The organism is Lutimonas saemankumensis (assembly GCF_020171465.1).
Taxonomy (GTDB): Bacteria; Bacteroidota; Bacteroidia; order Flavobacteriales; family Flavobacteriaceae; genus Lutimonas; species Lutimonas saemankumensis.
This window is the reverse complement of sequence record NZ_JAIUZR010000005.1, coordinates 346029-516108: the sequence shown is the minus strand read 5'-3', so window position 1 is coordinate 516108 and position 170080 is coordinate 346029. Positions and strand designations below refer to the sequence as shown.

Genomic DNA, 170080 nt, shown 5'->3' with positions numbered 1-170080 from the left:
GTGCTGACGCACCTTGGATTTTTTGTTTTTCCAAATTGGTTTTAAGCGCAAGCGCTAAACCTTGGAAAAACAAAAAATCCCGATGAATTTCATTCATCGGGATTTTGATTGATGTGGGCAATGAGGGATTCGAACCCCCGACCCCCTCGGTGTAAACGAGGTGCTCTGAACCAACTGAGCTAATTGCCCTAAGCGGATGCAAATATAATTTAGTTTTTTGTTCTGACAAACATTTATTAAATAATTTTTATCCTAAATTAACCGAATAAAAATCTCTTTGGACAAGGATGGAATATTACGGTAAAAACAGAGTCTGCTGACTTTCGATTGCACCGAATAATGAAGACAGAATTTTCCTTTACTGATCTTCGTCAAGGACTTTTTTTTAGATCATATGGCATTACTTTCATATCTTTAACTGTCATCATAAATTGCCAGGAATAAACAACATTGATCACCTTGACCTCCCCAAATTGAGCTGCGAAAAAAACTCGTTAGATCCTTAAGTGACTTGGTCCGGACCTATAAATCAAATCCGTCTACCTGGGCCAGGATATGATCAATTGATGAAAAAGAAACTACAGGTCGATTTCCGCTACTACAAAAGTACTTCCGCCTACATATATGAAATCATCTGATGAAGCATTTTGAACCGCCGAATTAAAAGCATCAGAAACTGAATCATAAATATTACCCATTAAATTGAAACCCTCTGACTTATTTCTTAATTCCTCAGCATTTAAACCCCTTGGAATATCCGGCTTACAAAAATAATAAGTAGCCTCTTGCGGGAAAAGCGATAAAATTGTCCCAAGATCCTTGTCATTTACAACTCCCAATACAACATGTAATTTCTCGTACTTCTCCTTACTTAATTGATTCATGACAATTTCAAGACCTTCTTTGTTGTGGGCAGTATCACAAATGATTTTTGGTTGGCTTCTCAACAATTGCCATCTGCCTTTTAATCCTGTGTTTAAAGTAACGTGTAGAAGTCCTTCCCTGATATGCGCTTCTGTGATATCAAAATCCTGTTCGGGAAGCAGTCTTAGCGCCTGAACTGCAGTTTTACAATTCTTTTGCTGGTAAGATCCAGTTAAATCGGTCTGGTACGGATCTTTTACCAAATCCTCAGCCACGTATAGAGGAGCATGTAAAGATTGGGCAATTTCCTCAAAAACCGGCAATACATTTTCCTGATGCTCACCTATAACAACAGGCGTATTGGCTTTGATTATCCCTGCTTTTTCAAAAGCTATTTCTTCGTGAGTCTCTCCAAGAAACTGCGTATGGTCAAGGCCTATATTTGTAATTACGGAAATCAGTGGGTTTAGTATATTGGTAGAGTCAAGCCTTCCTCCAAGGCCAACTTCAACAACGGCTATATCAACTTTCTGACTGGCAAAAAATTCGAAGGCCATTCCCACGGTCAGTTCAAAAAACGATAGCCCCTGTTGCTCCAAAAATATTTTGTGCTTTTCAATAAAACCAACCACCCATTCCTGATCCACAGGCTTACCGTCGATCCTTATCCTTTCTCTAAAATCTTTTAGATGAGGCGAGGTATAAAGGCCCGTTTTATATCCTGCCGTCTGCAAAACCGATGAGATAATGTGGCTTGTTGAACCTTTGCCATTTGTTCCCGCAACATGAACACTATGAAACGACTTGTGAGGATTTCCGAGATGCTCGCAGAAGGCTTTGATATTGGTAAGGTCCTTTTTAAAAGCAGTACTCCCCTGCCTTTGATACATCGGTAGCCTCGAAAACATCCAGTCCAAAGTTTCTGCGTAGTTCAAAATTATTCCGATAATGAAAAATTATAGATAATGGCTCCAATCTGCTTTGCCGGGGCCTTGCTGTCGGCATTAAATTTTGTTTTGAGCGCCGCTTCCTTGGCTCTGTTTAACAGACACTGTGCCGAATTTGTAGTTCCTTTTATACCTGGATCTGCCGAAATGACTCTTCCCGATTGATCAACCGAAATTGAAACCACCACTCTACCTTCTTCATTACAATCGTATTCAGGTTTTGGTTTATTAAGGGCTTTTCTGTTCCCTAATCGGTAGTTTCCACCACTTCCGTCTCCTCCAACCCCGTAATAACCACCGGCATTTGGGTCTCCTGTTTCTTTTCCTTTATCTCCTGCCTGATTATCGTTGCCTTCGCCACCTTCTGCCTTTCCATCAGTATCACTGAATCCACCCATAAGGGCATCAAGATTCTTTCTTTTAGCGGCTTCTTCAGCTCTCTGTTTTTCGATTCTTTGCTGTTCGGCAATTCTTTGTCGCTCTAGTTCCGCCTGACGTTCCGCTTCAGCTTTTCTCTTTTCTTCGGCAATTCTTTTTTCCTCTGCCCTTGCCTCGGCTTCTGCCTTTCTTTTTGCCTCTTCCCTTTTCTTTATGGCGATCGCTTCTTCATTGACCTGGGTCATCACCTCTTCTGAACTTTCTTCCGGAGCAGATTCACTGTCAACCTCTTCCTCGACAAGTTCTTCCTTAATTTCTTCAAAAGGTGTATTTTTAGGTACCGGTTCAGGCTCAGATTGACTTGCTGGTTTCAAAGCCTCTGTGGGTTGTTGGTTTCCACTCCCGTAATCCGTGGTTCCAAAATTAACAGCAATGCCATATTCTTTGGGAGGATCAAAATAAGTAAGGCCAACGATAAACAACAAAATTAAAATCAAGACAGCGATAACAGAAGTTAAAACTGCGGACTTTCTTTTATATGGAGTGTCTAAAAAAGCCATCGTCTCTTATTTGGGCCTTACGGCAAGAACCACCTTTATCTTATTTCGGTTAGCGATATCAAGAACCTTGACTGCCTTTTCAATAGGAACTCCTTCTTCAGCTCGCAAAACTATGGTTGGCTGTTCGATGTCCCTGAATTTATCAAGCAGGTATTGCTCAACTTCCTTTTCCTTTACCCTCTTCTTGTCTATATAATAATCCAGCTTTTTCGTTATGCTGACAGCAGTTGACTTCTTATTCTCAGTTTTGCCCTGTGCCTTTGGCAAAATTATATCAAGAGCATTCACGGTGACCAAGGTCGATGTTAGCATAAAAAATATCAATAACAAAAAAACAATATCCGTCATGGACGACATATTGAAATTTGGATTTATTTTATTTCTTCCTCTAATATTCATCTTGAAGCGAGATCAATTATACGGGTTCATTCAACAGATCAAGGAACTCAAGTGAGTTAGCCTCCATCTGATAAACTACTTTGTTGGTTCTTACAATGATATGATTGTATGCAATATAGGCTATGATCCCTACAATAAGACCCGCAACCGTCGTTGTCATGGCTGTATACAATCCATCGCTTAGCATCTTTATATCAATCTGTCCTCCGGAATTAGCAATTTCATGAATTGCAACGATCATTCCGATGACCGTGCCTAAAAACCCGATCATTGGAGCGGCCCCCGCAATGGTAGCCAGAACACTTACATTCCTCTCAAGTTTGTATATTTCCAGTTTACCGGCATTTTCAATGGCTGTATTGATATCATCAAGTGGTTTTCCAATTCTTGATATTCCTTTTTCAATGAGTCTTGCTACCGGAGTCTTGTTACTTTGGCTTAATATCTTAGCGGCCTCAATATTTCCGCCCAGAATATTATCTCTTATCTGGTTCATATAATTCTTGTCGATCCTACTCGCTGCCTTGATGGCCAGAAACCGCTCAAAGTATATATAAAGGGCCACTAAAAGAAGGACGAACAACAGCGCGATAATGATCTGTCCGCCAAGCCCTCCTTCCATAATCAAATTAAAAATAGAAAGTGTTTTTTCTTCTGAAACAACTTCATCGAGGTTTTCAGGAGTAGTCTGGGAATCCTGAAGTAATGCTATAGACATATGTACTAATTATAGAGTAATAAAATCGTAACGATTTTATAGTTCTTAAATTGTTTTTGAAATGTGAAAATTTACTTAAAATTTTAAAGCATGAGTCTCATGAACATAAAAGTTATTGCCCCAACAACAAATCCGATCAGAGCAAGCCATGAAATTTTCTTTAAATACCAGAAAAAATTGATTTTCTCCATACCCATGGCCACAACACCTGCCGCAGACCCAATGATCAACATACTTCCACCCGTACCCGCTGAATATGCAATAAAGTGCCACAACGGACTATCCTGTGGATCAGAGAACATTCCTATACTTGCCGCAACCAAAGGAACATTGTCAATAACCGCCGAGGCCACACCCATCAGCATAACCACAAGGTCAGACACATTGTAATTTTCTATGGTGGGTTCAGTTCCCAGCATAGGTACGGTCTTATTCATTTCATTGGCAAAATTAAACAGTATCCCAAGTGATTCCAATGCTGCCACAGCCATCAAAATACCAAGAAAAAATAAAATACTTGGCAGCTCAATACCTGACAGGGCCTTATGCACCGGACTGTGATGACCGGCCGCGTCAGAATCCAGATCGACACTTGTCAGGGTTATTCTTGCATTGGAATATATTTCGGCAAAAATGGCAACAACCGCAAGAGACAGCATCATACCTACATAGGGTGGTAAATGTGTGACTGTTTTGAAAATTGGAACAAAAACAATAGCGCTCAATCCCAGATACAGCATAATCTTGCTATACTCATCTACCGTTCCTTCATCTGTGTCCTCTATGGCTTCAATATTACCTTTAAACGCGGGCAGCCTTGATGCAACCAAAGCGGGCACAACCATACAAAGCAATGAAGGAATAAAGAGATATTTAATCAGATTCAAGGTGGTAACCTTATCCCCAATCCATAGCATGGTGGTCGTTACATCCCCAATTGGCGACCAGGCACCTCCGGCATTCGCCGCTATCACAATCAAACCCGCAAACCAAAGCCTGTCATCACGTGTATTGATGATCTTTCTCAAAATGGTGATCAAAACAATCGTAGCCGTCAGATTATCAATGATTGCAGAGAGAATGAAAGCAAGAATCGAGAAGATCCAAAGAAGTTTCACCTTGGAATTCGTCCTTACGAAACCTTTTATAGCAGAGAAACCGTTGAAATAATCAATAATCTCCACAATGGTCATAGCACCAATAAGAAAAATCAATATCTCAGCAGTTTTTCCTAAATGATGCAGTAAAATTTCATCAAGATGTGAAGGCTCCAGTCTTAACTCTTCGGTATTTACTTCAAAAACCTCAAGATGACCCAATGAAATCAAGGCCCAACTCACAGCCATCATACCCAGAGCAGGAATCAGTTTATCGATTTTTAAATTATGTTCAAGAGTAATTGCAAGGTATCCTAATACGAAAACGATAATGACAAGTGATTCCATCTAAAAAATTTTAAGTGCTAAATATAACAATTTCTCCGTATCATGCTGTTCAAAATAAGACAAAAGTTAGAATTAATCACACAAGTTGCTGAAGAGCAATTTCAAAAGCGGTTCTGCAAATATTTGTTCTGTAGGGATGTAATCTGTGTGTTTTTTCCAGGGCAGTTCTAATGGTATTTGAGGTATCTTCAAAAATGGCGTGATCACTCATTGGAAGTTCGATTTTCGCTTCCATGAGGTAAGCAAACAATCTGGCGATCCCACAATTAGAAATAAAATCAGGAAGTAAACTTATCTTTTGATCCGTAAACTCCATGATTGAACCGAAGAATATTTCAGGATCGGCAAAAGGAACATTGGCACCCGGAGAAATCACTTCAAGGCCTGCTCTAATCATCTGCTCCACCTGTTTTTTGGTTACCAGCCTGGAAGCCGCAGCAGGAATAAAAATTTCAGCTGGCACAGACCAGATCGTTTTGTTTATTTCCTCAAACGGTATCATTTCCTCGGCTACCAGCATGTTTCCCCTTTTGTTCAGGAACATGGATCTGACTTCCTCCATTTGATATCCTTCCTCATTGATAACTCCTCCTACCCGATCAATTATTCCAACAACTTTTGCACCAAGTTGCGTAAGGTAATAAGCAGCCGCAGATCCAACATTTCCAAATCCCTGGACTATGGCTCTTTTACCTGATATATCCCCACCGTAAATATCGTAATAATGTTTAACCGCTTGGGCTACGCCAAAACCTGTTAGCATATCAGCGATTGTATATTTTTTAGTCAGATCCGGGGAATAATGCTTGTCTTCAATAACCTTTATCACACCGTGGCGAAGTTGCCCTATCCGGTTGATCTTTTCCGCCTCTGTTGGCTTAAAATGCCCGTTAAATACTCCTTCCTGAGGGTGCCATACACCTGAATTCTCCGTCAGCGGAATTACATCATTGATCTCATCAACATTCAAGTCGCCACCTGTCCCATAATAATGTTTTAACAAAGGGGTTACTGCCCTATACCACCTTTCCAGCACTCCTCGTTTTCTGGGGTCGTTGGGATCAAAGTTTATACCCGATTTTGCTCCTCCGATACTTGGTCCGGAAACGGTGAATTTAACCTCCATAGTTTTCGCAAGAGACAAGACTTCATTCATATCAAGTCCTTTTCGCATTCGGGTTCCTCCCCCGGCGGCTCCTCCTCGTAAAGAATTGATCACGGTCCAGCCTTCAGCTTCTGTTTCTTTGTCTCTCCAGTGAAATACGATTTCAGGAGCTTTATTTTCATACTTTTTTAACAGTTCTTTCATTTTATCTCAATTGGGAGCCATAAATTACGCCACTGCTATGGTCTATTTTGGCACCGGTTACACTTTTTAAACAATTGACCTCTTCCTGATCCTTTAAAACTCCCAAAAAAGCGAAGATCAACGCCTCTTTGAATTCTATTAGTTCACGGGAAGGTAACTTAATTTCTGCTCTGGACAGCTCCGATATTCTTCGAATCATAAAATCATTATAGGCACCTCCTCCTGTGACCAGCACGGTTGCCTGATCCCGTTGTATCTTTTTGGATTTCAAGTTGATGTCTTTGGCAATTTGGACCGCTATGTGCTCATTGTAGGTCCTCAAAATATCTTTAAAGGATAGTTTATATTTATCAATCATTGGGAGCATGGTTTCCTCGACAAATTCATAACCTAAAGACTTTGGCTGCTCCTGCTGGTAATACTCAAGTTCATTCAGTTCCTCAAGCAAATCCAAATGGATTTGCCCCTGAGAAGCAATAAGTCCCCTGTCGTCATAATCCATGCCTTTCATACGGGTATAATGATTGAGCACAATGTTCGCCGGGCAGATGTCATAAGCAATTCTCTCCGACTGAAGATCGAATGAAATGTTTGCAAATCCACCAATATTCAAGCAAAAATCAAAAGCCCCAAACAACAATTTATCCCCAATGGGCACCAGTGGAGCGCCCTGTCCTCCCAATGCAATATCCTGAACCCTGAAATCACAAATTACCTTGAGCCCTGAACGTGCCGAAAGATGAGCCCCACTTCCTATTTGAAGGGTATAATTCCTTTGAGGATCGTGAAAAATTGTATGCCCGTGAGAAGCCAGAAAGTCCACTTTTTTTATGTCATTTTTATCCATAAATTCCCTGACTTGATCACCTAAAAAAACACCATATTCAGCGTCCAGAAGCGTGAGTTTTTCAGCTGAAATCGAAAAAGCTTGCTCTAATCTTTTTTTCCATAATTCTGAATATTCTAATGATTCTGTTTGCAATAATTCAAAATCATATCCTGAATTTCGAGTAATTTTAACATATGCTAAATCAACTCCATCCAGCGAGGTACCGCTCATAATTCCAATAACATACCATTTTTTTGTCTCCATACCCGGTAAAATTACAAATACATTTTGATAATTTACCTATATTTGAACAATTCAAATTTTTTATAAAGCAACTCATATTTAAGCATGGATTTTACCCTTACAGAAGAACAGATAATGATACGGGATGCAGCCCGTGATTTTGCGCGAAATGAATTACTTCCGGGAGTTATTGAAAGAGATGAGAAACAAGAATTCCCTCATGAACAAATCAAGAAAATGGGAGAGCTTGGATTTTTAGGAATGATGACTGATCCTAAATACGGTGGCGGAGGTATGGATACGGTCTCATATGTGCTGGCCATGGAAGAAATATCCAAAATAGACGCTTCGGCATCAGTGGTGATGTCTGTAAACAATTCTCTTGTTTGCTGGGGCCTGGAAAACTTCGGAACGGAAGAGCAAAAGCAAAAATACCTCATTCCGCTGGCCACAGGTGAAATTATTGGTGCGTTTTGCTTAAGCGAACCCGAGGCCGGAAGCGACGCGACTTCACAAAAAACAACAGCAGTTGATAAGGGTGACCATTACATAGTTAACGGAACCAAAAACTGGATCACAAACGGCGGAACGGCCAGTGTTTACCTGGTTATCTGCCAGACTGATGTTGAAAAAGGCCATAAAGGCATCAATGCCCTGATCATTGAAAAGGACATGGAAGGTTTTGTGGTTGGCCCAAAAGAAAACAAACTAGGGATCAGAGGTTCGGATACCCACTCCTTGATGTTCAATAATGTAAAGGTACCTAAAGAAAACAGAATTGGTGAAGACGGCTTCGGTTTCAAATTTGCTATGAAAACTCTGGCTGGAGGCAGAATTGGTATTGCGGCACAGGCCCTTGGTATTGCCTCGGGAGCCTTTGAACTAGCTCTTCAGTATTCAAAAGAACGAAAGGCTTTTGGCAAGGAAATCAGCAAGCATCAGGCTATAGCCTTTAAACTTGCCGATATGGCCACAGAAATAGAGGTGGCAAGGCTTCTTTGTCTTAAAGCAGCCTGTGATAAAGATGAACATAAAAATTATGATCAGTCAGGAGCCATGGCAAAATTATATGCAGCTGAAATGGCCATGAGAAACACGATCGAGGCCGTTCAGATTCATGGTGGGTACGGGTTTGTCAAAGAATATCATGTTGAACGCCTCATGCGCGATGCCAAGATTACACAGATCTATGAAGGAACTTCTGAAATTCAGAAGATTGTAATTTCAAGGGGGCTGCTCAAATAAAGAAAGGATGTCGTTAAGGGTTCTGGTCACAGGTGGTACTGGTGCAGTTGGCAGACAATTGTGCGCGTATCTTGCCGATCAGAATTTTGAGGTCAGTATCCTGAGCCGAAGAAAAAATGAAAACTCCCTATATAAAACGTATTTATGGGATTACAAGCATTCCCTAATCGATAATAAAGCCCTCGAAAACTGTGATTATGTAGTTCACTTAGCGGGTGCAGGAATAGCAGATTCAAGGTGGACGCCTCAAAGAAAGAGAGAGATTCTTGAGAGCAGGATAAAAACCACCATTCTTTTACACAAGGCCCTCTCAAGGATGAATCATAAAGTAAAGGCTGTTGTCTCTGCCTCTGCCGTTGGTTATTACGGACAGATCAGCTCTGACAAAACTTTTGTTGAAAATGATGCTCCCGGATCCGATTTCGTCGCAGAGGTATGTAAAAAGTGGGAAGAGGAGAACAGGAAATTTGAAGAAATCGGTATCAGATCCGTTCAACTTAGAATTGGAATTGTTCTTATGAAAAAAGGTGGTGCTCTGGAAAAAATGGTTCAGCCCTTTAAATACAACCTAGGTGCCGTGTTGGCCTCCGGTAAACAAATTATCCCATGGATACATGTAGAGGACCTCATAAGAATAATCTATCAAGGGATTCAGTTGACTCAAATGCAGGGACCTTATAACGCCTGCTCCCCCTATCCTGTTACTAACAGTACTTTTTCAAAACTGCTGGCCAAAACCATGAAGAAAACCATTTGGCTCCCAAACATTCCGGCATTTGCATTAAAAATAATTTTAGGTAATCGAGCCGTTCTTTTAACCAAAGGCAGCAGGGTCTCTGCAGAAAAGATTATCGATACCGGATTCAAATTTAACCAACCCGAATTGGAACCGGCTCTAAGGAATCTATTGGCCTGAACAAGCCTTTTTTTCGTTTAGAAATCATCAATATTTAAAGATGATTTTAGCATATCCACACTTTTTGCAAGGGTAAAATTGAGATTTTGCATTTCTTATTCGGTTTAACAGTTTTCTTTGATTTTTATGTATGGATTTCGCTATTTTTGTGAAAATTTACTAATTATGGCGTACGAAAAACAGGGAGTTTATTTACCTGAATTTGAACATGACAATTGTGGTGCAGGTTTTATCTGCAGTCTGAATGGAGAAAAGACCAATAGCATTATACATGATGCACTGGAAATCTTAATAAAACTTGAACACAGAGGTGCTGTAAGTGCTGACGGAAAAACTGGTGATGGAGCAGGCATATTGATTGAGATCCCGCATAAATTCTTTCAAAAAGATTGTGAATTTGAGCTTCCTGAACAGGGGGAATATGCAGTTGGGATGATCTTTTTACCCAAAGGCGTGAATCAATATAAATACTGTATTGAGGTTTTAGAATCGGAAATCGAGAATCAAGGCCTTGAGGTACTGGGGTGGAGAAAAGTACCTGTAAACCCGGAACACCTGGGCCAGATCGCTGAGAAGACAGAACCCTATATTCAACAGGTATTTGTTGGGAAGAATGGAAAAGATCTCTCAACGCTTGAGTTTAACGCCAAGGTTTATGCCGCCAGAAAAATTGCGGAACACAACATCTATGATTCTCGTTTAAAACATGCCAAACAATTTTATATACCCAGTTTTTCGAACACAACGCTGATATATAAGGGGTTATTGATTCCTGAGGACATAAGAAACTATTATTCGGATCTTTCTGATCCTGACCTGGTAACCAGACTGGCACTGGTACACCAGAGATTTTCTACCAACACTGCTCCTTCATGGGATCTTGCGCAGCCGTTCAGATTTATGTGCCACAATGGTGAGATCAATACCCTGAGAGGTAATGTCAGCCGAATGAGAGCTAGACAGGAATTGATGAAAAGCGATCTTTTCGGGGAAGAAATTAAGAAACTTTACCCCATCATTCTGGAAAAAAAATCTGATTCAGCTTCCATGGATATGGTCGTTGAAATGTTGCTCATGACGGGTAGATCACTTCCTGAAGTTATGATGATGATGGTTCCGGAAGCCTGGGAAAAGGATGATACGATGCCAGATGACAAAAAGGCTTTTTACGAATACAATTCCTGTATTATGGAGCCTTGGGACGGACCGGCTTCTGTACCTTTCACGGACGGAAATTACATTGGGGCCCTTCTTGATCGAAACGGATTAAGACCTTCCAGATTTACAGTAACCAAAAGTGGCTATGTGATCATGTCATCGGAAATCGGTGTACTGGATATAAAACCAGAGGATGTTGTGAGGCACGGAAGACTTGAGCCTGGTAAGATGTTCCTTGTTGATATGAATGAAGGGCGTATCATTGAAGATGAAGAAGTGAAAAATGAAGTCACCAAAAAACATCCTTACAGAAAATGGCTCAACGAAAATTTACTGCCTCTGGCCAAAATTCCGTATACGGGTAATAAATGCCCTGTAGAACTTACACCTTATAAAACAAGGCAACGGATGTTTGGTTATACCATGGAGGATATTGATACCCTTATTACGCCAATGTGTAAAACAGGCAAAGAAGCCATTGGTTCCATGGGTACCGATACACCTTTAGCCATACTTTCAGAAAGACATCAGTTGCTGTACAACTACTTCAAACAACTGTTCGCACAGGTAACCAACCCTCCATTGGACGGAATACGAGAGGAAATCATTACTGATATCAGTTTAGCTGTTGGAGAAGATCGGAATATTTTCAATGTATCTCCGGACCATTGTAAAAAACTAAAAATTCAAAATCCGGTCATCTCAAATGACGACCTGGATAAGATCAAGAATATTGACCACCCGGATTACAAAGCGCTGGAAATTCCAATGCTATATGACATTAAAAGAGGTTTAAATGCTCTGGAAAAAGCTTTGGACCAAATTGTTGATACCGCTTCCAAAGGTGTGGAAGATGGATACAATATCATCATTCTCACGGACAGGGGCGCCGATAAGGCAAATGGCCCGATTCCGGCATTACTGGCATGTTCTTATTTGCATCATTCTCTGAACCATTCAAAGAAAAGGTCAAAGTTTGGAATCATCATTGAATCTGCTGAACCAAGAGAACCACATCATTTTGCTACATTATTCGGATACGGGGCAAGTGCCATCAATCCGTATATGGTGAATGAGATCATTCGTGAAAAAGTAAATTCAGGAAGCATTTCCGGCATTGATGCAGAGGAAGCGGTTCAGAATTTTAATAAAGCAATAGGTAAAGGGATCCTTAAGATCATGAATAAGATAGGTATATCTACACTTCATTCTTACAGGGCCTCTCAGATATTTGAAATCCTTGGACTAAACAGTAAGTTTACCAATAAATATTTCCCATATACAGCTTCGAGAATCGAAGGAATTGGATTATATGAAATTGAAAGAGAGATTTCAAAGAGACATAAAAATGCCTTTTTCAATGACAAAATTGACAAAAACCTAAAACTTGATATAGGAGGAGACTACAGGTGGAGAAGGAATGGTGAGAAACATATGTTTAATCCAACCACGGTTTCAAAACTTCAGCAGGCAGTTCGTTCGAACAATACAGATAGTTACAAACAATATTCGGATATGATCAATGAGCAAAGTGAAAATTTAATGACGCTTCGCGGATTGTTCGAATTCCAAAACCTTGATCCAATACCGATTGAAGAGGTAGAACCCTGGACTGAAATCGTTAAACGATTCAAAACCGGAGCCATGTCTTATGGATCAATTAGTAAGGAAGCTCATGAAAATCTTGCCATCGCCATGAACCGTATAGGTGGAAAAAGCAATTCAGGTGAAGGTGGTGAAGACCTGAACAGGTTTCGAAAGGACCTGAATGGTGACAGCAGAAACAGTGCAATCAAACAGGTTGCATCAGGCCGATTTGGAGTTTCAAGTAATTACCTGACCAACGCTGAGGAAATACAGATCAAAATGGCTCAGGGGGCAAAACCCGGTGAAGGTGGCCAGCTACCCGGAGAAAAAGTCTTTCCATGGATTGCCGAAGTGAGAAACTCAACACCTTATGTAGGATTGATCTCCCCTCCACCGCATCACGATATTTATTCGATTGAGGATCTTTCTCAGCTAATATTTGACCTTAAAAATGCAAATCGGGAAGCTCGAATCAACGTAAAGCTGGTTTCTGAAGTTGGGGTTGGAACCATTGCGGCAGGGGTTGCAAAAGCTAAAGCCGATGTGATTCTAATATCTGGTTATGATGGTGGTACCGGAGCTTCACCATTGACTTCATTAAAACATGCAGGACTTCCCTGGGAACTCGGTATAGCAGAGGCTCAGCAAACCCTTGTACTGAATGACCTGAGAAGCAGAGTTGTTGTTGAATGTGACGGACAGCTAAAAACGGGACGCGACGTTGCAGTAGCATGTTTGCTTGGAGCTGAAGAATTTGGATTTGCAACGGCACCTTTAGTTGCCTCTGGCTGTATCATGATGAGAAAATGTCATCTCAATACCTGTCCTGTCGGAATAGCCACTCAAGACCCGGAGTTGAGAAAAAATTTCAAAGGCACTCCAGAACATGTAATTAATTTTATGTATTTCGTTGCAGAAGAACTAAGAGAGATCATGGCTTCATTAGGGTTCAGAACCGTGAATGAAATGGTGGGACAATCTCAAAAAATAAATGCAAAAGAGGCTATAGAGCAGTATAAGGCTCAGGGTATCGATCTTTCAAAAATTTTATACCAGCCTTCAAACTATCATGAAAAAGTGATCAGAAATACTGAAAAACAACATCATGATATAGATGACGCCTTGGATTTCAGAATTATACAGGATGCACATCCTGCCATCTACAGAAAGGAAAAGATGCAGCTTGATTATCCTATAGGTAATACAGACCGCTCTGTAGGAGCGATCATATCGAATGAAATTTCAAAGATCTATGGGGTTAACGGATTGCCGCAAAATACCCTTCAGATCAATTTTAAAGGATCTGCAGGTCAAAGTTTCGGTGCTTTTGCTACCAAAGGACTTACATTGAACCTGGAAGGAAATACAAACGATTACCTTGGAAAAGGATTATCAGGAGCCAAAATCATCATCAAAAAACCTGAAAGCGCCACTTTTGTAGCTGATGAAAATATCATTATTGGAAACGTTTGCTTCTATGGAGCCACCAAGGGTGAAGCTTATATCAACGGAGTTGCAGGGGAAAGGTTTTGTGTAAGGAATTCGGGTATTACAGCGGTTGTAGAAGGTGTTGGAGACCATGGCTGTGAATACATGACCGGTGGAAAGGTTGTAGTCATAGGAAAAACAGGTCGAAATTTTGCTGCTGGTATGAGCGGAGGGATCGCCTATGTTTATGATCCGGAGAAAAAATTTGTAAACGGATTGTGTAACATGGAAATGGTAGAGCTCGAAAAGCCTTCAACAGTGGATAGCCAGGAGTTATTTGAACTTATTCAAAACCACTATCACGCAACAGAAAGTTCAAAGGCTTTGAAAATTCTTGAAGACTGGGAAAAACAATTGAACCATTTCATCAAGGTAATACCAACAGATTACAAAAAGGCATTGGCCAGATTAGCAGAGGAAAAAGCGGTAAAACAAACAGTTTAATTATGGGTAAAATAACAGGATTTATTGAGTTTGACAGAGTTGATGAGAAAAATAAAGCTGTAAAACAACGGGTTAAGGACTATAAAGAATTTACGATTAAACTTCCCGACGAGGAACTTAAAAAGCAAGGGGGAAGATGTATGGATTGTGGTATTCCCTTTTGTCATAGTGGTTGTCCGCTTGGAAATTTGATCCCTGATTTTAACGATCTGGTATACAAAGGTGAATGGAAAAGGGCACTGGAAATTTTACATTCGACAAATAATTTTCCGGAATTTACCGGCAGGTTATGTCCTGCACCTTGCGAAAAAGCTTGTGTTTTGGGACTTATAGAAGATCCGGTATCTATCGAAAATATCGAAAAAAATATTGTTGAGAAAGGTTTTGAAGAAGGCTGGATCGTGGCCAACCCTCCTTTGGAAAGAACGGGGAAAACGGTTGCTGTAGTAGGTTCCGGGCCAGCTGGACTGGCAGCGGCTCAGCAATTGAACAGAGCCGGTCATCTGGTAACTGTTTTCGAGAGAGATGATGAAGTTGGCGGATTACTCAGATACGGGATCCCGAATTTCAAAATGGAGAAAAGCGTTATTGACCGCCGTATAACAATATTGGAAGAAGAAGGCATTTCATTCGTTACCGATGCTCATATTGGTAAAAACTATGCAGTGGATCAATTGAATGAATTTGATGCCGTTGTGTTGTGTGGTGGGGCCACGAAGGCTCGTTCACTTCCAACAAAAGGAATTGATGCCAAGGGAGTGGAACAGGCTATGGACTTTCTAACCCAACAAACCAAAACCCTTTTCAGTAACAAAATAGAAGGTGAATTAATTTCGGCCAAAGATAAAGACGTCATTGTTATCGGAGGTGGGGATACAGGTTCAGATTGTATTGGTACCTCGAATCGACAAGGAGCCAAATCGGTTACGAATTTTGAGATTATGCCAAAACCCCCTCTTTCAAGAAGTGAAACTACCCCATGGCCCTTTTGGCCCTTGCAGTTGAAAACTTCTTCCTCACATGAAGAAGGTTGTGAAAGAAACTGGCTCATCAATACCAAGGAATTTATTACAAATGAGAAAAATGAGCTGATCGCACTTAAGACGGTTGAAGTGGAATGGAAAATTGTTCCGGGCAAAAGACCTCAGCTGGTGGAGAAAAAAGGAACGGAAAAGACCTGGCCATGTGACCTGGTACTTTTGGCACTTGGATTTACAGGCCCTGAAAATACCCTGAGTGATCAATTGGGGATTGAACTGGATGAAAGAACCAATTATAAGGCCAGAAATTATCAAACCAATATTCCTCATATTTTTACAGCAGGTGATATGAGACGGGGACAATCTCTTATTGTTTGGGCTATTAACGAGGGAAGAGAAGCCGCCAGAGAAGTTGATTTATTTTTGATGGGATCAAGTAATCTTCCAACCAAAGGAAGTGGTGATCTACCGGGTGTTTAAATAAATTTTAAGTAAGATAAAAGGGGGATGTTTAAACATCCCCCTTTTTTTTTGCTCATTTTCATGATGTTAAGATTCTCTTCAGAATTGACATTTACATTTGCCTCAGTTAAATCAGAATAGTTCTTTTTAGAAACTGTTCATTTATTCAACACTAATAATCTATAAACAACCTAAAACTATTTACAATGAAGAAAATTTTTGCGCTACTTGTCGTAACATCTTTAATGGTTTCATGTGTTTCCAAAAAGAAATATGTGCAATTGGAAGAAGACTTGATGAACACTAAGGGAGAATTGCAAAAGACAACTGTCGAGAAAGAAGAACTAGAGGCTAAATTTGCCAAAATTGAAAAAAGAGTGGAAATCTACAACAATCAGATCAACTCTTTACAATCTGATAATGCCAGCCTGACCGAATCAAATAATCAGAAACTGGATTTACTTTCTGATAATTCTGTCGTAATGTCTGAAAACATGAAAACTCAATTGAATGAGACGCTTTCAAAATTACCTCCTGAAGCGTTAAAAGATGCAAAAACATTAAAAGATTCAATGAATGTTGCCATTTCTTATAATCTTGAGAAATCGATCAATGAAAACAATATTGAAAACGATGGTGATATCGATGTTAGTATCGATCAGACTGTGGTAATGATCTCTGTTGCCGACAGTTTACTATTCAGATCCGGAAGCTATACCGTTAGCTCTAAAGCGAACCCATTACTAGCGAAACTTGCAGATGTTATCAATGCAGAGCCAAGCATAGACGTAATGATTGAAGGACATACTGATTCAAAGGGCATACATACAGCTGACATCGTTGATAACTGGGACCTAAGTGTAAAAAGATCAACGGCTATTGTAAGAATTCTTCAAAATAAATACAAAGTTGACCCTGCTCGATTGATTCCATCAGGAAGAAGTTCTTATGTACCGCTTACAGACAACTCTACCTACAAAAACAGAGCGAGAAACAGAAGAACCAACATTATTATCATGCCTAACTTAAACAAATTCTTTGCCCTAATGGCTGAGGAGGAAGTTGTTAGTTTGGACGACTAATATCCTTATAAATAGAATTAAAAAAGGCAGCCAATGGCTGCCTTTTTTAATTCAATCCGGTTCATAAAGAGCTTATCAAATACATATAAAAAATCCGGAGTAAATAAGGTTTTACTCCGGACTTTCCCACTAACTAAAACTAAAAACTAATCAACATTATCGTGCAAAAAAGAATTGTTCGACCTCAGTTGGATCTCATCATTATCATCCGTTCCCAAGGTCATTCTTGATTTATTCTTATCTGATTCGGAAGAAGCAGGCACATCATCAAGATCTACTCCCATCCTCTTATAAGCCGGCTCACTTTCGATTTCATCTATATGATGATTCAATTTATTGATAAACTTATAATTAAAATCCTTCATCTTCTTCCTCCTGATCTCTGCCCTGTTTCTCAACTCTGCAATAGTGAGGTTCATCGGAGAAATATCCTTATCTTCAATAACCTCCTCCACCTTGTTCTCGGTCACATTCTCATTCTTTACCTTCAACTCAAAATGCATATCCTCATCCTCGTTCTTTTCATTCTCGGATATACTCTTCAACGTATTGATCTCAGCAGCAAATTCGTCCTCAAGAGTGTGACGTATCATATCTTCTCCGGGAACCGGTTCAACAGGCTGGGCCATGGGTTCGGGTTTGATCTCTTCAAGTCCCACAATCTCAATGTCATTGATATTAATGTCCTCCAGGGATGTAATCACTTTTTTCTCTTCCTTTTCTACATTTTGGATTGGTAAATCAAAAGTGAAAGAAAACTGATTTTCATTATCTTCCTGAATCGCTTCTTTTTCTTCCGGTTGCGGAGTCACATTCGTAATTTCAAAATCTGTTTGATCCGTTTCCGGTTTTACCTGTTCAAATTGAACCGGAATTTTTTCGATTTCTCTTTTATCCTGTATTTCAGGATTGATCTCCTTGTTTAAATTGACAGCAGGCTGAACCGGTTCAAAAGTAACAGGCTGTTGATGTATTTTACTGGCAGGTTCTGGTGCTTTTGTCTCGTTTTCAGTACTTTTTAGTTTTATCTCTTCTTCAATAAAATCCTCTTCATGAAGAATATGCCTTGTCACCTGTGGTTCAGCACTTTTTTGAGGAACTTTTAAAGTTGAGCCCGGGTTTTGAATAGTTGTTGATGGTGGTGTCTTGGTCGAAACCTTCATCTCTCTTTCTTCAACCAGCTTATGTACTATTTTCTTAGATTCTATTTTAGAAATTTCACTTTGCTGCTCCGGATTAAAACCCGTTGCAATGATTGTTACTGAAATGGCATCCCCCAGAGATTCGTCTTCACCAACCCCCATAATAATGTCAACATTTGTCTTGGCCTCTGACTGTATGTAATCGTTTATTTCTCCAATTTCATCTATGGTAACTTCTGAAGTTCCTGAAACGATCAATAAAAGAACGTTTTTGGATCCTTCAATCTTATTATCGTTCAACAGCGGAGAATGCAAGGCTTTGGTTATTGCATTCTGAGCCCGGTTGGATCCCGACGCCTGAGCTGATCCCATGATAGCAGTACCACTATTGGACAATACTGTTTTAGCATCGCGCAAATCAATATTCTGGGTATAGTGATGCGTGATTACTTCTGCGATTCCTGTTGCAGCCGTGGACAATACTTCATCCGCCTTTGAAAATCCTGCCTTGAAACCAAGATTTCCATAAACCTCTCTTAATTTATTGTTATTGATGACAACCAGAGAATCAACATGGGCCCTCAGCTTTTCAATACCTCTCTGAGCCTGTTCATTTCTCATCTTTCCTTCGAAAGAAAATGGAATTGTAACGATTCCAACGGTAAGTATATCGAGCTCCTGTGCGATCTTGGCAATTACCGGGGCTGCCCCGGTACCTGTTCCTCCACCCATTCCAACAGTTATGAACAGCATCTTTGATTTTGTATTGAGCATGTTCTTGATATCTTCCATGCTTTCCATAGCAGACTGCTCTCCTATTTCAGGGTTAGCACCTGCACCCAATCCCTCTGTCAAAGTAGCACCCAACTGGATCTTGTGAGGAACAGGGCTGCTTTGCAAAGCTTGTGCATCCGTGTTACATACCACAAAGTCCACACCCTTGATGCCTTTGTTATACATATGATTGATAGCATTACTTCCGCCACCTCCTACTCCAATTACCTTGATAACATTGGATTGATTTTTCGGTAAATCAAAAGATAAATTACTAAATTCTAAACTCATAACTTAATTTTTATTATTCGGGTTGTATTGTTATTCTGCGTTGTCTAAAAAATCTCTGAACTTTTCTCCCCATTTTTCAAAAATGGTCTTTTTAGGTTCATCCTTACTTTGATCTGAAATGTTTTTATAAGATTCCTCTTCAATTTCAGGAGTTGTTTTACTTTTCTTTTCGTTATCCTTTAGTCCTTTCATAAGCAATCCCACTACAGTGGCGTATAAAGGACTTGAAAGCTCACTGTCTGAATTACTTGCCAGATGTTCGTTGGGATACCCAATTCGGGTGTCCATTCCGGTTATGTATTCAACAAGTTGCTTGATATGTTTTAACTGAGCACCACCTCCGGTTAATACAATTCCGGCAATCAGCTTCTTTTTGCTCTCTTCATGGCCGTAATTTTTAATTTCAAGAAATACCTGTTCCACAATTTCAACCACTCGGGCATGAATGATCTTTGATAAATTCTTTAATGTGATTTCTTTGGGTTCCCTTCCTCTTAGACCTGGTATTGATACGATTTCGTTGTCTTTGTTCTCTCCGGGCCATGCTGAACCAAATTTGGTCTTTAAGAGCTCTGCCTGTTTTTCTATGATCGAACAACCTTCTTTTATGTCTTCTGTAATGACATTTCCTCCAAAGGAAATGACCGCAGTGTGCCTGATGATTCCATCCTTGAATATCGCGAGATCAGTAGTTCCTCCACCAATATCGATCAGGGCAACTCCAGCTTCCTTTTCCTCCTGGCTCAATACGGCATCGGCCGAGGCCAAAGGCTCTAAAGTGATATTACCAAGCTGCAGACCAGCACTTTTAATACATCTTCCGATGTTTCTGATAGAAGACACCTGGCCTACTACTACATGAAAGTTCGCTTCAAGACGACCCCCGTACATTCCAATTGGTGTTTTAATCTCTGCCTGACCATCCACTTTAAAGTCCTGTGGCAAAACATGTATGATCTCCTCTCCGGGAAGCATGACCAGTTTATAAACCTGATTGATCAGTCGCTCAATATCATTCTCATCGATGACTTTATCCGAATTGGGACGGGTTATATAATCACTGTGGTGAAGGCTTCTGATGTGTTGTCCCGCAATACCAACAACTACAGTACCTATTTTTTCACCTGATGCACTTTCAGCTTCGTCAACAGACTGCTGAATGGATTGAATCGTCTGAGTGATATTATTGACAACGCCTCTGTGAACACCAAGGCTTTTGGCCTTTCCTGTTCCCAGAACCTCTATCTTACCATAAGCATCCTGTCTGCCAACCATCGCAACTATCTTCGTTGTTCCGATGTCTAATCCCACTGCTATATTGTTATTGTCCATAATATTTATTTTTCACAAACGATTTGATTGTAAAATTTTAAGTTTATCGTTTTATAGTCTGAAATGGTACTATCCAACATTATTTTTTGATAAAAAACTTTCAGTTTAGCAATTTTCTCTTCCTTTCTTGACAAATCTCCAAAAATGATCTTCTGATCGCCAATCCGGGTTTTTAATTCGAACTGATTCGATTTACTCCCATTAATCTGGTCAATTCCAATGATTTGTTTTCTTAAAAACTCATCATTTCGGATGGTATTAGACAAAACAATCATATCCTTCCCTCCATCTCCAGTAATTGTATCAGTGGTTAAAGGAACCCTTGCAGAATAATTATCCGATAATGGCATTTTTGTGCCTAACTTATCGTAATAATAGGTTTCCGTCTCATTTGCTACTCTTAAAACAGGTGTTCTTTGTGTAATTATTGCCCCTAATTCCCCACTTAATGTTAGAAAAATCTCAGCGTTTTCAATCATTTCGTTGCGCTGTAAAAATCCTTCTAAATTATTCAAATTTATATTTTCTTTCGATTGATTATCATAAGCCTTCAATTTTTGTATTAACAACTTATTAACGGTTTCATAACTTATAAAAAGATTCTCACCATTCTCAAAAATCACTTCAACCGAATCGTTGGTTTTCTTTGCATTTCTATGTGCTGCAAAACCATACAAAAACACTATTATCAATCCTAGTGCACTGAATTTTAATAAGTTAACGTATTTTTTCATTTTGTCTACCATTTTAAAAAACTATAACAACCCCTTAATTAATCCCCTCACTAATTAAGAGGGTTGCCATAGTTACCAAAGTATTTAGCACATAATTCTATTTTAATATTTTATCAACCTCATCCACAATTCGCTTAGTAGCGTTTGGCAAGGCCAGTTTTTTTATGTTTTCTCCCAGAACCCCTCTCTGATCATCATCTTTGACCAATAAGCTGATCACTTCAGGCAAGGTGTCAATATTCTTTTCTTCCAGTAGTATCCCGGCATTTTTATCCGTGATTGCTTTGGCATTTTGTGTTTGATGATCTTCTGCAACATTGGGCGAAGGAATCAATATGACCGGCTTTCCCACGATACATAGTTCAGAGATGGATCCGGCGCCGGCCCGGCTGACCAGTATATCAGCTGCTGCATACAACAGATCCATCTTTTGAACATACTCCCAAACCTGTACCCCGTCCATTTGGCTAAACTTCTTGTATTCGTCATAATACAGTTTGCCTGACTGCCAGATAACCTGGACATCATTTTTCAGAATTGCTTGTATGTGCTTTTCGAGAGCCTTGTTTATGGCTCTTGCACCCAGGCTACCTCCCAAAACGGCGATTGTCATTTTTCCGGGGTCGAGATTAAAATGAGCTACTGCTTCCTTTTTCTTTTTATGTATTTCCAGAAGATCCTGACGCACTGGATTTCCTGTTTTTATTAGCTTATCCTTTGGAAAATATTGATCCAGACCATCATAAGCAACGCATATTCTTTGAACTCTTTTTGCCAATAATCTGTTTGTGATTCCCGGATAAGAATTCTGTTCCTGTATCAAACTAGGAATGTTCTTTCGATTGGCCATAAAAAGTGTTGGCCCCGATGCAAAACCTCCGGTTCCAATTACAACATTGGGTTTGAATTTTTTGATGATCTTTTTCGCATTGATCAGACTTGATAAGAGCTTGAACGGAAAAGTCAGATTCTTTAGACTCAGGCTCCTCTGAATGCCTGTGATATTAAGACCCTTTATTTCATAACCGGACTGAGGCACTTTTTCCATTTCCATCCTACCTTTGGCACCCACAAACAAAAAATTCGATTCCGGGTATCTTTCCTTGAGTTCGTTGGCAATGGCTATGGCAGGGTAGATATGCCCTCCTGTACCTCCTCCGCTTAGCAATATGTTAACCGACTGCTTCATGCAATATATCTAAAGGGTTATCTAATTTCTCTTTTTGTTTTGCGGCAATTACTTTGTGATCCGAAGCACTTACACTTAACACGATTCCAATAGCGAAACAGGTCATCCAGATTGAAGTTCCTCCGGTACTGATAAGGGGAAGTGGCTGACCCGTTACAGGAAATAACCCAACCGCAACCGCCATGTTGATCATAGCTTGAAAAATAATGGGCAATCCTACTCCAAGACATAGCAAAGTGCCAAATATCGTTGTTGATTTTGTTGCTATTATCACAATTCTGAACAACAAACCCAGGAAAAACATAATTATTGAAATGGCCCCCAGCAATCCAAATTCCTCTCCAATAATGGCATAAATAAAATCGGAGGATGACTGCGGAAGAAAATTCTTTTGAACGCTCTTTCCTGGCCCTTTGCCATAAATTTCTCCAGAGGCTATTGCAATTTTTGCTTTTTCAGCCTGATAATTATCTTCAGATTCACCGGAAACAAAATTCTCTATCCTGCTAGACCATGTTGAAATCCTGCTGTTCTTCATCGCATCGGGAAACGCTCTTGCGCTTAAAATAAATAAGGTAAAGCATAAAAGTCCGACACCAAGAATAGAAACGATGTATTTTATTGGATAGCCACCAAGAAACACCAAAATGATAACCATAGTAAATGTTATGGCCGTCGTAGAGAAGTTGGCTGGTAAAATCAGTGCCAAAACGGCTCCAACCGGCAACCACATATAAAGCACACTTTCTTTAAAAGTGATCTCTTTTTCTTTATGTCTTGCCAAATATCGGGCAACATAGATCATGACCACGACAGATGCAAGGGTTGAGGTCTGAAATCCTATCCCAATTAAAGGTATACTGATCCATCGGCTGGCATTTGCTCCTTCAATAACAGTACCCTGTGCCAGGGTATAGACCAAGAGTAAAATTACAACGGGTAGCATAAGAACAGATAACCCACTAAAATAGCGGTAGGGAACTTTATGCGTTGTATAAACAATCACAAAACCAAGTAGTAATAAAATAGCATGCTTTAATAAATATCCCAGAGTCGTTCCTTTACCCGCTACATATACAAGATTCGTACTTGCGCTGTAAACAGGCAGGAAAGAAAATATGGCCAATACAGCAATGATTGCCCAAATTGTTTTATCTCCTTTAATATTTTCTAAAAACTTACTCATTTTTACTATTTTCCTAAAGATGTCTTACAGCTTCCTTGAATCGATTCCCTCTGTCTTCAAAACTCTCGTTTGCCCTCTCGCATTTACCTGCCGGTGAAAAAAGAATACTCTCACCTTCCTTGCTTAGTTTATAAGCAATTTTTACCGCATCCCTGATACAAGTGGTTTCTATCATAAAGTCCACTACGTTCCCAAAAGTTTCAATGAGCTTATCGTTATTTTCCCCCAGGCATATAATGGCACTCACTTTTTCATTGACCAGAGGTAGAAGTATTTCATAATCATTGGCATCATCATTTCCGCCCGCAATCCAGATTGTGGTATTCTCCATTGATTCCAGCGCGTAATAGGTAGCATTAACATTTAGCGCCTTTGAATCATTGATGTATTGCGATCCATTAATGGTCAACACCTTTTCCAGCCTGTGTTCTTCATTCTCAAAATCAGAAAGGCAATTTCTGATCGTTTCCTTTCTTACCTTCATCAAGTCAGACAATGTACTTGAAGCCATAGCATTTTTAACATTAAAATTGGTTTGCAAGGCAAAAGATGAAATACTCATGTATATTTATTTTATTGTTATAGTTTGTTTATCTTACTTTGAGGGTCAAAATCGATATTACAGCCAGTAATATCCCTACGATCCAAAACCTCGTTACTATTTTACTTTCGTGATACCCACGTTTTTGATAATGATGGTGTAAAGGGGCCATCAAAAAGATTCGCTTTCCCACACCGGATTTCTTTCTTGTATACTTGAAATACGACACCTGAAATACCACGGACAGATTCTCGGCTAAAAATATTCCTGCGAGAATCGGAATCAGAAATTCCTTTCGCACCGATAATGCAATTACAGCGATTACCGCACCTATTGTAAGACTTCCTGTATCCCCCATGAATACCTGGGCAGGATAGGTATTGTACCAAAGAAAACCGACCAGACCTCCTACAAAAGCACTTACGAAAATTGTGATCTCACCCGAGTTCGGTATATACATTACGTTCAGGTAATCGGCAAAAATGATATTACCCGAAACCCATGCAAAGATGGCCAGCGCTAAAACGATAATGGCCGAACTCCCTGCTGCCAGTCCATCGATTCCATCCGTTAAGTTAGCTCCGTTTGAAACGGCCGTAATTATAAAAATTACGATGACCACAAAAAACAGCCAGACATAGTCCTTGGCCCAGTCACCCATCCAGGTCAGTAGATTTGCGTAATCAAATTCATTGTTTTTAACAAATGGAATCGTGGTTTTAGTCGATTTTTCGGCTTCGCCAAATCGATTTGAAGAAATGGTAAGCTCTTGACTAATAACAACTTCACCATGCCTCAACTTTTCTTTGACAACAACATCAGGGTTAAAGTATAACATAAGTCCTACAAATGCCCCCAAGGTAATTTGCCCCACAATCTTAAATCTTCCTTTGAGCCCTTCTTTGTTCTTTTTAAACACCTTTATATAATCATCGATAAACCCGATAATTCCCATCCAAACCGTGGTAACTATCAAAATGATGATATAGATATTGTCGAGTCTTGCGAAGAGAAATACCGGAATCAACGTGGCTAAAATAATGATGACTCCACCCATGGTAGGTGTTCCTTGTTTTTGAACCTGCCCTTCAAGACCGAGGTCTCTGATAGACTCTCCAACCTGTAAACTTCTCAGCCTGTCAATGATTTTTCTTCCGTAAATTGTTGAAATCAGAAGTGAAAAAGCAAAGGCAAGAGCCGATCTGAAGGAAATATACTGAAACAGTCCAGTTCCCGGAAGGCTTGTGTTCTCATCTAAAAATTCAAATAAATAATATAGCATTCTGGGATTTTATTTGTTCAGTTCGGTTAATATTTGCTTTGTAATGACAAAATCATCGAACCCGGTTTTTTCATTTCCGATGATCTGATATGTTTCATGCCCTTTCCCCGCAACCAATATGATATCTCCTTCATTCGCCAATTTACAGGCGGTTTTAATGGCTTGCTTTCTGTCAACTATGGTTATCGTTTTTTTATAATTCTCCGGCCTTACACCAGCTTCAACTTCTTTTAATATCTGTTCAGGATCTTCACTTCTGGGATTATCTGAAGTAAACACAACCTGATTACTTAAGCTTGAGGCGATGTTTCCCATTTTAGGCCGTTTCTCCCTGTCTCTGTCTCCGCCGCATCCAACAACCGTGATCACCTGCTCATTGAAAGTTCGAATGGAATTAATGGTTTCCAGAACATTCTTAAGAGCATCTGGCGTATGGGCATAATCGATAATTGCATTTATTCCTCCTTTGGATATGGCGTGCTGAAAACGGCCCGATACGTTCTCAAGCTCGCTCAAAACCCTTAGGTTTTCATATCTATCCATGCCGATAAGGTCAGAACAGGCATAAATTGCCAAAAGGTTATACGCATTGAATGATCCGATTAATTTGGTCCAGACCTCCTGTCCGTCAATGTTCAAAAGAAGTCCGTTAAACTGATTTTCTATGATCCTCGCTTTGTAATCAGCTTCGGTCTTCAAAGCATATGAAAATTTCTTTGCCCTTGTATTTTGCAGCATGACCTGACCGTTCTTATCATCAATATTTACAAGAGCAAATGACTGCGGAGAAAGATGATCAAAGAATGATTTTTTAACATCTCTGTATTCCGCAAAGGTTTTATGATAGTCCAAATGGTCATGGGTCAAATTCGTGAAAATTCCACCTTTAAAGTTTAACCCGGCCGTCCTTTTCTGATGGATACCATGTGAACTCACCTCCATAAAGCAGTGACTTACTCCCTGATCAGCCATTTCCCTCAAAAATCTGTTAATAGTGAGGGAATCCGGAGTAGTATGTGTCGCATCAACTTCCTTTTCACCTACCACGATTTTTATGGTAGAAATCAAACCGCTTTTATAACCCGCTTTCTTAAATTGCTCGGCAAGCAGCGTGGCGATTGTAGTTTTTCCATTCGTTCCTGTAACGCCAACCAAAGTGAGTTCCTCAGAAGGGTTGTCATAGAAATTCGCTGCCAGAATCGCCAAGGCTTCATCACTGTCCTTAACTTTGACATAGGTCACCTGATCATTCATCCTGTCGGGGAACTGCTGACATATGACAACTTTGGCCCCATCCTGAATGGCATTTTCAATAAATTGATGGCCGTCAAATTGAAGCCCTTTTTGAGCGACAAAAACTGAATCAGCGCTGATCTTTCTGGAATCGAACTCAAGAGCACTTACCATTACATCCGTAGAACCGCTTACTGATTCTACCGAAACCCCGTATAATATGTCTCTTAATTTCTTCAACCTATGATAATTCCAGTCTTATGATTTCACCCTTTTTTAATTCTGAACCGGCCTTGATCGATTGTGATTTCACCTTCCCTATTCCCGAAATTCGGACCTTTAAACCCATATTCTCTAATAAGGAAACTGCATCCATTCCGGGCATATTCCTAACATCAGGCATTTTTGTAAAATTTTCATTAGCCTTGGCATAGTAACCGTCATAGGCCTGATCAACAGAAACAAGCTCATTTGCAAATGAAACTTCCTTTTCTATTGGAGTGTCGGTATAGATTTTTCTGGCGATTCTTTCAAAAACAGGAGCGGCTACAACATTTCCGTAGTACCCTTTCTTCTTATTGGGTTTATGAATAACTACAATACATGAATATTTAGGTTCATCTGCCGGGAAATACCCCACGAATGAAGAAATGTATTTGGTATCATCTGTCCAGTATTCAGTCTGACAGGTTCCTGTTTTTCCTGCCATGGAAAAGCTTGGATCGTAAATATTGTCGGCTGTTCCCCTTTTGACAACATTTAGCATCATTTCCTTTACCTTATCTATGGTTTCCTGAGAACATACCTGAGGATGTATGATTTCCTTTTCAAATTTTGTCACCACATTACTCTGATCCCTGATCTCCTTAACGAAACGTGGTTTGACCATCTCACCGTTATTAGCGATTGCATTATAAAAAGTCAAGGTTTGCAGAGGGGTGAAAGACACGCCATAACCATAGGCCATCCAGGGAAGTGACAAACCATTCCAGGTCTCTTTATCCTTGGGATTCGGAATTTTAGGCTCTCCTTCACCTTTTATAGGGAGGCCGATCTTCTGACCGACATTCATTCTCTCAAGACCCTGAATAAATTTTTGTGGATTTTCACCATAGTGGCTATTGATTATCTTGACGATACCCACATTTGATGAAACCTCAAAGACTCTTGCAGCGGATATTTCACCATACCCCCCATGATGAGAATCTCTTACCGGCTTTCCGTGAAAACGTATTACTCCTTTTTCCGTATCTATGACTTCTGAAGTGTCAATGACCTTATCTTCCAAAGCCACCACCATACCCATTAATTTAAAGGTAGATCCAGGCTCATGTGATTCATAAATTGCATAGTTACGCTGCTCAAAATAAGTCCCTTTGGACGTTCGCCCCAGATTGGAAATAGCTTTGATTTCCCCTGTCTTGGTCTCCATAACAACAACGGAACCGTGGTCTGCCTCGAACTTCTCTAACTGCCCTAAAAGTGCATGATGTGCAACATCCTGAATTTTAAGATCCAGGGTTGTTATGATGTCTTTACCGTCGATAGGTTCAATTTCATTATTATCATTCAAAGGCTTCCATTGGCCTTTCGCAATCTTTTGTTTTAACCGCTTCCCTTTTTTACCTCTCAAAAACTCATAAAAGCTACCTTCAATACCCACTCTTCCGCGGTAATCGTCATACCCAACGGCACGTTCCGCAATTTTACCAATAGGATGTTCTCTCACCGTACGTTGTTCAATGATCAGACCTCCCCTATAGGTACCCAATTCAAAGATTGGAAACTTTTTTAAGCGCTGATAATCATTATAACTGAGATTTCTGGTTATAAAAAGATATCTGTTCTTGTTGATACGTGCCTTTCTGATCTTGTTTTCATAATATCCTGCCGATTTACCCAGCATATCGGACAAAGCGACTGACAAATCCTTTATCCCCGCTTCAAAATCATTGTCAGATATGGTAACCGCATCCATTCTCACGTCAAACCTTGAAACCGAAGTTGCAAGCAGGCTACCATCTGAGGTATACACACTACCTCGATTCGCCGCAATCTCAAACGTTTTTACGGTACCCTGCTCGGCTTCTACCCTGTATAAATCCCCTTCAAAATGCTCGATTTCTATTAGCTTATAAATGATTGCCATAGCGAACAAGAATAAAAACCCGGTCAACAGGTATAATTTATTTAGTATTTGCTTCTTTTCAACAGCCATCTTACTTGTTTACTATAACTTTGATTTTCTGAGGAGGAATCTGCGAAACATAAAGCCCCTCTTCTTCCAGCCTTTTTGAAATACTGGATTCCATTTTCAGTTTCATAAGATCTGAACGGGTGGCTACAAACTCAGAATAAAGCTTACGCTTTTCTTTGTTCAGGGAGGAAATCTTTTGAACCTTCTTGTCTATCTGATGAGAACTTGTTATCATGAGCAATGCAAGAAAGGTGAGAAAGATGATAAATCCCCAATTCTTTTTCGCATCCTCATCTACCAAAAACTTTCCTTTGAGGATGTTGTACAAGGTTTGCTTGACTTTAGACATGTTGCGTTGTGAAACTGATTTGATTAATTTTTCTCTGCTATTCTTAATTTGGCGCTTCTGGCCCTGTTGTTGTTCTTTATTTCTTCTTTTGTAGGGATAATCATCTTTCCCACTTTTTTAAACGGAACATTCACGTTGCCGTAAAAGTCTTTTTCCGGCTCTCCCTCAAATAATCCGGTCTGAATGAATCGCTTGACCAATCTATCTTCCAGTGAGTGATATGAAATTACGCTCAACCTCCCTCCTGAAACCAGCAATTCAGGCGTTTGAACCAAGAACTCTTTCAACACCTCCATCTCCTGATTCACTTCTATTCTGACAGCCTGAAAAATCTGAGCAAGTATTTTATGCTCTTTCGATTTTGGTAAGAATCGTTTTAATACCTGCTTCAATTCAAAACTCGTTTTTATCGCTTCATCTTCCCTCGCCTGAACAATTTCCCGTGCCAAGACTCTTGAATTCCTTAACTCGCCGTACTGAAACAAGACATTCGCCAATTCCTGTTCTCCGTATTCATTTATTACCTCATAGGCTGAAAGAGAATCATTCACATTCATCCTCATATCGAGCTCTGCATCAAATCGAGTAGAAAATCCTCTTTCGGCACTGTCAAACTGATGCGACGAAACTCCCAGATCAGCCAGGATACCATCTACCTTTTTAATTCCGTAGAACCTTAGGAAGCGACTAATGAATCTGAAATTCTCATTGATCAAAACAAAACGATCATCTTGTAATTCATTCTTCAATGCGTCTTCATCCTGATCAAAAGCAAACAGTTTACCTTCATCTCCCAGCCTTTTTAAAATTTCTGCAGAATGACCTCCACCACCGAAAGTCACATCCACATAAATACCATTAGGCTTGATTTTTAGACCATCAACACTTTCAAAGAGCAAGACCGGGTCATGATACTTCATCCTCGCCATCATTTACATTACCCATCACATCCTCGGCAAGATCTGCGAAATCAATCGCAGCGTCATCAATAGCTTTTTCATATCTGTCCTTATCCCATATTTCTATTATGTTCACTGATGAAGAAAGAACCACCTCTTTGGTGATCCCTGAAAACATGTGAAGATCCTTAGGGATAAGCATTCTTCCGGAGGCATCAAGTTCAATCACCTTTACTCCGGCCGTAAATCTTCTTATAAAATCATTGTTCTTTTTGACAAAGCGATTTAACTTATTCACCTTGGTCATCATGGCATTCCATTCGCTCATGGGGTACAACTCAAGACAAGGCTGAAAAACTGAGCGCTTTAAAACAAATCCTTCCTGCAGTATACTGGACAGTTGCTTTTTAAGTGGAGATGGAAGCATCAGACGTCCTTTGACATCAGATTTACATTCGTATGTTCCAATTAAATTTACCACCTTTACCCCACTAATATTGAAATACAATCACAAATATATGGATTTTTACCACTTTTTACCATTTTTTACCACTTTGTTGATAACTTTCTTCAAATTCACATAAGTGGCTGATTAATGGATACTTAAAGGGAGTAGATTTTTTTTATGGAAAATAATTGGAACTAATGAATAGAAAATTAGTACTTTAAACCAAATTATATAAATTTGCAAACTGTATAGAAATTATATCTTTAATGAAATACACCCTCAAACAAGAAAAAGGTTATTCGTATCTGGAATCCGGTGAAGGAACACCTTTGATCATATTACACGGACTCATGGGAAATCTGAGTAATTTCGATGGAGTTTTTGATCACTTTTCTGATTTGGGTTATCAGGTCATCATGCCTGAACTTCCAATCTACACCTTGCCGCTTTTAAAGACCAATGTTAAAAATCTATCCAAGTTTATCAAAGATTTTGTAAAGTTTAAAGGTCTTGACAAATACATCCTCATGGGTAATTCACTTGGAGGTCACATTGCTCTTTTTCACACCAAACTAAACCCTAAAAATGTGAGTGGACTTGTGCTTACAGGCAGTTCGGGACTCTATGAAAATTCCATGGGAGAGAGCTATCCTAAAAGAGGGGACTATGATTATATAAAGAAAAAGGCCCAGGACGTATTTTACGATCCTGAAATTGCAACAAAAGAGGTTGTTGACGACGTCTTTGAAACGCTGAACAACAGAAACAAACTGATCAGAACCATTGCGATCGCCAAGAGTGCAATTCGGCATAATATGGCCAAGGACCTCCCTGAAATGAAGGTACCAACCTGTTTGATATGGGGTAAAAACGATACAGTTACGCCACCCGATGTTGCTGAAGAGTTCCATAAATTATTACCCAATTCTGAACTTCACTGGATTGATAAATGCGGCCACGCACCCATGATGGAAACTCCGGAAGAATTTAACAGATTGCTGGAACCCTGGTTGACAAAAAACTTTAAACCCTGACACTTTCCTGTGAAGATCAAATCGGCAGAATTCATTATCAGCAATACGGATGTTTTTAAATGTCCAAAGGAAAATCTGCCTGAATATGCATTTATAGGAAGATCCAACGTAGGCAAATCTTCCCTGATCAATATGCTTACTGATCATAAAAACCTCGCAAAAACCTCTGGAAAACCCGGAAAAACACAGCTGATAAATCATTTTCTAATCAATAAAAGCTGGTTTCTGGTAGATTTACCCGGATACGGCTACGCCTCTGTATCCAAGGACAAAAGAAAAGGTTTTCAAAAATTTATCAAAGATTATTTTAATAAGCGTATGCAGCTGGCCTGCACTTTTGTTTTGATAGACAGTCGCCATAAACCACAAAAAATTGATCTGGAATTTATTGAATATCTGGGTGTGAACGGAATTCCGTTTTGCATTGTATTTACTAAGGCAGACAAACTCAATGCTTCGACCTTACCTAAAAATATAGACGCCTACAAGAGAGAATTACTGAATACCTGGGAAGAATTACCTACTTATTTCGTGTCCTCTTCAAGTGATAAAAGAGGTCGGGAAGATATCCTCAGTTTTATTGAAGATGTCAATCTTCAGATCGCTCAGCAGAATTAAAATCTGAAACCGGGCTATGGCCAACATAACAGTTCTTTTTAAGTAGCAATAACCCCTAATTCTTTACTTCAAAGATCGATCCTTTAAGTTGATCAGAAACTTCTCCGGATTTATATTCACGTCTTTGCAGGTTGTCATAAAGAAAAACCCAAGAATGTATACTATTAGATTTCGTATTTTTACCATGAAGCAAAAAGCATGAAACGCAGCACAAAAAACAATTTACAGGTACTGTACGAAGACAATCACCTGTTGGTGGTTAACAAGCGAGTCGGTGACATAGTCCAGGGAGATAAAACCGGGGACAAACCGCTAAGCGAAGTAGTCAAGGAATATATAGCTGAAAAGTATCAGAAACCAGGAAAGGTATTTCTTGGAGTGGTTCACCGACTCGACCGGCCCACAACCGGCATTGTCATCTTCGCCAGAACCAGCAAAGCCCTGGAAAGAATGAACAAAATGTTACGGGATAAAGAGATCCGCAAAACCTATTGGGCACTGGTGGAAGGAGTTCCTGCAAAAAATAAAGGCACCCTGGAACATCATTTGAAAAAGAATCCCAAAAACAACAAATCCACAGCCTTCCTGAAAGCCTCATCTGATTCTAAAAAAGCCACTTTACATTATAAAGAAATATTGAGACTTGATCGCTACAGCTTACTGGAAATCAATTTAGAAACCGGAAGGCACCACCAGATCAGAACACAGTTGTCCTTTATCGGACATCCTATAAAAGGCGACTTGAAATACGGTAGCAAAAGATCGAACAAGGATGGAGGAATTCATCTTCATGCCACAAGAATTGAATTTATTCATCCTGTAAAAAAGGAGAAAATATCTTTGGAAGCCCCAAGGCCATCCGAATCTCTATGGAAAATCTGCGATTCGAAAATACTGCAATCAGAAGTTCAGAACTGATCATATAAGGCTATTAATTCCATATCCACCATTCCACCTTTACCCCGAAATAATATCCCCACCTTTTAGGTCCCGTTGCCTCCAGATAAGGCGAATAAAGAGATTCCATTGCAAAATCATTATATCTGGCGGCGGAAGCCACAAATCGGATATGGGGCCTGGCCCATACATCCCTCTGTCCGGTGGGAACATAAACCGGGGCTACGCTAAATTTAAGCATACTTGCCCATGGATTCTCCCCGTCTTTACGCTGTGAATAATTAACTTCTGTAAGTAAATGAAAATAATCTGAAAGGTAGTGTTGATTTCTGACTCCAACGGTAAAATCGATTTTACGATTGTATACCTCCCTCCCAAAATACGTTTTTGAAAGCCCGTTTGTATCAGCGGCTCCTTTGCTGTTTGCGAAAATCACATAACCATTGAGCGAGTATCGATCCGAAAAATTTAAAACCGTATGATTCACCAGGGCCAGAGAATAAGCTCCCTGAAAGTTTCTAGCAATTGTATCAGGAGCCCCATAAGTAAGCCAGGTCTTGGACAATCCTCCGTCACCGCCGTTGGCAATTCCCGTGCCATATCTCAGGGAAAAATCATTAAAGGAACCTGATTTCAGTTTCTTTATTATATGCTGATGTTTTGCGCCGATGACAAATCCGTAATCTGAAGGAAAATTATAGATTTCAGCGATACTGTCATTTTCAACATCACCGTCTGCATCTGCCATTCTGTGAAATTCCCCTAATAAGGTGATCGCGTTATTTTCATTGATATCTATATCCTGCTCTGCAACCATGACAACCCTTTGTCTCAGCTCTGCACTTGGGGTTCCTGTTTTGATATTGAGATAAAAGTAAGGTGGCAACGTAGAGGTTGTATCTGTTGAAGCAACAAAAACCGTAGACAACCGGGTCTTTTTAAACTCAACTCCAAATCCGGCTCCGGAATGATCATTGAAATAAAAGTGATCAGCAATATGAACGTCAGGACCTCTGTAAAGCCTTGAACCTGCCCAGATACTAACATCTGAACCCTTGATATTTCTGGCCTCAACAAAAATCTCTGGCATGGAAAATCCCAAGCCACCAATACTCGAAGAGGTACTGTTGGCAAAACTTGCAACTCCTGTGGTATACACAGATAATCGGATCTGTGCATAAATAATTGTTTCATCCCCTTCCTTGGGTGAAAAGTTGAAATTAGGTGCTACCTCCAGATAGTCCTGTTCCTCCAACCTGCCTCCAATACTTCCCATATTATTCAGATTCAGTCTTCGGCCTATGGAACCTCCGTTCTCAAATGACCAGTCCACCCCTGCTCTTCCATAGGATCCGATTGATACATTTTTATTGGTTGATATCTGATACTGTATCTGGGCGCTGGAAGGGAAGCTGAAGCCAATGAAGAATACACAGAATAATTTAAGTAAACCTAAGCAGGGTTTTTCCTTAGATAAAAGGGCTGGTTTGGAGAACATAACTGAGGGATTAGTGATAGTCCAAGATAGTAATATTGTAATTCTATTGCAAATCCCATTTTTAAATCAACTCACAAAAAAAGGGAGGCCTTTTGGACCTCCCATCGTTCTTAAGGGAAAAGTTTTTCAAAGAATATAATTTGTACTGACAAAATTTGACTTGTTGTTGTCCAGTATATCATTTAAAATATCCTTGTTAAGATCATTGTTCTTACATGCCACCAAGGTCCTGATCGAAAAAGATCTTAATGCTGCACGGACACTCAGGGTACTTACAGCTGAGTCCTTTCTTCCTACAAATGGATATACATCGGGCCCTCGCTGACATTGACTGTTAATATTCACACGACATACCTGATTTACGAGGCTGTCTATCAATGGTGCCAATGTGTCTGAATTTTTACTAAACAGACTCACTTGTTGTCCGTAATTGGAATTTACGATTGAATCTATTGGTTCCTGAACGTCCTTAAATGAAAGTATGGGTATCACCGGGCCAAACTGCTCTTCGTGATAAACATCCATCTTCTCATTGACAGGATAAAGAACTGCCGGATAGACAAAACTATGATGTGTATCCCCTCCTCCATCATTAATAATTTCCGCTCCTTTTGAAACGGCGTCATCGATGAGGTTCTTTATATATTCGGGTTTACCAGGTTCAGGAAGCGGGGTGAGTTTTACACCATCCTCCCAGGGCAAACCACATCGCAACTGTTCGATCCTCTGGACAAACTTTTTATTGAATGTTTCGATGATATTTTCATGAACAAAAATCATTTTCAGAGCTGTACATCGCTGTCCGTTAAATGACAAAGAGCCAAGTACACATTCTTCAACCGCAAGATCCATATCTGTATCCGGCAACACGATGGCCGGATTCTTCGCTTCCAGACCCAGAACCAGTCGTAACCTGTTCTGTTTAGGGTGCTGACTTTGAAGTGCATTGGCAGATTTGCTGTTTCCAATAAGCGCCAGCACCTCCACTCTTCCGGATTTCACAATTGGGCTTGCTACTTCTCTTCCACGACCGAATAAAATATTTACCACTCCTTTTGGGAACGCTTCTGCAAAAGCTTCCAACAATGGCGTTATCAGGATCACTCCGAATTTTGCCGGCTTAAAAACCGTCGTATTACCCATGATCAATGCGGGTATCAAAAGACAGAAAGTCTCATTCAAAGGATAGTTATAGGGTCCAAGGCAAAGAACCACTCCCAGCGGACCTCTACGGATCTGGGCATAAACTTCACTGTGAAGTTTTACACGGGCACAGTTTCGGTCAAGTTCCTTCAACTCATCAATTGTATCATAGATATAATCAACTGTCCGGTCAAATTCTTTTTGAGCGTCCGGTAGGGTCTTACCTATTTCCCACATGATAAAATTGACTACCTCATCTCTTTTGGTAACCATCAGTTCGGCAAATTTTTCTACGCATTTGATCCTTTCTTCCACTTTCAGGGTGGGCCATGAGCCGGTTCCATTATTAAAAGCCTCATTAGCAGCATCCAATGCTTCCAACGCGTCCTTTTCACCCATTACAGGAAGTGTTCCAAGAAGGGTTGGCTCATATTTACCCTCTCCATTTGCCGTATAGATAGGAGAATAAACCTCTGAGGTTTTGCCTTTCCACGTTTTTATCTTTCCATTGAGAAGATATTTATCATAATTTTTTTTCAAAGGCACATCGAATTCTTCGGGTACCTTCTTGTCTTTAAAAATAGTCTGTATAGACATTTTGAGTATTTTTTGAGTTTATAAGGATTAATTTATTTTAACTATTCTTTATCTATTTGATTCTTACGTTTAGGTGTTTTAAATTATTTCAGATGATATATTGGAACAACTGAGGACTGTCATTTAAATATTCACCATAAAAGCCTCTCTCCTTCATTCGACTTAGCAAGGGGTCAAAATCCTCACGGTTTTTAAGTTCAATTCCCACCACTGCAGAGCTTCTGGCACGACTGTTCTTTTTGGTATATTCAAAATAGGTGATGTCATCGGTTTCTCCCAAAACATTCACAACAAATTCCTTTAAGGCCCCCGCACGCTGCGGAAATATGACTATGAAATAATGCTTTACTCCTTCATATAGCAAGGATCTTTCCTTGATCTCCTCCATTCTGGAAATGTCATTGTTTCCCCCACTGATAATACAAGCAACCCTCTTTCCCTTGATCTTATCCTTTACCAGGTCAAGAGCAGCTACAGATAAGGCCCCTGCAGGTTCAACTACAATGGCCTTTTCATTGTAAAGTTGCAATAAGGTGGAGCATATTTTACCTTCAGGAACAATCACGACCTCATCCACTCCTTCCTTACAGATGGAAAAAGGTAAATCCCCCATTCTTTTAACCGCCGCTCCGTCTACAAATTTTTCAATTTCATTTAGGGTGGTGTTGACACCTTTAGTAAGAGAAGTTTTTAATGATGGAGCCCCTTCAGGTTCCACAGCAATGATTTTGGTTTCAAGGCTCGTCTGTTTTATCACACTGATCAGACCTGAGATAAGTCCTCCTCCCCCAACCGGCACTAACAAATAATCCAGTGGTTCTTTACAATCTTTTAAAATCTCAAGAGCAACCGTTCCCTGGCCCTCAATGATTTTTTGATCATCAAAAGGATGCACAAACTCAAACCCGTTTTCCTCCGAATAATCACGCGCTACCTGGTATGAGGCATCATAAGTATCCCCAATAAGCTTGATCTCAATATGGTCCCTTCCAAACATTTGTACCTGTTGAACTTTTTGCTGAGGAGTGGTTACAGGCATAAATATGATACCTTTAATCGAAAGGAAATTACACACCTGTGCAACTCCCTGGGCATGATTTCCAGCGCTTGAACAAACCACGGTATCCACGTGTCTGTCTTCAACAAGAGAGCGAATCTTATTGAATGCTCCCCTAATTTTATAAGACCTTACTCGTTGCAGATCTTCTCTTTTAAAAAAAATTTCTGCCTCGTATTTTTCCGAAAAATTAGGCATTCGAATTAAAGGGGTATGCTTTACCAGGTCACGAATCCTGTGATCTGCATCTTTTATTTCGTCAATATGAACAAAAGTTTTTACCATTTTAAAAACAAAACCATCGATCTCAATAGTTAGAAATCGATGGTCAACTGAATACTAGTTTAATTCTCGATTTCCTGTTTAAACAATCTTGATCATTGCCGTCATTGATTCTCTTAATTCAGATCCAATAATTTCAACAGGGTGGTACCTTAGCGACTCATTTATTGCTATTAATTCCTGGTTATCAACACCATTACCTTTACCTTCACCATAAGATGTTCCGATTACATCAGTATCAATACCTTTCATAAAATCAGTCAGCAAGGGTTTACAGGCATGATCGAACAGGTAACATCCATATTCGGCTGTATCTGAAATCGTCGCATTCATTTCATATAATTTCTTACGGGCAATCGTATTGGCAATCAAAGGAGTTTCATGAAGCGATTCATAATAGGCTGATTCATCTATAATTCCGGCATCAGTCATCGTTTCAAAAGCCAATTCTACTCCTGCTCTTACAAAGGCTACCATAAGCACCCCATTATCAAAATATTCCTGTTCAGAAATTTCAACATCACCCGCAGGAGTTTTTTCAAAAGCCGTCTCTCCTGTTGCAGCTCTCCATGATAACAGATTTTTATCATCATTAGCCCAGTCCTCCATCATCGTTTTAGAGAAATGACCCGACATGATATCATCCATATGTTTATTGAACAGTGGTCTCATGATATCTTTTAATTCTTCCGATAAAGCATAAGCCTTGATCTTGGCCGGGTTTGACAGGCGGTCCATCATATTGGTTATTCCACCATGCTTTAACGCTTCTGTAATCGTCTCCCAACCATATTGGATCAACTTTGAAGCATATCCCTCATCAATTCCTTTTTCGATCATTTTGTCAAAACACAAAATAGAACCGGTTTGAAGCACTCCACAAAGAATTGTCTGCTCGCCCATAAGATCTGATTTTACCTCAGCTATGAATGAAGACTCCAATACACCTGCTCTGTCTCCACCTGTTGCAACTGCATAGGCCTTTGCTTCTGCAAGCCCTCTTCCCTGTGGATCATTTTCATTGTGAACGGCGATAAGGGTAGGGACCCCAAAACCTCTTTTATACTCTTCTCTTACCTCTGATCCAGGGCTCTTGGGAGCTACCATTATTACGGTTAGGTCTTCCCTGACCTGCATTCCTTCTTCTACAATATTAAACCCATGTGAATAGGCCAGTGTGGCACCTTGTTTCATTAACGGCATTACCGCTTTAACTACAGATGTATGCTGTTTATCCGGTGTCAGGTTACAAACCAAATCTGCCGAAGGAACCATTTCTTCATAAGTTCCAACCGGAAATCCATGTTCAGAAGCATTCTTGAACGACTGACGCTTTTCTTTGATTGCACCCTCTCTTAAAGCATATGAAATATCCAACCCCGAATCTCTCATGTTCAATCCCTGATTCAATCCCTGTGCTCCACATCCTACGATGACCACTTTTTTTCCTTTTAAAGCGGATACTCCTTCAGTGAATTCAGCAGAATCCATAAATCTGCACTTTCCAAGTTGAGCAAGTTGTTCCCGCAGTGAAAGTGTGTTAAAATAATTTGCCATTAGCTTTTAGTTATTTTTAGTTTAATTGTTTTTTTAATAGTTCTGATATTTTCATTTCGTCTTTGGTAACAGAAATCCTTCCTGATCTGACAAACTGCATGATTCCGTATTCTGCCAGTTCATTGTACAGACCGTCAATTTCCTCACGTCTTCCTGATTTCTCAATAACAAAAAATTCAGGTGAAACCGTAACAATCTGTGCATTGCTGTTCTTTATAATATTTTGTATCTGCCTTTCTTCAAAAAGCAAACTCGATTTGATCTTAAATAAAGCCGATTGGAGAAAGATACACTCTTCATTGGTATGATAGTAGGCTTTGATCACTTCTACCTGCTTCTCTATCTGGCCAATGATCTTTTTAACCTGATCCTCGGTCACCTCAACCACAATGATAAATCTTGAAACATGCTCAATTTCTGAACTCGATACGGTAAGACTATCTATATTGATATGTCGCTTTAAGAAGATCGTGGCGATCTTGTTCAATAATCCGAGATTATTTTCGGAATAAACGGATACGGTATATTTTTTTATTTTCATTTCTTTTATTTTAATCGGATATCAGATACGCTTGAACCGGTTGGGATCATAGGAAATACATTTTCCTCCATTTCAACCACAACTTCCAGGAAATAGGATTCTTTTGAGGCAATCATCTCCGAGATGGCCTCAGTCAGTTCTTCTCGTTCCGTGACCCTTCTTGACTTAATTCCATATCCTTCGGATATTTTTACAAAATCGGGATTGACCATTTCGGTTGAGGCGTATCTGCCATCAAAGAACAATTCCTGCCACTGACGAACCATTCCCAGGAACTGATTATTTAAAACAATGATTTTTACAGGAACCCGGGTTTGTAAAATGGTTCCTAACTCTTGAATATTCATTTGGAAACCTCCATCTCCAATGATGGCAACTACTTCTCTTTCCGGAGCTCCCATTTTTGCCCCAATTGCAGCCGGCAGGGCAAAGCCCATGGTTCCCAGCCCACCTGAGGTCACTTTACTTCTCCCCTGGTTAAATTTGCTATACCTGCTGGCCACCATCTGGTGCTGTCCCACGTCAGATACGATTACAGCGTCTCCATTCGTTTCCTTATTAAGAGCTATCATGGTTTCGGCCATGGTAAGCCCATCACCTGACACATTGATCTGCCCGTCAATTACCTGTTTATATTCAATATCATACAGGTCCGTAAACTTCTGCATCCATTCTTTGTGCTGTTTTTTCTCAATTAAAGGCAAAATTGCGGCAAGTGTATCTTTCACATTCCCTAATACAGCAACGTCAGTTTTTACATTTTTGTCAACCTCTGCAGGATCAATTTCGAAATGCACGATCTTTGCCTGTTTTGCATAGGTCGCAAGATTTCCGGTTACCCTGTCATCGAACCTCATTCCAACAGCAATAAGAACATCGCACTCATTAGTCAGTTTATTTGGTGCATAGTTTCCATGCATACCCACCATCCCAACATGCAACTCATGATCGGAAGGCAAGGCGGATAAACCAAGTAAGGTCGAGGCAGACGGAATTCCGGCCTTTTCAATAAAGTCCTGAAATTCTTTTTCGGCCTTTCCTAAAGTCAGTCCCTGGCCCCAGACAATAAAAGGTTTTTTAGCCTGGTTGATCAAGGCAGCTGCTTTTTCTATTTTATCCGGTTCCATTTCCGGAACAGGTTTATAACTTCGTACTTTTTCGCATTTATGGTATTCAAACTCCAGTTCACCAAACTGGGCGTCTTTTGTGATATCGATCAACACCGGCCCCGGACGACCTGATTTGGCTATATAAAAAGCTTTTGCCATCACTTCAGGAATTTCTTCGGCCCTTGTGATCTGGTAATTCCATTTTGTCACCGGGGTTGAAATACTGATAATATCCGTTTCCTGAAAAGCGTCACTTCCTAAAAGATGCGATCCAACCTGACCCGTGATACAAACCAATGGTGTTGAATCTATCTGGGCATCGGCAATTCCGGTAACAAGGTTCGTAGCTCCTGGTCCTGAAGTAGCAATTGCCACCCCTACCTTGTCAGAAACTCTTGCATATCCCTGAGCAGCGTGAACCGCTCCCTGTTCATGTCTTGTGAGCACATGATGAAGTTGTTTTTCGTATTTAAAGAACTCGTCATATACCGGCATTATAGCACCACCCGGATATCCGTAAATCAAGCTTACTCCTTCTTCAAGCAGGGACTTGACAACAGCTTCCGCACCCGTAATTTTTACACTTTTTTTATCTGTCACTTTTTCCGATGTTTTTGTTATTGTATCCATAATAACAATTTAGTTTAGGTATCTATTAGAACTTATCTGTCACGCATCCTTCTGAAGCAGAGGAGACCATTTTTGCATATTTATAAAGTATTCCCTTTTTATGTTTTGGCTCTGGCGCCTTCCATGAGGCTTTTCTTGCTTCAATTTCCGATGGACTCAGATCCACATTAATCGTATTTTTTTCAGCATCTATGGTGATCATGTCCCCGTCTTTAACCAATCCAATAAGCCCCCCGGATTGAGCCTCCGGTGTTATGTGCCCTACGACAAATCCATGAGTTCCACCAGAAAATCTTCCGTCTGTAATCAAGGCAACCGTTTTTCCCAGGCCGGCCCCCATAATCATTGAGGTTGGTTTCAACATTTCCGGCATTCCCGGACCACCTCGAGGCCCAACATATCTTATTACAACCACATCCCCTTTTGAAACCTTCCCGGCCCCTATTCCATCATTGGCCTGCTGTTCACCATCAAATACAACAGCTTTCCCTCTAAAAAGATTCCCTTCCTTACCACTTATTTTTGCAACTGCTCCCTCTGAAGCAAGATTCCCAAAAAGTATCTGCAGGTTTCCGGAGGATTTCAGGGCTTTATCTGTTGGATAAATAACCTGCTGATCCTCTTCAAATTTTAAGGGTGCAACGCCTTCGAGATTCTCCGCCAGGGTTTTCCCTGTTACGGTCATACAATCTCCGTGTAAAAACCCTTTATCCAGTAAATATTTCATGACAGCCGGTGTTCCTCCAACGCCGTGAACGTCTTCCATCAGGTATTCTCCACTTGGTTTAAGGTCAGCTATTAAAGGGGTTCGGTCACTTACTCTTTGAAAATCCTCCAAAGTAAAATCAATCCCTGCCGCGTGTGCAATAGCCAGGTAATGTAAAACGGCGTTCGTTGAACCACCAAGCGCATTGACGAGTGCAACTGCGTTCTCCAAAGATTTTTTGGTGATGATATCCAGAGGTTTTAAGTCAAGTTCAAGAAGGTTCCTTATCGCAGCTGCTATTCTTTCACTTTCGTCGTTTTTATGAGGATTCTCTGCCGGTATCGAAGAATTGTAAGGTAAGGCGAACCCAAGAGCCTCTATGGAGGACGCCATCGTGTTTGCCGTGTACATACCTCCGCAGGCACCTGCCCCCGGAATTGCTCTCTTAATTATTTCCTTATACTCTTCTTCAGAAATCTCTCCTGAGATCTTCTGCCCTAAAGCTTCGAAAGCCGACACAATGTTCAACTTTCTCCCTTTGTAACTTCCAGAAGCTATTGTTCCGCCATATACCATCATAGCCGGACGGTTCAACCTCAGCATGGCCATAATCGCACCGGGCATGTTCTTATCACAACCAACAACGGAAACGAGGGCATCATAACTTTGAGCATTCATCACAACTTCTATCGAATCTGCAATAATATCCCGGGATGGAAGTGAATAATTCATTCCACTTGTCCCCATTGAAATACCGTCACTCACCCCGATTGTATTGAAAACAAGACCTACCTGATCCTTTTTGTTTACCTCTTCCTTAATCCCGGCGGCAATTTGATTTAAATGCATATTGCAGGGATTACCGTCATAGCCTGTACTGGCAATTCCCACTTGCGGTTTCTTCATGTCTTCCTCGTTCAGACCCACGGCATATAACATGGCCTGGGCTGCCGGCTGAGTGGCATCCTGGGTAAGTCGTCGACTGTATTTATTTAATTGCTTCATCAAAGAGAATGCTGATTTTTATGTTTTTGATATTCTTTTATCGAATTCTTCTATTCATTAAATAATCCTCAAAAATACTGAGGCTTTAACCGATTGTCAGATTGCTATTTGCCATATTACAATATCCAATACTACCTGATATTGCTTTAATATTTGATTATCAGTATTTTACCTACTCTAATTTACAAGGTTTAACATAAAAAAAACCTTCCAACAGGAAGGTTCTCAGAATTATTCATAACATTCACTTCCTATTAAACCCCCGGGGATCCAATAATAATGACTGCTACGATATGTAAATTAAATTGTTTCATTGAAAATACTCAGACAAATCTATAAAATATTATTCCGATTTTCCTATTTCCTAAGGCTTATTTATACTTATATTTTGATTTCTGCTTTATGATGGTTTCAACAGGGACGTTCTCAATTTTACTTTCCAGCCAGGAAATAATATCCAAATACATAAAGGATCTTTTCTCATAAGGGTGATTCTCAAATACTTTCAGCTCTTTATGTAGTTCCACGAACGCATTCTTCAGTTCATGTGGATAGATATTGCTCAAATTTCGAAGGAAGCTAATTATTCTTTGCTGGACCAAATGCAATTCATTCATTTTGATCAGGAACTTATACGTGGATTTGATAAGGGCTTCCAGATTTTGATCCATTCCGGCCTCGTAATGCGCCACAAGATTCAATATTCTGGTAAAGCATAAAAGATCTTCCCTCATGCCCAGCTGCCTGTTTTTTATGATCTTATCGAGATAGAATATACATTGATCATATTTTGAGGCACCAAAATACAAACTTGCGAATTTGTAATAAAAAACCATGACGTGATGATCATCAATTTTTAATCGACGACTCTCAATTTCTTCTAAAACCTCCGGAATAAGATCTAACCCAAGATTAAAATTACCTTCTAAAAAATAGAGGTTAATCTTATTGAGATAGAGGTATAAAAAGGCAAGTGATTCTGTATTTTCATTGATCAGAAAATTCTGATGATTGAGCTCATCTTCAAAAAAATTAAGTGTAGATCTAAATTTTGTCAGATGCTGAATCAAAAACAGGGATTCCAGTAAATAATTAATCCCTTTCAGATAAAAAACCGGATTCGTTCTTTTCATTTCCGGATTGTAGTAAAAAAGATCTACCCATTTCTGGGCATAACGATATCCCGCAACAAAATCCTGCACTATAAAACTATACCACAAATAGGCTTTGTATAAATACAATTTTTCAATAAGTCCAAGCTTCTTAATATCGTATTCCGGAAGAGATTTTTTAAAGAATGTTTTCACCTCTTCAAAGTCCTTATCATTACTCACATAACCTTTTTTCAGCAACATGCTGTACAATTGCAACGACAGATTAGATAATTTACTCAGCATAAGGGTCCTTTCTCCCAGATCCTTGGACTGAGAAATAAGGTCATCCGCCCGGCTGCTCAAACTTCGGGTTATATATTGGGATTCCACAACTTTTTCCAGCTCAACAATACTGAATGCCAGAGTAGTATCTTCATTGGCCAGGGCAATAGACTTTGCCTTATCCAGTACTTTCAAACTTTGCTTATGTAGCCCTTTATTAAACAATATGGTTGCAAAATCCAGTTGTTCGCGAACCTGCATTTTTGCATTTTTATGAATGGGATTTAGCTTGAGGCTAACCAGAATCTGCCTGTAAAGATGTGCTTTTGAATTTGAAAGTTGTTGTTTTTTTATATTGGTCTTTGCGAGAATCTGTTTTTCATCAAAAACCTCCTGCTTGTCAAGAATTGAAAAAAGTGCGATAAAATTCTTTTCGGAATTACCTCCGAGTCGACCGGCATATAACTTAAACTGCCTTTTTTCGGATTTGGTCAGGGATTTGACCAATAAAAAGAGTGCATCGGATTTTTCCATAGACATCGTAATAAAATACCCTTATGTACTTGACTAACAGATCTTTAAAAGATTTACAAATAATTTGGATGTAGTAAACAACTCAAAGAAAATCTAAACCTTAAAGGATTTCCCTTTAATTTTGATTATTCAAAAGTGATAAAAAATATTTAATAATGAGCAAAAATCAAGTCCAAATATTCGACACAACATTGAGAGACGGTGAGCAAGTTCCTGGTTGTAAGCTAAATACACCAGAAAAATTAATCATTGCTGAGCGCCTGGATGAGCTGGGTGTCGACATAATTGAAGCTGGATTTCCAATATCGAGTCCGGGAGATTTTAACTCAGTAGTTGAGATAGCGAAATTAGTAAAAAATGCCTCCGTATGTGGTCTTACAAGAGCGAACAAGAAGGATATTGATGCCGCTGGCGCAGCCTTGAAACAAGCTGTCAGACCCAGGATCCATACAGGAATCGGAACTTCGGAGTCGCACATAAAATTCAAATTCAATTCTACTCCTGAAAAAATTATTGAACGAGCGAAAGAAGCCGTTAAATACGCTAAAACCTATGTGGAAGACATTGAATTCTATGCAGAAGATGCCGGAAGGACAGATAATGAATTTTTAGCAAGGATCTGTGAAGAAGTCATAAAAGTAGGTGCAACGGTTTTAAATATTCCTGATACGACAGGGTATTGTCTGCCTGAAGAATACGGGGCAAAAATGAGATACCTTAAAGAAAATGTGAAGGGTATTGATAAGGTGGTACTGTCCTGCCATTGCCATAATGATCTTGGACTGGCAACAGCGAATTCCATAGCCGGGGTTCAGAACGGGGCAAGACAGATAGAATGTACCATTAATGGAATTGGGGAAAGAGCGGGAAATACGGCTTTGGAAGAGGTAGTAATGATTATGAAGCAACATCCTTACCTGAATCTTGATACAAATATTAATACGAAATTACTTTACAATACTTCTCAGATGGTGCAACACCATATGGGTATCCTGGTTCAGCCTAATAAAGCCGTTGTTGGCGAAAACGCCTTTGCTCACAGTTCAGGGATCCATCAGGACGGAGTAATAAAGAACAGGGAAACCTATGAGATCATGAATCCATCAGATGTAGGGGTAAATGAGTCGTCTATTGTCTTGACTGCGAGAAGTGGAAGAGCTGCTTTAGCTTACCGAGCCAAAAAAATAGGTTTCGACCTGACTAAAGTTGAACTGGATCAAATTTATCCTGAATTCCTGAAAACAGCGGATAAAATGAAAGAAGTTGGTGATACGGAAATTGAAAGAATCATCAAAAACGTAAGAGTGAATGCAGATAAAATAGCCTCTTAAAAGGCACCGGAACATGAATTTAAAGATTGCAGTTTTAGCAGGAGACGGAATAGGCCCGGAGGTCTGTGAACAGGGAGTCAAGGTTCTCAAGGCCATTGAAAAAAAATTTAAGCATAAATTCACGTTTACAAATGGCCTGGTTGGAGGAAGTGCCCTGGCTGCAAAGGGAGTTCCACTACCTGATGAAACCCTTGATCTTTGCCTGAATTCGGATGCCATCCTTTTTGGAGCCATTGGTGACCCAAAATTTGAAAATTCACCGGATGCCAAGGTAAGACCCGAGGAGGGCCTTCTCAAATTAAGAAAAGAACTTGGGCTATTTGCCAATATCCGGCCACTCAAAGTCTATGAGCCATTGATTCATAAATCACCTATTAAAGAAAAGGTGATTAAGAATACCGATTTCATTATTTTCCGGGAATTAACAGGAGGAATCTATTATGGAGAAAAAAGTACCTCCTCTGATGGAAACTCTGCCTCGGATACCTGCAACTATTCTGTTGAAGAAATTGATCGTCTTGCGCATATGGCCTTCAAGTCTGCCCGAAGCAGAAGAAAAAAACTAACACTTATCGACAAAGCCAATGTACTTGAAACCTCCAGGCTTTGGAGAAAAAGAGTAAAAGAACTTGCCCTACAATATCCTGATGTTACCGTGGATTATCTTTATGTAGACAATGCGGCGATGAAGATCATCGTTAACCCCAGACAATTTGACGTTATTCTAACTGAAAATATGTTTGGTGATATTATCTCCGACGAAGCAAGTGTGATTTCAGGATCAATTGGTTTGCTGGCTTCCACCTCTATCGGGGAAAGCTCGGTTTTGTTTGAGCCAATTCACGGATCCTTTCCGGAAATGAAAGGAAAAAACAAGGCTAATCCCCTGGCGACAATACTTTCTGCCGCCTTATTACTGGAACATTTCAACCTTCATGAAGAGTCTGATGCGATCAAAAACGCAGTGGAAAAATCAATTGAACATCAAATTACTACGCCTGATATAAATTCAACCAAGAAGTTTGCACACACTTCAACTGTTGGAGAATTTATATCGGAATACATCATTGACAAAAAAAATATTCTTTACCACATGGAGAATATTTCTTTGGGTCAGTCTACGATCATTTAATTATCTTTAGGCCGCAGTCCAAACTGCATCCTTCTAATTTAAAATGAAACCCTGTTACTATGGAATTTAAGGAAGCGGTCAATCGAAGAAGATCGGTAAGAAAGTATGACCCTGACAAAACACTTGACCCGCAAAAGGTGAAAGAATGTCTGGAATTAGCAGTACTGGCTCCAAACAGCAGTAATATGCAGCTCTGGGAGTTTTATCATATAACATCAAAAGAAATATTGACAAAAATGTCTCCTTTCTGTTTTGATCAGAATGCTGCTAAAACAGCCCAACAAATGGTAGTCATCGTAGTTCGAAAAGACTTGTGGAAAAAAAGAGTAAAAGCCCATGTTGCTTATCTTAAAAATGTTTTTGGGGACATTCCAAAAGAACAGCAAAGTAAAAGGGCAAAATTTGCCTTCACTTATTACACCAAGATCATTCCGCTGGCATATGCGGATTTTCTTGGCCTACTGGGTTATATAAAATACAGCTTTTACTGGATGATTGGATTGTTCCGGCCAATTTACCGACAAGCCAGAAAAAGTGATATGAGAATTGTTGCACATAAAAGTGCAGGCCTCGCGGCCCAGACCTTTATGCTGGCCATGGCCGACATCAATTACGACACCTGCCCTATGGAAGGAATAGATTCATTAAGAATTAAAAAGTTACTCAAGATACCTTCTTCTGCTGAAATCAACATGGTGATTAGCTGTGGGATCAGGTTGCCTGAAGGGGTTTACGGAGAACGTTTCAGGATTCCTTTTGAACAGGTTTACAAAGAGGTCTGATTCTTTTATATTGGCAATGAATTGAAAGGGAGATGTAATATTTTAAAATTTCTTACGACTTTTGAATTATATAACCGGAAGAAAATCTACTGATGTCTATAGATAAAATTATACAGAGTATACGTAACAACAAGCAAAACCATTTGGTTGATTTTAGGGTTAAATTAAAAACCGAGGAATTTACCGAAAGCCTGTTCAAGATTTTATTTGATTCCAAAATTTCTGTTTCCAGCAACATGGAGGAACTGGGAGCGTCATTTAAAGATCTTGCTTGCATGATTGACAAAGAGGGATTAAACAGATTCGAACTCATCTGGAAGAAATTTTTAGTGAATTTACCAAATCTGTTAAACCGACTGAATCAGGACGCCAAATGCATTTTTTTGCATGATCCCGCTGCCCGGAGTATAGAAGAAGTCATTTTGGCCTATCCCGGTTTTTATGCCATAGCTGTTTATCGACTGAGTCATGAGCTTCATCAGCAAAATATGCCTTTGATACCGAGAATCATGAGTGAATACGCGCATCGATTAACAGGTATTGATATTCACCCGGGGGCCCAGATAGGGTCGCCTTTTTTCATCGATCATGGAACAGGGGTCGTTATTGGGGAAAGCACAATTATCAGGAACAAAGTAAAGTTGTACCAGGGGGTCACGCTCGGTGCCTTGCAGGTATCAAAGGACATGAAGGATTTAAAAAGGCACCCAACCGTTGAAGATAATGTAACGATTTACGCCGGTGCAACCATTTTAGGAGGAGATACGACTATCGGAAAAAACAGTACCATCGGAGGAAACGTATGGCTGACCGAATCAGTGCCTGAAAATTCAATTGTTTATCAGCGAACAGATATCAAACTTAAAAAGAAAACCAATCATGCTGAATCATAGCATTCTCGATCTTATTGGAAATACACCTCTTGTTGCATCAAGAACGCTTGTTGCCAACAAGGATGTCAAATTATTGTTTAAACTGGAAGGCAATAATCCGGGAGGAAGTGTAAAAGACAGACCTGCATTGAACATGATCAGATCCGCTATGGAGCGAAAAGAGATTGATCAAAATACCAGACTGATCGAGGCAACGAGTGGAAATACAGGTATTGCACTCGCCATGATAGCCGGAATATTTAAGCTGAATATCGAATTGGTAATGCCCGAGAATTCTACAAAAGAAAGGGTTCAGACCATGAGAGCCTATGGGGCAAAGGTGACGCTTACAGATGCGTCTGAAGGAATAGAAGGATCCAGGGATTATGCCGACCTTAAAGTTCAAAATGAGGGCTTTGTCATGCTAAACCAATTTTCCAATAATGACAACTGGAGGGCTCACTATAAGACAACCGGACCCGAAATATGGAATGATTCTGATAAAAAAGTAACGCATTTCGTTTCGGCTATGGGAACCACCGGCACCATTATGGGGGTCTCTACTTATTTGAAAGAAAAGAACCCTTCCATTCAGATCATTGGAGCTCAACCTACCGACGACTCTAGAATCCCAGGTATCAGAAAGTGGCCTGAAGCATACCTTCCAAAAATATTTGACAGGTCAAAAGTAGATCGAATCATTGAAGTCAGTGAGCAGGAAGCACGAGAAATGAGCCTTAGGCTGGCCAAAGATGAGGGCGTATTTTCCGGGATGAGCAGTGGGGGTTCTGTTGCGACAGCTTTGAAAATTGCCAATGAGATTGACAGCGGTGTCGTGGTATGTATCATCTGCGATCGAGGTGACCGTTATCTCTCCTCTGATTTATTTGAGTCCGCCGGTTCCTGATCCTGAAAATTCAATTCTGGCCCCTTTAAAAAGCCGGAACCAATATTTCTTTAAAGACTGTCTTTACTGGGCATAAAAACCAAAACGTCCTTACTGGCTCTTATCTCCTTCTTGTTTAGCATCATTTTGATAAATTCTCCCCTTAAATATTTCTCAGCCTGATCGCTGTAATGTTTGCTGAAAACATTTCCAGACTGGCCCGTAGGAAGAATGGACCTTGCATTTTCAACGTCGCTGAAATCAATGATACGACGTGTTGAAGGCCCTGCATGAACCTTATACACTCCATTTTTGTTAAGTTTAAACAATTGATTGTTGATGACTTCTAAACCTCCGTCGGTTTTAAAAGGTCCCACGTTAAAAAAGCTTCTCAGGGCCCCGCTTTTGTCGAAGGCATGTTTGTGCTCAACGGTTAAAGCTTTTGACCATTTCCAATCAGATATATCATTTCCAAACTGGTTCTTGAGAGATTCAACGGCCTGATGAAATGACCTTGTAATGATCTCATCCTTTAGTTCCTTTATTTCTTTGGTATTAACATCATCCCACCATACAGATTTATTTAATCTGAGCTGTCTGGCAATTTGCCTTTTGTACAAATGAGTCTGTAAAAACTGCTCAAAACTTTCCTCCCCCATCTCATCTTCAAAAGTGTTCTTCAAGAACAAATAGACGAATTTAAAATAGATCGTAGGGGCAATTTCTTCCATCGCGTAAGATCCATCCCATGCATTTAGTACATCAATAGCCTCCTTTTCTGTTTCGTTAAGGTTGACCTTGGAAATATTCTCGGTAATGATCTTAACTAAATCGGGTGAAACTGCCGACTTATTATCAACAATCATTTTCTCCACCTCAGGAAGCGAAAAGGAATCCCTTTCTTTCAGGAGTGTGACGATTCTTTTTGCCCTGTCTTCCGGAAGATAATATCCCGGATACAATTTATCATTTACTTCTTCAGGTTGATTATTGGCCGAATAAACATAGTGCCATGAGGGGTTGATTGCCTGAGGATTTTGCTCGAAATCAAGATAGTGTTTCTCGGTATCTTCCTTTTCAGAACCATTTAGAACAAACTTTGTATGGATATTTTCATTCTTTTCATAAAGCTGGGCGGACGCAAACCAGGCAATATTCCCGCGAGCGTCACCATACATCATGTTTAAACCGGGTGCCTTGATCTCAGCTACAGCATCTCTGAATTCATAAAGGTTATTGATATGAGAGATCCGGTATACTTTTTCCAACAAATTCGATGGCTCTTTTAAATAAGTCCAGTCCATGGTGATTTTCTCGTCTTCATCCAGATTATCAAATAAGCCTGTCATCAAAGGTCCATTCGGGCTTATCTTAACCTCAAGTTCAACATCTTCCCCGTCATTTACATGGATGATTTCCTTTCGTACTTTATATTGCTGATTTTCATCCTCCCGGAAAAAATCAATGTCATCGTTTTCAAACATGGTTATCCCGTAAGCGTAATCATAATTATGGCCCAACACCGGAAAGGGGCTAAGTGCAAGATGAAATCCATATATTTCCCGATTCGGGGTGACTATATGGGCCTGATACCATACGGAAGGTTGAGAAAACCCAATATGAGGATCGTTCGCCAGTATTACCTTTCCATTTTTTGTTTTCTGAGGGCCAATAACCCAGCTGTTGCTCCCTATAAAAGGAGGTGCGGGCAAGGTCTCCATAATTTCATTAATAGAATTTCCGGCACTTAGTGCCATCCGCTTCATACCTCTTGAATTCTTAATAAGTGTGGTTCTCGGACTGATGTCAAGATCCAAATCTTCAAGATATTTTCGATCTAGAGTCTGCTTTAAATCCGTAAGTAACAGATCTGTTTTGTGCGCCTGAGCAAAACTAAAGGCCATATAACCGAAAACATTATAAATATCCTTCATTTGATAGTGCTCCTTCTCCAGGCCCATCACCCTAAATTCTATGGGTGTTTTGCCCAGATCAATAAACTCATTGATTCCGTCAAGATAGGCCTGTGCCAATATATAGGACTGCGACGTAGTGTCCGAGTGGGTTCGTATCATTTCATCCGTGGCCCCCAAACCCATACCGCGAAAAAGCTTATCGGTTTTAACCAGCTCACTTCCAAATACCTCTGCCAATCTTCCTGCTGCTATTCTTCTTATAAGCTCCATTTGCCATAAGCGATCCTGTGCATGCACATACCCCAGTGCCCGGTATGCATCCTTTTCTGAATCCGCAAAAATATGTGGAACCCCGTATTCGTCAAAATACACTGTAACCTTCTCTTCTATTGCTTCCAGGGGAATTGTTCCGCTGTATACCGGCTTATTGTTCTTTATAAAAATCACTGAAACAACAAGAATTACAACCAAAATCGCCAGTAACCAGAGTAAGATTTTCCGAAACATTGCAAGTGAAATTTATTCAAATATAGATAAAAAAAAACCCCAATAATATTGAGGTTCTAAAAATATGATTTTTATTTAGTAGTAGCTGTTAAAATTCTTCTTCTCCGTCTCTTATCGGCACGGATTGAGGAGTAAAATCCTGTCCACCCCACAGATTACCGTTTTCATCTGTTTTACTATAGTCATAAGCCCAACGGTGCACTTCAGGAATCTCACCTGGCCAGTTTCCATGCATATGCTCAACAGGAGCTGTCCATTCAAGGGTGTTACCTTTCCAAGGGTTCTGAGAAGCCTTCTTACCTTTGGCAATACTAAAGAAAAAGTTTGCAAGGAAAATAATTTGAGCAAGACCTCCAATTATGGCAAAAACCGTAATTACTTTATTTATGTGCAGCAGGTCATCAAACATAGGGAACGCTGAGTTGCTGTAATATCTTCGTGGTAATCCTGCCAATCCGATAAAGTGCATCGGGAAAAACACACCATAGGCAGAAATCGCAGTTATCCAGAAATGCAAATAGCCCATATCCTTATTCATCATTTTCCCGTACATTTTTGGGAACCAGTGATATACTCCTGCAAACATTCCGAAAAGAGCAGAAATACCCATCACAAGGTGGAAGTGGGCCACAACAAACATGGTATCATGAACATTGATGTCAAGGGCACTATCACCAAGAATCAAACCTGTTAAACCACCTGTGATAAAAGTGGATACCATACCAATCGAAAACAGCATGGCCGGATTAAGCTGGAGATTACCTCTCCATAACGTTGTTATATAGTTGAATGCTTTTACCGCTGAAGGAATAGCAATCAATAAAGTTGTAAATGTAAATACAGATCCCAGGAATGGATTCATTCCTGTAACGAACATATGGTGTCCCCATACAATGGTTGAAAGGAAGGCGATCGCCATAATTGAACCTATCATCGCTCTGTAACCGAAAATCGGTTTACGTGCATTTGTGGAAATCACTTCTGAAGTAATTCCGAGTGCGGGTAACAAAATAATATATACTTCCGGGTGTCCAAGGAACCAGAATAAATGCTCGAATAAAATGGGTGAACCTCCTTTGTAATGCAGTACTTCTCCCTGGATAAAAATATCCGAAAGGAAGAACGAAGTTCCAAAACTTCGGTCAAATATCAGCAACAAAGCTGCCGACAATAATACAGGGAAAGAAATCACACCGATGATAGCGGTAATGAAAAATGCCCAGATTGTCAAAGGTAAACGTGTCATCTTCATCCCTTTTGTGCGAAGATTAAGTACCGTTACGATATAGTTCAGGGATCCCATCAGGGAAGAAGCAATAAAAATCGCCATCGATACCAACCATAGCGTCATTCCCAATCCTGAACCAGACATAGCCTGAGGCAGGGCACTTAATGGCGGGTAAATTGTCCATCCTGCAGAAGCCATACCTGTATGTACAAAGATCGATAAAAACATGATCAAACTTGAAAGGAAGAACAACCAGTACGAGATCATATTCAAAAATCCTGAAGCCATATCACGTGCTCCGATCTGCAAAGGAATCAGCAAATTACTAAAGGTTCCACTTAAACCTGCCGTCAGTACAAAGAATACCATGATCGTACCGTGAATCGTAACAAGCCCCATATACATATCGGGTGTCATTTGTCCTCCTTCTCCCCACTTTCCAAGAAAAGCTTCAATGATAGAGAAACTCTGATCCGGGTAAGCTAACTGTAAACGAAACAGCATTGACATAAACACTCCAATAACCCCCATAAACATACCTGTGATCAGGTACTGCTTTGCGATCATTTTATGATCCTGGCTAAAAATATACTTGGTTACAAATGTTTCTTTATGATGATGATGATCTGACATTTTCCTTAAATATGTTTTTCGATTAGTTCTTAGTTATTAATAACCTGTGCTAAAGTTTTCTGTTCTTTTAACCATTTGTTGAAATCTTCCTCTTCCTGAACAACTACCTTCATTTGCATATTGTAGTGGGAAGCTCCACATATCTTGTTACAAAGCAGGAGATAGTCGAATTCAACTTCTTCTTTACCCTCTTCTACTCTGAGCTTGTTGATAGCATCAAATTTTGCTTTTGTATCTTCATTCAAACGCATTTCTTCAGTTGTAACCGTTGGAGTAAATCCAAACGAAGTTACCATTCCGGGCACACAGTTTATCTGAGCCCTGAAGTGAGGCATATAGGCAGAATGCATTACATCCTGTGATCTAAACTTAAAAATAACTTTTCTTCCTTTCGGTAAATGTAACTCTCTAACCGGAATATCATCAGCTGAATTCTTGTCAGACATATCAACACCCATCGTGTTGATCCCTTTGATGAAATTTACGTGCCCCAATCCCAATTGATTGTCTTCTCCGGCATATCTTGCCTCCCATTGAAACTGCTTGGCATAAACTTCAATGATCAGCGGGTTTTCAGCATCAGAAAGATCCTGAACATTGTTCCAGGTCCACAATCCATAAATAATCAAAACTGAAAGTACAACCGTTGGAGTGATGGTCCACCACATTTCCAACTTATGGCTATCTGCATAAAATAACGCTTTACGTCCTTCTGTACCTCTGTACCTGAAAGTAAAATAATAAATCAAAAACTGAGTGATGAACTGAACAACGAGGATCAATCCCATTGTAATAACAAACAAATTATCTATATCCTCTCCTTCCAAAGAAGCAGACAGCCTTGGTAAAAGCACCACTCTTCCCTGAAACATTGAATAAAGCATCAATCCGTAAACAAACCCTCCAAGTCCAAGCATCAACCATCCGTTAATGTTGTTTTCCTTCTCTGTTGCAACCTGATCCTTCTTTGTTAATCCTAATAATTTAAAAAACTGCCAGAATGCCGTTCCTATTACAAAAAAAATAAGAATAAAAAATAGTGCTTTCATCAATGATATATAAGTTTATAAAGCGGATTTTACGTGCCGCAAATATAAAGAAAAATATTAATTTTCATGACTTATATCAGCTTTAAGCCAAAAAAAATTTTATAAATTATCCGGGTATAAAAAAAGGTTGAGCACATTGTGTCAACCTTTTATTTTTTAGGTAGTTAAGTCTAATAGTGATAAATTTCACTTTCCTTCATAAACGGGTTACCTTTGGCATGTAAAGGAGCCTTTGAAATTGATGTAAACACCACATAAATAAACAGACCCATAAAGAAAGCTAAAGAACCTAGCTCAGGAATTCCAATGCTCCAGCTGTCACCAACAGTAGCCGGGGAAATTAACTGGAAAACATCTATGTAATGACCCGTCAGGATTATCAGACCTGCTGCTACAACAAACCATGGTACCCTTTTGAAGTCACTATCCATCAATATAAGGATAGGGAACACAAAGTTCATGACAAGCATTGATATAAACGGCAACTGATACGAACCTATCAATCTCGGCCAAAAATAAGCTGCTTCCTCTGGAATATTGGCATACCACTGTAACATGAATTGATCAAAAAAGAAATAAGTCCAGAAAATACTGAATCCAAACATATATTTGGCCAAATCATGAATATGACTATTATTTACAAAAGGCAGAACTCCTTTATTTTTGAGATAAATTGTCACCAGTGCAATTGTGGTAATTCCTGAAACAAGAACACTTGCAAACACATAGAATGAATACAATTGGCTATACCAGTGAGGATCCAAAGACATCAACCAGTCGAATGACATGAACAATTCCAAAATTCCGAACAGTACAATAAACACTATTGACAGATTAAAATTCTTTTTGTAGATCTTAATGTCTGCTGAGGTATCAAGAGCAAGCGAATTCTTTCTTAGCAGGTATCTGAAGATATTATAAACAAACAAGTAGATAAAACTTCTGATGATCCAACCAGGTACATTCAACCACCAGCTTTTTCCTGCGACTATGGCATCATAATTCTCGCTTGAAGGATCGAAAGTACCTTCAGCCATCCAGACATAAATATGGTTCATGTGCATACCTGATGCCAAAAGAAATAAGAATAATAAAATTGAACCAGGTAAAATATATGCACTTATTCCCTCCATAACCCTGAAAAGAACAATTGACCATCCTGCTTGAGCCGCCCATTGAATCGCATAAAAAACCAATACACAAACCGAGATCATTAAAAAGAAAAATGCTGCGATAAAAAATGCTGTCCAAGGCCTGTTTTGACCCTGATGCAACAAATGCTCCAAATGACTTTGGGCTTCTGCTTCACTGTGTTCTTCTGAATGAGCCGTGTCTCCATGAGATGGTGCTCCGTGAGATGCTTCTTCTCCGTGATGTCCGCTATCATGCGCCATAGCTTGCTCAACATCTTGGGTGGTCTTTGGGGCAGTAAAGAACCCGTAACCAATACTCAAAGCACCAATGATCATTAATACAAGTGAAACCGTTTTTAATTTACCTGAAAATGTATACATTATATTCTGTATTTATTTTTTACTTAATTGAATTATTTTAAAAGATCACTTCTTAGTTGCTCCACATAATGAACCGCGTTCCAACGTTCTTCTTCGGTCATCTGAGAAGCATGTGACCCCATCAGGTTTCTACCATGCATGATCACGTGATAAATTGTTCCCTGATTGATATCCCTGTCTTTGTAATTAGGAACTCCGAGAAACTTTTCATTTTTTACAAGGGTTCCCATTCCGTCACCCTTATCTCCATGACATGAGGAACAATAGATTTTATAAGTCACTTTTCCCTTTGCCAACACCTCCTCAGATGCAGGGTAAGGCGCTCTTAAAGAGTCCTTGGCCATCTGATAACCCGCTTCAGAATTTGGGTAATCATATACAGAGGCACCTCTGGCAATGGTTCCTTCAACTGGAAGCTGAGCATTCGTCCCGTTGGAAAAGATTGGGTTCTCTCCATAAGTTTCATAAGGAACCGGCTCGTACATATCTGTATCACCCATATATTGAACACTTCTTTCAGTAGGTCTTCCCTCACTGCAAGAAGCAAGTAACAATATCATTAAACCTGACAATGCAATATTGAATATATTCTTCATTAGTAATCTTTTAGTGCTTATCTACAATTTTAGTTTCAACAGCTCCTGTTTTTGTCAAGAAGGTCTCCAATTCTTTCTCATCACCCGTAACAGGTACCTCCATCAAAAACATATTATCTGTCGTTCTCGGATCCGGATTTGAGGCTTTTACAAAAGGCCCTATCTTACTCCTCATGTAAAAAGTTATAACCATTAGGTGAGCCGCAAAGAACACCGTCAATTCAAACATGATCGGAACAAATGCCGGCATGTTCTCGGCATAACTGAAACTCGGCTTTCCACCGATATTCTGTGGCCAGTCCTCTATCATCATATAGTTCATCATCCAAACCGCAAACCCAAGTCCAGTTATTCCATAAAGAAATGCAGTGATTGCAATTCTCGTATTTGCAATTCCCATAGCCTTCTCCAAACCGTGAACAGGGAATGGGGTGTAAACCTCTTCTATGTGATGATTTGCTTCACGAACTTCTTTGACTGCCTTCAGCAGCACGTCGTCATCGTCGTAAATAGCATGTATAACTTTATCGCTCATCTTATTTGTTTTTTCAATTCTATAAATTGTATCTTTTATTTACTGTCTCTTTCTCTTTTGTAATTATCTCCTGATGATTTCAGTATAGATTTTACCTCAGCCTGGGCCACAGCAGGGAAGGTCCTGGCATACAACAGGAACAATACAAAGAAGAAACCTATCGTACCCATAAAAATTCCAATATCAACAAAAGTAGGCTCAAACATAGTCCATGTTGACGGAAGGTGTCCTCTACTTAAATTAATTACAATGATGTCAAAACGCTCAAACCACATTCCAATATTGATAATCAGCGCCATGATGAAAGATACTGTATAATTGGTTCTTAATTTTTTGATCCAAAGCAATTGCGGGAAAACTCCGTTACAAAGTATCAAGGCCCAAAACGCCCACCAATAAGGTCCGGTTGCAGCTCCTACTGATAAATAAACGAAATCTTCGTAAGAACTTCCTGAGTACCATCCTACAAAAAACTCTGACAGATAGGCAACCATCACAATACCTCCGGTAACAAGAATTACTTTATTCATATTCTCAATATGTCCTCTGGTTATATAAGCTTCAAGATTAGAAACCTTTCGCATAACGATCAATAGTGTCTGCACCATTGCGAATCCTGAAAATACGGCTCCGGCAACGAAATAGGGCGGATATACCGTACTGTGCCAGCCCGGAATAACAGAGGTAGCAAAGTCAAAGGATACAATCGTATGTACAGAAAGAACCAGTGGAGTTGCAAGACCTGCCAGTACCAGCGATACTTCTTCAAACCTCTGCCAGTCTTTTGCTCTTCCTGTCCATCCGAAACTCAACAGACTATAAATTTTCTTTTGAAAAGGTTTGGTTGCCCTGTCCCTGATCATTGCAAAATCAGGCAACAACCCAGTATACCAGAATACAACAGATACAGTCAGATATGTCGAGATCGCAAAAACGTCCCATAACAAAGGTGAATTAAAGTTGGTCCAAAGGTTCCCAAACTGGTTGGGAATCGGCATCGTCCAGTAACCATTCCAAACACGCCCCATGTGGATCACCGGAAACAATCCAGCCTGAAATACCGCAAAAATTGTCATCGCCTCTGCAGAACGGTTTATCCCCATTCTCCATTTCTGACGAAATAACAAAAGTACCGCAGAGATCAAGGTACCCGCGTGACCAATTCCTACCCACCATACAAAGTTGGTAATATCCCAGGCCCAGTTGATCTTATTGTTCAACCCCCAGACTCCAATACCAGTTCCTATCGTATAGGCAATGGCTCCAACTCCCCATAAAAATGCAACCAGCGCAAGCGTAAACACAGCCCACCACCATTTATTGGCTTTTCCTTCAATTGGTGCGGCTATATCATTAGAAATGTCGTGATAACTCTTATCTCCTATAATTAACGGTTCTCTAATAGGTGCTTCGTAATGAGACATAGTATATTATAATATTTATTTATTTCTCTTTTTATTATTTGACCATTTCGGCTTAAGCCTCATTGGTATTCTTTACCTTTAACTGATAAAATACATTTGGTTTCGTACCAACAAAATCCAAAAGTTTAAAGCTTCTGTCATCCTCACTTAAGTGGGCAACTTTACTCGATTCATCATTGACATCTCCAAAAACAAGAGATCCGTTAGGACATGCATCTGAACATGCTGTTGTGAATTCTCCGTCCTTCACGGCTCTTCCTTCTTTCTTGGCATTCAATATAGTTAACTGAGTCTTTTGAATACAGAAAGAACATTTTTCCATAACCCCTCTTGATCTTACTGTAACGTCCGGATTCAATACCATTCTTCCCAATTCGTTATTCATGTTGAAATCGAATTCGTTGTTGTTGGCGTACTTGAACCAGTTGAATCGCCTTACCCTGTAAGGACAGTTGTTGGCACAATAACGAGTACCAATACATCTGTTGTAGGCCATTTGATTCTGACCCTGTCGTCCGTGAGAGGTGGCTGCAACCGGGCATACTGTTTCACAGGGTGCATGATTACAATGCTGGCACATTACAGGCTGGAAAGAAACCTCTGGGGCATCGGAGGGCTCACCCTGAGCTTTAAAGAAATCTCCCGTTCCAAACGTTCCATCTTCTTTTCCTTGCGCAACCGTGGTGTCACTTGAGTAATATCTGTCAATTCTTAACCAGTGCATGTCTCTGCTTACTCTGATTTCATGCTTCCCTACAACAGGTACATTATTCTCAGCGTGACAGGAAACAACACATGCCGCACATCCTGTACAGGTGGCAAGATCAATCGATAAATTGAATTTCGTTCCTAAACTGTCATCGAACTTTTCCCAAAGGTCAACTTTATCTTGTGTAACCTCCTGATGATCCAGAGAAAAAACAGGAGCGTGGTTCCATTCATCTTTTGGTTTTGTAACAAAATCCTCCAAGGTAGTCTCCTTGGTGATCTCCCCTTCTCTACCCATTATGGTATGATGTAACTGGACACAGGCAAATTCATGCTCTCCAGCTGTTTTTTCTATCGAAACGCTTTGAAAAGATCCCTTAGAAAGAGGATAGGCATTGATTCCAACATTCATGTCATTCTTCAGATCAGTTCTTCCATAACCAACGGCTATGGCCACAGAACCTGCTGCCTGTCCAGGCTGAATGTACACGGGAACATTGTTTAAAGTAACTCCTTCAGCCACGATGTTCACCAAATCTCCGTCAAGAGCTCCGTTATCAGCGGTTCTGTTGGAAAGACCTAATCGTTCAGCGTCAATTCTTGAAATAAGCAGGTAATTGTCCCAGGAAGTTCTTGTTATCGGGTCAGGAAGCTCCTGTAACCATGGGTTGTTGGCCTGCTGACCATCTCCTAAACCTGTTTTGGCGTATACCGTAAGTTCCATTTCTGCACCTGCAGTTTTGGCAAGAGCTGCACTCGCGCCTGAAAGGTCAATTTCATTGGCTACTGCCGCCTCGTCGCCATGGCTCACCTTCAAGGTTCCTTCCTGAAGTGTCTTATTCCATGATTTACCAGCAAGCAAATTAGATTGCCAGTGACTCTTGATATAATCGTAGTAACTCTCCTCAGTACCATTCCAGGCCAGGAGGGCATCCTCCAACTGTCTGGTATTAAAGAGTGGTTTGATCGTTGGCTGTGTCAATCCGAAATGCCCCTTTTTAATCTCAACATCTCCCCAGGATTCCAGGTAATGCGGGGTTGCAACCACATATTGGGCCACCTCAGAAGTTTGAGTTGCTGACATGCTAAATGCCACTGAAAGTGAAACGTTTTTCAAAGCCTCAGCAAACTCAGATCCATTCGATAAAGAGTAAACCGGATTAATGTTTGAGATCAATACCGCATCAACTTTTCCAGCTGCCATATCTTTGATCAAGGCATCCACCTTTGCCATATCTCCCTGCCGAACATTCTTGGTTGAATTCACATCAATAACTTCACTTTGAAGGTGAGCATTGATAGCCAGTGCAAGTAACTGAGCATTTTCATCCTGAACTCCGGTGATGACCACCGCTTTGCTGCCTGCCTTTCTTATTTGAGCTACAGCTTTGTTAACTGCATCATCAACAGGATCCGATCCTGAATTTTTTCCATTGACAATCGCTTCATACAACTTACTCATCACCTGAAGTTGTTCAGATGGTTTAACGATAATTCTTTTATCTGAATTACCTCCCGACAAAGTCATATTCGATTCAAATTGAATGTGCCGAGACATTTTGCCGTTTTTAGGCTTTCTTCCTTTTGCATATCCGGCACTGTAGTTACCACCCTGCCAGTCACCGAGAAAATCAGCTCCCACGGAAACGATAACTTCCGCTTTTGAGAAATCATAATCAGGAAGGACTCGTTGTCCGTACATTTTCTGAAATGCATTCAATGCAGCATCTTCATTTACGGCGTCATATGCAATGTGCTCCACATTTCCATAAGCCTCCTTAAATTCTCCCACAAGTTTGGCTAAAGACGGACTCGCCGTAGTACCTGTCAAAAGAACAATTTTTCCTCCTTTGGCTTTAATGGCTTCCAACTCGGACTTTACTTCTTTATCCAAAGTTGCATAATCCGTATCTGCTCCTTTGGATAAGGGGCCTCTTAACCTGTTATTATCATATAAAGAAAGTACAGATGCCTGAACTCTTGCGTTGGCAATTCCGTTTACGGAATCCTTGTTTGGCTCAATTTTTATTGGCCTTCCCTCTCGGACCTTAACCAGAATATTGGCAAAATCGAATCCATCCGCAATGGAAGACGCATAATAATCTGGAATTCCGGGAATCAGATCATCCGGTTTTACCACATAAGGAATTGAATTCACCACAGGTCCTTCACAGGCTGCCAAAGAAGCGACAGCAGTGGAAAACCCAACATATTTTAAAAAGTCTCTCCTTGAAGTCTCTCCTGAATCTAAAGCTTCTTTGTCTCCCAGAAACTTTTCTGTTGGTATATCTTCAATGAATTCACTTTTTTGCAGCTTTTCAACAATAGAACTATTTTCTTTTAGTTCTTCAACACTTTTCCAGTATTTCTTGTTAGATGCCATATTTATTTTTGTTGTTTGTTTTTTCTAAAAACCGGATATTCATTCGGCTTGATTACATTCTAAATTCTAGTAGTGACATTTACCACATTCCTTTCCTCCTAATTGAGCAATGGTCACTTTGTCAACGCCATATTTTTTTGATAATTCATCATGGATCTTGGCGTAATAGTCATTTCCTTTGAGATCTACAGCAGTTTCTTTGTGACAGTTCAAACACCAGCCCATAGTCAGTGGTGAATACTGATAAACCTCCTCCATTTCCTCAACGGGGCCATGACATTTCTGACAAGCAATATTTCCTGCAGTAACGTGCTGAGCATGGTTAAAGTAGGCATAGTCAGGAAGTTTGTGTATCTGAACCCATTTTATTGGTTTTTGCTCGTAGCCTTCTATGTATTCTAGCTTATCAGGATCCCATCCTATTGCATCGTAAATTTTTTGGATCTCCGCATCGTAAAAGGCCTTATCCATTTCTGACGTAGTTGGGCCAGTATATTCGGATATACTTTTATGACAGTTCATACAAACATTTACAGAAGGAATTCCCGATGTTTTACTGTGTTTCGCTGAAGAATGACAGTATTGACAATCAACTTTGTTATCTCCGGCATGTATCTTGTGTGAAAAGGCAATAGGCTGAATCGGCTGATAATCCTGATCAATACCAATATCCATAAGGGTATCAAATAAGATATATCCCGTAAGAATAAGTACAAAAATCGTTGCAGAGATCTTTAAGAAACCATTGTTACTCGCAACATAGATCCATATGATCAATCCCAGTAGAACAGCAACAACAATATAACTCATCCAGGCCGTGGACTTCTTTGGGGTTGCAAGAACTTCAGTTTCTGCAGATGCAACAACCTGCTTCACATCTCCTGCAGTTGTATATGCTATTATTGCCTCGATATCTTCATCAGATAATTGAGGAAATGCTGTCATAGGCATTCCGTTGTATTCTTCAAATATATCGATGGCATCCTGATCCCCACTCGCCCTCAAAGCATTATTATCTTTAATCCAGGCCTTCAGCCATTCCATACTTCTCCTGTCAGCAATTCCACCAAGTGCCGGGCCAATTAATTTCTTATCCAGCTTGTGACAAGAGGCACAGTTGGTCTGATAAAGTTTCTTACCAATGGCAACTTTAGGATCAACTTCCTGAGTGGCTGCAACGGTTGTTTTCGCTTCAACCGGCTCTCCATCAGTATAAGCAAGGATATCATTGATATCCTGCTCAGACAATTGAGGATAAGCCGTCATGGGCATCCCATTATACTCATTAAAAATGTCTATGGCATCCTGGTCTCCACTGGCTCTCAAGGCATTATTATCCTTGATCCAGGCTTGTAACCATTCATTTGATCGTTTCTCTGTTATACCACCTAAAGGAGGGCCGATAAGTTTCTTATCCAACTTGTGACAAGCTGCACAATTTGTATTGAATAATTTCTTCCCGTTTGCGGGATCACCTTGCTGTGCACTAAGACTAAATGAGATTAAAAAAAGGAAAGAAAGGCCTGTTAGGAATTTCTTAAATGTACTGCTGGGCATTACAATTTTCATTTGCATCGTTTTCGTTATATTAAAAGACCCCTTGATAGGGCGCAAAAATATTCCTGGTTTGACAAATTCATGACAAATATCATGTTCAATCAAAAGATTGTGCAAAAATACATTTTCTTACGTTTAGACAAAGTATTAATATTCTGTTAATATTAATTTATAATGATTCTAAATAAGAAAGAAATACCTTTCTAAAAATATTGTTTTAGATTTGTAAAAAATATTATCAATGCAGGAATTTTTGAAATACCGATGGAGCTTTTTTCTAATTTGTTTTGTCTTTTTGCAATACAATGTTTCGGCACAAAACAAAGAGGGTAAAGTTAGAATCGAAACCAGTGCTCATGTTGATGAAATGTTGGCCCAGAAGAAAGATTATAATAAGTCACTGGAAAAGTTTAAAGGCTACAAAATCCAGATTTACTATGGGAGCGAGAAAGAATGTTATGAGATCAAAGATGAGTTTTCCTCACTTTTTCCTGATATTGCGACTTCAATCATTTTCAGTACTCCACAGTGGAAATTACAGGTAGGCAACTACAGGACCAGACTTGATGCTGACAGAGCCATTGTCACGATAAAAAAGGAATACCCCAGTGCCATTGTTCTTGCTTCTGAAATTGAAATTGAATAATCGATTCATAATAGAGTCCTTACATCATGAACGAATACCTCGATGCCTCAAATAAAAATCTTAACCCGGAAGAATTCGATCTGGAAAAGAAATTAAGGCCCCTGTCGTTTGACGATTTTGCAGGCCAGGATCAGGTTCTTGAAAATCTGAAAATTTTTGTAGAAGCTGCAAATCAAAGGGAAGAGGCCCTTGACCATACACTTTTTCATGGTCCCCCCGGACTTGGTAAAACTACACTTGCCCATATAATTGCCAATGAGCTTAAGGCCAATATTAAGGTAACTTCGGGTCCTGTTTTGGACAAACCCGGGGATCTTGCAGGATTACTGACAAATCTGGGAGAAAGAGACGTTCTTTTTATCGATGAAATTCATCGATTGAGCCCGGTAATTGAGGAATATCTTTATTCAGCAATGGAAGATTACAAGATCGATATCATGATTGAATCTGGACCCAATGCGAGAAGCGTACAGATCAATCTGGAACCATTTACACTTATTGGTGCAACAACGCGTTCCGGACTTTTAACGGCTCCGATGAGAGCTCGTTTTGGTATCAGCAGCCGCTTGCAATATTACAGTACAGAGCTGCTAACACATATCATTCAAAGAAGTGCAGGAATTCTGCATGTGCCCAATTCTATGGAGGCAGCGATTGAAATTGCCGGAAGAAGCAGAGGGACACCTAGAATAGCAAATGCCCTTTTACGACGTGTCCGGGATTTCGCCCAGATCAAGGGAGACGGACATATCGATATTGCTATTGCCAAATACGCCTTGAACGCGCTCAATGTGGATAAACACGGACTGGACGAAATGGACAATAAAATCCTGAGCACAATTATCGACAAATTCAAAGGAGGCCCGGTGGGAATCAGCACACTTGCTACCGCCGTTGGAGAAAATGCTGAAACCATTGAAGAGGTATATGAACCTTTTTTAATTCAGGAAGGATTCATCATGAGGACTCCTAGGGGCAGGGAAGTTACCGATTTGGCCTACAAGCATCTGGGAAAAATCAAGGGATCTTCACAAGGGGAATTGTTTTAAAATACCCATTTGACAACCAAATCCCTGGATTCCAATCTGCTTAAAAATTTTAAGATTTTTTGTATATTAGGCTCCCTAAATCTTCAACCATGCCTATTTATATGGACTTTCATGACCTACCTGAAATTAATGTTGAAGATTCTCATGAAGCCCATTTAAGGGATCTGGCCGTCCAGGAAAAATACAAGGTAAAATATCATCAGTACTGGATCAACGAAAAAGATGGTAAAGCCTATTGCCTAATTGAAGGCCCCAGCAAAGAAGCCTGCGAGGCAACTCACAGGGAAGCCAATGGTATCAAAGCCTGTAATCTCGTTGAAATAAAAAAAGGAATGTATGACCTTTTTCTGGGAGATAATCAGCAAATTGACCACGGGCTGGTCAGACATATCAACGGTGAAATAGACAATGGCTATCGCTTCATCATGTCGCTCAAACTGATTGCTCCCGTGAAAGAACCTACAAATCGGGAACGATTTCAAAAGTCATTTGATCAGCTCAAACTGGAATGCATTGGTATAATAGAAAAATTTCAAGGTCGTGATATGGATCATCTGAACAACCATATCATAGGAGTCTTCATGACTCCGGGAGCCGCTTTGAATTCAAGTATTGACTTACGAAAACATTTGCATTCAACTCTACTCAAACGGAGATACAAAAATGTAAAATTCAAAATTGGGATCTGTGTGGGGCAGCCTGTGACAGCAGCTCAGGGATTTTTTGAAGAAGCGATTAATTTTTCTGAAATATTATGCGATATCTCTAAAAGTTCAAAAATAACGAGTTCACGCTCTTTCGCCGACTTCTCAAATTTAGAGCACAATCAAGATCTGAAAAAGAAATATCGTGTCGTTGAGGATCGAGATGGAAAATTTTTGTCTAAACTGTATGACTTCACAAAAGAAAACCTTGACAATCACGAATTAAATGTAAAATCTCTTTGCGAGTCAATGGGGGTGTCACGAGCTCAGCTCTACAGAAAAACAACAAACCTTACCGGGTTCTCTCCAAATAATTTTATACGAAACATCAGATTAAAAAAAGCATTTGAACTGCTTAAAAAAGGAGGTGCGAATATCTCCGAAACTTCTTTGGATGTAGGCTTTAACAATGCATCCTATTTTACAAAATGCTTCCAGAAAAAATATGGAGTCAGTCCTTCCAAAATTAAATAAGCATCCATTATAATTGGTCTTGACAAAAGTGTATTTTAGCTCGCTGACCCCTTCAACGATTTGATAAATAAGAAAAAATATAGCCAGATCTTAAAACTGGAAGCCAAAAAGCTTGGATTTGAGGCCTGTGGTGTAGCCAAGGCTGAATTTTTAAGTGAAGAAGCCCCTAAACTGGAACAGTGGCTGAAACAAGGATTTCACGGTCAAATGAGTTATATGGGTAACCATTTTGAAAAACGACTAGACCCCAGAAAACTTGTTCCCGGAGCAAAAAGTGTCATTTCATTGATTTACAACTATTTCCCTTCGGAAACCCAAAACAGGGACAGCTACCAAATTGCGAAATATGCTTACGGAGAAGATTACCATCAGGTTATTAGAAACAAATTAAGATCCTTAGTTTCCATCCTTCAGTCTTCCATAGGTGATTTTAATGCCAGAGTATTCACAGATTCAGCCCCGGTCATGGAGAGGACGTGGGCGCAAAAAAGTGGTCTGGGCTGGCTGGGAAAACATTCTTTACTTATCTCTAAACAAAGGGGATCCTTCTTCTTTCTGGCCGAGATCATAACAGATCTGGAGTTTGAATACGATGCTCCTTTTTCAACGGATCACTGCGGTTCCTGTACACGGTGTATTGATGCCTGCCCAACGGAAGCCATCCTGCCCAGAAACACTATAGATGCAAATAAATGTATCTCTTATTTTACCATTGAACTAAAGGATGAAATTCCTCAGGTTTTCAAAAACAAATTTGAAGACTGGGCCTTTGGATGTGACATCTGCCAGGATGTATGCCCCTGGAACAGGTTTTCAAAACCACATCATGAAGAGAAATTTCAGCCGGATCCGAGATTGCTGTCATACAGTAAGAACGACTGGGAAGAAATTACCGAAGAGATTTTTCGGGAGATCTTTAAAAATTCGGCTGTGAAAAGGGCTAAATTCAAGGGGTTCCAGAGAAATATCAAATTCTTAAAAAAATGAGTTATCAGCATTATCTTACCTCAAAAAAATTAACTTTGTAAGCCTTAGCAAAAAACAAAAATATGAGCTCCAAAATTAAAAAAACAGATGCTTTAGAATACCATGAATTTCCCACTCCCGGTAAAATTCAGGTTTTACCTACCAAGAAACATGCAACTCAAAGGGATCTTTCTCTCGCCTATTCTCCAGGTGTAGCCGAACCTTGCCTGGAAATTGAAAAAAACGGGCAAAAGGTATACAATTATACTTCTAAAGCAAATCTTGTAGCCGTAATCTCCAACGGAACCGCCGTACTTGGCCTTGGTGATATCGGCCCTCTGGCTTCAAAACCTGTAATGGAAGGAAAGGCGCTGTTATTCAAAATTTTTGCAGACATTGATGTCTTCGATATTGAAGTAGATGCCAAAGACGTTGATAAATTTGTGGAGACAGTTAAGGCCATTGCTCCTACTTTTGGAGGAATCAATCTTGAAGACATTAAAGCCCCTGAAGCCTTTGAAATAGAAACAAGATTAAAGGAAGAACTGAATATACCGGTGATGCACGATGACCAGCATGGTACAGCGATCATTTCCGCAGCTGCCCTTAAGAATGCGCTTGAAATTGCAGGAAAAGAAGCATCAGAGGTTAACGTCGTGATAAATGGTGCGGGAGCCGCTTCTATTTCATGCACACGCTTATACAAAAAATTAGGTGTGCAGAAGGAAAATATTGTCATGTGCGACAGCAAGGGTGTATTAAGATCTGACAGAACGGACCTAAATAAACAGAAAAAAGAGTTTACCACGGACAAGGACCTGTACACCCTGCAAGATGCAATGAAAGGGGCAGACGTGTTTATTGGCCTTTCCATTGGGAACGTAGTGAGTCCAGAAATGTTATTGTCCATGGCAAAGAACCCAATTGTTTTTGCCCTTGCAAACCCTGATCCTGAAATCTCATATCAACTCGCCGTTGAGACCCGAAAGGACATCATTATGGCGACCGGAAGGTCTGATCATCCCAATCAGGTAAACAATGTTCTTGGCTTTCCGTTCATTTTTAGAGGAGCACTTGATGTCAGAGCGAAAAAGATCAATGAAGAAATGAAAATGGCAGCTGTTCATGCCCTGGCCGACCTCACCAAACAGAGTGTTCCTGAACAGGTAAACATTACCTATAACAAGAAAATGATCACTTTTGGAAAGGACTACATCATTCCCAAGCCCTTCGATTTGAGATTGATCAGTGAAATTCCACCAGCCGTAGCCAAGGCAGCAATGGATTCCGGAGTGGCACAGTTGCCGATTGAAGACTGGGATGCCTACAGAGAAATATTGATAGAAAGGCTTGGAACGGGAAGCAAATTGATGAGGCTTGTAACCAACAGGGCCAAGTCAGATCCAAAAACCGTGGTATTTGCCGAAGCTGATCAGTTAAATGTCTTAAAAGCGGCGCAGATTGCCTATGACGAAGGAATTGCTATACCTATACTGCTGGGCGATAAAATTGCTATCGAAGCGCTCATGAAGGAAATTCAGTTTGAAGGATCGATCCGGATTATTGACCCTAAGTCTAAGGAAGAGGAACAGCGGAGAAATGAATTTGCAGAAATATTCTGGAAGAAAGAACAGCGTAAAGGGATGACCCTGTTAGAAGCTCAAAAATGGATGCGCGAAAGGAATTATTTTGCAGCCATGATGGTCAATGAAAGTCAAGCAGACGCCCTGGTCACTGGTTATACGAGAAGTTACCCTACCGTTGCGAGGCCCATGATCGAATTGATAGGAAAAATCAAAGGCATTCGCAGGGTAGCTGCGACAAATCTCATGCTAACTGACAGAGGGCCATTATTTCTTTCGGATACAGCCATGAATATCAATCCCAATGCGAAAGATTTGACTGAAATAGCAAGAATGACTGACAAAACGATGAAAATGTTTGGCCTGAAACCAAACCTGGCCATGGTATCATTTTCAAATTTTGGATCCTCCAGCTCTGATTCAGCAAAAAAAATGTCGGAAGCTGTTAATTATCTGCATAAATATTACCCACATGTGGTCATTGATGGCGAATTACAGGCAGACTTCGCATTGAATGAAAAAATGCGGCGTGACAAATTTTCGTTCTCCAAACTTCAGGGCAAAAAGGTCAATGGACTCATTTATCCGAATTTGGAATCGGCAAATATCAGTTATAAATTATTAAAAGAAATTCACGCAGCAGAGTCTATAGGCCCCATCATCATGGGACTCCAAAAGCCAGTTCACCTCATTCAATTAGGTGCGAGTGTTGATGAAATTGTCAATATGGTGTGTATAGCAGTAGTTGATGCCCAGAGTCGTAAAAAATAACACCTCATTTTTACGGTTTTTTTGCCGGGTTTACAAGCATTAAACCGATACTTTGAAATTGTCTGAAAACGGTTGGAAAAAGTTGTAAAATTAAGATTAACATTTTCATTTTGAGAAGATAAAATTGTTACATTTGACTCCATCTCGATTCAAAATTTATGATCACACATATTCAAGGTAAACTGGTCGAAAAAAATCCCGACCACGTGGTATTAGAATGCAATGGTATTGGCTATCACGTACATGTTTCTCTTCAAACATTTTCAAATATCCCAGACCAGGAGAACCTAAAATTATTCACTCATCTGGTAATTCGTGAAGATGCCCATATTCTTTACGGATTTTATCAAAAAACAGAACGGGAGATTTTTAAACTTCTCATCTCGGTTTCAGGTGTTGGACCAAGTACCGCCATTACCATGTTATCGTCAATGGATACTGAAGAAATCCAGAGGGCCATTGGCAGCGAAGATGTATCAAAAATCCAATCCGTTAAAGGAATTGGACTTAAAACTGCCCAAAGAGTTATCGTTGACCTCAAAGACAAAATTCTAAAATCTTATGAAATTTCCGAAGATTTACCGGTTTCAAACAATACTATTAAAATTGAAGCGTTATCTGCTTTAGAAGTCTTAGGATTTTCTAGAAAAAAAGTTGAAAAAGTTATACAAGTTATTTTACAAGATTCTCCTGATATAAGTCTGGAGGAATTAATTAAGAAGGCGCTTAAAAACTTGTAACGTTTGTCAAGAGTAAAACGATTTAAATATAATCTCCCTATTATATTGATCGTACTGTTATTTAGTACGGCTTATGTTTCGGCTCAAATAAATTCTGATAATAATTCCGTAACTAACACTCAACCAACAACTTCTACCTCAAGAGACACTATTTCACCTTTACCTTATTCCTTTAACAGCAATCAAAGCGGACGGCTTTTTCTGAATGACAACAAGGAACTCGAAACGATATACGATCCACAGACGGGCAATTATATCCTGATGGAAAAAATTGGCGATTACTACGTCAAATATCCTACTCAGATGACTCCTGAAGAATACAAAGATTACCGGCTTCAGAGAGACATGCTCGAGTATTCCAAGGAAAAATTAAATGCTATTGGCGGCAAGACCAAAGAAGCCTCTGATGTTCAGAAGAACCTTCTTCCAACTTACTATGTAAATTCAAATTTTTTTGAAAGTGTTTTTGGTGGAAATCAGATCGATGTAAATGTTCAGGGTTCTATCTTGATTAAGATGGGACTTATATACCAGAAAGTGGAAAATCCACAGCTTTCTGAAAACAACCGACAAAGCACAACCTTTGACTTTGACCAGGAGATCAATGCGAGTTTAAATGCTAGAATAGGAACCCGATTAAGGGTAATGGCCAACTTTGATACTCAGTCCACCTTTAATTTTCAAAATATGGTAAAGTTGGAATATACGCCAACTGAAGATGATATCATCCGAAAAATTGAGGTGGGTAATGTATCAATGCCCATTAGAAATTCTCTGGTTACAGGAGCGCAGAACCTGTTTGGGGCCAAAATGGAACTTCAATTCGGTAAGACTACGGTCACAGGAATATTTTCCCAGCAAAGATCCCAGACAAGGTCTGTTTCTGCACAAGGTGGGGCAATTTTGAACGAATTTGATTTTAAGGCCAGTAATTATGACAACAACAGACACTTTTTTATAAGCCATGCCTTCAGGGATAAGTACAACAAGGCTCTTGAAAACTTCCCGCTTATAAACAGCTCGATCAATATTACAAGAATTGAAATCTGGGTCACCAACAGGAATGCAACCACAACGGGTACAAGAAATATTGTAGCACTTGCAGACCTGGGGGAAAATAATCCCGATAATATCGGTCCTGCCAATGTAATTCCAAATCCTGGAGGCCAGGATCCTTCAAATGAAGCCAATAATCTTGAGGACTTATTGACATTAAACGGCCCTATTCGGGAAATTTCAACCGTTGGCCAGGCGCTGGCCCCGTATAATATGTCCCAGGGAAGAGATTATACCATTCTTGAAAACGCCATTAAGCTTGTGCAGGGAGTTGACTTTACCATGAACGCGCAGTTAGGATTTATTACCCTGAACAGAAGATTGGTCGATGCAGACGTCATGGCAGTTGCCTACGAATATACCGATGGGACCGAAGTCTACAGGGTTGGGGAATTTACGGATGCAGGGGTGATTGCTCCGGACAACCTTGTAGTCAAAATGCTCAGAAGTGAGATCATCAATCCGACTATTCCGATGTTCGACCTGCTGATGAAAAATGTTTATGAAATTCCGGGTGCTTTTCAACTTCAAAAGGATGGATTCAGGCTCGAACTATTGTATTACGATGATGCCACGGGTGAACCTGTGAATATCCTTCAAAATGCCCAGACCCCGGGAGTAAATGACAGGACCATACTGAACCTGTTAAAACTTGACCGCCTTGACCAGAACAACAACTTTAAACCCGAAGGAGACGGATTCTTTGATTATGTGGAGGGAATAACAATAGATTCACCCAACGGTTATTTTATTTTCCCAACTGTAGAACCTTTTGGTGAGGACCTGGATGACCAGCTTTTACCGGAAGATGATGTATACATTTTTCGGGAGTTGTATGACCGCACCCAGGCTGAAGCACAAAATGATTTTCAGCAAAAGGACAAGTATTCATTCAAAGGCTATTTTAAATCGGATAGCAAAAGTGGTATTCCACTTGGTGCTTTTAACGTGCCAAGAGGTTCGGTAAAAGTAACTTCAGGCGGACGTGAACTTGTTGAAGGCGTAGATTATGTAGTAGATTACAATATTGGAAACGTACAGATCATTAATCCAACATTGATCGCTTCAGACGCACCCATTCAAGTTGATGTAGAGAACAATATAGGATTCAATCAGCAACAAAGAAGATATATGGGTGTTGATGTATTGCATGTTTTCAATGAAAAACTGGCTGTCGGAGGAAATATCATCAATCTCAATGAAAGGCCTTTAACCCAAAAGGCGCAATTTGGATCTGAACCTGTCAACAACACAATTATTGGCGCTTATCTCACTTATAGGACAGAAGTGCCAAAATTGACAAAATGGGCCAACGCCCTGCCCAATATTGATACCGATGTCCCTTCTTATGTGTCAGTGAGGTCTGAACTTGCTTATTTAATTCCCGGGACGCCCAAAGGAATCGATCTGGAAGGCGCGGCAACTTCCTATATAGATGATTTTGAAGGTGCTCAGATCCCGTTGGATATAAAATCGCCAAAACAGTGGTTTACATCCAGTACGCCTCTGGGTCAATCTGGTGACCTGGATTTCACCAACGGAAACATTGCACCAGGCCTGCCAGATGAGTTAAGAACCGGAGCAAAAAGATCAAAACTTGCCTGGTACAGTATTGATCAGATCTTTTATGGCTCCAGTCTTAGGCCACCAAATATTGACAGTGAGGAATTGTCCAGGGCCGAAGTGAGACAGGTTAATTACAGTGAACTTTTTCCTCAGGTGGACCTGGATGTAACGCAGTCAAGTATTATCAGAACCTTTGACATGGCGTATTATCCGGAGGAACGGGGAACAAACAATTATGACGACAGTTTTGGTTCTGACGGAAAATACATCAATCCAGAAGACAGATGGGCAGGAGTAACAAGGGCCCTTACAACCACTAATTTTCAACAGGCGAATATAGAATACGTTCAGTTCTGGCTCATGGACCCCTATGAAAATTACTCGATCAAACCTGAAGAAGGTGGCCCAATTGCCCCTCCGGGTTTACAGGATCAGGTGGGAGAACTCTATTTTAATTTTGGAAATATTTCAGAAGATATTTTAAAGGATGATCGAAAAATGTTTGAAAACGGGCTTCCCGAAGACGGAATACAGATTCCGGGATCAAATATAGAATCAACTCCTTGGTCATCAATACCTACAGAGCAGTCACTTTTATACGCGTTTCCAGAAAGTGATGAAGCCCGATTAAATCAGGATCTTGGACTGGACGGTATCAATGATGAGGATGAAAGTACAAAGTACGGAACCGTGTTTGGAGAAGATCCGTCAGCTGATAATTTTCACTATTTCAGAGGTTCTGACTTTGATGCCGAAGATGCATCAATATTAACACGCTACAAGGATTTTAGTTTAACGGAAGGGAATTCCCCTACCATCAACAATTCTCCTGAGAACTATCCAACCTCTTCGACTACGTTTCCAGATGTTGAAGACATCAACAGAGACCAGACCATGAATGCGATAGAAAGTTATTATCAGTACAAGGTTTCTTTGAACAAAACGGATCTCGTGGTAGGTCAAAATTATATCGTTGACAGCAGGGTAACAACAGTTCAGTTACCGAACAATACAACGCAGACCACCACATGGTATCAGTTCCGAATTCCGATAACAACTCCTGAGGATCCAAGCAATATCATCAATGATATGGCCGGTTTTACTTCGATCCGATTTATGAGAATGTTCCTTACCAAATTTAAGGTGCCCGTGGTATTGAGATTTGGTGAACTTCAGTTGGTCAGAGGGGACTGGAGACGCTATACCAAAACTCTTGATGACAACATTGTTCCTCCTCAGGAAATCTCTCCAGAGGAAAATCAGAAATTCGAGGTTGGGGTGGTAAATATCGAAGAAAATGAGGACCGTCAGCCCATACCCTATGTTCTACCTCCAGGCATAAAAAGGGAAAGGCTCCAGGGTACCACAACGATTCAGCAACAAAATGAACAATCGGTTTCCATGAAAGTCGATGATCTTCAGCCCGGAGACACCCGAACCATATTTAAAAACACAACATTTGACCTCCGGATGTACAAGCAATTGAAAATGTTCATTCATGCCGAAGGAAAGGTGGGGCAGCTGGAAGTAAAAGATAATGAATTACTCGGTATAATCAGATTGGGAAGTGATACGGATGACAACTACTACCAAGTTGAAATACCCTTAAAAATTACGGATTTCAATGCCGTGACTCCTGAAGAAATTTGGCCTGTAGAGAACAATCTCGATGCTGCCATCAAGGATTTTGGGAACCTGAAACTCGAACGCCTGGAGATTGGGGCACCGGCAGGTGAACTTTATCCGAAACCTGTAGCAGGAGAGGATCCTGAATTTCGGATCAGGGTAAAGGGTAATCCTAATCTGTCAAACATCAGGACCATCATGTTGGGTGTCAAAAACGTAGCGATTTCTCCAAAAAGCATGGAGCTTTGGTTTAATGAATTAAGGGTAGCTGATTTTGACAACAAATCGAGTTGGGCAGCAATTGTCAATGCCGATGCAAACCTCGCGGATTTTGCTGATGTATCGGTTACAGGAAGTGCCAGCACTATAGGATTTGGCAGCCTTGATCAGATGGTGAATGAAAGGAGTCAGGATGAAATGAAACAATACGGGTTTGTTTCCAACATCAATATTGGGCAGCTTTTGCCCAAAAGAGCCAATGTAAGCATTCCCATCAATTTTAGTTTTGGAGAGGAATTCAGAGATCCGAAGTACGACCCCAGATTCAAAGATGTCCTGTTTCAGAACGGGTCCACAGATGCAGATCTGGCCAGAGATTACACCCAAAGAAAAAGTATCAACTTTATCAATGTTCGACGAAACCGAACTTCTCAAAGTGGTAAACCTCATTTTTATGATGTGGAAAATTTCTCGGTTTCCTATTTATTCAATGAAACCTATCACCGTGACTATAATATTCAAAAATTCATTGACCAGAAACTGAGGGCTTCTGCCAATTATACATATAGCTTTGAACCTAAGGTAATCGAACCATTTAAATCATGGGGACTTGTAAGCGACAAAGCATATTTGAAATTTATCAAGGATTTCAACCTGAGTTTATTGCCAACTTCATTTGCCATTAACTCAAATATTGTCCGTTCCTACAGCGAGCAATTGTCAAGATCGCTTGTTGAAGGCCTGCCTGACCTTCCGGTTTTAAAACAAAGGAATTTTATGTTTGACTGGGATTATCTGATCGCCTATAATCTGAGTAAATCCCTTCAGTTCTCGCTTCGGGCATTGAATAACTACGCCTATGACCAATTTGGAGATAATGAAGACCTACAGATCTACGATCAGTTTTTCAGAATTGGCCGCCCTGAGCATTATCACCAAACCTTTAACCTGACCTATAAAATCCCGTTTGACAAGTTTCCGGTACTTGATTTCATTAACGGAACTTATAATTATACTGCCGATTATGACTGGCAGGCTCCGGCATACACAACCATTGACCAGGTTGGTAACACGATTCAAAATGCCAACACCCATAATTTCACTGCCGATATGGGAATGGACAGGCTATATAATTACCTCGGGTTTACCAAACTATTTACGAAACGAAAAACCGTGGATGTAAAACAAGATCCTGAAACCGGGCAGCAATTAAAGGCCAAAAAAGGCCTTTCCACAGGTCAGAAAATTGGTAAAGTAGGAATCGACATCCTGACATCCGTTAAGAATATTCGTCTTTCCTACACGGAAAACAACGGTACATTCCTTCCTGGTTATATTCCTGAATTCGGACTTCTTGGACAGAGTAATTACAACGGAACCTTTGCCCCTACATTTGGGTTTGTATTCGGAAGCCAGGCCGATATTCTTGATAAAGCGATCCGAAATGGATGGCTGATCTCCAGAGGCCAGGGAGATAATTTTTACGCCAGAAATTACAGCAGGTCACATTATGATAAATTCGATTATTCCGCGAATGTTAAATTCACAAGGGATCTGGATATCGAATTATTCGGAAACAGGACCTTTACTGAAAGTTTTAATCAACAATTAGATGTTATCAATGGAGTTCTGGATAATACCCCGAAAAACGGTATTGGGAATTTCAGTATTTCTCATATGATGCTCGGTTCTTCGTTTAAAGATGAAGCCGAGGTGTTTCAGCAATTCAAAGATAACCGTAAGATCATTTCTCAGCGCCTTGCCGATGAAACAGGTGGAAATATTGACGGATTCGGGGATACAAGTCAAGATGTTGTACTTCCGGCTTTTTTGGCCGCTTACTCAGGAAGAAGTGCAGAATCGGTTAAGTTAAGTGCATTCCGAAGCACACCAATACCCAACTGGAGAATTTCCTACAAAGGATTAATGTCGATCCCCTGGGTAAAAACAAATTTCAGAAGTTTTACACTCGAACACAGTTACAGGTCTGTTTATTCAATTTTATCGTTTACCAATAACCTCAAATATGATGAAGACAATCCGTACGAGGATAGTAACAGAGATATTGCAGGAAATTACAATCCTCAAAAACTGTACAATGGTGTGAATTTGATCGAAGAGTTTTCTCCTTTGATCCGTGTGGATTTTAAATTGAAAAACTCGCTTTCTTTAAGGGCGGCATTCAACAAAGACAAGGCATTAAACCTCAACTTCAACAACAATACGGTTACTGAAGTATCAGGGGAAGAATTAGTGCTCGGAATGGGCTACAGGATTCAGAATGTAAAGATGAAATTCAAAACGGGCAGTGGCGGAGGCTCAACCACATTTCAGGGTGATATTAATTTAAAACTGGACCTTGGAATAAGGGATAATCTGACCATCGTAAGACCCTATGGAATAGAAGATGAAATTACCAATAATCAGATTACCGGAGGCCAAAGCCTTGTTTCATTCAAGTTCCTTGCTGATTATTCATTGAATAAAAATTTACTTGCCTCCTTTTTCTTTGACTATAATAATTCTAAATTTGCAATATCGACCACCTATCCCCGTACTTCAATTAATGGAGGAATTAGCGTGAGATACATAATTGGTAATTAAATTAAAGATTTTAAAATGAACACACCTGAAGAATTAAAATACACGAAAGATCACGAATGGGTGAAAATCGAAGGCGACATTGCTACAGTTGGCATCACTGATTTTGCTCAGGGTGAATTGGGAGACATTGTTTATGTCGATGTTGAAACGGTTGACGAAACCATTGCTCAGAATGAAGTTTTCGGCAGCGTTGAGGCAGTTAAGACAGTATCGGACCTTTTCATGCCCCTAAGCGGAGAAATCATTGAATTCAACGAAATGTTAGAGGACGCTCCGGAAAAGGTTAATTCAGATGCTTATGGTGAAGGATGGATGATCAAAATCAAAATCTCTGATACCTCAGAAATAGACGGTTTATTAGATGCTTCAGGATATAAAGAGATTGTGGGAGCGTAATGCGCTTTTCCTGGCGATCCTTGCCACAATAATCATAGCAGTATTAAGCCTTACCTCAGTCCCTAAAATCAGTTTGGGACTGAACATCAAGTCAAGTGATAAATACCTTCATTTTATTGCTTATTTTGTTCTAGCATTTGTCTGGTATTTTGCTTTGAAGGATCGATTGAAAAAAAAAGTATTCAAAATTTTCGTACCTTTAGGATTGATTCTTTATGGCATCATTCTTGAGGGTTTACAAGGTGGGTTAACTACCTACAGAACAGCGGACATCTATGATGCCTTGGCTAACGCGGCAGGAATAATAGTGTCGTTCTTTATTTTTGGCCAGATCAGAAAGTGGTATCGTGCAATTTAAATTTAACTTGGAATTGTCACGATTAATTCATTAAATTAGCGCAGTATAAAAATTTTAAGACAACATGGAAGTAAAAAAGAACCCTAAAGCAAATCTAGAAAAACACAATAAACAGTTCATGTTATTGGGTTTGGCGCTTGCTCTGATTCTTATTTATATAGGAATTGAGTGGAAAACATTTGAAAGAAATATCGCCGATCTAGGTATGGCTGATATCGAGGCAGAAGAAGAAATTGATATACCGATCACGGAAAGAATACAGGAAATAAAGCCACCTCCACCTCCACCACCGGCGCCTGAAAAAATAGAAATCGTTGAAGATGAGGAGGACATTGAAGAGACAATCCTTGAATCAACAGAAACTGATGAAACTGAAGCCGTTGAAGTAGAAGAAATTGAAGAGATCGTAGAAGAGGAAGAAGTAGTTGACGATGTGCCTTTTGCTATTATTGAAAATGTTCCTGTTTATCCGGGTTGTAAAGGAAATAATGATGAAAAGAAAAAGTGCATGGTCGATAAGATCACAAAGCATGTGAACAGAAAATATAATACTGGTTTGGCAGGTGATTTAGGTCTTAGTCCTGGTAAAAAAAGAGTTTACGTTCAATTTAAAATCGATAGAACAGGAAAGGTAACTGACGTTCGTGCGAGAGGTCCTCATGCCCGTTTGGAAAAAGAAGCTGTTCGAGTTGTAAAGCTTTTACCTGATATGACTCCCGGGAAACAACGCGGAAGACCCGTTGGTGTAAAATATACACTTCCGATTACTTTGGTTGTTGAATAATAATCGTCTTAAAAATATTGAAAAGCCATCTCAAATGAGATGGCTTTTTTGGTTTATCCATTCAAAATCAACAATGGAAACACTTTGATCTGACGGATATTACTCAGGGAAAAAGGTATTTTCTGACAGTGCTCCGGATCCAAACATGATAAATGTCATGCTTTTTTTGAGGTTAATTTCTTAATTTCAGATACTTCACTTAATTCCTTGGATCATGAAAGCAAAAAAAAACAAGAATGCCAGGTTATCTCCGTACAGAAAGCTTTTTTTTCAGCTTGGATTGGTTTTGACCCTGATGTTAATTTATACCGCTCTTGAATGGAAAACTGTAGATCGTTATGTTTCCGATCTTGACCAGGTTGATATCCAAAATGAAGAGCTTATCGAAATACCGGTAACACAAAGAATCCTCGAGGTGAAACCACCACCTCCACCACCCCCTTCTCCTGAGAAAATAGAAATCGTGAAAGATCAGGAGGATATAGAAGAAACCGTCCTGGAATCAACTGAAACGGATGAATCCGAGTTTGTTGAGGTAACAGAATACGAAGATATAGAAGAAATTATCGAGGAGGAGGAAATGGAAAAAGATATTCCCTTTGCAATCATTGAAGAGGCCCCCATATACCCTGGGTGTAAGGGAACCAAAGAAGAAAAGCGCAAATGCCTTCAGGACAAAATCAATAAACACGTTCTCAAAAATTTCAATTGTGAACTCGCACAGGAACTCGGACTGACTCCAGGCAAGAAAAAAGTCTATGTACAGTTCAGAATTGACAAATCAGGTGAGATTGTCAACATAAGGGCAAGAGGGCCTCATTCAAGACTCGAAAAGGAAGCCGTAAGGGTTGTCGATATGTTGCCTACGATGGTCCCCGGAAAACAGAGAACAAAGCCCGTTGGGGTATCCTATACCCTTCCCATCACTTTTGTGGTCTTATAAGCTGTGACTCCGGTAAAACCATCTATAGCTCGCTGATGGTTTTCATTTAAATTTGTAAATTTGACCTTCTAATCAAAATGAATGAGTCCGAATTTAAATAACCTTCCGTCCTACGATACTGTAGGGGTGAAGGAACGCGTTGATAGATTTTGCAAAAGAAGTATTAAAAAAAGCTCAAAAGTTGAGGGACTGAAACTTGCCCTGGGCATGATCGACCTTACTACGCTTGAAGGAAAAGATACCCCTGGAAAAGTTAAACAGTTATGCTATAAGGCCCTGCACCTCCACGATTCTTTAAAAGATATTCCTGCCGTTGCTGCTGTTTGTGTATATCCTACCTATGTGAAAATTGCAAAAAAAGAGCTCGAAGGCTCCGGAATTCAGGTGGCCTCTGTTGCCACTGCTTTTCCAAGTGGACAATCAAGCAGAAACACCAAGATCACAGATACACTTTTTGCGGTTGAACAGGGTGCCGATGAAATAGACATGGTTATATCTCGAGGAGAATTTCTTGCAGGAGAATACAACTTTGTATATGATGAAATAGCAGAAGTTAAAGAAGCCTGTGGCAAGGCCCATCTAAAAGTGATTCTCGAAACCGGAGAACTGGATACCCTGGATAATGTGAGAAAGGCCAGTGAAATTGCGATGTATGCCGGTGCAGATTTTATAAAAACTTCCACGGGTAAAATTCAGCCCGCGGCAACAATGCCGGTTACGTATGTAATGTTGGATGCTATAAAAGATTATTATCTAAAGACCGGTAAAATGATAGGAATGAAACCGGCCGGCGGAATATCAACCTCGAAGATTGCATTACAGTATTTGGTCATGCTCAACGAGGTATTAGGTGAAAAGTGGATGAACAAAACTTATTTTAGATTCGGAGCAAGTAGCTTAGCGAATGACATCTTGATGCAACTGGTCAAAGCGGAAACAGGATATTACCAGTCTTCAAATTATTTTTCAAAAGATTAGTCGTATGACAAAAACAACCGAAAATGAGGTTTTTAAGGCCGCCTGGAGTTACGATGCAGCTCCCGAAAGTACGGAGCACATTCAGATTAAGGAAAAATATGATCTTTTTATCAATGGGAAATTTGTTGCCCCTGAAAAAGGAAAGTATTTTAAAACAATCAATCCTGCCAGTCATGAATTGCTGTCAAGCGTAGCTGAAGCTACGGCTGAAGATGTTGACAAAGCTGTTACATCTGCTGGAAAGGCGTTTAAAAAATGGTCGGCCTTATCAGGAAAAGAAAGAGGAAAATATATTTTTCGAATTGCCCGATTGATACAGGAAAGGTCGCGTGAATTTGCGGTGATCGAAAGTCTTGATGGTGGAAAACCAATCAGGGAATCAAGGGACATTGACATTCCTCTCGCTGCGAATCACTTTTTTTATTACGCGGGCTGGGCCGATAAACTTTCCTATGCTTTTCCAAACAGAAAGGCTAAACCTCTGGGCGTTGCCGGACAGATCATTCCCTGGAATTTTCCTCTGTTGATGGCGGCATGGAAAATCGCTCCGGCACTTGCTACCGGAAATACCGTAGTTTTAAAGCCTGCCGAAACCACCCCTTTAACGGCGCTGAAACTAGCCGAAGTTATTCAGGAAAGCGGACTTCCAGAAGGAGTGGTAAATATTCTTACCGGCGCGGGTGAAACCGGGGCTGCGATCGTTAACCATACTGAAATTGACAAAATCGCCTTTACCGGGTCAACGGCTGTTGGTAAATACATCCAAAAGGCAATTGCGGGTACATCAAAGAAACTTACACTTGAATTAGGAGGAAAAGGAGCAAACATCATATTTGATGATGCTGCCATAGATCAGGCTGTTGAAGGTATCATCAATGCGATATTTTTTAATCAGGGTCATGTTTGCTGTGCCGGATCAAGGTTGTTCGTGCAGGAATCCGTGGCCAAGGATGTAATTAAAAAATTAAAGAATCGAATGAATACCCTTATCCTTGGGGATCCTCTTGACAAAAACACCGATATAGGTGCCGTAAATTCTGAAAAACAGCTCAATACTATAGAGAATTATATTAAAATCGGCTTGGAGGAAGGAGGCGAAATCTATCAGGTAAAATGCGATATTCCTTCGAAAGGAAACTGGTGCGCTCCTACCCTGTTTGTAAATGTTTCTCAGTCACACAGAATCGTTCAGGAGGAAATATTTGGCCCTGTGCTGGCCATTCAAACCTTTAGAACAATTGATGAAGTTATTGAAAAGGCAAACAATACGCCTTTTGGGCTATCAGCCGGAGTATGGACTGAAAAAGGCTCAAAAATATTTTATTTGAGCCAGAAACTTAAGGCAGGTGTGGTTTGGGCCAATACCTATAATAAATTTGATGCCACCTCTCCTTTTGGTGGATATAAAGAAAGTGGATTTGGCCGGGAAGGCGGGCTTCATGGATTAAAACCTTATGTAAAATTTTAACAGATATGAGCAGATTAGACATCCATAAAACCTACAAATTATACATAGGTGGTAAATTTCCAAGAACAGAGTCCGGAAGGTATTATCCGGTTTTTAATAGCAAATCCAAACTAATCGCAAACATGTGTCTTGCATCCAGAAAAGACTTTCGAAATTCGGTTGTGGCCGCAAGGAAATCACAAACTTCCTGGGCAGCTATGACGGCTCTCAATAAAGGTCAGATATTGTATAGAATTGCCGAAATGCTCGAAGGCCGGAAGGAACAGTTTTTTGAGGAGCTTCGTGTGCACGGACAGAGTTCAAAAAAGGCCAGAGAAGAAGTAGAACAATCTATTGACCGACTGGTATATTACGCCGGATGGAGTGATAAATTTCAACAGGTTTTCAGCAGCGTCAATCCGGTATCCAGTGCCCATTTCAATTTTTCATGTACCGAACCGATGGGGGTACTGGCGATAATTGCTCCCGAAGAGCAGGGATTGCTGGGATTAATCTCAGTGGTCGCTCCAGCCATTCTCGGTGGAAATACAGCGGTTGTTTTGGCCAGCCATTCAAATCCTCTAAGCGCCATTTCATTTGCCGAAGTTTTACATTCCTCGGACGTTCCAGGCGGGGTTGTCAATATTCTGACCGGTGATAAAAAAGAACTCATCCCTCATATGGCATCTCATATGGATGTTAATGCTATGATATACAGTGGTAATGACGAAGAAGAAATTAAAAAACTAACTGAACTTGCCAGTGAGAATTTGAAAAGAGTTACGGTTTATAAAAAACAGGATTGGTCAAATGACAACAATCAGAGCCCTTATTTTATTGAAAAAACAATCGAAATAAAGACGACCTGGCATCCTGCAAAAATTTAAGGACACAAATTGTGGAAGAAAATGGAAAATAATAATTTTTTCGCTCATGAAACGGCGGTAATTGACCAACCATGTACTATTGGTAAAGGAACTAAAATTTGGCATTTCAGTCATATCATGTCTAATTGCAGCCTTGGGGAGAATTGCAATATCGGGCAAAATGTAGTGATCTCTCCGGATGTTCATTTAGGTAACAATGTAAAAGTTCAAAACAATGTTTCCATATACACGGGTGTGAATTGTGAGGATGATGTTTTTCTTGGGCCTTCTATGGTTTTTACAAATGTGATCAATCCCAGAAGCGCCGTAAACAGAAAAAGTGAGTATATGAAAACCACGGTTAGAAAAGGTGCAAGTATAGGGGCCAATGCTACTATCGTTTGTGGAAATGATATTGGAAAATTCGCTTTTATAGGAGCTGGAGCGGTTGTTGTAAAGGAGGTTAAGCCCTATGCTTTAGTTGTAGGAAATCCATCAAAACAGATTGGATGGATGAGTGAATATGGTCATCGATTAATATTTGATGACCAAGGATTTGCAACCTGCCCTGAAAGCCATGAAAAATATCAGTTAAAAAATGACCTTGTTCATAAAATAAATTAGATTTGCAACGTTAACTAAGTACCTTAACACGGCATCGTTCCTATTTAGCTTTTTTTATGAAAAATATTATTTTACTTTTTTCTTTATTGATCGTCACTTCTTTTTCGGCTCAGGCACAATTGTCAAAGCCACCTGTTTATACTGGATGTGAAGAGGTTCAGATCGACGAACTCAATGGTTGTTTCAGTGAAAAGTTGAAAGCTGATGTGATCAATGAATTTAAGGTCCCTGAAAATGTTGAAAAAGAGGGATTTAAAGGAACCATAAATGCCATCTTTCTTGTAACTAAAGAAGGGGATTTTGAGATACTTTACGTGAATTCTGTGTATCCCGAACTGGAAGAAGAGGTTAAAAGAGTTTTTCAAACGCTTCCAAAAATTCAGCCTGCTACTTTTAACGGAAGGGCCGTAGATGAACGCTATCAATTCCCTATTGCTATTCCATTAAGCGACAATGATAAAAAGGTAGTAGTCGTGGAAGAGAAAAAAGAAATTGAAGAAGAAATTCCAAATCTCGAAAACACTCTTTTTCCAGAGTTTCAGAGTGAGCTGAACATTCCTTTTGTACATCAGGAATATGATGATATCATTTATCACCTGAACAAAAGTGAAAACACCCATACCTCTTCAAAACCATATTTATTTAATGAAGTAAAACCTTATATAGACCTTGAGGCCAAAAGGACGAAAATGCTGAAGAAAAGGGAAACCTGGGGAGGAAGAAAATTACATAATGAACATCTGGCCCTGGTCAAAGGCAAGGATTTCTGGTTTACTTTGAATCCTGTATTTGACCTGCAGGTGGGAAAAGACAACTCCGATGTTGACTACACCTATAACAACACTAGAGGACTGCAGATCCAAGGTTCAATTGGCAAAAAATTCAGCTTTTCAACTTCCTTTTATGAAAGCCAGGGAAGATTTGCTGATTATGTGAATGATTATGCCAAGGTTAGAACTCCTCCCGAAAGTTATGGAGTGGTACCCGGCAGAGGAAGGGCCAAAAAATTTAAAGAAGATTCTTTTGATTACCCGGTAGCAGAGGCCTATTTAAGTTTTACACCCAGCAAGTTCTTTAATTTCCAGTTTGGAAATGGAAAGAATTTCATCGGGGACGGGTACCGATCCTTTTTCTTATCCGATGTGGCCTCACCCTACCCCTTTTTAAAGATCAGTACAACCTTTTGGAAGATCAAGTATACCAACCTGTGGATGTGGATGGATGACGTACGGCCATCGGCTGTAACCAATGATTCAAATTTTAGAAAATACGTGGCCATGCATCACTTGAGCTGGAACGTTACCAAAAGATTCAACATCGGATTATTCGAGTCTGTGATAACCAACGAAGAGAGCAGCCCAAATGGATTTGATATTTCTTTCTTTAATCCCATTATCTTCTATCGCGCCGTTGAATTTAACAGGGGCTCCCGATCCGGTAATGCCAATATTGGGCTGAATATGAAGTACAGGATCAAGGACAATATATCGGTTTACACCCAGTTTTTGATCGATGAGATGACAACCAGCAGGGTATTTGACGGAACAGGATATTGGGGCAATAAATTTGCTTTTCAACTTGGGGGAAAATATTACAATGCCTTTAAAGTTGACGGCTTGATGCTTCAGGGTGAATTCAATTGGGTAAGGCCCTACACGTTCTCACATGGAGAAACGAAATTGAATTCAGGTCATTATAACCAACCACTGGCCCATCTCTGGGGAGGTAACTTCTATGAAGTGATCGGAATTGCGCGTTATTCAAAAGATCGATGGTTTGGAAATGCTAAATTGATCGCTGGTAAAAAAGGTTTTGATTTTGAGGATGAGAGATCAGAATTTAGCTATGGTGGTGACATCTGGCGATCCTATGATGACAGGGTTTCTGATGAAGGAAATGAAGTTGGACAGGGTAATTCAACAGATATTTTTATAGCTGATTTTCAGGGAGGCTATGTTTTGAACCCGGTTACAAATCTTCAAATTTTCGGAGGGGTAACCTTTAGGAATTTTACACCTGATGTATCAGGAGATGTGATTTCAAAAAACAACACAACCTGGTTTACCATTGGATTAAGATCAAGTTTATTTAACTGGTATTTCGATTTTTGATCAGTAGTCCTGGACCGGATATTTTCCCGCAAAAAATATTTACACAAGAAGAGTACCCCTTTCCAGGGGAAAGAATTGGGACTTTAAAATCCTCATTTAAAAATAGAAACCTAACCCTATTTTAACGGCAAAATTAGTTGCTCCGGGCCGATCCCTGTAACTACCTCGGTATTCAAAGTCCACACGAAGCAGCTTAAAGATATTTCCGATTCCAAAATGGTATTCCCAGTAAATATTTTCCGGTGCTACATAAATAATATCTGAAGCATTGATATCCTTGTTCTCCTGGGAAATACCTCCAACAACACCGCGTATACCAATGATCTCACGCCATTGCAGATCCCTGACCCAGGGAATCTTAGCAAATATTTTTCCATTGAAGTTGTGCTCAAGGTGCAGGGAAACATATTCATCTGTTACGAACTCGTAATAATCCAAAAGGTCAAACAATTTTCTTGAAGTAAAAAAGGTCTGGTTACCCGGAACAATATTGAGAAGTTGCAAAGGCACAGGGTTTATGGTTTTCCCAATCTCAAAGGTCGAGGTCAGCCTTCCAAATAAACCGAGCTGCATGGGCTGCTCATAATAAAACTGTAGTTTATGATAATCAAAATCACTGTTAAAAACACCTTTTATACCTCTCGTATAACTGATAAAAAACGTGGGAAACCTTCCGCTATTGCTCACCGATCGCTCCACCCCGAATCCATAGGCTTTTCTTTTGGGAGTATATTGCACGGCAAAACTAACATCTACCTGTTCTATACTTGACTGAATCTCACCATTTTCATCGTAATAATCTACATTGAATCTCGCTGGGTCGGCAGATTCAAGGGTTTTATAGGTTGTCCCCAAACGAAGATCCAGATTTTTGACGGGTTCAACGGAAACTTTGAAATTAGTCAGATCGATATTGGAAAGTTTCGAATTATCCCCCCTTGTAAAAATCGAAGTAGTTGCAAAGCTTCTTTCCAGCACTTCGTTAGCCGTTGTGAGACTCACACCGAGCTGTTCAATATCCTTTCTGGTTCCAAGTGATAAAACCCATCGATCACGACCATTGAAAAGGTACTTACCCTCTATGCCATACTTGAATTTTGCATCCATGAATCCATAGGCGAGATATCCTTTAACCCGCCATTTATCATTCTGACTGAAATAGGTTCGTGCACCGGCCTTGAGCCTTAATCCCTCAATGTCATTGTATCCTATGGTCGAAAACACTGGGCCAAAATCCCAGCCATGGGTGAAATTCCAATAACCTGAGGCCAGTATTTCTCCAATTGTGTTTATCTGCTGAAACCTTTTCACATTTTGCAAGGTGTCAAGCATTTTGTAGATCCCAACTTCATTTTCGGTCAGCTCTTCCTGTCTGTTTTTATCCCAGAATTCATCAGGCTGATTATACATCTCTTCATTATCCTGAATCTGTTCCTTATAAAACTCATCCGGCCTCTTTACATTAAACACATGATTGTCAAATAAGGTAGTTCGCTTTCCATACACCCCTTTGGATTTATCCTTCTGATTCAAGGCAAAATCCGTCATAATATAGTCTCTTTTCAACAGGAACACAGAATCATTCAAAACCTCATACTCCTGTTCGATATAAATATCCTTAACCCAGTTGACATTTGCATTTTTTGTGGCGTACATCTGGATTTCCTTAATGGCATAGGTGGTGTCGCTTACCCAAAAATCTCCTTTAAAGGTCAGTTCATTTTTTCGCCTTGGGTAAAACAATATGTTAAAGCACCATTTATTATCAATATAGGCACTGTCGGTGAGCACATAATTATAGACATCAGGTCCAAGCTTTGACAAAGGACTCGAAAACTTCTTGTCAAAGAACAATAGATAATTATCATAAATATCAAAATCAACATAGAGCTGCTTTAAAAAAGAAATCAAGGCTTGATTATCTGAATATCCCGAATTCTTATTGGCGATCATTATGCTGTTATTCTTTCTGGGATAAATGTTCTTGCCGTAGGTTTTGTAAACAGATTCATTAATAAAAATCGGCAAAAACACTTTTCCCGTGATCTTGGAGGTATCAATCTGATCGAAAACCATCTCCATACCTTCAAAGACCTTATTTTGCATAAGTTTTTCATCTATATTATTCAGATCGAATTCGATTTTCTCATACCGATCGAATTCAAATCGATCATACATATTCAAGCCATTACGTCTTTTCTGAGCCCAGATCTTCTTCAAAATATCAATGGCCGGATTATTCTTTTTTTTGATCCGTCCGGAATAAACCATTACCTCTTTTAACTGGTCTCTGCCCTCTTCCAAAACAATTTCTAATTCATAATTATCCGAAGAGATAGCCACTACCTTGGTCTCAAATCCAACAAAGGAAACTTCTAGTTCGCTGTAATTATTCGGAGATTCCAGGTAAAACCTTCCATTTTCGTCTGAAATCGTTCCCTTGGTGGAACCTTTAAAAATAATATTGGCAAAAGGAACCGACTCTCCTGAATTATCCACAACCACACCTTTTACCTTGGTCTGGCCCTGCATACCGATAGTCAGAAAAAACAATATGTACAGTAACTTTTTATTCATTTTATCCGGCAATAAAAATCCTTTCGGGCAGAAAGGAAGTTTATCGATCAAAATTATCAAAATGGTTGAGACTTGGCAGTAAAAAATTTGTGAATTTCCAAAAATGAAACATTTGATATCAAAGACTACTCATGTAACGCTTTGGAGTGGCTCCATATTTCTTTTTGAAGGCAGCAATGAAATGGCTTGGTGTACTGTATCCTACTTCAAAACTAACCTCAGAGATATTGTATTTTCTCGTCGATAATAATTTTCTTGCGTATTCCATTTTATAGTTTAATAAATAGGCAAATACAGTTTCTCCATAAATATGCTTGAATCCGTCCTTCAAATGCTGAAGAGGCAGATTGATCTGATGAGCTAACTCGGTCAGGCTGGGAGGTTCCGTCATTCTTTCAATTATAATCTGTTTCGCTTTTTGTATCTTTTCAACATTGGCCTCATCTTCGAGAAAGGGACAATTTTGAATCCCGTCATTATCCGATTTATGAAAATACAAACTTATTAATTCATAGACCTTGCCACGGGAATAGAGCTTTTCCAATGAGGAGTGCAGTCCATAATGAAATATCTGATTAAGAACCATCATTTCATTCGGATTCAACTCTTTATCACGATAGCACTTTTTCCCCTGATTTTCTCCGCTCAAAAAATGAATTAACCCGGCTTCCTGAGTAAAAAACGTATGAAACTTCTCAATGCTGATCAGCAAGCTGATCACTTTGGCACCCGGATCCATATTTAAATGTATCGGCAGGTCCTGTTGAGGATTGTATAACAAAAACGATTTATTCTCCGGTAATTCAAGTATATAATGCCCTCCGTTGAAACTTAACCCGGAATTATTTTTAATGCAAAAATGAAGCTGAAGGAAGGATTTATCGACGGCACGAGTGGCCTGAATCACTTTATTCTCAGCATTTTCAAATTTTAAAAGATAAAAACCTTCTTCAATTCGATTTTCCTGCATTATATTTTTACCGATATTCTTATCCTTCATTATTGATTATTCTAGATGATGAAAAAAAATAAACCCACTAAGGACGTGTGTTTCCGAGTTCAAATATAAACAATTAATACTCATCAGTATTTTTCTTTTAGCGTTATGAACCCAGTTTTTAAAAAAAAAGCCATTTGAAAAATCAAATGGCTCGATCCTAAAAGAACAAAATCTATTTATACATAACTTTTTTAACCGCATTGATCACATCCTGCTTGTTAGGCATCCATTCCTCGAGCAAAACTGGAGAGAATGGTGCGGGAGTATCCGCAGTGGTAATCCTTTGAATCGGTGCATCAAGATAATCGAAGACATTTTCCTGAACCTGATAGGTTATTTCCGATGAAACGCTTGCAAATGGCCAAGCCTCCTCCAGAATAACCAGCCTGTTTGTTTTTTTGACAGAATTAAATATACTTTCATGATCCATAGGACGAATGGTCCTAAGGTCTATAATTTCAATGGAAATACCTTCCTTTTCCAATTCTTCAGCTGCAGCATAAGCCTCCTTAATGATCTTTCCAAAACTTACAACTGTTACATCTGTTCCTTCTCTCTTAATATCGGCAACACCAATAGGAAGCACATATTCACCTTCAGGAACCTCACCCTTATCTCCGTACATTTGTTCAGATTCCATAAAGATCACCGGATCGTCATCTCTGATAGCAGCCTTTAAAAGTCCCTTGGCATCATAAGGATTAGAAGGAACAATAACCTTTAAACCAGGGGTATTGGCGTACCAGTTTTCAAAAGACTGAGAGTGAGTTGCTCCCAGTTGTCCGGCTGAACCCGTTGGCCCTCTGAAAACGATAGGAATATTAAACTGACCACCTGACATCTGTCTCATTTTTGCAGCATTATTGATAATCTGGTCGATACCTACAAGCGAGAAGTTAAAGGTCATGAATTCAACTATGGGTCTCGCCCCGTTCATGGCAGATCCAACAGCTATACCTGAAAATCCAAGCTCAGCAATAGGGGTGTCAATAACTCTTTTTGCACCGAACTCATCAAGCATTCCTTTAGATGCCTTATATGCACCATTATACTCAGCCACTTCCTCTCCCAGAAGATAAACAGCTTCATCTCTTCTCATTTCCTCGCTCATTGCCTCCGCAATGGCTTCTCTAAATTGTAATACTTTCATATTTTCTTAATAAGGAGTGCAAAAATAACTAATTTTGATGAATAACTTTAAAGTGCCTGATACAATTTTTATATAAAATAAACTGTATTCCGGGATTCACAGAGTTAAACGATTAGTGCCTTCAATATTTTATTATGCATGCATAATATATTAAAAATATTTTTTAACTTCGTTGCGAAGAAAAATGAATACTCAATCTAACAAAGTAGAAATGAAAATATTAGTTTGTATAAGTCACGTTCCCGACACAACCTCAAAAATCAATTTTTCGGCAGACAATAGTCAATTTGATTCAACGGGAGTTCAATTTGTTATAAATCCATACGATGAATTTGTGCTGACAAGAGCTATGTGGTTCAAAGAAAAACAAGGCGCTTCGGTTACCGTTGCCACCGTAGGGCAGGCAAACGTGGAGCCAACATTGAGAAAAGCCCTGGCCATTGGTGCTGATGATGCCATAAGAATAGACGCCGAACCTACAGATGGGCTTATGGTAGCAAAGCATTTGGCTGAGGTCGTTAAATCCGAAGGATATGATATGGTCCTCGCAGGAAAAGAATCGATAGATTATAATGGAGGAATGGTACCTGGAATGTTAGCCGAACTTCTTGGATTTAATTTTATCAATGCCTGTATAGGACTTGAAGTGAATGGGAATCATGCGGAGGCGGTTCGTGAAATAGATGGCGGCAAAGAAACACTTGACTGTACATTACCTCTCGTGGCTGCAGGCCAGAAAGGCATTGTTGAAGAAAAGGATCTAAGAATTCCAAATATGAGAGGAATCATGATGGCTCGAAAAAAGCCTCTGAAAGTTGTCGCAGCATCTGATGCTCAGCCCAGCAGTAAAACCTCAAAATATGAAAAACCCGCTGCAAAAGGAGCCTGTAAAATGGTTGATGCCGGTAATATTGATGAACTCATCTCGTTACTGCACAATGAAGCAAAAGTGATTTAAGATAAAGTAGAAGCAGCAAAAAAATTAAAAAGAAAAACCTATGTCAGTATTAGTATTTGCAGATCATTCAGAAGGGAAATTTAAAAAAACAGCCTACGAAATAGTTTCTTTTGGTAAACAACTCGCAAAAAAAGCTGAAACAAGCCTTACAGTGGTTACCATAAATGCCTCTGAGGTTGACAGCCTTTCAGAATATGGCCCGGATAAAATTCTATCAATTGAGAACGAAAGACTCGGAACATTTAACGCTCAGGCCTATGCAGCATGTATAGCTCAGGCAGCGGAAAAAGAGTCTGCTACAATTGTAGCCATAGACTCAAGCAATGACGGTCTTTATCTGGCACCCATTCTTTCAGTGAAGTTGAATGCAGGTTTTGCATCCAACGTGGTTGATTATCCAACAAGTCAGAATCCGTTTACCGTAAAAAGGAAAGCCTTTTCCTCTAAAGGATTCAATTTTACAGAAATTCACACCGACATTAAACTTTTGGGCCTGGCTAAAAATTCTGTGGGCCTGATCGAAGAAAAATCAAGTCCGGAAATAGAATCTTTTTCACCGGGCCTGGAAGACAAAATGTTCAGTGTGACGAGCAAGTCGATCGATAAAACAACCGGAACCGTAACCATTGCCGACGCAGATGTTGTTGTATCAGGAGGAAGAGGATTGAAGGGACCTGAAAACTGGGGAATGATTGAGGAACTGGCCGATGTTCTTGGAGCCGCAACTGCCTGCTCAAAACCCGTTTCGGATATGGGATGGAGACCTCACAGTGAACATGTTGGCCAGACTGGTAAGCCGGTTACTTCTAATCTTTACATTGCCATAGGGATATCCGGTGCGATTCAGCATCTGGCAGGTGTAAACTCCTCCAAGGTAAAAGTTGTCGTAAACAATGACCCTGAAGCACCTTTTTTTAAAGCAGCAGACTATGGAATTGTTGGAGATGCTTTTGAGGTGATTCCAGAATTGACAAATAAATTGAAAGATTTTAAAAGCACCCTGTAGTGCGATATAATTTTTTAGTAAATTGCCAACTTCAAAAAGGCCGTCAGAATTTTTGATGATTAATAGTCTTCAATTTGGATGGCCTTTTTCATTTTTATTTGTAAATTGAAATGGCTATTGCTTAAATTTGTTGCAAATTTGTTAATCAGATTAATCAAGTCAAACCTGTGAGTCTAGTACGATTAAATATTAAAGGAATATCTTACAGCCAAACCCAAAGCGGTGCCTATGCCCTGGTTTTGAGTGAAGAAGATGGCGAAAGAACACTTCCTATAATTATTGGTGCCTTTGAAGCTCAGTCCATTGCGATTGCCCTTGAAAAAGAGATCAAACCTCCCCGACCTTTAACCCATGACCTTTTTAAAAGTTTTGCGGACAGATTTAACATTATCGTGAAACAGGTCATTATTCACAAACTGGTTGATGGAGTGTTTTATTCAAGTCTGATCTGTGAGTGTGATAAAATAGAAGAAATTATCGATGCCCGAACCTCAGATGCCATTGCCCTGGCAACAAGGTTTAAGGCCCCCATTTTTACATTTGAAAATATTCTTGACAAGGCCGGGATTATACTTAAGATCAAGGATGAGTCCAAACTTGCCAAATCCAAGTTTAAAATGGAAGATCTGGTAGCCAACGTTGTGGAAGACACTTCCAAATTTAAGGATGAAAGCCTTGAAGATTTATACAAACAGTTAGATCAGGCGGTCAATAATGAAGATTATGAACTCGCTGCCAAGCTCAGGGATGAAATTTCCAAAAGGGAGAAAAAATAAGATCCATGCTGAAAAAAGTTCTCGCGTTTTCCTTTCTGTCAATTCTGTCTATTTCTGCCCAAGCACAAGAACTTAATCAACAGATCACATCCAATCAGGGAGTATCATTTGACTCAATTTGGAGAGGTATCCTTGGAATGATTGTTCTTATTCTTATCGCTTATTTGTTCAGTTCCAACAGAAGAGCAATCCAATGGAAAACTGTGGGAATAGGCCTGAGTATTCAGTTGTTGATAGCCATTGGAGTTCTCAAGGTCAAATTTATTCAGGTTGCCTTTGAAACTGTTGGCAAAATATTCGTAAGTGTACTTGATTTTACAAGAGCAGGTAGCAAATTTTTATTTGAGGGACTTGTGGTTGACATGAATACTTTTGGATACATCTTTGCATTTCAGGTTTTACCCACCATTGTATTCTTTTCGGCTCTAACCTCTTTATTGTATTATTTGGGGGTGATCCAAAAGGTCGTAAAAGGACTTGCGTGGCTTCTTTCCAAAGGATTACAGATATCCGGGGCAGAGAGTTTAAGCGTGGCAGGAAATATTTTCCTCGGCCAGACAGAAGCCCCGTTACTGATCAAAGCCTATCTTGAAAAAATGAACCGGTCTGAAATTCTACTTGTCATGATCGGTGGGATGGCCACTGTTGCAGGTGCAGTTCTTGCAGCCTATATCGGATTTCTGGGAGGAGACGACCCGGCCATGCGGTTAAAATTTGCAAAACATTTACTGGCAGCATCGGTCATGGCTGCCCCGGGAGCAATTGTAATCTCTAAAATACTCTATCCTCAAACCGAAGAAATAAGTACTGACGTTCATGTTTCCTCTGAAAAGATTGGAACAAATATTCTGGATGCCATATCGAATGGTACTACAGAAGGCCTTAAACTAGCCGTCAATGTTGGTGCCATGCTACTGGTTTTTGTGGCTTTTATAGCAATGATCAACGGAATTCTGGGATGGATTGGTGACATTACACCTCTTAATGAGTGGATGGCGGCGAACACACCCTACCCAAGGTTTACACTCGAATCAATTTTAGGAACGGTTTTTGCGCCGTTAATGTGGCTGATCGGGGTTGCAAAAGATGATATCATGATGATGGGACAATTGCTGGGCATCAAACTTGCAGCGAGCGAATTTGTGGGTTATATACAGCTGGCCGAGTTAAAAGATGTTTCAAACGTGGTCCATCTTAATAACAGTAAGTCAGTAATCATGGCAACTTATATGCTTTGTGGGTTTGCTAATTTCGCTTCAATTGGAATACAGATAGGAGGCATTGGTTCCTTGGCACCGAAGCAAAGAAAAAACCTCTCGGAGTTTGGAATGAAAGCTCTGATCGGTGGATCTTTAGCCTCCCTGTTGTCTGCAACTATTGCCGGAATGATCATCGGATAATTCAATTTTGACTTTCCTTGATTGCTGATAATATTCCTATCACAATTGCACTTTTTATGACAGAAAATTTTATCTTTGGACACTGCACATCATTTCAAAATGTGATCAGAGCAATCTGAGATTTTCATTAATTTTTATAATACAGTTGTCAAAATGAAGCAATATTTAGATTTGGTCAGACATGTGATCGATCATGGCGTAAAGAAAGAAGACAGGACAGGTACGGGAACCAGAAGTATTTTCGGCTATCAAATGAGATTTGATCTCAACGAGGGATTCCCTATGGTCACTACCAAAAAGCTTCATCTTAAGTCAATAATTCATGAGTTGCTCTGGTTTTTAAAAGGAGATACCAATATTGAATATCTAAAAGAAAATGGAGTTAAAATATGGGATGCCTGGGCCAACGAAAATGGTGATCTGGGCCCTGTTTACGGATACCAGTGGAGGAATTGGAACGGAGATGGTATTGATCAGATCAAGGAAGTCATCGATACGATTAAACACAATCCTGATAGCAGAAGAATGATCGTATCAGCATGGAACCCGAGCGTCTTACCCGATACGAGCATAAGTTTTGCAGAAAATGTTGCAAACAACAAAGCTGCTCTGCCCCCTTGCCATGCTTTTTTTCAGTTTTACGTAAGCGATGGAAAATTGTCCTGTCAGCTTTATCAGCGCAGCGCAGACATTTTTCTGGGGGTTCCTTTTAACATAGCTTCCTATGCCTTGCTTACCATGATGGTAGCTCAGGTAACGGGACTGGAATACGGAGATTTTATCCATACTTTTGGCGATGCTCACATTTATAATAATCATCTGGATCAACTGGAATTGCAATTAAGTCGTGATCCAAGACCTCTTCCAAAAATGGAATTAAATCCTGATGTCAAAAATATCTTTGAATTTTCGTTTAAAGACTTTAACTTAGTATCTTACGATCCGCATCCTCATATTAAGGGCCGTGTATCGGTTTAATCCCCCAAAAATTAGCAATTATGAACGCTTTACAATTAAAATTAAATCTTATCAAACATATTACCCAGATCGAAGATGTAAACCTGCTTCAGAGAATGCAAGCTTTTTTGAATACTTCAGGGTCTTTGTACAATGATAAACTCAATGAAATACCTTCATTGCGAAATAATAAGGATAAGGAATTCAATGACAAAGAAGATTTCACCGATTACATAAAAGAATGGGTAAAAGACATGTAATTTTCGTTTGTTTTGAAAACTGAATTAGATCACGAATATTACGAAAGAGCCAGAAAAAGAACAAAACAGAAAAAAAGACTCTATTTCCATTTTGTTTTATTCCTTGTAGGTTCATCCTTTTTTGTGATATTAAATAAAGTAATAAATTTCCACCCTGAGTTGGATTGGTACGTTTGGGCTATTTCGATCTGGTTCGTTTTACTAGTGCTCCACACAATTAATGTATTTGTAATGAATCGTTTTTTTGGAAAGGAATGGGAGCGTGTTCAAACGGAAAAACTACTGCAAAAACACAAGGAAAAATTAGAAAAGTTAGAGGCGAAACTGGAGAAATCAGGCGCATTTGACGAACTAAAAGAAAATTCTTAAAAATCTTTTTTCTATGCTGACTATAATTGCTGCTGTGGCAAAGAATAACGCCTTGGGTAAAAATAATGACTTGATATGGAAGCTACCGGCAGATCTTAAGCGATTTAAGAAAATTACCCGCGGACATCATGTAATAATGGGTCGGAAAACCTTTGAATCACTTGGGAAACCATTACCCCATAGGACAACGATTATCATAACCAGGAACCCTGATTATACAGCAGAAGGCTGTATTGTTGTTGATTCCCTGGAAAAGGCTATTCTGGAAGCTAAATCGGATGATAATCCGTATATACTCGGTGGTGGTGAAATCTACAGGCAGGCACTTGATTACGCTGACGTCATGGACATAACCGAAGTTCATCATTCTTTTGATGATGCTGATGCATTTTTTCCTGAAATTGACTTTTCACAATGGGATGAGATTAAACGTGAAGATCATAAGGCTGATGAGCATCACAAATACGATTACAGCTTTGTTACATATAAAAAAAAGTGAGCTCTTATGGGAGGAGCTCACTTTTACAAATCACTGACAATAACTAATTAATGACACTTCTAAATTTTTATGGTTTGCTTGATTTTTCTTCCGTCAATTTCAAAAACAAATACGTAGTTTCCTTTTTTTGAGGTCGAAAAATCATAAACTTTACTCACCTTTTCGTTTTCAGCGAAGCTTTCTGAATGAACCAGATCATTATTTTCGGCATAATAGATGTCGTAAGACAAAGATGTTGACTCTGTCGGCGTCCTCCATACATACACGAGATTATCGTTCATTCTAACTAATGGTTTGTAAATCGTACTTTCAGATGTCTTGTCAAATTCAACATCATTTTTTTCAACTTTAAACGGAATCACAACAAGTTTCAAATCGGAATCAAGTTCAAAATAATAATCTCCGTCAGGTAAATTTGTCAGATCAAATCCTTTTGAGTAGGCTCCGTATTTTTCTATAGCCTCCTTATAGAGAATTAAACCTTTAAAATCTTTAATGATCAATTGTGAACCTGGTTCAACATTTTTAAAATAAACATTTGTTAGTTTTCTGTTTTTGTCTTTTGTTTCAACTTTGGTATTTGAAGCTAAAACTGTCAGCGACATCATTAAGGTAAATACCAATACTGTCTTTCTTGCTAAATTTTTCATTTTTATATTATTTAAAATTAGACATGACAAACATAAGACCGGAATTCCTTCAAGAAAACACATGAATTTGCGAATTTATGCACTTAATTAACAATTTACAATTTCTTAATATGGTATATTGTTAATATAATACACATTTAAGCTAAATTCGTATAGAAAGTAAGATTTAAATGAATTATTTTTGTAAAAAAAAAGGAGTGTTATGATAAACAAAAAACCCAGTTTCGAAAAAATTAGCCCGAATATGGGCAGCAGCATTTCAGTAAAACAACACAGTAGTGAGGTAATCAACAATGTGGCTTACTGGCATTTTCATCCTGAGGTAGAACTTGTTTATGTAAACAAGGGTCAGGGCAAGCGCCATATTGGTAATCATCTATCGTATTTTAACAACAGTATGCTTATACTAATAGGTGCCAACCTTCCTCATCATGGATTTGTAGACCGATTAACAACACATGGACGGGAAACCATAGTTCAGTTTAAATTAGACTTTCTTGGTAAAATCTTTTATAACATCCCTGAAATGAGTAATATTAATTCTCTATTTGAAAGAGCTAAAAAAGGGATCATATTCAAACCGGAAACCAAAAAACTTGTAGGGCCAAAAATAGAAGGCTTATTAGAATGTGAGGGAATGGCCAGAGTAATAAAACTACTTGAAATATTAAATGACCTTTCTCTTGCAAAGGACTATTCACTCTTAAATGTAGATGGTTTTGCCTTTGAAACGGAGCCACAGGATAGTCAAAAAATTGATATTATATTTAAACATGTCAACAATAATTTTAAAAGGCATATAAGCCTTGATGAAATTGCCGATAAGGTAAGCATGACCACACCTGCTTTTTGCCGTTATTTTAAAAAAGCAACAGGTAAAACGTTTACCAAATTAGTGAATGAATACAGAGTTGTTCATGCAACAAAGTTGTTACAGGAAAATCAAACCAGTATCACTGACATTTGTTTCGAATGTGGATTTAACAACTTTTCACATTTTAACCGACTCTTCAAGGAATTCACAGGAAAAAGCGCTTCGAAATACAGAAGTGAAATGAAGCGCATCATTCAATGATTATTTGATCTCTATCAGGAAAGGAAGTCGCGTCTGTATTCCTTTCCATTCTCCAAACTGTTTAATCTGCTGATATATTTTAAGATTCTCCTCTCCGATTTCTGAAAGTATTAAGTCGTTTTTTATACTGAGCATTGGGCCCGAAATCATATCTTTAAATTCCTTTTTATAGTCTGGATAACTTCTTATTCTATAATCCTGGATATCCGCCATTTTAGCTGCTGATTTTATAGCATCCTCCAAGCCACCCAATTCATCTACCAAACCGTTTTCGAGTGCCTGTTCCCCGGTCCAGACTCTACCCTGAGCAATTCGGTCAACTTCTTCAAAGGTCATATTTCTTCCCTCAGCTACTTTGCTTACAAATGTTTTGTAGACTCTTTCAATGCCTTCTTTGGTAACATTGTAAAAGTCATCACTCATTGGTTCAAATAAACTATAATCAAGAGACCTGCGGTTCGTACCGACCTGTTCTGCATTTATCCCAATCCGATCAGTAAATTTGCTTATATTTGGGATCATGCCAAAAACACCTATACTACCCGTGATAGTCATGGGGTCCGCAATTATTTTATCTGCATTACATGATATATAGTAACCCCCTGAAGCAGCAAGATTACCCATTGAAACAACTACGGGCTTGTCTTTCTTGGTGACTTCAATCTCCCTCCAGATAATATCTGAAGCCAAAGCACTTCCTCCAGGAGAATTCACGCGCAATACGATTGCCTTGATCCTTTTATCTTTTCTGGCTTTCTTCAGGGCCTTAATGATCAGATCAGGGCCAATATAATTCTCATCCCCTTTTCCATACATTATATCACCCTGGGCATAAATTACAGCGATCCTGTCAGAGGCATTGTTAATGATCCTTCCTTTGCCGGTAGAAATATAATTTTTGATACTGACTGAATTGATTTTTCCATCTTCATCAATTCCACTGAGCTTCTTTAAGACCTTTACGTATTCATCTCTATACATTTCTCCATTGACCATCTTATTCTCGATAGCCAGTTTTGGCGACCTTGCCAGCAGTTCATCCGCAATAAAATTTAACTGCTTTTGTTCTATGGCACGACTCTCCGACATATCATCCACCATTTCGGACCAAATAGATTGCAAAAAGGCTTCGGTTTGTTCCCTGTTCGCCTCACTCATTTTATTGTCCAAAAAAGGTTCTACCGCACTTTTGTATTTTCCATGACGAACTACCTCCATTCTTACACCATATTTATCCTGAAAATCTTTAAAAAACAAAACCTCACCGGCCAATCCTCTGAAATCAATCATGCCAACAGGATTCACGTAGACAGAATCAGCTACGGAACTCAGGTATAAATTCTTTTGCTCATAGACATCGGCAAAGGCTGTAATAAACTTACCCGACTCCTTAAATTCGTATAATTTCTCTCTTATTTCCTGTATCTGAGCCATTCCCGCCCTTAATACCAGGGATTCTATACTAATTCCAAGGATGTTATCATCATATTTAGCGTTGTCAATGGCATTCAGGATCTGGTCGAGACCTAATTTATTTTCTTCCAGGCCCAAAATCTGGGCAAGAGGATCGTCACTGGCAGGAGCATAGTCTTTGATCAGGTCCTCAAATTTCAAAACAAGAACCGTATTGTTTTTGACAACGATTTTTTCATCCTCCATCAATCTTGAACTTAGCACCGATCCTATGGCAACAAAAACAAAGAACATGATCATAAATGATATGAGCACTCCCAATATTGCCGCCAATAATTCTCTTAAAAAAGTCATCTATACTGTTTTACTATTTGTCGCTCCCCAAATAGTAATGTTACAAATGTTAAAAACTAAACTTTAAAGTTGAACTTATTCAGCTATGGTTTTAGTTTCTTTGCACTAATCTATTCAAGAAGGAAATTTTTGCCAATATAGTAGGTTATTATGTAAATTCCACCAATTTGATTTAAAAAGAATTCAATTTGAAAATTGTCCGTACGACATATTTATCCTTAGGCACCAACCTGGGGGATAAAATACAAAATTTGCAACAGGCTGTTAATCTTATCAATGATTATATCGGCCATGTGCAACGTATATCATCTGTTTATTCAAGCCCATCCTGGGGATTTGAAGGAAAAGATTTTTATAATATCTGTATTGAAATTTCCAGTAGTTTGAATCCTGAAAAAATGATTCAGAAAGTACTCGATATTGAACATCAGCTTGGCAGAGATCGAAATCCTGATGGGGGTTATAAAGACAGGATCATTGATATTGATATTCTTTTGTTTGACGATGAGATCATTTTTTATAATGATTTGAAAGTTCCTCACCCGGAAATGCTGAAAAGAAAATTCGTTCTGGTTCCCCTAACCGAGATCGCACCTAATATAATCCATCCTATTGCTAAAAAGACCATACTTATCTGTTTACAACAATGTCTGGACTCCGGACACATTGAAAAAACAGAAATAAAATTGAAACGCCCTATTTCATTGGTTGAGAAATACAACTATATTGCAATCGAGGGTAATATCGGGTCAGGAAAAACAAGTCTTGCAAACAAAATCGGAGATGACTTCAATGCAAAGCTGGTTTTAGAGCGATTTGCCGACAATCCCTTCCTTCCAAAGTTTTATGCTGATGAGGAACGCTACGCATTTCCCCTCGAGATGAGTTTTCTTGCTGACAGATACCATCAGCTTACCGATGATCTTGCTCAATTCGATCTGTTTAAAAACTTTATCGTTTCGGACTACTATATATTCAAGTCCTTGATATTCGCCCAGATCACACTTCCAAAAGAAGAATACAACCTGTACAGAAAGATGTTCGATATCATGTACAAGGAGATATCAAAACCGGATGTTTATGTCTTCCTGTATCAAAATACGGATCGACTGATCGAGAATATTAAAAAAAGAGGTCGGGAATACGAGCAGAATATACAGCCCGAATATCTAGACAAAATTCATAAAGGATACTCTTCCTTTATTAAATCAGAAAAGGCTTTAAATACCCTGGTCATTGATGTTTCAGAACTTGATTTCGTAAGTAACGATAGCGACTATCATAAAGTTTTAAAACAAATTTTAGAATACAATGGAAATGGACATCAGTGATCCTCTCCCTGCTATCGGCATAGTTTCAAAATTATGTTATTGCCTTTTGATACCCATTTTTTCAGCGTAATAATCGCAAAAATCACGCATTGTAGCACTCATTTTTTCATCACCCGTTGAGGTCTCAAATGTATCAGCCATCGAGACAAGAGTCTGATGAAAAAACTGAATCATTTCATTAACAGGCATTTCCTTGGTCCAAAGATTGATCTTATACGTATCCTTACCTGCTGAATCCCAAACCGACAACAATAATGCTTTGGCTTCCATGTCGGTAATTCCACCATCATCTGCTGACCAGTAGAGTTCTTCCGGAACCCTGTTTTCATCCAATCCTACTTTGATTCCTATTTCTGATTTGTGCTTTACTGCCATAATTTCTGATTTCTAAGTTGATAGAACTATTCTAAAATTCGATAAATGATATTTTTTATTTCTTCTTTGGCTTATACCGAGACTTCCTGAACAACTCCTCATTGTCCATCAGAATCATTTCCTTCAGGCTCGAATCGGAATTTTGCATAAATGAATTTACAATTTGCCATCCAAACCATACCCCTATCCTTCCCGGAGAATCTTTATCTACTTCCAAAAAGAACTTTGAAAAAGGGGCATCAGAGATAAACCTGTCCGTGAGACTCGCGTCATTTGAATATAACATTTCGTTCTCTACATAGTACTTCCATATGTCAACTTCGCTAATTTCGGCCCATTCAAACTGGGACCTCTCATAACCCATTATCTCATGATCGCTGACTTCCGGAAGAAATACAGACATGATATACATTTTCTTACCTTGCTGAATCATACGCGATATAAAAGAACCTGTTGATGCATTCATCAAAACAGGTTCCGCCAGTTTCTCAGCCACATCAACCACCATGTGCTCTTTTCGAAAATTTTGCTTGATGTAACCAGGATAGTCTGCATATACCTCATGATCCCTTCCTAAATAAACATCGAGTGACACCAACAATAAACTATCCGCAAATATGATCCTGTTCTCATAATCAACATTACTCAAAACCGTAATCACTTTTGGTTCTTTGAATTTTGGAAAATAATATTTTACATGTTTAAACAAGTCACTTAGTGTCTTTTCCTCTTCAGAAAAATCCCCAAAGACCTCCCGTCCTGAATTATAAAGAAACAATTCATCCTCATCAAGCATTTTTGAGGTCCATACAGAATCCGGATTACCCGCTGGAAACAGGTAAGGGAAATCTGATTTCAACTGATTGAGATTCTCAGGCCCGGAGGAATAGAATTTCTCGTCAAAGCGGATAATTTCCATGTTTAAATCGATCCCGGTGAGATCGATTCTCGTTTCATTTTTCTTTCCACATGAAATTAAACTAACCATAAAGAGAAAAACAAAAATGTATTTAATACTATTCATCTAAATAAATTGACCGGAAAAATTAATATTTTTGTGCCTCGCAAAACTAATAAATACTTGCCATAATGAAGACAGAAAAAATTATAAATCATATAGTAAACTGGTTGAAAGATTACGCCATTAAGGCTGGAGTGAACGGATTTGTTGTGGGAGTTTCCGGAGGTATCGATTCTGCGGTGACCTCCACCCTTTGCGCAAAAACCGGTCTGAAGGTACTTTGTCTTGAAATGCCTATTCACCAGGCCCCTTCACAGGTAAGTCGGGCTCTGAATCATATTGACTGGATGAAAAGCCGTTTTCCGAATGTTGAAATGACTCAGGTAAACCTAACCCAGGTTTTTGACAGCCTTATAGAAGCTTTGCCCACCGTGGAGAATGAAGAGGACAGATTTATGTCTCTGGCCAATACGAGAGCCAGACTCAGAATGACCTCTCTATATTATTTCGCTGCACTTCAGGGACTTCTTGTGGCCGGTACCGGAAACAAAGTAGAGGATTTTGGAGTTGGATTTTACACCAAATATGGAGATGGAGGAGTTGATCTGAGCCCAATTGCAGACCTTATGAAAAGTGAGGTATATGAACTGGCAAATTTTATGGGCATCAATCAGGATATCATAGAAGCAGCCCCAACAGACGGTCTTTGGGGAGATGATCGTACTGATGAAGATCAAATCGGCGCAAGTTACGACGAACTTGAATGGGCTATGCGATTTGTTGAATCAAAATCAAATCCTGATTCTCTTAAAACTAGAGAAAAACAGGTGCTTGAAATTTATACAAAAATGCATAAGGCGAATAAACATAAAATGGTACCCATACCGGTATGTGAGATCCCTATGGAGATGAAAAGTTAAATCACTCGGTTAAGTTTCTCAAAAAGAAGTTGTTTGAGCGCCGTATAATCCCTGATGGATTCAAGCATCTCAGTGTTGTCAATTTCCACAGTATCCTGTTCCTGATGATCTTTTAAATTACTTTTCAAATCTTGAATTTTTTCAGCAATCAAAAGTCTTCTCAGGTTATAAAGCACGTCCATTACCAATTTGGGCAGATAACTCTCTTTATTCTTTACATAAATATCGTGTTTCTCCCAATTGCTTAAAACATACCTTTCTTCATCCATCAAAATGTCTGTCACTGTGGATGCCACTTCCTGATCTTCGTGATTTGTAAACAGATCAGCGCTGATTTTCTCTTCCTGATTCAGAAGATGGATGATTTCATAATAAATCTTTAAAAAAATAGGATTGGTAAATTCAATCTCATCTTCCTGCAAGTGCATATAGATTTCTTTGCAAACCTCATTAGTGTAGTTGGTCTTCACTATTCTTTTTTTTCCGTCCTCGTCAGTTTCGGAGGTAAAATCTATAAAATCGACCTCTTGGTTACCATAGAGCAAAAGAATTTCTATTATCTTTTTTTCCATCTGAAACAGCTGATCGACCTTAATGGTTTCTTTGGTTTCTTTCTTTACTCCTGTGAAAGGGGTCTTTGCAATAGCTGGTACCGCACCACCACTTTTATTTTCTCGTTTTAAAATTTGAGACAATTCATTAAAGAGTACCGTTTCTGAAATATTCATGATCCTTGCGCATTCCTGAACATAGATTTCCTTCTGAATATTATTAGGGATCTTAGATATACTTGCTACAATGTCTCTTATAAGACCCGCTCTTTTGATCGGATCATTCTTCGTTTCTTCAAGGAGTAAAGAGGTTTTAAACTGAATAAAATCCTGAGAATTATCCTCCAAATAGGACTTCAATTCTTCCTCGGTTTTTGACCTGGCAAAACTATCAGGATCCTCGCCTTCGGGAAAAGTTACAACCTTAACGTTGAGTCCCTGTTCCAGAATAAGATCAATCCCACGAAGAGAAGCCCTGATTCCGGCTGCGTCACCATCAAACAAAACGGTAATGTTGTTGGTCAATCTATTGATCAATCGAATCTGATCCGCAGTTAAGGCAGTTCCTGAAGAGGCCACCACATTTTCTATTCCAGATTGCCACATTGAAATCACATCCGTATAACCTTCGACCAAATAACAATTGTCCTCTTTCGCTATGCTTTGTTTTGCCTGATAAATACCATAAAGAATCTTACTTTTGTGGTAAATGATGCTTTCAGGAGAGTTGAGATATTTTGCAGCTCTTTTGTCTGAGGATAAGGTTCTTCCCCCGAAACCCAGAATTCTTCCACTCATACTGTGGATCGGGAACATCACGCGTCCTTTGAAACGGTCAAATTTTCTATTCTCTTTAACAATGGTCAACCCTGTACCTTCCAGAAATTCCAATTCGTATTTCTTTTCCAGTGCGCTATCGGTGAATGCCGACCATTCATCTGTACTATATCCTAGTTCAAATTTTTTGATCGTATCATCAGTAAATCCTCTTTCCTTAAAATAGGTAAGTCCTATCGCTTTTCCCTTTTCCGAATTCCACAGGATATCTGTGAAGTAATTTTTAGCATACTCAGATACCAGAAAAAGGCTTTCTCTTTCATCTGATCGCTTCTTTTCTTCATTGCTCTGAACCGTTTCTTCAATTTCAATTTGATATTTTTTGGCAAGATATCGAATCGCTTCAGGATATGAATAATGCTCATGTTCCATTAAAAAAGTAATGGCATTACCCCCTTTACCTGTGCTGAAATCTTTCCATATCTGCTTGACAGGAGAAACCATAAAAGACGGTGTTTTCTCATCCGCAAAAGGACTCAGTCCCTTAAAATTTGAGCCAGCCTTTTTTAAATTAACAAAGTCTCCGATGACCTCCTCCACCCTGGCGGTTTCAAATACTTTATCAATTGTTGTTCTTGCTATCATATGGATAGGAAAATTCTAAGGATATAAAGATAAAAAAACTGCCAGATCCTGACAGTTTCATATTTTCAATGATCAAAAGAAATAAAAAATTAAGAAACCGCCTTCAACTTTTTAATGGTTGATTTCGTCAGTTTTCCTTCTGCGTATTTCTTTGTTACTTTTAAAGTTGTTTCATCAGCTCCAGGCATGTCGAACATGGCATCGGTCAAAATTTCTTCGCATAATGACCTCAGGCCTCGGGCTCCGAGTTTATACTCAACCGCCTTATCTACAATATATTCAAGTGCAGCTTCATTGATCTCAAATTTTATACCGTCCATTTCAAACAACTTTGTGTATTGTTTGATCAATGCATTCTTTGGTTCTGTCAAAATTGACCTAAGTGTCTCTTTGTCAAGTGGCCTCATAAAAGTGAGAGCCGGCAACCTACCAATAATTTCAGGAATAAGACCAAAATTCTTAAGATCAGAAGGAATGATATACTGTAACAAATTCTCTTCATCTATTTTATCCTCTGAAATAGAAGCCGAATATCCTACGGCCTGCATATTCAATCGCTTACTGATTACTTTATCAATACCACTAAAAGCTCCCCCTGCAATAAACAAGATGTTTTTTGTATTTACTTCTACAAATTTTTGATCAGGATGCTTTCTGCCTCCTTTTGGGGGTACGTTAACAACCGTTCCTTCCAAAAGCTTTAAAAGTGCCTGCTGGACCCCTTCTCCTGAAACATCTCTGGTAATAGATGGGTTATCGCTTTTTCTGGCAATTTTATCAATTTCATCAATAAATACAATTCCCCTTTCCGCCTTGTCTACTTTATAATCCGCCGCCTGTAACAATCTTGTAAGAATCGTTTCAACGTCCTCACCTACATAACCCGCTTCGGTAAGTACTGTTGCATCAACTATCGCGAAAGGCACGTCAAGCATTTTCGCAATTGTTCTTGCAATCAGGGTTTTACCGGTACCTGTTTCTCCTACTAAGACAATGTTACTTTTCTCAATTTCTATGTCATCCTCCTTTGAAGAAGGCTGTTGAAGTAATCTCTTGTAATGATTGTACACAGCAACAGACATTACTTTTTTTGCCTGATTCTGACCTATGATATACTGATCCAAAAATGTTTTGATCTCCCTGGGTTTCTTTACCAGAAAATCAGAGGTTGAGGACTTTTTTTCATTAATCGACTCCTCTAAGACAATGCCATGTGCCTGTTCGATACATTTATCGCAAATATGCGAATCGACCCCGGCTATCAACAAATTGGTCTCCTCCTTCTTTCTTTTACAAAACGAACATTCAAGTTCTTCTTTCTTCGCCATTTTCCAAATATTTAAACGGGATCACACCGCAATACGATTATTTATTTCTTGTTAGTACTTCATCAATCATGCCATAAGTTTTAGCTTCTTCCGCTTTCATCCAATAATCTCGGTCCGAATCATCATGAACCTTCTTTACTTTTTGGCCTGAATGCTTTGCAATAATGGCATAAAGTTCATCTTTCAATTTTAAAATTTCTCTGGCAGTAATTTCTATATCTGATGCCTGTCCCTGTGCACCACCCAGTGGTTGATGTATCATAATTCTGGAATGAGGCAAGGCAGATCGTTTTCCTTTCTCACCCGCACACATCAATACGGCCCCCATAGATGCAGCCATACCCGTACATATAGTCGCCACATCCGGTTTAATAAACTGCATGGTATCATAAATACCGAGACCTGCATAGACTCCTCCTCCCGGAGAATTGATATAAATTGAAATGTCTTTTGAAGAGTCAACACTCTCAAGAAACAATAACTGGGCCTGAATGATATTAGCTACCTGATCGTTGATACCCGTTCCCAGAAATATGATTCTATCCATCATCAACCGGGAAAAAACATCCATCTGAGCAACATTAAGTTGTCTTTCTTCAATGATATAAGGGGTTACACTACTTATGATCTGATCAACGTACAAACTGTTGATTCCCTGATCTTTTACAGCGAATTTTTTAAACTCATTTCCTATATTCATAAATATTTTTTTATTCAATTAGTCTGTAAATATACTAATTAATTAGCATGTTCGCATCACCATTCCTTTGGTGGACCACTGTGCCTGTATCCAAGAAACAAAGAGGTACAAAAAAACTCCATAATCGTAAATTCATTATGGAGTTTATTTATGTTAAAAAAAATTATTTGTAAACCTCTTTTACAAAATCTTCGTAAGTAACTTCTTTGGTCTTCAGTTTAATATTCTCTTTAAAAAAGGCCAGCAATTTTTCATTCTTTAACTGGTCTGACAGCCTTTTTACCTCTTCCTGATTCGATAATACCCGATTTACAATATCTTCCAATTGCTTATCCTCTATATTACTGTCTCCAAACTGAGCCATCTGAGCCTTAACAAATCCTTTCGTGTATTCTTTAAGATCATCGTAGGTTACCTGAAGATTGTTGTCAGTCATCAGCTTTCCTTCAATCAACTGGTATCTTAAACCTTTTTCAGATCTCTCATACTCTTCACCTGCTTGCTCTGGTGTCATTGGTTTCTCACCTGAAACAGCCAGCCATTTTTTAAGGAATTCTGCCGGTAAATCAAATTTTGTATTCTCGATAAGGCTTTCTGTTACAGCATTCAGTAACTGCTGATCCGCCTGAGAAGCAAACTGTTTCTCGGCATCTTCTTTTAACTTGTTCTTAAATTCCTCCTCACTTTTTATCAACCCTGCACCAAATAATTTATCAAATAACTCCTGATTTAATTCAGCTAATTCAGTTCTTGAAATTTCTTCTATTTTCAATGTCAAAGGAGCCTCAAAAGCATGAGCATCATCATGCGACAGACCCAAAACATTCATTAACATATGATCATCAGTGAACAAGTTTTTTGATTTAAGCTCCAGAGTATCCCCAACTTTTGATCCTAAAAACTTCTTCAGGTTGATTTTCCCTTTAACCTTTTCCAATTTGAAAGTTGACTTCTTTTCAATATCTTTCTCCTCATTGGTAAAGGTCCCAGTAATGTTCGAATTTTCCTCCACCTCCTGCTGAGTGATCAATTTCCCGTATTGTTCCCTGATATTGTCAATCTGATTGTTAACCATTTTGTCGTCAGCGACAATTTTGTAAGCAGTAATTGCCTTTTTAGGTTTTAAATTCACCTCAAATTCCGGAGCTAAGCCTAATTCAAACTCAAAACTGAACTGATCTTCATCCCATGAAAAATCCTCCTTCATCTTTGGAAGCGGATTCCCAAGAACATCCAGTTTCTCCTCAACTAAAAATTTATTAAGAGATTCCTGGAGAAGCTTGTTCACTTCGTCAATCATAACCGATTTCCCGTACTGTTTTTTTACAAGACTCATTGGAACGTGTCCTTTTCTGAATCCTGGAATATTGGCCTTCTTTCTGTAATCATTTAGCTGGCTATCAACTTTATCCTGATAATCATTTGCCGTAATATCAATCTTCACAACCGAATTCAGCGCATCAATGTCTTCTTTGGTAATCTTCATTCTAAATAAATTTATCTCTTTTTTAAAAAATTGAGGGTGCAAAAATAATCATTTTACCTCAATTAAATGCAATTAATCCTGCATTTACTGATATAAATTGACCTAATCTTATGTTAAAATTTGATATCAATGACTTGATCTTGAGTCAGATCAATCTTTTTCGATCAGTTTATGAAGGATGGATTCAACAAACGAGAGTAAAATACTGAATAAAAGAGCCGTCCAGAACCCAGAAACGCTAAACCCATCGATCCAGGAATTTGCCAACAGTATCATTGCAGCATTAATTACAAAAAGGAACAATCCAAGTGTAAGGATTGTGACCGGTAAAGTGAGAATCACCAAAATAGGTTTCAAAATTGAGAACAAAAGTCCTACGATAAATGCTACCCAGATTGCCGTACCGTAATCATCAACCTCCACACCGGGTAAAAAATACGCAATAAGCAAAACAGCAACTGCCGTTAACAAAACTTTAAAGATATAATTCATAGAACAGGGAGTTATTCAGTTAAGGCAAATTAGTCATTTTCAAGGAATCCCACAACATAATCATAAAAATCAGAAGGATTTTCTGAATGTAGCCAGTGGCTTGCCCGCTGGACAACCTGTATTCTTGAATTTGGAAAATGGGCCATGATCAGATCCTCATCAGCACTGGTTATATATCCAGACAAGGCGCCTTTTAAAAACAAAACCTTTCCCTCAAAAATAGTTCTTGGTGGAAGTGGTACCCCAACTTCTTCATATAGATCCTCTAAAACCGGGAAATTAAATCGAAAAGCAAGTTCATCGGGCGTTTTTCGATATACACTCTTTAAAAGAAACTGCCTGATGCCCATATCGGGTATGTGTTTTTTTAAAGTCTGTTCAATTTCTGCACGCGAAGTCATCGTTTCAAAATCTACTTCTCCCAGGGCATCCAAAATACTTTGATGATGAGGAGGATAATACTTAGGCCCGATATCGGCCACGATCAGATTCTTTACTTTCTCAGGGTATTCAACCGAAAATAACATTCCCGTTTTCCCTCCCATGGAATGTCCAAGAATATGCGCGCTTTCCAGATGATGATGATTCATGTAATTCATCAAATCTTCTGACATCAGTTCATACGAGAAATCATCAGAATGAAAACTTCTTCCATGATTTCGCTGATCAACTATATGAACCTGAAAATCTTCAGCAAACCTGTTTGCCAGCGTTTTCCAGTTATCTCCCATACCCAGAAATCCATGTAATATGATCAAGGGCTCCCCTTTTCCTAAAATAAGTGAGTGCAGTACGCTCATCAGCTCAATTTTTGAAGGTACATACTCACCACATTTTGCAGCCCAAAATAGAGTGCCTCAGCAATCAAAGCATGCCCTATCGAAACTTCTAAAACACCAGGTACCTGCGACACAAAAAAGTGGAGATTATCAAGGCTAAGGTCATGACCTGCATTAATACCTAAACCCAGATCAGTTGCTTTTCTCGCGCTCTCCGCATAGGGTAAAACCCCTTGCTTGTCTCCTCGGGCGAACGAAACAGCATAGGCTTCAGTGTACAATTCTATTCTGTCCGTTTCTGTGGCTGCAGCGGATTCCATCATAGAAGGAACAGGGTCCATAAAAATTGAGGTCCTGATTCCGTTTCTTTTGAACTCACCAACTACTTCCTTTAGAAAACTCGCATGCTTTACGGTATCCCATCCTGCATTTGAAGTTATTGCATCAACCGCATCAGGAACAAGTGTTACCTGATCGGGTTTTACTTTTAACACCAGGTCCACAAATTCCGGAATCGGATTTCCTTCTATATTGAACTCCGTTCTTACTACCTCTTTCAAATCCAGGGCATCCTGATACCTTATATGTCTTTCATCCGGTCGCGGATGAATCGTAATACCTTCAGCCCCAAAATCCTGAATGTCTCGAGCTACCTTTAAAAGGTCCGGGACGTTCCCTCCTCTTGCATTCCTTAAAGTCGCAATTTTATTGATATTGACGCTTAATTTTGTCATTGGTTGTTTATTTATATTTTTAATAAAAAAGATATCCTATCTTTACACTCCAGTTCGTTTGAATCGGTTGACAAAATTACGATTTTATCTCAAGTAACCTTGTATTTTATGCAAACCATCAACTACATATTAAAAGACATCGTACCTTTTGAACTCAATGTTGAAGTTCTGGAGATGAAGGAAACTTTTGAGATGTTTCCATTTTCTCATTTGCCGGTAGTGGATGATAAATTATTCTATGGAGCTATTGCACATGAAGAAGTTGAGATGATGCGTCCTGATAAGCAGAAACTAAATGAATTTAAGCATCAGATTCAACCTTTTTACGTAACCGAAAATATGAACTGGTTTGAGGTTTTACAAAATTTTGCTACGCACAATACAAATCTAATGCCCATATTGAATTCAGAAAAAGAATATATTGGATATTATGAACTGGATGATTTTCTAAACCTTTTCAAGTGCACGCCTTTTTTACATGAAGAAGGAGTCATTTTGGTTGTTTCCAAGAATATTAAGGACTACTCTTTTAGTGAAATTTCTCAAATTGTTGAATCCAACAACGCTACCTTATTTGGTGCTTTTGTTTCCATGATAGATGCTGATGTGGCCCATATTACTTTAAAATTAAGCCTGCATGATATCAATAACACCTTGCATTCTTTTAGACGCTATAATTATGAGATCCTAAATGAATTTGAAAAAGATAAATACCTCGAGGAACTCAACGACCGCTCCAACTATCTGCAGAAATACCTGAATATTTAGAACTTTGATATCCATGAAAGTAGGAATCTTTGGACAATCCAATAACCAGATTACCATGAAATACGTGCAAGAGCTAGTTAAGCTCTGCAAAGAATATAGTGTTTCCATGGTTTTTGAGGAAAACTTTTTACAAGGATTCAACCAGCTTTCAAGACAATTGAAGCCAGAAACTTTTTCAGATTATCAGGACCTGAATAAAGACATTGATTTTTTCTTTTCAGTAGGTGGTGACGGTACCTTTTTAAGGTCAGTAACTTTTATCAGAGACCTAAATATCCCTGTAATTGGAATCAACACCGGAAGACTTGGATTTCTGGCCAATATTCCCAAAGAAAGTATGGGAAGGGCATTTGAACAGATTATGAAAGGAGAATTTAAGGTGCAGGAACGATCGCTTTTGACCGTTCACACCAAGGAAAGAAACAATGAAATGGGAACGCTCAACTTCGCCTTGAATGAGATTACGATAACGAGAAAGAATACGGCATCCATGATTAGAGTCGATACGAATCTGGATGATGAATTTCTGACCAGCTACTGGAGTGACGGGCTTATTATTTCAACTCCGACCGGATCAACTGGATATTCTTTAAGTTGCGGTGGCCCCATCATATCCCCTACTTCAAAGAATATCGTATTAACGCCAATTGCACCACATAGTCTGGCTGTGAGGCCCCTTGTCATTCCAGATCAGACTCGTATTGAATTGCATATTGACAGCAGGGCCGATGAGGTTCTTTTGACTTTGGATTCGAGAATGTATACACTGGACAATAAATCAAGGGTTGTCATCAATAAAAGTCCATTCTGTATCAAAACCCTGCAGCTAACTGAACAAACTTTTATAAAAACCTTGAGGGAAAAGCTTCTCTGGGGAGAAGACAAACGCAACTAAACTGTTGAATATAATACAATTTTACGCTTAAAAATCTGTTAATCAAAAAAGAGCATTCATTTAAACCAAATGCAAATGTATTTTTTTATATTTGCCACCTATTTTTATGAAGAAAAAGATTGTATTTGTAATCCTGTTTTTCTGTGTCTCCGGAGGGGTTTTTTCACAAATTAACGAGATTGGAATTTTTGCAGGAGGAAGTAACTATATTGGCGATATTGGTCGAACCAATTATATATACCCAAACAGCTTCGCCGTAGGGGGAATTTATAAATGGAACATGCATCCTCACTATTCAATCAGGGCTACATATATCTATTCGAAATTATCGGGAGATGATTCCGAATCGAATAATTCATTCAGAAAATACAGAGACCTTAGTTTCACTAATGACATACATGAACTGGCTGTTGGAATTGAGTATCACTTTTTCAAATACAGTTTGAGCAAAACGGGTTATACCAATACGCCTTATGTGTTTATTGAAGCAGGGACAGTAAATTACGGAATAAGTGAAGAATTGGGTGGTGGTCGTACTTTTAATTTTACAATGCCTTTTGGTGCCGGATTTAAGACCATATTGGCTCCGAGTATAGGAATTGGTTTTGAATTAGGATTCAGGTATACGTTCAAAGATGATATTGACAGTTACCCATATGATTTGGAAAGCCCCAATGTTCAGATTAACCCGAACAATAATGACTGGTATGTCTTTACAGGAATTACTTTGGTTTTCGGATTTGGAAGAGAAGGGTGTTATACAGGAAGTTTTTAGCTTATGCAAGCGGATATTCAAATAGATAAAAATTATATTCCCAAACATGTTGCCGTTATTATGGATGGCAACGGAAGATGGGCGAGAAACAAAGGTTTAAAAAGGGTTCTTGGTCATCAGAAAGGTGTGGAATCGGTTCGACAGACCGTAGAGGCATCTGTAGAACTTGGAATAGAGGCCCTTACGCTTTATGCTTTTTCAACGGAAAACTGGAAAAGGCCAAAAATTGAGATCGATACGTTGATGAGCATCCTTGTAAGTTCTCTAAAAAAGGAAATATCGACTTTCCAAAAAAACGATATCAAACTTCAGGCAATCGGAAATTTGGACAAACTTCCTTCAAAGGCAAGAAACCAATTGCATGAAGTGATAAAAATGACAGAGAATAATAAGGCCATGACCTTGACTCTTGCCCTTAACTACGGGGCTAAAGAGGAATTGATCAGAGCCACAAAATCCATTTCTAAAAAAATTGTTAATAATGAATTAAAAATCGAAGAAATTGATGAAAAAATTATAAATAGTCATTTATATACATTTACTTTGCCCGTCGTTGATTTTTTGATCCGAACGAGTGGGGAAATGCGCATTAGCAATTTTTTATTATGGCAGATTGCATATGCCGAATTGTATTTTACTGATATTTTATGGCCCGATTTTAGGAAGAAGGACTTTTACGAAGCGATACTGAATTATCAAAGAAGAGAAAGACGATTTGGAAAAACAAGTGAACAAATTGAAAGCAGTAATAAATAAATTAGAAAATACGGCGCTTCCGATATTTTTTATGTTCTTTATTCTTACTGTGAATGGGCAGGTTACTAGCCAAAACAATACCACAAAACAAGATTCAGTTCCTGCTGCTCAGGTGGAAAAGGATTCACTTGGCTTACAAGGTATTCAGGCAGACACGATAAAACCAGTTGTTAGTCCATCGGATACCATAAAAAAAGTTCCCCCAAAACCCATAAAACTTGAAAAGAACAAGAAATACGTTTTAGGAGGCGTCTCCGTAGTTGGGAATGAAACTATTTCTGAACAATCTATTCTTATTTTCTCCGGACTTAGCCCTGGACAACAGATTAAAATTCCGGGAGATAAACTTTCTTCTTCCATTAAACGATTATGGAGTTCCAAACTGTTTTCGAATGTGGACGTTTATGTGACACAGCTGGATGGTGAAGCTGTTTATCTCGAAATCAATGTAAAAGAACTGGACAAAGTAGGTAAGCTTAGAATAACCGGACTAAAAAAGTCTAAAATTGAAGACCTGGAAAAAGAAATTGAATTTCAGCCAGGATCCATGCTGACCGAAAACCTCATCACCACAACCGAAAACTATATCAAGGACAAGTACAGGGAAAAAGGGTACCTCAAAACCAAGGTAACGATCAACACCAGAAAAGACACGAGTTTGCCGAATACTCAGGACGCACTGATATCAATTGACCGGGGCAATAAAATAAAGATAAAAAATATCCGATTTCATGGAAATACGGCTTTTTCAGATAAAAAGTTGAAGAAAACCATGAAAAAGACAAAAGAGAAAGGAATAACCAGGATATTTTCCCCTTCAAAATTTGTTGAAGATCTCTATGAAGAAGATCTTGATATGGTGGTTGAACTGTTTCAGGAGAAAGGATTCCGTGATGCACTTATCCTAAAAGATTCCATATCATGGAATGAAGATAATACCATCAATCTGGACATCTTCATGACCCAGGGTCAACGTTACAAATTTGGTACGATTAGCTTCCTGGGCAATACGGTATTTACCGATCAGCAGCTGCAGAGCATACTTAGAATCGATAAAGGGGTAACCTATAACGGTAAGGCCCTGAATGAGCGCGTTTATGGTGACGGGACCCCTGAATCACAAGATATTACTAACACCTATTTGGATAACGGTTATTTATTTTCTCGTGTGAATGCGGTGGAAACCAGTGCGGCGAACAACACTATCGATCTTGAAATTAGAATCATTGAGGATGAACCGGCTACCATCAGAAAAGTAACCGTAAAGGGTAACGATGTTACAAATGACCATGTAATTTTCAGAGAAATACGGACTAAACCCGGTGATCTTTTCAGTAAAAGTGATATCGTCAGATCGATTCGTGAACTCGGTCAGCTTGGATTTATCGATCCGGAAAATATTGTTCCTGACGTTCAACCCAATTTTGCAGATAAAACAACCGACATTGAGTTTTCGGTTTCCGAAAAAGGATCGAGTCAGATCGAACTTCAGGGTGGATATGGAGGTGGAACCTTTGTAGGAACTCTGGGGCTTTCTTTTAACAACTTTGCGGTTAGGAACCTTTTCAATTTTGATGAATACAAACCAGTTCCAAGAGGAGACGGTCAGACTGTAGCTCTTAGGCTTCAGGTGAGTAAATTTTACAGAACCTACAGTTTGTCGTTTTCGGAGCCATGGATGGGGGGTAAAAAACCAAAAGGTTTTAATTTCTCGATTTACAACTCGAGCCAGTTTGGATTTGACCCGTTTACCAATGACGTGGATAAGGATCAACTACTGGATATAATTGGTGCCTCTGTTGGTCTTAGCCAGCGATTGAAATGGCCTGATGACTTTTTCACTTTATCGACATCATTGAATTACCAAAGATTTAAACTTAAGAATTATACGATTTCATCCTTTGATTTTGATAATGGTATTTCAAACAACTTTAACTTCGCGGTTAATTTTGGTAGAAGTTCTGCAGGACCTAACCCTGTATTCCCTTCAGGTGGGTCTCAATTTAATGTATTGTTAAAACTTACTCCACCCTATTCACTATTTGACGACAAAGATTACACGGATCTTCCCGACGAAGAGAAGTACAAATGGATCGAATTCTATAAGATTGTTTTTACAGGAAAATGGTACAGCCCTGTGGTTGGAAAACTAGTACTCATGTCTAATGCTGAATTAGGATTCCTGGGCTACTACAACGATGAAATTGGAGCCCCTCCCTTTGAAAGGTTTTACGTGGGTGGAGATGGAATGCAACAAGGAAGATTTGATGGTAGAACCACCATTGCCCTGAGAGGTTATCCGAACTCGAGCTTGTCCTCTCAAACAGGAGGAACAATCTACAATAAAGTCGCTTTTGAATTACGATATCCGATTACATTGAAACCTTCAGCGTCTATTTATGCACTGTCATTTTTAGAGGGAGGTAATTCATGGAATGAATTTGAAGAATACAGACCATTCACCCTAAAAAGGTCGGCAGGTGCAGGTCTGAGAGTTTTTATGCCGGCATTTGGATTGCTTGGGGTTGATTTCGGATATGGTTTCGATACAATTCCCGGATCCAATCAAATATCAGGATGGCAAACACATTTCATCATTGGGCAACAATTTTAAGCTAAATTGCTATATTTGCCCCAATCAAGAAATGGCACGATATTTTCTTGAATACTAATAGAATGAGAGTAAAAAGGGTTTTAATTATTGTCCTTATATGTTTAAGCTCTATTGTAGAGGCTCAGAAGCCACAACGGGTTGCCTATATTGACATGAATTATATTTTGGAAAATGTTCCTGAATATGCAAGTGCTCAAGCTCAGTTAGATGCCAAAGTACAAACCTGGCAGCAAAAACTCGACGGCCTTTCAGGCGAAATTGAACAGTTAAAAACTGACTTGAGTAACGAAAAATCCCTTTTGACAAAGGAGTTGATTGGTGAAAGAGAAGAAGACATAGCAATCAAAGAAGAAGAGTTTAGACGATTGCAGCAGGCCTATTTCGGGCCTACGGGAGATCTTTTTCAAATGCGAAAACAATTTGTTAAGCCTGTTCAGGATCAGGTATACAATGCTATACAGGATATTGCAGCTAAAAAAAGATATGATTTCGTATTTGATAAATCAAGTGACCTGATCATGCTTTACAGTAATAGTAAATATGATATAAGCGAGCTTGTATTGAATGCTATCGTTAAGAACAGAAAGCGAAAAGCAGTAGAGGACCTTAAAAAGGAACGAATTGCAAAAGCAGGTGTTGTAACTACACCTACTGTTCTTGAAGATGATACTGAGGAAGATTCAAATGAGCAGAATTTGGATCCGGCGGAAGCTGAAGCGGCTGCGGCCGGGGCAGATGAAATGGAAGCCGAAAATGAAGTTAAAACTGAAGAACAGTTGAAACTGGAGGCAAGGCAGGCCAAACGGGAGGAACTGAAAGCGAGAATCAAAGCTCAACAAGAAGCAAGAGCCAAAATGAGAGATTCTTTAAAAAGAGTTGCTGAAGAAAAAAGAGCTGCTAAATTGAAAGAAATTGAAGATAGAAAAAAACAGAGGGAAGAAGCAATAGAAAACAAAAATTAAACAAGTAAAAACAAAAAAATTATTAATAACAAACTAGAGAAAAATGAAATTACTTAGAAATTTATTCGTGGCATGTGCCCTTTTGATGGCTTTTAATTCAGTACAGGCCCAAAACGTTGCACATATTGATAGCGAACAACTTTTGATGGCAATGCCGGAAACGAAAGCGATGGAGACAGAATTGAAAAAAGTTCAGCAAACCTATGCCGACGAGTACAATGCACAGGCTACAGCTTTACAGGCAAAATTGCAAAAATATGATGCTGAAGCCCCAACCCAGACTGATGCCAAAAACGAAGAAAGAAGAGTTGAGGTAGAAGGTTTGAAGCAAAAAATTCAAAAGTATGCGCAAACTGCTGATCAGGAAATTCAGAAAAAAAGATTTGATCTTTTAAAGCCAATTGTTGAAAAAGCGCAGAAAGCCGTTAGTGAAGTAGCTACTGAAAAAGGCTTCAAATATGTTCTGGATTCTTCTCCGGGAAAAGGATTGATCGTTTTTGAAGGTGAAGACTTAATGCCTGCGGTAAAAGCTAAACTGGGAATACAATAAAACTTTCCTGCCTGTTATATAAAAAAACATCCTTTTCCCGGGATGTTTTTTTATTTGTACCAACCGGAATACTTAATATAATTATTGGCAATTCGATCGATTTCTCCAGCGATCAGTTCCTGGTCAATATCCTTGATCTTTTTAGCCGGGGTTCCTGCATAAACCGAGCCTGATGGTATCACCGTCCCTTTGGTCACAACCGCACCAGCAGCAATAATACTATTGCTTTCAACAATACAATCATCCATTACAATGGCTCCCATGCCGATCAAAACATTGTCGTGCACTGTACAACCGTGTACCAATGCGTTATGGCCAATTGAAACATTATTCCCAATAGTTGTTGGAGATTTTTGATAGGTAGCATGAATTACGGCTCCATCCTGAACATTCACCTTATTTCCAATTTTGATATAATGAACATCTCCTCGAATAACCGCATTGAACCAAACACTGCAATCGTCACCCATGCTTACATCACCTACGACCACCGAATTCTCGGCAAAAAAACAATTCTTTCCGTAATTAGGTTTGTTCCCGTTCAGTTCTTTAATGATCATTGTCTTTTTTTAGATTCATTTAACATAAGTGTCAAAAGTAAGAAAAAATACTTTCGTAAATTTGCTTTCCCAATAATCATCTTATGAACAAAATTACTATAGAACATACTTCAAACCCGGCAATAATCAAGTTTGTAGCCAGCAAGATACTTACAGAAAGCAGTTATGAATACAACTCAATTGACGATGCGAAAAACTCTACTTTGGTTCAACAGCTTTTTCATTTGCCTTTTGTAAAAAAAGTCTTTATCAGCGCCAATTTTATCGCTTTGGAAAAATTCGATATTCTTGAATGGAGCGAGGTTGAAAAAGAACTGCTGGAAATACTGGAGGCCTATCTCGATCAAAATAACTCAGTGTTCACCGAAGACACCAAAGAACAGATCGTTGAAGTTTACGCGGAGAGCACTCCAAATCCAAATGTTCAAAAATTCGTTACCAATAAGTTATTGAGTAACCAGAACATTGAATTAAATAAGAAGGAAGATGCTTATGAGGTGCCTTTGGCATATGAACTTTTTGAATTTCCGTTTGTCAAAGAGGTTTTCATCTCTGACAACTATGTATCAATACAAAAAACCAACGATCTTGAATGGTTTGAGATCAATAATGCCCTGAGAGATTTCTTAAAAGAATACCTGCAAAGTGACCGGCGTATTGTTTCAGAAACTTATCGACCCACTCCTCAGGCAGGAAGTGAAAATAAGGAAGTTTTCAAAACAACTGATGACGAAATTTCAAAGCAGATCATTGCGGTTCTGGAGGAATATATTAAACCCGCAGTTGCCGGTGATGGGGGAAATATCCAGTTTTTGTCTTATGAGGAAGAGACCAAAGAAGTCAATGTTTTACTTCAGGGTGCCTGTAACGGATGTCCTTCCTCCACAATTACATTAAAAAATGGCATTGAAGCAACCTTAAAACAACTGTTACCAGGAAAAATCGGTACTGTAAATGCCCTTAACTAAAATCACGTTTTACATCCTATCAAATGAATAATAAACTCAAGTTTTTAATGAGTATGATGCTCAGTGCAATAATCAGCAGTAACTATGCTCAACAATCTGTCCCTGCCGTGAAATATCCAATAACAAAGAAAGGAAATACGATTGATAATTATTATGGAAAAGAGGTTCAGGACCCCTACAGGTGGCTGGAAGACGACAGGTCGACAGAAACTGAAGCCTGGGTTAAATCTCAGAACGATGTAACTCAGGAATTCCTTGATCACATTCCTTACCGGAATCAAATAAAGGAAAGAATGACTAAATTGTGGAACTATGAAAAATATAGTTCTCCCACACGTCATGGTGAATACGAGTATTTTTACAAAAACGACGGACTTCAGAATCAATATGTGCTCTACAGACAGAAAAAGGGAATGGACGCAGAAATTTTTCTTGACCCAAATACCTTTTCAGAAGATGGTACAACTTCATTGAGCAATGTTTCATTTACAAAAGACGGATCCAAAGTAGCTTATTCCATTTCAGAAGGTGGCTCTGACTGGCGAAAGGTCATCGTCATGGATGCCCTGAACAAAGAAATTCTGGAAGATACGATAACAGATGTTAAGTTCAGTAGTTTATCCTGGTATAAAAATGAAGGGTTTTATTATTCAAGTTATGACAAACCGGATGGAAGTGAATTGTCAGCTAAAACAGATCAGCATAAATTATATTATCATAAGCTTGGAACCCCTCAGAATCAGGACAAGGTGGTTTTTGGTCTTGATCAAAAAAGAAGATATGTGTTTGGGTACATCACTGAAGATCAGCAATTTTTAGTAATTACGGCAGCGGTCTCAACTTCAGGAAACGAATTGTACATCAAAAACCTTAAAAAGCAAGATAGTGAACTGATCTGCGTAGTAGACAATTTTGAAAATGATCACAGTGTGATTCACAGTAAAGGAAATCAAATATACGTCTCAACCAACCTGAATGCTCAAAACAAAAAAGTGGTTTCGTTTGATCTTAACAGCTACCATCCTGTTCATTGGAAAGACGTTATTCCTGAGACTGAAAATGTTTTAAGTATTTCTACAGGATCGGGTTATTTTTTTGCCGAGTATATGATCGATGCCATTTCTAAAGTATATCAGTTTGATCTCAAAGGAAATAAAATAAGAGAAATAGAATTGCCGGGAGTGGGTAGCTGCTCGGGTTTCAGTGGCAAAATAAAGGATAAAACCTTGTATTATTCATTTACAAATTATACCACTCCATCTTCAATATATGAGTTCGATGCTTCCACGGGAAAATCAAATCTTTTTAAAAAACCAAAAGTTGGTTTCGATTCTGATGCATATGACTCGAAGCAGATTTTTTATACGTCAAAAGACGGTACAAAAGTACCAATGATTATAACTTTTAAAAAGGGTACTGAATTAGATGGGAACAATCCTACCATACTATATGGATACGGAGGCTTCAACGTGAGTCTTACTCCGTCATTCAGTATTGTGAATGCCACCTGGCTTGAAATGGGAGGTATTTATGCGGTTGCCAATTTAAGAGGAGGCGGAGAATACGGCAAAGCATGGCACGATGCCGGAACTCAAATGAAAAAGCAAAATGTTTTTGATGATTTTATTGCAGCGGCAGAATACCTGATTAAAGAAAAGTATACCTCTAGCGAATACCTGGCAATTCGAGGCGGTTCAAACGGAGGGCTTCTTGTAGGCGCAACTATGACGCAGAGACCTGATTTGATGAAGGTTGCCTTACCTGCAGTCGGGGTACTTGATATGCTCCGTTATCATACGTTTACTGCCGGGGCGGGATGGGCCTATGATTATGGAACTTCTGAACAAAGTGAAGAAATGTTCCATTATCTCTACGGATATTCTCCTGTTCACAATGTAAAGAAGGATGTAAAATATCCGGCTACTTTGGTAACAACCGGTGATCATGATGACAGGGTCGTTCCGGCACATTCCTTTAAATTCGCATCTGAACTTCAGGACAAACAGGCCGGATTAAATCCTGTTTTAATAAGAATTGAAACACAGGCGGGTCATGGAGCGGGAACTCCCGTATCAAAAATTATAGATCAATATGCTGACATCTTTAGTTTCACACTTTTCAATATGGGGATCAGTGAATTGAACGCTCCCATAAAAAACTTTTAAAAGATTCCAGACCATTCCTGTTCACTGAATATTCAGAACATTAAATTTTCTGGAGCCTATTTCAACACAGGCTCCGGTTTCTTTTCCTAACAGCAAGCGACCAACGGGAGAATCCGTGGAAACCGCAAAATAGGTTTTGTCCTCAATTTTTAATGGTCCAATACTGACTGACAGAAAGAAATTACCCTGGTCCGTTTCGATCAGACTTCCCAGTTTTACTTTTTCTGAAACTTGTCCAAGATCTATTTTTTGTAAAATTTCTTTCATCTTAAGGGTTTCTGATAACTGTCTCGCGGCTTTTTCCATTTCTAAATGCAGCATTGCCCTGCCGGTTTCATGTTTATCACCGGCTGAGCTTTTTGATTCCTGATCAAGAGAAGCTCTGTTGCTTGTTATAAAAGTCCCAATGGTTTCCAATTTATCATTCACAGCATGGTTGCATTTATTTAACAAGGATTCCTTTATTTTCATTTCAGGTACACTAATCTGGTTCGACTCAAAAATAACAGAAATTTATTTAGCCTGTTTTTCACCTAAAGCGATTACCTTAGTGTTATAAAATTTTGGGATGAATAAAGAAAGATGCCTCTGGTGCGGTGAAGATCCATTATACTTGGAGTACCATGATTCAGAATGGGGAGTTCCGGTCTACTCGGACCCCGTATTATTTGAATTTCTATTGCTGGAAACTTTTCAGGCTGGTCTCAGCTGGATTACAATTTTGAGGAAAAGACAAAATTTTGCCGAGGCATTTGATCATTTTGACTTTCACGAAATTGCTTTATATGACAATGAAAAACTTGATGAACTTATTAAAAACAAAGGGATTATCAGAAATAAGTTAAAAATAGAGTCTGCCGTAAAAAACGCTAAGGCCTTTATACTTATTCAGAAGGAATTTGGTAGTTTTTCGACCTATATTTGGAGTTTTACCAACAATAAAACCTTGAATAATAACTGGAAACCAACTGACCAATTACCCGCCTCTACAAAACTTTCCGAGGACATTTCAAAGGATTTAAAAAGAAGAGGGTTTAAATTTGTTGGCGCAACAGTGGTTTATGCCTTTATGCAGGCTATAGGAATGGTCAATGACCATGTTAACACCTGTTTCAGGCATAAGGAAATTATGGCCCAAAATTTAAATCGATAAACGACGTATGAAATAAAGGATTTCACTAAATTCAAAACAACTTAACCACTATGACTGTAAGAGTTATTATTTTTCTGGTTTTAAACTTCTCTGCCCTGGCCCTTGGTGGTCTATTTACGGGTAAAGGGGTGCCTTCTGATTGGTATATGCAACTTGACAAAGCTCCATGGACTCCCCCGGGATGGGTTTTTGGAACAGCATGGACAACAATTATGATTTGTTTTTCCTTTTATATGGCCTATGTATGGCCCACTGTTGAAAACAAGCCCTTTTTAATCGGCGTATACCTAGTTCAGTGGATATTGAACGTTGCATGGAACCCTACTTTTTTTTATTTCCAGAATATTTTGGGCGGCCTCCTCATCATAAGTGTTTTGACCCTGGTAGTAGGATATTTTTTGTTTCGATATGCCCCACAATTAAAATTTAAATCCATCCTGATATTACCCTACTTTGTCTGGCTCCTTATTGCAACCTCTCTGAATGGGTACATTTTTTTAAAAAACTGAGCGATGACCTCTTTACCGCATCTGAACAGGGATATAGATTTCCGTAATCAATTTTGAGGGATCAGGTGTGTTTTCGGGTGAATTGACATAAATTTCAAAAGGTTCTCCACCATCCTCCAGGACATGATCTTTTAAATTTGCAGCATCAAACATGGCTCTTTGCCAGGCTTCCTCTAAATTGTTATAAGATCCTTTCAGAACCGTCTTGAGATACGTTCCTCTCTCCATAAACCCGGTCAGTATATCTGAATCGGTAGTAATAATCCTCTCCTGAATCGGGTAAGCTACTGAAAACATTGTAGTACCGTTCTCCTGATCGAATTTATGGTAGATCGTGTAAGGGCTGCCTGTTACTCTAATTCTGTTATCAGATACAAATTTTTCAATTTTCTGCATCATCCCCTCCAGTTTTGGATTCATTTGATCAATTCTGCTTGAAGTACTCAGATACAAATAAAACCCTCCGCTAAAATCCACTACCCCAACGGAATCAATGCTGTATATTTTAAGTTTCCTCTGAATATTGTCATCAAATAATTCCAGCCCCCTTTCCAGCATCGGCCCTAACTGATCCTCCATACCGCTCGCCATAAATCGTGAAAAGAAGGGAAGTTCTCCCTTCATACCCCAGGTTAATTCTGTATCGAGACCCTGCTTGTTCAAATTCCAGTAAATATCAGACTTCATATCACCAAAAGGAGTTTCAAAAATTATTTCCTGTTTAATCTGCTCCGGTTTAACTACTTCTACTGTTTTTATACTTCCTCCTCCTTCAACTTCTGAAGTCCAGGTATAGGCACCTCCTTCCCCTATGGTATTGTCTGCATATTGGACACGAATGGTTGAATCCTGTTCGTACCAGGGGCCCCAATCTTTCCAATTTCGGTAATCATTCAGATCATTAAAGACAACCTCCTGATCGGCCTTAATCAGTCTTGTCCGGGATACCTCATAACTTCCATCCAAAGTTGCGAGATATACAGCCGCAATAATAAAAACAACCAGCAGAAGAAGAATTATATTTTTTAAAAATTTCATAAGAAGACAGTTTGGTAATTATAAGATCAAATATAATAATTAAATATTTATTTATCTATATATCAGTTAGTTAATATAATTGTTTGGTTTGGTAAAACCTCAGGTTTTCTCTAAATTTGACTAGACAATAAAAACAAAATCAAATTATATGAAAACCAGATATTTATTCAGTTTATTACTGGCGCTGATGCTTGTAGTATCCTGTGAAAAACAAAAAGACGTAAACGATATTCAAAATGCGGAAGTAAAAAAAGCTGAATCCTTTGAATATGTATCAGAACAGTTTGCCGATCTAAAAATTTTACGATACCAGGTTCCTGGTTTTGACCAGCTTTCTTTACAGCAAAAAAAATATGTATACTATCTTACTCAGGCTGGCCTCTCAGGGAGGGACATTATGTATGACCAGAATTATAGACATAATTTGAGTATTCGAAGAGCTCTGGAAAATATTTACAAAAATTACCAAGGGGATAAAAATTCTGATGACTGGAAAAATTTTGAGGTCTATTTAAAAAGGATTTGGTTTTCTAATGGTATACATCATCATTATGCGAATGATAAGTTTAAACCCGGATTTTCAAAAGTGTATTTAAAGGAATTAATGAATTCAACGGGAACCGAGCTTAAGGAAGAAGCTTTAGAGGTTATTTTCAACGACCAGGATCGTAAAAAGGTGAATTTGAATGACGAGACTGGATTGATAAAGGGATCAGCCATTAATTTCTATGACCCCGAGCTGACAGCTGAAGATGTAAGTGCCTATTACAATGCCATGGAAGTTGATGCTGATCAACCTATTGAAAAGGGTTTAAATTCAAAATTAGTCAGGGAAAATGGTAAAATCGTGGAGAAAGTCTGGAAGAGCGGAGGAATGTACGGGGCTTCTATTGATAAAATTATATTCTGGCTGGAAAAAGCCAAGGAAGTCGCTGAAAACGAAGCACAGGTGAAAGGGCTGGAATTATTGATAAAATACTATCAGACAGGAGATTTGAAAACCTGGGATGAATACAATATTGTCTGGGCAAAAGCGACAGACGGTGATATAGACTATATAAATGGATTTATTGAAGTTTACAACGACCCAAAGGGTTATAAAGGTTCCTACGAGACGGTGGTTCAAATAAAAGATTTTGAAATGTCTCAAAAAATGGCCGCCCTGGCAAAAGAAGCTCAGTGGTTTGAGGATAACTCTACTCTTGACCCTTCTCATAAAAAGAAGAATGTAGTAGGTGTTTCCTATAAAACTGTTAATGTAGCCGGTGAAGCCGGAGATGCCTCGCCTTCTACCCCTATCGGGATCAACCTGCCGAATAACAACTGGATAAGAGAACAGCATGGATCTAAATCGGTTTCACTCGGAAATATAATACATGCATATAATAATGCGGGAAGTTCAGGCAGACTTAAAGAATTTGCCTATGATGAAGATGAAATTAAATTCGAAGAAGAATACGGGCAACTAGCTGATAAATTGCATACAGCACTTCATGAAGTAATCGGGCATGCCAGCGGACAGTTGAATCCCGGAGTAGGCACTCCAAAAGAAACACTAAAAAACTATTCTTCCACACTTGAAGAAGCAAGAGCCGACCTTGTTGGCCTCTATTATTTACCTGATACCAAGTTGGTGGAAATTGGTGTTTCTCCTGATGCGGCTGGAATTGGTAAGGCAGCTTATGACGGATATATCAGAAATGGTTTAATGACCCAGCTTATCCGATTGAACTTAGGTGATGACATTGAGGAGGCCCATATGAGAAATCGTCAGCTGGTTGCTGCCTGGGCTATGGAAAAAGGTAGTAAAGACAACGTTATTGAACAAATAACAAAAGACGGCAAAACCTACTTTAAGGTTAATGACTATGAAAAATTAAGGGCCCTATTTGGTGAATTATTAAGGGAAATTCAGAGAATAAAATCTGAAGGTGACTTTGAAGCAGGAAAAGCCCTGGTTGAAACTTACGGGGTAAAAGTAGATCAGGAATTGCACAAAGAAATTCTTGAAAGAAACAGCAAATTCAAATCCGCTCCTTATTCCGGTTTTATCAATCCGGTTTTGGTACCTAAAATGGATGAAAACGGAGAAATCACTGATATTGTTGTTGAACAGCCTGAAAGTTTTGCGGGTCAAATGCTTCAGTATGCCGAGGATTTTACCACATTGCCGGATGAAAATTAGGCATTTGAGAATATAAAATGGAATAAGGACCGGTATCGCTAATTGATTCTGGTCCTTATTGTTCTTAACTTTAGGATCAATGACAGGTGTAATCATAAAATCAACAGGAAGCTGGTACTGGGTTCGGACTGAAAAGCATCAACAGTTTCAATGCCGTATCAGAGGAAAATTCAGGACCAAAGGAATCAAGAGTACAAACCCTTTGACCGTTGGGGATCATGTTGATTTTGAATTGGAAGAAAATTCAAACACGGGTATCATTACTCGTATTCATGATCGAAAAAATTACATCGTCAGAAAATCTGTCAAACTATCTAAACAGACACACATTATTGCTGCGAATATTGATCTGGCTTTTCTTCTTGTTACCCTTGACAATCCTCCTACTTTCCCGGCATTTATAGATAGGTTTCTGGCAACTGCAGAAGCTTATGACATTGAAGCCGTTTTGTTGTTTAATAAGATGGACCTGATCGACGGGGATCTGGAGGAAAAGAAAAATAAACTGATTAAAATCTATAGTGAGATAGGTTATAACTGTGTTGAAATTTCAGTACTTGAAAAAACCAATATCGAACTTGTAAAAAATCTTATGTTAGGGAAAACCAGCATGTTTTCAGGTCATTCAGGAGTGGGAAAATCTTCCCTTATTAATGTGATTCACCCGGGACTTTCCTTAAAGACGGCTGAAGTAAGTGTACAACACAAGCAGGGCCAGCATACTACAACATTTGCAGAAATGTTCCCTTTGCCAACTGAACCCGAAAGTTATATTATAGATACACCGGGAATCAAGGGTTTTGGGATCGTAGACTTTGAAAAAAACGAGATCAGCGATTTTTTTCCTGAATTCTTTGCATTAAAACACCACTGTAAATTCAATAATTGTTTGCATGTAAACGAGCCAAAATGTGCGGTAAAGGAGGCATTAAATGAAGGGAAAATAGCAAAATCTCGCTACAGAAGTTACCTGCAAATGATTGAAGGTGAGGAAGAGAGTTATCGAACGAACTCTTATGATATTTAAAATATAATTGCCACATAAGGCCTTTTTGTTCAAATTTGTTCACTATTACTGTTAATTTTTTTATTTTTTTTTAATATTTTATGACAATAATCATAGTGATGTATTCGTTTTTTATTTTTATTTGCTAACCAACCTGAGACCATTTTATGAAAGCTGTCATCCAGAGAGTTCAACAAGCTTCCGTCAAAGTAAACGGTGAGGTCATAAGTTCCATTAATCGTGGAATTCTTGTTCTTCTTGGGATAACATCCACAGACAACCAGGATGATATTAATTGGTTAAGCAAAAAAATTACGAACCTAAGGATATTTAATGATGAAAATGACGTCATGAACCTATCCTTAAAAGATGTGAAAGGTGACGCTCTTGTTGTCAGCCAGTTTACCTTAATGGCAAGTACAAAAAAAGGAAACAGGCCTTCTTATATCAAGGCCGCAAATCCCGATATTGCCATTCCCCTTTACAAGGATTTTATTCAAACGTTTCAGGATTTGTTAGGCAAAAAAATCGGAACAGGACAATTTGGTGCTGATATGAAGATTGAGTTAGTGAATGATGGACCAGTAACCATTATTATTGATACAGAATTCAAACAATGACTCAAAATAATTATCTAACATCAAATTAATTGCGTGAAAAATCAACTAAACCTACTACTCTTTTTATTTCTTTATTCCCTAACCAACGCTCAATCCATTGATTTAAATGTGTCTCGAATCCCTGACAGCTTAAAAACAGATGCACATTCTGTGATCAGATATGAAAAAGCAGATCTGGAAATTTTGAGTCAATCTAAAATGATCCTGCATTTCAAAACAGCTATAACGGTGATGAACAAATATGGAGACAATGATGCCGTAATAGATATCCCATTCGATGACTTTAACAAACTGCAAAAAGTATCCGCCAAAATTTTAACTGCAGATGGAACACTACTTGAAAAAGTAAAAAAATCTGATTTTGAAGATATCTCTTCTTATGACGGAATAAGTCTTTACAGCGATGACCGATCACTTTATTATGAGTACGACCCTGTTTCATATCCGTATACCATAGAGTACGAATACGTATCAGTTACCTCGAATACGGCTTTTTTACCCTCGTGGTACCCTATTCATAAACACCATCTGAGTTCACAGTACAGCAGCTATTCCCTTAGATACCCTAAAGACATAAACATTAATGTAAAAGATTTCAATCATCAAGGACACAGAATTCAAAATCAATCAAGTGAGGGACATCTTTTCTATTCCATATCAAATCTTAAGGCTTATGATTATGAACCATTAAGCCCTCTGATCAATGAAATTGTTCCTCATACAAGATTCGCTTCAAACAAATTCAATCTGGCCGGTGAGAATGGGGAGGCCAGTAACTGGAAAGAATTCGGATTTTGGATGAATGAACGACTATTGAAAGGTCGTGACCTGCTACCTGAAAATGCGGTTTCTGAAGTTAAGGCTCTCGTCAAAGGAATTAAAGACCCTGTAAAAAAAGCTGAGATCGTCTATGATTATATGCAGGGCAGAACCCGATACATAAGTGTTCAGATCGGTATTGGCGGATGGAAGCCTATGAAGGCCAGCGAAGTAGATCGATTAAAATATGGTGATTGCAAGGCGCTTACAAATTACACTATGGCACTCTTAAAAGCTGTTGATGTTCCCTCCTATTATACGGTTCTCTACGCTGACGACAAAAGGCATATTGATCGTGATCTAGCCATGATTCAGGGAAATCATGCTATTTTGATGGTACCTGGAGCGAAAGATACAATTTGGCTTGAATGTACAAATCAAAAGGCTCCTTTTGGTCATATAGGGTCATTCACTGATGACAGAGATGTTCTTATTGTAACAGAGGAAGGTGGTAAGATCGTCAGAACTAAAAAATACAAGGATTCGGATAACACACAGTTTATCTCGGGTGAATTAAGCATTCAAAACAATGGCAACATAAAAGCCTCGCTAAAAATCAAGAGTGAAGGAATCCAATATGATGATCACTATGGTATCGCCTATCTGGACCCTGATGATCAAAAGAAATATTACAAAAGTTTTTTTGATGAGATCAATAATGTTTCCCTTGGATCAATAGAAGTCGAAAATCTAAGTTCCGAGGCTAAATTTATTGAACGAATTGATTTTACAGCTGAAAATTATTCGGTTAACAGCGGAAACAAAATGCTAGTCAGGCTCAATATAGTAAATACAAGCTCCAGTGTTCCGAAAAGAATCAGAAACCGTAAACTTCCTCTTGAAATAAAATATGGTTATGTTGATACCGATGAGGTCACAATTAACCTTCCTTCAAATTATATAATCGAGGCCATGGGTAACCCTCAGTCCCTGGAAACGAAGTTTGGAAATTATTCCATACAGATCGAAAGAATCAATGATAATGCTCTTCTCTATAAACGATCCCTTCACATCAAACAAGGAACCTACCCTGCATCTGATTATGAGGCTTATCGAAAATTCAGAAAAAAAATTCACCAACTTGATCATTTAAAAATCGCACTAACCAAAAATCAACAATTATGAGAAAGTACTATGTACTTACAGCATTAATTGTGATATTATTTCATAATGATATCACATCACAATCCCTAAAATACGGCAAAATATCAGTCTCGGATTTTCAAAAGACACGTTATGAAAAAGACACATCAGCCAATGCAGTTGCATATTAAATAAAGAGTGGGAAAACCACTCTTTTTTATTTCTATAAAGTATAGGCATAGCCCAGTGAAAAGACGAGCCCTCCTACATGGCTTTTTCCAAAAACTTCATCTTTTTGAATCGGACGTGCACCCCACGAGCCCCTGAAGCCCACAAAAACTTCATGCTTTTCATTGATCTTCCGAATCAATCCACTTCCGGCATGAAATCCAACGTTATAGGCATTCAATTCTTCTTTTGTGTCCGTTTCGGCAGTAAAATCCTGTGGAGGTACCGGAACCCACAGCGCACCTGTTGAAGGGTCCGAAGGATCATAAATAGGGTTCAACACTCTTAAAGGATCTGTACCCTGAGCATCCAAAGTTATCAAACTGGTACCACTGGTTTTTTGAGTGGAACTCGCCAAAAATCCAATATAGGGCCCTGCTTCTACATAGAATCTCCAGGTGTCTCCCCATCCGAGTTTACCAAGAAAGGGAATCTCTATGTATCGCAGTTCAGAAACATTCTTAAAATCCGCATAAAGTGGATTTGTGTCAGTAACTGGTGCTTTTCCTTGTAAATGAAGCATGTAATTCAATTGTACAATAGAACCAAAATCTTCTAAAGCGGCTGTAGGAATCGGTTGCAGACCTGTCCTTTCCCCGCCTCTTTGGGTGTATAAAACTTCCAGTTGAAGCGAAAATAAATCCGAAACAGGGAATTCTGCAAATACACCTAAATCCACTCCCGAAGAAGACTCATAATCTTTTGTGTAGATATTGTCCGAGTCATCCGTAATTCTTCCGATACTATAACCGGCTTTGGCACCTATTTTAACCTGTGCAATCGTGGTTTCAATTAAAAAAATAACGAGTAAAAAAAGAAATAATCTTGAGGTAATAGTTTTCATATAAACTTAGATATTGATTTAATTTTGGATTAATAACAGAAGACCAGCCTCTGCTAAAAGCAGACTAAATATATAGAAATAATCCATAAATCATTAAAAGTACCTAAAGAAACTTTAGTGAAAACCAAATTATTCAGGAGCAATTGCAATCAGAATCACAGTCATTCTTATTCTTGCCCCTCCTTGGAACGAACCTTCTGACCAAAATTGCAACGGCAAGAAACACCAAAGCATAAATAAGAATATCCTCAGTCATGGGCCTTAATTTAAAATTGAAAATGTGATAAATGAAGCGAAATAAGCTATTAATCCCATCCCTATAAGCTGTATCAAGGGCCACCTCCAGCTGTTGGTTTCCCGTTTGACAATAGCCAGGGTACTTATACACTGCATGGCAAAAGCATAAAATACCAGTAAGGACATCCCCACCGGCAGGTTAAAAAGCTTCTCCCCGGTAGTTTCATTGATCTCTTCAGACATTCTCTGTTTAATAGTAGATTGCTCCTCATCATCGTTTCCCACGCTGTATATCGTAGCAAGGGTTCCAATAAAAACTTCTCTCGCCGCAAATGATGAAATAAGGGCAATTCCAATTTTCCAGTCATAACCCAAGGGACGAATCGCCGGCTCTATACTTTTGCCCATCACTCCAATATAGGAATTCTCAAGTTTATATGATGCCAGAGCCTCTTCATAACCTGTATTGCGATTCTCTTTAGAGACATAGGTCTCCTGAAAATCTTTGTCAGCCGTATCGAAAGATGAAGGCCCGTTCGAAGCTAAAAACCATAAAATGATCGATATGGCCAGAATAATTTTTCCGGCTCCAAAAACAAAAGCCTTTGTTTTCTCAATGACCGTTAAAATTACGTTTTTCATTGAGGGCAACTGATAGTCAGGCATCTCAATCAGAAAAAAACTCTTTCCTTTTACTTTAAGTGTTTTGTGAAGTATATATCCTGAAACAATAGCCATCAAAAAACCTAAAAGATATAATCCCAGCAAGGTCATTCCCTGCAAACTGAATATTCCAAGGACCCTGTTATCAGGAATTATCAGGGCTATGATGATTGCATATACCGGAAGACGCGCAGAACATGTCACGAAAGGAACAACTAAAATGGTAATTAATCTTTCCTTCCACCCACTTATGTTTCTTGTAGCCATTACTGCCGGAATAGCACAGGCCGTTCCCGAAATCAGCGGGACCACACTTTTCCCACTCATCCCAAATCTGCGCATGATCTTATCCATTAAAAATACAACGCGGCTCATATAGCCTGTCTCTTCCAGTATGGAAACAAATAAAAAGAGTATCGCTATCTGAGGAATAAAAATGACAATGCCCCCAATACCCGGTATTACGCCTTGACTGATCAGGTCCGACAGTTTTCCATCGGGTAGCCATTGCTGTGTTCTTGAACTCAATTCAGCAAAAAAACCATCAATAAAATCCATGGGTACATTGGCCCAGTCGAATATAGACTGAAAAATCACCATTAGAATAAGGGCAAAGATCAAATATCCAAAGACGCGATGCGTCAGGATACGGTCCAGGCGACTTCTGAGGTCTTTTGCCTTGGAACGATCTACCGAATATGTTTTCTTTAGGATGGAGTTAATCTGCTGATATCGAAATATAGTTTCTTTATGCTGATACCTTTTCAGTTTATCCCTGTCCAGTTTATAATTTTCAATTATTTCTATTTCCTTTTCGGTCAATCCTGGAAATTCCTGCATCTGTGTTATGTACAACCAGGTTTTGTAGAGCGATAAACCCGAAATAGCCGAATCCATTTCCTCAAAATACTCCTTATCAATCCTGCTTGAAATTCGTGCCAGAGGTGAAGTATTAAGTTTTTTGTAATGAACCAGTACATTCTTTAAATCATCGATTCCCTGATTTTTTCTGGCACTGATAAGCACAACTTCACTTTTAAGCTCTTTTTTCAGGCCGTCAAGGTCTATTTCAACACCTTTCAGAGAGAGTTGATCCGCCATATTGATTGCCAGCACGGTAGGAATCTGAAGATCCTTGATCTGAGAATACAATAAAAGATTTCGTTTGATATTTTCGACATCAGCTACCACCACGATCACATCCGGGTAATCATCATGATCCTGGTTCAACAACGTTTGAAGCACAATATTTTCATCAATGCTGGTGGGGTTGATGCTGTATGTTCCAGGAAGGTCTATTACAGAGGCGGTCACATCCTTTCCCAACTGTGATTTCCCGACTTTTTTATCAACCGTAATACCAGGATAATTGCCGACTTTTTGATTCAAGCCTGTCAATTGATTAAAAAGCGAGGTTTTTCCTGTATTAGGATTACCAACTAAAGCTACTCTTATGGCTTTATGTTCTGGCATGAATTATTCTTTGGTGATCAGAATTTGAGCGGCGGTTTCTGTTCGTATTGCGAGGTGGCTTCCATTAACACGGATGTACAGCGGATCTTTAAGAGGTGCACGTTGGATCAGCTCCACACTTTCTCCCGGCATACATCCCATCTCCAGCAGGGACAAGGGAATTTTCTCTAAAGATATTTCCTGTATCATTCCCTTTTCACCAACCTTTAAGTTTGCAATACTTGTATTCAATTTTTATTTAGATTAATTATAAATACAATGCGAAATTACGCAAAAAATTTCGTTTAAAACTGATAATTATCACCAAACCTCAAATTAAAGTATCACATGGGAAAAGACCTAATTTTCCTCGGACTTCAAAATCTCAATATCTTTTATGATCCTTTCAATTTCACGTGAGTCGGTACCATCATAGAACCCTCTGATCTGCTTTTTTTTATCCACCAGAACGAACTGCTCAGTATGAATAAAATCCTGATCTCCTCCATCTCCTTCATCCAAAACAGCAAAATAGGATTTTCTTGCCAATTCATAAATATGAGCCTTATCACCCGTTGTTATCTCCCATTTTCCATCTATGGCACGATTCTTTTTTGCATAAGCCTTAAGTACAGGTACGCTGTCAATCACAGGGGTTACAGAATGAGAAAGAAATTTTAAATCGGCATCATCTTTATAATGGTTCTGTAACTCGGTCATGTTTATTGCCATAATGGGGCAGATCGTCTGGCATCGTGTAAAGAAAAAATCGGCGATGTAGATCTTATCCTCAAAATCCTCCATCGTAATGGAATCTCCGTTTTGATTAATCAGATGAAATTCACTAATGCGATGATCCCGACGAATATGTTTTACTTCATCAGCCACGAGCCTCGGATTCACATCTACAGGATTGTAGACTGGAAGCTCCGTTTTTGGCTTCACCAAAAAATACAAAATCGGCACAAATACAATCGAAAAGAAAAATAGAAATATGAAGGTTGATTTCGATTTTTTAAAAAATTCTATTAAATACATAATTTGTATCTTTGGGATTCCTGAAAAATTGCTAACAGTTACAAAAATAATCTATATGAAGTATTTTCTACGCTTTGTACTTCTATTATTTTCTGTTTTGGGATATGGTCAGCAAGATCTTCCAAGTTTTGATTATTTAAATGAAATATCAAAGCATGAGATGAAGAATGCAACCCAAAAAATCGCTTTTAAGGCGAATCCCAAAACGGTTAATTACGATATTAATTACCACAGGCTCTATTGGAATGTGGATCCTGCCGTTGCACAAATTTCAGGAGAAGTTACAACGCATTTTACGGCTAATGCTGACATGGAAGAAATTGTATTTGATCTTGCAGACAATATGAAGGTTTCAGCTGTTAAGCAAAGAGGAGAAGATCTTATATTCAGTCAAAACAACAATGATGAACTTATCGTAAAGTTTCCTGCAACACTTCGTGCAAAAAAACTAGACTCCCTTTCAATTCAATATTCAGGCAATCCTGTAAGTTCAGGTTTCGGTTCCTTTGAAATAAGCACCCATGGGTCCAATGTTCCCGTCTTGTGGACCTTATCTGAACCCTATGGAGCCAAAGGATGGTGGCCGTGTAAACAGGACCTTATAGACAAAATAGACTCTGTTGACATCTTTATACAGCACCCTTCTCAGTATAAGGCGGCATCAAACGGTTTACTCATGTCTGAAAAACCCTGGATTTTTGGCACGACAATAACTCACTGGCGACATAAGCATCCTATTCCGGCTTATCTTATTGCTATTGCCGTCACCAATTACAGTGTATATAAGGATAATCCCAAAAGCCTTGATTTTGATATCGTCAATTATGTTTATCCCGAAGATCTTTCAGCAACAAGGACCAGAACAGCGGTGACGACTGATATTATGATCCTGTTCAACGCGCTTTTTGAAATGTACCCTTTTGCTGATGAAAAATACGGGCACGCCCAATTTGGATGGGGAGGAGGAATGGAACACACCACCATGAGCTTTATGGGCTCCTGGAGCAGAGGCCTGATCGCGCATGAACTGGCTCACCAGTGGTTTGGAAATAAGATCACTTGCGGAAGCTGGCAGGATATCTGGTTAAATGAAGGATTTGCCACCTACCTTGACGGACTGGTTTATGAAAACTTTGACGGGGAAGGCACCTTCAAACAATGGAGACGGTTCGTTGTGGATCAGGTAACACAGAGCACCGCAGGATCCACCTTTGTTAATGACACCACCTCGGTAAACAGAATATTCAACGGCAGGCTCTCTTATCGAAAGGGAGCAATGATTTTACATATGCTCCGCTACAAATTGGGAGATGATGCATTTTTCAGCGGAATTAAAAATTATCTCAAAGACCCTGATCTTGCCTTTTCCTATGCTGTGACCTCAGATCTTCAGAGGCATCTGGAAGCATCAAGCGGCAAGGAACTTGAAGAATTTTTTAAAGACTGGTATTATGGTGAAGGCTATCCTACCTATGAAGCAATCTGGAGTCAAAAGGAATCAGACCTGATCCTGAATATAAGAATTCGCCAGGAGCAATCGCACCCTTCCGTTTCTTTTTTTGAAATGCCTGTGCCGGTTACGGTTACCGGGCCTTTTGGGGAAACTGAGAAACTCAGGCTCGAGGTATCGGAAAATGACCAGATGTTTAGCGCTCAGCTTGATTTCAGGGCTATATCGGTTGAGATTGATCCGGATTATCATTTGATATCAAAAAATAACAATGCCGTTTTGGGCCTGGATGATGAGAGTCTTCAAAATATGATTTCCATCTATCCTAATCCTGTGGCGGATCTCTTAAATATTGGAACAAATGGAATCGTTCAAATAGAGAAATTAACGATATATAATGTGCTGGGGGAGAAAATGATGGAAGAGGAAGATCCATCATCCCGAATTAGTATGCAAGGTCTTGAATTCGGAGTTCATTTAGTGGTTATTGAGACCGATCAGGGTACAATGCGGAAAACAATTCTGAAAAAATAGTTAATTTAACAACTATTTCATTTTTCTGATTTCTTAATATTGTGCATAAAGTGTACATTTGTCGTCCAAAAAATTTTGAAATTCATTGATGGAAACCTATATAAAAATTGCTCAGTTCTTATTAAGCTTGTCTTTGCTCATCATTCTTCATGAATTGGGCCACTTTATTCCTGCTAAATTATTTAAAACAAGAGTTGAGAAATTTTATCTCTTCTTTGATTACAAATTTTCTTTATTCAAGAAGAAAATTGGAGAAACTGTTTATGGAATAGGGTGGATCCCTTTAGGAGGTTATGTGAAAATCTCTGGAATGATCGATGAAAGTATGGATAAGGAGCAGATGGCCCAACCTCCAAAACCATGGGAGTTCAGAACCAAACCTGCCTGGCAGAGATTGATCATCATGTTGGGTGGGGTCACGGTTAACTTCATTCTTGGTATTTTCATTTACATCATGATGTTGAATGCCTGGGGTAATGATGTTGTGGCTCCTGAAGATGTAAAAACTGGTTTTTATGTATCTGACCTGTTTAAAGAATATGGATTTAAAGACGGAGACAAAATTCTAAAAGTCAATGGTGAGGTACCTGAAAATGTTCTTGATATCAACAAATTTCTGTTTTTAAGAGATGTACAAAATATTGAGGTGGAACATGCGGATGGCAATAATGAGGTGATCGATCTGCCCGAAGATGTGGGCTTACAAATGTGGAAAACAGGGAACAGGGATGCGTTTCAACCCAGAATTTATGCCGTACTCGATAGTGTAATACCCGGTTCACCTGCTTCTGAGGGTGGCCTGCAGAAGAATGACATCATAAGATCTCTTAATGATACGCCCATGGTCTACTGGGATGAGTTTACGAACGTTGTCAGAAATAATCCTGAAAATACAGAAATTAAGGTGACCGTTGAAAGAGATGGATCAGAAATTTCTTTTATGATCACCCCTGGAGAAGACCAGAAACTGGGAGTTTATCCTCAGGTGTACACGGAAGATGTCCTTTCTGTGACGCACAAGGAATATAGTTTTGGTGAAAGTATTGTTCCTGGTTTTTCTAAGGCTTACTGGACACTTAAAGACTACATGGGACAATTTAAATATGTATTTACTAAAAAAGGTGCCACCCAGCTTGGTGGGTTCATAACCATTGGAAGTATCTTTCCTTCAAAATGGGACTGGCAATCTTTCTGGAGCATTACCGCGTTATTATCAATTATGCTGGGTTTCATGAATTTATTACCTATACCTGCACTTGATGGCGGTCATGTTGTCTTTACCTTATACGAGATCATAAGTGGCAGAAAACCAAGTGATAAATTCTTGGAATATGCCCAAATCACTGGATTTATCATTCTAATCTCTCTCTTGCTTTTTGCAAACGGAAACGATATTTACAAATGGCTTACCGGTCAGTTTTAGCAGAAGTTTCCAAGGATTGAAAAGTAGTTTGTAAGTAATCTTTACACGCTTCGTCTATATGGAAAACTCTAACAAGATGAAGAAGGCCTTACTGATATTACTCCTGGGTTTCGTGGCTTTCAGCTGCAGCGATAGTTCTTCGGACCCGGTTATGGACCAACCTGAATTTGGAACACCTAATGACGATAACGAGGGGTGGACCTTTCCTTTGCCTTTGATTGACGGAACGGGAAGGCCTTTTGCCCTGGCCAAGGACCCGATTCTTTTCCCTGTAAGGAATATTGACTTTATAGCTGATGAAGAGCTGACTGCCGTAATTAGCATGGGTGATGAAATAAGAGTCTATCCGCATAAATACCTTAGTAAATATGAATCCGTGAATGATGAAATGCAAGGGGTTTCCTTTTCGATGACTTATTGCCCTATCACTCAAAGCGCATTGGTATTGAATCGTGATTATAAAATTTACAATTTTGTGATACGTGCCTCGGGATATTTGCTTTATGATAATGTGATCTTATGGGATGAAGCTACTGAAAGTTATTGGTCTCAAATTTTGGTTGAATGCATCAAAGGGCCTTTTAAAGGAGAGATCAATGAAACTTTTAATTTTATTGAGATGCCTTGGAAAACCGTGAAAGAAAACTTTCCGGATGCCGTAGTTTTTTCGAATACAAGTATTGATGACAATGCACAAGCTCAAAATCTTGCCAAGAATGATATTCCCAAGGGTGATCTGGTATATGGTGTTATAGAAAGAAGACCCGGAAAAGAACCGAATATTTTTGGTTATCACTATGATGATTTTCAGAATGGTACAGTTTTGTACAATCCTAATATTGCAAATGTAAACACGCTTGTAGTGGGAAATGAATCTGATCATTACATTACAAATTATATCAATGATTCCAATGCAACCTTCTCGGCCGTTCAGGGAGAGTTTCCAACTGTTATGAAAGACAGTAATGGTAACTATTGGAATGTATTTGGACAGGCTGTAAGTGGGCCGAGAGAAGGTGACCAGCTTGAGTCTCATACTGGATTTTTTGCCTTGCTTTGGGCTTTTGAAAAATTTTATGAGGATTTTACATATGTGGATTAATCCAGGGAATCTGATATGTTAAAGATCATTTCCATATGTACTTTGCTTTTTTCTGTGCTTATCACTGAAGTTCATGCCCAGAAAAAACTACCACCGGTTTTCCTGTCGGATCTTGAAGGAAAGCGCATGAACTTAAACAAATTAAGTGAGGATCATCCTGTTATCTTAAGTTTCTGGGCTACCTGGTGTGAACCTTGTCTGAGGGAACTTTCAGCCATGGACAGAGATCTGGATCTTATTGAAAATGAGCTAAATTCTAAACTGGCAGCAATATCAATTGATGATTCCCGCACAACCTCGAGAATTGTACCTCTTTTAAAAGGAAATGAATGGTCATTTGAAGTGTTTTTGGATCAGAACCAAGATCTGAAAAGAACCTTTAACATTATAGATATCCCTCATACGATTATCGTTTTCAGGAATAAAATTGTTTACGAGCATACGGGCTATATTAACGGAGATGAACGGGTTCTTTATGAGGAGATAAGGAGTATTCAAAAGCAATAATACTAATGAAGGCACCTCTTTTTATTATCATTTTATTTTTTGGATCCCAGTTAGCCTTGTCACAGTTCATGGAGAATTTTTCAGGCAGCCTGGAATCGACCCTGACCTATTATACAGATGATGACAAGATCATCAATCCGGGAGATTCAGATTTTCGCTCGAATAATTATTTGCGTTTCAATTATTTTAAAAATGATTTTAGTGCTAATGTTCAGCTTGAATCCTATATTGAGGAAGCACTACTCGGCTATTCTCCGGTCTTTAATGAAAAAATTGGTTTGTCGCTGTTTTCACTTGCATATAAAAAAGAAAAATTCAGTATTGAGGCCGGTTATATCTTCGATCAGTTCAGTGAGGGCCTCAGTTTCAGGTCCTGGGAAGACAGGCAACTAGGGCTTAACAACGCTCTGTTTGGAGCCCATATTGCCTATCAATTTAAAACGATCCGTTTAACTGGTTTTGCGGGAAAACAGAAAAACGGATTTGACCTTTCTGATGGAAGCCTGATGGGATTGAATGCCTTTTTGAATCTTAGTAAAAAAATAGACCTTGATTTTGGTATCGTTAGCAGGTATCAGGAATTCGAATCAGAGAACCCCGATTTCTCAGAGTTTACGAATCTTTACTCACTCAAGGGAATTTATACCTCCGGCAGCTTTTATTCTCATTTGGAATATATTTATAAAGGGAATGATGCCCTGGTCGAATTTGGTAACGTTTTTGACAGCAGATTATTCACGGGCAATGCGTTGTCTTTGAATTTTGGTTATTTTAAATCAGGATTTGGAATTGACGGCACCTTTCGCAGGCTGGAAAATATGGCCTTTTACACGGACAGAGAGGCTTATGGAAATATTTATAATGAACTAATTGTCAACTATATACCTGCACTTACAAAACAACATAACGTGGGCCTTTCAAATATTTACGTATATCAGGCTCAGCCACAGATTTCTTTTTTATCCGGAGGAAAATCAGGGGAAATTGGCCAACAAATAGATGCCTTTTACAGGTTTTCAAAGAAGAATAGTTTCTTAACAAAATATCAAACCGTTTTAGCTGTCAATTATTCTTCATGGTTTGGACTCAAAGCAACTTATGATCTTGAAAACAGAACGTATTCAAGTGAGTTTCTTGCTTATGGAGAGCAATACTATTCAGATCTGAATTTTGAGATCAAAAATCAATGGTCCACCAACTGGAAAACAAGATTCCTTTGGATCAATCAATATTATAATAAGACAGCATTAGAAGGCAACGGAGGTAAGGTAAATACCAATATTCTGGCCCTTGACTCGTACCTCACCATTGGCGCAAAAAATGAATTACGAATTCAGGCCGAACATCTTTGGACCCAAGATGATGGAAAAAACTGGGCCGGTGGTTTAATCGAGTTCACTTTTTTACGAAAGTTTTCCCTTTATGTTAATGACCTCTACAATTATGGAAACGAGCTTGAGACAGAGCGAATTCATTATTACAACGCCGGAGCCACTTATAGAAAAGGGAAAACCAGGTTGTCACTCAACTATGGAAGGCAAAGGGGTGGACTGATCTGTATCGGAGGAGTTTGTAGATTTGTTCCCAAATCTAACGGACTGACCTTTGGTATGAATCTGTATCTGTAATCAAAATCAAAAAAAAATCCCCGCAAAAAATGCGAGGATTCTGTTCTTTTTTGAATATCAATTAATCAACAAGAATGATGATCTTATTGTCATTCATTTCAATGGTACCACTGTTGATCTTCAATACTCTGGAATCGTTATCTCCTTTTGAAAATTTATCCTGATAAGCTTCTTCGATCTCTAGTTTACCACTTATTCTAACATTACCTTCCTGAAGCAAAGATACGATGGGAGCGTGATTATTCAGGATTTGAAATTCTCCCACAACACCAGGAACAGTGACAGAATCAACGTCTCCTTGAAAGATACTTGCTTCGGGTGTTACTATTTCTAAAAACATAGTTTGTGATTTTAAGCCTCTGCTAACATTTTTTCACCAGCCTCAATTGCTTCTTCGATCGTACCTCTCAGGTTGAATGCAGCTTCAGGGTATTTATCCAATTCACCGTCCATGATCATATTAAATCCTTTGATCGTGTCTTTAATATCCACTAAAGATCCCGGGATTCCCGTAAACTGTTCCGCCACGTGGAAAGGCTGAGACAGGAATCTCTGAACTCTACGTGCCCTGTGCACGACAAGTTTATCCTCCTCACTCAATTCTTCCATACCAAGAATGGCTATAATATCCTGAAGTTCTTTATACTTTTGAAGTGTTTCTTTTACTCTTTGAGCCGTATCATAGTGCTCATCACCAAGTACTTCTCTATTTAAAATCCTTGACGTTGAATCCAGGGGATCAACCGCAGGATAAATTCCAAGTTCGGCAATTTTACGTGACAATACCGTCGTTGCATCCAAGTGAGCAAACGTTGTTGCAGGCGCCGGGTCAGTCAAGTCATCCGCAGGTACATAAACCGCCTGAACAGAAGTGATCGATCCGTTTTTTGTTGAAGTAATTCGCTCTTGCATAGCTCCCATCTCCGTTGCCAGTGTTGGCTGATACCCTACCGCAGAAGGCATACGACCTAATAGCGCAGATACCTCAGAACCTGCCTGTGTAAATCTAAATATATTGTCAATAAAGAAAAGGATGTCTTTCCCTTGTCCGTCTCCTGCTCCATCTCTAAAATACTCTGCAATTGTCAATCCCGATAAGGCAACACGAGCACGTGCTCCAGGAGGCTCATTCATCTGACCGAAAACGAAAGTTAGTTTGGATTCCTTCAAACCAGACATATCTACTTTGTCAAGGTCCCATCCTCCTTCTTCCATTGATTTCTCAAATTCTTCACCATACTTGATAATTCCTGATTCAAGCATTTCTCTTAACAGGTCATTTCCTTCACGTGTTCTTTCACCTACACCTGCAAACACCGATAAACCACCGTGACTTTTTGCAATGTTATTGATCAATTCCTGGATCAGTACCGTTTTACCTACACCGGCTCCTCCAAACAAACCAATCTTACCTCCTTTTGAATAAGGCTCGATCAAATCAATTACTTTGATACCTGTAAATAAAACCTCTGTCGAAGTGGACAGATCTTCGAAGTTTGGCGCAGATCTGTGTATTGGTAAACCGTTTTTTCCGTCTTTAGGAAGTGATTTTAAACCATCAATCGGGTCACCATTCACGTTAAACAATCTACCGTAAATATCTTCTCCTACCGGAACTTTAATAGGGTTTCCTGTGGAAACAGCTTCAATACCTCTACTCAAACCATCGGTTGAATCCATTGAGATACAACGTACTGTGTCTTCACCAATATGCTGTTCAACCTCAAGAATCAAGACAGAACCGTCTTCTCTGGTGATTTCCAATGAGTCATAAATCTTTGGAAGCTCATTTTCAGATGAGAATTCAACATCAATTACCGCTCCTAAAATTTGAGAAACCTTACCTGTGATCTTTGCCATTCTTATATAATATTTGTTAGTCTTTAAAACATTCTGATCTCACTCAGAATCAATTTAATCGCATTTTTCTTTTGCGGTGCAAAGATATGTTTTTAATACAAAAATTAAACTCTTTTTTTGATTATTTTTTTAAAGTCAGAATATACTCAGCCACAGCGAGTTTGGCCTCATCCGAAAGGTAATCCTGCGGAGGCATTTCAGGATAATCATCACGAAGGTTTTTAGGGTTGTTCATGTAGTCCACCATTCCCTGTGGATTGTCCTTATAAATCATTTGAATCACATTGGTAGGCACTCCAATTAGTCGAATGTCATAGGCGTGACATCCGGAGCAAATACCATAATAGGTCATTTCACCGAGGTCCTCCTTGCTTATTTGCCTTGGCTCCGCCGGCTTATCCAGTAAAAAGGTCTTTCTGTCGGAAGTTGAAGTAATCTCGGGTACAGCAAAATCCCCAAGTCCCCAGGTACGGTATCGTTCAATATCCCTGATACTGCTTCCTTCACCACCTCCAATAGCCAGAATATCCGGGCCCGTCGAAGATAGTTGCGTCAGCATTAAGGCTTTTAACTCACCCACCGGATTATTCCCGTTATCAATCATAAAATTATCCAGAATGGTTATACGGTCAGGGTTAGGTTCAGAATCCGGGTCATTTGAGGCCTCTGCCCCTCCATTGGCAAAATCAGTGATAATGATTCCTGCATTGTCATTTCCCGAGATAATATTATTCTCTATGATCACGTCATCCGCAGCCATAACCAATATCCCTGTCCCGGGAGGAATTCCGGAAACAATGGAGCCCGGAGCACCAAAATTTTCATGATTGTTCTTTGTTACAAAGTTATTGCGTATAATCACATCAAAAGTGGTCTTAATGGGTAATCCCGGGGTGATAAAGGCCAGAATCCCTCCTGTATTGTTATAGGCCAGATTATTCTCTACCAGACAATGTCTTGAATTCTCGATCTCTATCCCGGCCACATTGCCAAATACCTCATTGTTCAGCACATCAATATTGTCGCACATACCCACATAAATGGCCGCATCTTCAATGCCGGTCAGAATATTGTGCTCAATGAGCCCGTTTTTTCCAAACTGAGGAAATATTCCGTAAACCCCGGCGTCAATGACCCAGTTGTTTCTCAGTACAAAATTGTTCCCGGCCTGGCCCATAATGCCATTCCCTTTGTAGTTGATAATTTTAAAGTTCTCTATGCGAATACCGTTGCCTGAATACAAAAATGCATCATTGAGTTCTTTACTACCATCAAGAACAGGCCATTCACCCTCCTTTATAATGCCCTGAAAACTGATATCATCCTTATCAATATATACGGTTTCTTTATAGGTTCCCGGGTACACCCTGATTAAATCACCCGGAGCAGCTTTTCGTACCGCATCCATGATCAGGTCACCTTCCCTGACCTCGTGAATGGTTCCCGTAAATTCCAACTTTGCCCTCAGGGCCACTCCGTCAGAAGAAGAAGCGTGATACAAAGCATTCGGACTAGGCATTACGGTTCCTCCCCCATTATTCCATATAAATTTTCCGATGCCAATTCCGGCCATTAAAACGACAAGGACAACTAGTATTTTTTTTATCATGATCTGCTAATTATGAATTTTCGAGTATGTTATTTTTAATTTCTGAAGGAACGATGACAGGAGCTTTTGGCAAAAAAGATTCATCGGTCAAAGTCTTTAAAAAATCCACAAGTCTGTCCAGTTCTTCCTCTGTGAGTTCAGGTTCCCATATATGCCAATGAAGATACAATTTTTCACCTTCAGGCACCGCATGTCCCCTTCCTTTGGTATAAAATTCAACCGTTTCCCGAAGCGTTGAAAACTTTCCTGAATGCATATAAGGTGCCGTTTTTTCAATATTCCTTAAACTCGGCACTTTAAAACCACCTCTTCGTGTTGCGTCATTAAACGTTTTTTCCGCTCCTATGTCAAACGCATGGCCTTCAGGCTCCGGTGATCCTATCACCGCGATCTGCTGATTGGTAAACAAAGGTGGTGTATGGCACTCCGCGCATCGCGCCACAAAGGAGCGGAATATGTTCAACCCTTTAATTTCATTCTCATTCAGTGCACCTGAAAACCCGTGGGCATATCTGTCGTATTTTGAATTTAGCGAGATCAGAGAACTTTCAAAAGCTGCTATGGCAGTGTAAATCTCGTGTAATTGAATACTGTCTTTTTCAGGTCTTTCAGGGAATGCCTCAGAGAATAAACTTCTGTAAACAGGAATAGCATTCATGGTTTGAAGAAGTTGCTGAGGATTGTTACCCATTTCCTTAGGAGAATATAAGGGGCCTTGCATTTGTTCCTCCAAAGAACCTGCTCGGGCATCCCAGAAAAACTTTTTCAAATAAGCCACATTCCATAAACTGGGTGAGGATCTTTCTGTAATGGAATCGTTTATTCCTTTCGATAGACTTCTGCCGTCCGCAAACCCTTTCTTAGGGTCGTGACATGTGGCACATGAAATCTGACCATTTGCTGAAAGGACAGGGTCAAAAAACAAATACCTCCCCAGATCGATCTGCTGTGGGCTAAAACCATCTCTGACTTGTGGTAATGAAGTTTTCAGCCCGCCAACCCCCTTATCCTGTAGCGATTCGTACTGCTGATACAAATTTTTGGCAATACATCTGTTATCTTCATTTAAAACAAATCCAGGAGGACAGATATCACAGAGCTCTATTTGAGTACTTTCAACTGCTTGATTATTTTCTAAGAAAAGAACCTTTTCCTTTTTTTCGCATGAACCCATCAGCGTCAGCAAAAGAAACAAAACAGCATATCCTTTTATGTAAAATAATTCTCTCATATTTGAAAATATCCGCCGGTTGGCGGATATTTATCATTCAATTTTCCCGTTACGGGTATCTATTTTTTATGGAAGTATCGGGCCATAAAAAGCAGGATACTTTCCTATGTCGACCAAAGCTCCGGCATCTTCAAAATTAGATCCATAGGTTTCATCAATCGCTTTAAGGAATTCATTGGCAAGGAAGGCATAACCACGGGCATTCAAATGTATTCCATCCAATGAAAAGGCGCCTCCTGTAACGTAATCACCGGTAAGGATAAATCCATTACTGGAAACTCCTCCATTTGATAATTGCTCCAAAAGACTATTTGCATCCACAAAACCTAAGCCTTTTTGAGTTACAACTGCCGATATGGCCTGATTGTAAGCGTCGGTTGCATTCATTACTGCCTCTTGCTCTGATGGCAGAAGCACCCATTTATCCTCAAGTGGAAAAGTAAGGCCGTTCACCGATAACTGACCTGCCAGCTCAGGAGGTACACCAAGGCCTGTCAAAAATGTAAAATACTCCTCATTTATACTTGATATTGCCCCGCTGGATGTTAAAACGAGCAAGTCATTTTCATTGGCCTGTCTTGACTGGGCGTACTGCGCTGATAAAATCGTTGCAGTAGGTTCTGTTACACCTCCAAATAATAATGCCCCTTTTAGCAAAGGAGAAATGTTCTGTAAGGACTCATCATGGATCACAACCGGACTTGGTTCATCTTCAGAAAAGAACACCTGCCGATCCGGATATCCTATAGCTACAAAAGCCTGGTTCAGCTGAGCATAGGCAGCGTTCAACAAAGGAATTTGCTCTGCATATTCAGGTATCGTATTGGGATCCAAAGGGTCATGCGGTACCGTAGTAAAATAAGGAAGGCTCGTTACTGCCGGTATATTTCCAATTACACCTTTGGCTCCACCGGCTGTCATGGTTTCCACCACCGTATTGAGAACCTGTGCAAAAACATTTGGGTCCGTGATATCATTAGGACCATAGGTACTCGGATCAAAGTTACCCGTCTGATCCACCCCGGTTCCTCCGGAAGTTGCATAGCCCAATACATCGTTTCCGGCTATTTCCGAAATCACAAAAAACGAGGGAAACTGAGATGCTGCATCTTCCAGGACGGTAACATTCGGGCCTGAAGCCATTCTTGCAAAATAAGGGTTAGCCAGTCCCAGTTCAACACCAGCCACATTTCCATATCCAGGCGCTACCAGATGAAAGCTTTTGGCCCCGGGAACTCCCATATTATTAAAGGGACCGGAAATTACATTGGTAATCTCAGTTGAAGGTGTACCTTCAACAGGTACGGGTGCAGCCCCATTAAAATAGAGTCTTGGACCAGTATATACATCTCCGTTCAATAAAAGACCTCCTATGTTGTCATCTACTAAAGGCTGAACAAACTCTCCACCGCCGGCGAGTTCCATTTGTTTCGCCATAATATTTGGAAAGGAGTTTTCCTGTGAGTTAATAAACACGGTTCCATCAGATACACCGGAAACAAAAGAAGCTCCGAGACTAACCATTTTACTAAAATCCGCATCTCCTGAAACCACCTCTACCGGGGGCTCAATTTCTCTGTCATATTTTCCTTGTTCACAAGAGGACAAGATCACTGCCCCTATTACAAACCATATATATTTTATTCTTAACATTGTTTTCTTTTTAATTTTTTACTGATTGAATACCCATGAAACGAAGAACTGTGTTCCAATAAAAGGAGCTCCTACGGCACTTTGATATTCCTTTCCTCCTAAGTTGGCTCCACCCATCTTGAACATTGAATTGATCTTTGGAACATAGTAGTTGACCTGAGCATCAATAACAGTTCTTTCGGGAATAACAGCATTGGCAATGGTTGCCTGCCACAAATATTCATCACTCCATCTCAAATTGAAATTAAAACCTAAATTGTCGACAATTTTTGCGCTTCCAATAGAAAATTTCCATTTGTGTTCCGGCGTATTGAATCCCGCGGAAAAATCCGGGTCAGACGACTGGTCGAAATCAAACTTGGCAAGTGTATAATTCAGTCCAACATCCAGCTTTTTCAAAATTTTTGCATTTAGGCCAATTGTACCTCCATAAGAAGAAATATCGGCTTTAGAGTTTGTATAGGTTTGAAAAACATCAAAGTTTCCTGTTACTATATCAAATACTCCTGACTGATCAAGTGTTGTTCCTGAAATAGGTGTAACTACGTTTGAATTACTAATAAAGTTTTCATATTTACTGTAATAACCGGATACATCCACATAAATCTTTCCAAAAATTCCACGATAACCGACATCAAAGGATCTTATTTTTTCGGGCTGAACTAAATTGGTAGGTATTAGATTCCCGTCAATATCAAACTCTTGATCCACCGGCCTTAGTTTTGTAGGGTCTCCGGTTGCCGCAAACTCACTAACTGATGCAGCCGTATAAGAATCACTATAAACTTTTCTACCTGTTAAAGGTGTGTTTGGAAGGTCCCGGTCAAGGTTATCAGGCGAAGATCCAACCAGTATGGCTCTACCCGCATCTAATCCGATAAACAGATCCTGTGTGGTAGGATTTCTGAAACCAGTTTGAAAAGATGCCCTGAAATTATGATCTCTGGCATCACCTGCAGCATAAGTGATCGAGGCTCTGGGAGAATAGTTGCCGTCAAAGAATTTATTCTTGTCGTAACGAATAGAGGCCTGTAACTTCAAACGGTCATCCATTAATTTTTTAATACCCTGAACATAAATTCCATATTCATCATAATTTATAGGGCCGTCATAATCTGTAAAGATTGTTCCTTCTGAATTCAATGAGTACTGTCTGTAAGATCCACCAACCTGAAGGTCCCACTTGTCATCAAGTAGCCTTGCGAAATTATAATTACCCTCACCAATATACATTTTGGTCTGATCGATAAATTTAGAACCTGTTTCTAGATTCCCGTCTGAAGTGATCTCATCAAATAATTGATTAAATAATTCAGAACCTGGTCTGGGCGTAGTGGTTTCGTCAGAATCGGCCACAACTCTTGCCAGGCTATGTGCCTGATCATCCGTTGCGCCTCCAAGAACAGCCTCCAGGTATCCTCCCAAATAGGCACCGAACCACTCCGTTGCCTTGTATTTGGCAATATTAATTCCGGTAAAACGCATATCATAGGAATCTCCTGCGTCTTCTGTCACCATATAACCTCTGACAAAAAAATCTTTGTTGCGAATTTCCAGTTTATGCTGTTGCAAGATGAAGTTCTTCAATGCATATCTGTTAGTTCCCTGATAAAATGTAGAACCATACCCTCCTCTCGTATTAAAGATGATCTCGAGATCATCTCCATTGGGCCTGTAATGGAAGGCAGCATCCCATTTAAAACTTTCTGCATTATAATCAGTAAAGGCTTGCTCGTAATATCCTGTTCTGGCAACGTTAACCTCAGGGATCAAGCCACTCAAACCAGCAGGTAACTGCCCGGATGCCTCAGCAAGTTGGGCAAATTCTCTAAAATTCAATCCATTCGCCGCGAGCGACACCTCATCTCCATAAATATTTAAACCATCATGGGCAGGGCCTGATCGATAAGCTAATACTTCGTCCGGTTCACCAACATTGGTATTGGCATTGGAATACATGTTGTCGTCGTTGGCATACCAGTCCGTACCTTTTAAATAAGAAATGGACACCTTAAGGGCAAATTTTTCACTGAATGCATGCGCATATCGGGCTCCCAGATCATAAAAAACATTATCACCGGCTGCCTTTTGAACCGTCAGACCGGTTTTTGCATAGGTACTTATTCCCGTATTCTCAAATGGATTTCTCGTATTCATAAAAAGAATTCCATTGAAAGCATTTGCACCATAAAGAGCAGATGCAGCACCTGGAATAATTTCGACACTTTGAAGATCCAGCTCATTTACTCCAACCAGATTACCCAGTGGAAAATTCAAGGCTGGTGATGAAGAATCCATTCCATCAACCAACTGCACGAACCTTTCATTTGAAAATGTGGCAAAACCTCTAGTATTGATTGAATTGAAAGTTAAACTTCCACGATTCATATCAACACCTTTCAAATTTTCTAGTCCTTCATAAAAACTGGGTGAACTGGCACTTTTCAAATCCCTGATTCCAATTCTTTCAATGGTTACCGGTGATTCTCTAACACTTTCCGGTGTCCTTGAAGCCGATACAACAACCTCATCAAGAGAAGTCGCATTTTCAACCAGTGCTATTTGTAAGTCTTCTGTATCACCTGTTATTTCAACTGTCTGGGTTTGGTACCCGACAAAGGTAAACTCGATACTGAAAGGTAGTTCTTCATTCGTATTCAGAGTAAAATTTCCATCAAAATCGGTAGAGTTTCCAATAGCTTTTCCCACCACCCTAACATTTACTCCTGGTAATGGATCACCTGTGTTCGAGTCGGAAACCAGTCCTGAAATAGACGTTTGCCCGAACACCACTGTCCCGCATAATATAGCGAGCAACGTTAAAAATTTGTTCATAGATAAATAATTTGCGTAAGTTAAAGTGGCGGAAAAATACAATTTTTTTTGACTATCCCTAAATTTTTAACAAAAAAGAAATAAAACAAGAAAAAAGAGGTGTTTAAATTCAGAATCTATTCTATCCAGATTTTTTGGGATGAACTTTTATTCCCTCTTTTGACATTAAGAATATAAAGCCCCCCTGAAATATCCTGAACATTCAGGTTTTCATTAAATTCGGTATTTGGATTAATAAAGCTTCTGTTTAAAATTTTCCTTCCCAGTACATCAAAAATCTGGACTTCAACATCACTGGTCTCCTCCGAACGAAATTTTATATTAAAATTACCGTCGGAAGGGTTTGGAAATACCTTAAAATTATCGAATACATAATTATTCACGGCCAATACCTCTTCTGAACTGCATATTTCCAGACTCCAGGCCTCCAGGAATCCTAAATCCTGTGGTGCCGTATCTGCTACAGTCAGAATCCAGTCTCCTAAAGAGCTTTCGCCTTTAAAAGATGTAAAGTTATCAACAGGCTCAACATTGCCCGAAATAGCCGGGATAAAATTATTGCAATTAAGAGGATCCCCGTCATCCGAGAAAACAGCCTGAATATCTTCTTGCGCCTCACATGCTCCACTGATCAATTCTATCGTTGTACCTGAAGGACTTGTAAGGAAAATGCTTAAATCACTTAACCAGGTATGAACAATTCCCGGGGCATCAGCTCCTCCGGAACGATCTATAAAACTAACTTTTACATCTTCTACGAGAACATCTTGTTCAATGTTTATTACTGAATTAATTCCCTCAGGATTATTATCGGGAATTCCACGGGGTGTATCAACAGATTCATAGGTGGTGCATACCTGATTAAAATTACCAATTGAAAAGCTTTTGGTATTCATTGAGAAAAAAACATTACCCACCGCCTCGACAATCACAAAACATTGAGAGGCTTTAAGGTCAGGAACTATTATGTCATGGCTTCCATCATTGGCAACAGCATTGGCAAGTATTGTTGGAAAGGTTCTTCCTCCATCTGTTGAAAGAAGAATATTAACCTGGGTTACATTTATATTGTTCGCTGTAGTTCCTGCCACATCCCATGTTATTGTCTCTTCCTCTCCAACGGTCCAGACAATTTCTTCCGTATTTTGGGAGGTAGTAACAAAAGGCCCTGCCTCATTACTTACAGTAATTTTCATTTCATCCGAGACCACTTGCCCTGCTTCGGTATTATTATCTCTAAGGGTTAATTTAAAATTTAAATCTCTTCCAACTCCTGGCGTCACTTCCCATTTTGAAGAAATCTCCCCAGTTACCAAAGTGCTTAACTTGGGAAAATAGCGGGTATTACTCTCCGTCGGCTCAAAAGATCTGTACGATGCTCCACTTTTTGCTAAAAAACTCGGAGGCACAATGGTCACACCTGCATCTACCTGTTCCCAACAATAGGAAAGGGGATCTCCATCAAGGTCTTCTCCTTCGCCTGTCAGTTTGAATGGAGTCCCTTTAGGAATGGTAAAACTTTCTCCTGCATCAACAGTAGGGACGTTCTGATTAAAGATCAAATTTGATTCGGCTGCACAGTTACCCCCTGCTCCGTTAATTATATAGTCTCTGATCTCTTCTATACTGATGATATGAAAATAGAGATCACTTTTTCCCTGAACATTTTGTGAAGAACATAAACCGGCGTAAGCCATAAGGGTAGAACCACTTCCGGGTTCCACAGCTGTTGGTTCATTCCTGTTCCCGCCAGAGCAACCACTTTCGTCCCCATTAAAAGTGTGGTTTGCACCAAACTGATGTCCCATTTCATGAGCTACAAAATCAAAATAAAACTCATCTCCGATTGGAAAAGGTGAACCCGTAACTCCTCTTGCTTTGAATCCACTTGCACAAACACTGGATCTTGTGGCTATTCCTCCTCCTCCCGTACTAAAAACATGCCCTATATCATAATTAGGAATTCCAATGACATTATCACAGGTTACCTGATTTTCTGACAGCATCTCTCTGCCATCATCATTCGTGTACGGGTCTGTTTCGGGATCCAGATATATGATGTCTTCATTCTTTGAAACCAACTGTAAATGTATAGCAAGATCATTTTCAAAAATGGCATTTACCCTGGTAATCGCTGTGGTCATAGCCGCAAGAACGATGGCTTTTTTCTGAGCGTCAGACTCATTCTGGGCATTCTGATCATTGATATGAAACTGAGAGTATTCTCCTGTGGCGGCCAGGGCAAGATCATAGGTGCGCAAAATTCCATCATCGGTTATTTTAGCAGACTGGCCTTTTTCAAATTCCTGTAAGACTTCTTCAGCAAGACATTCAAATTTTCGATCAGATTCCAGATCAGCTCGATCATATATTCTATACTTCTTTTTGTCTTTGGTCAGTGGTTCAATATATCTCGTTTTGCCTCCTGACTCCATAATCACGGCATGGAGTCCAATCTCATTCAGACTGAACCTGATCCTTTTTGATTTATCCTTTTCTGAATAACCTACATAAGATTTATTGTTGGGATACTTTCTGGCCAGTTCAGGAGCCATTACCGAAGATTCCAGGACCATAAAACTTAACATTTTACCATCAGCGTCAGGAAATAAAACTCTTGAACCGGCTGACCTTCCTACCTTGGAAATTGAATTGACCTTTGAAAGTTCTTTTTTGAATTGATCCAACTGAAGAGAAAAGGTTTCAGATTTTCTGAGTTTAACCTTATGTTGAATGTCTTCTATATTGATCCGTGATTCACTTACCTGAGACCAAAAATTCTGCTGCTGAGCAAAACCTGGATTCGTGCAAAAAAATACAAGAAGAATTAAAAATCTCAAGTAGTTTTTGATCATATTTTCAATTTTGTTGTTCGGAGGATAACAAATCTATGAATTTTTTGTTTAGAATGAGATGATTAATTAATCCTTATTTTTCTCAATGATTTTCGGTCACCTTTTCTGATCCGCAGAATATAAATTCCCTTTTCTATAAAGTTCAGGTTGATTACTTCTTCAAAATTCTCACTGGAATCAGGGTAAACATTTTCTAACAGTCTTCGGCCAAGAGTGTCAAATAAGTCAAGATAAACAGTTCCTGACTGATCAGATGAGAAAAAAACATTGAGCTCACCCTTTGATGGGTTTGGATAAACCTGAAAACCTTCGAGGTTATTCTCAGCGATACCCAATAATGACTGGGAAGTACATAAATTTAAACTCCAGGATTCCAATTGCCCGAAATCACCTTCGGCCAGATCCGCAACTTTCAAGGTCCATTTACCCTTTGAACTTTGATAAGACAATTTTGACAATGCTCCTAATCCTTTGACAACACCTTTAATAGCCGGGGAATAAGAAAAACAGGAAATTTCCTCTCCGCTGTCACTGAATACTGCATCGATGTCCTCATCATTAAAATTACAAGGATTCTTTAACAGATCAACAATCTTTCCTTCCGGGCTGACAAGACTCAGTTCAAGATCATTGATAAATGTGTGCTGAATCTTTACTTCCACCGAAAGATCATCGATCAAAAAATCCTCTTCAACATTCACGATTGAACGAACAACATTTGAACTGCCATATTCTATTTCTATGGGGGTATCCTCAGCTTCATACCTTGTACATACCGTATTGTATTCGCCAATTGAAAACCTGTATTGATTTACTGAAAAGAATACATTTCCGACAGCTTCAACCATAATCCTGCAATTGGGAGACTGAACCTGGGGAACCGTCACAAAATGAATCCCGTTATTCAAAACATTGGTGGCTAACTCAATATTGAAGTTTCTGCCACCGTCAATCGATAATAAAATATTAACGCGGGATACATTTATTCCATTACTATTGGTACCGGCTACATCCCATTTAATAATTTCCTGGGTTCCGGCCACCCAAAAATCTGTTTCCTCATCCTGAGAAATCACTTTGAAGGGACCTGCACTTAATGTGGTAGTAAGTATCAAATCATCTGAATTTAATCTTCCACCTTCTTCATTATTGTCCCTTACCGTAACTTTAAAATTAAGGTTGCGTTCACTATCCGGTGTTGCTTCCCATTTCGTGGAGACCAAACCTTTACCAATCGATTCCAGTTCTGGAAAATATCGGACAGATGACTCGTTTGGAGAAAAGGATCGGTAAGAAGCACCTGATTTTGAATTTGAATTAGGAGGAACCGAACTAATTCCTGCATCTGTCTGTTCCCAACAATAACTCAGCTGGTCCCCGTCAATATCAAAGGCCTCCGCTTCTAATTTAAAAGGGGTTCCAAAAGGAATCAAATAATCTCTACCGGCATTTACCTGAGGCTGATTTAAATTCCTGAGAAATGGTTCACTCCTTGCACAATCAGCACTTCCTTCAGTACCGATGTATGCATTGATCTCATCCAGACTGACGCCGTGAAAGTAAGTACTACTGTGGCTTTGTATGTTCTGGGATCCGCAATATCCGGCGTAAGACATAATTGTGGATCCGCTTCCTGGTTCAACAGCCGTAAAATCTATTCTTTGTCCTTCTAACCCACAGGAATCCTCATCTCCGTTAAACGTGTGATTCGCTCCTAACTGGTGGCCAAATTCGTGACTTACCACATCGTAATAAAATATATCTCCGTCCGGTTCCAGAGAACCACTTACGCCTTGAGCCTTCAGACCATCTGAGCAGATAACGCCTATTTTTGCAACCCCTCCGGTGGTTGAAAAAACATGCCCCAGGTCATAATTAGCTCTCCCAATAATCTGATCACAGGTGGACTGGTTCTGATCCAACATAACACCCGGATTGATAAAATCATTATCGTAGGGGTCGTCCTGAGGCCTCAGGAAAATAAGCCTGTCATTATTTTCTACCAGTTCAAAACGAATTGCCAGGTCTCTTTCAAGAAGCGCATTTACCCTTGTAACAGCCGTTGTTAACGCCGCCATAACAATGGCCTTTTTTTGCTCACTGCTTGACTGAATTGCGTCTTGTTTCCTTATGTGATATACTGAATATTCCCCGTTTGCTGATAATGCAAGTCTATAGACCTTTACGAAATTTTGGTCATTCTTTCCGGCATTTAATTTTTCATTGTCAATTAAAACTTCTGAACTTTCAGTGTAGCAGCGGACCTCCATTTCTCCCTGCAGTGATGACTCAGAATACACTTTGTAGTATTTACGGCCGCTTGTCATTGGCTCTATTATCGTATTTTCCCCTTTGCCATCCATTATTACTCCCGAAAATCCAATTTCATTCATACTGAAATAAATCATTTTTGATGGATCTTCAAGCGATACGCCTTTAAATGATCGATTACCGGAAAATTTAGCCGCCAATTTTTCTGGCATCACCCGGTATAAAAAAACTCTATAGTCTTCCATCTGTCCTTTTTCGTTCGGAAAGGAGCTTATAACACCGGCCGGCTTAAATTCTGTTTCCTTATTTTCAAGAATCTTCAAATCGTTTTTAAGTCTTTCGAAATCAAGTTCAAATGATTTATAATTTTTAGGAAGAACCTTTCTTTGAATCTTTGAAATACCTATTTTTGCCTCATCAATCACAGACCATGATTGTATATGTTGGGCATGAAGAAAAGTAATCGGAAACATAAGGCAAAATAGCTTTGCTCCAAAGTAGATTTTTCTCATTTTTAGGTTTTTTCGAACACAAACAAAATTATGAACTTTTTTCAAGTAAGCTGTTAATGCGAGGGGTGAAAACAAAAAGATGTATACCAAGACTATTTTTTCATAGTCTGTTCCTGGCCCTTTTGATGTCATGTTCCACTGCAAAAAATACAGGAGAAAATGGCGGGAAAATTACAGCGGCTCCCGAAATCAATTGCCCGGATGACGGAGATTGCAAGTTCGAAATAATTAAAAATTCAAGCCTGGAATTTAAATATGATGATACGGGTAAATTATACCCGGCCATCGAACCTGGTGAAAACTTTGTTATCAAGTATCATTATGAAAGAAAACCGGAACCGGATTTAATGGATAGCGGTTACTCAGAGTATGTCTATCTCGAATTTAACCCCGAAAACGAGCAGCTCATTTTGAAAGACAAAGAACTGCAAAAAGTAAAAATGATTTTTGGGAGAATTTGCTTCTGCAAAGGTTCTATGGGATATTTCCCGGTTCACGAAGGAAGTCTGTTTCTGTTTCATAGAGAAAAAAACCTGCAGCTTAGAACCACTTTTAAGGTTAAAAAAGTGCCACAAATCGTAACTCATATTGAGGAAAATATAAAATACTAATTTAAAAGACAGTGAGAGTTCATCAATCGATTGAAAATTATGACCCAAAAAAAGAATCCTCTGTTTTAACAATTGGTACGTTTGACGGGGTTCACATAGGGCATCAAAAGATCATCCAAAGATTAAACGAAATAAAGAGCAATTCACAGCAAAGATCCGTAATACTCACTTTTTATCCGCATCCAAGACGTGTCTTGGATCATAGAAACGATATTAAAATGCTCACAACGCTTGATGAAAAGATTCAGTTACTGGAAAAATTTGGCCTGGATGATCTCATCGTGGAACCGTTCACCAAGGAGTTTTCCAGGCAGTCGGCACTTGATTTTGTTCGGAATATACTTGTATTGAAGTTACATCTGAAGAAGTTAGTAATTGGTTATGATCATCAGTTTGGCAAAAACAGAGAGGGCAACTTTGAGCAGCTGATCGAATATGGTGAATTGTATGACTTTGGTGTCGAAAAAATATCAGCCCAGGAGATAGAACATGTTTCGGTAAGCTCAACCAAAATAAGAAAGGCCATTGAAAATGGAGACATGGATACGGCAAATAAGTATCTGGGATATAATTACTTATTGACTGGAGAGATCGTTAAGGGCCAGGGCATCGGAAGAAAGATAGAATTTCCGACAGTTAACCTGAATATTAGTGAAGATTTTAAGCTGATACCTAAAAAAGGCGTCTATGTAGTTCATGCCAAATTCAGGAACGAATCCTGTTTTGGCATCATGAATATAGGTTTCAGACCCACAGTTGGAGGAAAAGGACAAACCATTGAGGTCCATCTTCTTGATTTTAATGGAGATCTTTATGGTATGGGCATGCAGCTCGAAGTATTGACCCGGTTACGGGATGAAAAAAAGTTTGAAAATATTGATGATTTGAAAGAACAGATAGGCAAGGACGAATTATTGGCCAGAAATTGGTTGAGTAAATTGGATCAACACTAATTTAATCAAGAGGTATTATTTATCTTTGCACGTCAAAAATTAGAATATGTTATCATTACCCTACATTCGCGAAAACAGAGATCTGGTCATCAAAGGACTGGGAATTCGTAATATTAAGGATGCTGAGTCAATTGTTGATACAGTGATTGATGCCGACCAGAAGCGCCGTTCAACTCAAGCGGATCTGGATGCCGTACTTGCTGAAAGCAATAAAATTTCAAAGGAAATTGGGAAATTATTTCAGTCTGGAGAGGTTCAAAAAGCAAATCTTGCCAAAGAGAAAACCAGCCAGTTAAAAGATAAATCCAAATCACTTTCAGAACAGTTGGCTAAACTTGAAACGGAGTTAAATGAACTGCTCTATCAGATCCCGAATGTTCCAAACAATCTTGTTCCCAAGGGAAATTCAGAAGAGGATAATGAAGTGGTTCATGAGGAAGGAGACATTCCGGAATTGCATACCGGATCCATGCCTCACTGGGAATTGTGTAAGAAACATGACATCATAGATTTTGAACTTGGAAATAAAATAACAGGAGCAGGTTTTCCGGTTTATAAAGGAAAGGGTGCAAAATTACAGCGTGCGTTGATTACTTATTTTCTAGATAAGAACTCAGAAGCCGGCTATACGGAGGTACAACCACCGCTTCTAATCAATGAAGCCTCCGGTTTAGGGACCGGACAGCTTCCTGATAAGGAAGGACAGATGTATCATGTTGGTATTGACAACCTCTATTTGATCCCGACTGCCGAGGTTCCTGTTACCAATCTTTACAGAGATGTTTTATTAAAAGAGAGTGAATTTCCTATACTCAACACGGCTTACACCCCATGTTTTAGAAGAGAAGCCGGATCTTATGGTGCACATGTAAGAGGGTTAAATCGTCTGCATCAGTTTGATAAAGTGGAGATCGTAAGAATAGAGCACCCTGATAATTCATATCAGGCTCTGGATAAAATGGTTGAACATGTAAAAGGTATTCTCAAGGAATTAAAACTTCCTTATCGAATTTTGCGCCTCTGTGGAGGGGATTTGGGATTCACATCAGCGCTAACATATGATTTTGAAGTTTTTTCAACCGCTCAGAACAGATGGCTTGAAATCAGCTCGGTGTCTAATTTCGAAACTTTTCAGGCGAATCGATTAAAACTGCGTTTTAAAAATAAAGATGGGAAAAGTCAGTTGGCGCACACTCTTAATGGAAGCTCACTTGCTTTACCTCGAGTTCTGGCCGGACTTTTAGAGAATTGTCAAACCGAAAATGGTATTGTAATCCCTGAAGTCTTGAGAAAATATACAGGTTTTGACGTGATTGATTAGTCGATTAAAATCTATTTTCTGCATTGACCTACTAAGATGCATCCATCATTTTCTTGTAATGATTCATAATTAACAAATCATTCAAGTAATCGTTGATCTGACCATTTTTCATATGGTTCTTTGCACTTTGTCTGGCTCTTTCGTAGAATGTTTTTACTTCGTTCATAACTTTAAGATTTTTGTTATTGTTGACTTATACTATTAAGACTGTTATTTTTAAATAACGTTACATTTTAGAAATTATTTTATTAAAATTTTAACATTGTTTAGAATATCAAATAAAAACCATTAAGTTTTTAGCACAACATCAATAATATTGCTTTAAATTGCGAATTAAATAATTAGCTTAAACGGATTAGATTAATGAGGAGTAAATATTCTCTAAAAATAAAAGGACTTTTCTTTATTGCGCTGTTTTTTGTAACGCTTCAATCCATTGCACAGAGTGCTGAGCTTGCCAATTCTTATTACCGAAAAGGAGAATACGAAAAAGCGATTTTATTGTACAAACCTCTTCTCGAAGCAAATCCAATAAGGCAGGATTATTTTAAGAACTTATTGACCTGTTATCAGCAGATTGAAGACTACTCAGAGGCACAGACGCTGATCCGGAATCAATTAATCCGCTTTCCGGAACAGGTATATCTTTATGTGGAGTTGGGGTATAATCATCAATTGATGGAAGAAGAAGATCTCGCAGCTGAATACTATGAAAAAGCCGTTGGTTTCGTGAGGATGAACCCGAGCTATGCATTTATGATCGGGAGATCCTTTAGTCAAAATCACTTATTGGATAAAGCACTTGAAACATATTCAGTGGCCAAAGAACTGAATCCAAAACTCAATACTGAAATTAGCGAAGCCAGAATTTATGGAGAAAAGGGGGATTTGGAAAAAATGTTCAACCTGTTCCTTGATCTTATTGATAAAAACGAAAACTATTTTTCCACAGTTCAGCGCTACAGCGCTAATTTCATAAGCAACGACAAAACAGATCCTAACAATATCCTCTTCAGGAACCTCCTGTTAAAAAGGGCTCAATCAGATCCTAAAGATGCCTGGAATATCCTGTTAAGCTGGTTGTTCATGCAACAGGAAGATTACAAAAAAGCCCTGGTTCAGGAAAAGTCTTTGTTCAGGCGAAAGCCCGGAAATTTGAGCCGTGTTGCTGAAATTGGGTATCTTTCTTTTGAGTCCAGGGACTATGATACAGCAAGAGATGCATTTTCTTTTCTGGTTGAAAACAGTGAAGATAATTTAACCGATGTACAACCGGTGATGCTTGCTGAGCTTTACCTTCTGAAGATTGAAAATTTGAACATAAATACCTTGAAGGAAAAAGTCATTATCGAGGAAAAATTTGAGGAGCTACTCGAAAAATACAGTATTTATTCAGAAACGCTTGAGCTACATTTATCGTATGCCGATTTTTTGGCGTTTGATATCAATAAGGCAGAAAAGGCTATTAGCCATCTTGAGGGTGTTGCTGCTTCTCTTCAATCTCCTTTTAACACAGGAGTCGTTCAAATGAAAATTGCTGACATTCTGGTTTTTAATGATAAATTCAACCAGGCTTTGATTTTGTATACCCAGATTCAATATGATTTAAAAAACAGTGAACTTGCTCAGGAAGCCAGATTTAAAGTTGCTCGAACCTCCTATTTCAAAGGAGATTTTGAATGGGCCCAGAATCAACTTAAGGTACTAAAATCGTCCACTTCACAACTCATTGCTAACGACGCACTTGAACTCAGCCTAAAAATTGGAAACAATATTGAAAAAGATAGTATCAACGAAGGCGTCAGGCTTTATGCGAAGGCAGAACTTCTTGGCTTTCAGCATAAATTCAGACAGGCCGTGGACACCCTGAATATAGTCCTTAGCGAATATAAAGGCAGACAGATTGAAGACGATGCACTTTATTACCAGGCCATTTGTTTTGAAGCCCTGAAAGAATTCCCGGCAGCGGAAAAAAATCTAATCTCCATTTTGGACTTTCACCCTGAAAGCCTTTTAATAGATGACTGTCTCTATAAACTTGGAGTCTTATACAGGGATGAGTTGAACAATAAGGAAAAAGCCAAAGAAATGTTTGAGCGCATCATTTTTGAATTTCCTTCCAGTATTTATCTGGTTGATGCGAGGGCGGCATTCAGGCAAATTCGAGGTGATGATATATGAAAACCCTGACTGTTGTCTATTTTTGACTTTAAGCACTCATGATTTGAGTTAAATTATTAGTTATAACTTTAAACAAAATTAACCATGTATATTTACAATGTTACAATCAATGTGGACGAAAGCATTCATGATGAATGGATACAATGGATGAGTGACATTCATATCCCGGAAGTTCTGGCCACGGGGAAATTCATCAAAGCCTTACTGAGCCAGGTACTTGTTAATGAAGATTTGGGAGGTATAACATATTCGGTTCAATACACGTGTAAATCAAGTGAATTGTTAATGAAATATTACGAGCAAGATGCTCCGCGGCTTCGACATGAGCTGAATAAAAAATTTCCGGATAAGTTTGGTGCCTTTCGAACCGAACTGAAAATTGTACGGGAGTTTACGCACTAAATCTAAATTAAACATGAGCGTAAGAGCCAAAAAACATCTGGGTCAGCATTTTTTAAATGATGAATCCATTGCTTCCAGAATTGCAGATACGCTTACCCTTGAAGGTTATGATCATATTCTTGAAATTGGTCCTGGAATGGGGGTCCTGACCAAATATCTTTTAAAAAAGAATAAGAATATCTGGGTAATTGAAATCGATAATGAATCTATAGATTATTTAAAATCACACTATTTGCACTTGACCGACAGGATCATTGAAGGAGATTTTTTAAAGATGGATCTCAAAAAATACTTTAAGGATGAACCTTTGGCAATCACTGGTAATTTCCCCTATAACATTTCTTCTCAGATTGTTTTTAAGGCTATTGAACTAAGAGATCAGATACCTGAATTTACCGGTATGTTTCAGAAGGAAGTTGCGCAACGAATTACCGCAGGGCCCGGAAATAAGATCTACGGTATACTTTCTGTTCTAACTCAGGCGTTCTATGAAGCTGAGTATTTATTTACGGTTCCGCCCTCAGTGTTTAATCCTCCTCCAAAAGTTGATTCTGGGGTTCTGAGACTGAAAAGAAAAGCAGATTATTCACTTCCTGTAGATACATCATTCTTCTTTAAAGTAGTAAAAACAGCCTTTAATCAAAGAAGAAAAACACTTCGAAACAGCTTAAAATCATTTCAAATTTCGGATAACTTAAAGGAAGATACTATATTTGCGTTAAGGCCTGAACAATTGAGTGTTCAGCAATTTGTGGAATTAACAAAAAGTCTAGCTGAAGATGGCAGCCGAAGTGACTAAAGAATTTTTAGAGGAAATTAAACGGCTCATTTCAGCTAATGATGAGAAGTCCTTATTAAAATTACTTTCCGAAGAACATCCGGCCGATATTGCTGAAATTATCGATGAACTCGATTTAGACAATGCAACTTACCTTTTTAAATTACTCGATAGTGAACTCACGGCAGAGGCTTTACTTGAGATCCATGAAGATGATCGTGAAAAAATATTAAAAAATCTGTCAGCAGAGGAAATTGCAGATGAGATCGATGAGCTGGATACGGATGATGCCGCTGACATTATTCAGGAACTGCCTGAGGAACGAGTTGAAAAAGTTATTTCAGAAATTGAAGATGATGCCTTTGTAAAGGATATTGTCGAACTCCTAAATTATGAAGAAGGAACGGCGGGTAGTTTGATGGCGAAAGAACTTGTTAAAGTAAAGGAAACATGGATGGTGCCTACCTGTGTCAGAAAAATGCGTTCCCAGGCACAGGAAGTTACTCGTGTTCATTCGATCTATGTTGTGGACAAGGAGAATCGCCTTATAGGAAGGCTTTCCCTGAAGGATCTTCTTGTGGCATCGCCAAAGGACCGAGTATCCGATATTTATATTCCAAAGGTAGATTCCGTGCATGTCAATGATAAAGGTGAAGATGTGGCCAGACTCATGCAAAAATATGACTTGGAGGCCATTCCGGTAGTGGATGATCAAAACACCCTTATTGGCCGAATTACTATAGACGATATCGTTGATCTGATCAAAGAGGAGGCGGAAAAAGACTATCAGATGGCGGCCGGTATTACAGAAGACATTGATGCCGATGACAGTATTCTGGATAAGACCAAAGCGAGGCTTCCCTGGCTTATTCTGGGTCTTGTGGGCGGATTGGCCGCTGCTTCCATCATGGGTGGTTTTGAGGAAGCCTTAACCAATTTCCCTGAGCTGTTCTATTTCACACCACTGATAGCTGCCATGGCTGGTAATGTAGGTGTTCAGTCCTCTGCCATTATTGTACAAGGTCTGGCCAATGACAATATCAAAGGAAGTATGCTCAGCAGGATGTTTAAAGAGATTGGCCTGAGTATAATTAACGGTGTGTTATTGGCGGCCCTCATTTTCATCTTTGGTTTTTTTCTGAATTACAGTACCAGCATCAGCGTTACGATTTCGATCTCGCTTATCATGGTCATAATACTCGCTTCTTTAATTGGGACCTTTGTGCCCTTGATTCTTGACAAAAACGGAATTGACCCTGCGGTTGCAACAGGGCCTTTCATTACAACCAGTAATGATATTTTCGGAATTTTTATCTTTTTTTACATCGCTAAACTGATACTGGGATTTTAACCTTTTCTATTCATTTGGCTGGCCTGCAACTTTATTTTTTTTCGCTTTTTTACTGAGCAAATTTCCTTAATTTTGCCATTCTATAATTGATCCTATGTCAGAAACAAAAAAGTCACTCAATTTTTTAGAGCAAATTATTGAAGAAGATCTGGCTCATGGCCTTGATCGAGCAAATCTCAAATTCAGATTCCCCCCCGAACCAAACGGATACCTGCATATCGGACATGCTGCATCAATCTGCCTGAATTTTGGACTTGGGCTTAAATACAATGCCCCGGTAAACCTTCGTTTTGACGATACCAACCCTGAAAAGGAAGAACAGGAATATGTCGATGCGATCAAAAAAGATATTGAATGGCTGGGTTTTCAATGGGAAGAGGTTTTGTTTTCTTCTGATTATTTTCAACAACTCTATGACTGGGCCGTGGTTATGATCAAAGAGGGATATGCTTATGTGGATGACCAAACCTCTAATGAGATTGCGGAACAAAAAGGAACACCAACCCAGGCAGGTACGAACAGTCCCTACAGAGACAGACCCGTCTCAGAAAACCTTGATTTATTCCAAAAAATGAAAGACGGGGAATTTGAAGAAGGAACTCATGTGTTGAGAGCCAAAATTGATATGTCTTCACCAAATATGCTGATGAGGGACCCCGTGATGTATAGAATTCTGAAAAGATCGCATCACAGGACGGGTAAAACCTGGAAGATTTACCCAATGTATGACTGGACACATGGTGAATCAGATTATATCGAACAAATTACACATTCTTTGTGTACTCTTGAATTCAAACACCACAGGGAATTATATGACTGGTTCCTTGACCGTGTCTATGAACCTGAAATGATCAGACCAAAACAAAGAGAATTTGCACGAAGAAATCTGAGCTATACCGTGATGAGCAAGAGAAAATTGCTTCAGTTGGTAGAAGAAGGTCATGTTAATGGTTGGGACGATCCTCGTATGCCTACCATTTCAGGGTTGAGAAGAAGGGGTTACACCCCAAAATCAATACGTGATTTTAGTGAAACTGCCGGTATTGCCAAGAGAGACAATGTAACGGATCTGGCCTTACTTGAGTTTCATATCAGAGCTGAATTAAACAAAACGGCTCCACGTGTTATGGCAGTTCTTGATCCTGTAAAACTGGTGATCACGAATTACCCGGAAGGCAAGGAGGAGATGCTGACAGCGGAAAACAATCCGGAAGACGAGGAAGCTGGTTTTAGAACAGTTCCCTTTTCAAGGGAGTTGTATATAGAAAGAGAAGACTTCAGGGAAGTGGCGAATAAAAAATTCTTTCGACTGAAACTAGGCAAAGAAGTACGATTAAAAAATGCCTACATCATTCAAGCCAATTCTGTGGTTAAAAATGAGGAGGGTGAAATAACTGAAATTCACTGTACCTATGACCCGGATTCCAAAAGCGGAAGTGGTTCAGAGGCCAGTATGAGGAAAGTTAAGGGGACCATCCACTGGGTTTCTATACAACATGCCCTGAATGCGGAAGTCAGACTTTATGACAGGCTGTTTACTGATGAAGCCCCTGACTCACACAAGGATAAGGACTTCAAGGAATTCATAAACCCTGATTCATTGAAATTGATTGAAAACGCTTATGTTGAACCAAGCCTTGCTACGGTTGCACCGGGAGACAATTTTCAATTTCAACGACTTGGTTATTTCAATGTGGATCCAGATTCAACAAATGACAAACTTGTATTTAACAGGACAGTGGCTTTAAGGGACTCCTGGGCAAAAATTCAACAGAAGAAATAATTTTATTTATTGTAAATTGTTCACCTCTTGAAAACTGTTGAACAAATAAAACTTCCCATTCTAAAGGAAATGGAATTCTTTGAAACAAAATTCAAAGCTTCCATGATCTCGAATGTATCCCTACTCAACAGAATAACCCATTACATCGTAAGGCGAAAGGGAAAACAAATGAGGCCTATGTTTGTTTTTCTTGTGGCAAAAATGGTATCAAATGGTCAGTTTAAAGAACGAACCTACAGGGGAGCTTCCATTATTGAACTGATTCATACGGCCACACTTGTGCACGACGATGTGGTTGATGACAGCAACAGAAGGAGAGGGTTCTTTTCACTGAATGCTTTATGGAAAAATAAAATTGCGGTTCTTGTAGGGGACTATCTTTTATCAAAGGGTCTGTTATTGTCAATAGACAATGATGATTTTGACATTCTTAAACATATTTCCGTTGCTGTAAGAGAAATGAGCGAAGGTGAATTACTTCAAATCGAAAAAGCAAGACAACTCGATATAACGGAAGATGTATATTTTGATATTATCAGAAAAAAAACAGCTACCCTTATCGCTGCCTGTACGGCCATTGGCGCTACTTCCGTGGATGCCGGTAAAGAAGAGATTGAAAGTATGCGAAAATTTGGTGAAATGATCGGCATTTCCTTTCAGATCAAGGATGATCTTTTCGATTATACCGATGAAAAAATAGGAAAACCCACAGGTATAGATATCAAGGAACAAAAAATGACCCTTCCGTTGATCTATACCCTTAATAACTGTTCCAAAAAAGAGAGAAAATGGCTGATAAACTCGGTAAAAAAACATAACAAGGACAAATCCAGAGTCAAGGAGGTCATTGAATTTGTAAAACAGAATGGAGGTATTGAGTATACAGTAAAAAAAATGAAGGAATATCAAAAGGCTGCAATTGATATTTTAGATACCTATCCCAGCTCACCTTATAAGGATTCACTTCTTACCATGGTGAACTACGTCATCGACCGAGAAAAATAACTTTAACATTTCATGGCATAACTTTTGAAGCTTAAAAGGCTAAAGCAGATCAACTTATGAAAAAAATCTTACTCCTTTTTTTGCTTACTTTCCTATGGTCCTGCAACAGCGATTATGATTTTGAATTGGGTGAGCGTCAAAGTGGCGTAAAATACACTATAGATGACGAAGGAGATCCTGTCATTGAAAACGCCGACACCCCTGAGCAAAGAGAGTTATTCACCTTTGGTGTTGGAGGAGGGTTTTGCTACGGATACAGTACACCTGAAGCTGAGGTTGCCGAAATAGACATAGATATTGACTTTCCTGAAGAACATGATTTATCAGAATATTTGCCTGAAGTAAGGTCTCAGGGAAAACAAGGCTCTTGTGTGGCATGGGCGGCAGGTTACTATTTAAAAAGTTTTCAGGAAAATTACGAAGATTTTCAAAACGGGATATTGGCCAACAGCAATGAAATGAGTCCTGCTTTTATATACAATCAGGTAAAGGCTGCTGGTTGTGACGATGGATCAGTTATTCAAAGAGCCCTTGACACAATCGTTAGCCAGGGAATTGCTGAATGGTCACAAATGCCATATAATGAGAATGATTGTTCCACACAACCTCAGGATTTTCAGATTGCACTTGCCGGGGTGAATAAAATTAAGAATTACTTTTATCTGGATACGGTTTCCATTCTTGAGCAGACTAAAGCCGCTTTATTGAATAACCAGCCTGTTGTCATTGCAGTAACCGTGGATCGAAGTTATTTTGGAGCAAGAGATGCTGATGGTCAATATGTTTACAGAAAATATAAAGAACCCGCCGGGGGTCATGCTATGCTTGTAGTGGGATACAGCGACGAGATGAATGCATTTAAAGTTGTCAATTCCTGGGGTAAAAACTGGGGAAATGATGGCTTCGTTTGGATCGATTATAAGGCCTGGGAACAAGCTGGTGATCCCGAGGGCGATTTCGGAATACTGTGCGAGGCATGGATAACCAATGATGTGGTACTAACCCTGCCGTCTCCTTAAGCAATCGATAAGAGTTCTTCCAGGTAATTTCTGGAATTACTGAGTCTGGGAACTTTGTGTTGCCCTCCCAATTTTCCGTTATTTTTTAACCATTGATAAAACAGTCCGCTGGGAGCACAATGAACCACAGGCCTTTTGATGGTCATATCCAAATACCTTTTGGCCTCATAATCAGAATTCAAAGATTTCAAGGTTTCATCCAGGCAGGTAATAAAACCTTCTGTGTCATCCGGAACTTTCTGAAACTCTATCAACCATTCGTGTCCTCCACTCTTTTCGCCATCCATGAAAATAGGAGCAACGGTGAATTCATTAACAACAGCATCGTAGTTTCTGCAGGCCACTTCAAGGGCGTCCTCTGCATTTTCAACAACCAGTTCCTCGCCAAATACATTAATAAAATGTTTGGTTCTACCGGTTATCTTGATTCTGTATGGATTGGTATCCGTAAACTTTACGGTATCTCCTATTAAATAACGCCATAACCCGGAATTGGTGGTGATCACCATAGCGTAATTTACATCTTTTTCAACCTGCTCCAGAGGGATTGCAATGGAATCTTCACCTTTGTATTGATCCATAGGAATAAATTCATAAAAAATCCCATAATCAAGCATTAGAAGCAATTCGTCTGAATTATTACGATCCTGAATAGCGAAGAACCCCTCCGAGGCATTGTACGTTTCATAGTACCTGAAGTCCTTTTTAGGAATAAGTTTCTGGTATTGTTCTTTATAGGGTTTAAAATTTACTCCTCCGTGAAAATAAACTTCTAAATTCGGCCAGACCTCAAGGATATTGTTCTTACCGGTAACCTCCAATACTCTATTCAGAAGGACAAGCATCCAGGATGGAACTCCACTTAAACTGGTAATATTTTCAGGAATAGTTTCTTTAATGATGGCATCCATTTTAGTCTCCCATTCACTCATCAGTGCCGTTTTCTGACTTGGAGCGCTGCTGAAATCCGCCCAGAAAGGCATATTTTCGATAATA

Annotated in this window: 137 protein-coding genes and 1 tRNA gene (1 of these 138 running past the window's edge); 70 read left to right on the top strand and 68 right to left on the bottom strand. The window is 39.2% G+C overall.

The window, feature by feature from the left end; translation table 11 throughout:
* Positions 1 to 114: 114 nt before the first annotated feature.
* The 8 genes from LCM02_RS14230 to LCM02_RS14195 form a co-directional block, all read right to left on the bottom strand.
* A tRNA-Val gene (locus tag LCM02_RS14230) sits at positions 115 to 189 on the bottom strand.
* Between the two features lie 389 nt (positions 190 to 578).
* Positions 579 to 1799: a bifunctional folylpolyglutamate synthase/dihydrofolate synthase gene (locus LCM02_RS14225; RefSeq protein WP_224931457.1), complete on the bottom strand. Its 1221-nt coding sequence runs from the start codon at positions 1797 to 1799 to the stop codon at positions 579 to 581.
* Positions 1800 to 1801: 2 nt separating this feature from the next.
* Positions 1802 to 2749, bottom strand: coding sequence for an energy transducer TonB (locus LCM02_RS14220; RefSeq protein ID WP_224931455.1), 948 nt, complete (start codon positions 2747 to 2749; stop codon positions 1802 to 1804).
* A gap of 6 nt (positions 2750 to 2755) precedes the next feature.
* Entirely contained in the window at positions 2756 to 3148 is a 393-nt protein-coding gene (locus LCM02_RS14215; protein ID WP_224931453.1) for an ExbD/TolR family protein, read from the bottom strand.
* 16 nt (positions 3149 to 3164) lie between these two features.
* The gene (locus LCM02_RS14210) at positions 3165 to 3866 is read right to left on the bottom strand and encodes a MotA/TolQ/ExbB proton channel family protein (RefSeq protein ID WP_224931451.1); all 702 of its coding nucleotides are present in this window, start codon (positions 3864 to 3866) and stop codon (positions 3165 to 3167) included.
* A gap of 83 nt (positions 3867 to 3949) precedes the next feature.
* Positions 3950 to 5311, bottom strand: a complete 1362-nt coding sequence (nhaD, locus tag LCM02_RS14205; protein ID WP_224931449.1) for a sodium:proton antiporter NhaD — start codon at positions 5309 to 5311, stop codon at positions 3950 to 3952.
* Positions 5312 to 5387: 76 nt separating this feature from the next.
* A complete protein-coding gene (locus LCM02_RS14200) occupies positions 5388 to 6620 on the bottom strand; it encodes a Glu/Leu/Phe/Val dehydrogenase dimerization domain-containing protein (RefSeq protein WP_224931446.1) in 1233 nt (410 codons plus the stop codon).
* A gap of 1 nt (position 6621) precedes the next feature.
* Positions 6622 to 7713 carry an anhydro-N-acetylmuramic acid kinase gene (locus LCM02_RS14195; RefSeq protein WP_224931443.1) on the bottom strand — a complete coding sequence of 364 codons (1092 nt, stop codon included), beginning with the start codon at positions 7711 to 7713 and terminating at the stop codon, positions 6622 to 6624.
* 84 nt (positions 7714 to 7797) lie between these two features.
* Here LCM02_RS14195 and LCM02_RS14190 point away from each other — a divergent pair, with 84 nt between their 5' ends.
* The 5 genes from LCM02_RS14190 to LCM02_RS14170 all read left to right on the top strand — a co-directional run bounded on the left by LCM02_RS14190 (position 7798) and on the right by LCM02_RS14170 (position 17054).
* Entirely contained in the window at positions 7798 to 8937 is a 1140-nt protein-coding gene (locus tag LCM02_RS14190) for an acyl-CoA dehydrogenase (protein WP_224931441.1), read from the top strand.
* A gap of 7 nt (positions 8938 to 8944) precedes the next feature.
* On the top strand, positions 8945 to 9853 hold the full coding sequence (locus tag LCM02_RS14185) for a TIGR01777 family oxidoreductase (RefSeq protein WP_224931439.1): 909 nt from the start codon (positions 8945 to 8947) through the stop codon (positions 9851 to 9853).
* A 165-nt stretch (positions 9854 to 10018) separates the two neighbouring features.
* The gene (gene gltB, locus LCM02_RS14180; RefSeq protein ID WP_224931437.1) at positions 10019 to 14530 is read left to right on the top strand and encodes a glutamate synthase large subunit; all 4512 of its coding nucleotides are present in this window, start codon (positions 10019 to 10021) and stop codon (positions 14528 to 14530) included.
* A gap of 2 nt (positions 14531 to 14532) precedes the next feature.
* A complete protein-coding gene (locus tag LCM02_RS14175) occupies positions 14533 to 15990 on the top strand; it encodes a glutamate synthase subunit beta (RefSeq protein ID WP_224931435.1) in 1458 nt (485 codons plus the stop codon).
* 188 nt (positions 15991 to 16178) lie between these two features.
* Positions 16179 to 17054, top strand: coding sequence for an OmpA family protein (locus tag LCM02_RS14170; protein WP_224931432.1), 876 nt, complete (start codon positions 16179 to 16181; stop codon positions 17052 to 17054).
* Between the two features lie 146 nt (positions 17055 to 17200).
* Here LCM02_RS14170 and ftsZ read toward each other — a convergent pair whose 3' ends face one another.
* From ftsZ to LCM02_RS14110, 12 genes are all read right to left on the bottom strand, one after another.
* Positions 17201 to 19261 (bottom strand): cell division protein FtsZ, encoded by a 2061-nt coding sequence (gene ftsZ, locus LCM02_RS14165; RefSeq protein WP_224931430.1) that lies wholly within the window; start codon positions 19259 to 19261, stop codon positions 17201 to 17203.
* Between the two features lie 30 nt (positions 19262 to 19291).
* Entirely contained in the window at positions 19292 to 20593 is a 1302-nt protein-coding gene (ftsA, locus tag LCM02_RS14160; RefSeq protein WP_224931428.1) for a cell division protein FtsA, read from the bottom strand.
* Between the two features lie 5 nt (positions 20594 to 20598).
* A complete protein-coding gene (locus LCM02_RS14155) occupies positions 20599 to 21327 on the bottom strand; it encodes a cell division protein FtsQ (protein ID WP_224931426.1) in 729 nt (242 codons plus the stop codon).
* 97 nt (positions 21328 to 21424) lie between these two features.
* Positions 21425 to 22516 (bottom strand): undecaprenyldiphospho-muramoylpentapeptide beta-N-acetylglucosaminyltransferase, encoded by a 1092-nt coding sequence (gene murG / locus LCM02_RS14150; RefSeq protein WP_224931424.1) that lies wholly within the window; start codon positions 22514 to 22516, stop codon positions 21425 to 21427.
* Positions 22500 to 23702 (bottom strand): FtsW/RodA/SpoVE family cell cycle protein, encoded by a 1203-nt coding sequence (locus tag LCM02_RS14145; protein ID WP_224931422.1) that lies wholly within the window; start codon positions 23700 to 23702, stop codon positions 22500 to 22502. The genes murG and LCM02_RS14145 overlap by 17 nt, the downstream gene beginning before the upstream one ends.
* Before the next feature lie 13 nt (positions 23703 to 23715).
* Entirely contained in the window at positions 23716 to 24264 is a 549-nt protein-coding gene (locus LCM02_RS14140) for a glutamate ligase domain-containing protein (RefSeq protein WP_224931420.1), read from the bottom strand.
* A gap of 28 nt (positions 24265 to 24292) precedes the next feature.
* The gene (gene mraY / locus LCM02_RS14135; RefSeq protein ID WP_224931418.1) at positions 24293 to 25525 is read right to left on the bottom strand and encodes a phospho-N-acetylmuramoyl-pentapeptide-transferase; all 1233 of its coding nucleotides are present in this window, start codon (positions 25523 to 25525) and stop codon (positions 24293 to 24295) included.
* A 9-nt stretch (positions 25526 to 25534) separates the two neighbouring features.
* Positions 25535 to 26998 (bottom strand): UDP-N-acetylmuramoyl-L-alanyl-D-glutamate--2,6-diaminopimelate ligase, encoded by a 1464-nt coding sequence (locus LCM02_RS14130; protein WP_224931416.1) that lies wholly within the window; start codon positions 26996 to 26998, stop codon positions 25535 to 25537.
* 1 nt (position 26999) lies between these two features.
* Complete coding sequence (locus LCM02_RS14125) at positions 27000 to 28976, bottom strand: penicillin-binding protein (protein ID WP_224931414.1); 1977 nt, start codon at positions 28974 to 28976, stop codon at positions 27000 to 27002.
* A gap of 1 nt (position 28977) precedes the next feature.
* Positions 28978 to 29304, bottom strand: a complete 327-nt coding sequence (locus LCM02_RS14120; protein ID WP_224931412.1) for an FtsL-like putative cell division protein — start codon at positions 29302 to 29304, stop codon at positions 28978 to 28980.
* A 23-nt stretch (positions 29305 to 29327) separates the two neighbouring features.
* On the bottom strand, positions 29328 to 30236 hold the full coding sequence (gene rsmH / locus LCM02_RS14115) for a 16S rRNA (cytosine(1402)-N(4))-methyltransferase RsmH (RefSeq protein WP_224931410.1): 909 nt from the start codon (positions 30234 to 30236) through the stop codon (positions 29328 to 29330).
* Positions 30211 to 30684 carry a division/cell wall cluster transcriptional repressor MraZ gene (locus tag LCM02_RS14110; RefSeq protein ID WP_224931408.1) on the bottom strand — a complete coding sequence of 158 codons (474 nt, stop codon included), beginning with the start codon at positions 30682 to 30684 and terminating at the stop codon, positions 30211 to 30213. Before LCM02_RS14110 ends, rsmH begins: the two co-directional genes overlap by 26 nt.
* 233 nt (positions 30685 to 30917) lie before the next feature.
* Between LCM02_RS14110 and LCM02_RS14105 the strand changes: the two genes are divergently transcribed.
* From LCM02_RS14105 to LCM02_RS14095, 3 genes are all read left to right on the top strand, one after another.
* Positions 30918 to 31685, top strand: coding sequence for an alpha/beta fold hydrolase (locus LCM02_RS14105; protein ID WP_224931405.1), 768 nt, complete (start codon positions 30918 to 30920; stop codon positions 31683 to 31685).
* 9 nt (positions 31686 to 31694) lie between these two features.
* On the top strand, positions 31695 to 32303 hold the full coding sequence (gene yihA / locus LCM02_RS14100; protein ID WP_224931403.1) for a ribosome biogenesis GTP-binding protein YihA/YsxC: 609 nt from the start codon (positions 31695 to 31697) through the stop codon (positions 32301 to 32303).
* 198 nt (positions 32304 to 32501) lie between these two features.
* Positions 32502 to 33221, top strand: coding sequence for an RluA family pseudouridine synthase (locus LCM02_RS14095; RefSeq protein ID WP_224931401.1), 720 nt, complete (start codon positions 32502 to 32504; stop codon positions 33219 to 33221).
* A 13-nt stretch (positions 33222 to 33234) separates the two neighbouring features.
* On the opposite strand, the gene LCM02_RS14090 is transcribed toward LCM02_RS14095, so the two are convergent.
* The 8 genes from LCM02_RS14090 to LCM02_RS14055 all read right to left on the bottom strand — a co-directional run bounded on the left by LCM02_RS14090 (position 33235) and on the right by LCM02_RS14055 (position 45235).
* On the bottom strand, positions 33235 to 34698 hold the full coding sequence (locus tag LCM02_RS14090; protein ID WP_224931399.1) for a carbohydrate porin: 1464 nt from the start codon (positions 34696 to 34698) through the stop codon (positions 33235 to 33237).
* 126 nt (positions 34699 to 34824) lie between these two features.
* Positions 34825 to 36438 carry an NADP-dependent glyceraldehyde-3-phosphate dehydrogenase gene (locus tag LCM02_RS14085; protein ID WP_224931397.1) on the bottom strand — a complete coding sequence of 538 codons (1614 nt, stop codon included), beginning with the start codon at positions 36436 to 36438 and terminating at the stop codon, positions 34825 to 34827.
* Between the two features lie 88 nt (positions 36439 to 36526).
* Positions 36527 to 37780 carry a threonine ammonia-lyase IlvA gene (gene ilvA / locus LCM02_RS14080; RefSeq protein ID WP_224931394.1) on the bottom strand — a complete coding sequence of 418 codons (1254 nt, stop codon included), beginning with the start codon at positions 37778 to 37780 and terminating at the stop codon, positions 36527 to 36529.
* A 78-nt stretch (positions 37781 to 37858) separates the two neighbouring features.
* Complete coding sequence (gene ilvC, locus LCM02_RS14075; RefSeq protein WP_224931392.1) at positions 37859 to 39334, bottom strand: ketol-acid reductoisomerase; 1476 nt, start codon at positions 39332 to 39334, stop codon at positions 37859 to 37861.
* 16 nt (positions 39335 to 39350) lie between these two features.
* A complete protein-coding gene (ilvN, locus tag LCM02_RS14070) occupies positions 39351 to 39875 on the bottom strand; it encodes an acetolactate synthase small subunit (RefSeq protein ID WP_224931390.1) in 525 nt (174 codons plus the stop codon).
* A gap of 5 nt (positions 39876 to 39880) precedes the next feature.
* Positions 39881 to 41614, bottom strand: a complete 1734-nt coding sequence (gene ilvB, locus LCM02_RS14065; RefSeq protein ID WP_224931388.1) for a biosynthetic-type acetolactate synthase large subunit — start codon at positions 41612 to 41614, stop codon at positions 39881 to 39883.
* 25 nt (positions 41615 to 41639) lie between these two features.
* Entirely contained in the window at positions 41640 to 43325 is a 1686-nt protein-coding gene (gene ilvD, locus LCM02_RS14060) for a dihydroxy-acid dehydratase (RefSeq protein WP_224931386.1), read from the bottom strand.
* A gap of 371 nt (positions 43326 to 43696) precedes the next feature.
* Entirely contained in the window at positions 43697 to 45235 is a 1539-nt protein-coding gene (locus LCM02_RS14055) for a hypothetical protein (protein WP_317197459.1), read from the bottom strand.
* 155 nt (positions 45236 to 45390) lie between these two features.
* Here LCM02_RS14055 and LCM02_RS14050 point away from each other — a divergent pair, with 155 nt between their 5' ends.
* The 5 genes from LCM02_RS14050 (at position 45391) to cysM (ending at position 50259) form a co-directional block, all read left to right on the top strand.
* Positions 45391 to 46566 (top strand): 2-isopropylmalate synthase, encoded by a 1176-nt coding sequence (locus LCM02_RS14050; RefSeq protein WP_224931382.1) that lies wholly within the window; start codon positions 45391 to 45393, stop codon positions 46564 to 46566.
* Positions 46567 to 46579: 13 nt separating this feature from the next.
* Positions 46580 to 47698, top strand: coding sequence for a 3-isopropylmalate dehydrogenase (gene leuB, locus LCM02_RS14045; RefSeq protein WP_224931380.1), 1119 nt, complete (start codon positions 46580 to 46582; stop codon positions 47696 to 47698).
* Positions 47699 to 47757: 59 nt separating this feature from the next.
* Positions 47758 to 48480, top strand: coding sequence for a nitroreductase family protein (locus LCM02_RS14040; RefSeq protein ID WP_224931378.1), 723 nt, complete (start codon positions 47758 to 47760; stop codon positions 48478 to 48480).
* 92 nt (positions 48481 to 48572) lie between these two features.
* A complete protein-coding gene (gene epsC / locus LCM02_RS14035; protein WP_224931375.1) occupies positions 48573 to 49373 on the top strand; it encodes a serine O-acetyltransferase EpsC in 801 nt (266 codons plus the stop codon).
* A complete protein-coding gene (gene cysM, locus LCM02_RS14030; protein ID WP_224931373.1) occupies positions 49360 to 50259 on the top strand; it encodes a cysteine synthase CysM in 900 nt (299 codons plus the stop codon). Before epsC ends, cysM begins: the two co-directional genes overlap by 14 nt.
* Before the next feature lie 50 nt (positions 50260 to 50309).
* Here the strand turns inward: cysM and LCM02_RS14025 are convergent, their stop codons facing one another.
* The 9 genes from LCM02_RS14025 to LCM02_RS13985 form a co-directional block, all read right to left on the bottom strand.
* The gene (locus LCM02_RS14025; protein ID WP_224931370.1) at positions 50310 to 52661 is read right to left on the bottom strand and encodes a penicillin acylase family protein; all 2352 of its coding nucleotides are present in this window, start codon (positions 52659 to 52661) and stop codon (positions 50310 to 50312) included.
* Between the two features lie 88 nt (positions 52662 to 52749).
* Positions 52750 to 54522, bottom strand: coding sequence for a cytochrome c oxidase subunit I (locus LCM02_RS14020; protein ID WP_224931368.1), 1773 nt, complete (start codon positions 54520 to 54522; stop codon positions 52750 to 52752).
* 29 nt (positions 54523 to 54551) lie between these two features.
* The gene (locus tag LCM02_RS14015) at positions 54552 to 55571 is read right to left on the bottom strand and encodes a cytochrome c oxidase subunit II (RefSeq protein WP_224931366.1); all 1020 of its coding nucleotides are present in this window, start codon (positions 55569 to 55571) and stop codon (positions 54552 to 54554) included.
* A 170-nt stretch (positions 55572 to 55741) separates the two neighbouring features.
* Positions 55742 to 57085 (bottom strand): quinol:cytochrome C oxidoreductase, encoded by a 1344-nt coding sequence (locus LCM02_RS14010; protein WP_224931364.1) that lies wholly within the window; start codon positions 57083 to 57085, stop codon positions 55742 to 55744.
* 32 nt (positions 57086 to 57117) lie between these two features.
* Positions 57118 to 57681, bottom strand: a complete 564-nt coding sequence (locus LCM02_RS14005) for a c-type cytochrome (protein WP_224931362.1) — start codon at positions 57679 to 57681, stop codon at positions 57118 to 57120.
* 10 nt (positions 57682 to 57691) lie between these two features.
* The gene (locus LCM02_RS14000; RefSeq protein ID WP_224931360.1) at positions 57692 to 58216 is read right to left on the bottom strand and encodes a DUF3341 domain-containing protein; all 525 of its coding nucleotides are present in this window, start codon (positions 58214 to 58216) and stop codon (positions 57692 to 57694) included.
* A 35-nt stretch (positions 58217 to 58251) separates the two neighbouring features.
* The gene (gene nrfD / locus LCM02_RS13995; protein ID WP_224931358.1) at positions 58252 to 59640 is read right to left on the bottom strand and encodes an NrfD/PsrC family molybdoenzyme membrane anchor subunit; all 1389 of its coding nucleotides are present in this window, start codon (positions 59638 to 59640) and stop codon (positions 58252 to 58254) included.
* A 52-nt stretch (positions 59641 to 59692) separates the two neighbouring features.
* Positions 59693 to 62731, bottom strand: coding sequence for a TAT-variant-translocated molybdopterin oxidoreductase (locus tag LCM02_RS13990; protein WP_224931356.1), 3039 nt, complete (start codon positions 62729 to 62731; stop codon positions 59693 to 59695).
* Positions 62732 to 62797: 66 nt separating this feature from the next.
* Positions 62798 to 64300, bottom strand: a complete 1503-nt coding sequence (locus LCM02_RS13985; protein WP_224931354.1) for a c-type cytochrome — start codon at positions 64298 to 64300, stop codon at positions 62798 to 62800.
* Positions 64301 to 64529: 229 nt separating this feature from the next.
* On the opposite strand from LCM02_RS13985, the gene LCM02_RS13980 reads away from it, so the two are divergent.
* The 16 genes from LCM02_RS13980 (at position 64530) to LCM02_RS13905 (ending at position 86799) form a co-directional block, all read left to right on the top strand.
* Positions 64530 to 64934 carry an SPOR domain-containing protein gene (locus tag LCM02_RS13980; protein ID WP_224931351.1) on the top strand — a complete coding sequence of 135 codons (405 nt, stop codon included), beginning with the start codon at positions 64530 to 64532 and terminating at the stop codon, positions 64932 to 64934.
* Between the two features lie 26 nt (positions 64935 to 64960).
* Complete coding sequence (gene ruvB / locus LCM02_RS13975; protein ID WP_224931349.1) at positions 64961 to 65983, top strand: Holliday junction branch migration DNA helicase RuvB; 1023 nt, start codon at positions 64961 to 64963, stop codon at positions 65981 to 65983.
* A gap of 89 nt (positions 65984 to 66072) precedes the next feature.
* Positions 66073 to 67161 carry a nickel-binding protein gene (locus LCM02_RS13970; RefSeq protein WP_224931347.1) on the top strand — a complete coding sequence of 363 codons (1089 nt, stop codon included), beginning with the start codon at positions 66073 to 66075 and terminating at the stop codon, positions 67159 to 67161.
* A gap of 60 nt (positions 67162 to 67221) precedes the next feature.
* Entirely contained in the window at positions 67222 to 68148 is a 927-nt protein-coding gene (gene queG, locus LCM02_RS13965) for a tRNA epoxyqueuosine(34) reductase QueG (RefSeq protein ID WP_224931345.1), read from the top strand.
* A gap of 62 nt (positions 68149 to 68210) precedes the next feature.
* Entirely contained in the window at positions 68211 to 70481 is a 2271-nt protein-coding gene (locus LCM02_RS13960) for an NADP-dependent malic enzyme (RefSeq protein ID WP_224931343.1), read from the top strand.
* Between the two features lie 158 nt (positions 70482 to 70639).
* Complete coding sequence (gene ruvA / locus LCM02_RS13955) at positions 70640 to 71221, top strand: Holliday junction branch migration protein RuvA (protein ID WP_224931341.1); 582 nt, start codon at positions 70640 to 70642, stop codon at positions 71219 to 71221.
* 3 nt (positions 71222 to 71224) lie between these two features.
* The gene (gene sov / locus LCM02_RS13950; protein WP_224931339.1) at positions 71225 to 78292 is read left to right on the top strand and encodes a T9SS outer membrane translocon Sov/SprA; all 7068 of its coding nucleotides are present in this window, start codon (positions 71225 to 71227) and stop codon (positions 78290 to 78292) included.
* A 15-nt stretch (positions 78293 to 78307) separates the two neighbouring features.
* The gene (gcvH, locus tag LCM02_RS13945) at positions 78308 to 78688 is read left to right on the top strand and encodes a glycine cleavage system protein GcvH (RefSeq protein ID WP_224931337.1); all 381 of its coding nucleotides are present in this window, start codon (positions 78308 to 78310) and stop codon (positions 78686 to 78688) included.
* Positions 78654 to 79046, top strand: coding sequence for a VanZ family protein (locus tag LCM02_RS13940; protein WP_224931335.1), 393 nt, complete (start codon positions 78654 to 78656; stop codon positions 79044 to 79046). The genes gcvH and LCM02_RS13940 overlap by 35 nt, the downstream gene beginning before the upstream one ends.
* A gap of 64 nt (positions 79047 to 79110) precedes the next feature.
* Complete coding sequence (locus LCM02_RS13935; protein ID WP_224931333.1) at positions 79111 to 79830, top strand: energy transducer TonB; 720 nt, start codon at positions 79111 to 79113, stop codon at positions 79828 to 79830.
* A gap of 214 nt (positions 79831 to 80044) precedes the next feature.
* Positions 80045 to 80773, top strand: a complete 729-nt coding sequence (locus tag LCM02_RS13930) for an energy transducer TonB (RefSeq protein ID WP_224931331.1) — start codon at positions 80045 to 80047, stop codon at positions 80771 to 80773.
* A gap of 81 nt (positions 80774 to 80854) precedes the next feature.
* Positions 80855 to 81751 carry a deoxyribose-phosphate aldolase gene (gene deoC / locus LCM02_RS13925; protein ID WP_224931329.1) on the top strand — a complete coding sequence of 299 codons (897 nt, stop codon included), beginning with the start codon at positions 80855 to 80857 and terminating at the stop codon, positions 81749 to 81751.
* 4 nt (positions 81752 to 81755) lie between these two features.
* On the top strand, positions 81756 to 83219 hold the full coding sequence (locus LCM02_RS13920) for an aldehyde dehydrogenase family protein (RefSeq protein WP_224931327.1): 1464 nt from the start codon (positions 81756 to 81758) through the stop codon (positions 83217 to 83219).
* A gap of 5 nt (positions 83220 to 83224) precedes the next feature.
* On the top strand, positions 83225 to 84085 hold the full coding sequence (locus LCM02_RS13915) for an aldehyde dehydrogenase family protein (RefSeq protein WP_224931325.1): 861 nt from the start codon (positions 83225 to 83227) through the stop codon (positions 84083 to 84085).
* 21 nt (positions 84086 to 84106) lie between these two features.
* The gene (locus tag LCM02_RS13910; protein WP_224931322.1) at positions 84107 to 84688 is read left to right on the top strand and encodes an acyltransferase; all 582 of its coding nucleotides are present in this window, start codon (positions 84107 to 84109) and stop codon (positions 84686 to 84688) included.
* A 56-nt stretch (positions 84689 to 84744) separates the two neighbouring features.
* Positions 84745 to 86799 carry an energy transducer TonB gene (locus LCM02_RS13905; protein ID WP_224931320.1) on the top strand — a complete coding sequence of 685 codons (2055 nt, stop codon included), beginning with the start codon at positions 84745 to 84747 and terminating at the stop codon, positions 86797 to 86799.
* 96 nt (positions 86800 to 86895) lie between these two features.
* On the opposite strand, the gene LCM02_RS13900 is transcribed toward LCM02_RS13905, so the two are convergent.
* The 3 genes from LCM02_RS13900 to LCM02_RS13890 all read right to left on the bottom strand — a co-directional run bounded on the left by LCM02_RS13900 (position 86896) and on the right by LCM02_RS13890 (position 91526).
* Positions 86896 to 89376, bottom strand: a complete 2481-nt coding sequence (locus LCM02_RS13900; RefSeq protein ID WP_224931318.1) for a DUF5686 family protein — start codon at positions 89374 to 89376, stop codon at positions 86896 to 86898.
* Positions 89377 to 89494: 118 nt separating this feature from the next.
* Positions 89495 to 90376, bottom strand: a complete 882-nt coding sequence (locus tag LCM02_RS13895) for a helix-turn-helix transcriptional regulator (protein ID WP_224931316.1) — start codon at positions 90374 to 90376, stop codon at positions 89495 to 89497.
* Between the two features lie 172 nt (positions 90377 to 90548).
* Positions 90549 to 91526, bottom strand: coding sequence for a pyruvate dehydrogenase complex E1 component subunit beta (locus LCM02_RS13890; RefSeq protein WP_224931314.1), 978 nt, complete (start codon positions 91524 to 91526; stop codon positions 90549 to 90551).
* A gap of 211 nt (positions 91527 to 91737) precedes the next feature.
* Here LCM02_RS13890 and LCM02_RS13885 point away from each other — a divergent pair, with 211 nt between their 5' ends.
* The 8 genes from LCM02_RS13885 to LCM02_RS13850 all read left to right on the top strand — a co-directional run bounded on the left by LCM02_RS13885 (position 91738) and on the right by LCM02_RS13850 (position 97751).
* Complete coding sequence (locus LCM02_RS13885; protein ID WP_224931312.1) at positions 91738 to 92484, top strand: electron transfer flavoprotein subunit beta/FixA family protein; 747 nt, start codon at positions 91738 to 91740, stop codon at positions 92482 to 92484.
* A gap of 40 nt (positions 92485 to 92524) precedes the next feature.
* Positions 92525 to 93490, top strand: a complete 966-nt coding sequence (locus LCM02_RS13880) for an electron transfer flavoprotein subunit alpha/FixB family protein (protein ID WP_224931310.1) — start codon at positions 92525 to 92527, stop codon at positions 93488 to 93490.
* 167 nt (positions 93491 to 93657) lie between these two features.
* Positions 93658 to 94266 carry a bifunctional nuclease family protein gene (locus LCM02_RS13875; RefSeq protein ID WP_224931308.1) on the top strand — a complete coding sequence of 203 codons (609 nt, stop codon included), beginning with the start codon at positions 93658 to 93660 and terminating at the stop codon, positions 94264 to 94266.
* 5 nt (positions 94267 to 94271) lie between these two features.
* Positions 94272 to 95666 (top strand): NupC/NupG family nucleoside CNT transporter, encoded by a 1395-nt coding sequence (locus LCM02_RS13870; protein ID WP_224931306.1) that lies wholly within the window; start codon positions 94272 to 94274, stop codon positions 95664 to 95666.
* 153 nt (positions 95667 to 95819) lie between these two features.
* Positions 95820 to 96644 carry a thymidylate synthase gene (locus LCM02_RS13865; RefSeq protein WP_224931304.1) on the top strand — a complete coding sequence of 275 codons (825 nt, stop codon included), beginning with the start codon at positions 95820 to 95822 and terminating at the stop codon, positions 96642 to 96644.
* A 20-nt stretch (positions 96645 to 96664) separates the two neighbouring features.
* A complete protein-coding gene (locus LCM02_RS13860) occupies positions 96665 to 96883 on the top strand; it encodes a hypothetical protein (protein WP_224931302.1) in 219 nt (72 codons plus the stop codon).
* 12 nt (positions 96884 to 96895) lie between these two features.
* Positions 96896 to 97252, top strand: coding sequence for a 2TM domain-containing protein (locus tag LCM02_RS13855; RefSeq protein WP_224931300.1), 357 nt, complete (start codon positions 96896 to 96898; stop codon positions 97250 to 97252).
* Between the two features lie 13 nt (positions 97253 to 97265).
* Positions 97266 to 97751 (top strand): dihydrofolate reductase, encoded by a 486-nt coding sequence (locus LCM02_RS13850; protein ID WP_224931298.1) that lies wholly within the window; start codon positions 97266 to 97268, stop codon positions 97749 to 97751.
* 59 nt (positions 97752 to 97810) lie between these two features.
* On the opposite strand, the gene LCM02_RS13845 is transcribed toward LCM02_RS13850, so the two are convergent.
* Complete coding sequence (locus LCM02_RS13845; protein WP_224931296.1) at positions 97811 to 98401, bottom strand: hypothetical protein; 591 nt, start codon at positions 98399 to 98401, stop codon at positions 97811 to 97813.
* 202 nt (positions 98402 to 98603) lie between these two features.
* Between LCM02_RS13845 and LCM02_RS13840 the strand changes: the two genes are divergently transcribed.
* Positions 98604 to 99476, top strand: a complete 873-nt coding sequence (locus LCM02_RS13840; protein ID WP_224931294.1) for an AraC family transcriptional regulator — start codon at positions 98604 to 98606, stop codon at positions 99474 to 99476.
* Here the strand turns inward: LCM02_RS13840 and sppA are convergent, their stop codons facing one another.
* Positions 99477 to 101243 carry a signal peptide peptidase SppA gene (sppA, locus tag LCM02_RS13835; protein ID WP_224931292.1) on the bottom strand — a complete coding sequence of 589 codons (1767 nt, stop codon included), beginning with the start codon at positions 101241 to 101243 and terminating at the stop codon, positions 99477 to 99479.
* A 188-nt stretch (positions 101244 to 101431) separates the two neighbouring features.
* On the opposite strand from sppA, the gene folK reads away from it, so the two are divergent.
* On the top strand, positions 101432 to 102574 hold the full coding sequence (gene folK, locus LCM02_RS13830; protein WP_224931290.1) for a 2-amino-4-hydroxy-6-hydroxymethyldihydropteridine diphosphokinase: 1143 nt from the start codon (positions 101432 to 101434) through the stop codon (positions 102572 to 102574).
* A gap of 36 nt (positions 102575 to 102610) precedes the next feature.
* Here folK and gldC read toward each other — a convergent pair whose 3' ends face one another.
* Together gldC and gldB are read right to left on the bottom strand one after the other, a co-directional pair.
* On the bottom strand, positions 102611 to 102949 hold the full coding sequence (gldC, locus tag LCM02_RS13825) for a gliding motility protein GldC (protein ID WP_224931288.1): 339 nt from the start codon (positions 102947 to 102949) through the stop codon (positions 102611 to 102613).
* A gap of 55 nt (positions 102950 to 103004) precedes the next feature.
* A complete protein-coding gene (gldB, locus tag LCM02_RS13820; protein ID WP_224931286.1) occupies positions 103005 to 103973 on the bottom strand; it encodes a gliding motility lipoprotein GldB in 969 nt (322 codons plus the stop codon).
* 65 nt (positions 103974 to 104038) lie between these two features.
* Here gldB and nadE point away from each other — a divergent pair, with 65 nt between their 5' ends.
* Positions 104039 to 104830 (top strand): NAD(+) synthase, encoded by a 792-nt coding sequence (gene nadE / locus LCM02_RS13815; RefSeq protein ID WP_224931284.1) that lies wholly within the window; start codon positions 104039 to 104041, stop codon positions 104828 to 104830.
* On the opposite strand, the gene dnaG is transcribed toward nadE, so the two are convergent.
* From dnaG to LCM02_RS13780, 7 genes are all read right to left on the bottom strand, one after another.
* Positions 104827 to 106803, bottom strand: a complete 1977-nt coding sequence (gene dnaG, locus LCM02_RS13810; RefSeq protein ID WP_224931282.1) for a DNA primase — start codon at positions 106801 to 106803, stop codon at positions 104827 to 104829. The two genes, nadE and dnaG, sit on opposite strands and share 4 nt — an antisense overlap.
* An 89-nt stretch (positions 106804 to 106892) precedes the next feature.
* Positions 106893 to 108131, bottom strand: a complete 1239-nt coding sequence (gene clpX / locus LCM02_RS13805; protein ID WP_224931280.1) for an ATP-dependent Clp protease ATP-binding subunit ClpX — start codon at positions 108129 to 108131, stop codon at positions 106893 to 106895.
* A gap of 37 nt (positions 108132 to 108168) precedes the next feature.
* Positions 108169 to 108831: an ATP-dependent Clp endopeptidase proteolytic subunit ClpP gene (gene clpP, locus LCM02_RS13800; protein WP_224931278.1), complete on the bottom strand. Its 663-nt coding sequence runs from the start codon at positions 108829 to 108831 to the stop codon at positions 108169 to 108171.
* Positions 108832 to 108994: 163 nt separating this feature from the next.
* A complete protein-coding gene (gene tig / locus LCM02_RS13795; protein WP_224931275.1) occupies positions 108995 to 110317 on the bottom strand; it encodes a trigger factor in 1323 nt (440 codons plus the stop codon).
* A gap of 150 nt (positions 110318 to 110467) precedes the next feature.
* A complete protein-coding gene (locus tag LCM02_RS13790; RefSeq protein ID WP_224931273.1) occupies positions 110468 to 110809 on the bottom strand; it encodes a phage holin family protein in 342 nt (113 codons plus the stop codon).
* A 29-nt stretch (positions 110810 to 110838) separates the two neighbouring features.
* Positions 110839 to 111609: an alpha/beta fold hydrolase gene (locus LCM02_RS13785; RefSeq protein WP_224931271.1), complete on the bottom strand. Its 771-nt coding sequence runs from the start codon at positions 111607 to 111609 to the stop codon at positions 110839 to 110841.
* The gene (locus LCM02_RS13780; protein ID WP_224931268.1) at positions 111609 to 112322 is read right to left on the bottom strand and encodes a pyridoxine 5'-phosphate synthase; all 714 of its coding nucleotides are present in this window, start codon (positions 112320 to 112322) and stop codon (positions 111609 to 111611) included. The genes LCM02_RS13785 and LCM02_RS13780 overlap by 1 nt, the downstream gene beginning before the upstream one ends.
* 108 nt (positions 112323 to 112430) lie before the next feature.
* Between LCM02_RS13780 and LCM02_RS13775 the strand changes: the two genes are divergently transcribed.
* The 7 genes from LCM02_RS13775 to LCM02_RS13745 all read left to right on the top strand — a co-directional run bounded on the left by LCM02_RS13775 (position 112431) and on the right by LCM02_RS13745 (position 119642).
* Positions 112431 to 113090, top strand: coding sequence for a CBS domain-containing protein (locus LCM02_RS13775; RefSeq protein WP_224931266.1), 660 nt, complete (start codon positions 112431 to 112433; stop codon positions 113088 to 113090).
* Positions 113091 to 113103: 13 nt separating this feature from the next.
* Positions 113104 to 113985 (top strand): NAD kinase, encoded by an 882-nt coding sequence (locus LCM02_RS13770; RefSeq protein WP_224931264.1) that lies wholly within the window; start codon positions 113104 to 113106, stop codon positions 113983 to 113985.
* A 106-nt stretch (positions 113986 to 114091) separates the two neighbouring features.
* Positions 114092 to 114760 carry a type IX secretion system protein PorG gene (porG, locus tag LCM02_RS13765; RefSeq protein ID WP_224931262.1) on the top strand — a complete coding sequence of 223 codons (669 nt, stop codon included), beginning with the start codon at positions 114092 to 114094 and terminating at the stop codon, positions 114758 to 114760.
* 3 nt (positions 114761 to 114763) lie between these two features.
* The gene (locus tag LCM02_RS13760; RefSeq protein ID WP_224931260.1) at positions 114764 to 115516 is read left to right on the top strand and encodes an isoprenyl transferase; all 753 of its coding nucleotides are present in this window, start codon (positions 114764 to 114766) and stop codon (positions 115514 to 115516) included.
* A complete protein-coding gene (gene bamA / locus LCM02_RS13755) occupies positions 115488 to 118130 on the top strand; it encodes an outer membrane protein assembly factor BamA (protein ID WP_394369945.1) in 2643 nt (880 codons plus the stop codon). The genes LCM02_RS13760 and bamA overlap by 29 nt, the downstream gene beginning before the upstream one ends.
* Before the next feature lie 62 nt (positions 118131 to 118192).
* Entirely contained in the window at positions 118193 to 119092 is a 900-nt protein-coding gene (locus LCM02_RS13750) for an OmpH family outer membrane protein (protein WP_224931255.1), read from the top strand.
* A 43-nt stretch (positions 119093 to 119135) separates the two neighbouring features.
* A complete protein-coding gene (locus tag LCM02_RS13745; RefSeq protein ID WP_224931253.1) occupies positions 119136 to 119642 on the top strand; it encodes an OmpH family outer membrane protein in 507 nt (168 codons plus the stop codon).
* 50 nt (positions 119643 to 119692) lie between these two features.
* On the opposite strand, the gene LCM02_RS13740 is transcribed toward LCM02_RS13745, so the two are convergent.
* Positions 119693 to 120202, bottom strand: a complete 510-nt coding sequence (locus LCM02_RS13740) for a gamma carbonic anhydrase family protein (RefSeq protein ID WP_224931251.1) — start codon at positions 120200 to 120202, stop codon at positions 119693 to 119695.
* Between the two features lie 83 nt (positions 120203 to 120285).
* Between LCM02_RS13740 and LCM02_RS13735 the strand changes: the two genes are divergently transcribed.
* Together LCM02_RS13735 and LCM02_RS13730 are read left to right on the top strand one after the other, a co-directional pair.
* A complete protein-coding gene (locus tag LCM02_RS13735) occupies positions 120286 to 121170 on the top strand; it encodes a NifU family protein (protein WP_224931249.1) in 885 nt (294 codons plus the stop codon).
* Between the two features lie 23 nt (positions 121171 to 121193).
* The gene (locus tag LCM02_RS13730; protein ID WP_394369944.1) at positions 121194 to 123335 is read left to right on the top strand and encodes a prolyl oligopeptidase family serine peptidase; all 2142 of its coding nucleotides are present in this window, start codon (positions 121194 to 121196) and stop codon (positions 123333 to 123335) included.
* A gap of 21 nt (positions 123336 to 123356) precedes the next feature.
* On the opposite strand, the gene LCM02_RS13725 is transcribed toward LCM02_RS13730, so the two are convergent.
* Positions 123357 to 123806 (bottom strand): 3-oxoacyl-ACP synthase, encoded by a 450-nt coding sequence (locus LCM02_RS13725; RefSeq protein ID WP_224931247.1) that lies wholly within the window; start codon positions 123804 to 123806, stop codon positions 123357 to 123359.
* 97 nt (positions 123807 to 123903) lie between these two features.
* Here LCM02_RS13725 and LCM02_RS13720 point away from each other — a divergent pair, with 97 nt between their 5' ends.
* Positions 123904 to 124488 (top strand): DNA-3-methyladenine glycosylase I, encoded by a 585-nt coding sequence (locus LCM02_RS13720; RefSeq protein ID WP_224931245.1) that lies wholly within the window; start codon positions 123904 to 123906, stop codon positions 124486 to 124488.
* 50 nt (positions 124489 to 124538) lie between these two features.
* Positions 124539 to 124997 carry a TspO/MBR family protein gene (locus tag LCM02_RS13715; RefSeq protein ID WP_224931243.1) on the top strand — a complete coding sequence of 153 codons (459 nt, stop codon included), beginning with the start codon at positions 124539 to 124541 and terminating at the stop codon, positions 124995 to 124997.
* A 12-nt stretch (positions 124998 to 125009) separates the two neighbouring features.
* Here the strand turns inward: LCM02_RS13715 and LCM02_RS13710 are convergent, their stop codons facing one another.
* Positions 125010 to 126035 carry an SRPBCC family protein gene (locus LCM02_RS13710; RefSeq protein ID WP_224931241.1) on the bottom strand — a complete coding sequence of 342 codons (1026 nt, stop codon included), beginning with the start codon at positions 126033 to 126035 and terminating at the stop codon, positions 125010 to 125012.
* Between the two features lie 148 nt (positions 126036 to 126183).
* On the opposite strand from LCM02_RS13710, the gene LCM02_RS13705 reads away from it, so the two are divergent.
* The 4 genes from LCM02_RS13705 (at position 126184) to LCM02_RS13690 (ending at position 131790) form a co-directional block, all read left to right on the top strand.
* On the top strand, positions 126184 to 128220 hold the full coding sequence (locus tag LCM02_RS13705) for a dipeptidyl peptidase 3 (protein WP_224931239.1): 2037 nt from the start codon (positions 126184 to 126186) through the stop codon (positions 128218 to 128220).
* A 79-nt stretch (positions 128221 to 128299) separates the two neighbouring features.
* On the top strand, positions 128300 to 129247 hold the full coding sequence (rsgA, locus tag LCM02_RS13700; protein ID WP_224931237.1) for a ribosome small subunit-dependent GTPase A: 948 nt from the start codon (positions 128300 to 128302) through the stop codon (positions 129245 to 129247).
* 146 nt (positions 129248 to 129393) lie between these two features.
* Entirely contained in the window at positions 129394 to 129846 is a 453-nt protein-coding gene (gene dtd / locus LCM02_RS13695) for a D-aminoacyl-tRNA deacylase (RefSeq protein ID WP_224931234.1), read from the top strand.
* Positions 129847 to 129879: 33 nt separating this feature from the next.
* Positions 129880 to 131790, top strand: coding sequence for a DUF3857 domain-containing protein (locus tag LCM02_RS13690; RefSeq protein ID WP_224931232.1), 1911 nt, complete (start codon positions 129880 to 129882; stop codon positions 131788 to 131790).
* A 181-nt stretch (positions 131791 to 131971) separates the two neighbouring features.
* Here LCM02_RS13690 and LCM02_RS13685 read toward each other — a convergent pair whose 3' ends face one another.
* The 4 genes from LCM02_RS13685 to LCM02_RS13670 all read right to left on the bottom strand — a co-directional run bounded on the left by LCM02_RS13685 (position 131972) and on the right by LCM02_RS13670 (position 136117).
* A complete protein-coding gene (locus LCM02_RS13685; protein ID WP_224931230.1) occupies positions 131972 to 132820 on the bottom strand; it encodes a porin family protein in 849 nt (282 codons plus the stop codon).
* Positions 132821 to 133081: 261 nt separating this feature from the next.
* Positions 133082 to 135193, bottom strand: a complete 2112-nt coding sequence (gene feoB / locus LCM02_RS13680; RefSeq protein WP_224931228.1) for a ferrous iron transport protein B — start codon at positions 135191 to 135193, stop codon at positions 133082 to 133084.
* Between the two features lie 3 nt (positions 135194 to 135196).
* Positions 135197 to 135424, bottom strand: a complete 228-nt coding sequence (locus tag LCM02_RS13675; RefSeq protein ID WP_224931226.1) for a FeoA family protein — start codon at positions 135422 to 135424, stop codon at positions 135197 to 135199.
* A gap of 108 nt (positions 135425 to 135532) precedes the next feature.
* A complete protein-coding gene (locus tag LCM02_RS13670) occupies positions 135533 to 136117 on the bottom strand; it encodes an SCO family protein (RefSeq protein ID WP_394369946.1) in 585 nt (194 codons plus the stop codon).
* A gap of 148 nt (positions 136118 to 136265) precedes the next feature.
* Here LCM02_RS13670 and LCM02_RS13665 point away from each other — a divergent pair, with 148 nt between their 5' ends.
* The 5 genes from LCM02_RS13665 to LCM02_RS13645 all read left to right on the top strand — a co-directional run bounded on the left by LCM02_RS13665 (position 136266) and on the right by LCM02_RS13645 (position 142854).
* Positions 136266 to 138194: a M1 family aminopeptidase gene (locus LCM02_RS13665; protein WP_224931222.1), complete on the top strand. Its 1929-nt coding sequence runs from the start codon at positions 136266 to 136268 to the stop codon at positions 138192 to 138194.
* 88 nt (positions 138195 to 138282) lie between these two features.
* Positions 138283 to 139617, top strand: a complete 1335-nt coding sequence (gene rseP, locus LCM02_RS13660; protein ID WP_224931220.1) for an RIP metalloprotease RseP — start codon at positions 138283 to 138285, stop codon at positions 139615 to 139617.
* Between the two features lie 76 nt (positions 139618 to 139693).
* On the top strand, positions 139694 to 140719 hold the full coding sequence (locus tag LCM02_RS13655) for a DUF3179 domain-containing (seleno)protein (RefSeq protein WP_224931218.1): 1026 nt from the start codon (positions 139694 to 139696) through the stop codon (positions 140717 to 140719).
* Between the two features lie 15 nt (positions 140720 to 140734).
* Positions 140735 to 141226 carry a TlpA family protein disulfide reductase gene (locus tag LCM02_RS13650; RefSeq protein ID WP_224931216.1) on the top strand — a complete coding sequence of 164 codons (492 nt, stop codon included), beginning with the start codon at positions 140735 to 140737 and terminating at the stop codon, positions 141224 to 141226.
* Between the two features lie 5 nt (positions 141227 to 141231).
* A complete protein-coding gene (locus LCM02_RS13645) occupies positions 141232 to 142854 on the top strand; it encodes a DUF6029 family protein (RefSeq protein WP_224931214.1) in 1623 nt (540 codons plus the stop codon).
* 61 nt (positions 142855 to 142915) lie between these two features.
* Here the strand turns inward: LCM02_RS13645 and LCM02_RS13640 are convergent, their stop codons facing one another.
* From LCM02_RS13640 to LCM02_RS13605, 8 genes are all read right to left on the bottom strand, one after another.
* Entirely contained in the window at positions 142916 to 143194 is a 279-nt protein-coding gene (locus tag LCM02_RS13640; protein WP_224931211.1) for a F0F1 ATP synthase subunit epsilon, read from the bottom strand.
* Positions 143195 to 143205: 11 nt separating this feature from the next.
* On the bottom strand, positions 143206 to 144714 hold the full coding sequence (atpD, locus tag LCM02_RS13635; RefSeq protein WP_224931209.1) for a F0F1 ATP synthase subunit beta: 1509 nt from the start codon (positions 144712 to 144714) through the stop codon (positions 143206 to 143208).
* A gap of 121 nt (positions 144715 to 144835) precedes the next feature.
* Positions 144836 to 146323 carry a parallel beta-helix domain-containing protein gene (locus LCM02_RS13630; protein ID WP_224931207.1) on the bottom strand — a complete coding sequence of 496 codons (1488 nt, stop codon included), beginning with the start codon at positions 146321 to 146323 and terminating at the stop codon, positions 144836 to 144838.
* 10 nt (positions 146324 to 146333) lie between these two features.
* Entirely contained in the window at positions 146334 to 147554 is a 1221-nt protein-coding gene (locus LCM02_RS13625) for a cytochrome-c peroxidase (protein WP_224931206.1), read from the bottom strand.
* A 66-nt stretch (positions 147555 to 147620) separates the two neighbouring features.
* Entirely contained in the window at positions 147621 to 149207 is a 1587-nt protein-coding gene (locus tag LCM02_RS13620; RefSeq protein WP_224931204.1) for an SGNH/GDSL hydrolase family protein, read from the bottom strand.
* Between the two features lie 18 nt (positions 149208 to 149225).
* Positions 149226 to 152042, bottom strand: a complete 2817-nt coding sequence (locus tag LCM02_RS13615) for a TonB-dependent receptor (RefSeq protein WP_224931202.1) — start codon at positions 152040 to 152042, stop codon at positions 149226 to 149228.
* A gap of 116 nt (positions 152043 to 152158) precedes the next feature.
* Complete coding sequence (locus LCM02_RS13610; RefSeq protein ID WP_224931200.1) at positions 152159 to 154897, bottom strand: reprolysin-like metallopeptidase; 2739 nt, start codon at positions 154895 to 154897, stop codon at positions 152159 to 152161.
* Between the two features lie 62 nt (positions 154898 to 154959).
* On the bottom strand, positions 154960 to 157680 hold the full coding sequence (locus LCM02_RS13605; protein WP_224931197.1) for a reprolysin-like metallopeptidase: 2721 nt from the start codon (positions 157678 to 157680) through the stop codon (positions 154960 to 154962).
* A gap of 65 nt (positions 157681 to 157745) precedes the next feature.
* Between LCM02_RS13605 and LCM02_RS13600 the strand changes: the two genes are divergently transcribed.
* The 3 genes from LCM02_RS13600 to serS are packed head-to-tail and all read left to right on the top strand — an operon-like array spanning position 157746 to position 160565.
* Complete coding sequence (locus tag LCM02_RS13600) at positions 157746 to 158291, top strand: hypothetical protein (RefSeq protein WP_224931195.1); 546 nt, start codon at positions 157746 to 157748, stop codon at positions 158289 to 158291.
* A gap of 11 nt (positions 158292 to 158302) precedes the next feature.
* A complete protein-coding gene (locus tag LCM02_RS13595; RefSeq protein ID WP_224931192.1) occupies positions 158303 to 159244 on the top strand; it encodes a bifunctional riboflavin kinase/FAD synthetase in 942 nt (313 codons plus the stop codon).
* Positions 159245 to 159290: 46 nt separating this feature from the next.
* Positions 159291 to 160565, top strand: coding sequence for a serine--tRNA ligase (serS, locus tag LCM02_RS13590; protein ID WP_224931190.1), 1275 nt, complete (start codon positions 159291 to 159293; stop codon positions 160563 to 160565).
* Positions 160566 to 160596: 31 nt separating this feature from the next.
* Here serS and LCM02_RS15940 read toward each other — a convergent pair whose 3' ends face one another.
* Positions 160597 to 160731 (bottom strand): hypothetical protein, encoded by a 135-nt coding sequence (locus tag LCM02_RS15940; RefSeq protein WP_262902528.1) that lies wholly within the window; start codon positions 160729 to 160731, stop codon positions 160597 to 160599.
* Positions 160732 to 160928: 197 nt separating this feature from the next.
* Between LCM02_RS15940 and LCM02_RS13585 the strand changes: the two genes are divergently transcribed.
* The 7 genes from LCM02_RS13585 to LCM02_RS13555 all read left to right on the top strand — a co-directional run bounded on the left by LCM02_RS13585 (position 160929) and on the right by LCM02_RS13555 (position 169084).
* Positions 160929 to 162746, top strand: a complete 1818-nt coding sequence (locus LCM02_RS13585; RefSeq protein ID WP_224931188.1) for a tetratricopeptide repeat protein — start codon at positions 160929 to 160931, stop codon at positions 162744 to 162746.
* Positions 162747 to 162830: 84 nt separating this feature from the next.
* Positions 162831 to 163148: a DUF4286 family protein gene (locus LCM02_RS13580; RefSeq protein WP_224931185.1), complete on the top strand. Its 318-nt coding sequence runs from the start codon at positions 162831 to 162833 to the stop codon at positions 163146 to 163148.
* Between the two features lie 13 nt (positions 163149 to 163161).
* A complete protein-coding gene (gene rsmA / locus LCM02_RS13575) occupies positions 163162 to 163947 on the top strand; it encodes a 16S rRNA (adenine(1518)-N(6)/adenine(1519)-N(6))-dimethyltransferase RsmA (RefSeq protein WP_224931183.1) in 786 nt (261 codons plus the stop codon).
* Positions 163928 to 165277: a magnesium transporter gene (gene mgtE, locus LCM02_RS13570; protein WP_224931180.1), complete on the top strand. Its 1350-nt coding sequence runs from the start codon at positions 163928 to 163930 to the stop codon at positions 165275 to 165277. Before rsmA ends, mgtE begins: the two co-directional genes overlap by 20 nt.
* 94 nt (positions 165278 to 165371) lie before the next feature.
* Positions 165372 to 167060 carry a glutamine--tRNA ligase/YqeY domain fusion protein gene (locus LCM02_RS13565; RefSeq protein WP_224931178.1) on the top strand — a complete coding sequence of 563 codons (1689 nt, stop codon included), beginning with the start codon at positions 165372 to 165374 and terminating at the stop codon, positions 167058 to 167060.
* Between the two features lie 27 nt (positions 167061 to 167087).
* The gene (locus tag LCM02_RS13560; protein WP_224931176.1) at positions 167088 to 168065 is read left to right on the top strand and encodes a polyprenyl synthetase family protein; all 978 of its coding nucleotides are present in this window, start codon (positions 167088 to 167090) and stop codon (positions 168063 to 168065) included.
* Positions 168066 to 168121: 56 nt separating this feature from the next.
* Positions 168122 to 169084 (top strand): C1 family peptidase, encoded by a 963-nt coding sequence (locus LCM02_RS13555; protein WP_224931174.1) that lies wholly within the window; start codon positions 168122 to 168124, stop codon positions 169082 to 169084.
* Here LCM02_RS13555 and LCM02_RS13550 read toward each other — a convergent pair.
* On the bottom strand, positions 169081 to 170080 hold the 3' portion of the coding sequence (locus LCM02_RS13550; RefSeq protein ID WP_224931172.1) for a GH3 auxin-responsive promoter family protein. The gene runs 512 nt beyond the window's last position; only the last 1000 of its 1512 coding nucleotides appear in the window; its start codon lies beyond the right edge, outside the window; its stop codon occupies positions 169081 to 169083. The two genes, LCM02_RS13555 and LCM02_RS13550, sit on opposite strands and share 4 nt — an antisense overlap.

Excerpts from the sequence above, each read along its gene's own strand:
- LCM02_RS14220 (WP_224931455.1), bottom strand. The coding sequence starts at position 2,749 with ATGGCTTTTTTAGACACTCCATATAAAAGAAAGTCCGCAGTTTTAACT.
- LCM02_RS14215 (WP_224931453.1), bottom strand. The coding sequence starts at position 3,148 with ATGAATATTAGAGGAAGAAATAAAATAAATCCAAATTTCAATATGTCG.
- LCM02_RS14210 (WP_224931451.1), bottom strand. The coding sequence starts at position 3,866 with ATGTCTATAGCATTACTTCAGGATTCCCAGACTACTCCTGAAAACCTC.
- nhaD (WP_224931449.1), bottom strand. The coding sequence starts at position 5,311 with ATGGAATCACTTGTCATTATCGTTTTCGTATTAGGATACCTTGCAATT.
- LCM02_RS14200 (WP_224931446.1), bottom strand. The coding sequence starts at position 6,620 with ATGAAAGAACTGTTAAAAAAGTATGAAAATAAAGCTCCTGAAATCGTA.
- LCM02_RS14195 (WP_224931443.1), bottom strand. The coding sequence starts at position 7,713 with ATGGAGACAAAAAAATGGTATGTTATTGGAATTATGAGCGGTACCTCG.
- LCM02_RS14190 (WP_224931441.1), top strand. The coding sequence starts at position 7,798 with ATGGATTTTACCCTTACAGAAGAACAGATAATGATACGGGATGCAGCC.
- LCM02_RS14185 (WP_224931439.1), top strand. The coding sequence starts at position 8,945 with ATGTCGTTAAGGGTTCTGGTCACAGGTGGTACTGGTGCAGTTGGCAGA.
- gltB (WP_224931437.1), top strand. The coding sequence starts at position 10,019 with ATGGCGTACGAAAAACAGGGAGTTTATTTACCTGAATTTGAACATGAC.
- LCM02_RS14175 (WP_224931435.1), top strand. The coding sequence starts at position 14,533 with ATGGGTAAAATAACAGGATTTATTGAGTTTGACAGAGTTGATGAGAAA.
- LCM02_RS14170 (WP_224931432.1), top strand. The coding sequence starts at position 16,179 with ATGAAGAAAATTTTTGCGCTACTTGTCGTAACATCTTTAATGGTTTCA.
- ftsZ (WP_224931430.1), bottom strand. The coding sequence starts at position 19,261 with ATGAGTTTAGAATTTAGTAATTTATCTTTTGATTTACCGAAAAATCAA.
- ftsA (WP_224931428.1), bottom strand. The coding sequence starts at position 20,593 with ATGGACAATAACAATATAGCAGTGGGATTAGACATCGGAACAACGAAG.
- LCM02_RS14155 (WP_224931426.1), bottom strand. The coding sequence starts at position 21,327 with ATGAAAAAATACGTTAACTTATTAAAATTCAGTGCACTAGGATTGATA.
- murG (WP_224931424.1), bottom strand. The coding sequence starts at position 22,516 with ATGAAGCAGTCGGTTAACATATTGCTAAGCGGAGGAGGTACAGGAGGG.
- LCM02_RS14145 (WP_224931422.1), bottom strand. The coding sequence starts at position 23,702 with ATGAGTAAGTTTTTAGAAAATATTAAAGGAGATAAAACAATTTGGGCA.
- LCM02_RS14140 (WP_224931420.1), bottom strand. The coding sequence starts at position 24,264 with ATGAGTATTTCATCTTTTGCCTTGCAAACCAATTTTAATGTTAAAAAT.
- mraY (WP_224931418.1), bottom strand. The coding sequence starts at position 25,525 with ATGCTATATTATTTATTTGAATTTTTAGATGAGAACACAAGCCTTCCG.
- LCM02_RS14125 (WP_224931414.1), bottom strand. The coding sequence starts at position 28,976 with ATGGCTGTTGAAAAGAAGCAAATACTAAATAAATTATACCTGTTGACC.
- LCM02_RS14120 (WP_224931412.1), bottom strand. The coding sequence starts at position 29,304 with ATGTCTAAAGTCAAGCAAACCTTGTACAACATCCTCAAAGGAAAGTTT.
- rsmH (WP_224931410.1), bottom strand. The coding sequence starts at position 30,236 with ATGATGGCGAGGATGAAGTATCATGACCCGGTCTTGCTCTTTGAAAGT.
- LCM02_RS14105 (WP_224931405.1), top strand. The coding sequence starts at position 30,918 with ATGAAATACACCCTCAAACAAGAAAAAGGTTATTCGTATCTGGAATCC.
- LCM02_RS14095 (WP_224931401.1), top strand. The coding sequence starts at position 32,502 with ATGAAACGCAGCACAAAAAACAATTTACAGGTACTGTACGAAGACAAT.
- LCM02_RS14090 (WP_224931399.1), bottom strand. The coding sequence starts at position 34,698 with ATGTTCTCCAAACCAGCCCTTTTATCTAAGGAAAAACCCTGCTTAGGT.
- LCM02_RS14085 (WP_224931397.1), bottom strand. The coding sequence starts at position 36,438 with ATGTCTATACAGACTATTTTTAAAGACAAGAAGGTACCCGAAGAATTC.
- ilvA (WP_224931394.1), bottom strand. The coding sequence starts at position 37,780 with ATGGTAAAAACTTTTGTTCATATTGACGAAATAAAAGATGCAGATCAC.
- ilvC (WP_224931392.1), bottom strand. The coding sequence starts at position 39,334 with ATGGCAAATTATTTTAACACACTTTCACTGCGGGAACAACTTGCTCAA.
- ilvN (WP_224931390.1), bottom strand. The coding sequence starts at position 39,875 with ATGAAAATAAAAAAATATACCGTATCCGTTTATTCCGAAAATAATCTC.
- ilvB (WP_224931388.1), bottom strand. The coding sequence starts at position 41,614 with ATGGATACAATAACAAAAACATCGGAAAAAGTGACAGATAAAAAAAGT.
- ilvD (WP_224931386.1), bottom strand. The coding sequence starts at position 43,325 with ATGAAGCAATTAAATAAATACAGTCGACGACTTACCCAGGATGCCACT.
- LCM02_RS14055 (WP_317197459.1), bottom strand. The coding sequence starts at position 45,235 with ATGGAAAAATCCGATGCACTCTTTTTATTGGTCAAATCCCTGACCAAA.
- LCM02_RS14050 (WP_224931382.1), top strand. The coding sequence starts at position 45,391 with ATGAGCAAAAATCAAGTCCAAATATTCGACACAACATTGAGAGACGGT.
- leuB (WP_224931380.1), top strand. The coding sequence starts at position 46,580 with ATGAATTTAAAGATTGCAGTTTTAGCAGGAGACGGAATAGGCCCGGAG.
- LCM02_RS14040 (WP_224931378.1), top strand. The coding sequence starts at position 47,758 with ATGGAATTTAAGGAAGCGGTCAATCGAAGAAGATCGGTAAGAAAGTAT.
- epsC (WP_224931375.1), top strand. The coding sequence starts at position 48,573 with ATGTCTATAGATAAAATTATACAGAGTATACGTAACAACAAGCAAAAC.
- cysM (WP_224931373.1), top strand. The coding sequence starts at position 49,360 with ATGCTGAATCATAGCATTCTCGATCTTATTGGAAATACACCTCTTGTT.
- LCM02_RS14025 (WP_224931370.1), bottom strand. The coding sequence starts at position 52,661 with ATGTTTCGGAAAATCTTACTCTGGTTACTGGCGATTTTGGTTGTAATT.
- LCM02_RS14020 (WP_224931368.1), bottom strand. The coding sequence starts at position 54,522 with ATGTCAGATCATCATCATCATAAAGAAACATTTGTAACCAAGTATATT.
- LCM02_RS14015 (WP_224931366.1), bottom strand. The coding sequence starts at position 55,571 with ATGAAAGCACTATTTTTTATTCTTATTTTTTTTGTAATAGGAACGGCA.
- LCM02_RS14010 (WP_224931364.1), bottom strand. The coding sequence starts at position 57,085 with ATGTATACATTTTCAGGTAAATTAAAAACGGTTTCACTTGTATTAATG.
- LCM02_RS14005 (WP_224931362.1), bottom strand. The coding sequence starts at position 57,681 with ATGAAGAATATATTCAATATTGCATTGTCAGGTTTAATGATATTGTTA.
- LCM02_RS14000 (WP_224931360.1), bottom strand. The coding sequence starts at position 58,216 with ATGAGCGATAAAGTTATACATGCTATTTACGACGATGACGACGTGCTG.
- nrfD (WP_224931358.1), bottom strand. The coding sequence starts at position 59,640 with ATGTCTCATTACGAAGCACCTATTAGAGAACCGTTAATTATAGGAGAT.
- LCM02_RS13990 (WP_224931356.1), bottom strand. The coding sequence starts at position 62,731 with ATGGCATCTAACAAGAAATACTGGAAAAGTGTTGAAGAACTAAAAGAA.
- LCM02_RS13985 (WP_224931354.1), bottom strand. The coding sequence starts at position 64,300 with ATGAAAATTGTAATGCCCAGCAGTACATTTAAGAAATTCCTAACAGGC.
- LCM02_RS13980 (WP_224931351.1), top strand. The coding sequence starts at position 64,530 with ATGCAGGAATTTTTGAAATACCGATGGAGCTTTTTTCTAATTTGTTTT.
- ruvB (WP_224931349.1), top strand. The coding sequence starts at position 64,961 with ATGAACGAATACCTCGATGCCTCAAATAAAAATCTTAACCCGGAAGAA.
- LCM02_RS13970 (WP_224931347.1), top strand. The coding sequence starts at position 66,073 with ATGCCTATTTATATGGACTTTCATGACCTACCTGAAATTAATGTTGAA.
- LCM02_RS13960 (WP_224931343.1), top strand. The coding sequence starts at position 68,211 with ATGAGCTCCAAAATTAAAAAAACAGATGCTTTAGAATACCATGAATTT.
- ruvA (WP_224931341.1), top strand. The coding sequence starts at position 70,640 with ATGATCACACATATTCAAGGTAAACTGGTCGAAAAAAATCCCGACCAC.
- gcvH (WP_224931337.1), top strand. The coding sequence starts at position 78,308 with ATGAACACACCTGAAGAATTAAAATACACGAAAGATCACGAATGGGTG.
- LCM02_RS13940 (WP_224931335.1), top strand. The coding sequence starts at position 78,654 with ATGCTTCAGGATATAAAGAGATTGTGGGAGCGTAATGCGCTTTTCCTG.
- LCM02_RS13935 (WP_224931333.1), top strand. The coding sequence starts at position 79,111 with ATGGAAGTAAAAAAGAACCCTAAAGCAAATCTAGAAAAACACAATAAA.
- LCM02_RS13930 (WP_224931331.1), top strand. The coding sequence starts at position 80,045 with ATGAAAGCAAAAAAAAACAAGAATGCCAGGTTATCTCCGTACAGAAAG.
- deoC (WP_224931329.1), top strand. The coding sequence starts at position 80,855 with ATGAGTCCGAATTTAAATAACCTTCCGTCCTACGATACTGTAGGGGTG.
- LCM02_RS13920 (WP_224931327.1), top strand. The coding sequence starts at position 81,756 with ATGACAAAAACAACCGAAAATGAGGTTTTTAAGGCCGCCTGGAGTTAC.
- LCM02_RS13915 (WP_224931325.1), top strand. The coding sequence starts at position 83,225 with ATGAGCAGATTAGACATCCATAAAACCTACAAATTATACATAGGTGGT.
- LCM02_RS13910 (WP_224931322.1), top strand. The coding sequence starts at position 84,107 with ATGGAAAATAATAATTTTTTCGCTCATGAAACGGCGGTAATTGACCAA.
- LCM02_RS13905 (WP_224931320.1), top strand. The coding sequence starts at position 84,745 with ATGAAAAATATTATTTTACTTTTTTCTTTATTGATCGTCACTTCTTTT.
- LCM02_RS13900 (WP_224931318.1), bottom strand. The coding sequence starts at position 89,376 with ATGAATAAAAAGTTACTGTACATATTGTTTTTTCTGACTATCGGTATG.
- LCM02_RS13895 (WP_224931316.1), bottom strand. The coding sequence starts at position 90,376 with ATGAAGGATAAGAATATCGGTAAAAATATAATGCAGGAAAATCGAATT.
- LCM02_RS13890 (WP_224931314.1), bottom strand. The coding sequence starts at position 91,526 with ATGAAAGTATTACAATTTAGAGAAGCCATTGCGGAGGCAATGAGCGAG.
- LCM02_RS13885 (WP_224931312.1), top strand. The coding sequence starts at position 91,738 with ATGAAAATATTAGTTTGTATAAGTCACGTTCCCGACACAACCTCAAAA.
- LCM02_RS13880 (WP_224931310.1), top strand. The coding sequence starts at position 92,525 with ATGTCAGTATTAGTATTTGCAGATCATTCAGAAGGGAAATTTAAAAAA.
- LCM02_RS13870 (WP_224931306.1), top strand. The coding sequence starts at position 94,272 with ATGCTGAAAAAAGTTCTCGCGTTTTCCTTTCTGTCAATTCTGTCTATT.
- LCM02_RS13865 (WP_224931304.1), top strand. The coding sequence starts at position 95,820 with ATGAAGCAATATTTAGATTTGGTCAGACATGTGATCGATCATGGCGTA.
- LCM02_RS13860 (WP_224931302.1), top strand. The coding sequence starts at position 96,665 with ATGAACGCTTTACAATTAAAATTAAATCTTATCAAACATATTACCCAG.
- LCM02_RS13850 (WP_224931298.1), top strand. The coding sequence starts at position 97,266 with ATGCTGACTATAATTGCTGCTGTGGCAAAGAATAACGCCTTGGGTAAA.
- LCM02_RS13845 (WP_224931296.1), bottom strand. The coding sequence starts at position 98,401 with ATGAAAAATTTAGCAAGAAAGACAGTATTGGTATTTACCTTAATGATG.
- LCM02_RS13840 (WP_224931294.1), top strand. The coding sequence starts at position 98,604 with ATGATAAACAAAAAACCCAGTTTCGAAAAAATTAGCCCGAATATGGGC.
- sppA (WP_224931292.1), bottom strand. The coding sequence starts at position 101,243 with ATGACTTTTTTAAGAGAATTATTGGCGGCAATATTGGGAGTGCTCATA.
- gldC (WP_224931288.1), bottom strand. The coding sequence starts at position 102,949 with ATGGCAGTAAAGCACAAATCAGAAATAGGAATCAAAGTAGGATTGGAT.
- gldB (WP_224931286.1), bottom strand. The coding sequence starts at position 103,973 with ATGAATAGTATTAAATACATTTTTGTTTTTCTCTTTATGGTTAGTTTA.
- nadE (WP_224931284.1), top strand. The coding sequence starts at position 104,039 with ATGAAGACAGAAAAAATTATAAATCATATAGTAAACTGGTTGAAAGAT.
- dnaG (WP_224931282.1), bottom strand. The coding sequence starts at position 106,803 with ATGATAGCAAGAACAACAATTGATAAAGTATTTGAAACCGCCAGGGTG.
- clpX (WP_224931280.1), bottom strand. The coding sequence starts at position 108,131 with ATGGCGAAGAAAGAAGAACTTGAATGTTCGTTTTGTAAAAGAAAGAAG.
- clpP (WP_224931278.1), bottom strand. The coding sequence starts at position 108,831 with ATGAATATAGGAAATGAGTTTAAAAAATTCGCTGTAAAAGATCAGGGA.
- tig (WP_224931275.1), bottom strand. The coding sequence starts at position 110,317 with ATGAAGATTACCAAAGAAGACATTGATGCGCTGAATTCGGTTGTGAAG.
- LCM02_RS13790 (WP_224931273.1), bottom strand. The coding sequence starts at position 110,809 with ATGAATTATATCTTTAAAGTTTTGTTAACGGCAGTTGCTGTTTTGCTT.
- LCM02_RS13785 (WP_224931271.1), bottom strand. The coding sequence starts at position 111,609 with ATGAGCGTACTGCACTCACTTATTTTAGGAAAAGGGGAGCCCTTGATC.
- LCM02_RS13780 (WP_224931268.1), bottom strand. The coding sequence starts at position 112,322 with ATGACAAAATTAAGCGTCAATATCAATAAAATTGCGACTTTAAGGAAT.
- LCM02_RS13775 (WP_224931266.1), top strand. The coding sequence starts at position 112,431 with ATGCAAACCATCAACTACATATTAAAAGACATCGTACCTTTTGAACTC.
- LCM02_RS13770 (WP_224931264.1), top strand. The coding sequence starts at position 113,104 with ATGAAAGTAGGAATCTTTGGACAATCCAATAACCAGATTACCATGAAA.
- porG (WP_224931262.1), top strand. The coding sequence starts at position 114,092 with ATGAAGAAAAAGATTGTATTTGTAATCCTGTTTTTCTGTGTCTCCGGA.
- LCM02_RS13760 (WP_224931260.1), top strand. The coding sequence starts at position 114,764 with ATGCAAGCGGATATTCAAATAGATAAAAATTATATTCCCAAACATGTT.
- LCM02_RS13750 (WP_224931255.1), top strand. The coding sequence starts at position 118,193 with ATGAGAGTAAAAAGGGTTTTAATTATTGTCCTTATATGTTTAAGCTCT.
- LCM02_RS13745 (WP_224931253.1), top strand. The coding sequence starts at position 119,136 with ATGAAATTACTTAGAAATTTATTCGTGGCATGTGCCCTTTTGATGGCT.
- LCM02_RS13740 (WP_224931251.1), bottom strand. The coding sequence starts at position 120,202 with ATGATCATTAAAGAACTGAACGGGAACAAACCTAATTACGGAAAGAAT.
- LCM02_RS13735 (WP_224931249.1), top strand. The coding sequence starts at position 120,286 with ATGAACAAAATTACTATAGAACATACTTCAAACCCGGCAATAATCAAG.
- LCM02_RS13730 (WP_394369944.1), top strand. The coding sequence starts at position 121,194 with ATGAATAATAAACTCAAGTTTTTAATGAGTATGATGCTCAGTGCAATA.
- LCM02_RS13725 (WP_224931247.1), bottom strand. The coding sequence starts at position 123,806 with ATGAAAATAAAGGAATCCTTGTTAAATAAATGCAACCATGCTGTGAAT.
- LCM02_RS13720 (WP_224931245.1), top strand. The coding sequence starts at position 123,904 with ATGAATAAAGAAAGATGCCTCTGGTGCGGTGAAGATCCATTATACTTG.
- LCM02_RS13715 (WP_224931243.1), top strand. The coding sequence starts at position 124,539 with ATGACTGTAAGAGTTATTATTTTTCTGGTTTTAAACTTCTCTGCCCTG.
- LCM02_RS13710 (WP_224931241.1), bottom strand. The coding sequence starts at position 126,035 with ATGAAATTTTTAAAAAATATAATTCTTCTTCTGCTGGTTGTTTTTATT.
- LCM02_RS13705 (WP_224931239.1), top strand. The coding sequence starts at position 126,184 with ATGAAAACCAGATATTTATTCAGTTTATTACTGGCGCTGATGCTTGTA.
- rsgA (WP_224931237.1), top strand. The coding sequence starts at position 128,300 with ATGACAGGTGTAATCATAAAATCAACAGGAAGCTGGTACTGGGTTCGG.
- dtd (WP_224931234.1), top strand. The coding sequence starts at position 129,394 with ATGAAAGCTGTCATCCAGAGAGTTCAACAAGCTTCCGTCAAAGTAAAC.
- LCM02_RS13685 (WP_224931230.1), bottom strand. The coding sequence starts at position 132,820 with ATGAAAACTATTACCTCAAGATTATTTCTTTTTTTACTCGTTATTTTT.
- feoB (WP_224931228.1), bottom strand. The coding sequence starts at position 135,193 with ATGCCAGAACATAAAGCCATAAGAGTAGCTTTAGTTGGTAATCCTAAT.
- LCM02_RS13665 (WP_224931222.1), top strand. The coding sequence starts at position 136,266 with ATGAAGTATTTTCTACGCTTTGTACTTCTATTATTTTCTGTTTTGGGA.
- rseP (WP_224931220.1), top strand. The coding sequence starts at position 138,283 with ATGGAAACCTATATAAAAATTGCTCAGTTCTTATTAAGCTTGTCTTTG.
- LCM02_RS13655 (WP_224931218.1), top strand. The coding sequence starts at position 139,694 with ATGAAGAAGGCCTTACTGATATTACTCCTGGGTTTCGTGGCTTTCAGC.
- LCM02_RS13650 (WP_224931216.1), top strand. The coding sequence starts at position 140,735 with ATGTTAAAGATCATTTCCATATGTACTTTGCTTTTTTCTGTGCTTATC.
- LCM02_RS13645 (WP_224931214.1), top strand. The coding sequence starts at position 141,232 with ATGAAGGCACCTCTTTTTATTATCATTTTATTTTTTGGATCCCAGTTA.
- LCM02_RS13640 (WP_224931211.1), bottom strand. The coding sequence starts at position 143,194 with ATGTTTTTAGAAATAGTAACACCCGAAGCAAGTATCTTTCAAGGAGAC.
- atpD (WP_224931209.1), bottom strand. The coding sequence starts at position 144,714 with ATGGCAAAGATCACAGGTAAGGTTTCTCAAATTTTAGGAGCGGTAATT.
- LCM02_RS13630 (WP_224931207.1), bottom strand. The coding sequence starts at position 146,323 with ATGATAAAAAAAATACTAGTTGTCCTTGTCGTTTTAATGGCCGGAATT.
- LCM02_RS13625 (WP_224931206.1), bottom strand. The coding sequence starts at position 147,554 with ATGAGAGAATTATTTTACATAAAAGGATATGCTGTTTTGTTTCTTTTG.
- LCM02_RS13620 (WP_224931204.1), bottom strand. The coding sequence starts at position 149,207 with ATGTTAAGAATAAAATATATATGGTTTGTAATAGGGGCAGTGATCTTG.
- LCM02_RS13615 (WP_224931202.1), bottom strand. The coding sequence starts at position 152,042 with ATGAACAAATTTTTAACGTTGCTCGCTATATTATGCGGGACAGTGGTG.
- LCM02_RS13610 (WP_224931200.1), bottom strand. The coding sequence starts at position 154,897 with ATGATCAAAAACTACTTGAGATTTTTAATTCTTCTTGTATTTTTTTGC.
- LCM02_RS13605 (WP_224931197.1), bottom strand. The coding sequence starts at position 157,680 with ATGAGAAAAATCTACTTTGGAGCAAAGCTATTTTGCCTTATGTTTCCG.
- serS (WP_224931190.1), top strand. The coding sequence starts at position 159,291 with ATGTTATCATTACCCTACATTCGCGAAAACAGAGATCTGGTCATCAAA.
- LCM02_RS15940 (WP_262902528.1), bottom strand. The coding sequence starts at position 160,731 with ATGAACGAAGTAAAAACATTCTACGAAAGAGCCAGACAAAGTGCAAAG.
- LCM02_RS13585 (WP_224931188.1), top strand. The coding sequence starts at position 160,929 with ATGAGGAGTAAATATTCTCTAAAAATAAAAGGACTTTTCTTTATTGCG.
- LCM02_RS13580 (WP_224931185.1), top strand. The coding sequence starts at position 162,831 with ATGTATATTTACAATGTTACAATCAATGTGGACGAAAGCATTCATGAT.
- rsmA (WP_224931183.1), top strand. The coding sequence starts at position 163,162 with ATGAGCGTAAGAGCCAAAAAACATCTGGGTCAGCATTTTTTAAATGAT.
- mgtE (WP_224931180.1), top strand. The coding sequence starts at position 163,928 with ATGGCAGCCGAAGTGACTAAAGAATTTTTAGAGGAAATTAAACGGCTC.
- LCM02_RS13565 (WP_224931178.1), top strand. The coding sequence starts at position 165,372 with ATGTCAGAAACAAAAAAGTCACTCAATTTTTTAGAGCAAATTATTGAA.
- LCM02_RS13555 (WP_224931174.1), top strand. The coding sequence starts at position 168,122 with ATGAAAAAAATCTTACTCCTTTTTTTGCTTACTTTCCTATGGTCCTGC.